The following is a 207,084-nucleotide window of genomic DNA, read 5'->3' as shown; positions in this document are numbered from 1 at the left end:
CAGGTGCAGCAGAGAGTAAATCAGCATTGAGCCGTGGCCGTTGGACAGCACGAAACGGTCGCGGTCTGCCCAGTTCGGGTTTTGTGGGTTGTGGTTCAAGTGACTGCGCCAAAGCACTTCAGCGATGTCAGCCATACCCATCGGTGCGCCCGGGTGGCCAGAGTTAGCTTTTTGTACACCGTCCATGCTCAGTGCACGGATTGCGTTAGCCAGTTGTTTGCGGTTCATAATAGATTCCGTAATCGTTAGGATTTAAAAGTTATAGTCGAAACTAAAAGGGGAAGCGGGCGCTCCCCCTTGAATTTGATTTCCCTCGGCGGGAAGTTGTTGAGCGATTAAAGTTTCGCTTCGATCATCGTTTCCAGTTTGCCCTGGTCTACTGCGAAGTTACGGATACCTTCAGCCAGTTTTTCTACCGCCATTGCATCCAAGTTGTGTTCCCACAGGAACTCAGAATGAGTCATCGCTGCTGGACGCTCTTGTGTACCGTTAGAATCAACCAGTTTCTCAACCACTTCGCCTTCAGCCGCTTCCAGTTCAGCCAGTAGTGAAGGTGCGATAGTCAGGCGGTCACAGCCAGCCAGTTCCAGAATCTCGCCGATGTTACGGAAGCTTGCGCCCATCACCACAGTTTTGTAACCGTGCTGTTTGTAGTAGTTGTAGATTTTAGATACTGACAGTACGCCTGGATCTTCCTGAGCTTCGAAGTCACGACCTTCTTTTGCTTTGTACCAGTCCATGATGCGGCCAACGAATGGTGAAATCAGGAACACGCCAGCTTCAGCACAAGCACGAGCTTGCGCGAAAGAGAACAGCAGAGTCAGGTTACAGTTGATGCCTTCTTTCTCCAGCACTTCTGCCGCGCGGATGCCTTCCCAAGTTGACGCCAGTTTGATCAGAATGCGGTCGTTTGAGATGCCTGCATCGTTGTACATTTTGATCAGTTTGCGAGCTTTAACGATGCTGCCTTCAGTGTCGTAAGACAGACGTGCATCAACTTCAGTCGAGATACGGCCTGGGATAGTTTTCAGGATTTCTTTACCGATGTTTACCGCTAGCATGTCACACGCTTCTTGAACTTGTTCTGCTTTATCGCTGGTCTGTGATTTCGCGTATTCGATCGCTTGATCGATCAGTGGAGCATATTCTGCAATTTGAGCGGCTTTAAGAATTAGAGAAGGGTTCGTTGTTGCATCTTCTGGCTGGTATTTTTTGATTGCATCAATTTCACCAGTGTCAGCCACAACAGTTGTAAGTTTACGTAGTTGCTCTAATTTGTTGCTCATTTCGATCGTCCTATTCTTTGGGCTAGGCCAGCGATTCGCTGGGCATTGGCATGCAGGTTAGTTAAGCGAATTGTCATGCAATGACAAGCCTGCTTATGACTAACACAATGTTTTTCAGCGACCGAGCAACTGTAGTGAACATTTGCTCGTTCGTTGAGTAAATGATGTACCCATATTTATCTTATCTATGCTGAAAGTCAATCGTGATTTGCCCTTTATGCCGACTTTTACTCACTAATTTTATCCGACGTCAGCCGAGACAAATAAAGAAACGTTTGCCTAAGTCATGCCTAGCGTTGCAAAGTAAAAATGCCGTCAAAATATGAGGTGAGAAAATGTCATCCAAGTGAGCAAATGTTGCATTCAATTGGCGCTATAACATATGCTACGTCAATGAGCAGATGCTCAGTATTGGATACTATGCTGAGCAAAGTAGTGAGTGAGAGCGTAACATGAGCGGTTCTAACCAAGATATCTCGGTGGAAAGCACCGATTTGCTGACGGAGATTTCCGTTGCCTACTATCAGGATGGGGCAACTCAGGAAGAAATTTCCAAGAAGTTTGCCATTTCCCGTGCCAAAGTGGGCCGAATGCTGAAACAGGCGCGTGATGAAGGCATTGTCGAGATCACCGTTAAATATCACCCGGTGTTCAGTGCCAAGATTGAGCAGCGTTTGATCGAGCGCTTTGGGGTGAAACGGGCGTTGGTGGCGCTTGACCAACCGAACGAAGAGTTGCAGCGCCAACAAGTATCGGGATTGGTGTCAAATTATCTTTCCAGCACCCTGAAGAACGGCATGGTAGTCAGTGTCGGTCAGGGGCGCAACGTGTCATCGGTAGCGCATCATGTCGGCGTGATTACGCCGCGTGACTGTAAGTTCGTTTGCAGTATTGGCGGCATTCACCCACGTGGCGGTATGTTTAACGCCGACCACATTTGCCGTCAGATGGCGAAGAAATACGGTGGTACCTCAGAAACCCTGTATGCGCCGGCGTATGCCGAAAACCGCGCGCAGAAACTGGCCTTCATGCAAAACGCCACCGTCAAGCAAACGCTCGATCTGGCGCGCAAAGCAGACATCGCGTTGGTCGGTATCGGCGACATGAGTGAAAACAGCTACATGGTCGATTTGGGCTGGTTTACGCCGGATGAAGTGGTGCAGTCGCGTCTGCAGCAAGGCGTGGTCGGCGATTTCGCAGGGTACGACTTCTTTAATGTGCATGGCGAAATTGCCAACACCGTGATGAGTGACCGCGTTATTGGTTTGGGTATTGAAGAGTTTCGCCGTATTGCCGAAGTGATCGCGATTGCCGCAGAAAACAGTAAGCCGCTCGCACTGCTCGGTGCGTTGCGTACTGGCGCAATCGATGTGATTGCGACCAGCGTTACCAACGCGCTGACGGTGCTTAACTTAGATGAACAGATGCGAGATGCTCAGTAGCGTGCTGGTATATTGGTCGCGAAATGAAATTAAAAAGGCCACGTTAAGTGGCCTTTTTTCTGTTTGAGAAGTTACTTCTCAATCGGTAAGTCGTGGCGCTGACCCCATTCCGTCCAAGAACCATCATAGACCGCCAAATTCTGATAGTCGCATAATGTGGCAGCCAGCAACACGATACAGGCGGTGACGCCGGAGCCGCAGCTGAACAGATACTCATCGGCTGGGCGAATGAGCGCTTGTTGCAAAATCGGTTTAAGATCCGTCGGTGATTTCATTTTATGGCCGTTCATCAGCTCAGCAAAGGGCAGGCAGCAGGAGCCGGGAATATGGCCGCTGCGCACACCCGCGCGTGGTTCTGCTACTTGCGCCAGGAAACGGGCTTTGGAGCGCGCATCAACGGTCAGGCTGCTGTTGTCATTGATTTTATTTAACACGTAGTTCGCATCGACAAAGAAACGCGGGTCGAGCGTACCGGCAAAGTTACCGGGCGCGTATGAATTATCGTAACTTTGGGTGACAGTGTAACCTTGGGCTTTCCATTCAGTCAGCCCGCCATCGAGAATGTAGACGTCATTGCGCCCAAATGCTTTAAACATCCACCACGCACGAGGCGATGCAAACGTGCCGCTGTTGTCGTACACCACCAAAATGGAATCTTGATTGAGTCCCAGTTGCTGCGCCAGTTCATTAAAGCGTGCTTCAGTGGGCATCATGTGGGGAAGGTCGCATTCGGTGTCGCAAAACACGCCGTCATAATCGAAACGGCGTGCGCCGGGAATCTTATTGACTTTGTCTTTTTCGGTTTCGCTCGGAATTTGAAAATCAATGCTGGCGTCGAGCACGATTAAGCGCGAATCGTTTTGTTTTTCTGCGAGCCAAGCTGGGGTTACTAATGGCGACATTCCACTTCATCCTGTGTTGGGGTTATTGAGCTACGTTACTCAATTCTGGCTAAGAATCCAAATAAAAACAGGCGCTTCATTGCGCCTGTGGATTAGGAGTGGCACACCGGACAGGTGGGCAGCTTCATCAGTTTCATTTCACGCCAAGACATACTCATGGCATCTAACATCAGAATTTTACCGCGAATCGGTGTGCCGTAATTGGCCATTACTTTGATCGCTTCCATCGCTTGCACGGCGCCAATGATGCCAACTACGGGCGCCATGACGCCAGCTTCCACGCAGCTTAACGCGGCGTTGCCAAACAGGGCGCTCAGGCATTGGTAACACGGTTCTTCTTCGCTTTGGTAAGTAAACACGCTTACTTGGCCTTCCATACGAATGGCGGCGCCGGAAACCAATGGGGTTTTGGTTTTAAAGCACAAGCGATTTAATTGATTACGCGTGTCGACGTTATCTGAGGCATCCAAAACTAATGAATGTTGTTCAATCAGGGCTTCCAGTTCGTTGTCGCTCAGGCGCTTGGCGACGGTTTCAATGGCAATGTGCGGGTTGAGTTCTTGCAGCGATTGGGCCGCTGATGCCACTTTAAGCTCGCCGATATTGGCATCATGGTGCAATACCTGACGCTGCAGGTTAGAGAGCTCAACGGTGTCATCGTCAATCAGCGTGATCTTACCCACGCCCGCTGTGGCCAGATATTGGCTGGACGCACAGCCCAAACCGCCTGCACCGAGGATCAATACGGCACTCTGTTTCAACGCTTCCTGACCATCAAAATCAAACTGTTTGAGAATGATTTGACGGTTGTAACGCAGCATTTCTGAGTCGCTGAGAATATCCACACGAACTCCTAGTATAAGGTTGCGTTAAATAGCTGAATGTTGACGGTTTCGCCAGCTTCGACTCGGCCACGTTCGCGTTCGAGCACCACAAAGCAGTTCGCCAAGCTCATCGAGCGGAATGCGCCGGAGCTTTGGTTACCAGTGGTTTCAACCACGAACTGACCGTTTTCGATGCGGTAAATGCCGCGTTGGTAATCGGTGCGTCCCGGGGCTTTCTTGAAGGTGGTGCGGGTGATGGCCGGAATTGACTCAGGCGCTGTCCATTCGGTGTGACCAGACAGTTTTGCCAGCATCGGTTGCACCAGAACGTACATGGTCAGAACCGCGGAGACCGGGTTACCCGGCAGGCCGCAGAACCAAGCGTTTTCCAGTTCGCCAAACGCGAACGGTTTCCCCGGTTTAATCGCCAGTTTCCAGAAGCCGATTTGACCCAGTTGTTCCAGAATATCTTTCGTGTAGTCCGCTTCACCCACGCTCACGCCGCCGGAAGTGACCACCACATCCGCGAGGCTTTGGGCTTTCTCAAACGTGGCTTTTAACGTCTCTGGGCAGTCAGGAATGATGCCGAGGTCAATCGCTTCGCAGCCGAAGTTTTCAATCAGCGGCTTAATGCCGTAACGGTTGCTGTCGTAGATCTGACCTGCATCCAGCGGTTGGCCTAGCGGTTTCAGCTCGTCACCGGTTGAGAAAAATGCCACTTTCGGTTTGCGATAAACGGTCACATTAGCCACGCCAAGTGTGGCGATCATCGGAATGTCACGGGGCGTGAGACGCGCGCCTTTACTCAACACCACATCGCCTTGGTGAATGTCATCACCGGTCGGGCGAATGTTGTCGTTCGGTTTGACGTCGGTGTGGCTGAATGTGACGCCTTGCTCCGACACCGTGGCCTGTTCTTGCATGATCACTGCATCGCAACCGTCCGGGATTTTTGCACCGGTCATAATGCGCACACAGCTCATGGCTGGCCATTCACCGTCAAAGGGTTGGCCGGCAAACGATTTGCCTGCGACCGGCAGTGGCGTCGCGGTCGCAAGTTCGGCACGGCGCACGGCATAGCCATCCATCGCGGAGTTATCAAACGGCGGCACGTTAATCGGGGAGAGAATATCTTCAGCAAGGACAAAACCGAGTGCGTCGGCAAGGGGAAGAGTCAGTGTGGTTTGAATCGGAGTGATGCGCGAGAGCATTTTATCCAGCGCGTCTTCAATTGGCATTAAGCCAGGAGCGTCACAACAGCCCATGATGAAATCCTATGGTCTTCATTTTTGAGAAGTACTTTAGCATACAAAGCCCGGTGGCAATAATGTCCACCAATAAAATATGGGTGTAATTATTAAAAAATCCGAGTATCCTTGTCAGCCATCCGAAAGGGTTAAATACGAGGTAAGGTAATGTCAGGTCTGAGCGAATCCGCGAAGTTAGTAAAAGATGCGCTGGAACGTCGTGGTTTGGAAACGCCAATGCAACCAAACACGATCAGTCGAGATGAGAAAAAAGAACGAATTGAACACCACATGCGTGAAATTCTGACTCTCCTAGGACTGGACCTCACTGACGATAGCCTTGAAGAAACCCCGCACCGAATCTCTAAGATGTATGTTGATGAGATCTTCTCGGGTCTGGATTACCAAAACTTCCCGAAAATCACGGTCATCGAAAACAAAATGAACGTCAGTGAAATGGTGCGTGTCAAAGATATTACCGTGACCAGTACCTGTGAGCACCACTTGGTGACCATCGATGGAAAAGCGGCGGTGGCATATATTCCGCGTGGCAAGATTATCGGCCTGTCGAAAATTAACCGCATTGTGCGCTTTTTTGCGCAGCGCCCACAGGTGCAAGAACGTATGACGCAACAAATTCTGGTTGCGCTGCAAACTCTGTTGGAATCAGAAGACGTGGCAGTCACCATCGATGCAACTCACTACTGCGTGAAATCACGTGGTGTGATGGATGCAACCAGCGAAACCACAACCACGGCGCTAGGTGGCATTTTTAAGTCCAACCCCGCCACCCGCGCTGAATTTCTGCACGGTTTGCGCTAACTACACGAATATTCAATGAAAAAGGACATCCGAGGATGTCCTTTTTTTGTCTCTGAAATTCAGGGAGACGGTGTTCTGTCACGCTTCACTGGCTTGTGGCATCAGCAGCATTTCATTGCCTTCCTGCATCGAGCTTTCATCGTGTGTGGCTTTAAAGTAGATGAAACCAAGGGCAAACAGACCAACAAAGATCAGTGTCAGCAGGAAGTTGTAGTACACCATCGCAACCAGAGCAAGTACCGCCAGACCCAGAGCAAGCGCCGGAGCAAATGGGTAGAGCGGGGCGCGGAACGGACGTTCCAGCGCTGGTTCCGTACGACGCAGTTTGAACAGCGCCAACATGGATACGATGTACATCACGATGGCCCCAAACACTGCCATGGTGACGATATTCGCTGTCAGCGGCTGCCCGCCAATCACAATCAGGTTGTCAGAGAAGATAGCCGCGATACCCACAACGCCGCCCGCCAGAATCGCCCAATGCGGTGTTTGATAACGTTGGTTGACGGCAGCGAGTGATTTGGGCAGGAAGCCTGCGCGCGCTAAAGCGAAAATCTGACGTGAATACCCCATGATGATGCCGTGGAATGACGCGATCAGGCCAAACAAACCCAGCCACACCAGCATGTGCAACCAGCCACTCGATTCACCAACAATCATTTTCATGGCTTGCGGCAGTGGGTCGTTGATATTAGACAGTTCACGCCAGTCGCCGGCGCCACCCGCAAAGAACATCACACCAACAGCCAATACTACCAACGTTAAAATGCCGGCGATAAACGCCACCGGAATGGTGCGTTTCGGATCTTTCGCTTCTTCTGCAGCCATCGACGCGCCTTCAATGGCGAGGAAGAACCAGATGGCAAAAGGAATCGCAGCAAAGATGCCGGAAATTGCTTCTCCAGAGAAGACATCGCTGCCAGCCCAACCGTTCGCGGCAAAGTTTGCCATAGAGAAACCGGGCGAGACCACGCCCATAAAGACCAGCAGTTCGACGATAGCAAGAATGGTGACCAAAAGTTCGAACGTCGCGGCAATGCTTACCCCAACAAGGTTGAGCCCCATGAAGATGACATAAGCAACCACGGCAACCAATTTCGGGTCGAGCGTCGGAAACTGAACATTGAGATAAGCCCCGATGGCCATGGCGATGGCGGGCGGCGCAAACACAAACTCAACCAAGGTGGCGAAACCCGCGACATAGCCGCCTAACGGGCCAAAGGCGCGATACGCATAAGCGAACGGACCGCCCGCATGGGGAATCGACGTCGACAGCTCGGTAAAGCTGAAAATGAACGCGGTGTACATAGTGGCAATGATCAGGGTGGTGATCAAAAAGCCGAGTGTTCCGGCCTGTGCCCAACCGTAACTCCAGCCGAAGTATTCGCCCGAAATGACCAGCCCGACGGCAATGCCCCATAAGTGAAATTTTCCAAGGGTCCGTTTCAGACCCGGTTTGCTGCTATTTTCCATAATAACGATCCTCAGTAATGTCCTTAAAATCTATTCAGTGGTTAACGAAAATTGGTTTGCTTGAATCGGTTGATTCAACTGCGCGTCGTCAGAGCGATCTTTCAGTCCGACGCCAGTGAGTTTGAGCCGACGTGACTCCGCCAGCAGATAGAAGCATTTCATCGCGGCCGCTTCATAAGGCAGCCCCTGTGGGCGCACGTTGGAAATACAGTTGCGCAATGAATCTTCGGTGCCGCGCTGTGGATGCCAGGTCAGATACAGCCCCAAGCTATCGGGGGAACTTAATCCCGGGCGTTCGCCCACCAGTACCAGCACCTCGCGTGCGTTGATCGCTTCACCCACGTCATCACCGACCGCAACTCGGCCCTGATGCACGATGCTCAATGGCGCGATACGCCAATCATGTCGTTGGTCGGCATGGAGCTGCGTGATTAAGGCGTCGATAAAGGGAGCCGCGTGATGACTGATTGCGTAAGACGACAAACCATCGGCAATGACAATCGCCAGATCGTACGGGTTTGGCGTGCTATCGCTGTGCTGCTTCAAACGTTCTATCGAGGCATCATCGAGCTTGCGGCCCAAATCGGGCCGTTGCAGATACGTGAGACGATCACTGGCTTGGCTATGTAGCGAAAACGCAGGAAGATAGGGCACAATGGCTGATTTTTGCGCCAAGGCGTCAACCAGCTCCGCTTCGTCGAGCGGCACATGCACCGCATCCATCGCTTGAGCGTGCGAGAGCTGAAAACGCAATAGCTCTTGCGTCGGAATGCTGGTACCCACACGGCCAATACCGATGCGCGCCTGCGTAAACTGGCGCAGCTTGTGCCATGGATCCTCATGGATCAACGAGGAAGTCAGCGTCTTACTCATACGGCCTCCTGAATCAATCGTAAGGGATGGCTAAAGTGCGGCGATAAATCGTCGGCGAGTTGCTTGCGTTCATCCTGATCGAAGATTTCCATTTTCTTCAACCAGGCTTCAAATTCTGGAGCAGGGCGGGAACCCAACACTTGGCGGGCGTAGAGCGCGTCATGAAACGAGGTGGTCTGGTAGTTGAGCATGATGTCATCGGAGCCCGGAATGCCCATGATGAATGAGCACTCGGCGACGCCGAGCAGCGTCAGCAGATTGTCCATGTCGTTTTGGTCGGCGTAAGCGTGGTTGGTGTAGCAGATGTCACATCCCATCGGCAGGCCAAGCAGCTTGCCGCAGAAGTGATCTTCCAGCCCGGCACGAGTTATCTGCTTGCCGTCAAACAGATATTCCGGGCCGATGAAGCCTACCACGGTGTTGACCAGTAATGGTTTGAACTTGCGCGCGAGCGCATAGGCGCGCACTTCGCAGGTCTGTTGGTCGACGTTGTGATGGCCGTTGGCCGAAAGAGCGCTTCCTTGTCCCGTTTCAAAATACATAACGTTGTTGCCGACCGTGCCGCGATTGAGGCTCAGAGCGGCATCATAGGCTTCGGCAATCACATTCAGGTTGATACCAAACCCTTGATTAGTGGCTTCGGTTCCGCCGATGGATTGAAACACCAAATCGACCGGCGCGCCTTTCTCGATCGCTTCGACCGTGTTCGTCACATGGGTCAGGACGCACGATTGGGTCGGGATGTCGTAATACTGAATCACTTCATCCATCAGCTTCATGAGCTTAATCGCCTGGCTTACGCTGTCGGTTGCGGGGTTGATGCCAATCACGGCATCGCCGTTGCCGTACATCAGGCCATCAAAAATCGATGCCGCTATACCGCTCATATCGTCGGTCGGGTGATTGGGTTGCAAACGGGTCGATAAACGGCCGGGCAGACCTATGGTGTTACGAAATGCGGTGGTCACCTGACACTTCTTCGCCACCAGAATCAAATCCTGATTGCGCATGATTTTGCTGACTGCCGCGGCCATCTCGGGCGTGATGCCAGCGCAAACCCGCGCCAATTCAATATGGGTGGTGGTTTCTTGTAGCAGCCAGTTACGAAAATCGCCGACAGTGAGATGCGCGATTTCCAAGAATGCGCGGGCATCATGCTCATCGATGATCAGACGGGTAATTTCGTCGTCCTCGTACGGAATCAAGGTGTCGTTGAGGAAGGTTTTGAGTGGCAGATCCGCCAATATCATCTGCGCGATCACGCGCTCTTCCGCCGATGTGGCGGCCACCCCCGCCAATTGGTCGCCGGAGCGCAGCGGCGACGCCTTCGCCATCACTTCTTTCAAAGAAGCAAACTGGTAGGTCTGACTGCCTAATTGATATCGGTAGTGTGAACTCATTATGTCTCTCTATCTTTACCGTTGTGCGGAGTGAGTTTGTTCAGGGCTGTGCGGCCTGAACATTGCAATTTGCCTTGGTATACCTGTTGCAAACATGATTGTGAAAACAGTGCGAAAACTGTTCCGCGAGCATGACGGAAATAGGCAAAGTTAAATAAGCCAATAAAAACAGTGAGATAAAAGAAATTGTGCGTAATGCTGGTGCAAGAGGGTGAAAATGAATTTGGTTCAATTGCTTCATGAAGGGAATTCATGCGCACCAACGAGGTGCAAACAGTACAGTTTTGATGTCAACCAGCAGGCACAAAGCCTAAGTGCTTGGGAACAAAAGTATAATCAACACAGTGCAGGGCAATTTAATGGGTATCTGGATGAAATAAAGTTGCCCGGTTTGCACCTGTTTGAGGAGTACACCAGTCACGCCGTCCATCAGGAATGTTGCGTGAATCCCAATGCCGTTTGGATTGGTTTTTCGATGGATAGTCAACGGCCTAAAGTAAATGGTCTGCAAGCTGAGACGCATCAATTGATGATTCGTCCGGCGCAAGAATCATTTGAATTGGCCACACCACAGGATTTTCATATTTTTGGCATTGTGATCGACCGTGAGCTGCTGTTGAACGGAATGCAATTTGGTAGTCAGGGACAATGGGAAAATGCCCAGTGGGAAACGGCAGCATTGGTTGAAAACAGTCTGCCGCAACACGGTTGCTGGTCGCTGGTGGCTTTGATTCGAGACGCGCTGAGCCCGCGGTCGATACTCGGACAGAAGCTGATTGAAGAGAGTGCCGCACAAGCGCATTTGCATGCCATGTTGCGAGCAGCGGTGATTGATCGTCTGAGTGCGTTTCAAGTGTCGACTGAACGTGAACCGCGCAGTTACCATACTCGGCGTCAGGCGTTGCGGCGCCTGTATCAATACATTGATCAGAACGGCGACTATCCGTTAAGTATTAGCGATATGTGCGCGATCGCCTGTGTCAGCCAACGCACGTTGCAGAACTGTTTTGAACAAGAGCTTGGAGTGAGCCCGGCGACGTTTTTGCGTGAGTGCCGTTTGAATGCGGTGCGACGCGTACTACTGGATCAATCGCAGCAGCGGGCAATCTGCGACGTTGCACTTGGCTTTGGTTTTTATCATCTCGGCACGTTCAACCATTATTACAAGCTGTTATTTGGAGAAACGCCCAGTCAGACGCGTGACCGGGCGCTTAGGTATCAACATTCCGCGGTGGTGCAACAGTTCGTCACCACATCGCGTTCAGCATTCATTTAAACAGTGTCAGGTATTCACCATAACCTTGTGCCTGCATCTCCGCTTTAGGTACAAATCGCATCGCAGCGGAGTTCATACAGTAGCGTAAACCTGTCGGCGCAGGGCCGTCATTAAATACATGACCCAAGTGGGATTGACCAAAGCGGCTGCGCACTTCGGTGCGGGTGTAAAACAGCGTGTTATCGTCTTTGGTCACGATATACGCCGGGTTAATCGGCTTTGTAAAACTTGGCCAGCCAGTGCCGGATTTGTATTTGTCGGTGGACGAGAACAGCGGTTCTCCTGAGACAACATCAACATAGATACCTTCGGCTTTATTATCCCAATACTCGTTTTTAAACGCGTGCTCAGTGCCTTCTTCTTGCGTGACGTAGTACTGTAGCTCAGTCAGTTTGGCGCGAATCTCTTTATCCGAAGGGCGGGTGTAGGCCTTCACACTGCTGATGCCTTTTCTCTCATCGATGATTTGGCGCAGTGTTTTTGGGTGTTCAACGCGGTCTTTACCAAAGATCTCATCTAAGTACTGATCGCGGCCAGAGGCGTAGCGATAGTATTTGTAACGCAGTGAGCTCTTTTTGTAGAAATCCTGATGGTACTCTTCAGCCGGCCAGAACTTCTTAAAGGCGATCAGTTCTGTTTTGAGCGGTTTTCTGAAGATTCCGGACTCGTCGATCTCTTTCATAAAGCGCTCGGCTATCTGCTTTTGCTGGGCGTTATGATAAAAAATCGCCGGACGATATTGGTTACCACGATCGACAAACGAGCCTTGATCGTCAGTGGGATCGATATGGCGGAAGAAATGGTCCAATACCTGTTCATAGCTGACTCTATCGGCGTCATACGTGACCTGCACCGACTCGATGTGACCCGTAGAACCTGAAGAGACCTGCTTGTAAGTCGGATTGTCGACATTGCCACCGGAATAACCAGAGACAACGGTAATCACACCATCAAGTTTTTCCAGATCAGATTCAGTACACCAAAAGCAGCCACCGGCCAGTGTTGCGATTTCTTCATGACTGGCGTGTTTGCTGGTAGCAGAAGTTTCTGCCTGTGAGAAAAACGATACAGAGAGTGGTACGGAGACCAGTAAGGCAAACAAAAATAACGTAATGCGTTTCATGGCGGTTCTTACTCGTTTTGTTGAACGGATATACGAAAAGAACGGCACACGGACGGAAAAATTTCAAATCGAACGCAAAGAAAAAAGCTTCGCAGTGGCGAAGCTTTTCAATAGGGGGATGTAATGCCGGTGCTTAGCTCAGCCCGATGATGCGACCCTGCTCATCGATATCCAGCCCCATAAACGCCGGTTTCTCTGGCAGCCCCGGCATGGTCATCACGTTGCCGCATAAGGCATAGACAAATTCTGCTCCCGCGCACAGTTTCAGTTCACGAATGGGAACATCAAATCCGCTTGGCGCACCTTTTTGCGCTGGATCTGTGGTGATGGACAACGGCGTTTTCGCCAGACACACCGAAAGATGACCAAAGCCTTTTGCTTGCAAATCATCAAGCTGGGCTTGCGCTTTTTCGCTCAGAGTGACTGAGTCAGCACCATAACCATTGATAGCGACGGCCTTAAGCTTGTCGAATAACGGCGCATCGTGTTCATACAACGGTGTAAAGTGCGCGGCTTTGCTGCATTGCTCGACTACTTTTTCCGCCAGTTCACGTGTGCCTTCTCCGCCTTTGGCGAAGCCTTCAGACAACGCAACCGTCACATCATTCGGCAGCGCTTCGATCATTATTTTCAACTGCGCCAGTTCTTCTTCGCTATCTTGCGGAAAGCGGTTAATCGCCACCACTGCAGGAATACCGTATTTATTGACGTTGTTGATGTGCCATTTGAGATTTTCAAACCCAGCGGTCAACGCGTTGCAATCTGGCGCGAACAGGGTTTCAGGTACGGATTGACCCGGACGCAGATCATAGAGCCCCGAGTTGGCTTTCAGGCCGCGTAACGTTGCGACGATCACCGCGCAGTCCGGCGCTTTACCGGAGGCTTTAGCTTTGATGTTGCAAGCCTTCTCAAAGCCCATGTCGGAACCAAAGCCGCCTTCGGTCACGGTGTAGTCGGCGAGGCGTGTGGCGATGTCATCAGCAATGATCGATGAGTTTCCATGCGCGATATTGGCAAACGGGCCTGCGTGAATCAGCGTCGGCACGCCTTCAAGGGTCTGCATCAGTGTGGGTTCAATGGCTTCTTTCATACTGACCGCCATCGCGCCAGCCACTTTCAAATCTTCGGTGGTGACAGGCTGACCATCAATGTTGTAGCCGACGACGATATTACCAATGCGGCGGCGCAGATCTTTGAGGTCTTCAGCAAGGGCAAGAATCGCCATCAATTCAGACGCTGCTGAGATGTCGAACCCGTCTTCACGCTCGTAACCGTTGATGGTTTTGCCATCTTCATTGCGGCCAACCGTGACTATGCGCAGCGCGCGATCGTTATGGTCCATCACACGCTTCCACACGATACGTTGCGGGTCGAGACGCAGGGCAGGCATACCTGTTCTTGTGGCAAAATCCTCATAACCGTTGCGCTGTTCGTGATAAATGCGCGCATCAATCGCTGCCGCGGCGAGATTGTGCGCTGCAGTGACGGCATGAATATCGCCGGTCAGATGCAGGTTGAGCTCTTCCATTGGTGCGACCTGAGAATAACCACCACCAGCAGCGCCACCTTTGACGCCGAAAATTGGCCCCATGGACGGCTGACGAATACATGCCATGACCGAATGCTGTAAGCGAGCCAAACCTTGTGCCAGACCAATCGTGGTCACCGTTTTACCTTCACCCAAAGGTGTTGGCGTAATTGCGGTGACCAGAATGAATTTTCCGGCAGGTCTGTCGTGCAGGCGATTCAGGCAATTGAGCGAGACTTTGGCTTTATAGCGTCCCTGACTGTGAAACTCCTCGGGCAGAAGTCCGGCTTTGTGGGCGATCTGTTCAATGGCAGTCAGCGGTGTGGTACGGCAAATTTCAATATCTGGCAGCATAAAACCCTCATCATAAGGATGAAATTGGTGAGGAAAACGTTTGCGTCGCGATAATAGCTTTAAATGGAAGGTTGTAAAGCGAATTAACGAGAGGATTGTTTTGCGAGGCGAGAATTCTAAACCATTCCTGATTTCGATCAAATGCATCGGGAGCAAATTGCTGGACGCAGTTGCGTAAAACTAAAGCGCCACGGTCGGCGCTTTACTGTGATTAGGCAAGTTTGATCAATTCGTCCACCAGACGATCAATGCCCGCTGCCGCTTGGGAAATATTTTCGGCCAGCATGTAAGCCGGAGTAGACAGCACGTTGTGTTTCTGGTCAAAAACGAAGTCATCGACCGGGCAGGTGACGTGTTCTCCGCCCATTTTCCGGAACGCGCACGCCGTATCCGGGTCGCTGCCGATGGTGCCTTCCACGCCATGTTCGTAGATCATTGGAATGATGGTGGGCGCAATGCAAAGATAGGCGGCCGGTTTGCCCGCTTGAGCAAAGGCGCGACACGCGGCTGCGACATGAGTGTTGATGCTGCAATCGGCGCCTTTGACGGCAAAGTCAGTCAGGTTTTTCGCTGCGCCAAAACCGCCGGGTAATAGCAAAGCGTCGTAATCTTCGGCTTTAAGCTTCGCGACATCCTCAATTTTGCCACGTGCGATACGTGCGGCTTCTACCAGCACGTTTCGTTTTTCGTCCATCTCTTCACCCGTGAGGTGGTTAATGACGTGCATCTGATCAATATTGGGAGCAAAACAGTGCCAAGAGGCACCGTGTCTTTCAATGGCGTGGAGGGCAAGCACCGATTCATGAATTTCGGCACCATCGAAAACACCACATCCACTCAATATCACGGCTACTTTTTTCATCGGTCGATTCCTTAACTATCCAGAGCTAGTGCAATAATTATCCAGTGCTATTCTTGGTCTGATCCTGCCTGAGATTGACGCTTATTTTGTAAGTCTAGTTGAGCTGTTTGCTCGTGTTGTTGTTCATTGTCGCGAATTTCGTGATCTGATTCGGGGTAGGGTTTCACCACAAAAGGAATCAGCATGACAGACGAGGGCAAAAAGTGTTTCATCGGCTACTCCGGTGGTTGATTTACCCCGTTTTATAAGCCGGTTCTGGCACACGTTCTTTGCGTTAAATCACTGTCATTCTGAGTTTTTGAGCACGTATTGGCTCAGAAGATACCTTGATCCCAATATGGTTGATCTGCTCCCAATTTTTCACTGACAAATTCCATAAAGGCGCGCACTTTGTGTGGCAGATGTTTCCTTTCAGGAAATACGGCATAAATGGCGTGCTCAGGAAGAGGAAAATCCGCCATGATGGTTTGCAGTTTTCCGGCTTGAATATCTTTGCTGACCAGAAACGTTGGCAACTGACCAATACCAAGGCCGTCAAGCAGGGCGCGGCGAATCGCTTCGCTATTATTCACGCTAAGGTTGCCTTTAGGAATGACTTTGAAATCTGCCCCGTTTTGGGTAAACGTCCACTCGCTGCCGCCTCGAAAATAGGAATACACCAGGCAATTGTGTTGCAGCAGATCAGAAGGTTTCTGCGGCGCGGAATAACGGGTCAGATAATCGGGCGAGCAACACAGCACACTGCGGCAACGCACCAATCGTTTGGCCACCAGATTTGAGACAGGTAAATGGCCGATACGAATCGCCAGGTCAAAGCCGCCTTGAACCAAGTCAACCATTTGATCTTCCAACTGCAAGTCGATTTCCACTTTGGGATAGCGAGCAAGGAACTCGGCAATGATGGTCGCAATATGCAACACACCAAATGACATGGGGGCCGTTATTTTGAGTTTACCTTGGGGCTCACCTTGTAATTCAGTGACCGCGTCACTTCCTTGTTGCGCATAGCTCAAGGCTTGGGATACATGGTAGTAATAACGCTCTCCGGCCTCGGTCAGGCTCAGTTTTCGTGTGGTGCGGTTCAGCAGGCGAATGCCTAAATCATCTTCGAGTTGCGTCACCCGTTTACTCACGGCAGACTTAGTGATGTTGAGTTTCTCGGCCGCGCTCGAGAAACTGCCGCATTCGACCACCGCGACAAAAATAGGAATGGCGGCAAACGTGTTATCCATCATAATTGTTGAGATATTCTTAACAAAAAGTTTCCATATACAGAGATTAACATCTCATGGAAAACAATCTAGACTGAGCGCGACATTTTGAGGAAACCAACATGAAGTACGATTGGATCTTATTTGACGCTGACGAAACCCTGTTTCATTTCGATGCTTTTCAAGGGATGCAGCTGATGTTTGCGCGTAAAGGCGTAGACTTTACGGAACAAGACTTTCACCACTACCAACAAGTCAATAAGCCCCTGTGGGTTGATTACCAGAACGGTACGATCACGGCGGCAGAATTGAAACACATTCGTTTTGCATCCTGGGCGCAAAAGCTGGAAACCACCACGGCAGAGCTGAACAGCGCGTTTTTGGAAGCGATGGCCGACATTTGTACGTTGCTGCCAGGTGCTAAAGAACTGATGGAAGCGCTAAAAGGCAAAGCAAAACTGGGGATCATCACCAATGGTTTTACGGAGCTTCAGGATGTACGCCTGACTAAAACGGGCATGAAGGAATATTTCGACCACATCGTGATTTCAGAAGAGGTTGGGATCGCCAAACCAGATGCGGGCATTTTTGCTCATGCGATGTCGGTAATGGGAAATCCGGAAAAAGCGCGTGTGTTGATGGTGGGAGACAACCCGCATTCAGACATTCTGGGCGGTTTGAACTTTGGGATTGAAACTTGCTGGTTGAATGTACATCAGCATCCAAAGCCGGACGGTATCGATGCGCACTATGAAGTGAGCTCACTGCACGAATTAAAAGATATTCTGCTCGCGTAAATCGCTCCTGGTGCAAAGTGATCACTTTGCACCGGAATCCCGCTCTTAACGGCTAAAGTCACCTTCACGCTCTGGCTGGTACACCACTTCGAGGATCTCGATGGTTTTCTCCGCGCCGCCAGGCATTGGCCAAGTGAGAGTTTGGCCTGCTGCTAAGCCTAGCAATGCACTGCCAACCGGAGCAAAGATAGAAATATCGTCATTGCTTTTCACTTCGTTCGGATAGACCAGATTCTTCTGAATGATCTCTTCTTTACCCATGAACTTAAACCGCACGGTTGAGTTCATGCTGACGACATTGTCCGGCATTTCCTGTGGCTCTTTGATGGTCGCTCTGTCGAGTTCATCTTCTAGTTTTTCCAGTTCTGGTGACAATTTTGGCATCTGCTCCAGAAGCGCACTGATGCGGTCCATATCCAGAGTTGATACCACGATTGTATGATTAGTAGACATTTTATTTTCTCCAAAAAGAAATACCGCCCTGACAGGTCAGGGCGGCATAAAACCATACGGTTTATAGATTTCACAAGGTGGTATGTGAAACCTTAGTCTTTGTAATGTAAGAATTCAATCGATATGCACACAGTTTTTAAGTAATAAATTGTGTATGTTTGTAAATAGTGATGAGCTTTCATCCAGCTACAGCCAGCGAAGCAAAATCGACAAAAAAACGATCTTTGGCTTGATCTTATTTTTGAGCAGGGACTACGCTTTAATTGAGTGCGTCTGTGCGTTCTCAGGAGCTTTGCCAAACATAATAACGACAGGCGAAGCGGCGGCTGGGCATAACAAGTCTCTGACACTGAGTGTGAGGGATGAGTGCGAGTTCATCATGGCTATTGCAGGTAAAATCTCTGAATGGAATGACGCGAAAGGGTATGGCTTTATTACGGTCGATAACTATCGCGGCAAAATCTTCTTCCACATTTCCGATCTTCAAGGTCACGCGCAACGACCAAAAGTTAATGAGGCGGTACATTTCAAACTGACGAAAGAACCAGACGGTTCTCTGCACGCCGTCGATATTCATCGGCCTTTGGTGTACGGATTGTCACTCGCTTTGTCAGTCTGGTTCATTACCGTGCTTTTTGCCAGTATCTATCTGGTGAAGTATCCGCCGATAGTGGTGTTGTTCTACATCTTAATCAGCGCCATTACCTATGCGGTGTACGCGTTTGACCGAAGTGCTATGTATCACAACGATTGGCGGGTTTCTGAGTGGTTGCTGCACACGCTATCCGTTCTGGGTGGTTGGCCTGGTGCTTTGATGGCACAGGCGCTGCTGAAATTCAAAACCCTTGAACAGCCATTTCGAATGATATTTTGGTTAACCGTGTTGATTAATTTTTCCATCTTCGTCTATACCCTGACGGCGCCCGGGGCAATGTTGATGTCGACGATCATCTCGAGTTTAAAACTGTTCTGAAGAAAAACGGGCCAAGGCCCGTTTTTTATGGTCGTTCGCCTGCGAGTAGGCGGCGTTCGATATCCGCAACCACAGCCGGAAAGTCGGCGATGGTATCAATCAGGTAATGGGGATTGGCTTGCGAGAGTTTGTCGCGAGCACGAGCACGAGCGGTGTTGAGTGTGGCTTCGTCTGCAGACAGATACTCTTGTTCAGTGAGTCCTGCTTCGTTGCCCGATAGCAGCAATCCCACTGTCCACATACCAGCGTTGTGGCCTTCATCAATGCCGGGCACCGCATCATCGACTTTGATGCAGGCGCGTACATCCGTCACACCAAGTTCAATCACGTTCTTAAGTGCCATGAACGGCGCGGGGCGCCCCCCTTGCGGCAAATCATCGGTTGCGACCACATAATCTGGCTGATAACCGTATGCCTGTGCGGCCGGGATCAACACATCCATCACCTGACGCGGATAGCCGGAACAAGATCCGATTTTAATGCCGCGCTGCTTAAGCGCGTTCACCACTTCAATCGCGTGTGGAATCGGCGCGGCGTGATCCGCCACTTTGGCAATTTGCAGCGGCATAAACGCGGCGTAAATGGCATCGATGTCGGCGCTGCTCATGGCGCGGCCCATTTGTTGCTCCCAGCGTTGAGCCACGTCGGGCAGCCGGCCAACAGCTTGAATATGATCCCATTTGCCCAATCCCATGGGTACACGGGCTTCATCGAGTGAAATTTCAAAATCAAAACCTTGCTGAAAGGCTTCGACGAAAATCGTTGTCGGGGCGAAAGAACCGAAGTCGACAATGGTGCCAGCCCAGTCAAAAATAACGGCTTGAATCGGTGAGTGCATGATGGTTTCCTTGAACGGTTTGTTTCATGAATGGTTTTCTTTATGAACGGTTTGCTTTACGAATGCTTGATGGCGTAGCCAAATGTGGCGCTGATTTCTTGGAGTGCGGATTCGAAGATCGCGAGTGCGTCATCAAGTTCGGCACGCTCGATGACAAGCGGAGGGCTGAGTTGAATCACATTCCCCTGCGACACCTTAAAGCTCAATCCGTGGTTGAGGCAGTGATAGAGCACCGCTTCGGCTTCATCGTACGCGCGCTCTTTGCTGGTTAGGTCTTGCACCAGCTCTACGCCCCACAATAAGCCGATGCCGCGCACATCGCCGATCAACGCATAGCGCTGCTTCATTGCGTGTAGGCGTTGGTGCAAATAGTGGCTGTCGCGTTGTACTTTGTTCAGTAGCTGTTGCTGTTCAATGACTTCGATGGTAGCGAGCGCAGCGGCGCAGCCCAGTGGGCTTTTTTCGTGTGTATAGTGCCCCAACGACACTGCAGCGGCCGTGTTGTATTGGTCTTTGGTGATCAGCGCCGCCATGGGCATGATGCCGCCACCCAAGCCTTTGCCGATGCACAGGATGTCCGGTTCGATATCAAACGCCTGATGGGTGAACCAGTGGCCGCTGCGTCCCATGCCGTTGGGAATGTCATCAATGATGAGCAACACGCCGTGTTTGTCGCAGATTTCACGCACACGTTTCCAGTACGCGCGGCTGGGCACTTGCACATCGGTATTGCGCACCGCTTCAGCGATAAACGCGCCAACGCCGCCTTCTTTTTCAATCACATATTCCAAGAAATCGGCGTAGTGAACGTCGCTGCCGTCTTCACGAGGGAAAGCGCCGCGGTAGCTCACCGCTGGGGGAATGCGTTCGACGCCTGCCAGCAACGGCCCCATGTTGTGGCGAAAGCAGGCTTCGCCGCCAACAGAAATGGCATCCAGTGATGCGCCGTGAAACGCATCCCACAGCGACACGACTTTAAAATTCTGGGTGACGTGGCGAGCGAGTTTCAGCGCCATGCCAATCACCGAGGTGCCACCGGGTGCAAACAGCACCCGATTGAGTTCACCGCCGCAAATCTCAGTCAGTTTTTCTGCGCATGCCACCACAATCGGATTGGTAAATCGGCGCGGCGAGAACGCTAAGGTTTGCATTTGCTGAGTCACTTTTTCGACCACATGCGGATGGCTATACCCCAACTGATGCACGTTGTTGCCATGAAAATCGAGATAGCGTTTGCCAGCCAAGTCGTCTAGGTACACATCGCGCGCGCTACTCAGCGCATTGAGGCACGGCGTCGACATCGCCTGATGAAGAAACACATTCGCATCGCGTTCAAGCAGCGAGCGCGTGTCGGGATGTTGCAGGTTACGACCCCATTGCTTGCGTGCGGGCGTAGTGTTGATGTCGCCCTCGCTGCGCCAATGAGATTCGGGTTTTGCGTGGCTCATGAGGCAACGTTCCAGTACATGGCGTTTTGCACAGCTTCAATCAGGCGCTCAATGTCGTGCGGGTGAACATCCCCGATATTGCCGATGCGAAAACAGTCGGCATGGCTCACTTTCCCCGGATAGATCACAAACCCTTGCGCTTTCAGGCGCTGATAGAATTCGGCGAATTGGTAGTCCGGATGCGTGGGGGAATAAAATGAAGTGATGATCGGCGAGTGCAGTGACACATCGAGTAGAGGCGTGAAGCCAAGGGATTGCATGCCGCGCACCAGCGTGGTTTGGTTGGTCTGATAACGCTGATGACGCGCTGCAATACCACCTTCCTGTTCCAGTTCAAGCAGCGCCTGATAAAACGCACGCACGGTGTGAGTTGGCGACGTAAAGCGCCATTTGCCGTGGTTTTTCTCCATGCATTGCCATTGGTCGTATAAATCGAGGCTCAGCGAACGGGCTTGGCCTTGGCATTGTTTCAGTTCGCTCTGCTTGGCAATCACAAATCCAAACCCCGGCACACCTTGAATGCATTTGTTGGCCGAGCTGATCATAAAGTCGATTCCGAGGTCGCCGACATCCATCGGAATGCCACCAAAGCTCGACATCGCATCCACAATCACGGTTTTGCCGTATCTTTTGGCCAGCGCGACGACCTCCGCGATGGGGTTCAACATGCCGGTGGTGGTTTCGCAATGCACGATGGCCACATGGGTAATGGTGGTATCTTGCTGAAGGCATGCTTCGATGTGTTTAAGAGACGGTTGCGCGGTTTCACCGGGTGAGACGATGGCACAATCAATGTGCAAGTATGCTGCAATCTGCGCGATTCGAGCGCCGTACGCACCATTATCAACGACCAACAATTTGCCGTGTTGGCCTAAGGTGCTGCCGATGGTGGCTTCGACCGACGCGGTGCCGCTGCCTTGCATTAACACCGAGGTGTATTCGCTGTGACGGGTCGCCAGCGCCACCAATTTTTGGCGAATCACTTCCACAATGTCTTTGTTGTATTCGTCATCCCACGTACACCAGTCTTTTAACATGGCTTCGCGCACAGTTTCCGTGGTCGACAGGGGGCCAGGGGTGAGCAGCAAGTAGTCGTTTTTCATATGAACTCCATTTTGGACTATACCAATAATTTAACGCTACTCTAGCAAGGAAAAATCGCCTTGGTAAAGGCAACCAACGCGGATTTCATAAAACTTTCACATCTTCCGTCACGGCTATACGGATCGCCATGCCGCGAATGTAAGTATGAAATGCTCACAAAAATGCCAAATGAACGTCATTGAATCGTCACATAACAGGATTAGCGTAGAAAATAAATCTGGTACATACCAAATTAACTACAACTTGGAGATAACGATGAAAACCCGTTTTATGAAAGGAACTCTGGCTTCACTGGTCGCGTTATTTGCGGCGCAAGCATACGCAGCGCAAGAGGTGACGGTGTATACCGCGTTCGAAACCGACATTTTGGCGAAATACAAAACTGCGTTTGAAAAAGAGAACCCAGATATCGAGATTAAGTGGGTGCGTGATTCGACCGGTATCATGACGGCCAAGCTATTAGCTGAAAAATCAAACCCACGCGCCGAAGTGGTTTGGGGGCTCGCGGGCTCCTCCATGGCACTGCTCAAAAACGAAGGCATCTTGAAGCCATACACGCCGAAAGGTGCGAATGAACTGCGCGCCAATTTGAATGATCCGCAAGGTCAGCAGGCGTGGTACGGCAATGACGCGTTCTTCAATGCAGTGTGTTTCAACGAAGCGGTTGCTAAACAGTTGAATCTGCCAAAACCACAAAGTTGGGAAGATCTGACCAAGCCTGTTTATAAGGGCCACATCGCGATGCCAAATCCAGCATCTTCGGGCACGGGTTACATGCAGGTGTCGGCTTGGCTGCAAAATATGGGAGAAGATAAAGGTTGGAACTACATGCAGCGTTTGGACCAAAACATCGCGCATTACACCCATTCGGGTTCAAAACCGTGCGTTCAAGCGGGCATGGGTGAAGTGGCGATTGGCATTTCGATGGCAAGTCGCGGCGCGAAGTTGAAAACGCAAGGTGCGCCGCTGGATGTCATCATTCCTCAGGGCATCGGCTGGGAATCGGAAGCGGTGGGTCTGGTGAAAGCATCGGACGCAGCAAAACGCGTGGTGGACTGGTCGATCTCCAAAGCAGCCAACGAACTGTACATTGATATGTATCCGGTCGTGGGCCATAAAGATGTCAGCAAAACCGTGGCGAACTATCCGAACGTCGAAAAAGCGATGGCGAAGATGGACTTTGCGCAGATGGGCAACGAACGTGCCCGCGTGCTGAAAACTTGGTCTGAGAAGTTTGATGCGAAGTCTGAACCCAAATCTTAATGGGTTCGTCAACGCATGATTGAGGAGGCTTTGGCCTCCTTATTTCGTTTGTCGCGTTACATGTGCTGCAATCTTTTGGCTGAATAATTGACTGACACATTCCTGTCATCTCACGTCTATAAAATCGTCACCACAGTGTCACATAGGGGTTCTATATTTGGACTATACCAAATTAAGGATCTTGTTATGACCTCACAGCCTTATTTAGAAATTCACAACGTCATCAAACAATTTGGCCAGTTTACGGCGCTCAAAGGCATCGACCTTCACATTCAGCAAGGAGAGTTTGTCTGTTTTCTTGGGCCCTCGGGCTGTGGCAAAACCACATTGCTGCGTGCAATCGCCGGATTAGACTTACCCACGTCGGGCGCCATTTTTCAAAACCAGCACGAGATGACCTTTTTGCCGCCTGAAAAGCGTGATTTCGGCATCGTCTTCCAATCTTACGCGCTGTTTCCCAATTTAACCGTGCAAGAAAACATTGCTATCGGCTTGAAAAATCAGGGACTCTCGACACGCGAGGCATTAGAAAAAGTCGATGATTGGCTGGACACCATCGGTTTGCCAACCTCAGGACAAAAATTCCCCAATCAACTGTCCGGCGGCCAGCAACAGCGTGTCGCGCTGGCGCGTGCATTGGCGCTGTCGCCTGGGCTATTGCTACTGGATGAACCTTTGTCGGCGCTGGATGCCAAAGTTCGCGCCCATCTGCGCGATGAAATTTGCCGCCTGCAACGTAAGCTTGGGATCACCACCATCATGGTGACGCACGATCAGGATGAAGCGTTGACCATGGCCGACCGAATTGTGGTGATGAACCACGGCGTTATTGAGCAGGTTGGCTCGCCTCAAGAGATCTACCAGCAACCGGCCAGCCGATTTGTGGCGCAGTTTGTTGGTCACATGAATTTCATTCAGGCGTCGATGACCACGCCGCTGCAAATGCGCGTTGCCGAGTCGCTGATTAGCTTGCCTGCGATTGGCAATGCCAGTGTGCAGCAGGGCGATCAATTTGAACTGGCCGTGCGGCCGGAACAGTTGGCGTTTGTGGAACGCAACAGCAATGCGATTCCGGTGAAGATTGTATCGCTGGAGTTTCTTGGCGCGTTCTATCGTATTGAGTGCCGCTTTCAGGATGAACCGTCATTGCCCGCGTTGCATGTGGATCTTTCGGTGCAACACGTCGTCGATAGCGCCATTCAGGCCGGTGATGTGCGTCATCTGGCGATTCGCGACACCGTAGTTCAGGTTTATCCAACCCGCATGACGACGCGCGATGCTGCCTAAGGTGAGAAAGTGAAAGCTATGATTTTATCCAACGCAACCGCTGCCACATCAAGTCGCTGGTGGCAACGCATCAGTCGCGACAACCTGATTTTGGGCGTGACACTGACCGCGCTCTTGCTCTTTATGTGGCTATTCATTTTGATGCCGTTGTGGGCCATGTTGGTCAAATCGGTACAAAACCGCGCTGGTGAGTATGTCGGCTTGGCCAACTTTGCGACGTATTTTTCCTCCAATGCTTTGTGGCAGTCGATGGGCAACACCTTTACCGTCGGTGTGTTGGTGACGGTGGTGGTGGCGACGTTGGCATTTGGTTATGCCTACGCGTTAAGCCGTTCGTGCATGCCGATGAAGGGGCTGTTTCAAATGCTGGGCAGCGCGCCGATTTTGGCGCCCTCGTTGTTGCCCGCGATCAGCCTGATTTTTCTGTTTGGCAATCAGGGCATCTTCAAGTCTTGGCTTGGCGGTGAATCGGTGTATGGACTGATGGGGATTAGCCTTGGGTTGATCTTCTGGACGTTTCCCCATGCCTTGATGATTTTAAATACCTCGCTGCGCACGTCTGATGCGCGTCTTTACGAAGCGGCGCGCGCCCTGAAAACGCCTGGCTGGAAAACCTTTCTGGTCGTGACCTTGCCCGCTGCGAAGTACGGTTTGATCAGCACGCTCATCGTGGTGTTCACGCTGGTGGTGTGTGACTTTGGCGTGCCGAAAGTCATCGGCGGGAGCTACAACGTGTTGGCCACCGACATCTTCAAACAGGTGGTGGGGCAACAAAACTTTGCCATGGGCGCGGTCACCAGTTTGTTGCTGCTGCTTCCTGCGGCGTTGGCGTTTATCGCCGATCGTTGGGTGCAGAAAAAGCAAAAGAACTTGTTTGATACCCGCTCCGTCGCGTATGTCCCGAGTCCAAATCGCGTGCGTGATTCACTGTGCTTTCTTTATTGCCTGACGGTGTGTGGCGCGATTGTGCTGGTGTTGGGTATGGCGGTGTACGGCTCATTGGTGACCTTCTGGCCATGGAACAAAGCGCTGACGCTCAATAACTACAACTTTGCAGAGATGAGCACCTACGGCTGGAGCCCGTATTTCAACTCGCTGATTCTGGCGACCTTTACCGCATTGATTGGCACGGTGGTGATTTTTCTTGGTGCGTATGGCATCGAAAAAGGCCGCGCCTTTGCGCCAGTGCGCCAACTGATGCAGATGCTGAGTGTGGTGCCGATGGCGGTGCCGGGTATGGTGCTGGGGTTGGGATACATTTTCTATTTTAACGATGCGGCCAATCCGCTCAGTATGCTCTACGGTACCATGGCATTTTTAGTGGTGAATACCATCGTGCATTACTACACCGTGGGGCACATGACGGCGCTGACCGCGCTTAAACAACTGCCCGGGGAAATTGAAGCGACGGCGGCATCGATTAAACTGCCGCAATATCGCTTGCTGTTTAGAGTGACGCTCCCGGTGTGCTTGCCTGCGGTACTGGACATAGCTAGCTATCTGTTTATTAATGCATTGACCACCACTTCTGCGGTAGTATTTCTTTACTCAACAGACACCATCCCGGCATCGGTCTCGGTATTGAATATGGACGATGCAGGGCAAACGGGCGCCGCAGCGGCGATGGCCGTGATGATCATGGGTTCGGCGGCAGGGGCGAAAGTCGTGCATCTGGTAACCGAAAGGCTGCTGACTAAACGCACCCAAGCTTGGCGCAAACGCTAAGCCCTAGGTCTTAGGTCCAATGACCGCGATTGAGTGATAAACGAGTAATAAGGAATCACGTGCAATACGTAAAAATTAAAGATGCCATCGTGGAGCAAATCGACGCGGGCATGCTCACCCCAAGACAGAAATTACCTGCCGAGCGAAAGTTGGCCGAGTCGTTCGATACCACGCGCGTGACGCTGCGCGAAGCGCTGTCGCTGTTGGAAGCGGAAGGAAAAATCTACCGTGAAGATCGCCGCGGCTGGTTTATCTCGCCAGAGACGCTGCGTTACGACCCGTCCCAAACGCTCAATTTCACCAACATGGCATTGGCGCAAAATCGCCAGCCGAAAACTGAACTTGTGAGTGCCAAGTCGATGATTGCCAACAAGCTGGCAACCAAGCTACTCAATCTCAAACCGTTTTCGGATGTGTATCGCGTCGACCGAGTGCGGTATCTGGAAAACCGTCCGGTGGTGTATGTGACCAACTACATTCGCCCGGAACTGTTTCCCAATTTGCTTGATTTCGATTTGTCGAATTCACTGACGGATATCTATCGCGAGCACTTCGGCACCCAGTATCAAACCATTCGTTACCGCATCACGACCAGTTCCCTGTTGGGCGAGACTGCGCAGGCGCTGCGAGCCACCGCGGGCACCCCCGCCATGGTCGTGGAACGAGTGAACTACAACCAAAATGGCGACTTGATCGACTGCGATATTGAATATTGGCGTCATGATGCGATCAGCATTGAATCGGTCGCGCAGTTAAGCCGCTAAAAACAAAACGAACAGGTCTTAAGGCTCCGCACGGAGCCTTTTTCTTCGAAGTAAGGAAGCTGCCATGGACGTCCTGGCGATAGGGTTAGTGGTTTTTTCAGCTGTATTGCACGCAGGCTGGAACATTCTGGGCAAAAGTCACGCCGGTTCAGGCGTTGCCTTTACCATGGCGGCTAGTCTCTCGGCGTGTTTGTTGCTGACGCCGTATCTCATTTGGTATTTAGTGACCGTTGGCTGGGCAACGCTACCGATGGCATTTTGGGGCCTGCTGCTCATCAGCGGCTTGGCGCAGATGGTCTATCTGGTAGGACTGATCGTAGCGTATAAACACGCCGATGTGGGTGTGATTTACCCCATCGCACGAGCACTCCCTGTGATGATGGTCGGCGCGCTTAGCATGTTGCTTGGTCACACCTTAACGCAATTCCAATGGCTTGGTTTTGTTCTCATCACGTTGGGTTGCATGCTGGTGCCGCTCACGGGGTTTCGTCAGTTTACGACACGCTCGTACTTGAATGTCGGGGTGTTGTGGGCCTTGGTGGCCGCACTTGGCACGACGGGCTATTCCGTAATTGATAAAGAGGCACTGCTTTTACTGACTCAAGCCGCAGGCGATGTGCTGGGCAACTCCTACAGCGCGATTTTCTATCTGGGTGTTCAATTCTGGGCCATGGTGCTGCCGGTGATTTTGTGGTGTGTGGTGACGGGCAATCGCCAAGAGTTGCAGCGTGCGTGGAAAATCCGCAAGGCGGCGAGTACGGCCGGGGTGATGATGGCGTCGACGTACGGTTTGGTGCTGTTTGCGATGACGATGACAGATAACGTCAGCTTAGTCGTGGCGCTGCGCCAAATCAGTATTGTGATGGGCTTGTTGATGGGCGTGTGGTTTTTGGCCGAGAAATGGCACTATACGCGCGGGGCGGGCGTGGTGTTGATCCTCTCCGGGATCGTTTTGACACTGGGCAAAGTATAAACGTCCTCAAAGCGCGTATTCAAACAGTGATTCCTGCCAGCCACCCATTGGAAATGTGCGCAAAGTAATAGGGACGTATTCTCATTTGTGATAGCCTCTGCGCTTCAGCTCAGATTCAATAGGTGAATCCCTCATGAAAATATTCAGCAACTTCGACAGCGGCAGCATTCACGTTGTCAGCGCGGACAACAAAGACGATATTCAACTGAAGATCCCGAACGACAACATGTCGGAGTTTTACCAGTGGTTCCACTTCCGTCTCGAAACACAAGCCGAAGCATCGCACACCATCAAACTGCTCGATTTGGCCAAATCGGCGTATCCGGAAGGCTGGCAGGGCTACGATGTGGTGGCATCTTACGATCGTGAAGAGTGGTTCCGCATTCCGTCTGAATTTGATGGCGACACCCTGACTTTCACGGTGATCCCTGAGCGTAGCTCTATCTACTTTGCGTACTTTGCACCGTACAGCTACGATCGTCACCTTGATCTGCTGCACATGGCGCAAAGCGCGCACCATTGCCAGTTGGAAACGCTAGGTCATACGCTCGACGGCAACGACATGAGCCTACTGACGTTTGGCGAGCCAGACGAAGGCAAAAAGAAAATCTGGGTGATTGCGCGTCAGCACCCGGGTGAAACCATGGCCGAATGGTTTGTGGAAGGGATGATTCAGCGCCTGTTGGACGACAACGATACCGTGGCTCGTGCATTGCTGGAAAAAGCGGTGCTGTACGTGGTGCCGAACATGAACCCGGATGGCGGTGTGCGTGGTCACCTGCGCACCAATGCGGTTGGCGTAAACCTCAACCGCGAATGGCAAACGCCATCGATGGAAAAGAGCCCGGAAGTTTACTTGGTGCGTGAGCGCATGCTTCAAACCGGCGTCGACATGTTCCTTGATATCCACGGGGATGAAGCGATTCCATACAACTTTGTGGCCGGTTCTGAAGGCATTCCATCTTACGATGAAGAGCTGGCGGCACTGGAAACGGCATTTAAACAAGCACTGCTGACGATCACGCCAGAGTTTCAGGATGACATCGGCTACGACAAAGACGAAGCGGGCAAAGCGAACCTGACTGTGGGCTCGAATTGGGTTGCCGAGCAATTCCACTGCCTGTCTTACACCGTCGAAATGCCATTTAAAGATCACAACAATCACCCGGATCCGCTGTACGGATGGTCGCCAGAACGCAGTGTGTTGTTTGGTCAGGACATGCTGGCGGCAGTTCTCGCTGTGTCGGATAAGATCTAATTCAAGCGGACTGTTGAAATTGAAAGCCAGCGCCATATCGCTGGCTTTTTTTGTCTTGGTTCCTGACACCAATAAGTCGTAGACATAAAAAATGGCCCGAAGGCCATTGAGGGGGAAGTGTTGTGACACTTCTTAAGGTTCGGTTGCTTAGCTGTTGGCTTCCGCGTCTTCGCGTTTAATTACTTTGTGGCCATCTTCGCTGACGCCGTTTTTCCAATAGCTGCTGATGTAGATGTGTTCGCGGTCAATCTCTTTTTCGTTGCGGAAGTATTGACGCAGCGCGCGCATCGATTCAAATTCACACGCACACCACACAGAACATTGTCCATCAAGCCAAGGCTGCGCTTTCACCGCTTCAACCAACGGCGTGCCAACACTCCAAATGACCTTGACGCCAGCTGGTGCATTGAGTGCTTGCTTGTCGTCTTCATCTTCGATTTCAATCACTGCGTAACCTTGCGTGTCGGCGCTTAAGCTTTCGAGCGTGACGGAAAGTGCAGGCAGGGCAGTCATGTCGGCTGCCATAAAGACCCAATCCGCTTCGGTATTGAGGCCTTGGCTTTTCCCTGGGCCACCGATCGAAATGGTGTCGCCCACTTGAACGCTTTCGGCCCAACGTGCTGCAAAGCCGCAAGAAAGGTCTTGTGTAATATGGCGCACAAAGTCGACCACAATGCTGTTGGTTTGCGGGTCGAATTGACGAATCGTGTAAGTGCGCATCAGTGGGCGGGCGTCATCGCCTAATACGCTGATGTCAGTGCCACCATCGGGCGTAAACAGCAGCTTGATGTAGCCGCCTTCACTCTCTTTACCAAAATGCGCGATCGCATCGCCTTGTAGAGTAATGCGTTGAAAATTATTAGAAATCTGTTGGGTATCCGTAACGGTCAGAGCATGAAAGCTTCGTTTTTGTGGTTTGTTTTGCATAGTAGCCCATAAATGTAACAACTTATTATTGCCGTAACCTTAGCGTTAATCTTTCTATTCAGCAATGATAATTGTTGTCATTTACCTAAATTTACACAAAACACCAAATGACCCATTAAGGTTTAATATATGAACTCTGTGTTTTCTATTGATTTGCAAAATAACAGTCCGATCACATCGGGATAGTCGGGGATTAGGCTCGCCAACACGCTGAATTTGTTGCACTATCTGAGGGCTTATAAATAAAGGAAAAACCATGCAGCACACACTTATTCTGGCACTCGGAAAACGTTTGGTGAATAACCAGTTAACTTTGGAAGGTAAAAGCCGTGTGTCTGCGTTGGTGGAATGGCTCACAGCGAAGCAGTTCTCTAATCCGGTCATTGGTTTTTGTGGCGGTTATACCGATGGGCAGAGCGTTTCGGAAGCCTCTGCCATGGCCGACGCCTTTATTCAGCAATGCCTTAAACGCGGTCTGAATCCCAGTGAAATGACCTTGGTATTAGAGCAAGAATCCACCAATACCATTGAAAACATTGAATGCATGGCTCAGACCCTGATTGAGAAGGGCATTTTTACCACAGGTAGCGACATTGACGTCATTTTTGCTTCGAACGATTATCACCTTAAGCGCATCTTTGAGATTCAGTCCTTGATGGATGAGCAGGGGTTATTGCGCGTACTGAAGCAACGTTGTGCGGAGCATGGCTTGAATCTTCATATCGACAGTAGCCTCGGGCACCATATTCTTGCGCCTTATCCTTACTGCTGCGATCGAGCTGCTCTGTTTTTGCTGATGGATGAAATCACGCCTTACCGTGTGTATCTCGAAGGTGTGGTAGGCGGCGTTTTTCAACGCCCACTGGTGCTGGTTAGAGAGGTGCCGTTCAGTTTAGCGGAGAACGCCATCAGCTTGGCGCAAACTCTGTGTCAGCAACGAGGGGAAGGAGCTGACGTTCTCACTGTGTTGTTTGAAATCGAACGCGCCATGCTGGAAACAACGCCGGATGCACCTGTTGATCAGGTACAACATGTATTGCGGATTTTACATCCGCATCTCACCCGTTTGAATCGTCACTTTGACCCCGAACAACCGTTTAAGGTGTGACCGACGTTTCAGAGCGATCAAATAACCTCTTTTGCGGCTACTTTCAAATTTGTCAAAAGCAGTATGCTGTCTAGAATTATTTCATAAGGCACTTTGATCTTGGTGCCAAAAATCGAGCTTGCTTTTGGTTTCCGCATCGCTCCGGCGCGGCAGTGGTGAACGTATTTTTAGGGGATCTGCCCATGACAGAGAAAAAGTATCGACTGGTGACACGCAGTGATTTCGATGGACTTGTGTGCGCTGTTTTGCTTAAAAAACTTCAACTAATCAATGATATAAAATTCGTTCATCCCAAAGATATGCAAGATGGCAAGATAGAGATCTATGACAGTGACATTGTCACTAATTTGCCGTATGTCGGTGATGCATTCTTAGTCTTTGACCATCATCATTCTGAAACTCTGCGTAACGCAGGGGACAGGCATAACCACATCATTGACCCTGATGCTCCTTCGGCTGCGCGTGTCGTGTGGGAATATTATGGCGGTTTAGATGTCTTTCCCGACCAATGGCTGGAAATGATGGCGGCGGTCGACAAAGGGGATTCGGCGCAATTCAGCCGCGATGAAGTTCTGGATTCGACGGGCTGGAATTTACTGAACTTCCTGATGGATGCCCGCACTGGCCTCGGTCGGTTCCGCGATTTCCGCATTTCCAACTATAACCTGATGATGGATTTAATCGATTACTGCGCCGATCACTCGATTGAACAAATTCTAGCGTTGCCGGATGTGGAAGAGCGAATCGTTTTGTATCGTGAGCACGAAAATCTGTTTAAAGAGCAGATTCAACGTTGCGCGCACATTCACGATAATCTGGTGTTGCTTGACCTGACCGAAGAAGAAGTCATCTATGCCGGGAATCGTTTCATGGTTTACGCGCTGTTTCCGCAATGCAATATCTCAATACATAAAATGTGGGGCTTTCAGAAGCAGAACATTGTGTTTGCTACGGGCAAGTCGATCTTTGATCGCAGCTCACGCACCAATATCGGCGAGCTGATGTTGCAGTACGGTGGTGGCGGTCATCCGGCGGCTGGCACGTGCCAGATTCCAGTTGAGAAAGCCGCGCAGGTAGAGCGAGCGCTGATCTTGCAAATCACAAAAGATGGTTAATATTGCGTCATGATTGATGTCATTTCACGATAAATGGCGAAAATTCCCTGCTGCGGCAGGGTTTTTTGTTTACCTCTCTGATAAAGTTGGCGCCAAATTTCTAGAGGGACGCCATATGAGACACTTACATATTGCTACGCATCCAGAAGTGGAACCGCTCAGCCAACAACGTATTTTGCAACGCAAAGCCGCTCGCGCCATCGTTCTGGATGGAGAAGACATCCTGATGCTGTATACCGAGCGTTATCACGACTACACGTTGCCTGGCGGCGGGGTCGATGAAGGCGAAGACATTCTGCAGGGCATGGTGCGTGAACTGCAAGAAGAGACTGGTGCACAGAACATTCACAACATTAAACCATTCGGCCTCTATGAAGAGTTCCGTCCTTGGTATCGAGACGATGCGGATGTGATGCACATGGTTTCTTACTGTTTTACCTGCAAAATCGATCGTGAGCTTGGCGACACCAACTACGAAGACTACGAAATCAAAAACGGCATGAAGCCCGTTTGGATCAACATTCGTGATGCAATTACGCACAATGAACTGACCATGGCGGAAAGTGAGAAAAAGGGCATGAGTATTGAACGCGAAACCTTTTTATTGCGCCTGATTGCCAAAGAACTGCTCTGATTCTCCTCATCTGACGCCCATCAACCGCTGAAATCTTTGAACTATGCCGCCGCTTGGCGTGTCTATAAGGTTTCAGCGGTTTCGTAATCGATAAATTTCTCTATACTTACCCAAGTAGCTGAATTATTAATAAGAAATGTACCTGAACAATTTGAAGTTGCTGGTAACACCGCAGCGGATTTAATTCGGAAGCATAGCGATGCGAACCGATGATTTTCCTGTCAGGCCAAACTTATGCATTCAAATGGCCTGAACATGGGCAGCACGACGTTAAGTAGAAGGATTCTTTAATGGGCAAAATAAAACCAATTACGTTGGGTGTGGCACTGTCGTTATTCAGCCACGTTTCTCTCGCCAACGTCATCGAAACCACCAGTCTGGTCGGTTTTGGTCAAGCCAAGTACCCCGATAACTTCACTCATTTTGACTATGTGAATCCTGATGCCCCTAAGTATGGCAAAGTGACTTATGGTCAGGTCGGTACTTACGATAACTTTAACCGCTATGCATCACGCGGCGTCGCAGCGGCAGCCAGCGGTGAGCTTTACGATTCATTGATGTTTTCGCCTTCCGATGAAATCGACTCATACTACCCGTTGATTGCCGAAAAAGTGCGTTATTCCGACGATTACACCTGGCTCGAACTGGATATCAATCCTAAGGCGCGTTTTCAGGATGGGGTTCCCATCACCGCGCACGATGTGGAATTCACCTTCAATAAGTTCATGACCGAAGGCGTGCCGCAATATCGCGTGTACTACAAAGAGATTAAATCGGTTAAAGCGTTGAACGACAAAACGGTACGCATTGAAATGAGCGAACCGAACCGTGACAAACTGTTCAGTTTTGCTCAGCAAACCCGCGTACTGCCAGAACACTTCTGGAAAGACAAAAATCTCTCCGAACCCCTCAATGAACCCCCAGTGGGCAGCGGTCCTTATGAAGTGGCCGAGTTCAAACCGGGACAAAGCATTACCTATAAGCTCGACGACAACTACTGGGCAAAAGATCTGCCGGTTAACGTTGGCCGCAACAATTTCAAGCAGGTGCAGTACGACTATTACCGTGATGACACGGTGATGCTGGAAGCCTTTAAAGCCGGTGAGTTCGATATTCGCCAGGAGAGTCAGGCCAAGTTCTGGGCGACTTCTTATACTGGGGTGAACTTTGACAACGGCTTCATCAAGAAAGAAGAGATTCCACACAATGCACCCGCCGCAACACAGGGCTTTGTTTTCAACATTCAGCGTCCGGTGTTCAGTGACGTGCGCGTACGTGAGGCGCTGAACTATGCGATGGACTTCGAGTGGATGAACAAGAACATGTTCTACAGCCAGTACACTCGCACCCGCAGCTACTTCCAGAACACCGAGTACGAAGCCAAAGGGTTGCCGGATAAAGAGGAACTTGCCGTTCTCAATCCGGTAAAAGATAAGATCCCGCCGCGCGTGTTTACCACAGAATTCCAGCCACCGGTGACCGATGGCAGCGGTCGTATTCGCCCGCAAATGCGCAAAGCGTTTGAACTGCTGAAAGAGGCGGGTTGGGAGCTGAAGAATAAAGTGATGACCAACGTCAAAACTGGCGAGCCGATGACGTTTGAACTGCTGATCTACAGCCCGACGACGGAGCGCATTGCGATTCCTCTGCAAAAGAATCTCAAGCTCATGGGCATCGATATGAAGATCCGTACCGTCGATACCACTCAATACATCAAGCGCTTGCGTGACCGCGACTTTGACATGGTGTCGTCGGCTTATTCCGCCAATCCGTTCCCAAGTCCGAACCTGATGATTGTTTGGAACTCACACTACATTGATTCGACCTACAACACGGCAGGGGTGATGGATCCGGTGATTGATGAACTGACCATGCAGATTGCCAAAAATCAGGAGAATCCGGACAAGCTGAAATCGTTCGGCAAAGCGTTAGACCGCATTCTGCAATGGAACTTCTATCTCATTCCGCAGTGGTACACCAGCATGTACCGAGTCGCGACTTGGGATAAGTTTGAACGTCCGGCTGAAATGCCAAAATACGATTTAGGTATTGATACTTGGTGGATCTCACAAGAGAAAGCCCAGAAGTTACCTGAAAAACGTCGTTAAGAGGAAGGTATGGCTGCGTACATTATTCGCCGTTTGCTGTTGGTGATCCCAACGCTGTGGGCCATTATCACAATTAACTTCTTTATCATTCAGATTGCGCCGGGTGGCCCGGTTGAACAGGCCATCGCCAATTTGGAAGGGCATTCGAACGGCATCATGGAGCGCTTTTCCGGTGGCGGGCAGGAAGTTGACTTATCGAAAATGGATAACGGCAGCCCGTCCGGTTACAAGGGATCACGTGGCCTGGATCCGGAAGTGGTTGAAGCCATTAAACGCCAGTTCGGTTTTGATAAACCGCTGCATGAACGTTATTTCGATATGCTCAAGAATTACGTGACGTTTAACTTCGGCGAAAGCTTGTTTCGCGGTGGTAACGTCATCGACCTGATTGTCGAACGTTTGCCGGTTTCCATTTCTCTTGGGTTGTGGAGCACGCTCATCATTTACATGATTTCGATTCCGCTCGGTATCATGAAGGCGATTCATCACGGCTCGCGATTTGATGTCTGGTCGAGCGCCATGGTGATTGTCGGCTACGCGATTCCCGGCTTCCTGTTTGCGATCATTCTGATCATTGTATTTGCCAGCGGTAACTACTTCAGTTGGTTCCCGCTGCGCGGCTTGGTGTCGGATAACTTCGCTCAATTGACCTGGTATCAGCAAATCATCGACTATTTCTGGCATTTGGCGCTGCCGATTTTCGCCATGGTGATCGGCGGTTTTGCAACGCTGAGCATGCTGACGAAAAACTCGTTTCTCGATGAAATCAATAAGCAGTATGTGGTGACCGCGCGCGCCAAGGGGCTCGACGAGCGTAACATCCTGTATAAACACGTGTTTCGCAACGCGATGCTGATCATCATTGCTGGCTTTCCGAGTGCGTTTATCAGCATTTTCTTCACTGGTTCGATGCTGATTGAAGTGATGTTTTCGCTCGAAGGCATTGGTCTGCTTGGCTTTGAATCGACCATTCAACGTGATTATCCTGTGGTGTTCAGTTCGCTGTATATCATGACTCTATTGGGCTTGTTGCTCGGCATTATTTCGGATCTGACTTACACCTGGGTCGATCCGCGCATTGATTTTGAGGCCCGCTAAATGGCGTTGTTAAAGAAGAAAGTTAACCCGCTGAACGCCGCACGCTGGCAGCGGTTCAAATCTAACCGGCGTGGTTTCTATTCGCTGTGGATTTTTTCCATTCTGTTTTTCATCAGCTTGTTTGCTGAGGTGATCGCCAACGACAAACCGCTGTTTATTTCCTATGACCATCACTGGTATTTCCCGGTGGTGGAGCAGTACGCAGAAACGCGCTTTGGCGGCGAATTTGAAACCGAAGCGGACTACACCGATCCTTATGTTGTGAGCCTGATTGAAGAAAAAGGCTACATCATTTGGGCGCCAATTCGTTTTAGTTACGACACCATCAACTACGACATTGTAGGCTCTGTGCCGTCGGCACCAGACTCGGTCAACTGGCTGGGTACCGATGATAAAGGGCGTGACGTGCTGGCGCGTATTATTTACGGTTTCCGTATTTCGGTGCTGTTTGGATTTGTGTTGACCATTGTTTCCTCTTTTGTGGGCGTCGTGGTTGGCGCAAGTCAGGGTTACTACGGTGGTTGGTTAGATCTCTTCGGCCAGCGCTTCATCGAAATCTGGTCGGGCATGCCGACGCTGTTTTTGCTTATCATCTTGTCGAGCTTTGTTGAACCGAACTTCTGGTGGCTGTTGGGTATCATGGTGTTGTTTAGTTGGATGAGTTTGGTGGGTGTGGTGCGCGCCGAGTTTTTGCGTTGCCGTAACTTTGATTATGTACGTGCGGCTCAGGCGATGGGCGTGAGTGATTCTCGCATCATCATGCGCCACATGTTACCCAACGCCATGGTTGCGTCGCTGACCATGATGCCGTTTATTCTTTCGGGGTCCGTAACCACACTGACGTCGCTCGATTTCCTGGGTTTCGGCTTACCAGTTGGTTCGCCGTCTTTGGGGGAATTGCTGGCACAAGGTAAAGCGAACTTGCAGGCGCCTTGGCTGGGCATTTCGGCCTTTGTGGTGTTGTCCTTAATGCTGACCTTATTGGTTTTCGTTGGTGAAGCGGTTCGTGATGCCTTTGACCCACATCTACAAAGGAGAGGCTAATGAGCGAAACGTTACTCACCATTGAAAACCTCTCCGTCGGCTTTGGTCGCGCTGGTAATGTAGAACCTGTCACTCATCAGGTTTCGCTTTCTATTCGTAAAGGGGAAACGCTGGCTCTGGTAGGGGAAAGTGGCTCGGGGAAATCAGTCACCGCTAACGCGATATTAAAGCTGCTACCCAAAGGTTCGGCCCACTATCTGGAAGGTAAAATTGACTTTGCTGGCACCAATACGCTGGCGTGTTCGGAGCGTCAGTTGCGCGGTATTCGTGGCGGGCGTATCGGCATGATTTTCCAGGAGCCGATGGTGTCGCTGAACCCGCTGCATAAGGTTGGTAAACAGCTGGTGGAAACCTTGGCGATTCACCGCGGCATGCGCCAGAAAAAGGCAGAATCTCTGGCCATCAGTTGGCTGGAAAAAGTCGGGATTCGTAATCCGACACTGAAAATCAACGCTTATCCCCATGAGTTGTCCGGTGGAGAACGCCAACGAGTGATGATTGCCATGGCGCTGATCAATGAGCCCGAACTGCTGATTGCTGATGAGCCCACCACCGCACTGGACGTGTCGGTTCAGGCGCAGATCCTTGATTTGCTTAAATCTTTACAACAAGAATTGGGGATGGCGATGCTGTTTATCACACATGACCTCAGTATCGTACGTCGCATTGCCGATCGCGTTGCGGTCATGCAAGAAGGGCGCTTGGTTGAGGAAAACGAATGCAAAGCGTTGTTCAGTGAACCTAAACACCCATACACCAAACTCCTGATTGAATCGGATCCGCGTGGTTTGCCTGTGGAGACTGACAGTCAAAGCCCGGTGTTGCTCAAAACTGAGCAACTCAAAGTGTGGTTTCCCATTACCGGTGGATTGTTCAAACGTACAGTCAACCACATTAAAGCCGTCACTAACATGCAGTTTGAACTGCGCAAAGGCCATTCTATCGGGCTGGTGGGGGAAAGTGGTTCTGGCAAATCAACGACAGGCATGGCGATTCTGAAACTGGTGCATTCAGAAGGCGTGATTAACTACGCGGGGCAGGACATCCAGCAACTTGATCGCAAGGGCATGCTGCCATATCGCAGCAAAATGCAGGTCGTGTTTCAGGATCCGTTTTCGGCGCTTAACCCAAGAATGTCTGTTGCTCAGGTCATTGGTGAAGGGTTACATGTGCACACCGAGTTCAGCGATGAACAGATTGATGCCGCTATTTGTGAAGCGATGCGCGAAGTGGATTTGGATCCCGACACGCGTCATCGCTATCCGAATGAGTTTTCTGGTGGCCAGCGCCAGCGAATTGCCATTGCCCGCGCTTTGGTGCTCAAACCGGAGTTTATTCTGCTGGATGAACCGACCTCGTCGCTGGATCGCACGGTGCAGGCGCAAGTGCTGGATCTGCTGAAATCGCTGCAGGAGAAATATGGCCTGACATACCTGTTCATCAGCCACGATCTCAATGTCGTGAAATCGCTGTGCCATTACACCATCGTGATGAAACAGGGGCAGATTGTCGAACAGGGCGCGACACAAAACCTGTTCCAACATCCTAATCACCCTTACACTCAGGAGTTGGTTCGCCTCTCATCGTTCTAAATCATTGTTCTTAGTAAAAAAGCCCGGAGAATCCGGGCTTTTTGCTTGTGTTCTGTTGAGTGCTTACTTGGTTTGTATGGTAAGTTCGGTATAACCAGTGTGCGCATCGTATTCGCGGTCAAAGGCTAAATCAGGGTAGCCATGCACTATCAATTCAGCAGTGGTGTTGATGAGGTTGCCATCGAGCAGATGACCGCCCCAGACGTTGCCTTGCGAATCCGCCACGGCAATATGCAAGTGAAGATGATGGGGGGTTAAGGTGCCCATCAGCGACACGATTTCAAACGGTGCCTGCACTGATAACGTTGAAGAGCTGTCCGCTAAGCGGATATTGAGCTGCGATAAACATCCCACGCATGAGGCAATGGAACCCGCTGTTATGCTGTGCTCCTGCACCAGTGTCATTATCGATTGTTTTAAGTCAGCACCTTGTGCCAGGCGTGTTGCCAATACCTTTATCATCTCTGCAAACCTCGGTTAGTGACACTTAAGCAGTTGCAGCAGCGCATTTACTGCCTGATCCAAATCGTCAAAGCGTTTGGCTTTGCCAAGTACCCGCATTCCCTGCATCTGAGTCAGAATCAATTGCGCCAGAGCATGAGGGCTTACGGCCATTGATATCTGTTTTTCTTGCTGCGCATTGTGGATGGCATGGGAAAGCAGTTCTAAAAGCTGATCAAACAGAGCTTGTCCTTTGTCGAGCACCTTTTCATCGCTCCCGGCATGTTCAACTAAGGCGTTTTGAATGAAGCAGCCGCAACTGCGTTTGCGTTGTAGCGCGGCAAACTGATTGAGGAATGTCTCAATGGCGCTCAGCGACGCACCATCTTCCCGCAACGCGCTTAAGCCCGGCAATGAAACGGTGTTGAGATATTTATCCAACGCTTCGTAATAAAGATTCTGCTTGTCGCCGAAGGTGTTGTAGAGGCTGAAACGGTTGATTTGCAGTGTATCAACCAAATCAGAAATCGCCGTATTGGCGTAGCCGCGCTGCCAGAACAATTCCATTGCCTGAGTGAGCTTCTCATCGCGGTCAAAATTACATTTTCGTGCCATGGTGTGACTACCTGCAAACTCATTCTTGACTGATCGTTTAGTTAACGGGTAGAGTCTAACCTAAACGATCGTTCTGAAAAAGAGATAAAAAGGAAGATTTATGAAGCTATACGAAACTGCCGTTTCGCCAAGTTGCCGTCGTGTCAGCATTTTTCTCAAAGAATTGGGTGTGGATGTTGAACGTGTGGCGTTAAATGTGCGCGAAGGGGACAACCTGACGGAGTCGTTTAAAAGCAAAAGTGTCAATGGCAAAGTACCGATGTTGGAACTTGATGATGGCACCACGCTGTGTGAGAGCGTGGCGATTTGCCGTTACTTTGATGAATCGAATCCGAATGACCGTCATCTGTTTGGTCGCGATGCGCTGGATAAGGCGAAAGTTGAAATGTGGCACCGCGTAACGGAATTTCAGGGACTGTACGCCGGTTTTCAGGCATTCCGTAACCTTACGGGAATCTACAAAGATCGCGAAAACTGCGTATTGGCTTGGGGCGAAGAAAGCAAAGCCCGCGCGGCCAGTTTCTTGCCTCAGCTTGATGCGCGCCTGAAGGAATCGAACTTTGTCGCAACAGACTATTTCACGATTGTGGATATTACCGCGTTTATCTTTATCGGTTTTGCGGATAAAGCGTTGGAACTCAGCCCATTAGCGCAATATCCAAACATTGCACGTTGGTTTGAAATGATTCAGCAGCGTCCTGCTTTCCAATAATACCCTGTCTGAGGTTGTAAGGCGTCTTCTACGTCTTATGACCTCGATCAATTAAAGCTCGTCTAAGGTCTGAACTTTCTGTGGGAATAGGCCTACAAGTGAAAATATTTTCTAATAATAACAATTAATTACGATAATTTGTGTCGTAGTGTAAATTTGACATTCTTTCCACAAATCCTATTCTTTCGCCGTCTGAAACCTCCCCAATCGAGACGGCAGTGAAACGTTTACTTATCGCCTTATCTATCTCTGTTTTTCCAATGTCTGCCTACAGCATGAGTTTTCCGGACCTGGCGTTTTCGTTCGGGCAGTCCAAAGTGAACTCTTTTACAGTCGCGATGTTACAGCATCAGTTGGATGGTCATGATCCATTGAGAGACATCAATACCGATTACATCGAGGCGTTGGCTCGCGAAATTGGTTTCAAACCCAAATATAAGATGTTTGCCGATATGAAGTCGTTGATTCTGGCTGTTGAAACGAAGAAGGCCGATATAGCCGTCGGCATCTTTGACTCTGGCAAAAACGACCTCATCTTAAGTCAACCGCTGTATACCAGTTCGACCGCAGTTTGGTACCGTAATCAGAGCCTGAGTCATTGGGCGGCTGAATCCCTGACTTGGGGCTGCCATAAGGGGGCAGTGTATTGTCAGCAACTGTCGAAGATGGGATTTGCTCATATTGTGGAGCTGCCGGATTTTGTCACTCTGCCTGACTACTTGATACAGGGCAAAATCGATGCGGTGCTTGAAAGTTACACCACGTTGCTCACTTCGGTGAAACATCCGATGAATACGTTGGGGCAAGTAGAACTGCCATCTTGGGCGAAACCGCAGCAGGTACGCATCGCCGCCACGCAAGATTTTCGTGCCCTAATTGACGAAATAGATGTGGTATTAAGCCGTCAGAGCGAAACCTCTCGGTTACGTTCGGCCAACCCTTATCATCAGGTCGATATTGTCGCGCTCAACTATCAAAATTCCGGAATGCAACCCATCAGGTATTCCGCTTGGAATGATGCCTATCCACTTTTCTACCGCAATCGGGACGGCCACCACGGAGGCTATCTGAACGACTTACTCACACTGGTTGAAGCCAGAACTGCTTTCGATTTTGATTATGTTCCGGCAACTGAAGGGTTAACACCGGTTCAAATGCTGAAGTACGGTGAGATTGACATTCTGCCTTTGGTCGTAAAAGGAGTGAATAACCCGGCTTGGATGTACGTGACAGACTCGTTGATGTCTATCACGTACCAACATATCAAGTTGCCTGGCGTGCTGGCGAAATCTGATGCGAAGATCGGCGTGCTGTTCTCAGACAGTCCGACCTATCAATACGTCAAAAACCAGGTGTTTGGCGAAGAACTAACGACTTATACCAGTGTCGTTTCGCTGATCGGTGATCTTGAAAGCGGCAAACTTGGCAGTGCCTATCTGCGCCACGATATTCTGGAATATCTCGCTAAACAGCGTGGCGATGATCGCTATGTCGTGTTGAAGGGGGACGATAAACATATTGAAATCGCAATGGCGGTGCGAGGGGACAACACCGAGTTAAAAGCAATTCTGGCTGGCATTATTGCATCGGTGGATGCCAGCGATATACAGCGCCTGCAAAACAGTTACAGCCCATTCAATATTATCTACGGAGTGGATAAATCTCTGGTGATGGCCGGCTCTTATATCGGGGCTTCGGTCTTCATACTGCTCGGTTTGATTGGCTTTTTGTGGCACAAAAACCTTAAGTTGAAGGTCTCGATTCAAGAGCGCGAAGCCTTACGCAGCAACGAACGATTGGCGCTGTTGCAACATGTGATTGACGCGCTGCCCAACCGAATTTTTATCCACGACACCAACCACAGACTGTTGCTGACCAATTGTCATCACTGCCAAATCGCAGCGTCCGGCAACGGTAAGGTTTGTCAAATGCGCATTTCATCGTCAGAGCATACCTGTGTAGTTGAGAATCAGGCCGAGTTTGACACTGTTCTGCGTGGTCGGGATGTCAGCGAAAGTGACGTCGATGTGCAGTCTTGTCCTTGTGGGATTCAAACCATCAATTACCACCGCACACCTCTCTCTGGTGCGAACCGTGACGAGAAAATAATACTAACGGTGATCGACGATGTAACGAGGCATAAAGAGCAGGAGCGTAACCTGTTGCAGGCTAAGAACGTCGCTCAGCAAGCGGTATTGTCTCGCGAACGATTCCTCGCCAGTATGAGCCATGAACTTCGTACACCAATCGCTGGCATGGTTGGGTTATTGGAGATGCTGAAAACTCGCGAAACCAACCAAGATGTACGTTTGATCCTTAACAACGTGATTTCCTCTGCAGATCATTTACACCTGCTGGTGAACGACATTCTCGATTTTTCCAAGCTCGAAGCTCAGCAGCTCCAACTGGACCTAGCGGAATGCTGCCTGTTGTGTGAAATCGGAGAATTACTGCGGGTGCATTGCTGCGCTGCTCGTGAAAAGTCGCTCGATTTTCAGGTTAACTGGGCGCCGGGAACGGTGAAAACCGTCACTATTGACGCGCTGCGCCTACGCCAGATCCTTAATAACTTATTGTCGAATGCCATCAAGTTCACTCACTCAGGTTTTGTCCGCGTCGACATTAACGTCACCGAAAACGAAGTTCTGATGGTGATCAGTGATTCCGGCGATGGTATGTCTCCTGAGCTTCTGCAAACCGTGTTTAATCCCTTTGTGCAGGCAGATTCCAGTATTGCTCGTCGGTATGGTGGCACCGGGCTCGGGCTTGCCATTGTGCATGATCTGGTCGATGTAATGCAGGGCGAGATTTCGCTTCAGAGCGAACCGGGTAAAGGCACCAGAATTCAGGTGAGCATTCCTGTTCAGGTGGAAAGTCATTTTCTCGAGCCGATTTCACAACAACTGGTGCACTACCACGGTGAAGATCCGGTTATTCAAGCCTGGTTGTCAGTTTGGCGTCTTGACCCATCTTCCGATGAGGCAATGAAAGGCATCCATATTTACGACGGCGACCAACCCATTCCTGACTCTTGTCCGGGAGGAATGACCGTGTTGATGCGCCAGGACATCACCGTATTCAGCCAGCGCTCGAAAGATGTTGTTGAGCTGAGCGTGAGCCCTTTCTTCCCTGATCTGCTTTATGCCGTCCTGACGAACACAGCAGCCAGTGAAGAGGCGACTGACGAGACTAACGAACCGCTTTTCGGACATGTACTGGTTGCTGAGGACAATCCCATTAATCAATTGGTGATCAGCCAGCAACTGACGTCGTTTGGCCTGAGTGTTGAACTGGTGAACAACGGACAGGAAGCTTATGAGCGGCTTCAAAAAGGCGCTGAGCAGTTCGACTTGCTGCTAACCGATTGCCACATGCCTGTGATGGATGGGTATGAATTGGCGACTTTAGTCCGCGAACATCTGCCGCAGTTTTCTAACCACGCCATTATTGGTTGCACCGCGGAAGACTCACGAGTGGCTAATGAGCGAGCAATGTTATCGGGTTTTGATAGCGTGCTTTACAAACCGTATGGTTTGCAGCGCTTATACCAAACCGTCGCACAGTTTGTGTCAAAACAAGCTGAAAACGCTCCGGCTATGTGGTGGCAGAATTATGAAATGCAGGATGCTGAAATGTTGGTTGAAGTGTTTATCACCAGCATGAACGATGACCTGATGGCACTCCAAACCAAGCGAACAGACAGAAAAGCGATCCATGATCTGGCTCATCGCATCAAAGGCGGAGCGGGGACAGTCGGGGACCAGAAAATTTGTGTCGCGGCGACCCAGCTGGAAAACGGCAGTAAACAGGGCGAACAAGGCTACGATGCAGAGCTGAAGCAACTCGTTGCGGCCATGACGTTATCAATTCATCGAGCGGAGGTATGGCTGAATGAGCATTGATCCTGCATCGCAACATTGAACATTTGATGATAGTGAATTAAGTCATGAACAAAAGAACAACATCCGGCCTGACAGCCTTGGTACTCGACGACCATCCTTTGGTATGTATGGCAATCAAAAAGTTAATGGAGCAAAACCCGCGCTTTGGTCAAGTCTTGGTGGAAACTGACACCCAAGCAGGCGTGAAAATGTTACGCGAAGGCCAAATCGATTTTCTGGTATTGGACGTCAATCTGGAAAAGCAGGATGGTTTTGAGGTGCTGCGCCGGCTTAAGCATCACGGGTTTACGGGTAAAACCCTGTTTGTATCAGGCAATAACAGCCGCCTCTATTCGGAAACGGCGCTGCGTGTGGGTGCCGATGGTTATGTCAGCAAAGCAGAAGACTTGTCTATTTTGCAAGATGCGGTGGAATGCATTCTAAATGGCTACAGCTTTTTTAAAGTCGCAGAAGAGACACAGGCGGTGGATATTCAGCTATCTAAGCAAGAGTTGGCGGTATTTCGTTTTCTGGTAGATGGCAAATCTAACAAAGAGATCGCACAAATACTCAATCTGAGCCCGAAAACCATCAGTACCTACAAAACGCGCATCCTCGATAAATATCAGGTTAACTCTATTGTTGAGCTCATGAGTCTCAACGGCAGCGTGATTGGTCGGGTTGAGTTATGAAAGAGCTGAATAAGAAGTATATCTCAGACATCATCGTGCACGGTTTTACCTGCAGCCTGGTGCTATATCTGGTGGCGGTGATTATCTTCTCTGAGTCCTATTTGGATCGCCGCAATCACGAGTTTGAAAACTTCGTTAATGTGATGGAGCAGTACAAACAGACGCTGTTTCTGACCAGTCGAATCCTGGAAAACCGCATTCAGGAAATTGATACCATCAAAAAGAGTGACTTGGCGGCGATCAAGGACATTGAGAAACGCAAATACAATCTGCACAAGAAGCTGAAACCGACCAATATCGACATTGAACTGGCGAACGAATTTCAGTTTTTGGTCTCGACGATGCCGGCCATTCTGCCAAAAGTGGACGTGCTGTATTACCGCTCCTATCTGAGCGACATGACCTCATCAGATAAAGATGAAGTTTCCGTGGTGAAGGATTGCGGCACTGCTTCTGTGTGCACGATTAACGCACCGGAACGACGTCTGGCCGACCGCATTCTGGTGTCCGGCACTTACCGCAAAAACGGTTCGGACGACCTGTATATCACGGTATCGAGCCCTGTTTACTTACACAATATCATTGTGGGCGATCTCAATATCGATGTGGGGTTGGCTCGGTTCTTCGACCTTGGCGCATTGCAGATTCGTACCCGTGAACTCAACGCCAACACCTTCTATGAGATGATTTATGGCAACGCATTGATGTCGCATATCGCGTACACCAAGGAGTATGTTGCCGACAACTCCACGGTCTATGTGTATCAGGTGCCGTTCATTTGGATTGTGTTTAAACTGCTGTGGCTGTTTCTGGTGTTGTGGATTGCGCTTTCGTATGTGCTCTATCTGTTCCGCACACTAAAACTCAACCGAACCAAACTGTTTGAAGTTCAATCGAACGTGCAGCTGGACGACCTGACCGGATTGCTCAATCGGAACATCTTCAAAGATCAAAAATTTACTGCGGATCTGGAGAAGTTTGGTGCGGCGATTCTGGCGATCGACGGGAACAAACTTAAACAGATCAATGACAATTATGGTCATCATGTGGGGGATGAAGCAATCAAGCAAATAGCCTATGGTATGCGTCAGGTGTTTAGGGAAAACGACTACCTGATTCGAACCGGCGGCGATGAGTTTGTAGCAGTTCTGCCGGGGTGCAATATCGACAATGCACTCATTCTTGCCGAGCGATTGAAAGAAGCGGTGACGGACACCGCGTTTTCCTCCTACAAACTGACGGTGAGTATCTCCGTCGGAATAACATTACTGATGAATTCGGAGTCACTCGATGATGCACTTAAGCGTGCGGATTCCAACCTGTATTCGGAAAAACAGCTGAGTCCTTTATCTCGACATCCTGGCTTGGTTTAGATTCATTTACATGCACCGAAAATTACCACTGCCTATAGAGATTAAAGCCTGAACGTCGATAATCGAATTCAGGGGATCGAGCTTGCATATACGCAATATTAATGGCGTTTTTACTGTCCGAAAGTAGCAGTCACGATGCTCAAAGCGATGGAGGGCGGGGTTCCGGATTCTCTGCTCGCCATGAGCATTCGTGAGCGTATGGTTCGGAACTTCGTTATTGGATGCAGCGAAGAGGGGCGTACATCAGCAAATCTGATATTTCTCTTCAACCTTCCGAAGTTCAAACCGCCTGATATCAGGCAAGTTTCTCTTGTTTGATCAGCTCAATCACGGATTTGACGCCGAATTTGGTAAGAATACGTGTTTTGTAGGTACTCACGGTTTTACTGCTGATAGACAACAGTTCCGAGATTTTTTTGTTGGTTAAACCCGCAATCAAATAGTGATAAATCACCGTTTCTCGTTTTGACAACTCAGCGGTTTCACTTATAGCGGCGTGATTCTCGTGCTTAAAGATATTGTATCCACGCATCACGCTGCAGATGGCGTCCTGAATGACAGAAACATGTTCGCTTTTGAGTAGGTAACCGTTGGCACCGAGCTTTTGGGTTGCTTTTGAATACATCGCTTTATCAATTGCGCTGATAAACAAAATTTTTCCGGCGAAGCCTTTAGCGCGCAAACGACGAAGAATGTCGAGTCCACTGGCATCATCAGCTTCAACTTCCAGCATGACAAAAGCGATCGGTTGTTGACTCACAATGCGGTAGGCCTCAGCAGGTGAAACGGCAAAGTGAATGTGTTGAAATTGATTGGTTGATTGAATGATATCTTCCAGAGCGTGTTGCTCTAGCGGATACGGATTGACGACAAGTGCGCGGTTTATAACGTTAGGCATATTAATCCATCCCAGTTATATTCTGTGATTATAGTTGATATGGCACTCCTTCCATTAAGCAAGATATTATCCGTGTTTATGCATAATAATTGGTGCAAAGACAAATGAAAAGTCTCGTATATAAGAATTATATAATTTAGCTGTCGTTTACCGAAAACGTTTGGCTGCATACAATTCGAGCCGTGCAAAGGATTACGTTTATTATTCGCCAGCTGCACGGTACACTAGCGCCAAATGTTGTTGAGACACCTAGAATGAATGAATTTGAGAACCCTCAATGGGAAGATGAAGAAGTTGAAATCGAAGCAATTGGTATCGAAGTCGATGCTCAGCCGATTGAGTTGTACAAAGTATTGAAAATCGCCAACGCAGTCAGCGGTGGTGGTGAAGCAAAGTATGCGATTGCTGAAGGTTATGTTGCGGTCAACGGCGAGCTTGAAATGCGCAAGCGTCGCAAACTCTATGATGGTGACTTGGTTGAATTCAATGAAGAATACTACCTGATCATTTGTGATGCGCCGGTGACTGAAGTGGAAGAGAAACCCAAAGCGGTGACGCCACCACCAGCGCCGAAGAAAAAGCCTTCCAATAAGCCGGCAGCAGGTAAGACATCGGGCAGTAAAGCGAGTAAGTTGTCCCAGTCAGCCAGCAAAAATAGCAAGGCAAAAGCCAAGGCTTCAAAGGAAAGCAAAGACGATCAACCGAAGGACAGCAAAGGTGGCCGTAACGCCATCAGTTTCTTCTGAGTCTGCAAATATGTTGCATAAAAAAGGCCCCGATTGGGGCCTTTTTTTCGTCCTGAGCTTAGCTTTCTGTTACTGCGCGAGTAACAGCAGGGCGGGTAAACAGACTCACACTGCTTACCAATGCTAAAACGATCACAGTCGGCACGATCCAACCAGCATAGTAAGTGTAAAGTGGCAGATGTTGAGACAACGTGGCATCGAATTTCGCTGGCATGCTGCCCAGAATATGCAGCGCATCTAATCCCCCGAAAATCAGTGCTGTTGCGACTGTCGCCAATACACCAGTCATTGAGATGATACGTTTCAACGGCGCGATAAACAGCAACGCAATCGCAATCGGATGCAGCGCGACAACGGCAGGCAAGGTGATCGCCAGCAATTGTTCCAGACCAATATTCGCTACCAGTGCGGCAATGATCATGGTAACGATAACGCTGTTTCGGTAAGAGACTTTGCTAAAGGTGCGGCTGTAAAACTCACTGCCTGCGGTTGTAACCCCGATCACTGTTGTTAAACAGGCCAATACCATCACGGCACCAAGCAGCAGCGTGCCAAATACGCCGAAATGTTGCGTGGTGAATGTGGTCAGGATGTCACCGCCGTTAGTGAATGTGCCGACGCTGGTGGCTCCGATGTAAGCCAGCGCGATATAAACCAGCGCCATGGCTACCGCGTACATCACCGCAGCAATCAAGGTGTATTTGGCAATCGCTTTCGGCTGGCTGACGCCCATGCTTTGAATCGCGCGGAAAATAACCCAGCCAAAGCCGATTGAGCCGAGCGCGTCCATCGTCATATAACCTTGAGTGACGCCTTCTGCAAAGGCGCCGTTGACGTACGCGCCAGTCGCTTCAGAGATCCCCTGGCTTGGATACAGCAACGCAACAACCGCCATCACGACAAGAATCGCCAACAGAGCCGGAGTTAACCATTTGCCTAAAGTGTCAATCAGTTTGCCCGGGTACAAAGAAAACAGCACAGAGACAATACAGAAAACGATAGAAAAAGGAACCAGCGCGTTGTCGCCAAAAAATGGACTGAAACCAAATTGGTATGCGACGGTAATCGCGCGTGGAATCACGAAAGCCGGTCCAATCACGATGAACACCATGATCCAAAACGCGGTTGCGATAGGGCGTGGAAGTACCGATGTCAGGTTATCCGAGCCGCCGACCAGAGCGACAATCACTAAAGCAAAAGCGGGTAGGCCGACACCCGCCAGCAGAAATCCAGCCATACCTTCAAACAGATGTCCACCGGCCTGATAGCCCAGAAAAGGGGGAAAGATAAGGTTGCCGGCGCCCAAGTACATGGCGAAGGTCATAAAGCCTAAAGCGGCGATGTTGCGTGCACTTAACATAGTCTTCCTCAATATTGTCAGTTAGGAAGCGGCTGGTGAGTGAACGTTAAGATGACTCTGCCAGCAACTCTTGACTGACAGAAAATAAAATAGCCTGTCAGCCTCTGTGTAGTAGACCCAGAGAGAGCAGGAGGAGCAGATAAGTCGCAATAGCTTGCTGGCGACGATGCAACAGACAAATTGTGGTAGCGACGAATGACATACTGAGTCCTGGCTGGCAGTAAATTCCGGGGAGTTCATCTCCCCTGTGTGGGCTTGTTATAAACGGATGCCCTATAACGTGGCAACCCTTTGAACAGTGAATAGTGGATATTTCTATATTGGAGTTAATGCTTGGAGTTATATTCCAACTAATAAGCTTGTTAGTGAAATGAACGACTTAACACTTTTGCAATATTGGCTACCCAATGTTCACGTGTTGCTTCTGTTTGAGGAAAATAAAAAGGGAGCCCAATTGGCTCCCTTTAGCACTAACGCCAGTCGTCATCCATAAAGGTGCGACCTTCAAGTGAATAGGGGTCTTCGTCAAATGGATGCTCGATTTTGCCACGCAGGCGTTCAAGCTTTTGTTCCAACAAGTTGACGGTTTCGTAGTCCCCTTCAGAGCAGGCAATGTAAATTTGTTGCTCTAATGCATCAATGTTCTCTCGAATGTTCATCTCGCACCTCCTGTTCATTAAACGTGAGTTGAGAGTTTTTTATCGGTTCTCAAATCTATTGTAGTCAAGCAGACCAAATTCGATAGGTTGATCTTGACGGTACCAAGCGTGAACCTTATCGCTGAAAGGCCAGAACTTCGGTGAGCTGCGGCGAACAGCAAATAGATCCAACAGTTGGACGTAATCGTCTTCACTATTTAGTGTCTGTAAACGCTGTACGAGTTCCGGAATATCCTTTTCTCTGAGATTTAGGTACGCAGCCGGGTAGCTACCGATCACTCCACGAACGATCGTGAGATCATCATTTTTATAGTCCCGATTGTTCTCTTCATCAAACAAACTCGAGATATTGGTATGGGCGTTTTTGTGCAATAGGGTAAACAGTTGTGATTGCCCCTTATCCGACTCAATCATTAACATGATGATTTGTGGGATAGAACGCAAACCCTCGCCCTTGATATGGCTGATGCTGGCCAGTGCTTTCTCGTGCTCCGGCTTAAATCCGGTATCGACAATGTCATAACGCTGAGTCAGGATCGGAGCTACGTGCTTTTTGAGTTTGTCAAACAGTTCTGATTTGTAATCGGTAGTCTGGTAGTGAACCTGAGTCGGCTGATCGAACGGCTTAACGTTACGCAGCAGATAGTCGGAAAACTGCGGACTCTGATCCGCGTACCAGCTCGACATCTCTTTGTGGCGTACATCCCGAGGCAGCAGGGCAACAAAGTTACTTTCGCCTTCCATGCGCAGAAAATCCATGAACATGCGCGTGATCAACTGATGGCCGAAGTTACCATACACATCGAATCCAGCTACCAGCAGATAGTGAATTCGTTCCAGCAATGCATAATCAATAACCCAAGCAGTTTTCGGTTTTTCTCCCACCAAACCCTCAACCACAGAGGCACTATCGAAATGGCGGAAAATCGTCAGTGCGGCGGTGTGATTGGCGCCATTACCATCCCAGATCACATCGGTGGATAAGTGGGTGCCGTTTTTAAACCAGTGGTTGATGAAATCCGACTTAGCTTGCAGATAGCGCGCCTGCTGTTTCGAAAAACGAACCCAGTTGGTCAGTGGCAATGTATTACTCTCAAGCTCGCCAGGCAGTTTCAGGTTGTCTGCCTGAGAACGATAAAATTCGTTCACTTCTGGCATGTCAGCTTTATCCGGATCGAGGAAAAACACCCAGAAACGGTCATTAATCACGTTGAGCGCTAACTGGCCACGACACACCGGGCCTTTGATGTACGCCATAATGGTGTTCTGTGCGTTGTCGAGCATGAACTTGAAGCGTGCTTTGACGGGCATCTCGATAAATGCGGTCATCGGGTTGGCGGAAACTTCAGGGTCATAGCTTGGCAATTCATCGACAACGTATTGCGCATCAATAAACCAAGTTTTCCAATCGCGTATGCGTTTCATGTTGAGCGCAAAAGGCATGTGCGTTTTATCGACGATCGTGCCTTGCTCCGGAATCAGACGGTAGTACACGCGCTCTACACCCGGGTCATCGTATGGTCTGCGGGTGGTAATGCGCTGAACGGGTTGTCCGGGCGGAGTAGAAGAACGCACCATAGTAAAGAAGCGCGGGCGACCATCGGCGGTTTTGATGTCCGAGAAGTAAAGGTGCGACAAGAACAGGTGTTCATAAATGTAGCGTGCGACCAAACGATTTTTGAGTGCGTCGTGGTTGAACAACGCTTCATACAGATTGACCTCGGACTGCTCTTCTGCGGTCAGTGGCATGTGCGCGTTCATCACCGCACCTTGTTCCAGCCAGGTCATCAGCGTGTTGTATTCAGACTTTGCCAGATTCGGCATGCCAAATGGCATACCCCAGTTCGGGTAGTTATGCTGATAGGACTCGTACTCTTCAATCGTGACGCACTGTTGTTCGCGATCGATGGAAAAATCAAACCCTTCTAGTTGATCCTGTTGTGGCAGAGGATGTGCTTCTTTCTGCGCCAACAAACGCGCCATCAAGCCTGCTTGCAGGTTGGCCTCCGGGGTTTGATCGCGTTCGTTCAACACGGGATGGAAGTTAAACTTGCGCCACTCTTCGGTTAACTGCGCATCTTCAAACAGGCGCGTCGGCGTGGCAGCGGTCAGACGTGTACCCTGATACACCATATCCTTGCTGCCTCCACGGTCGATACCTTCAACGGAGGACATTTTGAGCTGACATGGCGCGTCATAGCAGGCATGACAAACCACGCAACGTTTATCGATGATAGGTTTAACCTGATCCAGAAAGAAATGTGCCTGGGTTGACTCAATAGGAGCCTGACGATCTCGCACTTCTGCTTTGCCAAAGATTTGGTCGAAATTGAGGCTGGCCAATACCGCGCAGCCAGAGAAAAGGGTGACCAAACCAACGACGAATAATTTACGTAATTTCATTCGGTTATCTTATTAATTAAATTTGAGTTAATTAAAGCAAAGAGAACTGAGGATCACCATCTTTTAGACGGTGTGATTCACATAACAGACTGAAAAAGGCACATTTAGCCGCGAAAATTGCTCGATCCAACGCCATTGATTGTCCTGTAACTTATCACCCGGGCCTTTCACCTCAACCCATTCAAACTCTCCGTCTTTAAACAGGATCAAATCCGGCATCCCATTACGATAGAGCTTGAGGTCGCTCAATTGCACCTTAAACAGATCAACCAGCAAAGCGCGCGGAAAAGATTGTTCCGTAAGTTCAAACAAGCTTTCGTCACAGTCGGTCCAGAACACAAAAGGATTGGCGATTGAAAATTTGTTCTGCCAGCGCAGCCACAGAGGTTTAACACCATCGTTCATCAGTTCCGCTATTGCCGATTCAATATAGCTTTGACGTTTTAACACAAAGTCATCGTGATAGAGATCGAGTGGACGATGCTGATAGCGATTGATAAATGCGCCTTCTACTGGTGCAAAAATGGCGTCCCAAAATGTCAGGCCAAACAGCGTGTTGAGAAATTGGTTCTCAAGATAGTAAACCTGATAACCGAGCTGTTCGAAGTGGCTCTTCACGGCCAGTTCCACACGCTGCTGTGAGAGATCCAGTTCGAGATGTAACGTTTTATGTGTTGGCTTAATCGTGCGTGGGGCTTTTTGCCCCTGCAAACGCAGGACTCGCTGATTGAGTTTTTGCGCGACCTCAAGTTCGGAATGATTGAGCGGGGTATCGAGCATTTCAGTGACAATGTCACGCATTGCCTGGATTTGCTGTTGTTTATCCAGAATACGCGCCTGACGCTCGCGAGTGGGCATAACCTGCGTTTGTCGATAGAGCATCAACGCAGGTGCAAAAGCTTGGTGCCGTTCGTAGTCGCGCGCCAGTTGGTTCATGACATGCTGACGTTTACGCTCGATGGAAGGATGTTCACAAGGCTCTGGCAGCAGACGTTGCCACTCATCCAACTCAGTGGGTGTCGGTTTTGGGCAAAGGTCGTAAAGGGATTGAATGTGGGTAAGTTTGCGCAGCACTTCCACTTGCTCTCGGTCTTGAAAGAAACGACGCTCGCGGCTGAGTTGATAGCGCTCAAAATTGTTCAGTCCCAAATCATCGAGGACAAACTGAGAAAAATCCTGATGAGTGTTGGCAAAAAATAGCACCAGCAGCAGCTCAATCATCTCTCCTTGGTTGAGGTAGATCACGCTGAAAGGTAACCCGATTTCCTTCGCGATGATTTGTTGGCTCAGTTGTGCCAATAACGCTTCCTTGCGGCTCTGTTTAGGAAGCGTTGGAAACAGGGCAATAATCTCTGCCTTGGTGAGCAGTTTCTCTGCGAGCGTACTGATGTCTGCGTCGGGATTGAGTGTGATAAATCCCAAAGCGGCCAGTTCGCTTAATGCCTGTTGCTGGTCGCCAATTTCCTTATACTCAGCTTTGTCGCTGCGAAACCAGTTTCCTCTGCGTGATAACAGACGCACAAGTAAGCATTGTCCGCCGTGCGACAAGCGATCAAAGTCGGCCAACCAACGGCGCTCTTCGTCAGTGAGTAAATCCGCATACCATTCCAGCGCATGGGAAGTAAGTTTACGAAAGTTATTCAGATAATAGTCGTCAGGCAGAGTAGGGAGCGGTGGCATAGCTTTATCGATCTCAAAATCTCTTCGCGGTTGAGTGTTACATCTTAACTGGCTTTGCATTGAACTGCACATGGGCCATTGTGCAGACGTAACCACAATGTGGTTTGTGCTAAAGGAAAGATAACAATTTCGACACTAGATGTTTGATTTTGTTAAATAACTATCCGTGCGAGTTATCAGTATGCTGTCAGCTAAATTATACGGCTAGTTTGTATGCAATTGGTCTTTATTTCCTTTGTTTTTATAAGGTTAACCGTATTATTCACCACTGATTTTTTGAACTGGTGGATATTATGAAACGCAAAACGATTGCAATGGCAGTAGCTCTGACTGTCGGTGTCAGCACATTAACGGGTTGTATGGGGCAAATGGCAACAGCGGGTCTGGTGACAAAATTCAACCTGAAAGTCGTGGATAACCGTTACGGCCGCGAAGGTTTGTTCCTTTTGCTATCTCCAGTTTATGGTATCGCTTCTGTTGCCGACTTGTTCATTTTCAACACGATTGAGTTCTGGACGGGTAAAAACCCTATTTCCGGTAAGTCTCCGGCGGTGGTTGATATTCCGGCTGATTCACTGATCAAAGTGAACGATCAACTCGATGACACAGGTACCGCTACAAAGCAACAACCGTGATATCGAGTCTGCGACGCTGAAACAAATCGATGACAACACGATGCAAATGGACATCACTTATCTGAGCGGTGAACGGGCGACACTGCGCGGTGAGAAACAAAACGATGAGGTGGCGTTTTACCTCGATGACCAATACGTCACGACCGTTTCAAATCTCGAAATGGAACGTTATTTGGAAACGGCATCGCTTCAATAAACGACAAGCCTCCTTCGGGAGGCTTTTTTGTCTCTTAACTGTCTAATTTATAAGAAAGGTTGCGAACGCTTCAGAAAATCGCACTTTTTTTAATCAAAATCGATCAATGACTTGCATATGTACTAGAGTGTAGGAGGGAAACAACAACGATATCAGTGGTGATAAATATGAAACGTAAATCTCTAGTTATTGCAATGGCCGTCGGCTTAGGTGTCAGTTCTCTTACTGGTTGTATGGGCCAAATGGCAACAACAGGTCTTGTGACTAAATTTAACCTTGAAGTCGTGGACAACCGCTACGGCCGTGAAGGTTTGTTCCTTCTGCTTTCTCCTGTATATGGTATTGCCTCTATCGTCGACTTATTCATTGTCAACGCCGTTGAATTCTGGACAGGCACCAACCCAATCTCTGGTAAGTCACCCGCTGTGGTTGATAGACCTGCGGACACCATGTTGAAAGTAAACGACAAGTTAGATAGTTCGATGACAGAGACCCCGCTGGGCAACAACTCTGAAATCAAAGATACCAACTGGAAGAAAATTGATGACAACACCATTGAAATGGATGTGACTTACCTGGATGGCCAGCAAAAAACGCTGCGCGGTAAGAAAACTGAAGATGGTGTGGCTTTCTACGTCAACAATGAATACGTAACCACCGTTTCCAATATGGAACTGGAAAACTACGTTCAAACCACTCAACTATAATCCGATTCTTTCGTGGTTCTTCACTAAGCCTCTGTTGTGGAGGCTTTCGTTCTTTATGACTCTGGATTCCTGACGAAATAACTGTGATGTGAGTCAGATTCCTAACTCTCTGATGTTCAATTGTTTATTAACTACTCAAACAGTCGCGTTCAAGTAAAAAAACGGTTTTCTTTTTCTAAAGCTGTGGCATATTAACCCCAGCACTTCGATGCGCGGGCATCGTATAATGGCTATTACCTCAGCCTTCCAAGCTGATGATGCGGGTTCGATTCCCGCTGCCCGCTCCAAATCCTTCTTAAATTACATCTCATATCAAATGTCCTGAACACGCGCTTTGCGTGATTTTTTGTTTCTAACGTATCCCATTTCAAATTAAATTTTGTACCTCGTGTTTCACTCTGTTGACGTTTCGCTGCGCGAGTCCCAGATTTGCTGACTCATTCGCTAAGTGTTTGGTTTATAGTGTTCTTTGTTGACGTTCAGGCAAACGAGTTCTTGTAACCAAAAGGCGGTGTTGATGTTTAAACTGGAAACAGAAAGGTTGCTCCTTCGTGATATGCAGCTCACTGATGAAGATGCTTTTGTGATGATGTCTCAGGACGCGAAGTATCAGCGTTTTTACGATGAAGGCGACTGTAAGCCGGAAAAGTATCGGGAGCTGACCCAGCTGTTTGTCACTCAGGCGATGGAATCCCCGCGCATGTCTTATCAGTTAGCGGTTGAATGCAAAGAGACAGGTCTGTTTATTGGCACAGTTTGCTTACGTTTAGAAGATAACGGGCACGCCTCGATGGGATGTGCGTTCTCCAGAGCTGCACAAGGGCGTAAGTTAAGCTTTGAAGCGGCACAGGCGTTGGCAAATTTTGGCTTTGCAAACTTAAGTCTCCATCGCATCTACGCCGAGACTATCAGTGAAAACCTGCCCGCAATCCGTCTATGTCAGTCGCTTGGCATGAGAAAAGAAGCGCATTTTAGAGAACATCGTTACTTCAAAGGAAAATGGTGGGATACCGTGGTACTCGCCGTCCTTCGCAAGGAATGGCTAGTAAGTCTTCCTGTTACCGCATGAGGAGAGTCGGTTAGGCTCACAATTTGCCAACACGTTTCACCAGTGGTTTGATACCGTTTAATCCTCACGTAAACAACATCTTAAAGGCCTGTGCTCTGGACGATTTTAGTAGCACAGGCGGCTTACCGTTATTTCTTAAACACAACGCTCTAATGACTATCGCCTCCAAATAAAGCCTTATAGCACTCAGGCGATCCCCATAGTCAGTGTGTGGCCAGTTCCCCTCCTTTTTAAATCTTGGAAGATTAGGCAAACAATTTGGATTATTTGCCTAACACATATTTCACGTATTTCTATAATTAGTAATGCTCAACAAGACTATCCAAAAACTGAGTGCCTCACTATTTTCGTCAAAGGAAAAGGAGCGCGCTCTTCATTTATAAAGAGAGCAGGAGAAGCTCCATGTCAGTAACTTTAAATGTGAACGGTGTCGATCGCGAAATCGATGCTACCCCAGATACGCCCATTTTATGGGCCATTCGGGATCATCTGGAAATGACAGGTACTAAGTTTGGATGCGGACTGGCGCAGTGCGGCGCGTGTACGGTGCATCTGAACGGCCAGCCTATTCGTTCTTGCGTTACTCCAATTCAGGCAGCAGTCGGCCAGAAAATTACCACCATCGAAGGTATACAGAGCCGGGCCGCGCAAGTCGTTCAGCAAGCGTGGGATGAGTTGCAAGTGCCGCAATGTGGATACTGTCAGTCAGGGCAAGTCATGTCTGCGGTTGCGCTGCTCGAACGCAATCCGAATCCAAGCGATGAGGATATTGACGCGGCGATGTCGGGCAATATTTGTCGCTGTGCAACCTATGTTCGTATTCGCAAAGCGATTAAAGATGCAGCCGCTCAGCTGTAACTCGTTGAAGAAAGGAGTGATAAATCATGCGTAGAATGTCCTTTTCGACGGTGGCTGATGAGGTGGTACCCAGTCGCCGAAAATTTCTCAAATTGATGGGTGGTGTGGGAGCCGGATTAACTTTGGGTTTCTCTCTGCCTGTTTCTAATCAGGCGCAGGCTGCGGATATGACCTCGAGTGCTGCGCCATTTGAACCTAACGCGTTTGTTCGCATTGGCACCGACAATAAGGTGACCGTGATGATCAAACACATAGAGATGGGCCAGGGCACCTATACCGGTCTGACTACCCTAGTGGCTGAAGAACTGGATGCTGACTGGGCACAAATGGTTGCCGAAGGCGCACCGGCAGATGCCAGTCGTTACAACAACACATTCTGGGGCCCGATGCAGGGTACAGGTGGCAGTACCGCAATTGCCAACTCTTACATACAAATGCGTACCGCAGGGGCGGCTGCCAAAGCGATGTTAGTTGCCGCTGCTGCGCAGCGTTGGAACGTGGATGCGAATCAAATTCAGGTTCGTGCGGGCATTGTGAGTCATGGCAACAAGAAAGCCACCTTTGGCGAACTGGCATTGGACGCGGCGAAGCAACCTGTTCCTGATGAAGCCAGTGTGAAGCTCAAAACGCCGGAGCAGTTTGTGTTTATCGGCAAGCAGAAAGTCAGTCGCAAAGACACGGGCAAAAACAACGGCACCGCAATCTTCACTCAGGATATCAAGTTGCCGGGTATGCTGACGGCGATGGTACTGCATGCGCCTAAATTTGGAGCGAAAGTGAAAACCGTCGATGCCACGCAAGCCAAAGCGTCACCGGGTGTGGTGGATGTGGTCACCATTCCGACGGGCGTGGCTGTGCTGGCGAAAGACTATTGGAGTGCGAAGAAAGGCCGCGACTTGCTCTCAGTCACCTGGGATGAAAGTCAGGCGTTCACCAAGAGCTCCGCGCTAATTATGACGGAGTACAAAACGCTCAGCCAGAAAGAGGGCCTTTCTGCCCGCAATGAAGGCGATGCGGTCTCTGCGCTCAAGCAAGCCGATAGCGTTATCGACAACACTTACGAGTTCCCGTTCTTGTCTCACTCTCCGATGGAGCCGATGAACTGTGTCGCTCAGGTTAGCGATCAAGGATGCGAAATCTGGAATGGCGAGCAATTCCAAACCGTTGATCAGATGAACATTGCTCAGCTGCTGGGCTTGAAACCGGAACAAGTCACGCTGCACATGCTGTTAGCGGGTGGTAGTTTTGGCCGCCGCGCCAACCCACATTCGGACTACCTGATTGAAACGGTCGAAATCGCCAGACAGAAAAAAGGCACGCCAATCAAAATGGTGTGGAGCCGGGAAGATGATACTCAAGTCGGCTATTACCGCCCGGCTTATGTGCATCGTATTCAGGCTGGTCTGGATGCGAACGGCAATATTTCCAGTTGGAAGCAGCACATTGTTGGTCAGTCGATTCTGACGGGCACTGCTTTTGAAGCTTTTGCGGTGAAAGAGGGCATTGACGGCACTTCCGTTGAGGGGGCATCGAATATTCCTTACGCGATTCCCAATCTTTCAATTCAACTGACGACGGTCAAGGACGGGCCAACGGTTCAGTGGTGGCGCTCGGTGGGTAGTACACACACCGCATTTGCAGTGGAAACCATGATCGATGAACTGGCCGCAAACGCCGGGAAAGATCCGGTGGAAATGCGCATGCAACTGCTGGCCAAACATCCACGTTGGCAAGGTGTGCTGAAACTGGCCGCCGAAAAAGCCGGATGGGGGAAAACACTGCCTGCCGGAAGCGGCATGGGCGTTGCAGTGCATGAGTCGTTCAATACTTTTGTGGCGCAGGTGGCTCAGGTTTCGGTCAAGAATGGTCAGATCTCGGTGGACAAAGTGGTGTGTGCCGTCGACTGTGGTGTCGCGGTTAACCCGGATGTGATCGCTGCTCAAATGGAAGGGGGAATTGGCTTTGGTCTGTCTCCGACATTAATGAGTGCCATCACTCTCGGCGAAGGCGGCATGGTCGAACAGTCGAATTTCCATAACTATCAGGTGCTGCGAATGAACCAGATGCCGGACGTGGAAGTACACATTGTCCCTTCGGCGGAAGCGCCTTCTGGTGTTGGTGAACCCGGTGTCCCTCCGATTGCACCTGCCGTGGCGAATGCCGTGGCCGCAGCAACGGGTCAGCGCCTGCATACGTTACCATTGAAGTTGGCGACGTCGTAGGCCGTCGTTTTCATGATGATGTATGACTTATTCGGCATAACGACTTCAGGTGGTCATGATGTCTAATCATTTGATGTATCTGTTGACTCAGTGGCTTGGTCTTAAAGGCCAGGCCAACTGGGTTCTGGGCACTGTCTATAAAACGCAGGGGCCTGCGTATCGAAAATCCGGTGCGATGATGCTGTTTAGCGATGCCGGACATCAACTCGGTATGCTCAGTGGTGGCTGTCTGGAATCGGACATTCACTTACATGCACGCAAAGTGACGTTGAGTTGTCAGCCTGTCACTCTGACCTACGATGGCAGCGACGAAGATGACCTGGCTTTTCAGCTTGGGATCGGCTGCGGCGGCACGGTTCACATTCTTTTACAACCGTTAACGGCAGAAAATGATTACCTTGGGCTTCCCCAAGTGTTGGACGCGTTACGGAGGCATCAGAAAGGGCACTATTTTCAGAAGATTTCCAATAAAGAAATCTCAGCCCGTTTTATGCCAGAACCAATGAATGAGCAGCATAACGTGCGCGCACAGTTGATGGAACAGGATGATGGCCTATGGCTGTGCACGCCGATAGAAGCGCCACTGCATCTGCTGATTGTCGGCGGTGGTATTGATGCAAGACCCGTTGCTCACTTGTCACATCAGTTAGGCTGGCAGGTGAGCTTGTGGGATCCGCGGCCTGCCAACGGGCGAATGGAGTATTTTCCCAATCTGGAGAATAAGCTCAGTGGCGATGCCAGTGCACTTACGCATTACTGCCAGCAACACAGCGTGGAGGCCGTGATTCTGATGAGTCACAACGTCACGTTTGATGCTGCGGCGTTGGCCGCTGTCGCGGGTTTGCCGATGAAATACATCGCCCTTTTAGGGCCGGTCAACCGGCGTGAACGTGTGGTCGAGCAATCGGGCATCGAACTGAATCAACTGTCGGTGCCGCTTTCCGGACCCGCTGGCCTGAATATCGGTGCAGACCTGCCAGAAACCATCGCGTTGGCGATGCTGGCAGAATGTCAGGCGGCGGTGACTTGCACCAATGCGCAATCACTGAGTGGTGTTTTGCCGGTTACGATGTCATGAAGATCGCAGTCATGATCATGGCAGCGGGAGAGAGCCGGCGTTTTGGCGAATGTAAGTTGTTAACTGCGGTTAGCCAAACAGAAAACCTGCTCTCTCGTTCGATTCAACAAACGTTGCAGAGCGATGTCGGCCCGGTTTTCGTTGTTACCGGGCGCTGGCATCAGGAGATAAAGCTCGCTCAGCAGCAAGGGCAAGTACCCATTGTGCCGCTGATCTATTGCCCCCAATGGTCACAAGGTTTGGGGGCCTCTATTGCTTATGGTGTTCGTCAACTGGTACAGGATTTCGATGCTGTTTTGATTACGTTGGCCGACCAAGTGGCACTGCAAAGTGAAGATTTTCAACGAGTTGTTGAAGCGGCTTCTTCGCAGCACATTGTTTGCGCCTACTATAATCAGCGCCGTGGCGTTCCTGCGCTGTTTCCGGCCAGTTGCTTTTCGCAATTAACGATGCTCAACGGAGAGCATGGTGCCCGCAGTCTGTTGCGTGGAGACACTACCTCAGTCCGAGAAATCTCACTTCCCAATGCTGCTCTCGATATTGACACGCCTGAAATGCTGATGCGCTGGCGGTACGAATTCGCTAAATGAAAAAGCGAGCGGATATCCGCTCGCTTTTTTGTGTTGGATTCGCTCAGAAGCACGCTTGCAGAATATCCAGCACCTCTTCCTTAGTCAGCGTTTTGTAGCCGTTACCCAGAATGATGGTGGAATCAGCAATCGCTGGCAGCATCTCTTGGGTCGCCCCCAGAGCTTCCAGAGAGGTCACAATACCACACTCTTTAGTGAAGTTTTCCAGCGCGTCCAGACCTTCTTGGGCAATTTGTTCCTGAGTTTTGCCTGCGGTTGAGATTCCCCAAACCTGAGTGGCAAAGCGAACAAACTTCTCAATGCCGAACTTATAAATCAGGCGGTAATAAGGCAGAGATACTGCCGCCAGTCCCATACCATGTGCACAGTCTGTGTAAGCGCCCAGTTGGTGCTCAATCATATGTACCTGCCAGTCTTGAGTTTTAGACAGGCCAGTTATGGTATTGAGTGCCAGAGTGGCGTTCCACATCAGGTTACTGCGCGCTTCGTAATCGTCAGGCGTGCTGAGCGCCACGCGCAGGTTGTCAATTGACGACTTCAGCAGGCTTTCAATCACATAGTCGGTGGTATTTGCACCTTGATCCGAGAAATACTGCTCCATCAGATGGGACATGGTATCGAACACGCCGCTGACCATTTGATATTGAGAAACACTGTAGGTGTACTCTGGGTTCAAGATCGAGAACTTCGGATACACATGCGCCGGAAATACTCGTCCTGCTTTGTATTTAGTGGCTTCGTGTGTGATCACTGAACCACCGTTCATCTCGGAACCTGTGCCGACCATGGTCAGTATTGAGGCCACTGGCACGACATCGTTGTCAACATCTTTGAATTCCACCCAGTATTTCTGGAATGGATCTGCATCGTGGCAGTGAGCTGATACGGAAATACCTTTGGCGCAGTCAATGACCGAACCGCCACCGACCGCCAGAATCAGGCCGACATTGTGTTCGCGTACCAGCGCTACGCCTTCCATCATCTTGTCGTACGTCGGGTTAGGCATCACGCCGGAAAGTTCCACTACGTTTTTGCCCGCAGCGGACAAAATCGCCATCACGTCATCATAAAGACCGTTCGATTTAATCGCATTGCGGCCATACACCAACAGGACGGTTTCACCGTAATGTGGAAGTTCATCAGCCAGTTTGGTCAGAGACTTTTTGCCAAAATGAATAGTGGTTGGATTGTAGTAAGAAAAGTCGAGTTGCATTGTCACATCCTTCTTTTTTCGGCCGCTTACTGAGGCGTTATCGACTCAGTGTTCAATGCGACATTCATGAATCGTTGCTACCTAAGAAGTCAGGCAACGTCGTTGAGATGAAGCAAAGTTTACGGTGAGAGGCCGTAATGGTGAATGTCCGATCGTCTTTGAGTCTTGCCTTATCGTACAATCGTTATTTAGTTGGTATATGAACGCCCCAGAGCGAAAACTAACATTAACTCTTGTAAGGTTTTGTTTTAATTTAGATGTATGCCTTTCGGGATGAATTAATTAACCAAATTAATGAAAAATCATTGCTTAATCTTCTTTCTCGTTGCAGTGGCAGACACAGAAAACAAAAAGCCCGCCTGATATCGGCGGGCTTGCTATCACACAATGTCGGCTTCGCGCAGCGCTTTAATGTCTTTAGAAGGCGGCGCTCCAAACAGACGACTGTATTCGCGGCTGAATTGGGAAGGGCTTTCATAGCCAACCCGAAAAGTGGTCGCCATTGCGTCGAGATTTTCGGTCAGCATCAAACGGCGGGCTTCACTTAAGCGCAGTTTCTTCTGAAATTGCAGTGGAGTCATCGATGTCATGGCTCGAAAATGAGTATAAAACGCCGATTTGCTCATCCCGGTGTAGGAGGCAAGTTCACTGACGCTAAGCGGCTTAACAAAATTGTTTTTCAGCCAATCAATCGCTTTGGAAATCTGGTGACTGTGGCTGCCAGCGGTCACGATTTGATTCAACCGTCCACCTTGTTCAGACGTGAGCAGGCGGTAGAAAATCTCGCGTTTAATCACTGGTGCGAGAATCTTGATGCTTGCCGGATCGTCCTGTAACTCCATCAGACGCACAAAAGCATTCAATAGCGGTTCAGACAGTTCGCCAACCGCTATCCCTTTTTGCGCTTCTTTGCTCGGATTGAACGACAGTTCACTGTCGACGATCAACTGCGAGATCTCCTGCAGATCGAGTTCCATCACTAAGCCGAGATACGGTGTTTCTTCACTGGCTTCGATGATGTTGGCAATGATAGGCAAGTCAACAGAAGAAATCAGGAAGTGGTTCGCGTCATAAGTAAAGCTCTCTTCGCCGAGCAGAACACGTTTTTTACCCTGTGCAATCAAGCAGATACTGGATTTATGCGTGTAGCTGGTCGGTGGGGTCGGCGCCGTCCAATGACTCAACCTTACTCCTGGAATCGCAGTCTCAAATTGATTGGTATTGTGAGTCCATTTTTCGATTTGCCTGGCAAACGTTGCGGTGGCTTCTGCTATGGAATTTGAACGTGTCATCGCGGCTCCCTGAGTGACGCAAAGGGTCATTTTGGCTGTGATTAATGTCAGTAGTTATAACAGCAAATCGATGTATGTAAAGAATATCAGGCAAAGGTAGTTTGAATCCTTGTCTTGCTCAGAGGCAACGACTTAGCTGGTTTTGGGCTAAGAAAATCAACGCGAGTTGAACACGTATTCATTTATATACAATTAGTTATAGTTACCTTGCGGGTTTCTCTACTTGGTTGGGAACATGGCTTGTTTTTCCTTTCCCTAAAAGATGATTGGAGGAATGGGCAAGAATTAGCGTTGAATAGGCTAACGTAAATTCCCCCCTCAGGCGTAAATTGTTCTCACAGTTTGGCGATTAAGCTCATGCGGCTGATATCAAGATCAAACTGGATCCGTGTTTTCCCGTCCTGTCGGAGATGCTTATGCAAACCCAAAGTGAACAAGCCTTGAATAATAAAGAAATCGCCATTTTGCCTATCGCGGCATTTACTGCCAGCGGGCAAATCGAACGACTGATAACCAGCCTTGAACACGGGCTGGAATCCGGGCTGACGGTAAACATCATCAAATCTGTGTTGGTACAAATGTATGCGTACGCAGGGTTTCCACGCAGCCTGAACGGATTAGGGGCGTTCATGGCTGTGTTGGAAGCGCGTAAACGTCGCGGCATTGTTGACGAGGAAGGCGATGCCGGGCGGGCGATCTCTCATGGCGACAGCCTGGAAGTCGGTACTCGAAATCAGACCCTGTTGGTTGGCCAACCGGTGTCGGGCGCGCTATTTGAGTTCGCTCCCGCCATCGATGCGTATCTCAAAGCACACTTGTTTGGCGATATCTTCCAAAGTGAAGTGTTGAGTTGGAAAGAGCGGGAGCTTGCCACCATCGCCGCACTGGCCAATATGAACGGGGTGAACAGCCAACTGCAAGCGCACTATTTGATTGCAATGAACAATGGTGTCACGCCGACTCAATTAAAGAATTTTATCGACGCTATGCGCGAAGAGTGTGGAGAACACATTGCATTACACGCCGAGGATGTTCTCAACACCGTGCTGAATTGAATCGTTTTCCGCACCATTTGCGAATGACACTAAGAAATCACTGGAGTTTATGATGAGTAATGAACAAAAGACGTTTATCCCGGAAGCGCTGAAAGCGGGCAATTTTAACGGCAAAGGCATTTTTGATTTTGGTGAAGAGAACGTCGCGTATGCTGACTATTTTACCGGAACCAGTTATTTGGCTCTGCTGAATATGCCAGGTCTGATAGTTGCGAATGTGACATTTGAACCCGGTTGCCGCAACTTCTGGCACATTCACCACAAAGGTGGCCAGATCCTGCTGGTGACAGGAGGTCGTGGTTGGTATCAGGAAGCGGGTCAACCAGCACGAGAACTCAACCCCGGCGATGTCGTTCACATTGCGCCGGGCACCAAACACTGGCATGGCGCGGCCAAAGACAGTTGGTTTGCCCATGTGGCGGTGGAGATTCCGGCAGAAGGTTCAAGCAATGAATGGTGTGAGCCGGTTTCGGACGAAGAGTACGACGCACTGAAATAAGCGCGGTTACCAAAACGTCTTTGCGCCAGAATCAGTCTGGCGCTTCTCTTTTCTCTTCATCGCTAAGCTCAGGTAACTTATGAAAAGCTTTATCCAAACCCAGGAAAAAATCTGCGACCGTTTTTACGAAGGTGAACGTCCTTTGTACGCAGAGAAAAACAAATATCTACACAAAGTCCGCTTCTATCCGGGCGAGTCGGCGATGAAGCACACCAGAAATATGACAGCCATGCAATGTGAATTCATGGGCAAGTATCCATTTTGGCACAGCAATCATGTGTTATTAGAACAGTGCCTGTTTACTGTTTATGCGCGTGCTGCGATTTGGTACACCGACAATCTGATCATGAAAAACTGTGTGGTGGAGGCGCCGAAGATGTTTCGCCGAGTCTCGCACCTCTATATTGAGAACTCCCGTTTCCCGAACGCAGGTGAAACATTGTGGAATTGCCATGATGTGACACTCAACAATGTGGAAATGCGTGGTGCTGATTATGTGTTCATGAATGGCGAAAATGTGGAAATTGATGGCTTCAAACTGCAAGGTAACTACTCATTTCAGGACGCGAAAAACGTCACCATCCGCAATGCCTATCTCGATTCCAAAGATGCCTTCTGGGGAGCGGAGAATGTCACGGTATATGACAGTGTGCTCGACGGTGAATATCTTGGTTGGCATTCGAAAAATCTGCGTTTGGTGAATTGCACCATTCGTGGTGAGCAACCTCTGTGCTACGCGCAGGACCTGGTGATGGAAAATTGCGTGATGGAAGAGACGGATCTCTGTTTTGAGTATGCAACACTGAATGCTGAGATTATTTCTGACATTATGAGCGTCAAGAACCCACTGTCAGGCTACATCAAGGCGCGCTCGATTGGTGACATCATCATCGACGAAAACAGCCGAGATCCCAATGCCTGCAAGATTGAAACGCAAACCAAGGCAGGCACGCAATGACCCAATTTGATTTCGACCGTATCATCAACCGGCACCAAACCGGCAGTGTGAAATGGGACAGCCCACAAGATGAATCGGTATTACCGATGTGGGTCGCCGACATGGATTTTCGCGCTGCAGAACCGATTATTGACGCGCTGAAGCGCAGAGTGGAGCACGGTGTTTTTGGTTATGCCAGTGTACCGGATGCCTATTTTCAGGCGGTATTGGATTGGTTTGAACGACGTCATCAATTTGCCATGCAGCGTGAATGGATTTTGTATACCTCCGGTGTCGTGCCCGCGCTGTCGGCCATATTAAAAGGTGTGACTGAGCCGGGCGATGGCGTCATTGTACAAACGCCAGCATACAACTGCTTTTTCAGCTCCGTGCGTAATATGCAGTGTCAGTTGGTGGAAAATCCGCTCGTCAATCGTGATGGCTTTTATGAGATGGATTTTGAACATCTGGAACAAGTGGCGGCGCAACCCCATGTGACAGCGATGATTTTGTGCAATCCACATAATCCGGTCGGCCGAGCATGGAGTGAGCAAGAGCTGCGACGTGTCGGCGAGATCTGCTTTAAACATAGCGTAACGGTGATCAGTGATGAAATTCATTGCGATCTGATGTTTCCGGGGCAAACGCATCAACCGTTTGCGGCGTTAGGCGAAGAGTTCCTGCGTAACAGCGTTACGACCCATTCGCCGAGTAAATCGTTCAATATCGCCGGATTGCAAATCGCTAATATTGTCGCGGCGGATGAAACTCTCAGAGCAAAGATCGAGCGCGCGCTTAATATTCACGAAGTGTGCGATGTGAACCCGTTTGGTGTCACCGCGCTGATTGCGGCCTATAACGACAGTGAAGCCTGGCTGGATGCTCTGACCGGGTATTTACATCAGAACTACTTAGTGGTGAGTGATTTTATCGCCACACATTTACCACAGCTCAAACTGACTCAACAGCAGGCGACCTATCTGGCGTGGATTGACTGCCGAAGCCTGACAATGAATTCTGCTCAACTGACCGACATGCTGCGCCGTGAAGGCAAACTCATGCTCAATGCTGGCACCGTGTATGGCGGCGCGGGAGAAGGGTATTTGCGCCTGAACATGGCGTGCCCACGCGAGCAATTGATAGACGGTTTAAACCGACTTCGCGTAGTGATAAGCAAATTGAACTAGGTGACATTGAATGAGAAAACTCTCACGTTCATTGCGATTTGGGTTGTTTCTACTCAATACATTGATAATCAAAACGGCGAGCGCCAACACTGCGCCCGTCCAAGGAGAACAAACCATGAAGATCCGTTTCGTCTTTGACGATCGCACCGTGACTGCAACACTCAGAAATTCACCGTCTACGCAGGATTTCCTTCGTCAACTGCCGTTGAGCTTTGAATTGGAAGATTACGCGCGTACGGAAAAAATTGCCTATTTGCCCGCTAAACTAACCAGCCAAGGCGCACCATCCGGCACCAGCTCAAAAGCGGGTGATATTTCTTATTATGCGCCATGGGGAAATTTAGTCGTCTTCTACAAAGACTTTGGTTACGCCTCTGGACTGATCAATTTGGGTAAGCTTGATGGTGGTCTGGAGCGCTTTACCAGCAACGGCTCAATGAGCGTCACTATCGAGCGAGCCGAATAGCAGTGATGCGGCGCTGCGCTTATTCCAGGAACAGTATTCTCAGTAAGCAGCTTGACGCGTATCGGTAAGTTGGTTAAGGTTTCGCCATCATTTCTTTCGGAGTTTACGCCAATATGAACAACTAAACCTGTCATCCATGTTTGATTTTATTTTTGGATATACAGGGTTAGTAGGCGTAGCTCACTTTCCGACATTGTTTGTCATCGCACGCATTGATTCGTGCGCTCAGCTTCATTCAGCTACGGCTATTGCCCCTGTCACACAGGAGGCAAACGATGCCATTTTTACAAGCAAGCCAAATCAGTTACCAGTTCGATAATGGTGACACGCTGTTTCATTCCATCACCTGTTCCATGACCCAGCGCCGTGTGGGATTGGTCGGGCGAAACGGTGTTGGAAAATCGCTGCTGGCTGAACTATTGAGCGGCGAACGCCAGCCATCAACAGGCAGCGTCGCGTTACCTAATTCCGTTGCCATTTATCGCCAGCTACCGTCTGAATTGCTGTCAGGAAAACGCTCAATCGGTGAGTTTCTGGGTAAGCAGGCGATTCTTGATGCGCTCAAACGGATTGAATCGGGTGATTGCTCTCAACATTGGTTTGATATCGTGGGGGATGAGTGGGATCTGCCCGCGAAGCTCAACCAACAGCTGGCCAGCATGCACTTGCCACAAGATCCGGCCTTTTTATGCGCCAAGCTAAGCGGAGGACAACTTGCCCGGCTGCAACTTTGGCAGCTATTTCATCGCAGTACCCAACTGTTGATCCTCGATGAGCCGTCGAATCACCTCGACACCCATGCCAAGCAGTGGCTGATCGAAACCATGCGATCTTTCCAAGGCGCCATTTTACTGATCAGTCACGATCGCCAGTTGCTGCGCGAAATGGACGAAATCTGGGAGCTGTCTGGCCTCGGTTTGCAGGTGTTTGGCGGTAATTATGATGTGTACGCCGAGCAAAAGCGTAGCGAATTGTTGGCGGTAGAGCGTCAGTTAGCTTGTATCACCAAGCAACAAAAACAACTGGAAGAACAGGCGCAGTGTAATCGTGAAAAAGCGGAGCAAAGAGCGTCGCAAGGAAACAAACTGCGCAGAGAGGGCAGTCAGGCGACCATTTTGCTCGATGGTAAAAAGGATAAAGCTACGGCTCGAGCGGCAAACCGCAGTAAGAATGAACAGCTACGGCAAAGCCACTTGCAAGCGAAGGCACAAACCTTGAGCGCGCTAAAGGAGCAACTGAAAGGCCAGAAGTTGTACTTGGCTGGCTCCCTTCAAAATACCCGCAAAGCGATCACGATAACCGAAGCGGTGTTGGCGTTTGGTAATGCAAAACCTAAAACGTTCACGGTGTATGCTCACGAAAAAGTTCACCTGACCGGCAGCAATGGTTGCGGTAAATCGACGTTACTGAAAACCCTACTTGGAGAAGTGGTGCTGGCAAGCGGCGAGTTACAGCTGAATAGCGCGTTGTATTATCTCGACCAACATTTTGGTGCGGTTCGTGAAGACTGGTCGGTGCTTGAAAACCTACTTCAACAGTGCGCGGGAATGAAAGAACGAGATGCGCGAACCTTGTTGGCTGGCATCGGTTTTCGCCGTGACAGTGTGTTTCGCCAAGGTAAATCGCTGAGCGGTGGCGAGAAGATGAAACTGACGATGCTCATTGCCAGCCATCAGAACGCACAACCGTTTTTGTTGCTGGATGAGCCGGATAACCATCTCGATCTCAATTCCAAACTCATGTTGGCGCAAGCGCTGCAACAATACCAAGGTGGTTTTATGCTGATCAGCCACGATCCAACATTCGCCGAAGAATCTGGCGTACAACGCGAGATAAATTGGGATGCTGAGTAAGCTAAAAGCCAGAACGTTTCGATCCGGCTCCTTTGTCTAACATTACAAAATCTGCCGAATATCGGACGAAATGCTGCTGATCATCTCTCTTGCGCTCTCATCACGTAGCTGGACCAGAATGATGAACAGCAAATCGGTGATCACATTCTGAGCGCTGCGCGAAGCAATAGCTGAGCTGCGGTGCTCGGTTTCGTCGGCAATGGTGTCGAACGTCATGTCCGCCAGCTGGCGGAGACGGCTTTTGTTGGGCGAGGTGAGTGCTATGACTTTCGCCCCTTGTTCTTTTGCCGCTTCGGTCGCCACCAAAATCTCTTTTCGGTCGCCGGAAAACGAAATCGCGATTTGTACATCCTGCTCGGTCAGCGTGCGCGCGACTGCAATCTGGACATGGCTGTCTTGTTCGGCTAATGCGGTGATGCCGAGTTTGAGCAACTTATAACTAAGATCTTTGGCGGTGAGTGCGGATCCGCCAATGCCCACAATCTGTACTCGGCGCGCGTCGCTTAACCACTGCACGGCTTGGTGACACGCTTCCATCGACAAGGCGTTGGTGGTGTGAAACATCGCGTCGGTTTTGGCTTTCACCAGCTTTTGCGCGATCACGGCGATAGGGTCATCGGCCAGAATATCGCTGTGTAGCGGCGTATTTTGCATCGCCTGTTTACGGCCAATCTCTTCAGTTAACGCCAGCTTAAACGCGCTGTAGCCCTTAAACCCCAATCGCTGGGTAAATTTCACAATGCTTGACTGACTCACATTCACCGCTTGAGCTAACTCCTGACTGGTTAACTGGGCAGCCTGAGCCGTGTGTTCAACAACCCAATCACCAATCTGGCGACCACTGTGTGATAACTGAGTACGTCTCGATACGATTTTATGGATGACTGACATGCAAAAACCTCAAAATGTGAAATAAATTATTCCATCCAATAAATAAAAGTCAAATACGCTAACTTATTCACGCCAAAGATAGTTTGGCCAAATTTCTTCAACTGTAACGCGATTTAACTGGGCATTATTCCAGAGTTTTAGCGTCTAAAGAATAACCTCAAGTGTGATTTTTATCACCAAATTTGAATATTTTATTCCATAGAATCGCCCTCAGTTCAATTCCGTTTAGAGATGTCGTAATGAAAATTGATTTAACCCGTTTGGTCACCGAAAGCCGCAATCCGGCAAGCGCTGCTATAGACACGTTATCGACGGTTGAGATGTTAAAAGTCATCAATCAAGAAGATCAGAAAGTCGCACTGGCGGTGGAGGCGGTGCTACCGAACATTGCGCTGGCAGTGGATGCAATCACCCGCGCTTTTGCTGAAGGTGGACGTTTGATTTACATGGGCGCTGGCACGTCTGGCCGGTTGGGCATTCTTGACGCCAGCGAATGTCCTCCAACGTATGGCACGCCGCACGAACTGGTGGTGGGCCTGATTGCTGGCGGACATCAGGCCATTCTCAAAGCAGTGGAAAATGCAGAAGACAACCGCGAACTGGCCAAGCAAGACCTTCAATCGCTCAACCTAACCGAACGTGATGTGGTGGTAGGCATCGCCGCCAGCGGACGTACGCCATATGTGCTCGGTGGGCTGGACTACGCCAATGAGGTGGGCGCGATGACGGTTTCTGTGGCTTGCAACCCGGAATGTCCGATGGCTGATGCGGCCAAGATAGCGATTTTGCCCGTTGTCGGGCCCGAAGTGGTGACCGGGTCTTCTCGCATGAAGGCGGGAACGGCGCAAAAACTGGTGCTCAACATGCTGACTTCGGGCGCAATGATTCGCAGCGGAAAAGTATTTGGCAACTTGATGGTGGATGTTGAAGCGACCAACGCCAAGCTGATTCAACGCCAAACCAACATCGTCGTCGAAGCGACAGGTGCTTCGGCCGAAGAAGCGGAATCGGCGTTGAACGCGTGCAATCGTCACTGCAAAACCGCGATTCTGATGATTCTATCCGGGCTTGATGCAAAACAAGCAACGGCCAAATTACAGCAGCACAATGGATTTATTCGCGCTGCACTTAACGACCAATAAAGTATTCAGGTTCTCAAGGAGAGCGTTATGGCAAAGATTAGCCAAACAATGATATCGCAGATTCTGGCGGCAGTCGGGGGGAGCGGTAACGTCAACAAATGTGGCAACTGTATGACCCGATTGCGCCTGACTCTGGCCAACAATGGGGTGGCGGATCAGGCAACGCTCAAACAAATTCCCGGTGTCATGGGGGTTGTGGAAAGTGATGAGCAGTTTCAGATCATTCTTGGTCCGGGCAAAGCCCAACAAGCGGCGGATCTGATGAATCAACTGATAGAAAGCATCATCAGTGGAAACGCGCAGCCTATTGAGGCCAACGATTCTCAGGATCTCTCTTCTGTGGCGGCAGCGCAGAAAAAACAAATGAAAAATAAGCAAACCAGCGCGGTGCAACGTTTTCTGAGCAAGTTCGCCACCATTTTTACGCCGCTGATCCCAGGCTTTATCGCTGCGGGTTTGCTGCTGGGATTCGCCACGTTGCTGGAACAAATCTACGTGGTCGATCAGACGCCAAGTCAGTTCATGTTGGATTTGATTGCGTACATGAAAGTGTTTGGTAAAGGCCTGTTTGCGTTCCTGAGTATTTTGATTGGCTACAACGCGCAACAGGCGTTTGGTGGCTCAGGTGTGAACGGCGCCATACTCGCGTCTCTGTTCGTGCTTGGCTATAACCCGGATGCGACATCGGGGATCTATTCCGGGATGAGTGAGTTCTTCGGCTACACCATTGACCCGCGCGGGAACATCATTGGTGTACTGCTGGCTGCGATCATTGGTGCGCAGGTAGAACGTAAAGTACGTGAATACATGCCGAATGACCTCGATATGATTCTGACGTCTGTGGTCACGCTGCTCATCATGGGCGTAGTCACTTACGTGGTGATCATGCCAATCGGTGGCGAACTGTTTAAAGGCATGTCGTGGTTGTTCATGAACCTCAACGATAACCCGCTGGGTGCCGCTGTTTTGGCTGGTCTGTTTCTGATTTCCGTCGTATTTGGTATTCACCAGGGGTTTGTACCGGTTTACTTCGCGTTGATGGAAGCGCAAGGTTTTAACTCGCTGTTCCCGATTCTCGCTATGGCGGGAGCCGGACAAGTGGGAGCGTCACTCGCGCTGTATTTTAAAGCCAACAAAGATGCGGTGCTGCGAACTCAGGTGAAAGGGGCCATCATTCCGGGGATTCTCGGTATCGGTGAGCCACTGATTTACGGTGTTACGCTTCCTCGCGTAAAACCATTCGTGACCGCTTGTGTGGGCGGTGCGGCCGGGGGTTTCTTTATCGGTCTGGTTTCTTACCTTGGGTTGCCAGTGGGTCTGAACACCGTCTTTGGTCCGTCAGGTATCGTTGCGATCCCACTGATGACCTCAAACAGCGGTATCTTTGCTGGCATGGCGGTATTCGTTACTGGCCTGCTTATCTCGTATGTTGTGGGTTTTATTGCGACTTACTTCGTTGGCATCAAGAATGTCGATTTAAGCTGATTCATCCTTCCCCCTATAGGAATGAAGTGGCTGCGCCTTTGAGAAATCAAAGGCGCTTTTTTTGTGTTTAAAGTATTTCACGAGAGGTTTGCCGTGGGTTCTTTATCAGTCGACTGGTCAATACGATGACCGAACCGAACAGAGCGAGCAAACCATAACCGCTCGCGATTTGTAGCAAGCTGAAGTGGGAAGAGAGCTGGCCAGAGATAAGCGTCGGTATCGCGGCACCCGCGTAGGATGTGGAATAGATGACGGCAAAGACGTTGGCCCGCAGCTGATGACTGCAGCGGGAATCCAGTTAGGCACGGAACGCGCGTGATCGACCAGCCAGGAAGCCAAAGCTGTAGACGCCAACCCGCACGACAATCCTTGCAGCAAACGCCCGACAATTAAAGGCGGCGCACTGTGTACATTCACAAACACCGCGACCGATAGAGCGGCGAGCATGAGTGAGAGCAGAGCCACAGGCTTTCGTCCCCAATGATTGGACAAACGTCCGAGCAGTACTAATGCCGTCACGGCACCAATGAAATACACCACAGAGCTCAGCGAGAGCTGCCAGTAACTGACATGGTCGTACAACTGATAGGTTCCATATAACGGAATCGGAACTGCAGAGGTCACATAGGTGACCATCAGAGCAAGTGAAGCGCTCACAAAAGAAAATCGATTAATAGTGATTTGCACGCAAGAGTCCTTGAGATGAATAACGGCTGATTCAGCGGATAGCGTTATTGTAAAGGTCTGATGCGGTGAGCTCGTTGCCCATTCCTCCTTAAAGTTTGCCAGAAAATATTTATTCGTTTTCGCATCTTAATTTGCTCACTACTTATATCCGTTTTCTCTGATGGAACTTGCTCGCTGCTTTTTATAAACGTCGAATAACTACCCACCAACGGAATATAAAAAATTCCGCCAAATTTTGCTGAATGTAATTTTCTGTTTGGATTGAATTCATCAGAGGCTTTGGATGTTTCTACTCGGAAGAATAGGCAAAAAATAGAAGCTTATAGGCAATGGATGAGGCAAGCAGTCACGCTAGATTAAATCAACCCGTTCAATCAGTTCTCATTCACTAACGGAAGGTAATCAGAATGTTGAAGTTAAAAGCCTATTTAAAATCCCTCTCGCTAATATTTGCGATGACATCGTTATTCAGTGCGGCCAGTGCGTGGTCGGCCGAAATCCTAAGCGCGAAAGATCGCGCAATCATTCCTGTTGCCGCTTTTACGGCAAGCGGTGAAAGCGAAAAACTGAAAATCAGCCTGAACGAAGCGCTGGATGCCGGCTTAACCATTAACGAACTCAAAGAGGTGTTGGTTCAACTCTACGCCTACGCTGGGTTTCCACGTAGTTTGAATGGCTTGGCAACGTTTATGACCGTGCTGGATGCACGCAAAAGCCAGGGTATTCAGGATGTGTTAGGTAGAGAGTCATCTCCGCTCCCCACAGATAAATCCAGCCTTGAATTTGGTACCGAGAACCAAACCAAGTTGATTGGAGTGGAAGTAAAAGGAGCGCTATTCGATTTCTCTCCTCAGGTTGATGAATACCTGAAAGCACACCTGTTTGGTGACATTTTCCAGCGTGACGTACTGAGCTGGAAACAACGTGAACTGGCGACGATTGCTGCGCTGGCCAATATCCATGGTGTAAACAGCCAGCTGGCTGCCCATTTCAACATCAGCATGAACAACCACATTTCTCCGGCGGAGCTGAAGGCATTTATTTCCGTACTGAAGACGTATTGTGGCGAAGCCATTTCAGTCAATGCCCAGCAGGTGTTGGATCAGGTGCTTGCGAGTAAACAATAGCCTGATGACATCTCATCGGAAAAATCAATCAAATCAGGAGTCAACATGATGAAAAATACAAGGTCAATGATGTTGTTGATCGCTGCTGTGAGCGGCGTAACGCTAACCCAAGCTCAGGCCGCAGACGGCCAACAAGTGTATCGCGCGCAGGATCTGCAATCTTTCACTGGGCCAGATAACTTATTCACTGGCAGCGTGAACGTCGACATGCTGTTTCCGGAAAACGAGGTCGCCCATTACAGCGCGGCGTACGTGACTTTTCAAGCTGGTGCACGAACTGCCTGGCATTCTCATCCAGCAGGTCAGCACATGATTGTCACTCAGGGCGAGGCTTTAACTGGTACTCGCGACGGCAACGTCATCCATTTCCATGCTGGTGAAAGCGTTTGGTGTCCACCCGCTATTGACCACTGGCACGGAGCGACACCGGATGCGGCCATGACACATCTTGTGGTAACGGCGTCAGCTGAGGGAAAAAACGTCATCTGGAAAGAGAAAGTCACGAACGAGCAGTACCTCAGTGGTCAATGAGAAATTTGGAATATCAGGCAAGAAGTCAAGACTATCGCGCTACCGAATTAGCGGAATAAAAAGCGACAATACGAACATCAAGAAGGCCAGTAAATTCCAACTTTAAACGTCACGTTTATTTTTCTTGCTCGGTCAGAAAACGGTATTTGATGGTATTCAGTTGCGACATTTCCTTGTTGTTCTGAATGTTATTTTTGGAGAAATTGATCATGAAATCACACAGCGAAACGGCTATGGCCGATAACGCAGAAAAAGCGCCAAATGAAGCACGCCGCGACGTACTTAAATTAACGGGCGCAGGTTTAGTTGCATTAGGAGTAGGTACGATGACTTCAAGTAAAGCGATCGCGCAATCGGAACTCAAACTGAGTGACGAGTGGGACAAAACATTTGCCAAGAGCGACAAAATAGACCATCAGAAAGTGACATTTAAGAACCGTTACGGGATCACTCTGGCGGCTGATTTGTACCAACCTAAAAATGCCAGCGGTAAGCTTGCAGCCCTAGTCCTGAGCGGCCCGTTTGGTGCCGTGAAAGAGCAATCTTCCGGCCTTTATGCGCAGACGATGGCTGAACGTGGCTTCGTCACTATCGCATTTGACCCGTCTTACACTGGCGAAAGTGGTGGTGAGCCTCGTAATGTGGCTTCACCGGATATCAACACTGAAGATTTCAGTGCCGCGGTCGATTTTGTTGGCTTGTTGCCAAATGTGGATCGCGAACGTATTGGTGTTATTGGTATTTGCGGCTGGGGTGGTATGGCTCTCAATGCGGTTGCTATCGACAAACGCGTGAAAGCCGTGGTGACCAGCACCATGTATGATATGACACGTGTGATGTCTAAAGGCTACTTCGATAGCGTCACGCTTGAGCAACGTACCGCTGCATTAGAACAGCTTGGCCAACAGCGTTGGGCTGATGCCGAAAAAGGTGAACCCGCTTATGGCCCGGTATCTCTTGAGCTTAAAGGTGGTGAACCTCAGTTTGTGGTGGAGTACGCAGCTTACTATAAATCGGCTGAACGTGGCTTCCATCCTCGCGCGATTAACTCGAATGCATCATGGACAGTCACGACTCCATTGTCGTTCATGAACATGCCCATCCTGACGTACATCGCAGAAATTTCGCCACGCCCGGTGCTGTTTATTCACGGAGAGAAGGCGCATTCGCGTTACTTTAGTGAAACAGCATACGAAGCGGCCGCAGAGCCGAAAGAGCTGATGATTATCCCGGGTGCCAACCACACTGACCTTTACGATCAGATGGATGTCATTCCATTCGACAAAATTACCGCATTTTTTCAGCAGCATCTTGCATAAAAAATAGGTTACACTGTTGCCAGTTGAGCGCCTCGACGGTGCCTGCTGGCAACAGAACTCAGATTCTGATTCAATTCTTATAACGATAACGCAATAATTTTTCTAATAAAGTCATTCAAGATTCTACACAGATAGCGAAATTCTCAAATGGTATGATTCGTTGAATCAAACCCTGAAACAACTTTATGAAAAATATGGTTAGTTGAGGTTGCTATTCCCAATGGAAACACCAAACGAAAAAGTTGTCATTAACTCGCGCTTCCTGTTCGATGTGGTAGAGAGAAGCTTAACCGACGCGTATGACGAGAAAATCATCATCGGCACTAATGAAGCACAAATACTTTCACTGTTGGTCAACCATCCCAATTCAGTGCTGAGCAGAGAAGAGATCTACCGGCAGGTATGGACGGAACGAGGCGGCAAAGTGGATGATTCAAGCCTGACGCAGTCTATCTCACTGCTGCGCAAAATGTTGGGCGATAAGGCAACGAAGCCCGAATACATCAAGACCGAGTCGCGCATCGGTTATCGGTTCATTGCACCGGTTGATCCGCTGTATTCTGAGATTCCGCTGGACGATCTGGTGGAAACATCACGAGAGGAGGGAGCAGAGTCTGTTAAGTTGAATGGCGAAGCGCAATCCGGTCATCGTTATATCAATACTAAACATGACGCCGTTGATGAAAACGCTCGGTGTGAGGCTTCAAAGCGCCGTTTATCACAACTGGTTACGCCGATTATGGCGGTGTTACTGACGTCGCTTTTGCTTATTGATTTCAACGGCTCGCAAGGCATGCTCTCATACCTTTATCGCAGCATTTTAGAGTGAGCGTGTAGCAGGCTCGATAACGCCACGTTAAACAGAGTAAGCCGCAACAAAAAAAGGGCCTATGGCCCTTTTCACGTTTAAGCGAATTCTTTCACTATTAAGCGGTTCTTGTTGTCACGATTGGCGATCACTTGTTCCCGGTCGTCTATTGCCCCCAGGGTTTTCGCTAAGCGGTCGTACATCACAACATTCACTGTGGCCGCCAGATTCATGCAGCCGTGGGTCGGGATGTAAACCACATGATGAGCCTGATCGACCACCTCTTGCGGCAGCGAGCTATCTTCCGGACCAAACAGATAAATGGCGTTTTCCGGATGCTCAAAATGCGGCAGCGCTGTTGCACCAACCACCAACTCAACGCAGACGATCTCCACGTCGCTGCCAAGGCCTGCGGTGAGTTCGTCCATTTCGACTAAATCGATACGTTCCTGCATGTTTTGTGTATCAGTTTGAAATTTCGCTGCGCGATTGTAGCGGCTGCCGTTGTAACGTACCTGAGTGGCGTTATAGCATCCTGCTGCGCGTATGACCGCGCCCACATTGGTCGGGCTTTTCGGGTTATGCAGTCCAATAATGACCGTTGACTGTGTTGTCATTGATGTTGTTCTACTTCTGTATTGCTAAGAGTCGAGCGTAACACTCACGAATGGCGGGATTATCGCTCTAACACGAGCGAAGTGCTAGGCCGGATAGTGCATTTACCGATACAAACCAAGCCATGATTCGAATATCTCACTTAAACAAATCAATCTGTGATTTGATTATTGTAATTAATCGCATTACATTGTGATTTGAATAACAACGATTTTCGCATCAAGAGTAGCATTATGTGGATTTGGCAGCAGGATAACTGGCCTCACTTTACGTGGGATAAGAACACCATCGAACCCATGGTGAGGCAAACACGCCTTAACCAAGGCATCCTGTTGGGTAAAATCACCAGTCAGTCTCAGGATCAAAAGCAAAGTATGCTTGATACTTTACTGGCGAACATCGTGCATTCCAGCGCTATCGAAGGGGAAACGCTCAATGCGTTTTCGGTGCGCTCGTCGCTGGCGAACCGACTTGGCCTGACGGAAGAAAGACCATTTCCAACCACCGAGCAGACGGACGGTTTAGCAGAAATCATGCTAGACGCTGTTGAGAACCTTGAGGCTCCACTGACTCTGGAACGTATTCTCCACTGGCACGACAGGCTTTTTCCTGAAGGTTACACCATGTTTAATCCCGTCATTGGTGGCCAACTGCGTGGTGATGCGCCAATGCAGGTGGTGTCTGGCCGTATCGATAAACCGACAATCCACTTTGAAGCACCGGATCGTGAGCGGCTCGATAACGAACTGGCGATGTTCTTAGAATGGTTCAACAGCTCCAAACAAAACGTTTCGCTTGATCCATTGATCAGAGCGGCCATCACCCATTTATGGTTTGTTACGCTGCACCCGCTGGATGATGGTAATGGACGTATCACGCGCTTACTCACCGACTTGGCGCTCGCTCAGGCCGAGCAGCAATCAGTCCGGTTTTACGCAATGTCGGTGTGCATTCTGGCGAACCGCAAAAGCTACTATGAGATCCTCGAACAGACTCAAAAGGGCGATGTAGACATCACGCCCTGGCTGGTTTGGTTTTTTAATACGCTGAATGAAACCTTTGCGGACGTACTGAAAGAGATCGATCAAACCCTATTCAAAACCAACTTCTGGCGTACAGTGGATCAAACCAAACTGACTGCAGAACAGGTTAAGGTCTTGAACCGCATGCTGGATGGAGATTTTGAACAGGGCATCAATACCACCCAATATCATAAAGTTGCCAAAGTCAGTAAACCCACCGCAACCCGCCACTTAGCAGCGCTGGTGGAACTGGGCTGTTTAGTTAAATCCGACGCTGGTGGCCGCAGCACACGATATATGCTGCCAGGCTAGGGGCTGAATTAGCTTGGATTTATGGAGAATATTCACCTGGTTTAATAATTAAGGCGAAGGCGGTATAGTCTTTAGCTTCAACGCAATAAGGAAGTGAGGGTGGTGGGTTATTGAACTAGATATTTATGATGGGTTTGTTGGCGAGTCCGCTTCCGGCAATCCTTGTGGCCATGGCAGTCTAGGAGCGATCGCGGGTATTTTGTCTAAATGTGCAGTTCAACATACTCTCCAAGAAACTGCACGATTAACAAAGCAAATTTAAACTCACCAAGGAAAGCACTGACGATGCCTCTAAGAAAAGCCAAAGTTGATGAATTGGATACCATCTACGCAATGGGGTCCGATGTGTGGACTGGTGGCCTTGGTTTTGAACAATACCTGGCTGGTTGCCGCGATAGTGGAAAGTATCGTTCCGGTACCTGGTATGTGTTGGCTCAAGGCGAGCAAATCGTCGCTTCCCTGATAGTTTATTCACGCATGTTTGGTCTGGAAGATGGCTGCTTTGGCATCGGTTCGTTAGCAACGCTTCCTGAGCAGCGCAATAAAGGTTATGGCGCTGAATTAGTGAATTTGGTCAAAGCTGAACTGTTTAATAATCAACAAGCGAAAGCGATTTACTTGCATTGCGACATCGACTATCGATTCTACGAAAAACTCGGTTTTAGCTGGCTACAAGGTTCAGATTGCATGTGTATCTCTGCTGACCCGTTGGTTTACGAACGCCCATTACCCGCATACTTCTAACATCGTGCTGCCGGTTAGTATTTTCATGTTCACACCGCTTACTGTTTAAACAAAGCACAATATTTCAAACAATTAAGGACGTTTATGATCGATTTTTCTACTTTGCCTGATGAAAACTCAAAGCGATTTATCGCCGTACTGAATAAAAAAGTGGAGATGGGGCGCCTGTTTAACGCGCTGGGTCACATGACCGCGGGGCTGGTCGGTCAAATTGAAGACGTCGATGACCTTTGTTTTCTACAATATCAAGATAAGGAAGGGGGCACGCATCCGTCCATTTCTCATTATCCATTCATCGTATTGAAAGCGGACAACTCCAATAAAATTAGAAAAGTGCGCGAAGAACTGCTGCAGCGTGGACTTCCCTTTACTGATTTTACTCATACCATGATTGTCGGTTCGTCAGAGGAACAGGTGAATGCGACCGCAGAAACCGCAGAACAAGATCTCGAATACTTTGGTATTTGTATGTTCGGTGATGCCGCCGAGCTGAAAGAGTTCACGGGAAAATTCAGCTTATTTAAGTAACCATTTCATCGGAAGAATAAAGTCCGGCATTCACCGGGCTTTTTCATACTCATGAATCACTCATTTAATGCGCATGATGCAGCAAACCGGCAGACATCATCGTGTTGGTCGCGATAGCTTAACACTGCGGCGAATTCGCTATTCGCATTAACGTTGACCTGATGCTTCTAATCAGTAACTATGTTATTGATTTAAAGAAAGATATAAAACAGGTTATCGCTTAAGGATATGGCAGATACATTGGTGACAATGTCAGCATGTATCTGATAGCGAATAACAGGGTGCAAGATTGATCAAAGAGTGAGTAAAGGAATGGCCATTAAATACGAAGAGAAAGTCCCAAGCCCAGCGGAATTCTGCGATATGCGCGTCAAAGCGGGCCTATCGCCTAAGTCATTACAAGCGGCCACCATCGCATTGCCGAACAGCTTGTACGGCATCTCAATAAGAGATGGAGAAGAGCTCATTGCCATGGGACGCGTGGTGGGTGATGGTGCGTGTAATTTTGAAATTGTCGATGTTGCCGTCGACCCGCACTATCAGGGAAACGGCTTTGGACGAGAAATCATGGAATACATCGACAACTATCTCGCCTCGGTGGTACTGGAAGGGTCATACGTCTCGATGATTGCTGATGAACCAGGCTTTTACGAAAAACTGGGCTATCAACTGGTTGCGCCGGCCAGTCACGGTATGACGAAAAAGTTTAAGCCAAAGAGCGCGTAAATCGAGGTTCATGCATACTCAACAAGCAAAGAAAAGCCCGGTATAACCGGGCTTTTTTACTCGTTTCGTTTAACCATTACAGCGAACGCAGCACTGAAGTCAGGCGCTCTGCAGCGTCAGCCAAATCTTGTGGCGTGGAGTTGGTGAAGTTCAAACGCAGTGCGGAAGGGGCATTGTCCGGATTCGGGTAGAATACCGGGCTCGGCACTACCGCTACGCCTTTTGCCAGCAGCTGTTTAGCCAGTTCAAAGGTGTCGCATTGAGGAATCGTCATCCACACAAACATGCCGCCTTCAACAGGTTTGAGTTCGCAGCCCTCTGGCAGTTGTTTATTCAGTTCGTTAGACAATACTTCGTAACGAGATTGGTACAGTTCGCGAATGCGCGTCAGGTGCTCCGGAAACTGAGGGTGCGCCAGCAGGGCATGTAACAGAGCTTGCATCGGTACGCTGGAGTGCAAATCTGCGCCTTGTTTTACTTTGATCATCGGCGTCAGGTATTCGCTACGGCCAGAAACTGCACCTAAACGCAGGCCTGGTGATGCAATTTTCGAGAAAGAACGCAGTACGATCGATTTGTTCGGACAGAAATCAGAAACGAGCGGGAAAGCACTGCCTTCAAAACGCAGTTCGCGGTAAGGCACGTCTTCTACCATCACCACATCAAACACTTCACACAACTCCGCCACTTTTTTGCGCGTCTCCAATGCCCAGCTGATGCCTGTTGGGTTATGGAAATCCGGCACCGCGTAGAACATTTTTGGCTTCTGGTGACGGAATACGTCTTCCAGCTCGGCCAAATCCGGACCTTGCGCTGTTTGCGTTACGGTGACAATTTCTGCCTGCACCAAACCAAACACCTGCATCGCACCGAGGTAGCTCGGAGCTTCCATCACAACCTTGTCGCCGGGGTTAATGTAAGCACGGGCAATCAAATCCAGACCTTGCTGAGAACCCGTACACACCATGACTTCGTGTGTCTGTGGTAAATCAAAGTACTGTTTCAGAAACGCGATCAGTGGCGCGTAACCTGCGGTTGCACCGTATTGAAAAACTTCAGGTCTTTCCGCCAGTTCAGCGAGCGTAGAACGCATCAGATCGATGGGGAATGTTTTTTCATCTGGCAGACCGCCAGCGAGAGAAATGACGTTTGGGTCACTTGCTGCAGCCAAAATTTCGCGAATATAAGAGGATTTGATCTGTTGCAGTGAACGGGCGATTTCCATGTGTGCTTCCTGTATTTATGCTTTTTTTATCTTTCGAATAGTACGACTCGTTGCGTAAATTTGTTTGTCCATTTATGCTTAAATACTTGTCCATTTATGCGATCTACTGAAATGAATCAGCAGCACGTCTCCCGTATTAACGACATTCTGTACTACATCCATCAGGACATCACCAACGATCTGTCGGCAAAACATCTGGCAGACCTTGCTGCGTACTCCGAACAGCACTTTCACCGAGTGTTTAAACAGGTTGTGGGAGAATCGATTCATCAGTACATTCGCCGCACTCGCATGGAATATGCCGCTAACCAACTGATGTTTGATGGCAACGCATCGGTGATTGATATCGCCAACAAGTGCGGCTTCAGCTCGTTGTCATCATTTTCCAAAGCGTTCAAAGCGACTTTTCATATGGCCCCGGGTAACTGGCGACATGGCGAGCAGCATCTCGATAGCAAGCCGTATCTGAAAGATCCGGAAGTCGCTGCCGGTTACAATCGGGTCGCGAATCTTGATTTGCCGACACCGAAAATTGTAGAAACCAAAGAGCGGATTACCGCCTATGTGCGCCACCAAGGCTATAACCGTTCCATTCGTCGCGCCTGGTTAGTTCTTAAAGCGTGGGCCAAAGAAGAAGGGCGCACGTTTGAACAATTGTTTGGTCTGCATCATTCAAACCCGGCATGGGTAGAATTGGATAAGTGTCGTTACGTGGCGTGTCTGGAAATTGATGAGCCGTTGAAAGTACGCGGCGTGGTGAACCAAATGACCATACCCGGCGGGCTGCATGCGGTGTTTCGTCTGCGCGGCGTGTACGGTGAATTACTGCCTCAGGTAAGCAAGATATTTGAAAAATGGCTGCCGAACTCCGGTTATAAGCTGCGTTCAACGCCCGCTTACGTGCATTACCACAAGAACCATTTCCTCAATGAGGATGAACGGTTCGAAATCGACTTCTATTTGCCGATCAGCTTCTTCTGACGTCGCGGATATTCATGTTAAACAGGCAAAAAAAACACGCCAGGGGGCTGGCGTGTACCTAACAGAAGTGGTGTAAGAAAAGGACATGGACCTTAAATGGAGTAATGCGTAAACAAGACTCGTGTTTAAGCGTTTGTACATTAACCTTGCTGTCTTACAGAATTGTTGCTGATTGAAGAAGATTCTGATCGCAACCCACCGCTAACAACCTGTTATTACTCCTGATTGCGATATTTGTGCAGCAAATCAACCGGAATATGGCAGTAATCATCCGGATGTAGTGTCAGGCGATTCTGATGCTCATCGTCACTTCTGACATAGTTGGTCAGTGGCAACACTTCAACCGCGATTTTGTCGGCGTCCGGGCGCTCGGAGATGTACTTTATCGCTCGTTCAAGGTGTGCCGGATTGTCGCTGTAAACACCAGTACGGTATTTAGGACCGACATCAATACCTTGTTTGTTGATGCTGTATGGGTCGATGATTTCAAACAAGTAATCCATCAACTGCTCAACGCTGACTTGCGCGGGATCGAATTGGGTGCGGACGCACTCGGCGTAGCCGTCATATTCGCTTTGAGTGGTATCAGTGGTGCCATTGGCACGTCCGGCTTCGGTGTGTGTTACGCCCGGCAAATGGCGCATGAATTCCTGAACGCCCCACAGGCAGCCGCCCGCAAAATAAATTTCTTCCATTGTTCACATCTACAACGTCATGAATGTGGTGCGACTCTAGCAAATTGACGCGATGGGAGAAACCCGATCAGACACAATAAAAAGCCTGCTTGAACGCAGGCTTTGGCAGTATGGGAATCTGGCTGATCAGCTTTCGCTGACGGCGGCCACGGATGAAGCGGTTTTTTCGGCTGCATCCGTTCGGTTTTCCGGCAGAACCAAAGTCATCACGATGGCAGCAATGCCACTGGTCGTCACCGGAGAGCCAAACACGCTTTGCAGCAACTTAGGCATCTCCTTCATCACATCCGGCACCAGCATCACGCCCAAACCGATCCCGAACGAAACGGCCAGAATCATCAGGTTGCGGCGATCCAAACGCTCACGCGCGATGATTTTAATGCCTGCCGCCGCGACGGTGCCAAACATCACCAAGGTTGCGCCCCCAATCACCGGTTTGGGAATGGTGGTGAGAATCGCGCCAATCAGCGGGAACAAACCCAGTACGCACAGGATTAGCGCGACAAAGTAACCCACGTAGCGACTGGCAATGCCAGTCAGGTGAATCACGCTGTTGTTCTGGCTGAATGTGGTGTTTGGAAAAGTGTTGAATATCGCGGCCAGCATTGAATTCACGCCGTCGCCGAGAATGCCGGATTTCACGCGGCTTAAATACGTCGGGCCAGTAACGGGCTGCTTGGTGATCATGCAGTTGGCGGTGATGTCGCCGGTCGATTCAATCGCAGTAATCGCATAAATCACGGCAATCGGCACAAAAGCGTACCAGTCGAAGTCAAAGCCATATTTGAATGGCACCGGAATACTGACCAACGGCTGATGAAATGCGTGACCCAGATGCACCATGCCCATGCTGGCGGCGGCCACATAACCCAATACCATGCCGACCAGAATCGAAGAGAGGCGCACCATCAAATGACGAGAGCGGTTGAGCGCAATGATGGTAACTAACACGACTGCGCCGAGCGCTAAGTTGTGCCATTGGCCAAAATCGGGTGCGTTGACGCCGCCGGCTAAATCCGTCATGCCGACTTTAATCAGGGAAATACCGATGGTGGTGACCACAATGCCCGTGACCATCGGCGTGATGATGCGCCGTAACTTGCCAATGCATTGCGAAAGTACGATTTCGATGAATGCCCCAACGAAACAGACGCCAAAGATCAGCGCCAGAATCTCTTCCGGGCCACCGCCTTTGGCCTTGGCGATAAAGCCTGCGGCCAGTACCGAGCTCAAAAACGCGAAGCTGGTGCCTTGCACACAGATCATGCCTGCGCCAATTGGCCCAATGCGGCGCGCTTGAATAAACGTCCCGATACCGGACACAATCAGCGCCATACTGATGAGGTAAGGCACATGGTCGCCCAATCCCAACACGCCGCCGATAATCAGCGTAGGCGTAATGATTCCGACAAAACTGGCCAGCACATGTTGTAGGCCTGCGTACAGTGCTGCGCCGGGCGTTGGCTTATCGTCGAGCCCGTAAATCAGGTCGTGACTTTCCTTGTGAGACATTCTGACTTCCTTGTATACAATATTGTTGACATATTTTTCATCAATACAGCAAACACTATGCCAGTAAATTTCTGACCAGTTAGTCAAGGTAATTCAGCGAGTTAGGATATAACGCATAAATATTGGCGCTGAAATGTTGTTCGATTGTGGTGCACTTGCATTAAATTGGGTTGCATAAAAAAACCGCCGGACAGGAAGGGCGCCACGGCGGTTTGTAAAAAACAGAATCAACGGGTTAAGCCGGGTGATGCTCGATCCAGTGACGGGCAATTTGTTCGCGAGTCGCCACCCAAACGCCCTTATGCTGTGCGACGTAATCGAGGAATTTCTTTAACGCCATAAAACGACTGGGTTTACCTATCACGCGGCAGTGTAAACCGACCGACATCATTTTGGGTTTCTCGGCACCTTCAGCGTACAAACAGTCAAAGTTCTCCTTGAGGTACTGAAAGAATTCTTCCCCGTGGCTAAACCCATAAGGCGAGGAAAACCGCATGTCGTTAGTATCCAAGGTGTAGGGCACAATCAGGTGCGGACGCGTTGAACCGGGATGCTTCTTGTCAGGCACTTGGGTCCAGAACGGCAGGTCGTCCCCGTAGTAATCCGAGTCATACAGCAAACTGTCCTGTTCAGCGACCAATTCGCGGGTGTTGGGGGAATCGCGGCCAGTGTACCAACCGATTGGGCGTTTCCCCGTGAGGGTTTCAATCAGATCGAGCGCCTGATGCATGTGCTGGCGCTCTTGCTCGATCGGCATGTTTTGGTAATGAATCCATTTTAAACCGTGGCATGCGATTTCGTGCCCATCTTCAATGAAGGCTTGTGTTACTTCTGGGTTACGCTGTAACGCAGTAGCAATGCCAAAAATGGTCAGCGGTAATTCACGCTTTTTAAATTCGTTAAGAATGCGCCATACCCCAGCGCGCGAACCGTATTCGTACAGGGACTCCATGCTCATGTGGCGAGCGGGAAACGGCTCGGCGCCCGCAATTTCCGACAAAAAGGTCTCGGCGTGCGGATCGCCGTGTAAGACGCAGTTTTCTCCGCCTTCTTCGTAGTTCAAGACAAATTGCAGCGCAATCTTTGCGCCGCCTGGCCAGTTGGCATCCGGCACCTTGTCGCGGCCGTAGCCGATGTAATCGCGAGGATTTGAGATTTCCATATCGAAGTTCCTTATCACTGACTTAACGGCTCCAATGTTGATAACGGCCGTGAAACGATTTGCTGAGTGGCGCGGCGTAGTTGCCACTTTTGGATGTCGTGAGTTTGAGTGCGTGCAATGATTCGGCCAATTTGACGGCGGCTGCCACACCATCAATCACTGGCACATTAAGTGCCGCCGAAAGTTCCGTCGCTAAGTCAGACATCCCGGCGCAGCCGAGCACAATTGCTTCCGCGCCGTCTTGGCTGATGGCTGCCCGGCATTCTTGCAACAACTGTTGATAGGCCGATGCCTGAATCTGTTCCAAATCCAGCACCGCGATGTCTGTTGCGCGAACGCCTGAGCACAGATGATGGTAACCGTAACGATGCAACAGATGCTCGGCTGCAGGCAGGGTGCGCGACATGGTGGTCACCACTCCAAAGCGGTGTGACACTAGGCTTGCCAATTGAAACGCGGCGCCCGCGATGCCAATGACAGGCACCGAAGCCAGTTCGCGCGCGGCATCTATCGCCGGATCGCCAAAGCAGGCGATAATATGGGCATCAACGCCTTCTGCTTCACCTCGTGCAATCACATCGAGCAACGCCGCGGCGGCAATGGTTTCATCCAAGGCACATTCGATACTTTCCGGGCCATGCGCCGGATTGCGGGCAATTATCTCACTACTGGATAAACATACAGATTGCGCAGAAAGTGCTATTTTGTCGGTCATGCCCTGACACGTATTGGGGTTGATAAGCTGAATCTTCATTGATTAATCCATTTGCGCGAACAGCGAGTTAAAGTCCACCTGAGCATCCTGTTTGCCGGTTAACGAGATCGACTGTTTGATGTGAAGTAGGTGGTGACGCATCCATTCTTGTGCTTCGACGACTTTACGTTGGTCGAGCAGATCAATCAGCTCAACATGATCGCCACAATCGCAGCTCACACTTTCGCGCGTACCGTAGGCGGCAATCACTAGCGATGAGCGATAGCACAACTGCTCGATAAACTCTGCCAGTACCTGATTGTTTCCCATACGCGCCAGTTCATAGTGGAACTTCGCCGTCAGTTGAATCGACTTAGAGAGATTGCCTTCATTGTCTGCCTGTTTTTCCAACGCCACCATGTCACGAAAATGCTGCGCGACTTTCAGATTCCAGTTTTCACTGATTTCAGGCACCAGAAGCGGCTCCAACATAATGCGGCTATCCAGCACTTCTTCCGCTTCTTGGCGGCTGGGGCGGTTAACCTGTGCGCCTTTATTGGGTTGAATCACCACAAACCGCTCCAGCGCCAAACGTTGCAGCACTTTTCGAATGCCCGTCCGGCTCACACCAAACGCTTCTGAAAGCTTATCTTCTGGCAGTCGTTCGCCCGGGGGAAGCTGGTGCTCGACGATCGCTTTCAGCATCTTTTGATAAATTTTTTCGTCGTTAGACATACGCATTCTCTTTACTGTTGTATACAAATTACCGTTGCAATATGTATACCATGTTGTGGAAGGCATACAAGCCAATAAATCGGTCATAGCCTGCATTGAAGCTTAAATTTGTTGAAGTTTTATGCACTAACTTGTGGCGCGCTGAACTTTCGTGGTGCATTCTAAGTCTAGTCCAAAGTAGGTATCATCACTGAAAGCCAGTGATTTCAATACATTTCGATTTTGGCACGCTCCTTGTATTTAGGATTGTATACAATGTAAAAACAAGGATGCGACATGATGAAAAAGGAATTCCCAGTCAGCGACAGACTCGCTAACGCAGATTTGCTTCCGGATAAAGAACAGAAGTGGGGCTGGTACAGTATTTTTGCTTTCTGGATGTCAGACGTTCACAGCGTCGGTGGCTACGTGTTTGCCGCCAGCCTGTTTGCGTTGGGTCTGAACGGTATTCAGGTGTTTATCAGTTTATTGGTTGGCATTTCGATTGTGATGGTGTTTGCCAACCTGATGGGTAAACCGGGTCAGAAAGCGGGTGTGCCGTTTCCGGTGGTGGCGCGGATGTCGTTCGGCGTATTTGGCGCTAATATCCCCGCGGTGATTCGCGGCCTGATTGCGGTCGTGTGGTATGGCATCCAGACCTTTTTGGCGTCCAGTTCATTTATCATTCTGTTACTGTACTTTTTCCCCGGGCTGGAAAGCCTGGCTAAGCCAACGTTTTTAGGGCTTTCCTATCTGGGCTGGATTGGTTTTAGTGCCATGTGGGTTATTCAGGGCATCGTGTTCATGTTCGGCATGGACATGATTCGCAAGGTCATCGACTGGTCGGGCCCGGCGATTTACGTCGCCATGTTCGCGCTGTGTCTGTATATGATTGATCTTGCGGGTTGGGACAACATCAGCTTTAACCTGAGCACGAAAAAGCTCGAAGGCTGGGATGTCGTGGTGCAGATGTTCATTGCCAGCGCGCTGGTTGCCGGATACTTCGCCGGACCAACGCTCAACTTCAGTGACTTTTCCCGTTACTGCAGTAGTTACCAAAAATTGAAGTTGGGTAACTTGCTCGGCCTGCCACTGAACTTTCTGTTGTTCTCGGTATTCAGCGTGGTGATTGTGTCGGCGTCGATTCCGGTATTTGGCCAGATGATCACCGATCCGGTTGAAACGGTGAAACGTCTCGACTCGGGATTAATTACGGTGCTGGGTGCGATGACGTTTATCTTCGCGACGGTCGGCATCAACATTGTGGCGAACTTTGTTGCGCCCGCATTTGATTTTTCCAACGTGTCGCCGCAGAAAATCAGTTTTAAAACCGGTGGCTTTATTGCCGCGTTCGGTTCGGTGCTGCTGACCCCCTGGAACCTGTTCAACAATCCTGAAGTGATTCACTACACGGTGGATGTGCTGGCAGCAATGATTGGTCCGCTGTACGGCATCATCATTGTCGATTACTACCTGGTGAAGAAAGGCGAGATCGATGTGGCGTCGCTGTACACCGAATCGAAGCAGGGCAAATACTGGTATCACAACGGGGTGAACATGAACAGCGTGTATGCGTTGGTGTGCGCCAGCTTGCTCGCCATCGTCGCGACGTTTGTGGTGTCCGACTTGGCGAACTACGCACTGTTTATCGGTGGCGGGGTGGCGGCGATTGTCTATCGTTATCTGATGGAAACCGAATTCTCCTGGGTGCCAGCGCTGCGTTTGAGTAAAAATAAAGCGTAACTCTTTGAATCCCTAAGGTTAGAAAAGGCGGTTGAACTTCAGCCGCCATTTAAGCACAGGAACTAGGTACTGTTCTGAAACGATTGCACCACCATTGATCGATTCTGCACCAAAAGTTTCATAAATTGAGCAATTCGTAAGGCCAGAAAAATCGCAGTTGGTTATAAGCCAATGAAATAATTTCGGTTTTTATTTTTATCTCAAGTTGGCGCAATCGTTGCAAACTATTTGATAAATGTTTCAAACGTTTCATTATCTATAAGGAGATTCACAATGAAATTATTTGCAGCGATGTCGAGTGTACTCATGTCCGCCAGCCTGTTGTTCGGCGCGACCACAGCGCAAGCCGACCAACTGGAGTCTGTCCAACAGAAAGGTGTGTTGAAAGTTGCCGTACCCCAAGACTTTCCGCCTTTTGGTTCTGTCGGTACCGACCTAAAGCCTCACGGATACGACATTGATATGGCCGCGTATCTGGCCCAAAAGCTCGATGTCAAACTGGAACTGGTGCCAGTTACCAGTGCGAACCGAATTCCTTACCTGCAAACCGGTAAAGTGGATTTGGTGATTTCGAGCATGGGTAAGAATGCGGAACGTGAAAAAGTGATCGATTTCAGTGCGGCGTATGCGCCTTTCTATCTCGGCGTATTCGGCTCATCGGATGAAGCGGTGACCAGCGCGCAGGATCTGAGCGGCAAAACCATCGGTGTGACACGCGGCTCAGTGGAAGATTTGGAACTGAGCAAGATTGCGCCGAGCGACGCCACGATCAAACGTTTTGAAGATAACAACGCAACGTTGTCCTCATTCCTGTCTGGACAGGTGAGCCTGATTGCTACCGGCAATCTGGTGGTGACAGAAATCGCAACCCGTTATCCGGCCAAAGCGCCACAAACGAAGTTTCTGCTCAAAAACTCACCGTGTTATGTGGGTGTGATGAAGGGCGAAGAAGCACTGCTAAAAGAAGTGAACCGCCTGATCACCGAAGCAAAACAAGACGGTGTGTTGGAAGGTTTCTCGCAAAAATGGTTAAAAGCACCTTTTCCTGCGGACCTGGGTGCGTAACGTTAAGGACGAAGCATGAGCTATCAGTTGGACTTTAGCGGTTTGACTCCTTACCTGCCACAGTTTGTGGCAGGGCTAGGAACCACCGTAGAACTGACCATCATCTCAACCGTTGGCGGACTGTTGCTCGGCACGCTTTGTGCGGGAGCAAAAACCAGTCAGGCCAAATGGCTGAAGTTTGTCTGCACCTGCTACATCGAAGTGATTCGTAACACCCCGTTTATCGTGCAGTTGTTCTTTATCTTTTTTGGTCTGCCGGCACTCGGCATCAAACTCAGCGCCTGGCAGGCGGGCGTGATTGCGATGGTGATTAACTTGGGTGCGTATTCGGCGGAAATCATTCGCGCTGGCATCGAAGCAACGCCAAAAGGGCAGTGGGAGGCGGGAAGAACGCTGGGATTGACCCGCATGCAGATTTTTACACGCATTGTGATTCCGCCTGCGTATCAACGCGTTTATCCGGCGATTGTCAGCCAGTGCATCATTGTGATGTTAGGTTCTGCGGTGGTGTCACAAATTTCGGTGGAAGATCTGACGTTCGCGGCCAACTTCGTCCAGTCGCGCAGTTTTCTGAGTTTTGAATCGTACATGCTGACGGCGGCGATTTATCTGGTGCTTGCAATTGTGATGCGCCAGATGTTTGCGTTCGTTAAGCGTGTCGCGTTTAAGAACCCGTCGTTGTAGGAGAGCGCCACCATGATGCAATTTACCGATTGGGATATTTTTCGCAGCCTGTTGATGGCCGCTCGCTGGACTGTCGCACTGTCGCTGATCGCTTTTGTGGGCGGCGGGTTGCTCGGACTGTTTATTACCTTGCTACGTAGCACGCGACACTCCGTTTTTACCGGCGTCATCAAGCTGTATGTGGAACTGTTTCAGGGCACGCCGCTGCTGATGCAGCTGTTTCTCGCCTTCTTTGGTTTATCCCTGGAGGGCGTGGAAGTCAGTGCCTGGACAGCCGCCGTGTTGTCATTGACGTTATTCAGCAGCGCTTTTTTTCACGATATCTGGCGCGGCTGCATAGAATCACTGCCAAAAGGCCAGTGGGAAGCGTGCCGCACTTTGGGGCTGAGCTACCTGCAAACCATGCGTTACATCATTGCGCCGCAAGCCGCGCGTCTGGCCATTGCGCCAACGGTCGGATTTTCGGTTCAGATTGTCAAAGGCACTGCACTGGCGTCCATCATCGGATTCGTTGAACTGACCAAAGCCGGCACCATGCTCAACAACGCCACATTCCAGCCGTTCAAAGTCTTCGCGCTGGTTGCACTGCTTTACTTTGCCATTTGCTTTCCGCTTTCTGCGTTAGCCCGATATTTGGAGACTCGAAACCATGTCGCTCGTTAGTGTTGAACAAGTCCATAAATATTATGGCGAAAACCACGTCCTGAAAGGGGTCGACTTAAAAATAAATCCGGGTGAAGTGGTGTCGATCATCGGCCGCAGTGGCTCAGGGAAAAGTACGCTGCTGCGCTGTATGAATGGCTTGGAAGACTATCAGGAAGGCGTGATCATTGTGGATAGCCAAGCGGTAGAAAACGACGATTACAAATTACGTCTGTTGAGCCGCAGTGTGGGCATGGTGTTTCAAAGCTTCAACCTTTTCCCGCACATGACTGTCGGCGAAAACGTGATGCTGGCACCAAAGCTGGTATTAAAGAAAAGCAGTGAAGAGTGTGAAACACTGGCTCGTGAACTGCTCGAAAAAGTCGGTCTGGCGGATAAGTTTGATGCGTATCCAACCAATCTGTCCGGCGGGCAGCAACAACGCGTGGCGATTGCACGTTCATTAGCCATGAATCCGAAAGTGCTGTTGTGTGATGAAATTACGTCAGCGCTGGACCCGGAGCTGGTTGGCGAAGTGCTGAAAGTGCTGGAACAACTGAAAGCGGAAGGGATGACACTGATTCTGGTGACTCACGAAATGAACTTTGCCCGCGATGTGGGCGATCGCGTGGTGTTTATGAATCAGGGTAAAGTGTGGGAAACGGGACCGAGTGAAACCGTGTTTGCCGCGCCTCAGACCCCGGAACTGCAAAGCTTTTTGTCCGCCGTTCGTTAATCATCCAGATGGAGTCAGCATGACCAATAATCACCACTCACTCAGTGAACGAATTACCCAGCAGTATTCACGCTTGACCGAAAGCAGCCGCAGGGTGGCCGACTATCTACAACTGAATCCGGAAAAGATTTTAATGCTGTCGACGGCAGAAATCGCTGAATCATGCTCGGTATCGAAAACCAGTGTGAGTCGCTTTATTCGTCAACTGGGTTATGACGATCATGTTGCACTCCGTCAGGAATTGATGCAGGAGCGAGAAAAGGGGATTCCGGTATTAACATCCAGCATCGAAGACCCGGAAATTCAACACGATATGCGCGCCTTGGAACAGCTGTGGGCGCAGTTAGCGACGCTGGACGTCACGGAATTGGTTGAGGCCATCGCCAACGCCAAACGGGTGAAAATCATCGGCTATCGCAACAGTTATCCGTTGGCGATGCATTTTCGTCAGCAACTGATGCAGTGCCGCGCCAACGTGGAATTGCTGCCGTTACCAGGCCAGACCTTGGGAGAAGATCTGGTCTCGATTACGAATGACGATTTTGTGATTGTGATTGGTATCCGTCGTCGCATCGCTCAGTTTGAGAAAATCATTCAACATTTGAATGGCAAACCGAGTTTGTTAATTACGGATCAATCCGGGCAGAAGTACGCTGACTCCGTTGCACATTTTCTGGTCTGTCACATGAATAATCAGGCACCTTTGGATAGCTATGCGGTGCCCATGAGCTTAATATCATATCTGGTTAACAAGGTGTATCGACACCTTGGACAGAATGCCGCGAAACTCAGTCGCCATATCTCACAAAGCTATGCGCAGTTGAACGAAGTGGAATAACAGGAACCGTTGAATAACACAACAAAGAGCAAAAATAACAATATGAATGTATTAGCAAAACTAAAAAAGGAGTGGTTTCTTGTCGGGATGGTTGTCGCCATCGCGCTGGCGACTGTTACGTCTGAATTTGGCCGTTCTGGTGGAGTGATCCATCTGGATCAACTGACCGGAATTGGTATCGCGATTGTATTCTTCCTGCACGGACTGGGGCTTTCTCCACAAGCAATCAAAGCGGGGCTGACTAACTGGCGCCTGCACGTTTATATCCAAATGGCAACGTTCGTGGTTTACCCGATTCTGTGGGTGATTTTCGGCGAAGCGTTCCTGGCTTACATGCCTTCTGCATTGGCATTCGGTTTCTGTTATTTGCTGGTTCTGCCAAGCACCATTTCGTCGTCGGTGGCGATGACCAGTGTCGGCAAAGGGAACGTCCCGGGCGCTATCTTTAACGCTTCGCTTTCCAGCATTCTTGGCGTGTTCATCACTCCACTTTTGATTCAACTTTTCATGGGATTTGAAGGCGTACAACTGGATTTGCTGGACTCGGTCATTTCAATTTCCAAACTGTTGCTGCTGCCGATGATTGCAGGTCAGATCATGCGTCCATACTTGGTTGCGTGGGTTGACCGTCACAAAGCAGTGGTTAATAAAGTCGACAAATACGTCATTCTCTTAATCGTCTACAACGCCTTCTGTGATTCTGTGGTGAATGGCATCTGGAGTGAGTTCTCGGTTGGCCTGCTGGCTACATCAATCATCATTTGTACAGTGATTCTGTTGGTCATGGTACACCTCATTCAGTGGGGCGCGCGCCGCACCAAGTTTACGTTGCCGGATGAAGTGGCTGCGGTGTTCTGTGGTACGAAGAAAACGCTGGCCGCGGGAATTCCGATGGCGAAGGTTATTTTCGGCGCGGATCCGTCGCTGGGGATGATTCTGCTGCCCATCATGCTGTATCACCCGATTCAGATTTTCTACTGCGCGGTACTGGCAAACCGATACGCGCGCCAAAGCGAATCCCTGAAGACGGTGATCAATTAAGTAGCATCAGCCAAACCGCTTCAAAAAATCAACAAGGTCAGGCGCTGCGGATTCAGCGCCTGAAAGGAACATCACGTAAGGATGCACAATGAGTAAGGACGCTCGTATTTATTGCTCTCAGGGGCCAGACACGCTGCCCGCTACCGCGCAGGGAACGCTCTCTGGCACCCGATTTGTCTTCAAAGATTTATTCGACGTCGAAGGCTACGCCACAGGCGCTGGCAATCCAACCTGGCTGAAAACCCATCAAATTGCGACGGCCACGTCACCACTGATCACCGCGCTGCTCGGGCAGGGCGCTGAATGCGTTGGCCGCGTTCAAACCGACGAGTTGGCCTACAGCCTCAATGGTCAGAATAGTCATTACGGCACGCCCATCAATCCGAAAGCGCCGAATTGCATTCCCGGTGGTTCATCCAGTGGCAGCGCTGTCGCAGTCGCGAATGAGGAGTGTGACTTTGCTATCGGCACCGACACTGGCGGCTCGATCCGAGTGCCTGCCAGTTATTGCGGATTGTTTGGCTTGCGTCCAACTCTCGGCACGCTTGATCTTTCCCACTGTTTTGAATTAGCGAAAAGTTTCGATACCGCCGGCATTTTTACGCGCGAATTGCGCCTGATGCGCGATGTGTGGTCGGTGCTGGCGGCACGTCATCAATCTGGCGAACGGGTGACGCGCGTTTATCTCGATGCGCAGTGCCAAGCGGTGATGAGCGCTGTTCGTATTGAACGTTTGAGTCAGCAGTGTCAGCGCGCGGGGATTGAGATTATTCAAGGCAATGTCCTGGCACAAAACGGCTGGTCACTGACCGAACTGAGCTTACTGTTTCGCACCATTCAAGGTTTTGAAATTATCGAACATCACGATGCGTGGCTCACGCTGTATGGCGACAGCCTGGATCCGGCGATCTGGGAGCGTGTGGAGTGGGCCAGAACCATCACTCATGAGCAGTATGAACACGCGAAAGCCCGGCAACAGGACTTTCAGCAACAGGTGCTGACACACCTGAAACAACAACGTTGCCTATGGGCAATGCCGACTACGCCATCGGGTCCGCCGTCACTGACGATGCCGGCTGATGAACTGGCGGTCTATCGCTCACAGTTGATGGGACTGACCAGCATTGCAGGACTGTCGGGATTACCGCAACTCCATCTGCCTATGGAAGAATTATTAGAAGGCCCGTGCGGTATCTCACTGATGGGTTTGCCTCATCAGGAAGAGACTCTGTTCGTAACGGGTGAAGCCGTCTACAACGGCTAAGTTAAGGAGAACGTGAATGAAGCATCAAACGGCATTTACTGCCCCGCACTTTAAGGCCGCGCAAGTCGGTCAGCAAATTCTCGACGCTGGCGGCACCGCCAGTGAAGCCATGGTCGCCGCTGCCGCGATGATTGCGGTGCAATACCCGCACATGAACGGCATCGGTGGTGACAGTTTTTGGCTGATCGCCAAAGCTGGCCAGACACCCGTTGCCATCGATGGCTGCGGCGCCGCAGCGTTGAATGTGGATGTCGAACACTATCGCGCGCTGGGTGATGAACTGCCATTCAGCGGCGGTGAATCGGCGATTACCATGGCCGGCACCATTGCGGCTTGGCAAAAAGCGCTGGAAGTAGACGCGGGTACGCTCACGTTAACCGAGTTGCTACAACCTGCCATTGATGCTGCCCGTGACGGTGTGGAAGTGACGCAAAGCTTAGTCAACGCCAGCGAGAAAACCTTTGAACGCCTGGCCTCATTGCAAGCTTTTGCGCAGAACTTTCTCAAGCAAGGCAAAACGCTCAAAGTCGGCGATACCTTAGTGAACGAGGCGCTCGCCAACACACTACAAGCCTTGGCTGAACGTGGGCTGGATGATTTCTATCGCGGCGAGATCGCCGCCTCCGCAGCGAAAGAGCTGCAAGCCGCAGGCAGCCCGCTGACGTTGGACGACTTTCATGCTCATCAGGCAAAAGTGTTGGCACCGCTCACCGTCAACACCGCAAAAGGGCGTTTATACAACTTTGGCGCGCCTACGCAAGGTGTGGCATCACTGCTGATTCTGGCGATTTACGATCGGCTGGCGTCACAAGCGCAGAGCGAAGTCGACCATATTCATCTGCTGGTTGAAGCGACCAAACAAGCCTTCATCATTCGCGATCGAGAAGTGTGCGACGAAGAGTTTTTAAGTCAGCCGCTTCAGGAGTGGCTCATCGACTCAGTCGTCGACCAATGTGCGGCCAATGTTTCCTTAAGTGAGGCGCTGCCTTGGCCGCATGAGGCCAAACCGGGCGATACCATTTGGATGGGCGCGAGCGATCAATACGGCACCATGGTGAGCTTTATTCAAAGCGTGTATTGGGAGTTCGGCTCGGGCGTGTTTTTGCCAGAAACGGGCATTTTGTGGAACATTCGCTCAAAAAGTTTCTCGCTCGATGCGCGTCACCACAATGTGTTGGCGCCGGGTAAAAAGCCGTTCCATACCTTGAATCCGGCCTATGCCGAACTCGCCGATGGTCGCCGCATGAGTTACGGCACCATGGGCGGCGAAGGCCAGCCACAAACACAAGCGTGCCTGTTTAGCCGCTACCACTATCAACATTTCTCGCTCAGTGATGCGATTGCTGCGCCGCGCTGGCTGCTTGGCCGCACGTGGGGTAACAGCACCAACAATTTACGACTTGAACAATCGCTGTATGAGCAATATGGCGATGCGTTAAAACAACGTGGCCACGATGTCACCTTTGTGGCCGATTGCAACGAACTCATGGGACACGCTGGCGCAATCATTCTCGATACGCATGGAAAGGCGTGTGCGACCAGCGATCCTCGTAGTGATGGAACCAGTTTACTTGGAGAATAACATGACCGCCCAAAACGAACTTTTTGAAACCCTGAACCCTCCGCAGCGTCTGCTTATGGGGCCGGGACCAATCAATGCCTACCCACGCGTTCATCAGGCCATTTCTCAATCTTTGATTGGGCAGTACGACCCGGTCATGACCGGCTACATGAATCAGGTACAGTCACTGTATCGTGGTGTTTTCCAGACCCAAAACCAGCAAACCATGTTGGTGGATGGCACGGCGCGTTCCGGCATTGAAGCGGTATTGGTTTCGGTGTTACAGCCCGGTGACAAGGTGCTGGTACCGGTGATTGGCCGCTTTGGTCACTTGCTGTGTGAAATTGCCCAACGTGTTGGCGGTGAAGTGAAGACCATCGATATCGAATGGGGGGAAGTGTGCCCGCCGGAAAAAGTCGAAGCGGCAATCAAAGCGTTTCAACCTAAGCTGCTCGCGACCGTTCAAGGCGATACGTCCACCACAATGAACCAGCCGCTCAAAGAGATGGGCGAAATCTGTCAGCGTTATGGCGTGCTGTTCTACTGTGACGCCACCGCGTCAATTGCGGGGAACGATCTTAAAGTCGACGAATGGCATCTTGATGCGGTGTCGGCTGGCTTGCAGAAATGCCTTGGCGGTCCTTCCGGTTCTGCGCCCATTACCTTAAGCGATCGCTGCGCAGCATTGATTAACCGCCGTAAACACGTCGAAGCGGGCATTCGCGCCGACCACCACACCCAAGGTGAAGAGGCGATGATTCAGTCCAACTACTTCGATTTGGCGATGATCATGGATTACTGGGGCCCGGAACGTTTGAACCACCATACGGAAGCGACGTCGATGCTCTATGCCGCACGTGAATGTGCGCGCCTTTTCCTTGAAGAAGGCGCAGACAAGGTGATTGCACGCCATAAACAAGCAGGGGATGCGTTGGCGGCAGGCCTTCGTGCCATGGGTTTGGAATTGTTCGGCAACCAAGCTTACAAAATGAACAACGTGGTAGGTGTCTACATTCCGGCAAATGTGAATGGTGATGCGATTCGCCTTGAGCTGCTGCAACGCTTCGGGATTGAAATTGGCACCTCGTTTGGTCCGCTGCATGGCAAAATTTGGCGCATCGGTACCATGGGGTATAACGCACGTCAAGAATGCGTGTTGGCTACGCTGGCGGCGCTGGAAGCGATTCTGATCAAACACAAAGCGGCGATTGTGCCGGGGCAATCGGTCATTGCAGCAATGGAATTCTATGCCTAATCACACCAGTAAGGTGCATACAGAACACAACGTGAGTTTGGTGAATCAACGCAAGGAGCGCTGATGATTACAGCAGAAAAAAATACCATGGCGCAGCAGGCAAAAAAGCTGATGGAGCAAGCAGACGCGCTGGCTCAATTCAGCGCTGACGAGGGCGCAATTACGCGCGCCTATCTGACGCCACAGCATCGTGCCGCCCATGACCAATTGGCGCAATGGATGCGTGAAGCGGGCCTTGAAACATGGCAAGACAGTGTCGGCAATCAGTGGGGGCGTAAAGTGTCCGCTAATCCAACCCAACCGACGCTGATCCTCGGCTCTCACAGTGACACCGTCACTAATGCAGGCAAATATGACGGCAATTTAGGCGTGATTCTGGCCATCGAAACGCTCGCTCAACTGGCGGATGAAGCGTTTCCATTTCATATCGACGTGGTTGCGTTTGCCGATGAAGAAGGCACCCGTTTTAACACCACGTTGATCGGTTCCAGCGGCGTGGCCGGATGCTTTAATCCGCAATGGCTGAACGTGAAAGATGCTGATGGCATTTCGATGGCGGAAGCGATGCGCACCTTTGGCCTTGACCCGAACCAAGCGGGCTGCGACGCACGTACAGCAAAGGAAACTCTGGCCTATCTGGAAGTGCATATTGAGCAGGGCCCGGTCCTGGAAACGGAAAATCTGCCAGTAGGAGTGGTCACGGGCATCGCGGGCGCGAAGCGCTTTCAATGCCAAGTAAAAGGCATGGCCGGCCACGCTGGTACCGTACCGGTAGATTTACGCCGCGATGCGTTGTGTGGCGCTGCGGAAATGATCATCGCCATCGAGAAGTTCGCGCAGCAAAATAGGATTGTTGCAACCGTTGGTAAATGTGACGTGTTGCCGGGCGCTGTCAATGTGATTCCTGGCGAAACACGTTTCACGATTGACATTCGCAGCCTGTCTCAACCATCGCTGGAGCAGTGTACAGTTGATCTGCTGAAGCAGTTGACCGACATTGCACGCAATCGCAACTTGGTTTTTCACCACGAAAACATCTACCAGGCCGAAGCGGTGCTGTGCAACGATAAACTTCAGCAACAATGGGCGGATGTGGTCGAAACTGTTACGCAGATCGCGCCACGTTTCCTGCCGAGTGGTGCAGGGCATGACGGGCTGGCAATGACCAAGCTCACCGACATTGGCATGCTGTTTGTGCGCTGCGAGAAAGGGATCAGTCATAATCCGCGAGAACAAGTGATGGAAGCTGATGTGCTGACTGCGCTCAGCTGCTTTGTTGAGATGGTCAAACGCTTTCGCTAACAGTTATCATCGGCCAATTAAACTAAAGCCCGGTTTGTAACCGGGCTTCTTCTTTCTGTTTCTATAATAACTCGATGTCATTCATCGTTGTTAGGACGCTGTGGCGGTTTATGGTTCTTCATAAACGTATCGACTTCGGTTTCCGTCAACTGCCCATCATTGTTGGTATCCATGCTGCTGAAATCACGCTGCATGGGTCCCTGAACTTCATCTTGCGTCAATACGCCATCGCCGTTGCTATCCATATCCGAAAAGCTCGGAGGCGGCCCCATGTCCGGGCGACCAGAGGGTTGCTCTTGTGCCATGGTTGAAGTCGACAACAAAGCGCAGCCCAGTAAGGCAAAAAGCGAAACAGATTTCATGTGTTAGTCCTGAATTTATTGGAATATTTAATGCCGTTCGTTTTGTCGAACCCAGCATTGGAGCATCCAACAGAAAAAGGGTTCGTCGATTTACAATGCTTTACATTGCGGTTCAATCTGCCGCATTTGTGTCTCTAAAATGAGAAAAGACAAATAAGAATGTTTTTTATTTGTATAGAGTAGCAATTTAAAACATATGCACTAGAATTTATATCATCCATGTGAATAGGATGGGTGGGTATGTGGTCACCCTGCTACGCGTAAACTCAGCGACCTAAAGACTACAGTACTCAGGAGCATATGGTTCCACTATTTACGGAATGATGAATGGCAAAAATTGACAAAGTTCAATCGCCCTCATCGATGTTTTCTAAATATTACTTGGTAACCATACGTAAAAACTTAACGACGTCAAACCTCTCCAAGGGCGATGGAGATTGAGGCTAGAGTGATGAAAAAGAAATACTCCTCTTCAAACTACAGTGAAGGCTTTTTGTTTTCCTACTTTATGCAACTATTACCGGCGTTTATGATCATTGCATTGGTAGTTATCGCATTATCCAATCTGCCAGATCTATCTTTGGCTGCAATGATTAACCAGGTATCTTCAGCAGCGCACAACTAATACAGGCGGATTAGAAAATTTGCCTGTATCAATACTAAAGGAAAAGCCACCGACATAGGTGGCTTTTGTTTTTTCAAGAATTTACTTAATTATTAGGTGGTAACAAAGCCCGCTTAAGCTGCTGGCGTTCTTCGTCCGTCATCTGGGTTTTGTTGAGAAACGGCATATCACCGCTGTCTACGGCGCGGGCAATAATGCGAGATTTCCAGCGGTCAATGTCCTGCCAACTGTCAAACACCGCGCCACTCGGCGCCACTTTGAATACATCATCTGTTGGCGTGGCGCTGTGACACTGGCTGCACCGCTGTTCGATGATCTGCTGCGCAATGTGTTGATCCGCATTGAGCGAGGCCGTGACCGTCGCGCTGGCAGGCGCAGCGTCACGGGGAAGTGATTTCGCCATGTGCATCTGTTCGGTCGCTTGCCAGCTAATCACGATGGCCAGAGCAAACATCGCGGCCGCACCGGAAAACATCACGAACGGTTTTTTCTCACCGGAATGCTTGAGGTTGAAGTAGTGACGGATGTAAGCACTGATCACCAGAATCAGCATCCCCACCAACCAGCTGTGCGCATGTTGATACACCATCGGGTAATGGTTGCTGATCATCAGGAAAATCACCGGCAGTGTGAAGTAGTTATTGTGAATCGAGCGGCGTTTGCCTTCCAGGCCGGGCGCAGGATCGACCGGTTCACCCGCGGCCACCTGCGCCACCATTTTGCGCTGACCCGGAATAATCTTATGGAAGACGTTATTGACCATAATGGAGCCAATTAATGCCCCCATATGGATGAACGCGCCGCGGCCGCTGAACAGGTGCGTAAATCCATAGAAAAACAGAGCGCCAAAGGCGATTAACGCGCCACTGAACAACAGCGTGTTGCGGCCAAGCGGAGAGCGCATCAAGCCCTCATACACCACGACGCCAAGCAAAATACCGCCCACACCCACGCCAACTGCTTGCAGCGAGGTGAGTTCCATCACACGTGGGTCGACCAGATACGCTTGCGCGTTGAAGTAATACATCCAAATCAGCAATGCCGAACCCGTCAGCCAGGTCGAATAGGCTTCCCATTTAAACCAATGCAGTTTCTCCGGCATTTTTTCCGGGCCAACCTGATATTTGGCCACTTCGTAAAAACCGCCACCGTGTACAGCCCAAAGATCGCCTTTAATACCTTTGTCTTTTTTCCATTGGGGCGGGGTTTCTAAGCTGTTGTCCAGCCAAGTGAAATAGAAGCTCGCACCAATCCATGCGATGCCACAAATTACATGAAACCATTTGATGAATAACGCAAACCATTCGTAGAGTTGTGGCCACATAACAACATATCCTTTTGATAGACTAATTTTCCATGAACGTAAGTTCTCTCGATCACTCGCTCATCGCCAAGGGTGATAAGGGCGAAAAGCTGCTCAGACAAATCCTGACAACGCAATGTGCGCTGCTTGAGCATCGGAAATGCAGTGAGATCGAGTTCGATAAAGTCGGCTTCAGTGCCGATGTTAAAATTCCCAATCAGGTGATCGAGTCCCATTGAAGCGGCGGCGCCTTGAGTGCAGAGGTAGAGCGATTCAAACGCATCCAGGCTGACGCCTTGTAACTGACAGATTTTGTAGGCATCGGCCTGATTGCGCAGCAGGCTCAAACTGGTTCCACCACCCACATCGCTGGCAATCGACACCGGAATGCCGGCGTCTTTCGCTTTGTCATACGGAAACAGCCCGCTGCCGAGAAAGAGGTTGGAAGACGGGCAGAAGGCGATGGACGCGCCGCTACTGGCCAGCGTTTGTTGTTCACGCTCGCTCAGATGAATCGCATGGCCAAACAGCGCACGGTCGCGCACCAGATGATTACGTTCATACACCCCCAAATAATCATCATCATGCGGATAGAGCTCTTTCACCCACGCCACTTCGTTGATGTTTTCGCTCAAGTGAGTCTGAATGAAGGTGTCCGGATGCTCATCGGCCAACTGTCCGGCTTTTGCCAACTGTTGCGGCGTGCTGGTTGGCGCAAAACGCGGCGTAATTGCGTACAGGGCGCGGCCCTGATTGTGCCAGCGTTCGATCAGCGCTTTGCTGTCGCGATACGACGATTCAGGCGTGTCTTGCAGCTCGTCAGGACAGAAGCGATCCATCATCACTTTGCCGCAAACCATGCGCGCGTCGTATTGCTCGGCCGCTTCAAAAAAGGCGTCGACCGACTGAGGATGCACCGTAGCGTAAACGCTCGCCGTTGTCGTCCCATGCGCAAACAATTGTTGCAGGAAAAATTGCGCCTGAACTTTTGCGTAGTCGTAGTTGGCAAAGCGCAGTTCGGTCGGGAACGTGTAGGTGTTGAGCCAGTCGAGCAATTGCTTGCCGTAGCTGGCGATGATTTCGACTTGCGGAAAATGCACGTGTGAATCAATCATGCCGGGGATCAACAACCCGCGGTGCTGGACCACGTTGCCCTGGATCAGCAACGCTTTATTGGCTGACACCGCGAAGAACGCTTTCGCATCCCCCACATGCTGTATACGACCATGTTCAATGACTAAAACACCGTCGTTCCAGTATTCATAGTTGTGTTTTGGTGACAATGTCACTTTAGGGAAGTGCAGAATGCTTCCCCGGTGAACTTGCCATGCTGAATTGTCTTTCACCATATTAACTGCCTCGGTAACTCGAGTAGGAATAAGGCGAGAGCAGCAATGGAATGTGATAGTTACGCGTTTCACCCACCGTGAAATGAACGTCGATCATCGGGAAAAATGCTTGTCCAAATTGCGCCTCACAGTAGGGTTGCACCAAAAATCGTAGGGTGTAGTTGTGCGTATCGAGTGAGACCTCGGAAAATTTGACTCGACCATCCTGGTCGGTTTGCGCTTCAGCAAGGCACTCAAAACTGCCCAAGCGAAACAGCTTGACGGTAATATCTGCAGCCGGGCGGCCATTGGCCGTGTCGAGTACATGACAACTTAATTGATTCATATATACGCTTCCATTCTGATATGACTGATTTTTTGTTGTTCAATTGCAGCTTGTTGCAGCTCTTGTTGGTAAGTTCGGTGAATACGCGCCTTGAGCAGACCCAGCATGTCGTCGGCACTTTTGTTGGTGGCGCAGACAATGAAAATAAAACCAAACTTCGCACGGTATTGTTGATTCAACACCAACAGTTCTTGCAGCGTTTCGTTGGACGCGAGCTGAACCTGACCTTGTTCTTTCGCACTCAGCGCTTTACCCTGCGCGTATTTCTTCTCAAGACTTGCCATGTCGCCGATCATCGGGTGTCCGGCAAAGGCTTCCAGCCAATCGGCTTCATCAAGTTGGGCAAACGCGGCATCTGCGGCATTCTTCAATACCGCGGCCGACTCAAACGGCATGGCAGCTTGCATGAGTTGCTGCCAACGTCTGCTGGTACAAATTTGTGCCAGCTGTTCTTCACTCAAATCGAGTTGATTCAGGGTGGAGTTCATTCGTGCGTTTCCTTAAGTGATTTGCGGGCTTGGTTGGCCTGCTGCCACTGCGCATCACCGGATGATGGCGTTGGTATTTGAAGGGCGAACAGGCCAATCAATTGCGCCGCGACAGATACGGCCACTTGCATCGGCAACTTTCCTTGCACATCCGGGTGGCCGATCGGGCAGGTCAGGGCATCAATCCATGACGGATTGCTCAGCTGTTCTTTGAGACGAAACTCAAAACGCTGACGCTTGCCTTGCGAACCAATTAGACCCACAAACGCAAAGCGCCGAGCTTCTAGCGCAGACAGCGTCAGTTCGAAATCCAGCGCGTGATCTTGGGTCATGATGATGAGATAGGCGTTATCGTTCAGGCTGATCATCGCCTGACGCGGGTCGTCGCAATGGTGTGTTTCGACACCAAGTTGAGCAAGTGGCGTGAGCCACTCAGCACGGTTATCCACCACTTTTACGTGACACGGTAACTCTGAGAGTACGCGCGTCAACGCCTGACACACGTGGCCTGCGCCGAAGATAACCACTTGCGGCGTTTGCGTTTGAAAGTACTCAAACATCACTTGCACCGCGCCACCACAACATTGCCCCAAATCCGCCGCGAGAGAAAACCGTTCAATCGTAACGTCGCTGTGCTTGGCTTTGAGATGTCCACGCGCCAGCGCAATGACTTGAAACTCCAGATTGCCACCGCCTAGCGTGTCAAACTGCGCCGTCTCCGTGATCACCATCTTGGCACCGCTGGTACGGGGCACGGAGCCGACATAAGCGACAACCGTTGCGATGCAGTACGCTTCGCCGCGCTGTTCTAGCTGCTGACATGCCGCCAGCCAATTGAGGCCCGGACTTACCAGAAAGGTGTTATGAGAGAATGACATCGGCGTTCTCCTTCACTGGATGGCTTTCAAGCCACTGCTGTTGATGCTCACAGGCGCTCAAAATCATTTCGCCTGTTGCCGGCGCATGCAGGTGCGGCGCGCAACGATGCTCAGAAATGGACGCCACTGCATCGTAAATGGCACACCAAACACTGATGGCATGCATAAACGGCGGCTCACCAACGGCTTTCGAGCGATAAATGCTGTGCTCCGGATTGGCTTTGTCATACAGCGCAATCTGCATCTGTTTTGGATAATCGCCAATGGTCGGAATTTTGTAATTCATCGGGCTGTTGCTGAGCAGGCGACCGTCTTTGGCCCACACCAATTCTTCAGTCGTCAGCCAGCCCAATCCCTGAATAAACGCGCCTTCGATCTGGCCGCGGTCAATCGCCGGGTTAAGGCTGCTGCCCACATCATGCAGAATATCCACGCGATCCACGCGCAGTTCGCCCGTCAACGTATCAATCGTGACTTCTGAGCAAGAGGCGCCGAGCGAGAAGTAGAAGAACGGACGACCGGTCGCGGTGGTGCGGTCGTAACCGATTTTCGGTGTTTGATAGAAGCCGCTAGCCGAGAGCGACACGCGATGCATGTAGGCCTGTTGCACCAGCTCCGCCCAAGAAACAGGGTTCGCGGCACCGACTAAAGTGTCGTTGACGATATCCAGGTTATCGCAGTGATAATGTTCGCGAGCAAACGCCAGTAAACGTTCCTTGATGGTCATGACCGCGTTGTGAGCAGCCATCCCATTGAGATCGGCGCCTGAAGAGGCGGCGGTTGGCGAGGTGTTTGGCACTTTGTCGGTGCGCGTTGACGTGACGAGGACTTTATCAAGCGATATGCCCATCGACTGCGCCACGATCTGCTGAACTTTGGTGTGCAGACCTTGACCCATTTCCGTCCCGCCGTGCGACACCTGCAACGTGCCATCGGTGTAGATGTGAATCAGCGCGCCCGCCTGATTGAGGTGCGTGGCGGTAAACGCGATGCCGAACTTGATAGGGGTGAGCGCCAGACCTTTTTTCAGCACCGGATTGCGCTTGTTCCACTGTTCGATTTCCAAGCGGCGCGCGCGGTAGTCAGCATCAGCTTCCAGTTGCTCGATGATCCCGCGCATCTCGTCATACTGTTCCACTTCCATCCCGTATGGCGTGATGTTTTTGCCCGCGCGATACAGGTTGTTCAGGCGCACATCCAGTGCATCGAGTCCGGTGGCTAGCGCCAGTTCCTGCATCGCTTTTTCAATCACGATCATGCCTTGTGGGCCACCAAAGCCTCGAAACGCAGTGTGAGAGACCATGTCGGTTTTGAGACGATTGCCAACCACCGTGGCCTTGCCAAGGGAATAAGCATTGTCGGCATGGAACATCGCGCGATCGACAATGGCATCCGAAAGATCCGGCGAGTGACCACAGATGCCGTTTACTTCGATACTGGCGGCTTGGATCACACCTTGTTTATCCGCCGCGAGTTGATAACGGTTATAGAAGGGGTGGCGTTTACCCGTCGCCGTCATATCCACGGCGCGTGGCAAACGCATTTTTACCGCACGTTTAGTGTGGAACGCCCCCAGCGCCGCCATACATGCCCACTGCGCAGCCTGGCTCTCTTTACCGCCAAATCCGCCGCCCATGCGGCGCATATCGACGGTGACTCGGTTAAAATCAACTGCCAGCACTTCGGCAACCAGCTTTTGAACTTCCGACGGGTTTTGGGTTGAAGAGCGCAGAAAGATGCCGCCATCTTCCGTGAGTTCAGCAAGGCTCGCTTGGCCTTCCAGATAAAAGTGCTCCTGACCGCCCACATGCAGGTCGCCATCAAGATGAATGTCGGCTTGGTCGAATAGCGCCGTATCGGGATTCGGGCCCATTTGATGGCGAGCCAACAAAGGTTCTTTAAGGCTCGCTTCGGCATAACTTAGAGTGACATTGTCACTTTTTGTGTATTCGACGTTCGCTAGACGAGCCGCTTTCCAGGCCTGTTCATGACTGGTCGCCAGCACCAAAGCGATGGGTTGACCGAAATAGCGAATCTCTCCGTCCAGCATCAGCAACGGGTCACCTTTAAAGATGGTCCCGATGTCTTTTTCGCCCGGAATATCGTCCGCCGTGAGCACTCGAACGACACCGTCAGCCTGACTGACCGCACTAAGATCCACAGAGCTGACTTGGCCCTTCGCAATCGCGCTGGTAACAACAGCAGCGTGCAAACAACCGCGCGGCGTGGCGTAGTCATCCAGAAACTGCGCTTCACCACTGACTTGTTTTTCAGCACTTTCGTGCTTGTGAGAACGCCCAACCACCTGGAACGCGGTATGCGACTGCGTGTGTGAGGATTCAATCGACGTTAACTTACGCATGTTGCACCAACCTTGTTTCAACGTGTTGAGATTCAAGATAAAAGCGTTGCAGCAGGTTTTGTACCAACTTCACCCGATAGTCAGCACTGCCGCGTACATCGCTCAGCGGCTGAATCAATGTTGGCACTAACGCTTTCGCTGCATTTACGATGGGCAGTGTCAACGGACGACCGACAAACACTTTTTCCAGCTCATGCAATCGCACTGATTTCGCTGCGACGCCGCCTGCTGAAATGATGCAGTTCTTGACACGACCATCGGTGGCAATGGTCATATTGATGCCCAGAGTCACGGTCGCAATGTCGTCTTCGTAACGCTTACTGATTTTGTAGATCGCATGATGCTGATTCGGTGCTAAACGCGGCAGGTGAATCGCGCTGATCCATTGATTGGGTTTCAATAACGTTTCACGATAGCCAGTAATGTAATCTTCGGGTGCAAACAGAATGCGGGTTTCACCATCATCGACTTCGATACGACCGTTGAGGCTAATCAGAAGCGGGGCGATATCGCCAATTGGCGAGGCATGACCAAGGCTGCCACCGAGCGTTGCGCGGTGACGAATGGTTAAACTGCCCAAGCGTTCAATAACTTCATCTGCCGTTGGGAAATGCGCTTTGGCGAACTCGTGAACCTGATTCATCGGCACAGCAGCGCCAATTCGCCAGCCTGACGTGGTTTCAGAAATCCCAAGCAGATCATCCACATGAGAAATATCGATGAGCTGAGGCAGCGATTTCATTTGTTGGGTCACTTCGAGCGATAGATCGGTCCCGCCCGCGATAATTTTGGCATCCGGCATGGCGGCTATCGCTTCGGCTAACGCTTGACGGTTAGCAGGACGCGCATAATGCGGCTCACTGCTTTCGGCCACCGAGCCGAGCCAGACTTTCACCGTGTCGTCATGACGACTCAGTGGGTCGTCGATTTGGCTATGAGCAATGGTGTTGGCGGCGTCAATCAGCGGGCCATAGCCTGTGCAGCGGCATAAATTTCCAGCGAGAAAGTCACTGGGTTTTTCTGGTGCTGTTTCTTGTTTTGAAAGGGCGTACAGCGACATCACAATCCCCGGCGTACAAAAGCCGCATTGCGTGCCGTGTTTATCGACCACTATTTGCTGAACCGGGTGCAAGGTGTCAGCCTGTTTAAGATGTTCGACGGTAATGATCTGTTTACCATGCAGTGCATGAATCGGCGTAATACAGGCGTTGATCTGACGATAACGAAGGTGCTCAGATTCATCCAGATCAACCATGACGACGGTGCAGGCACCGCAATCGCCACTGGCGCATCCTTCTTTAGAGCCTGTCATCTGTTTTTGTTCGCGCAAATAGTTGAGCAGCATGGTATCCGCCTTGGCCGATTCCACTCTGATCACCTCGCTGTTAATCATGAGCTCTAACATAACTTCCTCTGTCTTTAAAACTTGTCCAATTGGTCAACTTGCTAGGTAAAAAATGGCTCGCGCACCATGAGCAGGAGACGCGAGCCGGAGGTGAGATTAGTTAGGGATCTTGGCGTCGATGCCTTCGACGTACCAGTTCACGCCTGCAAGTTCTTTATCCGTCAGAGAATGACCTGAAGCGATCACTTGATGACCTTGGTTATCATTCATCGGACCGGTAAACGGAACGATAGCGCCAGATTTAATTTTGTCTTCTGTACTGAGTATAGCTTGTTTGATTTCAGCAGGGAGATCCGGGTTGATCGACACAATCTGCAGCACGTCATCTTTCAAGCCTCCCCAGTAATCCTGTGGCTTCCAGTTTTTATCCATCACACCTTCGACGGTTTTGATGTAGTGCGGCGCCCAGTGGTCACGCACAGAGAACATGTGCGCTTTCGGCGCAAAGTGGCTCATGTCAGACGCTTGGCCAATCCCCATCACGCCACGTTTTTCAGCGGCAATCAGTGGCGCCGGGCTGTCGGTGTGCTGAATGATGATGTCTGCGCCTTGGTCAATCAGTGCGTTCGCTGCATCCGACTCTTTGCCTGGGTCATACCAGGTGTTGACCCAAACAATTTTCAGTTTGATGTCTGGATTGACGCTCTTCGCGCCCAGATAGGTGGCGTTGATGTCACGAATGACTTCCGGAATCGGGAACGTTGCGATGTAGCCCAGCGTGTTGGTTTTGGTGGCCATCCCCGCAGCGACACCAGATACATAACGACCTTCATAGGTACGCAGCACGTACGTGCCCAGGTTTTTATCCATCTTGTAGCCGGTGGCGTGCTCAAAGGTCACGTTCGGAAAACGTTTCGCCACTTTCGCCGTCGGGTTCATAAAGCCAAAAGAGGTGGTGAAAATCACGTCATTGCCCGATTTCGCCAACTGCGTGATCACGCGTTCCGCATCCGCGCCTTCTGGTACGTTTTCAACAAACGTGGTTTTGACCTTTCCACCGAAGTACTTTTCCATTTCAATACGGCCTTGGTCGTGCTCATAGCTCCAGCCATGATCGCCAATCGGTCCGACATAGACGAAGCCGACTTTCAGCGGATCATCCGCCAGTGCCGAAGTTGAGAGCAGTGCAAACACAGAAAGTGCCGCAGCAGTCATCCACTGATTTAGTTTCATGAAATTCTCCGTTTTCATTTTATGGTTTGAGTTGAGATTGTTGCTGTTTGAATTAAGGCTTTCGGTTTGCAACGCATCGTTATGAATGGATAAAGCAAAAACTTGACCAATTGGTCGTGTTTTGAAAATTTATTTTTCATTGATGAGAGAAAGTCTTACGCCGCAAGGCATCAAAAGAGAAAGACGTGCTTCAAGCATGGAAAACATGAGCTGAACCTGATGTGGGAATGCGTAATTTTGGTGCTTAGTGATTCACGATGTGCACACATTTGATGCATTTCACCTATGTGCTTAAGTCCATCGACATACTTAAACACGTACGGGCGTCAACAAGGTGTCCAAAGCAAAAGGCGATAAAAAAGCCCGCAGTGGCGGGCTTCCTCATGTCGTGACGTTTTGGTTTTAATTACGATGGAACGTCATGACGATTGCAAATTAGTGACGTTTGGGATCGAATGGCTTGCCTAAACTCATCGGCGTCGCTAGCTTCTGGCGCAGCTCGTTTGAACTGAGCAGCACCATCACCACAACCGTGGCCACATAAGGCGTCATCGCTAAGAGGTTCGGTGAAATATCCACGCCCACACCTTGCATCATCAAATGCATGATTGAGGTGAATCCAAACAGATACGCGCCCAAAACCAGATAGCCAATCCGCCACGATGCAAACACCACCAAAGCCAGCGCAATCCAGCCGCGGCCTGCGGTCATGTTCTCCATCCACATTGGCGTGTAGGCGAGGGACATATAAGCGCCTGCCAAACCAGCCAGAGCGCCTCCAATCAAGGTGACAATGTAACGAACTTTAATCACCTCAATGCCGAGCGCATTGGCTGAGTGAGGATTTTCGCCAACCGCGCGAATGATCAGCCCCGCACGCGTCTTGTGCAGCGCCCACCAAGCACCAACGACCAACACGAAGCTGAGGTAAACCAGCAAGTCATGATTGAACAGCAATGGGCCAATGAACGGAATGTCACTCAGTAGCGGAATCGGCATTGCTTTGAAGCCGATGATCGTGGATCCAACCAAGCTGCCGCCGAGAAACGCACTGAGCCCAGTGCCAAAGATGGTTAACGCCAGCCCAGTTGCCACCTGATTGGTGCTCAAGGTTAACGTCAGGACGCCAAACAGCAACGCCATCAGCATGCCGGCCAACATAGCAACCAGTATGCCAACCAACAAACTGCCGGAGAAATAGGCGCCCGCGAAGCCTGCCATCGCGCCCATCAACATCATGCCTTCTTGACCTAAATTCAATACGCCCGTTTTTTCACAAATCAACTCGCCCAATGCGATGATGAGTAACGGAGTTCCGGTTTTCAGTGCCGCAATACACAGCGATTGAATCAATAACGCATCCATTATGCGGCTCCTTTTTCGTCAACAAGTGTAGTTTGCGCGGGCGCCCGTAACGCGCTTTTGGGGACAAAGCGATAGTGAATCAGAAAATCACACGCCAGTAGGAAAAACAGCAGCGTGCCTTGGAACAGCCCGGTCACCGCGGTTGGCAGCCCGAGTTCGATTTGCGCCAGATCGCTTCCCATATAGAGCGCGCCCATAAACAGCGACGCAACAATGACACTGATCGGATTCAGACGCCCCAAATACGCCACGATAATGGCTGCGTAGCCATAGCCCGGCGAAACGGACGGCACCAGTTGACCAATCGGCCCAGCGACTTCGGCTGCCCCTGCAAAACCTGCCAATGCGCCAGCAAACAACATCGCGCCCCAAACCAGGCGATGCTCTGAAAAACCGGCGTATTTGGCAGCCGCACGCTCAGAACCGAGCACGCGCAATTGAAAGCCGGGCAGGGTTTTGAACAGCACAACACCCGAAACCATCGCAATCACGACTGCAACAATGATCGATGCTGATGCGCGTCCGCTGTCAAACAGCGGATGCAGCAGCGCAGCATCGGCAAACATTTGGGATTCAGGAAAGCCGAACCCTTGCGGATCGCGAAGCGGGCCATGCACCGCCCACAGCAGCACATACAAACCGATGTAGTTGAGCATGATGGTGGTGAGAATGATGTTGGTGTGAAAACGACGGTTCAGCCACGTCGGAATCGCGGCCCAGCCAGCGCCTGCAGCCATGCCCGCAATTAAAGTTGCCAGTAGCATGCCAATCCCTGAGGTATCATCGGCATTTACCGCGATCGCACTCGCCGCTACGGCGCCAATCAATAACTGGCCTTCAGCGCCAATATTCCAAATGTTGGCTCGATAACAGAGCGCTAAACCCACGGCACACAGCATCAACGGCGCGGATTTCACCAGCAATTCGCCCAAGTTGTAGCTGTCGGAAAAGGGCATCATCACAAACACCTGAAACGCTTTCAGCGGGCTGACGTCCAGCCACACAAACAGCACACTGGAGACGGCTAACGTTAAGGTAACGGCAATGAAAGGAGAGAGCCACATCATCAACTTTGAACTTTCCAGACGAGGTTGCACGTTAAGCATGGGCCACCTCCTGCGACACAATAAAGCCGCCTGCAATCCATTCACCGATTTGATCAATGGACGTGTCCGCCGTTTTTACCGCCGAAGAGACGTGGCCTTCATAAATCGCCGCGAGGCGATCGCAAAGCACGAACAGCTCATCAATGTCTTCAGACACCACCAGAATGGCAGCACCTTGGTCGCGCAATGCGATCAACTGTCGATGGATCGCGCTGGCCGCACCGATATCCACACCCCAAGTCGGGTGCGCACAAATCAACAAACGCGGTGCTTGTGCAACCTCACGCCCCATGATGAATTTTTGCAGATTCCCGCCAGACAAACTTTTCGCCTGCGACTGCTCATTGCGGCACTTGACCTGATTGGTTTGAATCAGTTTTTGGGCCATGGCTTTGAGTTTGGGAAATTGAATCACACCGCTGCGACAAAGCGAACGCGCATGCGTCAGCAGGGTATTCTCTTCTAAACTCATCTCCGGCACGGCGCCTTGCCCCAAGCGATTGGCCGGGACGTAGGCTAAGCCCAGTTGGCGGCGGCGTCCCGCATGCAAATGGCCAATCGGCGCATTTTGCCACTGGATAGAGTCGTTATCGGCGCGAGTATCTTCGCCGCTCAGCACAGCCAACAAGTCTTCCTGACCATTGCCTGCAACGCCAGCCAAACCAAAGATTTCGCCACTGCGAAGCTCAAAATTAATGCGCTTTAAGCTGCATCCGAACGGATGAGACGGCGCGAGTGACAGATTGACCGTGCGCAGCACCACTGCTTCACCGGCAGTTTTCGGATACGTTTCCGACAACTGGGTTTCATCGCCAACCATCATGCGCGCAATTGAATTGGGCGTTTCGTGTGAAGGGTTGCATTCCCCAGTCACTTTGCCGCCACGCAGAATAACGGCGCGATGACAAAGCGTGGTGACTTCCTTCAACTTATGGCTGATGAACAAAATCGCGCAACCTTCTGACGCCAGTTGATTGAGTACGGTAAACAGCCCTTCGATTTCCTGAGGGGCCAGTACCGAGGTCGGTTCATCAAGGATCAGCAGTTTTACGTTCTGAATCAAACAACGCAAAATCTCGACTCGTTGGCGCTCCCCGATACTCAGGCTGTGAACGTAACGGTCCGGGTCAACGTGTAACTGATATTGTTCACTTTTTTCGACAATGGTTTGGCGTAAATCATCCAAGGAGTCGAGAAATTCCTTATCTAGCCCCAACTGGATATTTTCTAACACCGTCAGGGTTTCAAACACAGAGAAGTGCTGGAACACCATGCCAATCCCCATGGCGCGGGCCTGATTGGGGGATGTCATGCTGACTTCATGATTATTCCATAAAATCGCACCTTCACTGGGCATGTTGACCCCATAAATCATTTTCACCAGCGTTGACTTTCCGGCTCCATTTTCACCCAGTAGAGCGAGAATTTCGCCGGGAAACAGTTTGAGATTCACTTTGTCATTCGCCACGACACCCGGGAAGAACTTACTGAGATTCCACAGTTCGAGAAGTGGTGTAGTCATGTTGAGCAGATTCCTTTCTATTTTTTTCGAAAGGATAAATGCAAAAACTTGACCAAGTGTTCAAATAGAGTGGCAACAAGGGCTGCGCTGCGCTATGTCGCAACCTGCTGAACCATAAATGTGCAGATGCCTGAAAACGGTGCATATTTAGACACTTGACAACCGATGCGTAAGCAATGATTACTGTAATAAAGGGCCAATATGAAAGGAGTTCTCTTGGAGACTGAACTGGGACAGCAGAAACGCTCTATTTCGGGAGAAATTCGTCGTCGCAACCAGGAATTAATCTTGCAGGCTGCTGCTGATGAATTCGTCAAACATGGATACAAAGGCACATCGGTTCAAGCGATTGCCGATCGAGTGAATTTGCCCAAAGCCAATATTCTCTATTACTTCAAGTCCAAAACGGGACTGTATAAAGCGTTATTGCAGGATATTCTCACGCTGTGGAATGAAGGTTTTTCAGAAAGTGCCATCGACAGTTCGCCACAAGCTGTGCTTCGCAATTATATCGTCGGCAAAATGCGCTATAGCCGAACGCATCCTCAAGAGTCGAAGATCTTCGCTCAAGAGATTATTCAGGGCGCGCCGGTGATTCGTGATGAAATTCAGTTTCCGGTCGTCAACTGGGCAGCGGGCAAAGCAAGTGTGATCAACGCGTGGGTAGAACAGGGGCTAATTCGCCCGGTCGATCCGCTACATTTGCTGTTTTTGATATGGGGAGCCACCCAATTTTACGCTGATTTTGATACTGAAATTCAGCTCATCAAAGGTGCGCCCATGTCCGAAGAAGAGTTTGAACAGGCACAGCAATTTCTTGTCGATATGATTTTACGCGGCCTTGCCGTGACATCGTAACTTTAAGCTTCATGGAGGAAGACTTGAGCCCGAACAGCAGTAAAAAAGTCCCATTATTTGGGATCGGGATTGCCGGCAATTTCGCTGGCCACTTACAACAGACTGGCGAAGCAAAAGCGCTTCAAGGTGACGTGGATACCAGTCGCCCGCAGGCGCTTTTTCCCTTTTATGTCACGGACGCCAGCGACGAATACTTAACGGTTAATCCGTATTCGTTTGACAGTGTTCTGTTACCTAATGATCCAACGGCACGGGTGCAGATGGAGCCTGAAATCGCACTTGTGGTTAAGGTGAACTATCTTGGCACAACCGTTATCGGGCTGGAACCAGAATCGATGACGCTGCTCAACGATTTGACTCATCGCAATGCCGTTGTTAGCAAATTGGCTGAAAAGAAAAACTGGGGGCTGGCATCAAAAGGCATTGCGAAAAAAGCGTGGCCACTGACCAGTTTCAGCGCCGAAGATGGGCTCGGGAAGTACCGATTCTGCAGCTTTCATCGCCGAGAAGGCGTTTGGTCAGCATGTTGCCATGACGTCTCATTGAGTGATTACAGTTACTGCTATGAACAGTTGATTTCTTGGTTGATAGAACAGCTCAACACTCAGAAAAACGAAGGAGCACTGCATAGCCTCGCCACGCTGATTGGCGAGGCAGGGTACCCAAAACGCATGTTGATCTCACTGGGCTCATCTCGCTATACGAAATACGGTGAAGAGCACCAATTACAATCCGGTGATGAACTGTGCGCGGTGCTGTATGACTCGACACGTATTGATAATCCCGAAATCCACTCCCTGATTGTTGAGCAGACGATTGACGAACTTTTACAGCAACACATTGTACTTAAGCAATCTGTTTATGCGCGGGCAGAATAGACTTACGCCATAAACGACAAAGGAGCCAATCGGCTCCTTTGTCGTTAGGACTTCACTCGATGACGTCCTTCTTTCTTAGCTTCAAGCAGCAATTTATCTGCCTGTTCAAACGCCGAAACGAAGTTATCGTTATCTTTTATCTCAGTGACACCGAAACTACAAGTGACAATGTCACTCATTCCGGGGACCCGTAACTTTCCGATTGCTTCACACAGGCGTTCTGCAACCTGTAACGCTCCCGGTAGGTCATCGCCGGGTAACAACAGCATAAACTCATCGCCACCAAATCGGCCGATTTTATCGGAAGGGCGAATCTCCTGCTTAACGAGATTTGCAATGGCTATCAATACTTTATCGCCAATGATGTGGCCGTAATTATCGTTAATCACTTTAAACTTGTCGATATCGAACAAAATCATTGAAATCGGCTGGTTATAACGACGCGCGCGAACGACTTCGTCATGAACATTACGAATAAAGAACTGACGGGTTTGTACATCCGTCAGAATGTCTTGCTCGGAAAGGCGGCGTAGTTTCTGATTGTCGACTAAAATGTGCGGCACCCAGAGCCCGAAATAAGTGTTGGCCGCCAGTAAATAGATGGTGAACTGATACACCATCGCGCGTTCAGATAATCCTAAAACGTCCACCAGCACCGCCGTTAGCGTGCTGAGCACTGCCAAGCTGATAAATGAACGTGAGGCAGTTTCGGTAAACACAATCCACATCTGTGCAATACCAAGAAAGAACACCATGAACACAATCTGTGAAGAAGGATAGGCGGCCACAAGCATACTGATGCTCAATAAAATAAGGCCTGCGGTAATCAGCTTATAAATAAAAGGCTGCAGCGGTAAATCATCCAACAATGGTTTGAAATGCTTTATCAACCATCGGCCTTCAGAAGGGTAAAATTTCCCGAGAATTGATACGATCAGCGGTGTGATGACCACAACACCAATCAAATCACCCACCCACCAAGGGACCCACAATTGCATGATGTCGGAGTAATCGATGATGCCGGTCATCGCCAACGCAGTCGAGCCGCCGATGGCGGCAACCAACGAGGAGCACACGGCTAAGATCAAAAATAGCAAAATCAGATTGGGAACTTTAACGGTGTCTTGCTCTGCACTGATCTGCTTAAGCAACGAAGCACCAAGCCAGTATGCGAAACTGTGAATACCTGCGAATAACAAACCGGTGGAAACCAATGTCGTAAATGACTGATGGGCACCGTAAATGCTATTTTCCCAAAAGGTCGCAGTAATTGAGCACAAAATGAGAACGGGTAAATACGACCAGCCCAAAACCAAAAAGATAGCGAATGTTACACCGGAGGGGGGAAACCAGACACTGACGTGTGGCTCATATTCCATCAGAGCAGCAGCCCGCCACATGATAAGCCAAGCACAAGCGACCAAAATCGGGCGTAGAGAAATTGATCGCATCCATTTGTCATAAATCGACAGAACATCTTGATTAACAGCCAAATGTCCTCCTTGACCTTCACTGCATGACGTAGGCTTATTTAATAGTAGTTACTGATCAATAACTCACTAAGTCGTTATTGAGTTTTTATTCATTTACTTACAAGTTGATTAAAGAAATTTGACATAAATCATAAGATTGCACCACGATAGCACTTAGAGTAGCGCCAGTTCTCAACATGGAGACATACGGAAAAACTTTGATGTCCCCGATGCCGAGTATCGACTAACATAAGTTTAATATTCAACTGAATACAGATGACTTGCAGACGTATGTTGAAACGCAACTTCGCTATACCTCTTGGGACTTTCCTTTTTACTTACTCCTCTTGGGCCATCGCAGGTTACTCCTCCATCCAGAATTTTTTGGAGAACAGCTTTGCGGCAACGATCGTACTGAGCGACAGTGATGTATTTACCGTTGGCATCAGCGATTTTGATCCTAACAAGTTGCTCAACACTGATAATGAAGAATGGGGCACGGAGGAGTCGCTCGACAACCGCAAGAAATATGCTGTTTCGACACTACCTTATACGTTTGAACTCAGCGAGGCGGATGCCATTAATCAGCACAGCATTTTACTGCGCTTATCGGGGATGGTATCTGAAGAAACGGTGCAGTTTGCTCCTGACGAGCCGAAAGACGATTTTCGCCAAGTGATCGTCGACTTATACGCCGCTTACCGCTTCAAACATAATTTCGATGAACACTGGTCGTTTGAGCCCGGATTTGGAGCTCATTTGTTGCGCTACGAAAATAGCATGGATTACAACAGCCCAACCGGGCAGCAAATTGCACCTTTTCTTGACAATTTACTGTTCAACACCACGGCCTGGGCCAACATTTATGAGCCGCACTTTAAAGTGAAATACAAGTCAGAGGAATCCTGGGGGCGTTGGCAAGTTTCATCATCCTGGCACTACTTTTACGGTTATGGGTGGGGGCAAGCAAATGAAGGCGATATCGGTCATCCCGAAGGGTGGTATATCGCAAATGGAATAACCGCAGCCTATGACTTTTCTCAGCTCGGTCGTTCTGTTCAGTCTATCTACTCCAGCCTCAAAAGGGTGGACGTGGGTGGAGACATCAACCAGCCTCTGGGCACATCGATGTACTATGAGGCAAGCGTTGGATGGTTAATGACCCCACCATTTGAAATCAGTTTTATAGACAACATTGGAATTGGATTGGCCTTAAATTACGGCAGCGCATTCAAAGGCGGCAGTATTGTGCTGTTTTTCAATCAGGACTGATTCGCCACTTTGACACAGTTGCGACCCGCTTTTTTCGCAGAGTAGAGCGCCTGGTCTGCCAATTTGATTGCCGAAATAGGATTGCGCTCCACTGTACTGTCGCAGACACCAATACTGACGGTGATATTCACCGATGTACGTTTAGCATCAGAGCGCTGTTTCACGCCATCTTTATCGTTCTTTGGCCGCGAATCAAAATTACGAATCACAAGATCATACTGTTCAATATCAGCGCGCAGCAGCTCCAGAAAATCCACCGCTTGATCGGCGGTTTTACCTTTAAACAGAACGGTAAATTCTTCGCCGCCGTAGCGATACACTTTAGCGCGCCCCTGAACCAAGCGCAGCCGGGCCGCAACTAACTTGAGCACGTCATCGCCGGTCTCATGACCATAGGAATCGTTGAACTTCTTGAAGTGGTCCACATCCACCATTGCTACCGTAAAACGTCGCCCGAGGTAGCGCATATCCAGATCCAGTGCATGACGCCCAGGTAGCTGCGTCAGCCTATCGTTAAATGCCATCTCATGGCTGGCCGATAACAAATACAGTATCAGAAGCACACCAGCTAACGAGAACATGGTGCTGGAGACATACTGCACCTGAAAGAAAATGAAGGTGTTCGACGCCAACAGAATTGAGGTGTAAATCACCACATCCATTAGACGATTTTTGGTTAACACAAAAATACTGGTGATGCCCGTTAATGCCGCAAGATAGAGCACCAGAATGAACGGCAGTTTAGATATTTGTTCGACTGAATAGAGCAAGCCGTCGTTAAGATCCGCAAAGCCACCGGATTGATATTGCGTGATAATGAGATAACACCACACGCCGAATAGAGTGAGAATACCCAAATACACCGCAAATCCGCGGCTAAACAATCCACCATTTTTAAAAGCATAGCTGAGCAAGCAAGCGATAGGCAGCAAAATAGCCAGCAGAGACAGTTCAAGCAGGGTGGTGCCTGTGGTTAGCGGGGTTTGCAAACGATACTGAATCACCCAATAACATATCATCATCGCACAGGCCACCATGGCCATACGACTTTGTTTAAAGAGATGCGCGATCGCAATGGCGGCAATAAATAGCACGTAGGGTAAATTGCCCGCAAATCCAAGATTTGAGCGGGTGATAATAATGACGTTGTTCATTCCGAACCACAGTGCAGCAAGCAGAATGATTGGAAATGAAAAACGAAACCAATACGAGGTAACCAGACTCGACGACATGTTCTAACAACTAGCCATTTGACTTAATGATAAATTCAAAAATAGTTATGTTCGCTAGCATACTTCTATTTAATGATTTTCCAAGCTTTTTGCTAAACTTAAGTCGTAAAAGCGGGTGCTTGACCATACATTTAATCTTGTATGTGCGACATTGATTGCCTATCGGTTAAGTGTTGGCTAGTGTAGCAAAACATCAAATCGCGCGTAGGATCGCCGATTATTTGTGTTCAGGAGAGTCAAGATGCAAATCAGTGTCGACGTACACAACTATATGGAAGCTCTGGTAGGCCAGGTGTTAGCCCAAGAGTATTACGTGGAAAACTACTCCAATGAGCAGTTAGCCGATTTGGCATGCCTCGCGCTCAGTCAGATTCGCCCAATCTACATTCGCCATGACATCGATTTTTTATCGGCATTGCCCGAGGCCCGTTTGGTGATATTGAAGAAAAGGGCCGAAACAGCTATCGAGGCCGCAGAATCGATGATCGTTGATGATCGTCGCAAAAATCGTGATGATGACCTGCCGGTTGTCATCGCTCAGACGCGTTTTGATGACGATGCAGAATTGGAGTGGTACGAAAAGCCGATTCTCGGCCATAAAGATCCAGCCTAAAATTGATTACCCAAAGGAGTTGTTGTGGGACTGTTTTCTCGTTTGTTTGGCGGTAAGTCAGAAAACCAAATCGAAGTTGTTCAGCCTGTCGAATACAAAGGCTTTCTCATTTACCAGGAACCGCTTGCTGAAGGCGGGCAATACCGTATTGCCGGGCGCATAACCAAAGAAGTCGATGGTGAATTAAAAACCCACCGCTTTATTCGTTCCGATGTACTGCCAAGTAAAGAAGATGCCAAAGAACTGATGCTGAAAAAGGCGCAGATGTTTATCGACCAAATGAGTGGTCAGATCTTCTCTTAACTCATCCAGTCGTTGACAGAAATCATAAATAAAAGGGCCATAAGTCGATATGCTTGTGGCTCTTTTGTTTTTCTGTGCACTTTGCAAATTCCTGTTTTTATAGATATTTGTCTATACTGGTTTGACCTCTGCTGTGTTGAAGTGATGTTGTATTCCAAGGGCAGAGTCAACAGAATCCTTTACTACCTAACGTTATAACTAATGAAAGTTTGTATTTATATAACAAATAGCTTGAAGTTAGGTTAGTCGTTAGATAAAAACAGAATAATCATTGTGCCAATAGTCAAGGAACAGCTATGCAAATTGGTGTACCAAAAGAAATACTCGCAGGAGAAACGCGAGTCGCTGCTTCACCAACGTCGGTTGAACAGCTCATTAAGCTAGGGTTTGAGGTCGCTATCGAGTCTCAGGCAGGATCACTGGCCAGTTTCGAAGATACTGCTTATGAAGCAGCGGGCGCGAAAGTGGTGAGTAAAGATGACGTATGGCAATCAGACATCGTCTTAAAGGTGAATGCTCCTGTTAGCAACGAAGAAGTTGACGAGATTTCTTTGCTCAAGGAAGGCGCTACACTGATTAGCTTTATCTGGCCTGCTCAGAATCCTGAGCTGATGGAAAAACTGACCGTTAAGAACATCAACGTGATGGCGATGGATTGCGTGCCACGTATTTCACGCGCACAAGCTCTTGATGCGTTGTCTTCAATGGCCAACATCGCAGGTTACCGCGCCGTGGTTGAAGCTGCTCACGAGTTTGGCCGTTTCTTCACTGGCCAAATCACGGCTGCAGGTAAAGTACCACCAGCGAAAGTTTTCGTAGCGGGTGCGGGTGTTGCTGGCCTTGCGGCTATCGGCGCGGCTGGTAGCCTTGGCGCTATCGTGCGCGCATTCGACGTTCGCCCTGAAGTAAAAGAACAAGTACAGTCTATGGGTGCAGAGTTCCTTGAAGTCGATTACAAGGAAAACTCGGGCTCAGGTGATGGTTACGCGAAAGAAATGTCCGATGACTTCAACAAGAAAGCTGCGGAGCTGTATGCCGCGCAAGCCAAAGACGTTGATATCATCATTACGACCGCCCTTATCCCGGGCAAGCCAGCGCCAAAACTGGTGACCAAAGAGATGGTCGACAGCATGAAGCCGGGTAGTGTGATCGTTGACCTTGCGGCCGCAAACGGTGGTAACTGTGAATACACAGTCAAAGACCAAGTCTTTGTTACACCAAATGGCGTGAAAATCATCGGCTATACCGATATGGTCGGCCGTCTGCCAACGCAATCTTCTCAGTTGTACGCAACGAACCTTGTCAACCTTCTGAAACTGCTATGCAAAGAGAAAGACGGCAACATCGACATCAACTTTGAAGATGTGGTACTGCGTGGCGTCACAGTGGTGAAAGGTGGTGAAATTACCTGGCCAGCACCACCCATTCAGGTCTCGGCACAACCTCAGCAGCAGGCAAAAGTACAGCCGATCAAAGAGAAAAAAGTTGAAGAACCCGTATCTCCAATCAAGAAACTTGCTGGGCTGGTGATTGGTGTTGGCGCCTTCGCGTGGATCGCATCGGTTGCGCCAGCCGCTTTCCTTGGTCACTTCACAGTATTTGTTCTCGCATGTGTTGTGGGTTACTACGTTGTTTGGAACGTAACACATTCATTGCACACGCCTCTGATGTCCGTAACCAATGCGATTTCAGGCATCATCGTGGTAGGTGCACTGCTGCAAATTGGGCAAGGCAATGGTGCAGTCACCTTCCTTGCGTTCATCGCAGTTCTAATTGCAAGCATTAACATCTTTGGTGGCTTTACCGTGACCAAACGTATGCTTGAAATGTTCCGTAAAAACTAAGGGAGTACACAATGTCTGCAGGATTAGTACAAGCGGCGTACATTGTTGCTGCTCTGTTTTTCATTTTGAGTCTGGCGGGTCTGTCTAAGCAGGAATCTGCAAAGGCAGGTAACTACTACGGTATCGCGGGCATGACCATCGCGCTGCTGGCAACGATCTTCAGCCCGGGTGCATCTGGCCTTGCTTGGATCATTCTGGCTATGGTGATTGGTGGTGCTATCGGTATGCATTTCGCGAAGAAAGTTGAAATGACCGAGATGCCAGAACTGGTGGCGATTCTTCACAGCTTCGTGGGTATGGCTGCTGTTTTGGTTGGTTACAACAGCTATCTGGATGCTCCAGAAGTGGCCACCCATGCCGAACATGTCATTCACCTTGTTGAAGTATTTATCGGTGTATTCATCGGTGCGGTAACCTTTACGGGTTCTATCGTGGCATTCGGTAAACTGCGCGGCATCATTAAATCGTCGCCGTTGAACTTACCTCATAAACACAAACTGAATCTGGCTGCTATTGTAATTTCAGCACTGCTACTGACGCGTTTTGTTAACGCAGACGGCAGCATGTTTGCGTTGATCGTGATGACTCTGATTGCGTTTGCTTTCGGTTACCACCTGGTAGCATCGATTGGCGGGGCTGACATGCCAGTCGTCGTTTCAATGCTGAACTCATACTCAGGCTGGGCAGCCGCGGCAGCGGGCTTTATGCTGGCAAACGATCTACTGATCGTAACAGGTGCATTGGTTGGTTCATCGGGTGCGATTCTGTCTTACATCATGTGTAAGGCGATGAACCGTTCATTTATCAGTGTTATTGCCGGCGGCTTTGGCCAAGAAGTGGTGATTAGCGGTGAAGAAGAGCAGGGCGAGCATCGCGAGATCAACGCTGAAGATGTGGCAGATATGCTGAAGAACTCAAAATCTGTCATCATCACTCCTGGATACGGCATGGCGGTAGCGCAAGCTCAGTACCCAGTGTATGAAATCACAGAAAAACTTCGTTCCATGGGTGTTGAAGTGCGCTTTGGTATTCACCCGGTAGCAGGTCGTTTGCCTGGTCACATGAACGTACTGCTTGCTGAAGCGAAAGTGCCCTACGACATCGTTTTGGAAATGGACGAAATCAACGATGATTTCTCAGATACGGATACCGTACTGGTGATTGGCGCGAACGATACGGTGAACCCAGCCGCACAAGAAGATCCAAACAGCCCAATCGCGGGAATGCCAGTGTTGGAAGTGTGGCACGCACAAAACGTTATCGTATTCAAACGTTCGATGAATACGGGTTACGCTGGCGTCCAAAACCCACTTTTCTTCAAAGAGAACACACATATGTTGTTCGGCGATGCGAAGGATAGTGTAGACGCGATTTCTAAAGCACTGTAACCTTCCGGTTAAGACCTCTAAGAAGCCAGCATTTAGCTGGCTTCTTTATTTTTCGTTGATGCATTATTGACAGCAATATAACAAGCCAAATGTATCTTTCTAGGATAATACGTTATAGTTTTGTAACCCTATGATCTGCCGAAGATTCAAATTGATTAAAGCGATACTAAGAACCCTAGTCGTTGTAGGGCTGTTTACCACATCCTCCTCATACGCGGATTCTCTGCCTGAGCGCATAGATCTGTTCGTATCGCTATTTGACTACAAATCGGCGGCGGTCTCCTACGACATTCGCGGCATTCAGAATGATTATCCAACACGTTTGCTGACCCCAGACAGCATGCTGCCGCAAACATCAGCGTATCCATTAAAAGATATCCAGCAACTTTATAGCCTCGCGCAAACTTGTACCGGTAAACTGCCATTGAACCCGCTGGTAACTGAACCTTTAGTGTTTACACGTGCCATATGTAAAGGTACCCAACTGCCGATGCGTTGGTTTGCAAGAAGTGCGCTGATCCATCCAGGCGGTGGCACTTATGCTTCACGATATGCTGAGATGCACCCGGACAAACTAAATGAGTTGCAGCAATACATGCATATTCAGGAACGCCCGAAAGCAGCGAAAGATTCATTGTTAGGCCGCTTGCAAAGCATGAATGAAGATACCATGACGGCGTTAATCGCTGGCGCGGTAATGTTTGGTGACGATACGGAACTTTGGCTGAGAAAAGGGGACGAATATTACGTTTTCGACGAAGAGACTTGGAACCGTAACGCCAGCAAAGCGGGGCTTTCTTACAGTATCGCAACCTCAGAAAGTACCTGTTTCGTACAGCGTGGTAACATTTGTTGGGATATAGAAGACCATTCTGACTTACTGCGTATCAGCATGGTTGCCCTAGTCATTGCCAACATACTCTTGGTACTTGGCTGGTCAATTTATCGTTGGAATTCAAAGCGTCAGGAAATGAAGAGCCGAATGCTCATCCTGCAAATTCTGACTCATGAGCTGCGTACACCGATCGCAAGTCTCTCATTGACCGTAGAAGGATTTCGTCGCGAATTTGAACATTTGCCTGAGTCTGTATACGATGAGTTCCGTAGGCTGTGTGAAGATTCACGCCGATTACGTCAATTAGCGGAAGCAAGTAAAGATTATTTGCAATCCGATAACAAACCTCTTGCAACAGACTGGGTTCCGTCGGTTGAAGAGTGGTTAAGATACAAAGTTGAAGAAGAGTTCGTAGATCCCGTAGAACTTAAAATAGACAAAGACATAGCAGCCAAACTCAATGTCTACTGGCTAGGAACCTGTGTAGATAATTTAATACGCAACGCGGTGAAATACGGCGTCGCTCCAGTGACACTAGAAGTAACAACAAAATCTAACGCTGTCACAATTAAGGTTACGGACCAAGGAACGCTTACAAACAAGGATTGGCGTCATTTACGCAAGCCATTTGTCAGTAAAAGTGGCTTAGGACTTGGCTTAACTATAGTAGAATCGATGGTCGGAAGAATGGGGGGAACAATGACCCTTGTTGGACCGCCGACCACTTTTATATTGGAGATACCCTGTGAAACAGACATTGCTTCTCGTTGAAGATGATAAAAACCTAGCTGACGGACTTCTGGTTAGTTTGGAGCAAGCAGGATATGACTGTTTACATGCAGAAACGATTGCTGGTGTAAAGCAATACTGGGAGAAAGCGGATTTAGTGATTCTGGACCGCCAGCTACCTGATGGTGATTCAGTACAACACTTGGCTGATTGGAAAAAACTGAAAGATGTCCCTGTGATTCTTTTGACTGCATTGGTGACGGTTAAAGATAAAGTAACAGGTCTGGACGCAGGTGCTAATGATTACCTGACTAAACCTTTTGCCGAAGCAGAACTCTTTGCACGCGTGCGCGCTCAACTTCGTTCGCCTGAAAATGAAGATCAAGACGACAGCAAAGTGGTCACCGAGAACCTGACGATTGATAAAGCAACACGTGAAGTCTATTTCAACGGCGAATCGGTAACATTGACTCGTACTGAATTCGATCTACTGCTGTTTTTGGCAAGCAATTTAGGCCGTGTATTTACGCGTGACGAGCTGCTGGACCACGTTTGGGGTTACAACCATTTCCCAACAACCCGTACTGTAGATACTCACGTACTTCAGTTGCGCCAAAAGTTGCCCGGTCTGGAAATCGAAACCCTACGTGGTGTCGGTTATAAGATGAAAGCGTAACGAATGCGGAAATCAGCATTATTAATGGGCACGCTATTATGCGTGCCCTTATCTACACAAGCGGTCGAATGGTTTGAGAAAAACACGCCATTAACCCAAGCGCACCAACATTTGCTCAACAACGACTTGGAGAGCATGTTCGCTTCCTTAGTTGAAGTGTGGCAGTTGGAGCACAACAAAAGCATAACTGCACATCTGAACGATCTGTTAGTTCAGTCACTGACTGTCGATTGTGGAAAAGGACTCGATTCCAAACCTTTCCCAGAGTGGATTAAGTCTGTTCTTATTCGTCGGGTCGACATACAAAGCCCTGGTCGAGACGCCTATCAGGTAATTATTGACGCGAAAACCAAAAAGAATATTTCTGACATTCGACTCACTCAGTGGGTAGATAAACCGTTATCCACAGACAGCACGTTCACCAAAACCGATAGTGACAACGTTACTAGCTCAACCGTTTCCTATCTTAAACGTTACAACTTGAATACTAAGCTAAGTATGGGCTTGTACCGACTGGATATTACGGCGAGTGATCAAGAATCCTGGAGCGCGTGGATTATATTTGGTGAACCTAAAGCGAAGCAAACTGTTCGCTGGGCATCCAAAGATCAGTGGATTGTGGAGAAAAATGCACTCCTAAATCGATTCTGTCCACTACCAAAACTTGGCGTGTCGGTCTTTGATTACGTAGACGGCAAATATAAGGAAATTTGGAGCCAGAGTTACGAATCGGATTACCCGACATCGCTAGGGCTAAATAATTTACCGTCCGATCGCTATGTTTTGGCAGTCTCGATGACCCATCAACGTTGGCAAGGGCCAATCACCATTGAGCAATCTCAAGTTATCAGCAAAACATATGACGTTTCGCTAGAGGAATAACTAAAGATAATGGACAATATGCCGTTATAAAACGAAACGGAACTTACGGTTTATATCGGCATGAATAATAAAATCAAACTTCTCGCACTGTCTGTCGCATTGGCAGCACCAAGTGCTTTCGCAGCCAACTACGCCGTCGAAGCTCGCGGTGATGCAATGGGTGGTGTTGGTGTCGTATCAGCAAACTATCTGACAGCTCCTTTCTACAACCCAGCGATTGTTGCAATATACCGCCGCAATGACGATGCCGGTATGATCCTGCCAAGTATCGGTGGTTCGTATAATGACCCAGATAAAATGGTCGACGGCCTTGATCAGATCTCAAGCATTCTCGATAGCAATGACGTTTCTCGTGTCGACGAACTACAGAGTGCAATGAATGACGTCAGTGGCGATGTTCTAAGCGCACATCTTGGTGGCGTGGTAGCATTTGGTATTCCAAACCAATATCTGGCCATGAACATTTTTGGTAAGGCTTACACTGAATCATTTGCAACAACCAATATTGCCGATAGTTGCCCGAGTTATAGCGAAGGCTCCGACGAGTGTACGTTCGAAAAAGCCCAGAACAGCACCGTTAATGCGGTATCTGTCGCTGTAACCGAAGTAGGGATTTCATTAGCCAAATATCAAACCTTTATGGGACAGCACCTTTCGTTTGGTATCAGCCCGAAATTGCAACGTATCTACACATACGTGTATGAAGCCAGCATCAGCGATTATGACTTTAAAGATCTTCGCGAAAACAGCACAGGCGAAACAACGTTCAATATTGATGCTGGTGCCTTGTGGTTCTATGGCCCATTTCGAATCGGTTTTGCAGCAACCAACTTGATCAGTCGAGACATTGAAACCAAAACCGTAGCGTCAAAAGTTTCAGGCAATCCCAATCTGCAGTACTCCTATCAGATTCGTCCACAGTATACGGTTGGTGCCGGTTTGGTTGCCGACTATGTCACTCTGAGCGTGGACTACGATCTCAACGAAGACGAGCGTTACAAAAATTTTGCAGACAACACGCAAATGATTCGTGTCGGTGGTGAAATTGATTTACTACGCCAGCTAAAACTGCGTGCTGGTTATTACAAAAATCTGGCCTACAGCGGTAGTGAAGGGACGGTAACGGCTGGTGTGGGTATTTCGCCACTCAACCTATTCCAATTAGACATTGGCGCAAGTTACACCAATGAACAAGCAATGGGTGCATACGTAAACTTCCTTGCGAGTTATTAAGCGAAACACTATAGTTGGGCTCCTTAAAAGGAGCCTTTTTTATGTTTGACGATATACCAACTCTTTCTCACGCCGAACAGCAGGCGGCAGTAGAAAAGATTCAGGCGCTTATGGCGCAAGGAATCAGCACTGCAGAAGCAATAAAAATCGTTGCTCAAGAAATAAGACAACAACAAACAGAGCAACAAACCAAAGAATAGGGCACGTAAGTGCTCTTTTTTTTGCCTTTCATTTAGACTTACAAGCCACACTTCAAATCAATAATCCTACCAAAAACACCAAGGCAACCAAACAATCAAATATATAACAAACACTTACGACAGGATAAAACCCTGGCGCAAGGGTGAGCTTTTACTGATTTGTAATTTTATTACACATCAAATTACACTCAAAATAAAAGCCAGTTTATTGTCCTGATGCGTTACGGTGTGATTACTCACTGTCGTCATATCTACCGTAGTAACTATCATTGAATTAAACATGGACGAAATGACAATCGATCCAACCGCCAATCGAAAGGTATCGCATCAAGATTTGATTTGGTCGCTAATGACAGCTTAATACAGCACAAAACATACCAGGTGACACTGTCACTTAGTTGGGCTTCGTGCGCTTATCTTTGGCGCAGATAGAGAAGGTTTGAAGCATAGTGAGTACTTCTGTCTTAATTTGGTGGCGTGTGAATGGCAACGGGGAAAGATTTCAAGTGTCATTCAGTATTTGGAATTTGGATGTGATTAAAAACGCGCTGACGACGTTGAGTTTAGGCATGACTGGCAGCGGACAAAACGCGGTTTAAACCGGAGTAATTTCTCTGTCATCGATTGAACAGTCAGCGAACGTCTAACCATAGAGTTAGTCACTTGGAAAGCTCAACGCCATGATGAAGCATGTGGCAACTCGCAATCACTTCACGGACAACACTGGCACTCAGCGTAAAAATTGTAGCGACAAAATGATCAAGCAGTAAAAACGCAGAAGAAACGCGACAGCAGATTAACAAACACTTTGGTGGTAACCTCAACTAAAAGCCCGGACACGCTACAGATACAAACTATATATTAATGGGTTCGAGCAGTTTGGCGCTGTATGCGACTGAGGTTAAAGCGTCACCACTTCAGTGCGCATTATGTACGTTATGTTAAATTATATTTACTAATAAGAAGAGCACGTTTTTGGGTGCTCTTCTCTGCTGTGCTGTATTTGCTTGGTTATCTAGCGAAGCTATTCAACATAACTGGATTTACCATAAAATAGCTAATAACTACTTTGCTATCTAACGATATCAACTTGGTTATTAGCCACCTGCTAATTTAACTTTAAAGCCTTTCTTCTCAAGTATCGCTTTAATTTTGTCTCGCATGTCGCCTTGGATTTCGATTTCACCATCTTTAACCGAACCACCACAACCGCAGACTTTCTTGAGTTCGGCGGCAAGCAGCTTAAGCGGCGCGTCATCCAGGTCTAGTCCTTTGATGATGCAGACACCTTTACCTTTACGTCCTTTCGTTTCTTTGTGAATACGAACAATACCATCACCTTTAGGACGTTCTGCTTGCTCTGGTTCCTGCTTAATTCGGCCGACGTCTGTCGAATATACGAGTGTCATGATCTTTACTACTTCTTGTGTTGTGTTTCTGCTCGCTGTTTAGCAAGCAAAAAAGCTTCGATGTGTTTTTGAATAGCAACTTTAGAACCTTTGATTAAGCGGCCATTAAAAAAGCAGTACCATCCATTTGCTTCACCAGTGTCGTTTTTGAGGCTGAACCCGTTGAAGTTCTCTTGCGTTCCTGCAGCAACTTCTCGTTTACGGCCGACCGATTCAAATTCGCGAGGATCGATAATTGATGCAGTATCACACCACCAATCGATACTCTTCTTCACTGCCGCAAGGTTGCCGGTCAAAACATGGTTTTTTATCTGAACTTGCCATACTTCAGTTGAATTTGGTGCAGATTTGAGGGTAAACCCTCTATAAGTAGCTATAGCCATACGCATCTGGTTCTTTTAGTTGCAGTTACCTAAATAATAATTGTATATCTCGGGTTAGCAAGTATATTTATTATCAAAACATTAAGTTATAGTGCGCTAGTATGAAAAAAAACCTTACCGTCGTCACAGATCAAAGCATTTTAAAACAGATGCTTATCGATTTTGGTCGTCTAGTCACTCTCGAACAGTTCAATCAACTCACCCAACATCAGTACAGTCGCAATTCATTACTTGCGTTCACTAAAGACTGGAATCTATTTCTGGAATTCTGTCAATTGCGATCAGTTAACGCAATTCCTGCATCAATCACCGCAGTGCGTCAGTTCATTGAATTTGAGGCTCGTTCCAGAAAATTTAGCACTCTTAAACGTTACACGGTCACCATAAGTTTAGTTCACACCCTACTCGGCCAACGAGACCCGACAACGAATAGTCAGGTGCGCACATCGTTACAGCGACTACGGTTAGATAAACATGGCGATGCCACACAAGCTCAAAGTTTTAATCAAGACCATCTGAGTCAGCTATTTGGAAAGCTTAAAGATCGTCAGGCAATAAAAACGATCCGGGATCTTGCGATTTACCACGTTATGTTTGAGTGTGCGTTAAAGCGCTCAGAGCTTAAATCTCTCGATGCATCTCAGTTAGTTAGGCTTAATAACGAACAACCTAATTTGAGTTTGCAAATGTCAGGCTACACTTATTCGCTTTCTGAACAAGCGAGTCAATGTCTGTCGAAATGGCTCACCTGTATCGAAGATACAAGTGGCGTACTTTTCCGAGCTATCGATCGACATGGTAACGTTTCTACATCTCCACTTGATGATTCATCAATATTTCGGATCCTACGAAACGCAGGAAGATATTTGGGCGATGAACAATTGCGTTTCTCCGGACAATCAACGCGCATAGGAGCGGCGAAAGAACTGGCGAAACAAGGATATAAAGCAAGAGAGATTCAAGAATTCGGGCGTTGGCTCAGCCCTGCGATGCCTTATCAATACATTGGTGATAAAAATACCGCAGAGCGAGAGAAGCTAAAATTTGTGAAATTTAAGCCTTGGGAGTAAGTGAGGTGCGAACACAATCTGCCAGGAAATCGGCAAACTTATGGCCGTTATGTTCAAGCATTTTAGGGAACATTGAAATCGGCGTCATGCCTGGGAAAGTGTTTACCTCGTTGAGATAAACCTGACCTTCTGGTGTTAAGAAGAAATCAATACGCGACAAATGACGCAGTTTCATGTGGGTGAAGACTTTCTCAGCAACACTGTGAATCAAAGTTTGTTGGTCGTCAGTCAAATTACCCGCTTCCACTTCAGTGCGCGAGTGGCTGTCGGTACTGTACTTTTCCTCGTAACTGTAAAACGCATCTTCAGGAGCAATAATTTCACCAGGTTTGGTGATAAAAACCTTACCACCCATTTCATAGGCGGCGACTTCCAGTTCACGGGGTTTAACGGCCTTCTCAACCAGTACTTGCTCTGAATAACTAAATGCGGCATCAATAGCGGGAGCAATTTGATCCTCTTTGGTGACCTTGTAACAGCCAACAGAAGACCCTTGACGTGCAGCTTTGATAAAGAGACTGCCCCACTTAGCAAACGCTTCTTGACTCGACTTTAGTGCATCCGCATTGTTTTCTGACAAGAACAGATAAGGTGTGTTTGGAATACCTAACGCGTCGTACCATAGTTTGGATGTAATTTTGTTAAAGCTATTTGAACTGGCTTCTGGGCCACAGCCTAAGTAAGGAATACCAGCAAGTTCAAACATGGATTGAATGTCGCCCGTTTCACCCGGATAACCATGGATACACGGCACAACAAAATCGATCTTGATTGATAAGCCTTCGCCATTTAATGTGGCTGAGTTTGTATCCAGATAAACTATCTCACCGCAATCCGAGAACCATCCCTCTTTTTTCATTTCAACCCTGAACACATCAAATTCAGGAGTTTGTGATAATTGCTGCTGCAAATAGTTAGCAGAAACCAGCGACACTTCATGTTCAGAAGAGCCGCCGCCACACAAAAGTAAGATAGTCGTTTTTGTCATTAGATCTTTCCGTGACACCAGAGATTATTTGTCCACTATGATAGACAATTCGCCATGAACTTACACCGTTCGAGACAATTTCTCACACAATCATGGTTTAAGTGGTCAGAGAACAAACAACAAAGGGGCCAAATCGCCCCTTTTATCGTTTCAGTCAGAGTTAGTTAAGCTTATTCAGCGTCGGGAACTCAGAGTTTTTAATTGAGTCAATGCTCTTCACAAAAGGTTTCAGAGACTGGAACTCACTTGGTAGCGTGGTAATCGCTTCCGCTGCTTCTTTGCGCGTCGCGTAGTCACCATAAAGCACGGTGTACCATTTTGTTCCGTTTACAACTTTGTAGTTTTCCCAAATTGGCTGGCCATCTTTTGGCAGATTGTTGGCAAAGTGATCCACTTTGTTCTGAGTGCCTACAGCAACGACCTGAATCGTAAAACCGTAGCGAGGATTCATCGCAACTTGCTTGGCTGTCGGAGGCGTGATGGCAACTGCAGGTTTCGCCTGAGTTTGCGGGCTCATTTTAACCACTTTCTTATCGTTTTCAGCTGGCGCCATCTTGATGACGTTCATTTCAACGTTTTGTTCTGTCACACCTACTGCTGTTCCTTCGTCTGAAACAACTGGTTGAGGCACTTCAGCTACCGCATATTCTTCCGTATGACTTTCCGTGGTCACATCTGTGATGTAGCTTCCCGAGGAACAAGCAGCGAGTAGCGCTGACAAGCCAACAATTGCAACTTTTTTCATGGATTCATAAACACTCTAAGTAGAAAGTAATTAAATCATGCCGATAGCGGCGCTGAGAATCAAGCTTAGCGTCCGATTTATCAAGGATATCCTGTGATTTGTGACACAAAGTCGACTCACTCCGGTGCTGACAGGATCACAACCAGACCAAATAGACGAACAGCCAATACGAGAATTGGTTAGGATATAGACAGGTCAACTTGCGGCGCAATAATTATGAATAATTTAAGTCAGTTACTGAAGCCTAAATCCGTTGCGGTGATTGGTGCCTCTATCCGCCCATTCCGTGCCGGCAATATTGTGATGAAGAATTTGCTGCAAGGAGGATTTGATGGCGCCATTATGCCAGTGACTCCCTATTATCCCTCCGTTTGTGGCGTCCTTGCGTACAAAACCATTGATGCGCTGCCGTTAGTTCCGGATATCGCAATTTTATGCACTCACGCGTCACGTAATATTTCCATTTTTCGTCAGTTGGCCGAAAAAGGCGTATCCAACGTCGTTGTCCTCTCTTCCGATATGTATTCACTGGATGCTCAGGGGCGAGAAATCCAAGAACAATGTAGCGCCATCGCCAAAGAGGCAGGAATGCGTGTCCTTGGGCCGAACAGCTTGGGGCTGATTCTTCCCTGGATCAATTTCAATGGCTCTTTCTCTCCCGTGACTGCGCTTAAAGGCAACATTGCTTTCATTTCACAATCAGCGGCTGTATGCACCACGATTCTTGATTGGGCAAACGATAAAGAGATCGGGTTCTCTGCTTTTGTTTCCTTAGGTAACGCCAGTGACATCGACTTTTCCGACCTGCTCGACTGTCTCAGCACCGACAAATATACCGATGCCATTCTGCTTTACGTTGATACAATTAAAGACGCGAGACGCTTTATGTCAGCGGCGCGTGCAGCATCACGCAACCGGCGGATATTGGTTCTGAAAGGCGGACGCACGAGCGCCGGACGCAAGGCCGCTCAAATGCATACCGGCGGCGATGACACACTGGACATCATTTACGATTCAGCCATTCGACGCACGGGTATGTTGAGAGTAAACAACACGCATGAGTTGTTCGCTGCCGTAGAAACCTTGACTCATTCAGTCCCTCTCCGCGGCGAGCGCTTGGCGATCATCACCAACGGCGGCGGGCCGGCAATTATGGCGATTGATACATTGTTAGAGCGAGGCGGGAAACTGGCCGAGCTTGAAGAAAGTGTGTACGAAAAGTTGAATCAGTGCTTGCCGCAGAGCTGGTCGCACAGTAATCCTATCGACATTGTTGGCGACGGCGACCATACCCGTTATGTGAATGCACTTAAAGCCGTACTGGATAGCGAGACTATTGATGCCATTCTGATCATGCATAGCCCCTCAGCAATTGCTCATTCTGAACAGACGGCTCAAGCTATTGTCGATGTAATTAAAGCGCATCCTCGTTCACCACGATTTAATATTCTGACCAACTGGTCTGGCGAAATGACGGCCAAGCCAGCGCGGCAGATTTTTAATCAAGCTGGTATTCCGACTTATCGTACTCCCGAGAGCGCAGTCGTGGCCTTCATGCACTTGGTCGAGTACCGCCGCAACCAAAAACAACTGATGGAGACCCCAACCACGGCGGAAGCGGTCCATGTCTCAGAAGTGAACAGTGCCAAACAATGGATAGAAGAACATCTGGAGAGTAATAATCTGGTTCACCTTGATACCCACCAGATTGGCACTTTGCTGAGATGTTTTAACTTCAATGTGCTACCGACCTGGATAGCATCTGATGCCAGCGAAGCCGTGCATATTGCTGAAACGATTGGTTATCCGGTTGCGGTAAAGCTGCGCTCACCGGACATTGCCCATAAATCCGATGTTCAGGGTGTCATGCTCAATCTGCGCAACAGCACTGAAGTCGCCAGCGCAGCGCAGGCGATCTTAGACCGAACACAGATCTCCTACCCATCAGCCAACATTCACGGCTTGCTTGTCCAAGCCATGGCTAAACTCGCTGGCGGTGAAGAGCTGCGTATTAAAGTGAAACACGATACCACATTCGGCCCAGTGATCCTGCTTGGGCAGGGAGGATCAGAGTGGAATGAATCGATCGATGCCGCCGCAGCCTTACCGCCTCTCAACATGACGCTGGCGCGTTATTTGATTGTGCGGGCTATTCGCAGCGGGAAGATTCGTCTGCAGAAATTGCCTGTGCCGATAGACATTGAAGGTTTGTCTGAATTCCTGGTCCGAATTTCCCAAATGGTGGTGGAATGCCCGCAAGTTCACGAACTGGATATTCATCCAGTATTGGTAAATGGCAGTCAATTTACCATCCTCGATGCAGACTTAACGCTCAAACGTTTTGAAGGCGACGCACAAAGCAGACTGGCGATCCGCCCTTACCCGTCAGAGATGGCGGAAGACGTTCAGGCCAAAGACGGCGAGCTGGTGACCATTCGGCCAATTCTTCCTGAAGATGAACCCGATCACGCCGCATTTATTAAGAAAGTCAGTAAAGAAGACCTTTATAAACGCTTTTTCTCTGATGTCGGTGAATTTCATCACGAAGCGCTAGCCAACCTGACTCAGATTGACTACGACCGGGAGATGGCGTTTGTTGCGGTAAGCCATCAGGGCGATAAAGATGAGATCATTGGCGTTTCGCGCGCTTTGATTAATCCAGAGAACACCGATGCCGAATTTGCGATTCTGATTCGATCCGATCTCAAAGGAAAAGGGTTAGGTAAAATTTTGATGGGCAAGATCATAGATTACTGCCGTCACAAAGGCACAACCCAGATGTCGGGAATGACCATGCCAACCAACCGAGGCATGTTAACTTTGGCTCAGCGACTCGGATTTGAAGTCGATATCCATTTTGAGGATGGTACGGCAGATATGGTACTGCCACTCAATCCTTAGCAGCGATAAGCAGAAAGGCGGATCTTATTGATCCGCCTTTCTATTTTTGATCTTAAACTAGATTCCAGTGCTTCTTAAGGTATTGAATACACCAGGATTTCGCCTCACCGATTTTGTTTCGGCGCCAAGCCATAATGATTTCCATTTTCGACCCTTGGCTACCTTCAATTTTCTTTAACTTACCTTCAGCAATCAACGGTTCGGCAACATGCTTTGGTAGCGTACCGATACCTAAACCATTCACCAAAGCCTGGCACTTCGCATTAAAATTGGTCACCGTTAAACGTGGCTGCTTCTGAAGGATATTCACACTCATCGCTGGCTGGTCGCGAGCTGTATCGGCAATAGCAATCGCACGATACTTCTGACGTGCTTCTTCGTCAAATTCACCCGTCCGCTTATGCACATAATGGTTACTTGCCGCTACCCAGACCATTTCCATCTCACCCAATGTCTCAGCCTTAACGTCCTGAGGAAGCGTTTCAATACGAGGACAAATCAGTAAGTCTGCGCGATCAGTCGCCAGAGATTCCCAGCTACCCGCAAGAATTTCTTCCTGTAAGCGAATACGGGTTTTGCTCACATTGCCCAGCGCTTCAACTAATGGGAAGAAGTTCGCAATCGGTATGATGCCATCAAACGCTACGGTGATATCCAGCTCCCAGCCGTTAGCCAGAAGCGTTGCGTCATTAACGAGCTTCTCGGTCGCAGACAAAATGGCCCGCCCGCGTTCCAGAATGAGCTTACCCGCATCGGTGAAATTCGCTTTGTGACCGGAGCGGTCGAAAATCATGATATCCAGATCTTGCTCCAGTTTTTGAATCTGATAGCTAAGCGAACTCGGAGCACGATTTAGTTCATTCGCCGCCGCTGCAAAACTGCCTCGTCGGTCAATCGCATCGAGAATATGTAACGCTTCTAACGTAATTGGACTTTGCAAAACCAACATCCTTATATTGATAGAACACCCAGTTATTTGTGATCCAAATCACACTTATTTAATAAAGCAAAAACTTTATTTCTAGTGCAATTATTAATTAACTTATTGATATATTGGAAGTAACTATGAACAGAGTACCCACTTTCGCAGCAAAAACCAACAATAAACACAAATGCAAATGATAGTAATTATTATTTAGATCAAATAGACTCTGCGGCGAACTTACGTTACATGGATTTAATAAGGTAAAAGCAGATGTATAACAAATCTTTACTATCGATTGCGATTGTTCTTGCCCTTTCTCCTTCCGCCTATGCCGATGATTATGCCTCATTCGACGAAGTGGTGGTATCGGCAACCCGCACAAATCAAACGTTAGGCAATACCGCCGCGAAAGTCGACGTTGTCAGTGACAAAGACATTGAAAAAAACATGTCAAAAGATGTTGCGGAAGTGTTTGAGTACACACCGGGTGTAACCGTGAACGGTTCTAATCGTCAAGGCATTCAAACCGTCAACATTCGTGGGGTTGAAGGGAACCGAGTCAAAATTCTTGTCGATGGCGTGGCTCAAGGTCAATCTTTCGACGGCGGCAACACCGAATTCGTGAACTCCAGTGCAGTGTACATTGAACCAGACATGGTCAAAAGCGTAGAAGTCGTGAAAGGCGCGGCTTCAAGTCTTCACGGCAGCGATGCGGTCGGCGGGGTTGTCGCATTCGAAACTAAAGATCCGCGCGATTTTCTCAAAGATGGTGAATCCTTTGGCGGCCAGGTGAAGCTCTCTTACTTTTCAGAAGACAAATCATTCAGTGAGCACGTCGCACTGGCAAACCGTATCGGCGATCTGGAAACTCTGGTCGCATTCACCCGTCGTGACGGCCAGAACGTCAATAACTTCGCCAATGGCGAACATGAAAACTATTCCGTTACAGATCAAGACACAGAGAAAAACGATCTGCTTCTCAAGCTGCAATATCAGCTAAACCCTGCTCATCGTATTGAGCTGCTGGGCGAAATCACGCACAACGAGTCGAACTCGGATATCTATCATTCGACTTACACCAATTACACTGGTGACGATACGACCAAGAAAACACGTTTGGGATTGAAGCACATCTGGAACGCAGACATTGGCATGGCAGACACCATTACCAGTAAAGTCACCTGGCAGAAAAAGGACGACAACGGTGTCACTCACCGTTCAACCTCGTCAAACAACCAGACCAAAGACTACGTATATAAAGACAATCGTTGGGATGTGGAAACTCAATTCGACAAACTGTTAACCACTGGCAGTGTAGAACATAACTTCATTTATGGTATCAGCTTGACCGCTGCTGATATCGAAAACACCAATATCCAGTATGATTCATCGACCAACAGCAGCTCTCAAATCGTGTACACACCGGATGCGAAAGAGCGAAAGGTTGGCGTGTTCCTGCAAGACGAAATGGCATTTTTGAACGGTGACCTGATCGTCACACCGGGTCTGCGTTACGACTGGTTCAACACCAATCCTGGTGATGTGGAAGGCACAAATTACGAAACCTACAAAGATTCCGCAGTGACTGGTCGAGTCGGCGCTGTTTACCATCTCAATACCGAAAACAGCGTTTTCTCCCAAGTCAGCCAAGGCTTCCGAGCACCGACGTTTAGTGAGCTTTACTATGTTTACGCTGGTGGCTGTTACTATGGCTTCTGTTATGAAAACATTCCTAACCCAGATCTGAAGTCAGAAGAAAGCGTTTCTTACGAGCTGGGTTACCGCCACAAAACGGATGCCTCGCGATCAGAGATTTCGGTATTCTACAGTGATTACGACAACTTTATTGATCAAACCAGTACCAACGATGGCTCAATGACTTCGTACTACTACACCAACATTGATAAGGCGACCATCAAAGGTGTGGAGCTGAGCAATACGCTATTGCTGGATAAACTTGTGAATGCCCCACAAGGTATGAGCACCAAGCTGGTGGCAGCATACACAGAAGGCGAAGATGGCGAAGGCAACCCGTTAAACAGTGTTAACCCCTGGAATGCAGTCGTTGCCCTGAACTATGACGCACCGAGCACTCAATGGGGTTCAAGCCTAAAGGTAAACTACACGGCGAAGAAATCGTCCAGTGATATCAACAGTGAGGATTCCGCACAAACTGAACTACCAAGTGCAACCATCATTGATATCACCGCATACTATAAGCCAATCAAAGACGTAACTCTGACAGCAGGTATTTTCAATCTGACCGACAAAGAGTATTACAAGTGGAACGATGTACGCGGGTCAAGCGAACTGGATCTGGATAAGTCTCAGCCAAAACGTAACTTTGCCATTACCGCGAAGTACGAATTCTGATGACGCACATTTGAAGGATCAAAAAAGCCAGCGAAAGCTGGCTTTTTTACATTTAATGCATTCAAAAGGAAAAGAAAAAATGAGAATGAACTAAATTATTTGTTTTCTGCCATCTCTTTTTTCACCATAACAACTGCCGCTACGATAAAAGTGATGATTAGCGCGAGTTCCATTGACTCCCCCTATTTTAGAGCTACTTCTGGTCCAAATTTGGAACAATTGAAGTTTAACACGTCTAAAACATATTTGTAGCTTTTAGCCTAAGAATTCCCTTTTTTATCGACCGAGATCAATATCGGTGTCAACTACATGAAATTTTAAGTTTTCTGAACCGAATTTTCGATTTTTTCAAAAGATAACTTGAGAGTTGTTTATTTCATCATCACTTTGCCACCCACCATTTTTAAAGCAGGCGTCCCCCTGACCATTGCGTCCCTGGCAAACTCGCTACCACAATTTGGGCAGCGACCATCACCGGATGTGAAATCCTGAGCAATACGTTCTTTAAAGCACTTCACTAAAGCTCCTTTTCCACCTTTATGATACTTAAGCAATAGTGTCCGGCACTTGGCACAGTAGATATCAACTACCTTTTCCGGCAGTTTTTTTCTTGGTTTTGCCATCTCAATCGAGCTCGGGTTTAACCCATACCTGGCTGAAATCAAACCATCCCAAGGCATTGCACTTGGCATTCTGTAGCGAGCCACACTGATCTTTTGATACTCCCAGCCAACAATGGAACATTGGGATAATTTGGTGTTGCTCCACAAGCGACTTACCCAGTTCTCTTGCGGGGAAGGTCGCGTATTTGTCCGCGCGCCATTGATCGACTAATCCACACCAGTAATTGAAATCATCAGCCAAACTCAGGTGTTCAACATCCGAATAGTTCAACAGCCAGCCTGCTAATGCGTCATCACGATGATTGGCAATCCCCATGGCTTTAATCCAGATATCCACCTCACCCACTTCGGTTAGGGAAAGCTCATATTTGATGAATTCAACGTTGATGCCATCCTCATTGAGAACTTGTTGTATCACCTTCGCAAGCGTTGGAAACATGGGATGCTGCGCATGATAGGCAACCGTGACAGTACGTTGCGCAGGTGGTGTGATGGAAAAATTACTTGGCGCCTGATGGTACCAACCCGGCTTCAAACCATAGGCAGGCAGCACGCCGAGCTCAACTACTTTTTCCTCGGGTAATCGGCGGAACAAGTTGAGAGTACTCAGTTTGTTATGAAAATAGGTTGCCCACTCATCCTCTTTGGCAAGACCATTTTTCTTATTCAGCAACAGATAGGTACATCCCGGATCGAGATCCACATCTTCTGTAGAGGATCCTCGCTGCGTTTTAATGGGGTGAGACAAACTCGGGAAGACCATCGATGAATGCACTTCGTCAATCACCCACACTTCAACCCGATCCAACAACGGGCGAAAACCAAAATAGCCATCAAATGCCTGCAGAACCAAACGTTTTTCGTCATTGACGATCACCTTGTATGGACCGCTCCCGACTGGCATCAGGTCAAAATCTTCACTGCGCTGAGATTCCGGTAACAGGATCTTCGCGCACGCTTCCGACAGCAGCAACGGTAAACGGTGATCCGGTTTTTGCAGGTGGATATCCACCACACAATCTCCCGGAGACTCCACCTGATCAATGTGAGAAAACAGATTCACAAAGCGCAGTTCCCACAGGCTTTGAATGACAATATCCGTCGTCAACAGTTCACCATTATGGAAGCGCACACCCGGGCGAATATAGAACCGCCAATGAGTAGGTGTAATTGCTTGCCAGGTATGAGCAAGATCTGGCTGTAACTGCTCGTCTTCATCAAGCCGCGTCAGGCCGCTGTAGATCTGGCGCGCAATGTGTTGCTCTGAGCGACGCATTGGTTTGGCCGGATTGAGCATCGACAGTGGTCGGTAGTATGGCAGCCGGACAACTTGCAGACCTTCTTGATGCTGAACCCCGAGGTAGCTCTGAATCACCTGAGTCAGCTTGGCAGCATCCTGATCCAAAACCGATAACGCTTGGCCGATCTTTCCTTCTTCAAGATAACGCCGGGCGAGATTTTCACTGACATCGGCTCGACTGCGTTTAAACAGCAACTGAGACAATTTGCCGCGCCCCGCGGCCGGATGCCATTCTATCCAGCCCTCTTCTTCCATTTTGTTCAGCACAATACGTGCATTACGACGGGTACAGAACAGAATTTCAGTGACATCTTCGAGCTGGGTTTCAGCATCCTGACCATTGAAGTGTTCGAATAGGGTTTCGAACTGGACACGTAAGCGGGGGCTACTCATAAAGGGGAAATCTCATTTAAACAGCTACGAAATGAGTTTCCCTATTTTATGGTATTTTTTCAAGTCAGAGACAGGATTCTTTAAGCGATATCACAACCCAGTTCAGCCGCTAGTTGGCGCAGTTGCTCTTCGTTGTCCAACTTCAATGACCACTTTGCTTCAGAGCCATTCACGGCCACCACATTCGCTCCGCGACCAATCAGTTCGACCGCATCACTTTGCGCCTGAAGCGTCACATGATGGTCACCTTGTAAACGGATCACCAGCTCATGCGCCGTGACGATAATTTTTCCGCTTTTAAACTCAATAACCATTTAAGCCTCAGTGTTCAGTTTCTGCTTATTGTTTTTTGCTTTCTTAACCGCCATGGTCAGGCGGCTGGTGCACACCAAACGGCCGCGATCGTCGGTCATCGTGATTTGCCAAACCTGAGTCGATACGCCCAAATGAATTGGCGTTGCCGTCCCAATCACATGACCGTCACGCATTGAGCGAATATGATTAGCATTAATATCCAGACCAACGCAGTAAGAATCATCATCCACACAGAAATTTGCCGCCACAGAGCCCAATGTTTCAGCCAGAACAACCGAAGCGCCGCCGTGCAGCATACCCAAAGGTTGATGAGTAAAATGACAAACAGGCATAGTAGCCGATACAGAATTATCCCCGATCTCGGTATAAACAATATTGAGATGATCAATCAGCGTATTTTTTGAAGTTGCATTAAGAATCTCCAGACTGATCGGTTTTTTCCAAATTTCCATAGGTAATTCCTTGAGATGAGACGCAGACAGGTGCGCAGCAAAGAAATGCGAGTGGGTTCTATTGTAACGCTCTGAATGCCAATGACAAAACCACATTCACCTTCAATTCAGCTTAAGCCATGATATTATTTGCACGTTTAATATTAACCTCTGAAAATTATGGAGCCAGCAATGCGTTCATGGTTTAAAGCTTCTTGTATTCTGACAGCGATCGGTCTGACCGCATGTGCCGCATCCCCTACCGGACGAAACCAGATCCTGCTGTTTTCGAGCAACGACATGAGCAATTTAGGCGCTCAGTCTTTCACACAAATGAAACAAGACACACCGATTGATCAAGACGCAAAAACCAATGCTTACGTGCAGTGTGTAGCGAACGCCATCACCGCGCAAGTCCCCAAGCAAGCGGGGGTCGAACAATGGGAAGTCGTGGTGTTCAACAGTGAGCAAGTGAATGCTTTCGCCCTGCCCGGAGGCAAGATTGGCGTTTACACCGGACTGCTCAAAGTCGCGGTCAATCAAGACCAATTGGCAACGGTGCTTGGCCATGAAGTTGCACACGTACTGGCCAATCACAGTAACGAGCGCTTATCACAAACTCAGTTGGCAAGTGTCGGTTTGCAGGTAACGGATATGGCTATCGGCTCTTCAGCCTATGCTCAATACAAAGACATCACGATGGCCGCGTTGGGCGTGGGCGTTCAATACGGAGTGATCCTTCCTTACGGCCGATCTCAGGAGTCTGAAGCTGATATCGTTGGACTGGAGATCATGGCTAAAGCGGGGTTCGATCCACGCCAAAGCATCGAACTTTGGAAAAACATGGCAAAAGCGTCAGGAGGCAACCAGCCACCAGAACTGCTTTCAACCCACCCTTCGCACAGCACCCGCATTCAGGATCTGACTGCGATGATTAAAAAATTGCCGTCTTATTCTGTACCACATCCGCAGTGTGGCTGAGATAACTTAAGTCAATTGGGGTTATTTGCATCAAATCAATACAAATAACCCATTGATTTGCCGCGTTTGATGCAATACCCCTTTAAATCTTGTGCGTAAAGTGGATAATACGCGCTTACGAAATTTTACAAGGTGGGTATTATGTCTACTGAAGCAACGCTACTTGAACGCTGCGAATCTAAATGTGAACTCTGTTCTGCAGAGTCACCGCTAACTCCTTTTGTGGTTGCACCACACACGCAAATTACTGTGGATCACGCAGTGATGCTTTGCGATACCTGTAAAGGTCAAATCGAAGACCCAGACACAGTAGATGCAAACCACTGGCGCTGCCTGAATGACAGCATGTGGAGTCAGGTTACGCCTGTTCAGGTGTTGGCTTGGCGTCAACTGAAGCGCCTGGCGACTTCTGAAGGCTGGGCTCAGGATCTGGTCGAAATGATGTACATGGACGAGGAAACTCAGAAATGGGCAGAAATCGGCATGGACGATGACGCAGAGAAACCACTGGACGTGAACGGCGTTGAGCTGAAAAAAGGCGATGACGTAACCGTGATTAAAGATCTGCCAGTAAAAGGTTCCAGCATGGTGATCAAACAAGGTACTGCGGTACGCGGTATCGCACTGACCGATGATCCTAAACACATTCAGGGTAAAGTGAACGGTCAAACGATGTACATTATTGCGGAATACTGCCGCAAGAAGTAATTCAGAAAAAGCGCGGCTCCGGCCGCGTTTTCTTGATCTGTCATAAAGTGCCAATAAAAAAGCCGACATCACTGTCGGCTTTTTGTGTTTAGCTTAGCGTGATAAACCAATATCACGTTGCATGTGGCTAGATAGTTCTGCACTGTAGTAGCTGCGAGTTTGCTGGCTATCAACAAACAGAATATCAACCAAATGTTTCATCAATCCTTTGAAGTTAACCGGGTAGGTTTTTTTATCCATAGAGGTTGGTGCTGTAACAGTACCCAAATGCATTGCTTGTGCCATGTGAGCCTCTCTTAAATAAATCGGTAACTTACTGTGTTGGCTCGAATATTAGGCAAGTTTGTTCGAATAAAAAAATGACAAAAATTGGCCATTCGGATTAGTTAAACTTATGAAACAAGGTGATAACAATCGCAAAAATACCCATTCAGAAATGACGCATTTTTAGTCATTTAAATTGCTGCCATCAGCATAATTAACGCGTGAGTATTTTAAATGGTCACAACCGCATACAATTATTTTACATCTAAATATCTGAAAAAATTTGATCCGGAGATAAAACGGTGTTCACCGCCAGGTTGATACCTCACTGGCAGCGAATGCGTTTCTAATCCTCTGATTTTACTTGTCTCAATCTAGTCTCGGCGTGACCTCTTATCATCGACGCAATCACCGCAGTCACCATGGTGAATAACAAAACCAACAAGGAGACAGGCGTTGGGATCTCCCAGGCAGATCCGACAAGTAACATTTTCACCCCAATAAACATCATGATGAAAGATAACGCAGGTTTGAGGTAAATAAACTTATCCATCATTCCCTGAAGAACAAAGTAAAGAGACCGTAATCCAAGTAATGCGAACACGTTGGCAGCCAACACCAAAAACGGTTCCTGTGTCACCGCAAAGATGGCAGGGATAGAATCCAGTGCAAACATTACATCCATGAAGGCAATCACACCAACGACAATCAACATCGGAGTAGCCCACCAGCGATGGTTGTGGCGAATCCACAATGCATTGCCGGCATAACTGTCCGACACAGGGAAAATACGGCGAATCAAGCGTTCAGGAAGCGGGTTGATCTCTTCGTCACCGTTATCGCGCGCCAACTGGATACCCGTCCAAATCAAGAACAGAGCAAAGACATACAGTAACCAATGATATTTAGCCAACAGTTCAGCCCCTACCATGATCATGACAGCCCGCAGAATCAGAGCACCGATCACCCCCCACAACAGCGCACGAGGCCGTAAATGCTCCGGTACCGTATACTGGTGAAAAATGATGGCAAACACGAACAAGTTATCGACGCTAAGTGATTTTTCCAGTAGATAGCCCGTCAGAAACGCAACAGTGGCTTTTTCTGCACTGTAATCACTGGCAGGCGCATAAAATTCCCAGCAGAAATAAATACTGACGGCGAAAGCAAAAGCAAGCACGAACCAAAACAGACTCCAGGCGACCGCGCGCTTTAACGTCACCGCACCGCCACGGGTTTGCCAAATATCGAGAGAGACTAAAGAAAGGGTCAGGATAGCGAATCCTGCATAGGTTATCGGGGTCATACAATCCTCCATAAGCGGAAGGATCGAAAACAGACACACCACGACACCTTCCGCATAGCAACGACCACTGCTCTAAAGCAGCGTTGAATGCGTTGGTCTCGTCGAAGCGGCTGATCTGTTGTTCAACAGTTCAGGCACTCATACTTGCCGGATAAGCCTAAGCTTAACGTGATGACGACAAGTAAACCGGTGGCGACTACTCCCCAAACAGGGCAATTCTATGCCCTCAGTTTCATCAGGTCCAGACCCAGATCAAAAAAGGAGCGATTCCCGCTCCTTTTTGTCAGATTCCGGCAAATGGCAGTATATAAACTAATGCTGACCATACCCCGACCCATGCTACGACAACTAGCGTGTCCAGCCAGTCTTTACTCCACATCTTTTCCCCCTTCAATTTCCGAGTTGAGAAACTGAGACAAAAAAGAGTCAGCAAAGAGTATGCCAAGCTAGTTTAGCCCGTTTACCGCCAGTGATTTACCCGGTTGCAACAAATCCGGCTGCTCAGACAACGTCTCAATAAACGCATCCGCCATCGAAACCGTCGTGACAATCCCCTCGCCCTGCATGTTCACCAGCGCGTCGTAACCCTCTTTGCCTTTCATGGTGTAGGCCGACGACGTACCGCAATAAATGCTATTAGGGTCAACGGGTTGCCACTGATTTTCGATGAAAATATGCAGTCGGCTGATACGCTGCCCCATCGGTTTTTCCGCATCATACTGGAACGACAGGTTGCTGGTGTACGGGTAACTGCCTGAACCGGTACCAGAAACGCCATTATTCGTCGCGTTATTGATTGCCCCTTCCAGCGTACTGGCAATGGTTTGCCCCGAGACTTTATACACACCGATCGGAACGGCAAACGGAAGCAGTTTTCCGGCAATATCGGCAACCGTCACTTCCCCCGGAAGAATCGAGGTGCGAACACCGCCTGCGTTGTGAATCGCAAACTGAACCTGATGACCCCGTTGGCGCATTGCATAGACAAATGATTTTGCCACCAGCGGTGCCAGTTCACTCGGGCCATCTTCATCAGGAATACGCACGTGACGCAGTTTCTCCGGCGCTTTCGCAATCACCTGGCTCTGCAGCTCACGTACGCGAGGGATATATTTATTGATCAAAATCCCCTGCACTTGCGGATCTTTCTTACACACCACCACATTCGGGTGATTGTTAACATACTCACACGCCTGCAAATGCGCTGAATCGCTGCCCGCTTCATTCATGCTGGCATCCAGGAACAGACGTCGGCCCAGCAGCAGCTCGTTACGACCTTCGAAGTGCACGACTTTGCCGTTCTGGTCAAAGTCAATATGACAGTGTCCAAGCGCCAACGCATATAGCCCGGCCTGAACAACGTAAGTCCCGTTGATAAACTGGCCGTATTCGTCTTCTTTCGAGAGCCCAAGCGCGCTAAAGTCGCCCTGCAGCACATGACTGTGTCCGCCCACAATCACACTGATGCCATCCACTTGCTCTGCGATCTCTTTGTCGACATCGTAACCTAAGTGGCTGACTAAAATAATTTTGTTGATGCCTGAACGCTGAATCTCTGCCACGGTATTGCGAGCAGTCTGCAGCGAATCGACAAACGGAGTGTCGATATCCGGGTTGGCGATATCGGCCATTTTATCCAGTGATAACCCGAATATGGCCACTTCACTGTCATCGACAGATTTTGTCACCCAATTAGCACAACGTCGCGCAGCATCAAACGCTTTGACGTTGTTGTTGTCCGACAAACGATAAGTTTTGTTGGTACGTTCAGCAGATAAGTCCCAGTTGCCCGCCAGCAACGGGAAATTGATTCGTTTGGCGAATTGAGCCACCGGCTCGTTGCCCATGTCCAATTCATGATTGCCCAGCGCCATCGCATCGATACCCAACGCATTGAGCATGTCGGCATTGGCTTTCCCTTTAAACAGGGAAAAGTACAAGGTGCCCTGGAAACAGTCACCGGCATGAACAAACACGAAGCCCCGCTTCATACGTGCTGCATCGTCTTTGAGCTGTTGAATGCGTGTTGCGATGCGTGCGAATCCACCTGCACTCACGAAAGGGATCAGCGTTTGGCCGTTGATGTCCAGTGTCAGTTGCAGGGAAGTTGGTTCGAAATAGGAGTGGGTATCGTTGATGTGTGCCAGAGTGACGGATGTAATCTCTTTTGTTCTTTTCATACTTTCTTTCTCTTTTCTTTCACTCTCATCCTAGCGCACCGATCATGACAGAATCGTGACTTTTATGAAATGGCTTTGAAAAGAAACTTAACGTATTTGATGTTTGTCACCCTTTACGCATCGGTAAAGATTCGGTATTGATCGCTGTAAGACACTGAATTTGTGATACATACATACTATTCTGTGAGTTAAGGTTCTGCCTTAGGCTTCTTTTTCCTTTATTCTTAAAGAAAACTCAACGCAGATAACCAAAAGGAAGTTGAGCCTATGCATTTAGAGCGAATAGAAGTATCTGGTTTTCGTGGCATTCGTCGTTTATCGCTCACTCTGGATGAACTCACAACGTTAATAGGCGAAAATACCTGGGGTAAATCTTCCCTGCTGGATGCGCTTTCAGTGATGTTGCCGGCCAATGGTCTGCCCTATCAGTTTGAGTTGCAAGACTTCCACGTCGACTACTCCATCTCGCACCCACAAACTCAGGATATTCAGATCATCCTCAGCTTTGTCGCGTCCGATGCGAAAGAGCATCGTGCCGGGCGTTACCGCAATCTCAAACCAGTTTGGCGTGAAGACGACAACGGCCAGCACCGCATTATTTATCGCGTGAGCGGCTCGCGAGTGCAATACAATATCACCACCGATTACGCATTCCTTGATCTCGACGGTAATCCGATTCCGATTCATCATACTGAAGTACTGGCCAAAGAGCTGATGAGTCTGCATCCGGTCATTCGTCTGCGTGACTCACGCCAGTTTGATCGCCCGTTCGACAGCAAAAATGGCGTCAGCTCTCGGGTCGAAAAACGCATCAATAATACGGCTAGGCGTTTGATGGCCATTCCTGGTCACGTCAACAAAGGCGAAATGCGCAGCAGCTTAAATGCCATGCACGCTCTGGTAGAACACTACTTTTCGTTTAAAAGCCAGAGTCGAAAGAATCCTCGGCGCGAGCGCGAAAGTCTGGTGTATGGCTCCCCGGCCAACGAAAAAAGCCTGACGCAAATTGTTGACGAAACGAAGAATCGGCAAACTCGATTGCTGCTATTAGGATTATTGAATGCCTATCTGCAGGCAAAAGGCCCACATGAACTGCGACGCTTTGCGCGTCCGATTCTCATCGTTGAAGACCCTGAAGGTCGTCTGCACCCCACTCACCTTGCCCGCGCCTGGAGCCTGCTCGAACTGCTGCCAATGCAGAAGATTCTGACCACCAACAGCGGAGACTTGCTTGGCTCTGTGCCACTGCATTCCATACGCCGCTTGGTGAGAAAATCCGATAAAACCGTCGCGACCAGCATGCCGCTGAAAGGTTTGAGCCGTGACGAACTCAGACGCATTGGTTTCCACATTCGCTTTCATCGTTCGGGCGCGCTCTATGCGCGCTGCTGGCTACTAGTGGAAGGCGAAACGGAAGTCTGGCTGTTCAGCGAGTTGGCACGTCAATGCGGCTACAACCTGGCAGCCGAAGGCGTACAGATTATTGAGTTTGCGCAATCAGGTTTGAAGTCGTTGATCAAAGTCGCCAAAGCGTTTGGTATTGAATGGCACGTGGTGACCGACGGTGATGCGGCGGGTAAGAAGTACGCCGCGACAGTTCAAGGTATGCTTGGCCATGATCAGGAGCGTCACCGCTTAACAGAACTGCCTGACCGCGATATTGAACACTTCCTTTATTCACACGGCTTTGAGTTCTTTTTCAAAGACATGGTGAAGATCCCACATGATCATCCGATCCCGGCCAAAAAAGTCGTGACGAAGGTACTGAAGAAGCATGCTAAACCGGATTTGGCATTAGCTATTGTTTCACACTGCGAAGAGAATGGCGTTGATTGTATTCCGGTACTTCTGCGCTGGACACTGAAGCGGGTCATTACCATGGCCAATGGCAACACCTGATATCGCCACCGCATAAAAAAAGGCACACATTCCTGTGTGCCTGGTATCAATGCAGTTCAGAACAAAGGGACAGTCAACTGAACGCCAATATCAAATAAACTGATAATTCGATACAAATTAATCGGGGGTGTCTTTTCTCAGAAGCAAGAGGTAAGCCGAGCGCCGTTAGGCAACGTGCTCCGCTTTGTTTAACTCTTTTTTAAGATCGGACTGTTTTGATCGCTGATGCAGCCAAACGCCGCTCGATTTCATCAGGTAGCCGAACAGCCCACCTAAGAATAGTGAAGGAATGACGAGCTTCCAGTCGCCACTGGCGGCAAACGTCGCACATGAACCGATGAAGGTTCCAGGAATGTACGCGAGCCACTGTTTACTGGCCTGAATGCACATGAAAAATGCAACAACCGCAGTAATGACATAACCCAGGATTTCAATGCCAACGTAGTCAGAAGCTTCAATAATCACCATCGCCCAAAATACGCCGCTAAGATTGGTCAGCAGGCTTTCACCTAAACCTCTCAATCCGTCTTTCGGCGAGGCAAAGTAGCTGGTACATCCAAGGAAGCCAGCCCATGACAGTAGTCCAAGTGAAACGGCTACCCAGCCCCAAATACCCGACAGAATTCCTGTAGTCAGTGAAATAGCGAACAGTGTGCTCATAATACCCTCTGCGAAGTTTCCACCCCATAAGGATGGTCACATCAGTGAATCAAGCGAGAATACTAAGAGCTAAAACACACCTTTACCAGTGATATTGGTCACATTAAATATGCAAACTATAAATGAATATCATAAAAATCGTGACGCAAACGGTAAATCAACAGATTTAGGAAATATAAAACACCTATAGAACTGAAGGTCTTCCTTTCATCATTCGCAGCCCTTCCCGCTTTATGCACTCTGCTAACGGGTTCTCAGACATGTCCGCACGCCACACAAACGACAACGTCCGCTCCATATTCAATTCTGGCACATTCAGAGCTACAAGTTGTCCACTCTGAATATATCGCTCGACGTCCAGATAAGGCAGACACGTGAGATAAGAACCGTTTGCGACCAAGCTGCGCAGTACCGGTACATGCTCGTATTCACGCCATACGTCGAGATCGGCGATTAATTTGTGAATGGAGCTATCAAACGTTTTGCGAGTCCCTGACCCATGTTCGCGCAGAACCCATTTAGCCTGCTCCAACTGCGCCAGGCTGACAAAATCACGCTTGGCAAATGGATGATGGGCGGACGCGACAACCGTCAGATGGTCACGACACCACACTTCCTGATGGATTCGATTGTCATCACATCGTCCTTCAATGATGCCAAGATCATACTTGTAATCGAGAATCCCCTCGATTACCCCCTGAGTACTTTTCACACCCAGTTCAATTCGAATCTCTGGAAAGTCACTATCAATAATACTGATAAGGTCTGGAACTAGGTGTTCAGCGGGAGTTTGGCTTGCCCCCAAACGGATTTCTCCACTGAGTAAATGCTGGTCATAAAAACCCATTTCGATTTGCTGTGCGTCCTGCAGCAGCTTCTTGGCTTTGGGGCGCAGCCACATTCCCCAATGGGTCAAAGCCATCTGCTTGCCCTGCCTTTCAAATAAAGGTCTGCCAAGCATTTTTTCCAACTGAGCTAAAGACATGCTAGTCGCAGATTGTGTCAGAGCAAGCTTATCCGCTGCTGCACTGACACTGCCACAATCAGCGACCGCTTCAAATACGGCTAATTGTTTCAATGAATATCGCACTGCTTTTCCTATGTGTTCTGTGATTGAACAGCTTGTCTATGCGCAAGCGGTTTCATTTTACTGGTTAAGTTTCTTATATCAATACAATTGATGTGGATAAGAAAAATTATCAATTTTACCTGTAGGGCTTCTGTCCCTAATCTGATTTCAACGCAGCACATAACGTGTTGTTTTACATAAGGAGGTAATACATGAACATCAGTTGGGGGAGCGAATATGTCTGCAGCCTACTCTGAAAATCAAAATTATTTTTCGCCCTACGAAATGATGGCGGAAGCAGAGAAGTTCGCATTGAGCAAAGCAAAAAAGACCAGTGGCATGACACTCAGCCTTGCTGTCATGGCCGGTGCATTCATAGGACTGGCTTTCTTGTTTTACATCACAGTAACCACTGGCAGTGGAAGTGCCGGATGGGGTCTGAGCCGTTTGGCTGGTGGCCTGGCATTCAGCATGGGCTTAATACTGATTGTCATTTGTGGTGGCGAGCTCTTCACCAGCTCCGTGCTGTCCAGTATTTCCTGGGCGAATAAACAGATCAGCTTCGGCAAGATGCTGTCCATCTGGGGCAAGGTCTACGTGGGTAACTTTATTGGTGCGATGTTCTTGCTGGCATTAGTGAGCGCAGCGGGTTTATACCAGCTCGATCACGGCCAATGGGGCTTGAATGCACTGAACATCGCCCAGCACAAACTCCATCACACCATGTTGCAGGCCTTTGCGTTGGGTGTGCTGTGTAACCTGCTCGTTTGTCTCGCTATCTGGCTGACCTTCAGCTCGGCGAATGCGATGACCAAAGCGGCAATGACCATTATGCCCGTGGCGATGTTTGTCTCCAGCGGCTTTGAACACTGTGTCGCCAACATGTTCATGGTCCCACTCGGTATTGTTATCCATTACTTCGCGCCTGAAAGCTTTTGGCAGCAAGTGGGGATGAATCCGGCTCAATACGCCGACTTAAACGTTACACAATTTATCACCGCTAACCTCATTCCCGTTACGCTCGGCAACATTGTTGGTGGTGCAGTTCTGGTGGGATTGGCCAACTGGGCTATCTACCGCCGCCCTCATCTGAAAGTGGCCAGTGTTGCCACCATTACGGAAACCACCAATATCAAGTCACTGAAGGACGCTATGATGAAAAATACTCTAACTGTTAAAGACATGATGAATGCTCAACCTGTCACTCTGAGCGTAGAACAACCAACAGCAGTGGCTGTGGATACGCTGGTTGAACACCATTTAAATGCCGCGCCAGTGGTGGATGTTGAAGGTCGTTTGGTGGGTATTCTGTCCACACACGACATTATGGTTGATTTGTGGTGTCAGGATTACATTCCGGCAGACGAACAAAAAGTCGTAGACCTGATGACACGCGACGTGATTGCCATCGACGTCAACGACAAACTGGTCGATGTGGCTGAATTCTTCTGTATCGATAAAGAGCAGCTGTTCCCAACCACTAACATGGGCATAGCAACCCGCTTTAACTCTCTCTCACTCGAAGAGCGCGCGAAAAGTATGAAAGTCAGCAAACCGCATGTGCTGCCTGTTCTGGAAAACGGTAAATTTGTCGGCGTGTTGGAACGCAATCATGTACTGGCAGCATTGAGACCGATTTACGGCGAGCGTCTGAGTGTCGTCGAAGAACAAGAACTGGCCCGCGCCTAATTTACAACACGAACAAGTCAGACGGCTAATTAAGACAAAGCCCCGTTGTCTCTAGAGACAACGGGGCTTTCTTCTGTCAGAGCGAAAGAATTACTTCTTAACACCTTCGATGTACAGCTGCATGTCCGCGTAAGATGTCGGGCCCATCACCGCAATATCAAAATCTTTCAGTTCAAGACGAGTTGTGCCGCTAAAACCAGCGCGCTCACCGCCCCATGGATCTTTACCTGCACCGATGAATTCAGCATCAATAGTAATTGGCTTGGTGTGACCATGTAACGTCAGATCGCCCATCACTTCCAGTTTGCCATCACCTTTATCGACCACTTTGGTGCTGGTAAAGGTCGCTGTTGAGTATTTTGCAGCGTCAATAAAGTCTGAACTGCGAATGTGCTTATCACGCTCAGCATGGTTTGAATCCAGGCTGGTCGTATCAACCGTTACGCTTACTTTAGATGCAGAAACGTTTGCTGGGTCGTAAGAGAATTCACCGCTAAATGTATTAAAACGGCCCATTGTAAAACTGTAGCCAAGATGGCTAACTTTAAAGTTTACCGATGCGTGTGCACCTTTTGTGTCAATCACATAGTCCGCTGCGCTAGCGCCGAATGGCATTACCATTGCCAATGCTAAGCCCGATGCCAATAACGTCTTTTTCATTTTGATGCTCCTATCATTTTGCGTAGCGTATTATCTTGGTTAATAAAGTGGTGCTTCAAAGCAGCCGCAGCATGCAGTACCGCCATCGCAATCAATGTCCACGCTGCATACTCGTGGATCAAACCTGCTAAGTCGGCTTGCCCTTCGAACAGCGCACCCGCGCCAGGAACGGTAAACCAGTTAAACACGTCGATTCCACGGCCATCTTCTGTTGAAATCAAATAGCCTGATACAAACAGAATAATCAAATCTAAGTAGATGAAACCATGAGCTAATTTTGCTGATGCTTTTTCCCAGCTTGCCCCTTCAACCCTAGGTGACAACGTCACCAATTTCCACACAATGCGGAATATAGTCAGGGCAATTAATAAGATGCCGACCGATTTATGCCAGTGTGGTGCCGTTTGGTACCATTGACTGTAATACGATAAATCGACCATCCAGATACCGGCAGCAAACATACCGACAACAACCACCGCTGACAGCCAGTGGATAAGCTGAGAAATTCGGTTGTAATGGGTGACTTCTGTACTCATGATATTTCTCTCATTGGTAGTCAGTACAACAATAATCAACGGCAAGCATATCGGTTACTACATATTCGTAACAGAGTATTTACCAAGATTTACGCAGCGAATAGACGACTGGATTGATGAAGACGTTCGAATAATTTGAAGTGGCAGGTTAAAAAGGCGTTTTTAAAATTCACTTTCTTTTTCAATTTGATAGAGCTCATCAGCGATATCAAGCATTTTGCGCTCAACCACAGATTGGGCATCAGAGACACCTCGGTTATAGTAAAATGGCCCTATCTTATTTGTAACAAAATCTAACAGGAACCAGGCATCAAACTGCTCCAGCTCAATATCGAGCTCATCGGCACAAAACTTTTGCAGTGCAGAAGCCAGTTCCTCACGCTGTTGTTGAGTAAAAGATACGTCACTCATGGCAGGTTTCCTTCGGCGTTGTTGATAAGCGTGATCATTTTTCAGCCAATTATTCATCAGCACAGAGAATAAAGGTGCAAAAGATCAAGAAGTGGTCATTTGCCGCTAGTGGCAAACAGTAACTGTGATAATCTTACCTAGCTTTCGTAATGGAGAACAACGAGTTGTTACTGGACATCCTCACTCAAAGTGTCAATGAATTCCAGGCAGACTGCTTAAAGCTGTGTGAAAAGCACTACCCGACGATTCACAATCAGGGAATGAGTGAACATCATCTCGGCTTAGCCTTTGCCCGCCGTCTGGCACGTACGCTGACAGAATTTGGCCATCGCTGCGAATACGCACCCATCGAATCGGTTTATCAGACAGAGCAACCCCACCATTACCGAATCAGCAGTGATGCTGGGACAGTCTGGGTTCTTACGCATCATATGGTTAGCGCAGGCAAAACATGCCGAGACAAACTCATGCGCGACATTACCCAATGGAAGCAGGAATACAGCTACGCCATTCAACCCAATGATTTGTTGCTGTTGTTGACGGATCACTGGATCAGCCGCAGCCAGAAAAGCCGCGAACTGCTGCATTGGTGGACCGGACAACTTCCCGATGAAATCGAAGATTACAGCGCACAAGGCATCACACTGTATGAAAGCGAATCGCAACTGACTCAAGCTTTGGACACCTTTTTCAATATCAGCCCCTGCTATATTAAGTTTGGTCATCCGCTGAAACGCTCCAAAAATCAACAGTTGGTACGGAAATACATTCAGTTATACGCCGTCCTGCAATGGGCCTGATCCCTGAAAGAGCCGTGAAGTCCCCGACTTTCACGGCTTTTTTTCATCCGTCACATAAGCTTCATCTTGATGTCGCATAGTGTCAGCCAAAGCCACTGGATATGACACTGATGTGAAGAGCCTCAAGCGCTATCAATATGAACGATATGCAGTTTTATGTAATTTGGCCTATCCGCGCGTGTTCAAACAAACCAACTATGGGTTTGATCCCAACGGCCAGCGCATTGTTTATAACCGCTTTGGAAAAATCATGATGCGAGTGCTGTGGAGCAAACGCGATGACGAGGCGATCGTCGTCATCAAAGGCTCTCACTCTCTGGTCGACTGGTTGCTCAATTTGGGTATGTGGAAACGTAATACCAGGGAACTGGGACTCAGTTATCCGATACACGCGGGCTATCACTATCTGATCCATCAGGAAAGCTTACCGGGTTACAACAGTGACAAGTTGGGTCTTGCGGTTTACGAGCGATTGTTAAGTTATGTCGAGCCACTGATCGCCCAAGGCAAACAGATAACGATCACCGGACACTCATCAGGAGGTGCGATTGGTTGCGTACTCGCAGATATGCTGGAGCAACGATACCCAAAGCGCATAAAACGTGTCGTGACTTTTGGCCAACCAGCGATTGGCGGCTATCGATTTCACAAACACTATCGCCTGTCTCGCCGCACTTATCGTGTGTGTTGCGATTTGGATATAGTGACCTTCTTACCGCCGATTCCGCTCTATTACTGGCACGTAGGAAAACTGCTCTGGCTTCATAATGGCAAGATCTATGAAAACACCCCCACGTTTATTCGGTTGGGAAGATCTTTGGTTTCATGGTTAATACGTCCTTTTTCTTATCATTTGATGAGCCGCTACATACGCAACAAAGATTTTTTTGATGAACGATGAAATGTATAAATTTGAACTTCGTCCCTATTTATCCGCAACTTACCTAATGATTACACAGCAACACTCGCCCCCTGCCACAGATGTAAGGCTAAAAAATCGTGAACATGACGTTATGTGATATGGCTCGACATGATTTAACTCTATGTAAACTAATGTGTTATTTCATAAGCCAGCACACATTAGATCATAAAACGATCAAAATAGACGTTTTGATCCACTAGCCTTTGATCTGCTCCAAATTTAAGTGTTTTATCTGGTTGACACGAACGGCTCTTCGTCAATATTATGACCATGTCAAAATAAACACGGCATGGACGCGTCAGCACCGTGATTACTCAAGGATATCGAAAATTGTATGATTCTCACTGACCCACAGCAGTATCAGCAATACGTCACATTTGATATGGATGGGCAATATATTGCTCACTACAAAGGCTTAACACTGCGTAGCGTTTTTCAACCTATCTTCTCAAGGACTCAGAGAATGGTTGGCGTTGAAGCTCTGGTGCGCATTCATACCCATTACCATACGCAAATTCGGCCAGACATTTTCTTTCATTCCGACCAATATGGCCTGATTGATAAACTGAATGTCGAATATTTGAGCCGTATTCTACACCTGCGTAATTTCTCCATTTCATGCTTCCGCCACTTAAAACTCTTTCTCAATGTACTTCCGCTTAGTGGGAATGCCGTCAATCAAAGTATCAGCGACAGTTTATTGTCCCACCGTTTAGATGAGCTGGGCTTATCTCATGATCAAGTCGTCATGGAGCTGGTAGAGCTCGTTTCTGATGATGATGTTCAGTTGCAACGTGCTACGCGTCAGTTGTCGACACACGGATATGGGATTGCAATCGATGATTTTGGTTGTCAGGCTTCTAATCAGGCCCGCGTTGATTTACTGTGTCCTGACATTATCAAGTTTGACCGCCATTTATTGGCGGAGTATATGCAAGGTAATACCGCACTGTTGCTCAACGCGATGAACGTTGCCAAGCGAGCCAACGCTATGACGGTTGTGGAAGGTATTGAAACTGAATCGCAACTGCGTGCAATGCAGGCATTGGATATTGATATGTTTCAGGGTTATTACCTGGGCATGCCAGAAGCGATTGTCCCTATTGATGGCAGCGCATCAATCAAAATGGCCATCGGCCAATAAAAAAGTGGCCGACCATCTGTATCGACCACTTTTATTTATTCACATCGTAACGGATTCAGGAAAGTCGCTTTCCGATACCACCACCACGCCATTTTTCCCATTATGCTTGATGTCGTACATCGCTGCATCGGCAGCTCGCAGAGCCGTCGACAGTGTGTGACGCTCAACCTGACATAATGAAACACCAATACTTGCCCGTACATTCACCAGCACACCAGGTTTGATGGTGACAGGTTCCGAGATCACGGCCAGTAACGTCTCCCCAAGCGCTTCAAGCTCGGCGATAGAACTCACCGTTTGACCGGCCAGAAGAACAACAAATTCATCCCCACCCAAGCGACCTAAACCTGCAGTATCACTGAGCTGCTTTTTCATTCTCATCGCCAGTGTTTGCAGCAACATATCTCCCGCTTCATGGCCGTAAAGATCGTTGACGGGTTTAAATTCATCAAGGTCGATTAGAACTACAACTGCGGTGTCATCTTCATGACGAGTTTGCAGTTTGAGTTTCTCGAAATATTTATTGAGACCACGGCGATTGAGAATACCGGTCAGAGGGTCTACCGTCACGTGCACTTCCAATTGACTCTTCGCCTGCTCAAGTTCCGCCGTACGTGCAGCAACACGGGTTTCCAGCACTTTTTCTTGTTCGATCAAAGTGTTGACCAAATCGGCCTGTGCTTTCTCTTTCTGACGCTTGAGATCGTTAAATTTTGCCACCAACGCGAAAGAGAGTAGCAACATTTCAACTGCCGAACCAATTTGCATGCTGTAGACGGTAAAGAAATTTGATGGCAGTAGCCCGGCATTGCGGATTGCCAGTAGCGACGTGCCCACCAGCAACAAAGCCCAAGCTAATACAAAGATTCTGGCGGCCGGGATCTTCAGCCGCACCGCTGCGATCCCCACCGACAGTAAACTCACCGTGGTCAGGACTGCCTGAATCGACATAATTTTGAACGCCAGAGGAATCTCGGTAAACCAGGTCGCCACGACACAAACGCCCCAGACACCAATCGCCGCAAGTACAAACTTATCCCAGCGCGGTGCGAAAGTCGCGAGATTGAGGAAACGGCGGGCAAACATTAATGCAAGGGTTGCCGCGATGCTATAGCCAGTTGGCACCACACGATCTGACGCATGTGTCACGTCCGGCCATAGCAGCAACGGACCAATACCATTCATGCTGGAAGCCGCGAGAGCGAAGGTGAACACAAAACTGGCGTACAGCAGGAAAATACGTTGTCGCAAACCGATAAACAGCAGCAAGTTATAGCTACCCAGCGCGATCAACATGCCGTAATACAAAGACAGCACCACCAGTGTGCGGGTATCAGACTTGGCATACGCCTGCTGCGTCATCAGGTTCACGCTCATCGCCAAAGCGGCATGACTCGCTCCGCGAATATAGATAGTGGCGTGCTCTCCCGGTTGGAAAGAAACGGGAAATGCGGGTTTACGACTGGCAAGTGGCCACTGGTTGACTGGCACATCCCGTCCAGAATAGAAGGTTTCAATCCCTTGGTCGGAAACAATATAAAAGCGCACATCATCCAGGTAAGCGTACTGAAACTCTAACACCCAGTTCTGACTGGTTGTAAATTCGGACGACAAATCCAACTTGAGCCAAATCGCACTGTCGGTATAACCAAAATTCATTTCCTGCGTATGCATTGTGGTTTTGAACTGATCACTGCGCCTAAGCACATCTTGAATGGTTAGCTGAGCCGACGTATCACTCAGGTATTCGGCTTTGCCACTCAGAGGAATCACTGTGGCGCTTTGGTCATTCAGCACCAGTCTGGACTGCGCAAGAGCCTGCGGCATCCCCACACAAAGAGACAGCATAAAGAAAGCCATTATGCCCAAAACGACTTTAGGCAACTGATATGTTGCTGTGATAAGTCTGATCTTTACTGACGTAGAATGAGCTTGAACCAGCGTCAACCATGAATGATGGTGAACGATATTCTGATGTGGTAACGGTGCCACTTTTATATTCCGCTCTGATGAAGGTTTTTAAATGAAGTGGGTAGTATATCCAACTTACAAAACCATGCCGAAACGTTTTTCAGTCAATCTGATATTTAGTGCAAAATAGCGACACGTTCACAGCAAAAGTCGCTCACTTTAAGAATGACATACGCTAAACTCACTCAAGTTTTTGAGCGTCATTACGTTCAATGACTCATAATTAGTGACAGCGTCACTAGATGTAACAGCACTAGTCCTGATAAAATACCGCCAGCCAGAGTGTGACCTGATCGGGCGATGTGTAGTTTACTTTATGTCGAGTGTGTGCCGGAATATTGAGGTAATCTCCCACATTCAGTGTTGTTGACTCACCATTGTCAAATTCGACCGTACCACAGCCCTGCAGCACCAACACCCATTCATGTTCGTCCTGATCGTACCAACCGCTTTCCGGGGATGTGTGACCTTTTGACAAGATACGTTCTATACGCACATGGCGATGACGCAGCAAGTCAGTAAACTGCTCGTTAGTCAATTCAGCGGGTATGGTCTCAAACAGATTCATGAAATCACCTATCCTTTTGAAATGTATAACTTAACTAATTTGTGACATTGTCACCTAAAATAAAGCCCACTGAATCAGTGGGCCTGGTGACTATTGGGCTTTTACCAGTAACGGCGCGACTTGTGTCGGGGTGATGACCACCGCAATCGACTTCGACGTTGGCGTATCGCTCAAATCCCCTTTACTGCCCAGTGGAATCAGCGCGTTGGCTTCCGGGAAATACGCGGCGACGTTGCCTTTAGGAATGTCAAACGCCACGATTTTAAATCCGATAATCTGACGCTTCACATCATCAGTCCACAATGTTTCGATGTCCACCAGATCGCCCGCTTGCAGACCTTGTTTATCAATATCTTTGGCGTTCATGAAAATCACGTTTCGTTCACCAAATACGCCACGATAGCGATCATCAAAACCGTAAACCGTGGTGTTGTACTGGTCGTGAGAACGCATGGTTTGTAGCACAAATACTGGCTTTTTAGTCATCTGCTCCGTTTCTACCGGAATGATTGACTGAGGCAGTGCGTTGCAGCTGATCTGCGCTTTGCCGCTCGCCGTTTTCCAGTTCAAATCACGCGCTGAGTTACCTAAGTAAAAGCCTCCCGGACCTTCAATTCGATGGTTAAAGTTCGTGAATCCCGGAATGATCTTTTCAATCAAATCGCGAATGTTGTCGTAGTTATCTGCCATCGACAGCCAGTTAACCGGGTTGTTTTCGCCCAGTGTTGCTTTTGCCATGCCGGCAATGATGGCTGGTTCCGAGCGCATCTGTTCACCGGTCATGTCGACGCGGCCTGATGATGCGTGCACCATGGAAAATGAATCTTCCACAGTCACTTTCTGTGGTCCCGACGCTTGCATATCGACATCAGTACGACCCAAACACGGGAGGATCAGCGAATCTTTACCCGGATTCACATGACTGCGGTTTAGCTTGGTTGCGATGTTTACGGTGAGCTCGCAATTGCGCATCGCTTTAGCCACCAGCTCAGTATCCGGCGCGGCAGCAACCAAGTTGCCACCCAGGCCGATAAACACTTTGCTTTCACCGCGACTCATTGCCTGCAGTGCATTGACGACGTTGTGTCCGTGTTCTTTTGGAGGAATAAAGCCAAGTGCTTTTTCAATATTTTCCAGCAGCGCGGCTGGTGGTTTTTCATTGATGCCCACCGTGCGGTCACCCTGCACGTTGGAATGACCACGTACCGGACACAAACCAGCACCATCTTTACCCACCTGGCCAAACAGTAGCTGTAAGTTCACCAGTTCCTGAATCGTTGCTACCGAGTGTTTATGCTGCGTCACGCCCATCGCCCAAGTGACGATAACGCGATTGGCGTTTTGATAAATATCCGCCGCTTGCGTCAGTTCAGCCTGGCTGAGGCCCGATTGTTGTTCGATGTGTTCCCAAGGCGTTACACGCACTAACTCCAGATACGCATCCAGTCCTTCGGTGTGTTGTTCGATAAACGCCAAATCAAACACTGATTCGCCGCGCGCTTGAGCTTCTTCGTGACGCCCCAGAAAAATTTTGACCAGACCACGCACCGCCGCCATGTCACCACCAAGTTTGGGCATGAAATAGTCACTGGTGGTTGGCGTTGAACCATTGCTGAGCATTTCAAATGGGTTCTGCGGGTTGGTAAAGCGTTCCAATCCACGCTCTTTCAGGTTGTTGAACGCCACCACGCGCGCGCCACGTTTGTAAGCCGACGCCAAGGTTTCCAGCATACGTGGGTGGTTGGTGCCCGGGTTCTGACCAAACAGGAAAATCGCATCAGCTTCTTCAAAATCGTCAATCGTCACGGTGCCTTTACCAATCCCGATTGTGCGTGATAACGCAACACTGGTGGCTTCGTGACACATGTTCGAGCAATCTGGAAAGTTATTGGTGCCAAAACGGCGGGCAAACAACTGATAGAGAAATGCCGCTTCGTTACTGGCTCGGCCAGAGGTGTAAAATTCGGCCTGATTCGGATTGTCCAGTTGGTTCAAGTGTCTGGCAATCAGTGTAAAGGCGTCATCCCAGCTGATCGGCTCATAATGGTCCGTCTCTGCGTTATAGCGTACGGGCTCGGCTAAACGGCCCTGGTATTCGAGAAAATAGTCGCTTTGCTTGTTCAGCCAACTGACCGAATACTGTTGGAAAAACTCACCACCAACGCGACGGGCTGTCGCTTCCCAGTTCACCGCTTTTGCGCCGTTTTCGCAGAAACGGAAGCGTCCCGGGACATGTTTTTCACCCCAGGCACAGCCCGGACAGTCAAAACCGTGATCCTGGTTGGTTCTCAATAGGTTTGAAATGTTTTTGGCAACGTTATTACTTTTGAACAGATGATGCGCGGTGCTTTTCAGTGCGCCCCAGCCACCCGCTGACCCGGTATATTCTTTAATACTCATTTTATTCTTCTCACTTTCTCACTGACTGCAAACGCGAACGACCGTGGTAAATATTGAACTGCTGACGTTTGGTAAAACCGATAAGCGTAATGTCAAACTGGCGCGCCATATCAACCGCCAGTTTTGATGGTGCGCCAACAGCAACGACCACCGGAATATGCGCGATCGCCGCCTTTTGCATAAGTTCAAAGCTGACACGTCCGCTGAGGATCAATACCCCTTGTGGATGCCAGCGTTGTTCACTGACTACTCTCCCAATCAGCTTATCGACGGCGTTGTGGCGCCCCACATCTTCCGCCGCCACAATAAACTCTCCGCCCGCAAAGTAACCTGCGCCATGCACAGCCCCGGTTTCGGCAAATAGAGGCTGACGCGAAGCAAGCATAGCAGGCAGGTGCATCACTGTGTCTGAAGTTAGCCAATCCGTTTCACTATCTACGCGAATTTCCCGATGCAGCGCCAATGCCTTAATCGAGGTTAGTCCGCAAATTCCGCAGCTGGACTGACTCACATAGCGGCGTTCCTGACCTTGAATGCGCATGGCTTGTTGATGATTCAGCGTGACGAGCCAATGGTTGTCGGCATTACACGCTTCCTCATCGGCAATTTCGATGTTGAGTATCTGATCCAGTGAATCCACGATTTGTTGTGACAACAACAAGCCTCGAATCAAATGCACATCATCTCCGGGCGTGCGCATCGTCATGCTCCATTCTTGCGTATGAAGAATTTGAGTCGCGGTGTCTTGCCATTGCACACTGATCTGCAATGGTTCTTCGATGGCGAGAGGATCGTGTTCAAGCGTCAGCCCCATTTCGCAATCGAAACGCTGACGATAAACGTGACCCACCCCCTCAGATTGAGCACTCTGAGTGGTCGTAGTGACGGTTTTTTCTAACATGATTCTTATTATTGGCTGACTGACTTTCACGATAAGCATGGCAAGTGGCAACGTTGTTGATACCCAGAGCAATGGCTTAATGTGTAAAGTGGGAGCTGTGTTAAAACACAGTTGGCAGCAAACTACTCCTCACTTTGCGTTCGGTCAAGAAAACCATATTTTATCAAAGGTTTATTTTTGACGTCTATTCGCAGCTGATGCCCGCACATTAACGTTCTTTACAGGCTGTTCATGCATTATATGCACCACTAACCATAAGATTAAACTAACATTCCATTAATGAAACACCCGGTCATCGTTCAATAACCGGGTGGAATCAATGGCCGCTAGCTCGGTATTCAACAATCACGTTTTCGGTTGTAATACTACAGCAGGAAAGGATATACCCCTCCGCCACGTCTTCATCAGTAATGCCGCCGTTGTGCAGCATCTCCACGTTGCCGCTGACTTTATTGACTTTGCAAGCACCACAAATCCCCCTGCCACACGCTTTAGGAATGGTCAGCCCGGCTCTGGCCGCGGCAGCGTGCACCGTTTCGCCCGGTGCAATGTGTACCGATTTGTCGCTGTTGGTAAACGCCACTTCAATCAATTCGCTCGGCAAAATGGCATCCGCTTCTTCAGCGGCCATTTCTGCATCTCTTCATCCCGATAACCACGATAACCCGACCAATTCTGACCCGATTCCAGACGTTCACAGATCAAGTGCAGATGGAAGTTACTGATACGCGAGGACATCACTGCAGGTATCATGTGGTCTCTTTTATCCGCTCAAGCAGAAACTCGCGAAATTCTTTCGCTACCAGCAATGCGCCTTCAAAGTCATAGGCAGAAACACAGATCTCCAATTGTGAACTGAGCGCAGAGTTAGCCTTATCAAAACAGGACCTATGCTGGGTATAGTAATACTCTGCTTCGAGATCATTCTCTTCGAGTAGTTCATACAAGTGCTGTAACTTGAACTCCAGCACGGAAAAATCCAGTTCTTCACAACTCTCCTGACTCGGCTCGACCAGCATATCGTGCGAATCCTGCGCTTCTTCGCGTTGGGTGAGTGCCACGCTCTGAGTGGTATCAATACTCAGCTCTAACGCCAGCCAGAAGGTGCTGCCTTTGCCCGGACGACTTTCTACACCGACTTCTCCCCCCATCAGGTGCGCTATACGTTTGCAAATTGCCAGACCAAGCCCTGTCCCTCCATACTTGCGCGTTGTCGAAGAATCCGCTTGCTGGAAGTTATCAAACACTTTGAGTTGCTCTTCCTCGCTCAGGCCAATTCCGTTGTCTTGTACACTGAAGTGGAGCGCCATGACCGATTCCGAACTTGCTTCACCTCGCAGGCGCATAGTCACCTCGCCGTGTTCGGAGAACTTAATCGCATTGCTGACAAAGTTAAGCATGATCTGTTTGATCCTGAGTGGATCCCCCACCAACGGCGGCAGTGTTCCGTTCATATCCACATGCAGTTTTACGCCATGTTTTTTCGCTTTGTAATCGAAAATGTCATGCACATCGTAAACTACTGATTTGATATCAAACGGAATTTGCTCAATCTCTACTTTACCCGCATCAATTTTCGACATGTCGAGAATATCGTTGATCAGTGACAGCAGGTGTTTGCCTGATTTATCAATCGTGATCAAATGGTTACGCTGCTCGTCGGTGAGGCTGGAACTCATCAGCAGATGTGACATGCCCAGAATGGAGTTCATCGGCGTACGAATTTCATGACTGACATTGGAAATAAACTGACTTTTCGCCAAGTTAGCATTTTCCGCCTGCAACTTGGCGTCTTTCAAAGCGCCCGTCAGCTTGTCGAGTTTGTCCCCCATCAGCATGACCGAGTTGGCTGTTTCATCCAGTTCTTTCAACCTATAGCCACCGTGAGACACATTGAAGTCACCGATACTGACCTTGTGCACCATATCCTGAATCTGTGCCAATGGCTGAGCGATAGCCTGACTCATCTTCTTCGACGACAGCCAGATGAAGATCAGGAACAGCGAATAGAAGCCAATCAACCCCAGAATCAGCACATAACCGATATTTTGGTACTTGGTTTCCAGCAGGCGAGATTCCGCAAACATCTTGCTTTCATCAACGATCATCAGCAATTGCCACTTGGTTTCGGGAATCGTGGCCCAGGCAACCAACTTGTTCTCTCCGCCCAGCGTCATTTGGGTAATCCCGTGCTCCTGATGACTGAGTTGCTGGCTGAGTACCGCCGTATCCGGCCGTTTGTGAAGGTTAAACTGCTCCGGCTTGAACACTTCTTCCGAAATCGCTTGCTGATAGTTGTGATCGGTTAATTCTTTAACACCGAAGTCCCGCTCGCCTTGCGGCGGCAGTGCCATGATATTGCCGGTGTTGCTCGCCAGTACTGCGTAGCCATTCCACGGCACCGCGAGATTCTGAATACTCTCAACAATGGCGCTGACAGTAATATCCAGACCTACCACACCTTCAAGAAAGCCGCGGAAATAAACAGGTGCGATCGACGACGCCATCCAACCCTGGCCTGCGGGATCAATATAAACATCCGTCCACACCACTTTTTTCTGCGGGTTGTGTGGGTAGGTCGCCAGATAGTAGAAGTTGTAATCCGGAATATTCATGTCCGGCGGATACTGCTCTAACGTCGAGAACCAAGGATAAATGCGGTTGTATGAGTCCCAGCTGTTGAAATAAACCGCCGCCACCAGATCGTTGTTCTCTTTAATCTGTTTCATCAGCGGATCCAAGGTCGCCAGTTGGTAGACCTTTTCTATCTGTTTGTTTTTCGTCAAACCGGAATAATACGACGCGGCCCCACCCTCATCGCGCAATGAATACAGCACCCCGCTGTCGCTGAGTTGAATATTGGCTTTTTCAGTGTCGATTTCGCTGACAGGAGATGCAAAAACACGCTCAGTTTCGTGGCTGTATAACGCCGTCAGGCTGGCGATGTTTTTCAGCTTTTCACCGATGATTTCAGTCTCTCGCTTTGAAGACCTCTCCAGCTCAGTATTAACCTGCCGATTGATGTAACTCATGTTGTCGGCACTGATGAAATGGTTACTCAACAGATAGACAGCAATAAGCACCGACTCCACCAGAATCAGCGGAATGATCCCGGTCTTGACCATCGAACGCCATACCCAGGCTTGTGTACTGATCGTGTTTGATTTCATTGTTATTCCACGTTATTGGCAGCAATACGACAAAGATTAATTCGCGTAACGAAGCGCGACTTCATAGAGCTCATCGGCAATGTCGACAAAAACATCGACAATATCCGGATCAAAATGTGTTCCTTTACCATCCAGGACCAACTGCACCGCATCCTGATGGGTGAACGCAGGTTTATAGACACGTTTGCTGATCAGCGCGTCATACACATCGGCAACCGCCATCAGACGTGCCGCCAGCGGAATATCGGTGCCGGACAAGCCGCGTGGATAACCCCGGCCATCCCAGTGTTCATGATGCGAATAGGCTATTTCCTTGGCGTAGCGCAGAAACTCAATCGATTTTCCGGTGACGACTTCGGCTTTCAGGATCGCTTCATAACCAATCGTGGTGTGAGTTTTCATGATTTCAAACTCTTCTTCCGTCAACTTGCCCTCTTTAAGCAAGATAGTGTCGGAAATACCAATTTTACCGATGTCGTGTAAAGGGGCCGATTTGTAGAGTAAATCGATGGTGCGATCGTCGAGTTGCAATGCATAGCGCGGATTTTTACGCAGATTCTCGGCGAGCAGTTTGATGTATGTTTGCGTGCGGCGAATATGGTTGCCAGTTTCATTGTCGCGGGTCTCGGCCAGCGACACCATGGCGTAGAACGCAACATCCTGAATCGCATGTAGCTCTTCACGCTGGCGCACCAGCTCAAGCGTGCGACGTTCGACCTCTTTCTCCAACGCCTGCTTTTCACCGTGAAGCAGATCTTTAGCCAGTTTGAGCGAAACATGCGCATTAACGCGAGCTTTCACTATATCGGGATTGATTGGTTTGGTGATGTAATCGACCGCGCCCAGTTGCAAGCCTCGACACTCATCGAATTTTTCAGATTTGGCGGTGAGGAAAATCACCGGAATATGCGCAGTCGCCGGGTTCGATTTCAGACGCTCACACACCTCGAACCCGTCCATTTCAGGCATCATAATATCGAGCAGAATCAGATCCGGGCTTGCCGTTTCCGCAATACTGATACCGCGTAAACCACTGTTCGCCCCTTTGACCTTGTAATCCTCTTTGAGTAACTGATACATCAGCGTCAGATTCTCTGGGATATCATCGATTACTAACAGCGTCGGTTTGGATGACGACACATCAAACATCCTGAGACTCCTATCAAATACGAGCTATCCTTGCCGCAATACCAACCCGTTCCTTGTTGGTACGAACTACATTCCCCTCTCGGAGGGCCAATGATTCTTAATGGCGGCGCTGTTTAAACGCAACGTTAAATTTAGTTATTACTAATTTAGTCGCTATACAGAGGATTAGGAGTGATTGGTGTCAATTTATCAAACATAAGCAAGGATCGGCGGTATCGTCGCCTCTGGCACGGAATTCCATGCCATAAACCGTCACACATACCGCCATAGTCGGCGAGATTATTGGATCCAATCCAACAGATTCCACCACAGGTAATCCAGTGGCATCAGTACAATAATGGTGACTGCAGCGAGCGGAAGTGTCACTTTCACCAGTTTAGCTAAAGGTTCTTGAGAAAGCTGCATAGCGACAATTAATGGCCCAACCTGATAAGGAAAAATCACCGTCGAGAAGCCGATCACCTGAGTCATCAGTACCGCAGGTATTGAAAAGCCTGTCGCATTGGCAAAATCAGAGGCCATTGGAGTCAACACCGTCGGTACACCAGGAATCGTTGCGACTAATCCGGTTAAAGTCGAAATCATCGACAGCGCCATATAGCTGAGAAACGGCGTATTTGGATCAGAAGGCAACATATGGCTGAACATCTGCCCCATCTCCGCCCCCAAGCCGGAACCGTTGACCAGCGCACCAAGGCCAAGTGCTGATGCAACAAATACCACGGTGCCAAAGTCTACCGAACTATTGAACGCCTTCGGTTCTACCACGCCCCATTTTGGCAACAGTAATAAAATAGCAGTGACCAGCCCAACCCAAGCCGGGTTCACACCATGAATCGTGTCTGTGATCCAGAACAACAACGTGATCGCGAGAAGAACTGAGACTTTCTTTTGCATCGCATGATTTGAGGGAAATTCCTCCGTCTGCGCCGCTGCCAGCAGAAAGGATGGATCAATCTGCGCAGGGAAAATTCGCACCACCAACCAAACCAACAAAATAGACTTCACAATCCCAAGCACAGGAAAATGCAGCAACAAATATTCAGTGTAACCAAAATGAATATCGAACAGTGTTTCACTGGCCCCAGCAAGAATCATGTTGGGAATATTGGCAGGCAGCACCGCAAAACTCGGCATGTTACAGGCGATAGCCAGAGACGTCGCGATCCCCAATCGCCCATTGCTGCCTTTGGCAAACCCAACCGCATCGGCCAGCGCCATGCCGATCGGAATCAACACCACCGCGCGGCCGACCGAAGAGGGCATCACAAACCCCAGCAAGGCGGAAGTGAATACCAAACCACCGATTAAGCGCGGGTAACTGGTCGTCAGATGTGGCGCAATGAATGATGCCAGACGCTTGCCGAGCCCAGAGACGGATATCGCTGACCCAATTACAAAACCAGAAATAATCAACCATACCGCCGTCGAACCGAATCCGGCAAATAACGCAGATGGCTCAATCAGATGAAACACCGTAGCCAGAGCAAAAAACAGCAGCCCGGTCAGAAATGGCGGAAATAATCCCGTACTCCAGAACACCAGAGTAATCAACACCACCGCGGCGCTTTGCGAAAAGTTGGCCGATTGCCCGGCAAACGGATACACCGCCAATATGGCTGCGAGAATCATCGCGGCAACAACAATAACCGGTTTGGCTCTTAATTTATTCATCATAGCGACTGACTCCACAGTCAAAGAAAGATTGCATACAACGTGAACAGAGTTTTAAGATACCCGACATTCCGTGACGTTTTAAGAACCCCATATGCCAAACCATATTCCTGAAACGACAATGCAAACGCCCAGCGAAGTGGCATTCACGTTGGATGCTTCTCAGCCAGTACTGACTCATAGTCGCAGCATGCAGGCTGAATCAGGCATCGTTCCTCACTCACACCCCCGTGGTCAGTTATTATGGGCAGCCAAAGGCATTCTGCGCGTCACCAGTGAGCACGCAGTGTGGGTCGTGCCTTCAACACACGCAGTCTGGATTCCGGGTGGATTACTACATCAGGTCAGCAGTGAAACTGCGGCGCAGACACGCAACATCTATATCGACCCGTCATTTGCGATTCGAGAGAATGAAAAAGCGGTCATCATGTTGAAAATGAGCCCGTTGATGCGAGAAATCGTATTGAAGTTGACGGAAAGTGCAAATCACCTTTCCAAAGAACGGATTCAGCGTCTGGGGTTGGTCGCCTTAGATGAACTTGATGCGCTGGAGCCACTGCAACTGTTCATCTCCTCCGGTGACGATCCGCGCTTGAAAAAGCTCATCAGCCACATAGTTAACCATGCCGCGCAGAACGAACCTTTGGACTTACTGTCACGCAGAGTGGGGGCCAGTGTGCGAACCATTGAGCGACTGTTCAAAGCTGAAACCGGCCTGACTTACCGTCAGTGGCGCAGTCGCTTTCGACTGATGAATTCTCTAGAGCATATCGTCAATGGTGCCAATACGACCACCGTCGCCCACCAGCTCGGCTATCAAAGCGTCAGCAGTTTTATCTCGGCATTTAAGTCTTTGTTTGGGTGTACGCCACAGGAATACGCGAGCCGCAAGGGCTGAAATAGACGCTAAGCATGAATATGTTGATGTATACCTTGTCAAATGAGCGTGATTTACCCAACCCCAGTTAGGTAAACGGCAGCTAAAATGGTAAGATCGCCGCAATGATCAGTGCTGGCAGGTTCAGGCTCAACGAACCTGAGAAATAGTTTACAGCACCCACTAGATATAAAGGTTTACATTTCAAATGGTTAACAACTCAATTCAATGGTTTCCAGGCCACATGCACAAAGCGCGCAAGGAGATCGAAGAAGCGATTCCTCAGGTTGATGTGATCATCGAAGTGCTCGATGCGCGTATCCCTTTCAGCAGCGAAAACCCCATGATTTCTCAACTGCGTGGTGAAAAACCCGTGGTAAAAGTGCTGAACAAGCGCGACCTTGCCGATCCGGAATTGACCCAGCTTTGGATTGAACACCTGGAGAAAGAAAAAGGTGTAAAAGCGATGGCCATCACCACGTCGAATACTCAGGAAGTGCACAAAATTCTTGAGCTGTGCCGTAAATTGGCTCCGCACCGTGAAGAGATTGGTAAAAACATTCGCACCATGATCATGGGCATTCCTAACGTGGGTAAATCGACCATCATCAATACGCTCGCTGGCCGCGTCATCGCGCAAACGGGCAACCAACCGGCGGTCACTCGTCGTCAGCAGCGCATCAATCTGCAAAACGGAATTGTGTTGTCAGACACTCCGGGAATCCTGTGGCCAAAAGTTGAAAACCCGCACAGTGGTTTTCGCTTAGCCGCGACGGGCGCAGTGAAAGATACAGCGATGGAATACGATGAAGTGGCGTTCTATACGGTGGAGTATCTGGCAGCGCACTACCCAGAGAAGCTGAAAGAGCGTTACCAAATCGAAGAGACGCCAGAATCCGATGTTGAATGGATGGAAGCGATTGGCCGTAAACGTGGCGCCCTGCGCGCTGGTGCGCGTGTTGACTTACACAAAGCGTCTGAAATTCTGCTGCACGAACTTCGTCAGGGTATTATCGGTCAAATCACTCTGGAATTGCCTGAGATGATCACTCAAGAGCTGATCGAAGTGGAAATCGCAGAAGCGCGTAAAGCTGAAGAGAAAGCCAAAATCAAAGAAGAACGTCGCAAGCGTTACCTACGCAACAAACGCTGACTTGTTGAATAGAAAAAGGGCGATGTGATATCGCCCTTTTTGTTACCTGATTTTTATTTACGGCTTTTCGATACCAGCAAGCTGCAGCAGAATATCTTCCAACTGAGCCCACGGCATCAGTTGCGAATCGATGACTTCGATACGGGATTCAAAACCTTCCAGGCTCATTTCATTCACTGAAACCACGCCATTGGCCACATTAAAGGCATAACAGCCGCGTTCCGTATTCACCACGGCTTTGACGCGTTCTGCCGTCAGTTCACTGAATAGCGAGAACAAACCATCAAATGGGAATCGGTATTCCGCACCAAACAGCCAACCACAACTGAAGTAGCCCTGACCTTTGTTTTCACGACGCAGGAACGGTTGTTTTGGATCGAGCTGGAATTGGGGTTCCATGGCCGCATGATGATGGTGATGTTCTTCAACATGATGTGATGCGCCATTTTCCAAACGTTCAATATCCAGCACTTCCAACGGCAAATGACCTTGAGTCACCAACTTGTGAAACACTTTGGCAGGCGTTTGATCCGTCACCCAGTCGTTAAATGCATCGATATCGTCAGCAGTACACTCATCCACTTTATTCCCGATGATCACATCAGCACTGGCTAATTGGTCATTGAAATTCTGATTGGTGGTGTATTTCTCATCACGCAGATTACGTGGGTCAACCAGCGCGATGGTGGCTTTCAAATCGACGTGATCTTGATACTGAACAGAAGTCAGTGTGGCAATGACCTGCTTCGGATGACCAAGGCCGGTCGGTTCAATGATTAAACGATCCGGCTTTTGACGCAACAATGCATTGATGCCAACCGACATCGGTACACCAGCGGTACAACACATGCAGCCGCCAGGTACTTCTTTAATCAGCGCACCTTGCTCCGACATCATCGCGCCATCGATACCGATTTCGCCGAATTCATTGACCAGTACCGCCCATTTTTCATGCTGCGGTTTATTCTTGAGAAGATTGAGAATCGTTGTGGTTTTGCCCACGCCGAGGAAGCCCGTAATGATATTGGTAGGAACTTTAGTTGTCATTGAGTCACTCCTTTTGCAGGAGTATACCGAGGAAAACGTACTAGAGTACACCCCGGAATTTTAAGGGGCATTAACAGCAAAAGGCGCACTACCCAGAGCGCGCCTCGTTCCTCGTAACTCAATCGTGAGTCTGCGAGTCGGAATGTCTATAGATGCAACCCGACCATGTACGAGGGTATTTGATTTGAAATATGTTTGAATCCATCCAAATTGTCTGTAAGGCCCTCATATCCTCCATAAGAAATGTTCAAATCTGCCTTACAACTTAACTATGGTTCATTTTGCTCAGAAAACAAGTTTTGATAGTAAGTTTTTAACGCCGATCCCGAATTCGCCAGAACATTCCATAAATCAATCATATGTGAAATTCAATATTGCAACTTTGAAGCTATAGTTGGATGATGTGCAGGGTATAATTCTAGGCCATCCCCCCGTATATCAACCCTTGAGGCCCTTTTTAAATGTCTAAGAGAGAGAAATTTAAACACAGTTTACTTGCCAAAGTTCCCAAAGACGCCATCAACCAATTTCTCTCCAAAGACAAAACCCCGGTTTCCGTTCTGCTTCTGTCCCTTATTGTTGGCATTCTCGCTGGCCTTGTAGGCACTTATTTCGAACACGCGGTGCGTCTGGTTTCGGAAACCCGCACTGAATGGCTGAAAAGTGAAATCGGCAGCATGTTACCTTTGTGGTTAGCGGCATTTATTATCAGTGCTGCCCTCGCCTTTATCGGCTACTTTCTTGTCCATCGGTTTGCGCCTGAAGCAGCCGGTTCAGGTATTCCTGAGATTGAAGGCGCGATGGATGGCATGCGCCCGGTTCGTTGGTGGCGAGTGCTGCCAGTAAAATTCTTTGGTGGTATGGGCGCACTGGGCTCGGGTATGGTGCTTGGTCGTGAAGGTCCCACCGTTCAAATGGGCGGAGCCATCGGCCGAATGGTAACGGACATTTTCCGCATCAAAAATGATGACACCCGACATTCACTTCTTGCCTCCGGTGCTGCAGGCGGTTTGTCCGCAGCCTTTAACGCTCCGTTAGCCGGCATCATGTTTGTGATCGAGGAGATGCGCCCCCAATTTCGCTACACCCTAATTTCTGTACGCGCTGTTATTATCTCATCGGTTGCTGCCAATATTGTTTTCCGTATGGTTAACAGCCAGGAAGCGGTGATTACCATGCCGCAGTATCAGGCACCAAGCCTGCCAACACTGGGCCTGTTCTTGTTGCTGGGTATGCTGTTTGGCGTGTTCGGCGTCCTGTTCAATCATCTGGTCACTGTGGCGCAGGATATTTTCGTTAAGATCCATCGCAATGATCGTAAACGTTATCTGATCACTGGTTCGCTGCTGGGTGGCTGTTTTGGTTTAACCCTGCTCTACATTCCTGAGCTGACTGGCGGCGGTATTTCGTTAATTCCAACCATCACTAATGGTGGATACAGCGCTAACATTTTGCTGTTGTTGTTTGTCGGTCGCGTGCTGACCACGCTGCTTTGTTTTGGCTCGGGAGCCCCTGGCGGTATTTTTGCACCGATGCTGGCACTGGGTACCCTGTTTGGTTACGCATTTGGCCTCATCGCGAAAAGCCTGCTGCCAGAAATGGATATTGAACCTGGCATGTTTGCGATTGCAGGCATGGGGGCATTATTTGCGGCCACGGTGCGGGCTCCAATTACAGGCATTCTGTTGGTCATTGAGATGACCAACAACTATTACCTCATTCTGCCACTGATCATCACCAGCCTTGGCGCCGTGGTGTTTGCACAGATGTTTGGCGGTCAGCCGATCTACAGTCAGTTGCTGCATCGAACGCTGAAAAACGAAAAACTTCGCCAACAGGATCTTCCGCAGCAGGAGTAGTTTTGTTTACCATTTTGTGACTGTAACACGCAGAATTGTTACACAAATTTATCCAATTCTTGATAGAATCGCCGCGCACTTAACATTGAGTACGCGGCGATTGTTTTTTAACACATTCTCGCCCTGTTCGGTGCCGTTAGACGTCGATAAAAGGGAGTTTGGTGTTGAACTGGAAAAGACTGATTCAGGTACAAAGTGTTCCGCCTTCGCAGGCAGCACTGGCATTAGGTGTGATTGGCCTTGGTCAGGCTTGGGCACTCTATGTTCCGGAAATCGGTTTAGCCCTTCGTCCTTACTTAGTCATCGCTGGCGCTATTTTGCTGCTTCCGGTACTCGCCCGTTACCTCACCAGTTATTCCACCTTTATCAACGATATCCGTCACCCGTTGTCGGGAAGCCTGATGGCGCCGATGAGTATGGCGTTGCTCATCCTGTGTGACTATCTGGCTGTCATCTCCCCCACCATTGCGTATCCGATTTGGGCCATAGCCCTTTTGCTGCACTTCACCATGATGATGCTGTTCTTCAGCTTTCAATTGCTCGATTTTAAAATGTCGAACATTGTACCGAGCTGGTTTCTCTACCCCGTCGGTTTGATCAGTAGTTCACTGGCTGGCACTCAGTTTGGCCACACGCTGTTTTCGGAAACCCTGGTTACCGTATGCATCGGTATCTATTTCTTCATGTTACCGCTGGTGCTGTACCGCTTGGTCTTTGAAGGTATGCTGCCAAGACGAGCCCGACCGACCTTGGCCATTATGGCCGCCCCGATTAACCTCACCCTTGCCAGCTATCTGGTGAATTTCCCACACCCTGACCCAATCCTGACCGGCGCGCTGGCTGGCATTGCCATTACCATGACGCTGCTGATTTATCTCTGCTATATCCGCCTGCTGCGATTAAAGTTCCAGCCATCTATTGCAGCGGTGACGTTCCCTTCCGTTATCAGTGCGATTGCCATGCATCGCCTGACCAGCTTCTTTCAGGATCAGTTCCCACACTGGCACTGGCTGCACAATTTCGGTTTGTTCGAACTAAGTGTCGCAACCGGATTAGTCGTCTGGGTGTCTTACGGGTACGTCAAAATGTACTGGCCTGAGATATTCCCAAAAGCTCAATAATATTGAATCTTTAGATTTATTTAATATTACGCGTTGCACGTGTTTATTTGTATCGCACTCGCCGAGTGTAATGTTTATGGCGGAATAGCAAACTAAATATAACTCAGTTTGCTGTTGCTTCCAAAATATTCAAATTTGGCGAATGCATTTTTACTCAACATCATCCATATATCCTTTGTCAGCTGGCATTAAATTTTAATTAGAAGGATATTTTCACCATGAAAACTGATGCCAAAAATAATCGGTTACCTGAGTTTATTCAGGACCGTTTAAATTTCTTCGTTCGCGATTTAATTCAAAGTAATAACAACGGTAAACATCTGGTATTAGGTAAACGCCCTTCACAAGGCGATATTGTTTTACAAAGCAACGATTACCTCAGTCTGGCTAACCATCCGTTGATTCGTGCGCGTTTGAAAAAGGCCATCGACGATACACATGACAGCGTCTTTATGTCGGCGATTTTCCTGCAGGATGATGAGTCGAAACCAAGCCTGGAATATCAACTGGCAGAGTTCGCACACTTTGATTCCTGCCTGCTGTCGCAATCAGGCTGGAATGCCAATACCGCTTTGCTGCAAACCATCTGCGCGCCGGGAAGTAATGTCTATATCGACTTCTTTGCTCATATGTCGATGTGGGAAGGCGCTCGTTACGCGAATGCCACTATTCATCCGTTTATGCACAACAACTGCGACCATTTACTTAAGCAGATAAAACGCCATGGCCCGGGAATTATCGTCGTCGATTCAATCTACAGCACCATTGGCACCATTGCGCCGTTAGCTGAATTAGTCGCTATCGCTAAAGAGACTGGCAGCGCTATTCTAGTTGATGAATCGCACTCTCTTGGAACCCACGGTAAGAATGGCGCAGGTTTACTGGCAGAGTTAGGCTTATCTGATCAAGTGGATTTTATGACTGCGAGCCTGGCGAAAACGTTTGCTTATCGGGCGGGAGTTATCTGGGCAAATAATAACGTCAATCAGTGCGTTCCATTTGTGGGTTATCCGGCGATATTCAGCTCAACAATTTTACCTTATGAAATTGCAGCTCTCGAAGCAACGCTGGATGTGATTAAATCCGCTGATGAACGACGTGAGCGTTTATTTCATAATACACATATATTGTCTACGGGATTAAATAGACTTGGTATTAATATTCGCAGTCAATCTCAAATAATAGCGTTAGAAACTGGAGATGAAAGAAATACAGAAAAAGTCCGCGATTATTTAGAAAATAACGGTATTTTTGGCGCAGTATTTTGCCGACCAGCCACATCGAAAACTAAGAATATTATTCGCTTGTCATTAACCAGTGCTGTCACCGCTGAACAGATCGACCATATTTTATCGGTCTGCCAAAATGCGGTAAACAGAAGCGACCTTTACTTTAAATAACCACGGGAGACCTAGCTCTGGACATCCGTTCAGAGCTAGATCCAGTTCGCCAGTTTACCAAGTAGTTTGTCTTTATCGGCGGGTTTAACGATGTAGTCGTTCATGCCCGATTTATGAATTTTTTCGATCGTCATCGGGCTGTTATCACCTGTGTGCCCGACAATAGGAATGTGGCGGTACGGCTTGTCCGAATCACGAATAACCCGTGTTGCTTCAATGCCGTCGATAAACGGCATTTCGATATCCATCAGGATCAAATCGAAATCGCTGCTCTCGACCGCATCCAACGCCTGTTGACCATCATTTGCCTGTACCACTTCATAACCCTGCTTTTCTAGCATCAACGCAGTGAAGGTACGCAGCGACTGGTTATCATCCACCACCAGAATACGGCGTTCATACGTCTGTTTCTTCTGTGGAATCACGTTGCGATCCGGAACCAGTTCCGCGGCATCAAAGAACAGCTTGTCCAGTTCTTTGTCCGTATCCCGTAACATCTGACGAATATCCAGCGGCGTTACGCGTAAATGGCGCTCAATATTGATCGGATATTCCCGTTGTTTATCAAACAGGTAGACAATTTGCGCTTCAGTAAAGTGCAGTTTGCTTTCCAGTTCGACCACCGATTGCCAGTGATCTTCAATCTGTTCGAGATCCAGCACAATGGCATCATATTCGAACTCATACTCTTCGCGTACCAGAGCTTCCTGCAACGTCACAAGGTGCAGGCGGAATCCCTGATAAAACGATGTCTCACTTAAATGGCGACTCATTAATCCCTGTGTTCCAATATACAGAACGGATTTATTTTTCATCAGATCCAGTTTGATGTGTGAGACTTCCTGCGACTCATACAGAGGGAAACTCAGAGTAAATTCGGTCCATTCCCCCAGCACTGACGCACACGCAATGTTACCGCCAAAAGATTTCATCACTTTGCGGCAGAAGGGTAATCCAAGTCCGTAGCTGCCATTTTTACCGAAGGTATAAAAATCTTTAAAGATATCGTCGATGCGATCCGGCGCAATGCCTACGCCGTTATCTTTGACCACGATGAGGTTCTGATTGCCCTGGGTTTTCAGGGTGACATCAATATGGAACTGCTCGCTGTTCTGATAATAGAAGGCGTTTTTCAGCAAGTTATACAGTGCAAATTTCAACAGCGTATCACTGCCGAAATAGTCGAAGTCGTCCTCAACCACTAAAGTGACCGATTGACGATCAATCGCACGCTTATAGGAGAACGAATGCAACGCGTAGTCAACGACTTCGCGCGCCGACTGCTTCCTGAACGTGGAACGCGATACTCGGTTCTCATCGATCGAGGTCAGTAACAGATCGATGGTTTCATTACCGGTGTGAATAACGTCGTCGGCATTATCGAGAATCTCATGCAGCAACGTCAGATCTTGCTCATCAATATGCGCGCCACGTGAGATGTTATTTTGAGCCGGAAGAATGGAGCGCAATACATCAACCGATGACTTCAATGCACTCAGCGGGTTACGCATTTCATGCGCGATGCCCGCTCCGAACGATTTGGCAATGGAGACTTTTGATTCGTGAGAGCTCTGGTTCCTGAAATAAAACAGGTTACCAAACACATAGGTGAATAGGAAAATCGGTACGTACGGCCACAAAATGTACTGTTGCGGCTCATAGTGCTGAATCCAATACACCGCACCGTAGGCTGCCAAGATGGATATCGCGGCCTGGAGCAGCATAACTTTGGTCTCATGCACCAGCAGAATGTGCAGGAATATTGATGCCATAAAGGACATCGCCCACACGGTCGACCAGTCATTCATCAGCATCATATAAGCAAAGAAGAATGGCAGGCAGAACCCTATCATAAACAGGTAGTAATACGGCAGATACCGCTGCCACAATTTGGGCACGGAATTACGAAACGCGATACCACCGAACAAACACGAACAAAAGCTGCGTAGCAGCAACGATTCGTATGGCTGTGGAAAGACGTACTGCCAAATATAGTAGTAGAGTGGAAAACCAATAAAGCCCATCCACCCCACGAGGGTGAGGTTAGGCTCAGCATACTGGTAAATTTTCTTTACTACTTCCATGTGCTCTTACCAAACTCTGATTTAATCATTATTAGACGAGTTACTATTTTATCTGCTGTTCAACAAGCAGCGACGGCTTCCATAATGCACTACTAATAACACGTAGCACAAATGAAACCGGATGCCTACTACAACCAGTTATGCGACTAACTTAATCGAACTACCATGGCCGCTGGTTTCAACGTCCAACCGCAATGAAATTTGCTCTTTCAGTTCTGTAACGTGAGAGATGATCCCGATGGTTCTTCCCCCTTGTTGCAAGTCGATGAGGGTTTGAATCGCCAAATCTAACGATTCAGGATCCAAACTGCCAAAACCTTCATCAATAAACAGGGTATCTAGCCTAATACCCCCGCTGTATGACTGAACGACATCCGACAAGCCTAGCGCGAGAGACAGCGCTGCCATAAACGACTCACCACCCGATAGCGTCGCGACATCGCGCCACTTGCCGGTGTAGCCATCTTCAACCATCAGATCCAAACCAGATCCCGCGTTACCCTTCGCACGCTCTTCTTTACGTTTGAGTAAGTAACGCCCTTTACTCATCATTTGCAGGCGTTGTGATGCCTGAATCAGAACATCATCCAGCAGCACGCCCAGCACAAATCGGTGTAAGCTCACTTTAGCCCCGGTACGACCGTTGGCGATGTCGCTTAATGTTCCATAGACCTGATACGCTTTATCCAGTTCCGCATTTTTCTCGTACAGACGTGCCAGTTTTTGTTCCACCTGAACCAAGCTGTCCATGCGTGAACGGTGCACGGCAAGTACGTTGAAGGCCGCGGTGACAGCAGACTGATGCTCCGCCAGTGCCGATTCTAAGTTTTCCATTTGTGGCAGAGTTTTATCCGCCAGAGATTGAACCAGACTTTCCAACTTACCTTTAAGCGTAGCCAGTCCTTCATCAAAACGACGAAGTTGTTCATCTAACGCAGCTAATGCCTGTTCATCCAGCTTGGCGGCCAGATACGCTTCGCGATCAACAAACGGCGTTTCCGCCAACGCCTGTTGCCACTGCTGCTGTGTGCGTTTCACTTCACGACTCCATGATGTGTGTTGCTCCTGAGCACTGGCCAGCGCGGCTTGCGCGGACGACAGCTGATTTTGAGCAGCATTCAGAGCCGCCCTTGCCTGCTGCTCCGCTTCCGTCAGCGCTTTAATCTGTTTCTGCACCTGACTGTAACGCTGACGCACTTCGTCCACATGAGTAAATTCAGAGGTAATATCGCGTTGCAGATCATTGACACGTGTTTGCGCCTCTGCCACAGCGATTTCTGCGGTTTGACGCGCGGCCAGTTGATTGTCCAGCGTTTGCTTGGCAGCGTTAAAGCTCACTTCCAACTGCTGCAGATTTTGTTCAAGCTCAGCAGGCTTAAGCGCCTGTAAGCGGGCAATTTCAGCAGTCAACTGTGTTTGCTGTGTATGTAATTCAGCTAACTCGGGAATGCGTTTTTCTTTAATCGCGGTTTCAAGCAGCTCAACATCCTGCTTAAGATGCTGATGCTCTGCAAATATCGCTTCATGACGCTTGAGTGCTTGTGTCTCAAAGTTCGCCGCTGTTTGCTGGTTATCACGCGCCTGCTGCACTTGCCCTTTAGTGACAACGTCACCTGAAAACTGAGCTAATTGAGGGTGCGAATGACTGCCGCACACCGGGCAGGCATCACCTTCCTGTAGCAGCTTGGCCAACTCCGCTGCTTGGTTGGTGTGCCAGACGTATTCGAGTTGATCAGCACTTTGCTTCGCCAGACGCGTCTTTTCTTGCGCTTCCTTATAAGTCTGCTCCGCTTGCTGATGCAGCTGCGCCTTGTCGTGCAGCTGTTGTGTCAGTTGTTGCAGACGTGTGCGTCGCTCAATATGTTCACTGATGATATTCAGGCTCGAACGTTGACTATCCAAAGTAGCAACTTGCAGCTGAGCCGCCTCTTTCTCTTTGCGTTTCACCTGTATTTGTTGGTCCAGTGTTTGCAGTGCCAACTCAGCTTGCTGAAACGCGAGTTTAGCGCTGGTGAACGATTGTGACGCCGTCGCCAGTTGTTTTTGCTGTTCATCCAGTGCCGCAAACTTCTTACCTGTCGCTTCCAACTGATGAAGTTGCGCGGTTAAAGACTCAAGCTGACTACAATTGCTTATCGCCGCCTGATACGCCATATCCGCTTCCGTGACTTGCTTTGTTACCAGTGCGACGGCATCTGTTCTGGAAACCACCGCACTTTGAGTTTGGTTGAGTTGCTTTTCCGCCGTGTTCATTTCGTTGAACGGAGAGTCCAGACGAGCGGCCTGCAATGCTTGCTGCTTGCGGGCGCGGACAACGTCCATTTCATTCTGCTTGGCCAACTCAAGCTGCAACTCTTTATCCAATGCTGCTTTCTGCGCAAACTTCTGTTGCAGCTCCATCGCTGCGCCGTGTTGCTGTTTCACCGTATCCAGCGATGTTTGTGTCGCTTGATACGATATTTCCGCTTCTTTCAAAACGGGCGCTAGCCTGGTTTTCTCGTCTTTCAGCTCCTCTTCAGAGCTCACCGACACCACATCCAGCGCACCTTTAATCTGGTTGTCAAATTCGTCTTTTTCTTTACGAATCCCCGCGGCGCGTTCAAACAGCGTACGTTCAATCTGGGTATAGATATGCGTCTGAAATAGCTGGCCGAAAATCTGCTCACGCTCTTTCGAGTTGGCGATCAACAGCTCACGGAATTTCCCCTGCGGTATCACCATCACTTGGCGGAACTGTTTTACATCCAAGCCAATCAGGTCAACCATCGCTTTGGCGACCGGACTTGGACGGCTCGCCAGCAGTTTTTCCTCGCCTTCGACGATTTCACACAGTGTCGCGCTATGCGATTTCTTGGTTGTGCCTTCACCCCGTTTTTTCGGTACTTCCTGATCCGGGCTTCGGGTCACGTTGAACACCCGGCCATTCAGTTCAAACATAAACTGGATTTCAGTCAGCAAACCTTCTTCGGCGTAATCACAGCGCATCTGATCGCCCGTGCGTTCACTGCCCGTCGTTTCGCCATACATCGCATAACAGATCGCATCAAGAATTGAGCTTTTCCCCGCTCCCGTCGGACCATTAATTAAGAACAGTGGCGCATGACCGAGTTCGGTAAAATCCACCACTTCTTGGGACGCAAATGGACCAAAGGCTTGTAGAGTCAGTTTAATCGGACGCATAAATCAGTGTTGCTCCGCTTGTTTGAGTGACTGGATGACTTCGGCCATCGCCGACTCTTGTTGTTCGGACAGCGGCTCTTGCTTCGCCTCAAGGAAAAAGTCGCGGAACATATCCATTTCACCACGGGCTAGACGCGCGCGCCCCATTTCCTGGTCTACGCCAATCAGCATGCCGGGCTTTTCGAGGTGCAAAACGTTCGGATAGACCTTACGTAACTTTTCCATTGGATCGAGAATGGCGTGTTTGTCATGCAGGCGCACCAAAAGATAGTCGTGAGCACTCGGATCGGTTTTGCCTTGTTCAAGCAGTTGATCCAACTCACCTTCGATAATACGCATGTCATGAGGTGCGCTAAGTGGAATGTGCTCTGCGGCAACAAAGCCTGCATCATTCAGTTCCACCAACGTCATTCCTTTTTTCTGATGTTGTTCTGAGAAACTGTATTTCATCAGTGAGCCGGAATAGCGAATGTGTTCTTCACCCTTTTTTTGCGGCTGATGAAGATGCCCCAGAGCCACATAATCGAAATCAGCAAAATGTTCGTGGTTAACACGATCTGAACCACCAATCGACAGAGGACGCTCTGAATCCGATTCCATCGCTCCATCGACAAAGCAATGACTGATCAATACGTGACGTTGTGACGTATCACGTTGCGCTTTAATACATTCACACAGAAATTGGTGCGCTTCATCGTGAGTAGTGACGCTGTTTTGGTAGTGATGACGAACTTGTTCCGGGTCATTGTAAGGCATCCCATAGAAAGCAACGTCGCCAGCCTGATCAGATTTCAGTACCACAGGTGTCATCATCTGCTCGAAATCGCTGATGATGTGTAATCCTGCGCCTTTCATTTGCTTCGCGGCAAAACCGAGACGCTTGGCGCCATCATGATTACCGGGAATCATAATCATCGGAATATTGAGGTCCGTGCAAATCGAGCTTACCACTTCATCAAGCAGCTCAATCGCCACGGTTGGCGGAACGGAACGATCGTAAACATCCCCAGCGACGATAACCGCATCGACGGCGTTATTTTTCAAATAATCAATCAGTTGTTTAAGGACGTAACGTTGATCTTCCAGAAGGGACACATTGTGAAACTGGCGACCTAAGTGCCAATCAGAGGTGTGCAGAAACTTCATTCCTAGCCTGTTGAACGAATATCTATGAGTAATTTGTGCTTATGATACCCGTTTTAAATGGAATTGCGATGAATGAAAGGAAAAGATTGAACATAGATCGATCCCTGCGGCACTAGGTGCGACAGAGATCTACGCTAAGACAGAATGAATGATTATTCATTCTCGTTCGAATATTGTCGATTTAACGAGTTCGTACTTTCAAACGGCGCGGAACCAATTCGACCCCGGCCTGATAACGTTTCGCAGAAGCATTGAGCGCGAGAGCCAGCGCACTATCGGCGATCACTTCAAATTGCTGCGGCAAAGAATTCACTTTTATCGGCAAGAAATCCAGCAAACGATTATCACCGAACGTTGCCAGACGAATGGTTTGCATTAAATCCGGGTGCGCCAAGAGCACATCCAAAATCCCTTCCAGCAGCGTATATGACGTTGCGACAACGGCATCCGGGACGTCTCCGGCGGCGACCCATTGTTCAAACACCCGGCGGCCTTCATGACGGTTAAAGTGTTCGCCATAACCCACTTTGGCTTGGATGTGATTGAGTTTGAGCGCAGATTCGAAACCTTGTTGACGCTCCTGCGAAATGTTCAGTTCAGGCAGTGCGCCAACCAAACCCACCGTTTTAACTGCGTTGCCCAATACTGAACTGGTGAGTTCAAAGGCCGCGCCAAAATCTTCGCTGATTACGCAGGCAAAGTATTCGTCGTCCAACGGACGGTCAATCGCGATGACTGGCGTACCGGAGTTTTGCATTTTGAGGTAAAACTCGCTGGCATTTGGCATGGTGCTGGCGACAAACAGTGCGTCAATACGGCGCGAAACCAGCGCATCCGCCACACTCATTTCGGTTTCCGGATCATCGTCTGAGCAGGCAATCAGAATCTGATATCCAGCCTGCCTTGAATTTTGCTCCAGCAGTTTTGCGAGCCTGGCATAACTGGTGTTCTCCAGATCAGGAATAATCAGGCCGAATGAACGGCTGTTACCAGCCCGCAACGCCGAGGCGGCGTGGTCTGGTCGGTAGTTGTGAGCTTCGACTACCGCCATCACTTTTTGTTGTGTCTTCTCACTGATCCGATACTTATGTGCCTTTCCATTGATCACATAACTTGCGGTTGTCTTGGAAACACCCGCCAATTTGGCGATTTCATCTAGTGTCATATCCACTACTCGTGTTCTGTGCGTCGGATCATAGAAATAACCTTTCGATCCTTGATGATGTTGAATTATACGCTGAATCGATTCAGTATTGAAGCTGAAAGGATTCAGCAAAATCTCAAATTGATAGCGATGTCGAGTTTTTGGAGCTTAGCGCTTTTTTAAACTAAACATATAACAGCAAATGATTTCGCCAATTGGTGGTTTTGCTGAATTTTTTGAACTAAATGCTGAAACGATTCAGCTAAAATTATAAAGCAGGGTAACACCTGACGCCGCAATTGCCATGCGGTGACAACAAAACGCCATATCGATGGCGGAAAGGGGCCAAACATGCTGCAACTCACTACTAAAGACATTCAACTGGCGCAAGCGCAGTCAAACAAGTTGGATGCAATCCGTTCTATCGCTGCTGATCTTGCTAACAAAGGGTTAGTCGATCAGGGCTACGTGGAAGGTATGCTGAACCGCGAAGCACAGAACTCAACGTTTCTGGGCAACGGTATTGCCATTCCTCACGGCACCACTGATACCCGTGATCTGGTAAAAGAAACCGGCGTTGCGGTTCACCACTTCCCTGCTGGCGTTGACTGGGGCGACGGTAACACCGTTTATGTGGCTATCGGTATCGCTGCAAAATCTGACGAACACTTGGGCATCCTGAAACAGCTGACTAAAGTGCTGTCTGCTGACGGTGTAGAAGAGAAACTGAAACAAGCGAAAACCGCAAACGACATCATCGCATTACTGAACGGCGACGTTCAGTTCGAAGCCGACTTCGACGCCTCTCTGATTCAACTGTTGTTCCCGGCAAGTGACATGGTACAGATGAGCGCAGTGGCTGGCGGCCTGCTGAAAAACACTGGCTGCGCGGAAGCGGAATTCGTCGCGGATTTGGTCACTAAAAAGCCAACGCACCTAGGTAAAGGTTTGTGGCTGGTGAGCAGCGACAAAGCGGTAAAACGCACTGGCATGTCATTTGTTTCGACAGCAAACGCGTGTGAATACGAAGGTGTGGCTGTTAAAGCGCTGATTGCGTTTGCTGCATGCAACAGTGCTCATCAAGCCTTCCTGAGCAAAATCTCAGACATCGTCTTTAACCAACAGCAAGAAAAACTGCTGAACACCTCAGCAGAAGCTCTGGTTGCCCTGTTCACTCAAGAAGAACAAGAAGCTCCTGTTGCTGGCGAAGGTAATGTTGCGGTCTTCAAGATCAAAAACTCACACGGCCTGCACGCCCGTCCTGGCGCGATGCTGGTTGCGGAAGCGAAGAAATTCGAGTCCAACATCAAAGTGGCGAACCTCGATGGCGACGGCAAAATCGTAAACGCGAAGAGCCTGATGAAAGTGATTGCGCTCGGCGTAAAACACGGTCACCAACTGCAATTCACCGCAGAAGGCCCAGATGCCGCGCAAGCGCTGGAGTCCATCGGTGCAGCGATCAACGCTGGCCTGGGTGAAGGTTAAGGAGCGAGACATGACTAAGAAAGTCGTCACCATCACACTCAACCCTGCGCTGGATCTCACTGGTAGCCTGAGCACGCTCAACGTGGGCTCAGTGAGCCTGGTGAAAGAGAGCAATCTTCACGCGGCAGGTAAAGGCGTCAACGTTGCCAAAGTACTGAGCGACCTTGGCGCAGAGGTTACGGTTACTGGTTTCCTTGGCCGAGACAATCAGGAAATGTTCTGCCAGCTGTTTGCTGAAATGGGTGCCAACGACCAATTTGTGCGCATCGACGGCGCGACCCGCATCAACGTCAAACTGGTTGAAGCGAACGGTGAAGTCAGCGACATCAACTTCCCGGGTATTCAGGTGCTTCCTGAAGACATCGCAGTATTTGAGCACACCCTGATGGCTCTGGCTGAGGAACACGAATACTTCGTCATGGCGGGCAGTCTGCCATCCGGAGTGTCACCTGAGCTGTGCGCTTCGTGGATTGAAAAGCTGCACGCGCTGGGCAAGAAGGTTCTGTTTGATAGCAGCCGCGACGCCCTGGCCGCAGGACTGAACGCACAACCCTGGCTGATTAAGCCAAACGATGAAGAACTTTCTCAATTTGTGGGACGTGAACTTCACTCTCCGCAAGAGTGCCGCAGCGCTGCTGAACATCTGGCAGACAAAGGTATCGAGAATATTGTGGTTTCCATGGGTGCCGACGGCACCATGTGGTTAAACCAAGGTGAATGGCTTCACGCTAAGCCGCCACGCATGAGTGTTGTCAGTACCGTTGGTGCGGGCGATACCCTGGTAGCTGGTTTGTGCTGGGGTCATATGCAAGCCATGAATAAAGAAGAACTGATCACGTTTGCCACTGCCCTGTCTGCTCTTGCAGTTACGCAGGTAGGTGTTGGTGTACCAAGCGTTGAGCAATTAGTCACCCTACAAAAAGAAATCCAATTACAACCAGTTAGTGTTGCCACTAACAACTAAGGACAGAAGGTCGCATCTATGAATATTGCCATTATTACTGCGTGCCCTAGCGGCGTTGCAAATAGCATTATCGCTGCTGGTCTGCTTGAACAGGCAGCAAAATCCCTCAACTGGACAGCAGCTGTTGAATGCCATTCATCCGTGCTGGAAGGACACACACTTACCGACGCTGAAATCGCAGCGGCAGAGCTGGTAATTGTCGCGGCAAATACGCCTATCGACACCACTCGTTTCGTCGGTAAAAAAGTCTATCAAAGCGAAATCTCAGCATGCACAAGCGATCCGGTTGCCTACCTGAAAGCGGCTGCAGAGCAAGCCTCTGAACTTTCCGCGTCAGCTGCGACTACGTACCAAGCGCCGGTTGCTGCAGTTTCGGAAGGCGTTAAGAAAATTGTCGCGATCACCGCATGTCCGACAGGCGTGGCGCACACTTTCATGGCGGCAGAAGCTCTGGAAGAGGAAGGTAAGCGTCGTGGTCACCAAATCAAAGTGGAAACACGCGGTTCTGTTGGCGCCAAAAACCAGCTGACTGAGCAAGAAATTGCTGAAGCGGATTTAGTGATCATTGCGGCAGACATCGAAGTACCACTGGACCGTTTCAACGGTAAGAAAATGTACCGTACCAAGACAGGTCCTGCGCTGAAGAAAACCTCAGAAGAGATGGATAAAGCGTTCGCCCAGGCAACTGTTTATCAACACTCTGGTACCGCAAACTCTTCAGCAGCAACAGAAGAGAAAAAAGGCGTCTACAAACACCTGATGACTGGCGTATCACACATGCTGCCAGTAGTGGTTGCCGGTGGTTTGATCATCGCATTGTCATTCGTGTTCGGTATCGAAGCGTTTAAAGAAGAAGGCACACTGGCCGCTGCGCTGATGTCTATCGGTGGTGGGTCGGCCTTCGCACTGATGATTCCGGTTCTTGCAGGTTACATCGCGTTCTCCATCGCTGACCGTCCGGGGCTTGCACCGGGTTTGATCGGCGGTATGTTGGCAAGCTCTATCGGTTCAGGTTTCCTGGGTGGTATCGCTGCGGGTTTCATCGCGGGTTACTCAGCCAAATTCATTGCCGATAAAGTTCAGTTGCCACAATCCATGGAAGCACTGAAACCTATTCTGATCATTCCTTTTGTAGCCAGCTTAGTGACTGGTCTGGTGATGATTTACGTGGTGGGCGGTCCGGTTGCGGGCATCATGTCAGCAATGACTGAATTCCTGAATAACATGGGCTCAGCAAACGCTGTTCTCCTGGGTATTATCCTTGGCGCAATGATGTGTTTCGACCTGGGTGGTCCGGTAAACAAAGCTGCATATACCTTTGGTGTTGGCCTGCTGGCTTCACAAACTTACGCACCAATGGCTGCCATCATGGCCGCGGGTATGGTTCCGGCTCTGGGTATGGGGCTGGCTACATTCCTGGCTCGCGACAAGTTTGAACCAAGTGAGCGCGAAGCGGGTAAAGCCTCGTTTGTTCTGGGTCTGTGCTTTATCTCAGAAGGTGCTATCCCATTCGCTGCGAAAGATCCAATGCGCGTAATCCCATCATGTATGGTAGGCGGCGCGATTACTGGTGCACTTTCTATGCTGTTCGGTGCAAAACTGATGGCTCCACACGGCGGTCTGTTTGTACTGCTGATTCCAAATGCAATCACCCCTGTACTGATGTACCTGGTTGCGATTGCTGTGGGTACCGTTGTAACAGGCGCAGGCTACGCATTCCTGAAGTCTCGCGCTCAAGCGAAAGACACCGTTACCGCTTAATGTTCCCGTATTGGAGCCAACTACCGATCTTGGCTCCCCTTAAAAGTCCCCTCGACTTTTGCCAGTGAGTGTTTTACTCACTGGCTTTTTTCCATTCAGCACGCATAAAAAAAGCCAACATCTGTTGGCTTTTCATTTATCAGTTCAACCCGCTTATTTGTGCTTAGGCTGAACAAATTTGCGGCTAACATCCACGACAGCAACGTCTTTAAAGAAGCTGCGCCCCAACAGAAGCGGGTAAGTCAGATGGGTTCGGTCAGCGAGTGTAAACTCGGTTTTCTCTTTTAGGTCACCGATCTGAATCCAGGCCACCACGACCGCGCGGCGCTGCGTGTCATCAGTGCTTGACTGGCGAATATGAACCCAACGTTCAACCGGAAGACTGGTTTCCTCACTCTTGATGCCTTCGTGTTCAATGCGGAATTTCACCCAGTCCTTGCCATCGCGTTCAAACGGAACCACATCGACAGCACTGATAGACGAAGTGGTTGCCCCGGTATCAATACGAGCCAAGAAGTTTTCTTTCAAACCCGGAACATAAACCCATTCTTTTTCGCCCAGAATGAGCTTGCCGTCAGAAGTTTTCGTCGCTTTGAGCACGACCACTTCTTTCTTCACCTCTTTTTTCGGCTCTTCGGCTTTGGGTTCAGACTTGGTATCAGCCACATCCTTGGCGCTTTCGGTTGCTTCCTGCTTAGGTTGTTCAACTTGAGTGGTTTGTTCCTTTTGATCCACATTGGCCGATGGTTCAGTCGACGTCGTTGCACAAGCAACCAGACCACCACTGAGCATCAGAGGAACCAGGAGTTTCCATTGTTGTTTCATTCATTCACCTAATCAAACTACTAACGTTATGAGACTTTAACTATCGCATCCGCAACGTAAGGAATATCTTTCTCCGTCAGGCCTGCGATATTGATACGGCCATCCGCCACACCATAAATACCGAACTCTTCTCGCAAACGAGCCATTTGCTCTGGCGCAAACCCCAGGACCGTAAACATGCCCTTGTGGCTTTCGATAAAGTCGAATTGTGCCGTATTATGTTGATTTCTCAACTCTTTACACAAGGTTTGACGAAGGCTTAACAAACGTTGTTGCATTTCACTCAGCTCTTGCTTCCAAATAGCCGTAAGCTGTTCGTTTTGTAACACGGTTTTGACAAGCGCAGCGCCATGATCTGGCGGCATGGTGTAGGTGGAACGTGCCAGCGTCAGCATTTTGCCTCGCGCATTCGCGACATCGTTGGCATTTTTGCCCAACACGATAGCGACGCCAGTGCGCTCGCGATACAGACCGAAATTCTTCGAACAAGATGATGTCACCAACATCTCTTCGACATTGCTTGCCATGTGGCGCACCCCTTTCGCGTCTTCTTCCAACCCATCACCAAAGCCTTGATAGGCAATGTCGACAAACGGAATAAAACCATTTTTCTGTGACAGTTCGGTAATTGCCTGCCAAGCTGCAAAATCGATGTCAGCTCCCGTTGGGTTATGACAACAACCGTGCAGCAGAACCACATCTTTCGGACCGGCATGTGCCAAATCGCTCAGCATGCGGTCGGTATCCACCATTTTGGTATCGCGGCTGAAGTAAGCATAGTACTTGACCTTCAGGCCTGCTGCTTCCATCACGGGTTTGTGGTTCACATAGCTCGGATCCGTGATCCAGACAGTTGTCTCAGGCTGCGCGACACGCATCAGGTCACCCAACATACGTAGCGCGCCACTGGCGCCCGGAGTTTGAATAGCCGTCACACGTTCATTGACCAGTGACTCGCCCAGCACCAGGTTCAGCATGCTGCGGTTAAACTCTTCGCAGCCAGCGAGGCCAACGTAAGATTTGGTTTTCTGTGTGGATACGACGATGTCCTGTGCCTGTTGCACAGCGCGCATGATTGGCGTTTCGCCTTGGCTGTTTTTGTACACGCCGATGCCAAGATCCACTTTTTCAGAACGAGGATCATTTCGGTAAGCAACGGACAAAGAGAGAATTGGATCTAAAGCTGGTGTTGGTAAGTGGGAAAACATGAAAGTCACAACCCTTTGAAATTCAAGTATGACTTTCAGTAAACACCAGATACGCGAAAACCTAAAGCGATTTTTACAATTTGAAGCAATGGATGACTTGATTGCTGCTGCCCCGCCAGTCAAGGCTCGGGTCAGCGTGTTCTTTCTCGAACTTACCGTCGATTAACACATCAATAAGTTCAACCACATCGCGCTGCGCGTCATTGAGTTCAGCCAGCAAATAGCCCGTCCAGAGCCAGATATCTTTGCCCGGGCACTCTGCCCTCACCCGCTGCACGAGTTTAAGCACCGATGTGACATTTTGCGGATGTAACGGATCGCCACCAGACAGTGACAAACCGCGGCGGAAAATCCGGCTATCGTTGAGATCGCGAATGATTTGGTCTTCCATGTCCGGAGTAAACGGATGACCAGAGTCGAGTGGCCAGGTGCTTTGGTTATAGCAACCACGGCACTGATGAACGCAGCCGGAAACGAACAGCGTACAGCGCGTTCCCGGCCCGTTGACCACATCAATCGGATAGTATTGATGATAATTCATAGCGTTACAGGTGTTTGACTCGGCGTTTTACTTCTTCCTGTTTACCGAAGTTGAACGGCCGTGCATCCGGGCTGCCGAGATAACCACACACACGGCGGGTAACGGAAACTTTGCTTGAATCATGGTTGCCGCATTTAGGACACACGAAGCCCTTACTGGTGCAGTCAAACTCACCGGTGTAACCACACTCGTAACACTCATCAATCGGCGTATTGGTTCCGTAGTAAGGCACGCGGGTGTAGCTGTAGTCCCAAACGTTTTCCAGAGCTTCGATATTACGTTGCATGTTCGGGAACTCACCGTAACAGATGAAGCCGCCGCTTGAGATATGCGGGTACGGCAATTCAAAGTCGATCTTGTCGTACGGGTTCACTTTCTTCTCGACATCCAGGTGGAAGCTGTTGGTGTAATAGCCTTTGTCGGTAACCCCTGCAATCACACCAAACTCTTTGGTATCGATGCGGCAGAAACGGCTGCACAAGTTTTCACTCGGGGTGCCATACAGGCTGAATGCATAACCTGTTTCTTCTTTCCAACTGTCTACCGCGTCACGCAGTTTACGGATGATGTTGACCGCATGTTCACGCAATTCGCTGTCATCGTATACGTGCTTGTCCTGACCAAACAGAGCATTAATCGTTTCGTGTACACCGATGTAGCCCAGTGAAATTGAGGCACGACCGTTTTTGAAGATCTGCGCAATCGAATCATTGGCATTCAAACGCACACCACACGCGCCTTCCATGTACAGAATCGGTGCAACGCGCGCTTTCACATTTTCCAGGCGGCTGATGCGAGTTTCCAGTGCACGGCGAGCCAGTTTCAGTTTGTCATCCAGCAGCTCGTAGAACTTGTTGAGATCACCCTTCGCTTTAATTGCAATGCGAGGCAGGTTCAGGCTGACAACACCAAGGTTGTTACGCCCTTCATGGACCAACTCACCATTCTCTTCATAGGTATTGAGGAAACTGCGGCAACCCATCGGCGTTTTGAATGAACCAGTCACTTCCACCACTTTGTCGTAGTTCAGAATGTCCGGATACATGCGTTTCGACGCACAGTCGAGCGCCAACTGTTTGATGTCGTAGTTGGGATCACCTGCTTTGTGGTTAAGACCATCTTTGATGGCAAACACCAGTTTAGGGAACACAGCCGTTTTACGGTTTTTACCCAAGCCTGCAATGCGATTTTTCAGAATCGATTTTTGGATCAAACGCGATTCCCAGCTGGTGCCCAGACCAAAGCCGAAAGTCACAAACGGAGTCTGGCCATTAGCGGTATGCAGCGTGTTGACTTCGTATTCCAATGACTGGAACGCGTCATAACACTCTTTCTCTGTACGGGCGCTGGCAAACTCTTCCGGACTGTGAATATCCCACTCTTTCGCGATCTCCAGATGTTTCTGATAGCTTGCGGTGACATAAGGTGCCAACACTTCATCGATACGGTTGATGGTCGTACCGCCGTAAATGTGGCTCGCGGCCTGGGCAATGATCTGTGCAGTCACTGCCGTCGCGGTTGAAATGGATTTTGGCGTATCGATTTCCGCGTTACCCATTTTAAAACCGTGGGTCAGCATGCCTTTGAGGTCGATCAGCATGCAGTTAAACATAGGGAAGAATGGTGCGTAATCGAGATCGTGATAGTGAAGGTCGCCCTCTTCGTGAGCCTGGACAATATCGCGCGGCAAAATACGCGTCTTCGCATAGTGTTTTGCCACGATACCTGCCAACAAATCACGTTGAGTCGGAATCACTTTGCCATCTTTGTTGGCGTTTTCGTTCAGCAGATCCGCATTGCTTTCCTGAATCAGGCCTTCGATCTCCTGAGTCAGTTTGCTCTGCTTCTCACGCGCGATGTCGCGATCATGTCGGTATTCAATGTATGAACGAGCTAATGCTTTGTAAGGCCCTTGCATTAGCTCGTTCTCTACCAGTGTCTGAATTTCTGCGATATGAACTTCATCGTATTCTTTGAGTTTGAGCTCGACCGCGAGCGCAACATTTAGCGCGTATATGGCGATTTCACTGCTGACTTCGTCTGCGGCACTTTCGACCGCAGCCTGGATACGATCTCGGTTAAACGGGGCTTTTGAGCCGTCGCGTTTGATTACGATAGGTTTCACCTTGTCTCCTTACCCCAGCATATTCACAGGATTATCCACAAATACACTATATAGGGCTTACCTTTATCCAACTGACACTATATGTTGTGTCGTATTAGACGAGATGACATAGGAAAAAGTATTGATTTAGATCAAGCGATCAGGGCCTATGGACAAGAACAAATCGATCTTATAGCTTGAGATCTCAAAGCTGAAAGAAACCCTAGAAACACTTTATTTTGTGATAAAAATAATTGCTTTTTGTGGAACACTGACAGCACGTGCTCTGAACAGAATCAATAAGAAGAAATGCGATGAAACGAAACAAAATCACCGCGATTTTAACGTCAGCCATACTGCTCACACTTTCTCCATGGGTATCGGCCAATACCTTGACCGTGAGCAGTTGGAATATCGAATGGCTGACGCTGAATCCGTCTGCACCGAAAGATAAAGGTAAACGCTCCGAGCAGGACTTCACCGCGCTCAGGCAACACTTTGCGAAGCTCAATAGTGATGTTCTGGCTTTTCAGGAAGTGGATAGCATCGACGCAGTGGAAAACGTGGTGGGGCCAGGCTATCACGTTGTACTGTCTGATCGCTCGCGGCCTAATTACGCCGGGCACCAGTTCGGTGACATCAATCAATACACTGGATTTGCCGTACGAAACGGAGTTCCGTTTCGCGATCCACCAGACATCGACTTATACGACAAAAGTAATCACAAGCTGAGGTTTGCGGCTTATATCGTGCTCTATCCGGATACACCAAGCGCGCTGCACACATTATCGGTGCATTTAAAAGCGGGTTGCTCCGGCAAGTTTCAGTCAAACCAGTCGAGTTGCCAGACACTGCTCAAGCAAGGTAAGGCACTGAATGCTTGGATCAAGCAACGCGAGTCGAAGCAGGAAGCATATCTGATCATGGGCGATTTCAATCACAACCTTGCGTATCGTGGTGATTGGTTGTGGCAAGCCATGACGCAAGGAACGAATGCAGAACCGACACTTGCCAGCCGCCAAACCCAAGCGACCTGCAAAGTGCGCTCCCGTCAGCAAGCCAATAAATTGCATCAGTTCCGTTCGTTGATTGATCACATCATCATCAGCCCTAACCTCAAAGCAGACGCACCCCAACAGGTTAACTTTGATAGCCAGCAGGTACTGCGCTACCAACTGAGCGATCATTGTCCGCTGAGCAGTCAAGTGAGCTGGTAGCCATAAAAAAGCCCCGCCATCTTTGGCGGGGCAAGACACAAGTTACTCAAATCTATCGTTATCGCTTATGCTTCATTGCTGAAGTTCAAAGCGTTTTTTCATCACCACATAGTATAGGACGGGAATAACCAACAAGGTTAATATTGTTGAAACAAAAATCCCGAAAATCAGACTGATAGCCAAACCGTTGAAGATCGGATCGTCCAGAATGAACATCGCGCCAATCATCGCCGCCAAAGCGGTCAACATGATGGGTTTTGCCCGCACTGCCGCGGATTGAATCACCGCTTCTGAAAACGCTACGCCCTGTTCGACCTGTTGATTAATGAAATCCACCAGCAGAATCGAGTTACGCACAATGATGCCGGCCAAGGCAATCATGCCGATCATCGATGTGGCGGTGAACTGCGCGCCAAGCATGGCATGGCCGGGCATCACACCAATAATGGTGAGCGGAATCGGCGCCATGATGATGAGCGGTACCAAATAGGATTTAAACTGTGCGACGACGAGCAGATAGATCAAAATCATACCCACCGCATAGGCAATCCCCATGTCACGGAATGTTTCGTAGGTAATGGTCCATTCCCCATCCCACAATACCGCCACGCCGCTCAGACCATCCGGTTGATAAATATAGTACTGCTCCAGATTCATCTGCTGATCAAGCGCCGAACCAATGCTGAACATGCCGTACAGCGGGCTATCAATATCACCCGTCATGTCGCCCACCACCATCACCATAGGCACCATGTTTTTGTGCACGATATAATCTTCCATTCGGGTCTGTTTGACACTGACCAGTTCTGATAGTGCATAGGCCTGTCCGCTCTGGCTGGATACATGCATGTTCAGCACTTGTTCAAGACGCACTTTCGCTGTTTCACTTGCCTGGATCTGCACCGGAATCGGGTATTTATTGTGTTCACTGTGCAGATAAGTGACTGGTTTACCACCCACTGCCGTCGCTAACGCGTCCACAATGGCTGAGTAAGGGACTGCCAGACGCGCCGCTTTGCTGCGATCGATATTCACCTGCCACTTCTGATGCGATTCCGGCAGATACATATCGACATCGACAATATCCTGAGTCTCACGGAAGATTTCACGCACCTGGCGTGCCGCCTGATTGCGAATTTCCGGTGTCGGACCATACACTTCCGCCAGAATTGGTGACCATACAGGCGGACCCGGCGGGACTTCGACCACTTTCACCTTACCGCCAAACTTCAAAGCAACCTGATTCAGCACGGGGCGAATGGAACTGGCAATTTCATGGCTGTCGCGGTCACGCTCCTTACGTCCAACCAAATTGACTTGAATGTCACCCTGATTGGCTTGTTCCCGCATAAAGTAGTGACGAACCAGTCCGTTGAAGTTGATCGGCGCCGCCGTACCTGCATAAATCTGGTAACCAGTCACTTCAGGCACCTTATTCAGTTCCTGTCCCATATCAAACAGCACGCGCTGAGTACGCTCAAGTGATGTGCCTTCCGGCATATCCAGCACCACCTGAAACTCTGACTTGTTATCAAACGGCAGCATTTTCAGCACTACGGCTTCAAATACAGGCAGCAAAACCGAACCTGCGATCAATGCCAATACAGCGAGCAGCAGCATAAAGCGGTTACGGGTTTGGTGTTTGGCGGTGACAAACGGCGTCATAATGCGATGGAATACAGAGCTCGCGGCTTTCCCTTCGCTATCGTGTTGGGCGGGTTTCAACAGATGTCCGGCAAGCCATGGAGAAACCACAAAAGCCACCGCCAGAGAAATGAGCATCCCCATCGACGCGTTAATCGGAATCGGGCTCATGTACGGCCCCATTAAGCCGCTGACAAACGCCATCGGCAACAGAGCGGCGATAACCGTTAGCGTTGCCAGAATAGTCGGGCCGCCCACTTCATCAACCGCAGGCGGAATCAACTCTGCCAGTTTGCGTTTGCCCATCGACATATGACGGTGAATGTTCTCCACCACCACGATCGCATCATCAACCAATATCCCGATGGAAAAGATCAATGCGAACAGCGACACGCGGTTGAGGGTAAAGCCCCAGGCCCATGAAGCAAACAGGGTGATCATCAACGTCACGATCACCGCCAGCCCCACCACAATCGCTTCGCGCCAACCCATAGTCAGCAAGACCAGAATCACGACAGCGGTGGTGGCAAATGCCAGCTTACCAATCAGGGTGTTACTTTTATCTGCGGCGGTTTTACCGTAATCACGGGTGATTTCAACCTTGATACCATGCGGAATCAGCTGGTTTTGCAGCTCAGCCACTCGGGTTTCCACTGCTTTGGCGACGTCTACCGCGTTTTCACCGCTCTTCTTAGCAATCGCCAGAGTTACGGCCGGGTAGATCCCGTTCTTATCACTGGTCCAGACATTCTGGGTTGCGGTATTCACACTCAGCCCAACGGCCGCGATGTCTTCCAAGTAAACAGGCAGACCATTGTGCACGCCAACCACCAACTGTTTAACGTCCTCAACATGCGTCAAAAATTGACCGATTTGCAGCGGCAAGGTCTGATTATCACTGGTCAGTTGCAACATCGTTGAGCGAGCATTCGCAGACGGAATACTCTGGTTGAGCTGATCGATAGTGATGCCAAAACTGTTCATTTTCGCAGGATCCAGACGCACATCGACAATGGTGTTGTGCCCGCCCACCGTGTAGATGTCACGAGTGCCTTTAATGCGCTTGAGTTCCGTTTCCAACCCATGCGCGACCTGAGTGAGCTGTTGCTGGTCATAATGACCAGATTGGTCAGACAATGTGATATTTACGATCGGGACATCTTCAATGCCTTTGGGTTTGATAATGGGTTCACCGACGCCCACACCTTGCGGCATCCAGTCTTTGTTGGAATAGAGCTTGTTATAGATGCGCACCACCGCATCATTGCGCGATACGCCAACCTTAAAGATCGCGACGATCATGGCGCCATCGGGCTGGGAAAAGGAATAGATTTTATCGATACCCTGAATTTCAGAGACGATTTGCTCTGCTGGAGTTGTAACCAGACTCTCCACTTCTGCAGGTGTTGCTCCGGGAAACGGAATATAGACATCGGCGAACGTAACATCGATTTGAGGTTCTTCCTCTTTTGGCGTGATGATAACCGCAAACAATCCCATGAGCAGGCCAACCAACGCCAACAAAGGCGTCATGGCCGAATTTTGAAAGGCCGCAGCGATGCGACCCGAAATACCGAGTCGTTTGTCCATATCATTGCCCTTCTGCTGCTAATACCGTGGTTGCAATTACATCCCCGGGTTCTAAGCCCGACAGAACTTCAACGTAGTCTCCGTATGTTTGACCAAGGCGAATCGGATTCAGTATTCGCGCATCGTTGACGATGCGATAAACAGCGCTCAGTTCCGCGCGGCGAATGACCGCAGAGCTCGGCACCAACAGTACGTCCCGGCTGCTGTATTGAAAATCGGTTTTGACCCACATACCTGGCACCAACAGCGGCGTGTTGTCTGGCAACGATAAGCGAATTTTGAAATTGTGGGATTGGGGGTCGGCATAACTGAACAGGCTGTAATCGGTTGGCATCACCGCGTCACCGGACGGCGCGAGAACATGGAACTGCGCCTCCTGTTTCACTTTATCCTGATAGCGCTGGGGAATGTCGGTTTCAACTCTGAGTTTTTCCAGAGAAAAACCGCTGATCAGCGGCGTTCCCGGCGCCACCGTTTCGCCCAGTTCAACATGGCGCTGCGTCACCACGCCGGCATACGGCGCCGTAATGTTGGTGTAACCGAGCGACTCTTTAGCCTGCGCGACCGCTGCCTGGGCCGATTTCACTGACGCAGCTGCGCTGCGCGCGCGCGCTTCGGCGGAATCCATTTGATCGCGCGAGATCGCGCCTTTGGGAAACAACTGGCGATAGCGGTTGACCTGAGCCTGCGCTTCGCGATTTTGTGCCAGCGCACTTGCCAGTTGTGCCTGCGCGGCGTCCAACGATGCCGATTGCTGAACATCACTGATTTCCAGCAAGACCTGACCTTGCGTAACGTGATCATTCACATCAACAAACACACCAATCACCCGACCGGACGTTTGTGCGGCCACCGTTCCCTGATTAACAGGCTCCACGACGCCATCCAGCTGAATCACCTGCGGCATTGGCTCCGATTTGACGGTAAAGACATTGCTTACTACTTCAGCATGCACCAAACCCGATTGGCTCAGTGCTGCCATGATACTCAAAGTTAACCATTTCATCGTGCCAATCTCCTTTGATATTCAGCTGCTTAAAGCATAGTGATGTTAAGCGGTCTGTGTTTGACTCTCTCGGTTATTTTTAACGCAGATCAATAAGTTGGTCGTACCTAAGCCAACCATCATTGATGCGAAGAAGATCCAAACTCCCGGATTACCCAGCGCAAGGCTTGATAAGGCCGGTCCCGGGCAGATACCAGCTAACCCCCAACCAATACCGAAAATCGCCGCCCCACTTATCAGGCGTGAATCCAGAGATTGATTGGTCGCCAGACAAAACTTTTCGGCATTAACAGGTTTACTTTTCGGTTTGATCAGGAAGAAATAAGCCGGCATAAACACCATCAATGCGCCGCCCATGACAAACATTAAACTCGGATCCCAATCACCGGCGACATCAAGAAAGCCCACCACTTTCGCAGGATCTGCCATGCCTGAAATCACCATACCCAAACCAAACAACAGCCCAGCAAACAGAGACGTTACTCGAAACAAAACATTATTCATTGTGATGACCTACTACTGACGTTTTTAAACAAGGTGGAGACGTACAAAGACTGTAACCGCGGCAACAACCATAAAGACACACGTCGCGACTATCGAACGCTTAGACAAACGACCAATGCCACAGATGCCATGGCCACTCGTACAGCCATTTCCTAAACGGGTGCCAATACCAACCAACAGACCCGCAACAGCCAATAGCAGAGAACTGGCGTTAAATTCTGTCGGAATGTGGCTGCCAAATGCCAATACACCTAAAACGCCGCCGGACACCATGCCGACCGCAAACAACAAGCGCCACGCAAAATCACGCGACTTGGGCGTCAACAGCCCGGTTAGAATACCGCTGATACCCGCGATTTTTCCGTTCATGAGCAACATCACTGTCGCTGAAATACCCAATAGCACGCCTCCTAGCAGGGATTCCCAAGGCATGGTAAACGTCATAGTGTCCTCTTATTATCTCTCTGAATTTAAAATACTTAGCCACAGAATACGGTTTGAAGGCTTTGAATCAGTTGCGCAACCCGCGAATCGGCGAGTGAATAGAACACTTGTTGTGATTCTTTTCGCGCTTTGATCAGCTCGTGCTTTCTAAGCACCGTTAAATGCTGAGAAAATGCCGATTGACTGAGTGACGAACTCTGCTGCAACTGCCCGACCCCCACTTCACCTTTGGTGAGTTGGCACAGCACCATCAAACGTTCAGGGTGAGCCATGATTTTCAATAGCTCAGACACTTCCACCGCATTGGACTTCATTTGATCAATATTGACGGCTTCCATCATTATCCCCTTAGTGAACTTGTTGTTTAGATGATACTAATAAACATAAATTAGTCAAACCTTATTTAGATTTTTAAAATTTAGATAAATTAACATTAGACTTTTCTAATTTATATAACTATAGTAAATCCATCATCCAACGGAGGGTATTCACATGACGATTGATAATGGCGTACGAGTAATCGCGGGCAGCATGGTACTGCTTTCTTTGATTTTGACGTTTTATGTTCACCCGAACTTTATCTGGCTCACCGTGTTTGTCGGGGTGAACCTTATCCAAAGTGCGTTTACAGGGATTTGTCCAGCGGCCTACTTTTTGAAAAAACTTGGGTTTAAATAATCAGTCCACACTATGTTTGTAATGTCAGTTGGGCTAGAAAATATTTGGAGTAATTTATGACTAAGATTGTGATTATCGGTGGTGTCGCCGGTGGTGCCTCCGCGGCTGCGCGTGCGCGTCGTTTAAGCGAAGATGCACAAATTATCATGTTTGAACGCGGTCCCTTCGTTTCGTTTGCCAACTGTGGCTTGCCTTATCACATCGGTGGTGACATTAAAGAACGCGCGAATCTACTGCTGCAAACCCCAGAAAGTTTTCTGGCACGTTTTAATGTTGACGTGCGAGTCATGAATGAAGTGGTTCGTATTAATCGTGCAGATAAAACCATCACCGTGCGTAACCTGCTCGATCAATCCGAGTACGAAGAAAGCTACGACTTTCTGTTGCTGAGCCCAGGAGCCGGCCCTATCGTGCCGCCGATCCCGGGTTTGGATAACCCACTCACCCACTCTCTGCGTAACATTCCGGATATGGACCGTATTCTGGAAACCATTCAGATGAACCAGCCTGATCACGCCACGGTCATTGGTGGTGGCTTTATCGGTTTGGAGATGATGGAAGCGTTCCACCAATTGGGTATCAAAACCACGTTGATTGAAATGGCCGATCAGGTGATGACACCGGTTGACCGCGAAATGGCTGGTTTTGCCCACGCAGAAATTCGCGCGAAAGGCATCGACTTGCGTCTGGGTGTAGCGCTGCAAGCGGTAGAGTTCAAACCAGCCACCTCAATGCCAAGCATTGATTCCGGTGAAAATATCGAACATCAACACATGAACGGTGAGCTCGACCTGACATTGAGCAATGGAGAAACACTGACCACCGATATTCTGATCATGGCGATAGGTGTGCGCCCAGAAACCAAACTCGCCGCTGAAGCAGGCCTGCAAATTGGCGAGCTGGGGGGTATTTATACCAACGCACACATGCAAACCAGCGATCCAAACATTTATGCCGTTGGCGACGCAATTGAAGAACAAGACTTTGTGACGGGTCAATCGACCTTAGTGCCACTGGCTGGCCCTGCCAACCGTCAAGGTCGTATGGCCGCAGACAACATGCTTGGTCGCAGCGAAACCTATCAAGGCACTCAAGGTACCGCGATCTGTAAGATCTTCGACTTGGCTGTTGCTTCAACAGGTAAAAACGAGAAGCAACTCAAGCGTGCGGGTATCGAATACGAGAAAGTCTACGTTCATACCGCGAGCCACGCGAGCTACTATCCTGGTGCTGAAATTGTGTCATTCAAAATGCTGTTCGATCCGAAATCAGGCAAGATTTTCGGCGCTCAGGCCGTGGGTAAAGATGGCATCGACAAACGCATCGACGTCATGGCGGTTGCGCAGCGTGCTGGTATGACTGTTGAGCAGCTGCAACATCTTGAGCTGACTTACGCGCCGCCTTACGGCAGTGCAAAAGACGTGATCAACCAAGCAGCATTTGTCGCCACCAACATCATGAAAGGTGATGCAAATGCGATTCACTTTGATGAAATCGACAGCCTCACCGATGAACAAGTGTTGCTCGATGTGCGTAATCCGGGCGAACTGCAAAATGTCGGTTATCTGCCAGGCGCCATCAACATTCCTGTTGACCAACTGCGTCAGCGCATGAACGAACTGCCAAAAGACAAAGAAATCATCATCTACTGTCAGGTCGGTTTGCGCGGCAACGTCGCTTATCGCCAACTCGTCAACAACGGCTACAAAGCTCGCAACTTGCTCGGTGGTTACCGTACCTACCTGTTTGCCAAAGCCTAACGTTGTCGCGTTTTCTTGTTAATAAACAGCCAGCACCTCGTGCTGGCTGTTTTGCACTCAAAACAACCTGCCCTATGAAATGCTTCATACAAACTATTTATTAATGTGAGTGATATGTTCAAAATCGATTAGATTAGGGCGCGCGTAACGGATGTTATTCTGATAAGAAAGGACAACTTAGTGCCCTTATTTTAGTTTGTTGATACGCTAGTTTTTACAGCCATTTTTATCACACGTGATCTTTTCATGTGAATTAACCCAATGATGGGCATTTTTCTTCGTATCTGTTCCACACCCAGTTTTTCCGCCTTTATCCCCACGGTGAACTACACCTGTAGGAGTATGTTTTACTGACATATTATTTCTATACTTAGCTAACTGATTTTATTGGAAAAATGACCAACTTAAGAATTAGTAGCTCAACTTCATCGTGTCAATAATCATCATATTTGGTACCAGATAACTTCGGAAAGTTCGCAGAGTAATATCGTTCAGAACAATGACATAATACTTGTCAGTTTTGCTAAGCTCGATTTTAATCTCACTTTAACGCATCATTAAGATTCAAGAATAGAACATGAAACTGAACGATATGATTGAATGGCAATGGAGCGGTTACGCGTCGTTCCATCAGTCTCGGAAAAACCTGATCATTCACATCGTATTTGTGCCGATGTTTATCATCAGCTTTATCTCTTTCACCCGCTCACTACTTGGATTGGAACTCGTTTCTGCGTTGAGTTCTTTGTTCATCATGGCCTTATCGTTTGGTCTACAAGGTTTAGGACACAGTCAAGAAGTCAATCCGGCGGTGCCATTTACAGGGTTCAAAAATGCCGTCGTTCGTATCTTGCTTGAACAGTTTTATACCTTTCCCCGATTCGTATTGACGGGTAAATGGTATCAAGCACTGCGAGATTCAGATTCTTGAAAATTCGTTACCAATAAAACAAAAAGCCTTTGGAAAAATCCGGAGCACCTCTTGTCTAAACGTTTTCATCCCTTGGCACTGATAACGCCATCGTCTGTTTGAGCCATTCGATAAACTGCCGTTCCAATGCCGTTTCATCGCGCTGCTGACGCAGCAACACATAGTCGTGTCCAGAGAGGCGAAAACCAAACGGTGCGACTAACCGGCCGCGTTCAATCTCATCCATCACTAGCGGATAGGATCCGATGGCGGCGCCCAGCCCATCCTGTGCAGCTTGCAAACAAAAGTAGAAGTGTTCGAAGGTTTGCTCTGCGGCGTCGGTAAACTCACAAGACTGCTCTTCTAACCACTCTTGCCAAGCTAAGGGGCGGGTCTGACTGTGCAGTAACGTCATCGCCTGCTGTTTTGTTTGAACGCTTTGCCAATATTGTGGTGACATCACTGGCCCCACCCACTCGGCTACCAGCGTTTGTTTCTGATAAGGCTGAGTCAGCTCAAAATCATCGCGACGAATGGCTAAATGATATCCTTGAGAACCGAGATTCACCGGTCCGCCAGCGGTCGAAAGCCTGACATCTCCACTCGTTTGCTGATGGAATTGGCTCATACGCGGCATCAGCCAGCGCATGGTTAAAGTCGGTTCACAAGACACTTCCAAATGCGGCAAACGTGCTGTGCGCAACTGTTCCACACCCTTCTCTAAAGAGCTGAACGCCTGGCTGGTGAATGCTCTGAGTTCCATGCCCTCTTGCGTGAGCACGACATGACGCCCCTGCTTGATAAACAAGGGGACACCCAAATAGGTTTCCAGAGTTTTGATCTGTTTACTCACCGCTCCGTGAGTAATGTGCAGGGTATCTGCCGCCTGAGTAAAGCTCGCGCTTTGCGCTGCCACATGGAAAACGTGAAAAGCCTTGAGATGCCGCATCTGTGAATTATTCTCACTTATTGATGTCATTTTTTTCGATTATAGGCGGCCAACGCACGACGTACAATCGGCGCATCACTTCAACTCAAAGGAAATTTGTGATGGATATTTTCACACTCGCTATTGTTGGTCTGCTTATTGTTATCAGCCCAGGTGCTGACTTCGTCTTAGTATTGAAAAACAGCCTATCACATGGTCGCCGTGCAGGCATGTTCAGCGCTCTGGGCATCAGCCTTGCGATTACCGTTCACATTGGTTATTCACTGCTTGGAATCAGTTACCTAATTTCACACAATGAGACACTTTTTAATCTCATCAAATATTCAGGTGCCGTCTACCTGGTTTACTTGGGAATCAAAGGCATATTCTCGGCAAACACCAATACGGTCATCACCGCAGAGCAGGACTGCCATTTACCCGGCTATCGTTATTTCGCTCAGGGCTTTTTGTGCAATGTGCTCAATCCGAAAACCATGCTTTTTTTCCTCAGCATTTTCAGCCAAGTGATTTCTGCTGACGATTCATCGTCTGTGTATGCGCTGACTTATGGCGCTTACATGATTATTCTGCACGGACTGTGGTTTGCATTGGTGGCGACGTTGATGACATCAGCCGCGCTGCAACAAAAGTTGCAACGCATCAAACCGCTGATCAACAAAGCATGTGGAGTGGGATTAGTGACGTTTGGCGCAGCTTTAGCGCTCAAAGCCTGAAGCTTTAAGCAAAACTGCTTTCTGAAATAACGTAGCAATTGCGGCCATTCGTTTTAGCCTGATAGAGTGCGCTGTCGGCTTTTTCATACACCTGCGCCAGCGTTTCATGGCCATCTGGTGTTACCGTTACCACACCTTGCGATATGGTTACGTGGTCCGCAATCGCACTGAATGCATGCGGATAGTGAATGTGTTCGATGGAATCCTGAATGCGCTCCGCCGCTGCGCGGGCGCCTTCAACATCGGTATTTGTCAGCAGAATCAGGAACTCTTCGCCACCATAGCGACCAACAAATTCACCGCTGCGACAAAACAGTTTATTCGCCGCTTGCGCAATAGTGTGCAGGCAGCGGTCCCCTTCGATGTGGCCGTAATTATCGTTGAAGGGTTTGAAGTGATCGACGTCAAACAGAATGACGCTCAAGGACATTTCGTGACGACCATGCCACGAAATCATTTCGCGCAGTTTCTCATCCATAAAGCGGCGGTTAAAGACCTGAGTCAGACCATCTTCGTTGGCCTGATGTTGCAAAATACGGTTGAGTTCTTCGAGCTTCGCACTGGTGCGCTTCAGTTCTCGACGCATGTTGGCAATGCGTTGCATCGCCAGCAACTTAGAGTTGAGCACCATTTTATCAACGGGTTTAATCAGATAGTCATCGCCACCTGATTCA

182 protein-coding genes, 1 tRNA gene and 2 pseudogenes (1 of these 185 running past the window's edge) are annotated in these 207,084 nt (G+C 49.2%); 94 read left to right on the top strand and 91 right to left on the bottom strand.

Annotated features, from left to right (window positions below; genetic code table 11):
* Together JIG40_RS21265 and tal are read right to left on the bottom strand one after the other, a co-directional pair.
* A pseudogene (locus tag JIG40_RS21265) lies at positions 1-231 on the bottom strand (transketolase); the annotation flags it as partial.
* Between the two features lie 104 nt (positions 232-335).
* Positions 336-1,286 carry a transaldolase gene (gene tal / locus JIG40_RS21260; RefSeq protein ID WP_020328698.1) on the bottom strand — a complete coding sequence of 317 codons (951 nt, stop codon included), beginning with the start codon at positions 1,284-1,286 and terminating at the stop codon, positions 336-338.
* Between the two features lie 452 nt (positions 1,287-1,738).
* On the opposite strand from tal, the gene JIG40_RS21255 reads away from it, so the two are divergent.
* Positions 1,739-2,728, top strand: a complete 990-nt coding sequence (locus tag JIG40_RS21255) for a sugar-binding transcriptional regulator (protein ID WP_020328697.1) — start codon at positions 1,739-1,741, stop codon at positions 2,726-2,728.
* Positions 2,729-2,799: 71 nt separating this feature from the next.
* Here the strand turns inward: JIG40_RS21255 and JIG40_RS21250 are convergent, their stop codons facing one another.
* From JIG40_RS21250 to moeA, 3 genes are all read right to left on the bottom strand, one after another.
* On the bottom strand, positions 2,800-3,630 hold the full coding sequence (locus tag JIG40_RS21250) for a sulfurtransferase (protein ID WP_199466054.1): 831 nt from the start codon (positions 3,628-3,630) through the stop codon (positions 2,800-2,802).
* A gap of 92 nt (positions 3,631-3,722) precedes the next feature.
* Entirely contained in the window at positions 3,723-4,475 is a 753-nt protein-coding gene (moeB, locus tag JIG40_RS21245) for a molybdopterin-synthase adenylyltransferase MoeB (RefSeq protein WP_199466053.1), read from the bottom strand.
* An 8-nt stretch (positions 4,476-4,483) separates the two neighbouring features.
* The gene (moeA, locus tag JIG40_RS21240) at positions 4,484-5,719 is read right to left on the bottom strand and encodes a molybdopterin molybdotransferase MoeA (RefSeq protein ID WP_047458473.1); all 1,236 of its coding nucleotides are present in this window, start codon (positions 5,717-5,719) and stop codon (positions 4,484-4,486) included.
* A gap of 150 nt (positions 5,720-5,869) precedes the next feature.
* Here moeA and folE point away from each other — a divergent pair, with 150 nt between their 5' ends.
* Positions 5,870-6,523 (top strand): GTP cyclohydrolase I FolE, encoded by a 654-nt coding sequence (gene folE / locus JIG40_RS21235; RefSeq protein WP_020328693.1) that lies wholly within the window; start codon positions 5,870-5,872, stop codon positions 6,521-6,523.
* Positions 6,524-6,601: 78 nt separating this feature from the next.
* Here the strand turns inward: folE and eat are convergent, their stop codons facing one another.
* The 3 genes from eat to JIG40_RS21220 are packed head-to-tail and all read right to left on the bottom strand — an operon-like array spanning position 6,602 to position 10,269.
* Positions 6,602-7,996 (bottom strand): ethanolamine permease, encoded by a 1,395-nt coding sequence (eat, locus tag JIG40_RS21230; protein ID WP_020328692.1) that lies wholly within the window; start codon positions 7,994-7,996, stop codon positions 6,602-6,604.
* 30 nt (positions 7,997-8,026) lie between these two features.
* Positions 8,027-8,869, bottom strand: a complete 843-nt coding sequence (gene eutC, locus JIG40_RS21225; RefSeq protein WP_199466052.1) for an ethanolamine ammonia-lyase subunit EutC — start codon at positions 8,867-8,869, stop codon at positions 8,027-8,029.
* Positions 8,866-10,269 carry an ethanolamine ammonia-lyase subunit EutB gene (locus JIG40_RS21220; protein WP_199466051.1) on the bottom strand — a complete coding sequence of 468 codons (1,404 nt, stop codon included), beginning with the start codon at positions 10,267-10,269 and terminating at the stop codon, positions 8,866-8,868. Before JIG40_RS21220 ends, eutC begins: the two co-directional genes overlap by 4 nt.
* Before the next feature lie 382 nt (positions 10,270-10,651).
* On the opposite strand from JIG40_RS21220, the gene JIG40_RS21215 reads away from it, so the two are divergent.
* Positions 10,652-11,545 (top strand): helix-turn-helix domain-containing protein, encoded by an 894-nt coding sequence (locus JIG40_RS21215; RefSeq protein WP_244662709.1) that lies wholly within the window; start codon positions 10,652-10,654, stop codon positions 11,543-11,545.
* Here JIG40_RS21215 and msrB read toward each other — a convergent pair.
* From msrB to JIG40_RS21195, 4 genes are all read right to left on the bottom strand, one after another.
* Complete coding sequence (msrB, locus tag JIG40_RS21210) at positions 11,538-12,668, bottom strand: peptide-methionine (R)-S-oxide reductase MsrB (protein ID WP_199466050.1); 1,131 nt, start codon at positions 12,666-12,668, stop codon at positions 11,538-11,540. The two genes, JIG40_RS21215 and msrB, sit on opposite strands and share 8 nt — an antisense overlap.
* 133 nt (positions 12,669-12,801) lie before the next feature.
* The gene (locus JIG40_RS21205) at positions 12,802-14,550 is read right to left on the bottom strand and encodes a formate--tetrahydrofolate ligase (RefSeq protein WP_199466049.1); all 1,749 of its coding nucleotides are present in this window, start codon (positions 14,548-14,550) and stop codon (positions 12,802-12,804) included.
* A gap of 211 nt (positions 14,551-14,761) precedes the next feature.
* Positions 14,762-15,412: an isoprenoid biosynthesis glyoxalase ElbB gene (gene elbB, locus JIG40_RS21200; protein WP_024375070.1), complete on the bottom strand. Its 651-nt coding sequence runs from the start codon at positions 15,410-15,412 to the stop codon at positions 14,762-14,764.
* A gap of 314 nt (positions 15,413-15,726) precedes the next feature.
* Positions 15,727-16,644, bottom strand: a complete 918-nt coding sequence (locus JIG40_RS21195) for a LysR family transcriptional regulator (protein ID WP_171934541.1) — start codon at positions 16,642-16,644, stop codon at positions 15,727-15,729.
* A 101-nt stretch (positions 16,645-16,745) separates the two neighbouring features.
* Here JIG40_RS21195 and yjjG point away from each other — a divergent pair, with 101 nt between their 5' ends.
* The gene (yjjG, locus tag JIG40_RS21190; protein ID WP_199466048.1) at positions 16,746-17,420 is read left to right on the top strand and encodes a pyrimidine 5'-nucleotidase; all 675 of its coding nucleotides are present in this window, start codon (positions 16,746-16,748) and stop codon (positions 17,418-17,420) included.
* A gap of 45 nt (positions 17,421-17,465) precedes the next feature.
* Here yjjG and rnk read toward each other — a convergent pair whose 3' ends face one another.
* Positions 17,466-17,873, bottom strand: a complete 408-nt coding sequence (rnk, locus tag JIG40_RS21185) for a nucleoside diphosphate kinase regulator (RefSeq protein WP_020328682.1) — start codon at positions 17,871-17,873, stop codon at positions 17,466-17,468.
* A gap of 379 nt (positions 17,874-18,252) precedes the next feature.
* On the opposite strand from rnk, the gene JIG40_RS21180 reads away from it, so the two are divergent.
* The gene (locus JIG40_RS21180; RefSeq protein ID WP_020328681.1) at positions 18,253-18,846 is read left to right on the top strand and encodes a DUF1294 domain-containing protein; all 594 of its coding nucleotides are present in this window, start codon (positions 18,253-18,255) and stop codon (positions 18,844-18,846) included.
* Positions 18,847-18,871: 25 nt separating this feature from the next.
* On the opposite strand, the gene phnX is transcribed toward JIG40_RS21180, so the two are convergent.
* Genes phnX through phnW form a run of 3 tightly spaced genes read right to left on the bottom strand, consistent with a single transcriptional unit; the run spans position 18,872 to position 22,235 of the window.
* Positions 18,872-19,687, bottom strand: a complete 816-nt coding sequence (gene phnX / locus JIG40_RS21175; protein ID WP_199466060.1) for a phosphonoacetaldehyde hydrolase — start codon at positions 19,685-19,687, stop codon at positions 18,872-18,874.
* A 53-nt stretch (positions 19,688-19,740) separates the two neighbouring features.
* Positions 19,741-21,132: an aspartate aminotransferase family protein gene (locus tag JIG40_RS21170; RefSeq protein ID WP_199466047.1), complete on the bottom strand. Its 1,392-nt coding sequence runs from the start codon at positions 21,130-21,132 to the stop codon at positions 19,741-19,743.
* Positions 21,129-22,235 carry a 2-aminoethylphosphonate--pyruvate transaminase gene (phnW, locus tag JIG40_RS21165; RefSeq protein ID WP_199466046.1) on the bottom strand — a complete coding sequence of 369 codons (1,107 nt, stop codon included), beginning with the start codon at positions 22,233-22,235 and terminating at the stop codon, positions 21,129-21,131. The genes JIG40_RS21170 and phnW overlap by 4 nt, the downstream gene beginning before the upstream one ends.
* 256 nt (positions 22,236-22,491) lie before the next feature.
* On the opposite strand from phnW, the gene JIG40_RS21160 reads away from it, so the two are divergent.
* The 6 genes from JIG40_RS21160 (at position 22,492) to JIG40_RS21135 (ending at position 29,506) form a co-directional block, all read left to right on the top strand.
* Positions 22,492-23,499, top strand: a complete 1,008-nt coding sequence (locus JIG40_RS21160; protein ID WP_014257245.1) for a putative 2-aminoethylphosphonate ABC transporter substrate-binding protein — start codon at positions 22,492-22,494, stop codon at positions 23,497-23,499.
* Between the two features lie 186 nt (positions 23,500-23,685).
* Complete coding sequence (locus JIG40_RS21155) at positions 23,686-24,786, top strand: putative 2-aminoethylphosphonate ABC transporter ATP-binding protein (protein WP_199466045.1); 1,101 nt, start codon at positions 23,686-23,688, stop codon at positions 24,784-24,786.
* A gap of 18 nt (positions 24,787-24,804) precedes the next feature.
* A complete protein-coding gene (locus JIG40_RS21150; protein WP_199466059.1) occupies positions 24,805-26,511 on the top strand; it encodes a putative 2-aminoethylphosphonate ABC transporter permease subunit in 1,707 nt (568 codons plus the stop codon).
* A gap of 59 nt (positions 26,512-26,570) precedes the next feature.
* Positions 26,571-27,275: a phosphonate utilization transcriptional regulator PhnR gene (gene phnR, locus JIG40_RS21145; RefSeq protein ID WP_020328673.1), complete on the top strand. Its 705-nt coding sequence runs from the start codon at positions 26,571-26,573 to the stop codon at positions 27,273-27,275.
* 64 nt (positions 27,276-27,339) lie between these two features.
* A complete protein-coding gene (locus JIG40_RS21140) occupies positions 27,340-28,248 on the top strand; it encodes an EamA family transporter (RefSeq protein ID WP_199466044.1) in 909 nt (302 codons plus the stop codon).
* Between the two features lie 133 nt (positions 28,249-28,381).
* Positions 28,382-29,506: a M14-type cytosolic carboxypeptidase gene (locus tag JIG40_RS21135; protein ID WP_020328670.1), complete on the top strand. Its 1,125-nt coding sequence runs from the start codon at positions 28,382-28,384 to the stop codon at positions 29,504-29,506.
* A 147-nt stretch (positions 29,507-29,653) separates the two neighbouring features.
* Here the strand turns inward: JIG40_RS21135 and JIG40_RS21130 are convergent, their stop codons facing one another.
* Positions 29,654-30,433: a siderophore-interacting protein gene (locus tag JIG40_RS21130; RefSeq protein WP_024375060.1), complete on the bottom strand. Its 780-nt coding sequence runs from the start codon at positions 30,431-30,433 to the stop codon at positions 29,654-29,656.
* Between the two features lie 256 nt (positions 30,434-30,689).
* Between JIG40_RS21130 and JIG40_RS21125 the strand changes: the two genes are divergently transcribed.
* The 7 genes from JIG40_RS21125 (at position 30,690) to JIG40_RS21095 (ending at position 39,132) form a co-directional block, all read left to right on the top strand.
* On the top strand, positions 30,690-31,541 hold the full coding sequence (locus JIG40_RS21125) for a YdcF family protein (protein ID WP_199466043.1): 852 nt from the start codon (positions 30,690-30,692) through the stop codon (positions 31,539-31,541).
* A 182-nt stretch (positions 31,542-31,723) separates the two neighbouring features.
* Entirely contained in the window at positions 31,724-32,656 is a 933-nt protein-coding gene (locus JIG40_RS21120) for an exopolyphosphatase-related protein (RefSeq protein ID WP_020328666.1), read from the top strand.
* Between the two features lie 115 nt (positions 32,657-32,771).
* Positions 32,772-33,290 (top strand): NUDIX hydrolase, encoded by a 519-nt coding sequence (locus JIG40_RS21115; RefSeq protein ID WP_024375057.1) that lies wholly within the window; start codon positions 32,772-32,774, stop codon positions 33,288-33,290.
* Positions 33,291-33,580: 290 nt separating this feature from the next.
* A complete protein-coding gene (locus JIG40_RS21110; protein ID WP_199466042.1) occupies positions 33,581-35,398 on the top strand; it encodes an extracellular solute-binding protein in 1,818 nt (605 codons plus the stop codon).
* Positions 35,399-35,407: 9 nt separating this feature from the next.
* Entirely contained in the window at positions 35,408-36,496 is a 1,089-nt protein-coding gene (locus JIG40_RS21105; RefSeq protein ID WP_020430993.1) for a microcin C ABC transporter permease YejB, read from the top strand.
* Positions 36,497-37,540 (top strand): ABC transporter permease, encoded by a 1,044-nt coding sequence (locus tag JIG40_RS21100; RefSeq protein WP_024375055.1) that lies wholly within the window; start codon positions 36,497-36,499, stop codon positions 37,538-37,540.
* Positions 37,540-39,132, top strand: coding sequence for an ABC transporter ATP-binding protein (locus tag JIG40_RS21095; protein WP_061055592.1), 1,593 nt, complete (start codon positions 37,540-37,542; stop codon positions 39,130-39,132). The genes JIG40_RS21100 and JIG40_RS21095 overlap by 1 nt, the downstream gene beginning before the upstream one ends.
* Positions 39,133-39,195: 63 nt before the next feature.
* Here JIG40_RS21095 and JIG40_RS21090 read toward each other — a convergent pair whose 3' ends face one another.
* Both JIG40_RS21090 and JIG40_RS21085 read right to left on the bottom strand, forming a co-directional pair.
* A complete protein-coding gene (locus JIG40_RS21090; protein WP_199466041.1) occupies positions 39,196-39,594 on the bottom strand; it encodes a PPC domain-containing DNA-binding protein in 399 nt (132 codons plus the stop codon).
* Positions 39,595-39,609: 15 nt separating this feature from the next.
* On the bottom strand, positions 39,610-40,188 hold the full coding sequence (locus JIG40_RS21085) for a TetR/AcrR family transcriptional regulator (RefSeq protein WP_158126310.1): 579 nt from the start codon (positions 40,186-40,188) through the stop codon (positions 39,610-39,612).
* Positions 40,189-40,288: 100 nt separating this feature from the next.
* Between JIG40_RS21085 and JIG40_RS21080 the strand changes: the two genes are divergently transcribed.
* The 4 genes from JIG40_RS21080 (at position 40,289) to JIG40_RS21065 (ending at position 46,846) form a co-directional block, all read left to right on the top strand.
* Entirely contained in the window at positions 40,289-40,900 is a 612-nt protein-coding gene (locus tag JIG40_RS21080; protein WP_154182179.1) for a glutathione S-transferase, read from the top strand.
* A 218-nt stretch (positions 40,901-41,118) separates the two neighbouring features.
* A complete protein-coding gene (locus JIG40_RS21075) occupies positions 41,119-44,802 on the top strand; it encodes an ATP-binding protein (RefSeq protein WP_348541348.1) in 3,684 nt (1,227 codons plus the stop codon).
* 44 nt (positions 44,803-44,846) lie between these two features.
* Positions 44,847-45,473 carry a response regulator transcription factor gene (locus JIG40_RS21070; protein WP_024375050.1) on the top strand — a complete coding sequence of 209 codons (627 nt, stop codon included), beginning with the start codon at positions 44,847-44,849 and terminating at the stop codon, positions 45,471-45,473.
* Positions 45,470-46,846, top strand: coding sequence for a GGDEF domain-containing protein (locus JIG40_RS21065; RefSeq protein WP_143682792.1), 1,377 nt, complete (start codon positions 45,470-45,472; stop codon positions 46,844-46,846). Before JIG40_RS21070 ends, JIG40_RS21065 begins: the two co-directional genes overlap by 4 nt.
* A 295-nt stretch (positions 46,847-47,141) precedes the next feature.
* Here JIG40_RS21065 and JIG40_RS21060 read toward each other — a convergent pair whose 3' ends face one another.
* On the bottom strand, positions 47,142-47,744 hold the full coding sequence (locus tag JIG40_RS21060) for a response regulator transcription factor (RefSeq protein ID WP_055452635.1): 603 nt from the start codon (positions 47,742-47,744) through the stop codon (positions 47,142-47,144).
* 254 nt (positions 47,745-47,998) lie between these two features.
* Between JIG40_RS21060 and JIG40_RS21055 the strand changes: the two genes are divergently transcribed.
* Positions 47,999-48,490 (top strand): RNA-binding S4 domain-containing protein, encoded by a 492-nt coding sequence (locus tag JIG40_RS21055; RefSeq protein WP_199466040.1) that lies wholly within the window; start codon positions 47,999-48,001, stop codon positions 48,488-48,490.
* A 58-nt stretch (positions 48,491-48,548) separates the two neighbouring features.
* Here the strand turns inward: JIG40_RS21055 and brnQ are convergent, their stop codons facing one another.
* From brnQ to JIG40_RS21035, 4 genes are all read right to left on the bottom strand, one after another.
* Positions 48,549-49,850 carry a branched-chain amino acid transport system II carrier protein gene (gene brnQ, locus JIG40_RS21050; RefSeq protein ID WP_165880653.1) on the bottom strand — a complete coding sequence of 434 codons (1,302 nt, stop codon included), beginning with the start codon at positions 49,848-49,850 and terminating at the stop codon, positions 48,549-48,551.
* Between the two features lie 470 nt (positions 49,851-50,320).
* Positions 50,321-50,509, bottom strand: coding sequence for a hypothetical protein (locus JIG40_RS21045; RefSeq protein ID WP_020328644.1), 189 nt, complete (start codon positions 50,507-50,509; stop codon positions 50,321-50,323).
* Between the two features lie 39 nt (positions 50,510-50,548).
* Positions 50,549-52,912 (bottom strand): fatty acid cis/trans isomerase, encoded by a 2,364-nt coding sequence (locus JIG40_RS21040; RefSeq protein ID WP_199466039.1) that lies wholly within the window; start codon positions 52,910-52,912, stop codon positions 50,549-50,551.
* 63 nt (positions 52,913-52,975) lie between these two features.
* Entirely contained in the window at positions 52,976-54,592 is a 1,617-nt protein-coding gene (locus JIG40_RS21035; protein WP_199466038.1) for a VRR-NUC domain-containing protein, read from the bottom strand.
* A gap of 293 nt (positions 54,593-54,885) precedes the next feature.
* Between JIG40_RS21035 and JIG40_RS21030 the strand changes: the two are divergent.
* From JIG40_RS21030 to JIG40_RS20995, 8 genes and pseudogenes are all read left to right on the top strand, one after another.
* A pseudogene (locus JIG40_RS21030) lies at positions 54,886-55,423 on the top strand (DUF3332 domain-containing protein).
* Positions 55,424-55,590: 167 nt separating this feature from the next.
* Positions 55,591-56,130 carry a DUF3332 domain-containing protein gene (locus JIG40_RS21025; RefSeq protein WP_020328639.1) on the top strand — a complete coding sequence of 180 codons (540 nt, stop codon included), beginning with the start codon at positions 55,591-55,593 and terminating at the stop codon, positions 56,128-56,130.
* A 212-nt stretch (positions 56,131-56,342) separates the two neighbouring features.
* A tRNA-Gly gene (locus JIG40_RS21020) sits at positions 56,343-56,417 on the top strand.
* Between the two features lie 230 nt (positions 56,418-56,647).
* Entirely contained in the window at positions 56,648-57,199 is a 552-nt protein-coding gene (locus tag JIG40_RS21015) for a GNAT family protein (protein WP_158148709.1), read from the top strand.
* A gap of 402 nt (positions 57,200-57,601) precedes the next feature.
* Positions 57,602-58,057, top strand: a complete 456-nt coding sequence (locus JIG40_RS21010) for a (2Fe-2S)-binding protein (protein WP_020328637.1) — start codon at positions 57,602-57,604, stop codon at positions 58,055-58,057.
* A gap of 26 nt (positions 58,058-58,083) precedes the next feature.
* Positions 58,084-60,279, top strand: a complete 2,196-nt coding sequence (locus tag JIG40_RS21005; RefSeq protein WP_199466037.1) for a xanthine dehydrogenase family protein molybdopterin-binding subunit — start codon at positions 58,084-58,086, stop codon at positions 60,277-60,279.
* Positions 60,280-60,337: 58 nt separating this feature from the next.
* Positions 60,338-61,357, top strand: coding sequence for an XdhC/CoxI family protein (locus JIG40_RS21000; RefSeq protein WP_199466036.1), 1,020 nt, complete (start codon positions 60,338-60,340; stop codon positions 61,355-61,357).
* The gene (locus tag JIG40_RS20995; RefSeq protein ID WP_199466035.1) at positions 61,354-61,947 is read left to right on the top strand and encodes a nucleotidyltransferase family protein; all 594 of its coding nucleotides are present in this window, start codon (positions 61,354-61,356) and stop codon (positions 61,945-61,947) included. Before JIG40_RS21000 ends, JIG40_RS20995 begins: the two co-directional genes overlap by 4 nt.
* 43 nt (positions 61,948-61,990) lie before the next feature.
* On the opposite strand, the gene JIG40_RS20990 is transcribed toward JIG40_RS20995, so the two are convergent.
* Both JIG40_RS20990 and JIG40_RS20985 read right to left on the bottom strand, forming a co-directional pair.
* Complete coding sequence (locus tag JIG40_RS20990) at positions 61,991-63,160, bottom strand: iron-containing alcohol dehydrogenase (RefSeq protein WP_199466034.1); 1,170 nt, start codon at positions 63,158-63,160, stop codon at positions 61,991-61,993.
* Positions 63,161-63,540: 380 nt separating this feature from the next.
* Positions 63,541-64,452: an AraC family transcriptional regulator gene (locus JIG40_RS20985; protein ID WP_020328630.1), complete on the bottom strand. Its 912-nt coding sequence runs from the start codon at positions 64,450-64,452 to the stop codon at positions 63,541-63,543.
* Between the two features lie 416 nt (positions 64,453-64,868).
* Between JIG40_RS20985 and JIG40_RS20980 the strand changes: the two genes are divergently transcribed.
* The 6 genes from JIG40_RS20980 to JIG40_RS20955 all read left to right on the top strand — a co-directional run bounded on the left by JIG40_RS20980 (position 64,869) and on the right by JIG40_RS20955 (position 70,449).
* On the top strand, positions 64,869-65,507 hold the full coding sequence (locus tag JIG40_RS20980) for a carboxymuconolactone decarboxylase family protein (RefSeq protein WP_199466033.1): 639 nt from the start codon (positions 64,869-64,871) through the stop codon (positions 65,505-65,507).
* 49 nt (positions 65,508-65,556) lie between these two features.
* Positions 65,557-66,006, top strand: coding sequence for a cupin domain-containing protein (locus tag JIG40_RS20975; RefSeq protein WP_024374035.1), 450 nt, complete (start codon positions 65,557-65,559; stop codon positions 66,004-66,006).
* A 79-nt stretch (positions 66,007-66,085) separates the two neighbouring features.
* Entirely contained in the window at positions 66,086-66,964 is an 879-nt protein-coding gene (locus JIG40_RS20970) for a DUF3737 family protein (RefSeq protein ID WP_143682802.1), read from the top strand.
* Positions 66,961-68,130, top strand: a complete 1,170-nt coding sequence (locus JIG40_RS20965; RefSeq protein ID WP_199466032.1) for a MalY/PatB family protein — start codon at positions 66,961-66,963, stop codon at positions 68,128-68,130. The genes JIG40_RS20970 and JIG40_RS20965 overlap by 4 nt, the downstream gene beginning before the upstream one ends.
* Before the next feature lie 115 nt (positions 68,131-68,245).
* Positions 68,246-68,596: a cyclophilin-like fold protein gene (locus JIG40_RS20960; RefSeq protein WP_199466031.1), complete on the top strand. Its 351-nt coding sequence runs from the start codon at positions 68,246-68,248 to the stop codon at positions 68,594-68,596.
* A gap of 275 nt (positions 68,597-68,871) precedes the next feature.
* Positions 68,872-70,449 (top strand): ATP-binding cassette domain-containing protein, encoded by a 1,578-nt coding sequence (locus tag JIG40_RS20955; RefSeq protein WP_199466030.1) that lies wholly within the window; start codon positions 68,872-68,874, stop codon positions 70,447-70,449.
* A gap of 42 nt (positions 70,450-70,491) precedes the next feature.
* On the opposite strand, the gene JIG40_RS20950 is transcribed toward JIG40_RS20955, so the two are convergent.
* The gene (locus JIG40_RS20950; protein WP_020430958.1) at positions 70,492-71,340 is read right to left on the bottom strand and encodes an SIS domain-containing protein; all 849 of its coding nucleotides are present in this window, start codon (positions 71,338-71,340) and stop codon (positions 70,492-70,494) included.
* Positions 71,341-71,579: 239 nt separating this feature from the next.
* Between JIG40_RS20950 and murQ the strand changes: the two genes are divergently transcribed.
* Positions 71,580-72,482 carry an N-acetylmuramic acid 6-phosphate etherase gene (gene murQ, locus JIG40_RS20945; protein ID WP_158152142.1) on the top strand — a complete coding sequence of 301 codons (903 nt, stop codon included), beginning with the start codon at positions 71,580-71,582 and terminating at the stop codon, positions 72,480-72,482.
* Between the two features lie 27 nt (positions 72,483-72,509).
* A complete protein-coding gene (gene murP / locus JIG40_RS20940) occupies positions 72,510-73,967 on the top strand; it encodes a PTS N-acetylmuramic acid transporter subunit IIBC (RefSeq protein WP_199466029.1) in 1,458 nt (485 codons plus the stop codon).
* Between the two features lie 117 nt (positions 73,968-74,084).
* Here murP and JIG40_RS20935 read toward each other — a convergent pair whose 3' ends face one another.
* Positions 74,085-74,624, bottom strand: coding sequence for an MFS transporter (locus tag JIG40_RS20935; protein ID WP_348541347.1), 540 nt, complete (start codon positions 74,622-74,624; stop codon positions 74,085-74,087).
* 437 nt (positions 74,625-75,061) lie between these two features.
* Between JIG40_RS20935 and JIG40_RS20930 the strand changes: the two genes are divergently transcribed.
* The 4 genes from JIG40_RS20930 to JIG40_RS20915 all read left to right on the top strand — a co-directional run bounded on the left by JIG40_RS20930 (position 75,062) and on the right by JIG40_RS20915 (position 78,460).
* Complete coding sequence (locus tag JIG40_RS20930) at positions 75,062-75,781, top strand: carboxymuconolactone decarboxylase family protein (RefSeq protein WP_100267831.1); 720 nt, start codon at positions 75,062-75,064, stop codon at positions 75,779-75,781.
* 48 nt (positions 75,782-75,829) lie between these two features.
* Positions 75,830-76,312 (top strand): cupin domain-containing protein, encoded by a 483-nt coding sequence (locus tag JIG40_RS20925; RefSeq protein WP_199466028.1) that lies wholly within the window; start codon positions 75,830-75,832, stop codon positions 76,310-76,312.
* Positions 76,313-76,521: 209 nt separating this feature from the next.
* Complete coding sequence (locus tag JIG40_RS20920) at positions 76,522-77,631, top strand: alpha/beta hydrolase (RefSeq protein WP_199466027.1); 1,110 nt, start codon at positions 76,522-76,524, stop codon at positions 77,629-77,631.
* Positions 77,632-77,851: 220 nt separating this feature from the next.
* A complete protein-coding gene (locus JIG40_RS20915) occupies positions 77,852-78,460 on the top strand; it encodes a winged helix-turn-helix domain-containing protein (RefSeq protein WP_158148722.1) in 609 nt (202 codons plus the stop codon).
* 77 nt (positions 78,461-78,537) lie between these two features.
* Here the strand turns inward: JIG40_RS20915 and JIG40_RS20910 are convergent, their stop codons facing one another.
* Positions 78,538-79,056: an RNA methyltransferase gene (locus tag JIG40_RS20910; protein WP_020328610.1), complete on the bottom strand. Its 519-nt coding sequence runs from the start codon at positions 79,054-79,056 to the stop codon at positions 78,538-78,540.
* A gap of 231 nt (positions 79,057-79,287) precedes the next feature.
* Here JIG40_RS20910 and JIG40_RS20905 point away from each other — a divergent pair, with 231 nt between their 5' ends.
* From JIG40_RS20905 to JIG40_RS20890, 4 genes are all read left to right on the top strand, one after another.
* Entirely contained in the window at positions 79,288-80,388 is a 1,101-nt protein-coding gene (locus JIG40_RS20905) for a Fic family protein (RefSeq protein ID WP_199466026.1), read from the top strand.
* A 285-nt stretch (positions 80,389-80,673) separates the two neighbouring features.
* Positions 80,674-81,132, top strand: coding sequence for a GNAT family N-acetyltransferase (locus JIG40_RS20900; RefSeq protein ID WP_199466025.1), 459 nt, complete (start codon positions 80,674-80,676; stop codon positions 81,130-81,132).
* 84 nt (positions 81,133-81,216) lie between these two features.
* The gene (locus JIG40_RS20895) at positions 81,217-81,660 is read left to right on the top strand and encodes a DUF2000 domain-containing protein (RefSeq protein WP_158129226.1); all 444 of its coding nucleotides are present in this window, start codon (positions 81,217-81,219) and stop codon (positions 81,658-81,660) included.
* A 312-nt stretch (positions 81,661-81,972) separates the two neighbouring features.
* A complete protein-coding gene (locus JIG40_RS20890) occupies positions 81,973-82,386 on the top strand; it encodes a GNAT family N-acetyltransferase (protein WP_055452411.1) in 414 nt (137 codons plus the stop codon).
* A 76-nt stretch (positions 82,387-82,462) separates the two neighbouring features.
* Here the strand turns inward: JIG40_RS20890 and JIG40_RS20885 are convergent, their stop codons facing one another.
* The gene (locus tag JIG40_RS20885; protein WP_020430938.1) at positions 82,463-83,611 is read right to left on the bottom strand and encodes a PLP-dependent aminotransferase family protein; all 1,149 of its coding nucleotides are present in this window, start codon (positions 83,609-83,611) and stop codon (positions 82,463-82,465) included.
* A gap of 111 nt (positions 83,612-83,722) precedes the next feature.
* Between JIG40_RS20885 and JIG40_RS20880 the strand changes: the two genes are divergently transcribed.
* Positions 83,723-84,592 carry a GyrI-like domain-containing protein gene (locus JIG40_RS20880; RefSeq protein WP_020430936.1) on the top strand — a complete coding sequence of 290 codons (870 nt, stop codon included), beginning with the start codon at positions 83,723-83,725 and terminating at the stop codon, positions 84,590-84,592.
* A 215-nt stretch (positions 84,593-84,807) separates the two neighbouring features.
* Here the strand turns inward: JIG40_RS20880 and JIG40_RS20875 are convergent, their stop codons facing one another.
* The 5 genes from JIG40_RS20875 to JIG40_RS20855 all read right to left on the bottom strand — a co-directional run bounded on the left by JIG40_RS20875 (position 84,808) and on the right by JIG40_RS20855 (position 89,390).
* Positions 84,808-85,287 carry a peptide-methionine (S)-S-oxide reductase gene (locus JIG40_RS20875; protein WP_024375347.1) on the bottom strand — a complete coding sequence of 160 codons (480 nt, stop codon included), beginning with the start codon at positions 85,285-85,287 and terminating at the stop codon, positions 84,808-84,810.
* Positions 85,288-85,413: 126 nt separating this feature from the next.
* Positions 85,414-86,799, bottom strand: coding sequence for a nucleobase:cation symporter-2 family protein (locus JIG40_RS20870; protein ID WP_172571277.1), 1,386 nt, complete (start codon positions 86,797-86,799; stop codon positions 85,414-85,416).
* A gap of 235 nt (positions 86,800-87,034) precedes the next feature.
* Positions 87,035-87,961, bottom strand: a complete 927-nt coding sequence (puuE, locus tag JIG40_RS20865) for an allantoinase PuuE (RefSeq protein ID WP_199466024.1) — start codon at positions 87,959-87,961, stop codon at positions 87,035-87,037.
* Between the two features lie 22 nt (positions 87,962-87,983).
* Positions 87,984-88,715: an aspartate/glutamate racemase family protein gene (locus JIG40_RS20860; RefSeq protein WP_199466023.1), complete on the bottom strand. Its 732-nt coding sequence runs from the start codon at positions 88,713-88,715 to the stop codon at positions 87,984-87,986.
* A gap of 3 nt (positions 88,716-88,718) precedes the next feature.
* Positions 88,719-89,390, bottom strand: coding sequence for a GntR family transcriptional regulator (locus JIG40_RS20855; protein WP_020430931.1), 672 nt, complete (start codon positions 89,388-89,390; stop codon positions 88,719-88,721).
* Between the two features lie 279 nt (positions 89,391-89,669).
* Here JIG40_RS20855 and JIG40_RS20850 point away from each other — a divergent pair, with 279 nt between their 5' ends.
* From JIG40_RS20850 to JIG40_RS20800, 11 genes are all read left to right on the top strand, one after another.
* A complete protein-coding gene (locus JIG40_RS20850; protein WP_024375343.1) occupies positions 89,670-91,112 on the top strand; it encodes an NCS1 family nucleobase:cation symporter-1 in 1,443 nt (480 codons plus the stop codon).
* A 273-nt stretch (positions 91,113-91,385) separates the two neighbouring features.
* Positions 91,386-92,177, top strand: coding sequence for a transporter substrate-binding domain-containing protein (locus tag JIG40_RS20845; protein ID WP_020328596.1), 792 nt, complete (start codon positions 91,386-91,388; stop codon positions 92,175-92,177).
* Between the two features lie 15 nt (positions 92,178-92,192).
* Positions 92,193-92,861 carry an amino acid ABC transporter permease gene (locus JIG40_RS20840; RefSeq protein WP_020328595.1) on the top strand — a complete coding sequence of 223 codons (669 nt, stop codon included), beginning with the start codon at positions 92,193-92,195 and terminating at the stop codon, positions 92,859-92,861.
* 12 nt (positions 92,862-92,873) lie between these two features.
* Complete coding sequence (locus tag JIG40_RS20835) at positions 92,874-93,524, top strand: amino acid ABC transporter permease (RefSeq protein WP_199466022.1); 651 nt, start codon at positions 92,874-92,876, stop codon at positions 93,522-93,524.
* A complete protein-coding gene (locus JIG40_RS20830) occupies positions 93,511-94,239 on the top strand; it encodes an amino acid ABC transporter ATP-binding protein (protein ID WP_020430926.1) in 729 nt (242 codons plus the stop codon). Before JIG40_RS20835 ends, JIG40_RS20830 begins: the two co-directional genes overlap by 14 nt.
* A 19-nt stretch (positions 94,240-94,258) precedes the next feature.
* Positions 94,259-95,077, top strand: a complete 819-nt coding sequence (locus JIG40_RS20825; RefSeq protein ID WP_199466021.1) for a MurR/RpiR family transcriptional regulator — start codon at positions 94,259-94,261, stop codon at positions 95,075-95,077.
* A 42-nt stretch (positions 95,078-95,119) separates the two neighbouring features.
* Entirely contained in the window at positions 95,120-96,118 is a 999-nt protein-coding gene (locus tag JIG40_RS20820) for a bile acid:sodium symporter family protein (RefSeq protein WP_158129218.1), read from the top strand.
* A gap of 88 nt (positions 96,119-96,206) precedes the next feature.
* The gene (locus tag JIG40_RS20815) at positions 96,207-97,382 is read left to right on the top strand and encodes an amidase (protein ID WP_061055626.1); all 1,176 of its coding nucleotides are present in this window, start codon (positions 96,207-96,209) and stop codon (positions 97,380-97,382) included.
* 16 nt (positions 97,383-97,398) lie between these two features.
* The gene (locus JIG40_RS20810; protein WP_199466020.1) at positions 97,399-98,964 is read left to right on the top strand and encodes a gamma-glutamyltransferase family protein; all 1,566 of its coding nucleotides are present in this window, start codon (positions 97,399-97,401) and stop codon (positions 98,962-98,964) included.
* 1 nt (position 98,965) lies between these two features.
* Positions 98,966-100,198: an alanine--glyoxylate aminotransferase family protein gene (locus JIG40_RS20805; RefSeq protein ID WP_199466019.1), complete on the top strand. Its 1,233-nt coding sequence runs from the start codon at positions 98,966-98,968 to the stop codon at positions 100,196-100,198.
* Between the two features lie 63 nt (positions 100,199-100,261).
* Positions 100,262-101,500 (top strand): allantoate amidohydrolase, encoded by a 1,239-nt coding sequence (locus JIG40_RS20800; protein WP_199466018.1) that lies wholly within the window; start codon positions 100,262-100,264, stop codon positions 101,498-101,500.
* 77 nt (positions 101,501-101,577) lie between these two features.
* On the opposite strand, the gene JIG40_RS20795 is transcribed toward JIG40_RS20800, so the two are convergent.
* The 12 genes from JIG40_RS20795 to JIG40_RS20740 form a co-directional block, all read right to left on the bottom strand.
* Positions 101,578-101,862 (bottom strand): EF-hand domain-containing protein, encoded by a 285-nt coding sequence (locus JIG40_RS20795; RefSeq protein ID WP_158146223.1) that lies wholly within the window; start codon positions 101,860-101,862, stop codon positions 101,578-101,580.
* 710 nt (positions 101,863-102,572) lie between these two features.
* Entirely contained in the window at positions 102,573-103,811 is a 1,239-nt protein-coding gene (locus tag JIG40_RS20790; RefSeq protein WP_199466017.1) for a urate hydroxylase PuuD, read from the bottom strand.
* Complete coding sequence (gene guaD, locus JIG40_RS20785) at positions 103,757-105,139, bottom strand: guanine deaminase (RefSeq protein ID WP_143682824.1); 1,383 nt, start codon at positions 105,137-105,139, stop codon at positions 103,757-103,759. Before guaD ends, JIG40_RS20790 begins: the two co-directional genes overlap by 55 nt.
* Position 105,140: 1 nt before the next feature.
* Positions 105,141-105,464: a hydroxyisourate hydrolase gene (gene uraH, locus JIG40_RS20780; RefSeq protein ID WP_061055631.1), complete on the bottom strand. Its 324-nt coding sequence runs from the start codon at positions 105,462-105,464 to the stop codon at positions 105,141-105,143.
* The gene (locus JIG40_RS20775; protein ID WP_061055632.1) at positions 105,461-105,952 is read right to left on the bottom strand and encodes a 2-oxo-4-hydroxy-4-carboxy-5-ureidoimidazoline decarboxylase; all 492 of its coding nucleotides are present in this window, start codon (positions 105,950-105,952) and stop codon (positions 105,461-105,463) included. Before JIG40_RS20775 ends, uraH begins: the two co-directional genes overlap by 4 nt.
* On the bottom strand, positions 105,949-106,830 hold the full coding sequence (gene xdhC, locus JIG40_RS20770; RefSeq protein WP_199466016.1) for a xanthine dehydrogenase accessory protein XdhC: 882 nt from the start codon (positions 106,828-106,830) through the stop codon (positions 105,949-105,951). The genes JIG40_RS20775 and xdhC overlap by 4 nt, the downstream gene beginning before the upstream one ends.
* Positions 106,814-109,192 (bottom strand): xanthine dehydrogenase molybdopterin binding subunit, encoded by a 2,379-nt coding sequence (gene xdhB / locus JIG40_RS20765; protein WP_199466015.1) that lies wholly within the window; start codon positions 109,190-109,192, stop codon positions 106,814-106,816. The genes xdhC and xdhB overlap by 17 nt, the downstream gene beginning before the upstream one ends.
* Complete coding sequence (xdhA, locus tag JIG40_RS20760; RefSeq protein ID WP_199466014.1) at positions 109,185-110,597, bottom strand: xanthine dehydrogenase small subunit; 1,413 nt, start codon at positions 110,595-110,597, stop codon at positions 109,185-109,187. Before xdhA ends, xdhB begins: the two co-directional genes overlap by 8 nt.
* Positions 110,598-110,693: 96 nt before the next feature.
* A complete protein-coding gene (locus JIG40_RS20755; protein WP_199466013.1) occupies positions 110,694-111,770 on the bottom strand; it encodes a BMP family ABC transporter substrate-binding protein in 1,077 nt (358 codons plus the stop codon).
* A 435-nt stretch (positions 111,771-112,205) separates the two neighbouring features.
* Positions 112,206-113,135, bottom strand: a complete 930-nt coding sequence (locus tag JIG40_RS20750; protein ID WP_199466012.1) for an ABC transporter permease — start codon at positions 113,133-113,135, stop codon at positions 112,206-112,208.
* Positions 113,135-114,241 carry an ABC transporter permease gene (locus tag JIG40_RS20745; RefSeq protein ID WP_199466011.1) on the bottom strand — a complete coding sequence of 369 codons (1,107 nt, stop codon included), beginning with the start codon at positions 114,239-114,241 and terminating at the stop codon, positions 113,135-113,137. Before JIG40_RS20745 ends, JIG40_RS20750 begins: the two co-directional genes overlap by 1 nt.
* Positions 114,234-115,763, bottom strand: a complete 1,530-nt coding sequence (locus tag JIG40_RS20740; RefSeq protein ID WP_199466010.1) for an ABC transporter ATP-binding protein — start codon at positions 115,761-115,763, stop codon at positions 114,234-114,236. Before JIG40_RS20740 ends, JIG40_RS20745 begins: the two co-directional genes overlap by 8 nt.
* A gap of 216 nt (positions 115,764-115,979) precedes the next feature.
* Here JIG40_RS20740 and JIG40_RS20735 point away from each other — a divergent pair, with 216 nt between their 5' ends.
* Complete coding sequence (locus JIG40_RS20735; RefSeq protein ID WP_020328571.1) at positions 115,980-116,621, top strand: TetR family transcriptional regulator C-terminal domain-containing protein; 642 nt, start codon at positions 115,980-115,982, stop codon at positions 116,619-116,621.
* Between the two features lie 23 nt (positions 116,622-116,644).
* Positions 116,645-117,499 carry a DUF5718 family protein gene (locus JIG40_RS20730; protein ID WP_199466009.1) on the top strand — a complete coding sequence of 285 codons (855 nt, stop codon included), beginning with the start codon at positions 116,645-116,647 and terminating at the stop codon, positions 117,497-117,499.
* A 44-nt stretch (positions 117,500-117,543) separates the two neighbouring features.
* On the opposite strand, the gene JIG40_RS20725 is transcribed toward JIG40_RS20730, so the two are convergent.
* Positions 117,544-118,992: a diguanylate cyclase gene (locus JIG40_RS20725; RefSeq protein WP_244662708.1), complete on the bottom strand. Its 1,449-nt coding sequence runs from the start codon at positions 118,990-118,992 to the stop codon at positions 117,544-117,546.
* Positions 118,993-119,262: 270 nt separating this feature from the next.
* Here JIG40_RS20725 and JIG40_RS20720 point away from each other — a divergent pair, with 270 nt between their 5' ends.
* On the top strand, positions 119,263-120,243 hold the full coding sequence (locus JIG40_RS20720) for a Solitary outer membrane autotransporter beta-barrel domain (RefSeq protein WP_199466008.1): 981 nt from the start codon (positions 119,263-119,265) through the stop codon (positions 120,241-120,243).
* Here JIG40_RS20720 and JIG40_RS20715 read toward each other — a convergent pair.
* Entirely contained in the window at positions 120,234-121,475 is a 1,242-nt protein-coding gene (locus tag JIG40_RS20715; RefSeq protein WP_199251568.1) for a GGDEF domain-containing protein, read from the bottom strand. The two genes, JIG40_RS20720 and JIG40_RS20715, sit on opposite strands and share 10 nt — an antisense overlap.
* Before the next feature lie 241 nt (positions 121,476-121,716).
* On the opposite strand from JIG40_RS20715, the gene JIG40_RS20710 reads away from it, so the two are divergent.
* The 9 genes from JIG40_RS20710 (at position 121,717) to JIG40_RS20670 (ending at position 130,178) form a co-directional block, all read left to right on the top strand.
* Entirely contained in the window at positions 121,717-122,088 is a 372-nt protein-coding gene (locus JIG40_RS20710; protein ID WP_024375431.1) for a late competence development ComFB family protein, read from the top strand.
* Positions 122,089-122,112: 24 nt separating this feature from the next.
* On the top strand, positions 122,113-122,391 hold the full coding sequence (locus JIG40_RS20705) for an HlyU family transcriptional regulator (RefSeq protein ID WP_020328565.1): 279 nt from the start codon (positions 122,113-122,115) through the stop codon (positions 122,389-122,391).
* 296 nt (positions 122,392-122,687) lie between these two features.
* Complete coding sequence (locus tag JIG40_RS20700; protein ID WP_020328564.1) at positions 122,688-124,235, top strand: Re/Si-specific NAD(P)(+) transhydrogenase subunit alpha; 1,548 nt, start codon at positions 122,688-122,690, stop codon at positions 124,233-124,235.
* Between the two features lie 11 nt (positions 124,236-124,246).
* The gene (pntB, locus tag JIG40_RS20695) at positions 124,247-125,623 is read left to right on the top strand and encodes a Re/Si-specific NAD(P)(+) transhydrogenase subunit beta (RefSeq protein WP_024375590.1); all 1,377 of its coding nucleotides are present in this window, start codon (positions 124,247-124,249) and stop codon (positions 125,621-125,623) included.
* A gap of 130 nt (positions 125,624-125,753) precedes the next feature.
* A complete protein-coding gene (gene vxrA, locus JIG40_RS20690; protein ID WP_020328562.1) occupies positions 125,754-127,229 on the top strand; it encodes a sensor histidine kinase VxrA in 1,476 nt (491 codons plus the stop codon).
* The gene (gene vxrB, locus JIG40_RS20685; protein ID WP_020328561.1) at positions 127,204-127,863 is read left to right on the top strand and encodes a response regulator transcription factor VxrB; all 660 of its coding nucleotides are present in this window, start codon (positions 127,204-127,206) and stop codon (positions 127,861-127,863) included. Before vxrA ends, vxrB begins: the two co-directional genes overlap by 26 nt.
* Positions 127,864-127,887: 24 nt before the next feature.
* A complete protein-coding gene (locus JIG40_RS20680; RefSeq protein ID WP_233275486.1) occupies positions 127,888-128,745 on the top strand; it encodes a DUF2861 family protein in 858 nt (285 codons plus the stop codon).
* Between the two features lie 60 nt (positions 128,746-128,805).
* Positions 128,806-129,978, top strand: a complete 1,173-nt coding sequence (locus JIG40_RS20675; protein ID WP_158126266.1) for a conjugal transfer protein TraF — start codon at positions 128,806-128,808, stop codon at positions 129,976-129,978.
* A gap of 41 nt (positions 129,979-130,019) precedes the next feature.
* A complete protein-coding gene (locus tag JIG40_RS20670; protein WP_020328558.1) occupies positions 130,020-130,178 on the top strand; it encodes a YoaH family protein in 159 nt (52 codons plus the stop codon).
* Between the two features lie 1,097 nt (positions 130,179-131,275).
* Here JIG40_RS20670 and yciH read toward each other — a convergent pair.
* Positions 131,276-131,587, bottom strand: a complete 312-nt coding sequence (gene yciH, locus JIG40_RS20665; RefSeq protein ID WP_158152120.1) for a stress response translation initiation inhibitor YciH — start codon at positions 131,585-131,587, stop codon at positions 131,276-131,278.
* An 8-nt stretch (positions 131,588-131,595) separates the two neighbouring features.
* Entirely contained in the window at positions 131,596-131,970 is a 375-nt protein-coding gene (locus JIG40_RS20660; RefSeq protein WP_024375550.1) for a DUF3319 domain-containing protein, read from the bottom strand.
* A gap of 101 nt (positions 131,971-132,071) precedes the next feature.
* On the opposite strand from JIG40_RS20660, the gene JIG40_RS20655 reads away from it, so the two are divergent.
* Entirely contained in the window at positions 132,072-133,040 is a 969-nt protein-coding gene (locus tag JIG40_RS20655; RefSeq protein WP_024375551.1) for a tyrosine-type recombinase/integrase, read from the top strand.
* Here the strand turns inward: JIG40_RS20655 and JIG40_RS20650 are convergent.
* Both JIG40_RS20650 and JIG40_RS20645 read right to left on the bottom strand, forming a co-directional pair.
* Positions 133,024-134,028 (bottom strand): D-alanine--D-alanine ligase, encoded by a 1,005-nt coding sequence (locus JIG40_RS20650; RefSeq protein WP_020328553.1) that lies wholly within the window; start codon positions 134,026-134,028, stop codon positions 133,024-133,026. The genes JIG40_RS20655 and JIG40_RS20650 overlap by 17 nt on opposite strands.
* 160 nt (positions 134,029-134,188) lie before the next feature.
* Entirely contained in the window at positions 134,189-134,773 is a 585-nt protein-coding gene (locus JIG40_RS20645; protein WP_032081879.1) for an SPOR domain-containing protein, read from the bottom strand.
* Between the two features lie 216 nt (positions 134,774-134,989).
* On the opposite strand from JIG40_RS20645, the gene JIG40_RS20640 reads away from it, so the two are divergent.
* Positions 134,990-137,674 carry a bifunctional acetate--CoA ligase family protein/GNAT family N-acetyltransferase gene (locus JIG40_RS20640; RefSeq protein ID WP_100267801.1) on the top strand — a complete coding sequence of 895 codons (2,685 nt, stop codon included), beginning with the start codon at positions 134,990-134,992 and terminating at the stop codon, positions 137,672-137,674.
* Between the two features lie 52 nt (positions 137,675-137,726).
* On the opposite strand, the gene JIG40_RS20635 is transcribed toward JIG40_RS20640, so the two are convergent.
* Entirely contained in the window at positions 137,727-138,614 is an 888-nt protein-coding gene (locus tag JIG40_RS20635) for a LysR family transcriptional regulator (RefSeq protein ID WP_020328550.1), read from the bottom strand.
* Between the two features lie 255 nt (positions 138,615-138,869).
* Between JIG40_RS20635 and JIG40_RS20630 the strand changes: the two genes are divergently transcribed.
* The gene (locus JIG40_RS20630; protein WP_199466007.1) at positions 138,870-140,972 is read left to right on the top strand and encodes a TonB-dependent hemoglobin/transferrin/lactoferrin family receptor; all 2,103 of its coding nucleotides are present in this window, start codon (positions 138,870-138,872) and stop codon (positions 140,970-140,972) included.
* 371 nt (positions 140,973-141,343) lie between these two features.
* Here the strand turns inward: JIG40_RS20630 and JIG40_RS20625 are convergent, their stop codons facing one another.
* From JIG40_RS20625 to JIG40_RS20610, 4 genes are all read right to left on the bottom strand, one after another.
* On the bottom strand, positions 141,344-141,595 hold the full coding sequence (locus tag JIG40_RS20625) for a hypothetical protein (RefSeq protein WP_024375092.1): 252 nt from the start codon (positions 141,593-141,595) through the stop codon (positions 141,344-141,346).
* A gap of 1 nt (position 141,596) precedes the next feature.
* Positions 141,597-143,288: an SgrR family transcriptional regulator gene (locus JIG40_RS20620; protein WP_199466006.1), complete on the bottom strand. Its 1,692-nt coding sequence runs from the start codon at positions 143,286-143,288 to the stop codon at positions 141,597-141,599.
* An 80-nt stretch (positions 143,289-143,368) separates the two neighbouring features.
* A complete protein-coding gene (locus JIG40_RS20615) occupies positions 143,369-143,602 on the bottom strand; it encodes a DUF3389 domain-containing protein (RefSeq protein WP_020328547.1) in 234 nt (77 codons plus the stop codon).
* Complete coding sequence (locus JIG40_RS20610) at positions 143,603-144,055, bottom strand: hotdog fold thioesterase (protein WP_047458246.1); 453 nt, start codon at positions 144,053-144,055, stop codon at positions 143,603-143,605.
* Positions 144,056-144,226: 171 nt separating this feature from the next.
* Here JIG40_RS20610 and JIG40_RS20605 point away from each other — a divergent pair, with 171 nt between their 5' ends.
* Together JIG40_RS20605 and JIG40_RS20600 are read left to right on the top strand one after the other, a co-directional pair.
* Positions 144,227-145,015: a M48 family metallopeptidase gene (locus JIG40_RS20605; RefSeq protein ID WP_104965381.1), complete on the top strand. Its 789-nt coding sequence runs from the start codon at positions 144,227-144,229 to the stop codon at positions 145,013-145,015.
* A 141-nt stretch (positions 145,016-145,156) separates the two neighbouring features.
* Positions 145,157-145,723, top strand: a complete 567-nt coding sequence (locus tag JIG40_RS20600) for a PhnA domain-containing protein (RefSeq protein ID WP_020328544.1) — start codon at positions 145,157-145,159, stop codon at positions 145,721-145,723.
* Positions 145,724-145,816: 93 nt separating this feature from the next.
* Here the strand turns inward: JIG40_RS20600 and JIG40_RS20595 are convergent, their stop codons facing one another.
* The 3 genes from JIG40_RS20595 to JIG40_RS20585 form a co-directional block, all read right to left on the bottom strand.
* Positions 145,817-146,008 carry a hypothetical protein gene (locus tag JIG40_RS20595; RefSeq protein WP_020328543.1) on the bottom strand — a complete coding sequence of 64 codons (192 nt, stop codon included), beginning with the start codon at positions 146,006-146,008 and terminating at the stop codon, positions 145,817-145,819.
* 325 nt (positions 146,009-146,333) lie between these two features.
* Positions 146,334-147,293, bottom strand: coding sequence for a TerC/Alx family metal homeostasis membrane protein (locus JIG40_RS20590; RefSeq protein ID WP_199466005.1), 960 nt, complete (start codon positions 147,291-147,293; stop codon positions 146,334-146,336).
* Between the two features lie 446 nt (positions 147,294-147,739).
* The gene (locus tag JIG40_RS20585) at positions 147,740-149,473 is read right to left on the bottom strand and encodes a bifunctional UDP-sugar hydrolase/5'-nucleotidase (RefSeq protein ID WP_199466004.1); all 1,734 of its coding nucleotides are present in this window, start codon (positions 149,471-149,473) and stop codon (positions 147,740-147,742) included.
* A 267-nt stretch (positions 149,474-149,740) separates the two neighbouring features.
* On the opposite strand from JIG40_RS20585, the gene JIG40_RS20580 reads away from it, so the two are divergent.
* Entirely contained in the window at positions 149,741-151,372 is a 1,632-nt protein-coding gene (locus JIG40_RS20580) for an ATP-dependent endonuclease (protein WP_199466003.1), read from the top strand.
* A gap of 165 nt (positions 151,373-151,537) precedes the next feature.
* Here JIG40_RS20580 and JIG40_RS20575 read toward each other — a convergent pair whose 3' ends face one another.
* Positions 151,538-152,032, bottom strand: coding sequence for a DUF1097 domain-containing protein (locus tag JIG40_RS20575; RefSeq protein WP_032081888.1), 495 nt, complete (start codon positions 152,030-152,032; stop codon positions 151,538-151,540).
* A 184-nt stretch (positions 152,033-152,216) separates the two neighbouring features.
* Positions 152,217-153,122 (bottom strand): LysR substrate-binding domain-containing protein, encoded by a 906-nt coding sequence (locus tag JIG40_RS20570; protein WP_020328538.1) that lies wholly within the window; start codon positions 153,120-153,122, stop codon positions 152,217-152,219.
* Positions 153,123-153,338: 216 nt separating this feature from the next.
* Between JIG40_RS20570 and focA the strand changes: the two genes are divergently transcribed.
* Positions 153,339-154,790, top strand: a complete 1,452-nt coding sequence (gene focA / locus JIG40_RS20565) for a formate transporter FocA (RefSeq protein WP_020328537.1) — start codon at positions 153,339-153,341, stop codon at positions 154,788-154,790.
* 90 nt (positions 154,791-154,880) lie between these two features.
* Here the strand turns inward: focA and JIG40_RS20560 are convergent, their stop codons facing one another.
* The 3 genes from JIG40_RS20560 to JIG40_RS20550 all read right to left on the bottom strand — a co-directional run bounded on the left by JIG40_RS20560 (position 154,881) and on the right by JIG40_RS20550 (position 156,397).
* Positions 154,881-155,450: a YceI family protein gene (locus tag JIG40_RS20560; RefSeq protein WP_199466002.1), complete on the bottom strand. Its 570-nt coding sequence runs from the start codon at positions 155,448-155,450 to the stop codon at positions 154,881-154,883.
* Positions 155,447-155,986: a cytochrome b gene (locus tag JIG40_RS20555; RefSeq protein ID WP_199466001.1), complete on the bottom strand. Its 540-nt coding sequence runs from the start codon at positions 155,984-155,986 to the stop codon at positions 155,447-155,449. The genes JIG40_RS20560 and JIG40_RS20555 overlap by 4 nt, the downstream gene beginning before the upstream one ends.
* A 162-nt stretch (positions 155,987-156,148) precedes the next feature.
* Complete coding sequence (locus tag JIG40_RS20550) at positions 156,149-156,397, bottom strand: DUF2164 domain-containing protein (RefSeq protein WP_020328534.1); 249 nt, start codon at positions 156,395-156,397, stop codon at positions 156,149-156,151.
* A gap of 164 nt (positions 156,398-156,561) precedes the next feature.
* Between JIG40_RS20550 and JIG40_RS20545 the strand changes: the two genes are divergently transcribed.
* The 3 genes from JIG40_RS20545 (at position 156,562) to JIG40_RS20535 (ending at position 159,263) form a co-directional block, all read left to right on the top strand.
* A complete protein-coding gene (locus tag JIG40_RS20545) occupies positions 156,562-157,197 on the top strand; it encodes a hypothetical protein (protein WP_020433306.1) in 636 nt (211 codons plus the stop codon).
* Positions 157,198-157,309: 112 nt separating this feature from the next.
* On the top strand, positions 157,310-158,098 hold the full coding sequence (locus tag JIG40_RS20540; RefSeq protein ID WP_055453408.1) for a DUF2974 domain-containing protein: 789 nt from the start codon (positions 157,310-157,312) through the stop codon (positions 158,096-158,098).
* 355 nt (positions 158,099-158,453) lie between these two features.
* Positions 158,454-159,263, top strand: coding sequence for an EAL domain-containing protein (locus JIG40_RS20535; RefSeq protein WP_199466000.1), 810 nt, complete (start codon positions 158,454-158,456; stop codon positions 159,261-159,263).
* A gap of 39 nt (positions 159,264-159,302) precedes the next feature.
* Here JIG40_RS20535 and JIG40_RS20530 read toward each other — a convergent pair whose 3' ends face one another.
* From JIG40_RS20530 to JIG40_RS20490, 9 genes are all read right to left on the bottom strand, one after another.
* Positions 159,303-161,111, bottom strand: coding sequence for a diguanylate cyclase (locus JIG40_RS20530; protein ID WP_244662707.1), 1,809 nt, complete (start codon positions 161,109-161,111; stop codon positions 159,303-159,305).
* A gap of 376 nt (positions 161,112-161,487) precedes the next feature.
* Positions 161,488-161,802 (bottom strand): cupin domain-containing protein, encoded by a 315-nt coding sequence (locus JIG40_RS20525; RefSeq protein ID WP_199465999.1) that lies wholly within the window; start codon positions 161,800-161,802, stop codon positions 161,488-161,490.
* A gap of 90 nt (positions 161,803-161,892) precedes the next feature.
* Positions 161,893-164,202 (bottom strand): FdhF/YdeP family oxidoreductase, encoded by a 2,310-nt coding sequence (locus JIG40_RS20520; RefSeq protein ID WP_199465998.1) that lies wholly within the window; start codon positions 164,200-164,202, stop codon positions 161,893-161,895.
* A 10-nt stretch (positions 164,203-164,212) separates the two neighbouring features.
* Positions 164,213-165,103, bottom strand: coding sequence for a formate dehydrogenase accessory sulfurtransferase FdhD (locus JIG40_RS20515; protein WP_199465997.1), 891 nt, complete (start codon positions 165,101-165,103; stop codon positions 164,213-164,215).
* A gap of 316 nt (positions 165,104-165,419) precedes the next feature.
* On the bottom strand, positions 165,420-165,734 hold the full coding sequence (locus JIG40_RS20510) for a 2Fe-2S iron-sulfur cluster binding domain-containing protein (RefSeq protein WP_199465996.1): 315 nt from the start codon (positions 165,732-165,734) through the stop codon (positions 165,420-165,422).
* Complete coding sequence (locus JIG40_RS20505; protein ID WP_199465995.1) at positions 165,692-165,856, bottom strand: hypothetical protein; 165 nt, start codon at positions 165,854-165,856, stop codon at positions 165,692-165,694. The genes JIG40_RS20510 and JIG40_RS20505 overlap by 43 nt, the downstream gene beginning before the upstream one ends.
* Positions 165,853-168,273 carry a hybrid sensor histidine kinase/response regulator gene (locus tag JIG40_RS20500; RefSeq protein ID WP_199465994.1) on the bottom strand — a complete coding sequence of 807 codons (2,421 nt, stop codon included), beginning with the start codon at positions 168,271-168,273 and terminating at the stop codon, positions 165,853-165,855. Before JIG40_RS20500 ends, JIG40_RS20505 begins: the two co-directional genes overlap by 4 nt.
* Positions 168,274-168,309: 36 nt before the next feature.
* Positions 168,310-169,422 (bottom strand): two-component system response regulator, encoded by a 1,113-nt coding sequence (locus tag JIG40_RS20495; protein WP_199465993.1) that lies wholly within the window; start codon positions 169,420-169,422, stop codon positions 168,310-168,312.
* A 279-nt stretch (positions 169,423-169,701) separates the two neighbouring features.
* Positions 169,702-171,099 carry an SLC13 family permease gene (locus JIG40_RS20490; RefSeq protein ID WP_199465992.1) on the bottom strand — a complete coding sequence of 466 codons (1,398 nt, stop codon included), beginning with the start codon at positions 171,097-171,099 and terminating at the stop codon, positions 169,702-169,704.
* A gap of 91 nt (positions 171,100-171,190) precedes the next feature.
* Between JIG40_RS20490 and JIG40_RS20485 the strand changes: the two genes are divergently transcribed.
* The gene (locus tag JIG40_RS20485) at positions 171,191-171,994 is read left to right on the top strand and encodes a helix-turn-helix transcriptional regulator (protein ID WP_199465991.1); all 804 of its coding nucleotides are present in this window, start codon (positions 171,191-171,193) and stop codon (positions 171,992-171,994) included.
* 187 nt (positions 171,995-172,181) lie between these two features.
* On the top strand, positions 172,182-173,126 hold the full coding sequence (ylqF, locus tag JIG40_RS20480) for a ribosome biogenesis GTPase YlqF (protein ID WP_032081916.1): 945 nt from the start codon (positions 172,182-172,184) through the stop codon (positions 173,124-173,126).
* A 57-nt stretch (positions 173,127-173,183) separates the two neighbouring features.
* On the opposite strand, the gene JIG40_RS20475 is transcribed toward ylqF, so the two are convergent.
* A complete protein-coding gene (locus JIG40_RS20475; protein WP_032081917.1) occupies positions 173,184-174,173 on the bottom strand; it encodes a GTP-binding protein in 990 nt (329 codons plus the stop codon).
* A 461-nt stretch (positions 174,174-174,634) separates the two neighbouring features.
* On the opposite strand from JIG40_RS20475, the gene clcA reads away from it, so the two are divergent.
* The 3 genes from clcA (at position 174,635) to cqsA (ending at position 178,553) form a co-directional block, all read left to right on the top strand.
* Positions 174,635-176,032, top strand: coding sequence for a H(+)/Cl(-) exchange transporter ClcA (gene clcA, locus JIG40_RS20470; protein WP_020328471.1), 1,398 nt, complete (start codon positions 174,635-174,637; stop codon positions 176,030-176,032).
* A gap of 164 nt (positions 176,033-176,196) precedes the next feature.
* Complete coding sequence (locus JIG40_RS20465) at positions 176,197-177,153, top strand: TDT family transporter (protein ID WP_044364423.1); 957 nt, start codon at positions 176,197-176,199, stop codon at positions 177,151-177,153.
* Between the two features lie 218 nt (positions 177,154-177,371).
* Positions 177,372-178,553, top strand: a complete 1,182-nt coding sequence (cqsA, locus tag JIG40_RS20460) for an alpha-hydroxyketone-type quorum-sensing autoinducer synthase (RefSeq protein WP_199465990.1) — start codon at positions 177,372-177,374, stop codon at positions 178,551-178,553.
* A 35-nt stretch (positions 178,554-178,588) separates the two neighbouring features.
* Here cqsA and JIG40_RS20455 read toward each other — a convergent pair whose 3' ends face one another.
* The 4 genes from JIG40_RS20455 to cra all read right to left on the bottom strand — a co-directional run bounded on the left by JIG40_RS20455 (position 178,589) and on the right by cra (position 186,128).
* The gene (locus tag JIG40_RS20455; RefSeq protein WP_172559399.1) at positions 178,589-180,637 is read right to left on the bottom strand and encodes a hybrid sensor histidine kinase/response regulator; all 2,049 of its coding nucleotides are present in this window, start codon (positions 180,635-180,637) and stop codon (positions 178,589-178,591) included.
* A gap of 138 nt (positions 180,638-180,775) precedes the next feature.
* Complete coding sequence (locus JIG40_RS20450; RefSeq protein ID WP_199465989.1) at positions 180,776-183,817, bottom strand: SMC family ATPase; 3,042 nt, start codon at positions 183,815-183,817, stop codon at positions 180,776-180,778.
* Between the two features lie 3 nt (positions 183,818-183,820).
* Positions 183,821-184,963, bottom strand: coding sequence for an exonuclease SbcCD subunit D (locus JIG40_RS20445; RefSeq protein WP_199465988.1), 1,143 nt, complete (start codon positions 184,961-184,963; stop codon positions 183,821-183,823).
* Between the two features lie 181 nt (positions 184,964-185,144).
* Positions 185,145-186,128: a catabolite repressor/activator gene (cra, locus tag JIG40_RS20440; protein ID WP_024375459.1), complete on the bottom strand. Its 984-nt coding sequence runs from the start codon at positions 186,126-186,128 to the stop codon at positions 185,145-185,147.
* Between the two features lie 330 nt (positions 186,129-186,458).
* Between cra and fruB the strand changes: the two genes are divergently transcribed.
* From fruB to fruA, 3 genes are read left to right on the top strand one after another with little or no spacing between them, the layout of a single operon-like run.
* Positions 186,459-187,592 carry a fused PTS fructose transporter subunit IIA/HPr protein gene (gene fruB / locus JIG40_RS20435; protein WP_044366433.1) on the top strand — a complete coding sequence of 378 codons (1,134 nt, stop codon included), beginning with the start codon at positions 186,459-186,461 and terminating at the stop codon, positions 187,590-187,592.
* Between the two features lie 10 nt (positions 187,593-187,602).
* Entirely contained in the window at positions 187,603-188,556 is a 954-nt protein-coding gene (pfkB, locus tag JIG40_RS20430) for a 1-phosphofructokinase (RefSeq protein ID WP_020328462.1), read from the top strand.
* A gap of 18 nt (positions 188,557-188,574) precedes the next feature.
* The gene (gene fruA / locus JIG40_RS20425) at positions 188,575-190,317 is read left to right on the top strand and encodes a PTS fructose transporter subunit IIBC (protein WP_032081926.1); all 1,743 of its coding nucleotides are present in this window, start codon (positions 188,575-188,577) and stop codon (positions 190,315-190,317) included.
* A gap of 153 nt (positions 190,318-190,470) precedes the next feature.
* Here the strand turns inward: fruA and JIG40_RS20420 are convergent, their stop codons facing one another.
* The 4 genes from JIG40_RS20420 to nrdD all read right to left on the bottom strand — a co-directional run bounded on the left by JIG40_RS20420 (position 190,471) and on the right by nrdD (position 195,016).
* Positions 190,471-191,142, bottom strand: a complete 672-nt coding sequence (locus JIG40_RS20420; RefSeq protein ID WP_032080422.1) for an ATP-dependent zinc protease — start codon at positions 191,140-191,142, stop codon at positions 190,471-190,473.
* A gap of 26 nt (positions 191,143-191,168) precedes the next feature.
* Positions 191,169-192,350, bottom strand: a complete 1,182-nt coding sequence (locus JIG40_RS20415; protein ID WP_199465987.1) for an amino acid aminotransferase — start codon at positions 192,348-192,350, stop codon at positions 191,169-191,171.
* A 73-nt stretch (positions 192,351-192,423) separates the two neighbouring features.
* Positions 192,424-192,891 carry an anaerobic ribonucleoside-triphosphate reductase-activating protein gene (gene nrdG, locus JIG40_RS20410; protein WP_024375454.1) on the bottom strand — a complete coding sequence of 156 codons (468 nt, stop codon included), beginning with the start codon at positions 192,889-192,891 and terminating at the stop codon, positions 192,424-192,426.
* 4 nt (positions 192,892-192,895) lie between these two features.
* Positions 192,896-195,016: an anaerobic ribonucleoside-triphosphate reductase gene (gene nrdD / locus JIG40_RS20405; RefSeq protein ID WP_199465986.1), complete on the bottom strand. Its 2,121-nt coding sequence runs from the start codon at positions 195,014-195,016 to the stop codon at positions 192,896-192,898.
* 293 nt (positions 195,017-195,309) lie between these two features.
* Between nrdD and JIG40_RS20400 the strand changes: the two genes are divergently transcribed.
* Positions 195,310-196,212: an endonuclease/exonuclease/phosphatase family protein gene (locus JIG40_RS20400; protein WP_199465985.1), complete on the top strand. Its 903-nt coding sequence runs from the start codon at positions 195,310-195,312 to the stop codon at positions 196,210-196,212.
* 72 nt (positions 196,213-196,284) lie between these two features.
* Here JIG40_RS20400 and JIG40_RS20395 read toward each other — a convergent pair whose 3' ends face one another.
* The 5 genes from JIG40_RS20395 to JIG40_RS20375 all read right to left on the bottom strand — a co-directional run bounded on the left by JIG40_RS20395 (position 196,285) and on the right by JIG40_RS20375 (position 201,738).
* Positions 196,285-199,446: an efflux RND transporter permease subunit gene (locus tag JIG40_RS20395; RefSeq protein WP_199465984.1), complete on the bottom strand. Its 3,162-nt coding sequence runs from the start codon at positions 199,444-199,446 to the stop codon at positions 196,285-196,287.
* A gap of 1 nt (position 199,447) precedes the next feature.
* Positions 199,448-200,428: an efflux RND transporter periplasmic adaptor subunit gene (locus JIG40_RS20390; RefSeq protein WP_238855939.1), complete on the bottom strand. Its 981-nt coding sequence runs from the start codon at positions 200,426-200,428 to the stop codon at positions 199,448-199,450.
* A gap of 69 nt (positions 200,429-200,497) precedes the next feature.
* Positions 200,498-200,956 (bottom strand): YeeE/YedE family protein, encoded by a 459-nt coding sequence (locus JIG40_RS20385; RefSeq protein ID WP_199251574.1) that lies wholly within the window; start codon positions 200,954-200,956, stop codon positions 200,498-200,500.
* Between the two features lie 24 nt (positions 200,957-200,980).
* Complete coding sequence (locus JIG40_RS20380) at positions 200,981-201,400, bottom strand: YeeE/YedE family protein (RefSeq protein WP_020432696.1); 420 nt, start codon at positions 201,398-201,400, stop codon at positions 200,981-200,983.
* A 35-nt stretch (positions 201,401-201,435) separates the two neighbouring features.
* The gene (locus JIG40_RS20375; RefSeq protein ID WP_020328451.1) at positions 201,436-201,738 is read right to left on the bottom strand and encodes a metalloregulator ArsR/SmtB family transcription factor; all 303 of its coding nucleotides are present in this window, start codon (positions 201,736-201,738) and stop codon (positions 201,436-201,438) included.
* 154 nt (positions 201,739-201,892) lie between these two features.
* On the opposite strand from JIG40_RS20375, the gene JIG40_RS20370 reads away from it, so the two are divergent.
* The 3 genes from JIG40_RS20370 (at position 201,893) to JIG40_RS20360 (ending at position 204,769) form a co-directional block, all read left to right on the top strand.
* The gene (locus tag JIG40_RS20370) at positions 201,893-202,078 is read left to right on the top strand and encodes a DUF2892 domain-containing protein (RefSeq protein ID WP_020328450.1); all 186 of its coding nucleotides are present in this window, start codon (positions 201,893-201,895) and stop codon (positions 202,076-202,078) included.
* A 56-nt stretch (positions 202,079-202,134) separates the two neighbouring features.
* Entirely contained in the window at positions 202,135-203,838 is a 1,704-nt protein-coding gene (locus JIG40_RS20365; RefSeq protein ID WP_199465983.1) for an FAD-dependent oxidoreductase, read from the top strand.
* Positions 203,839-204,415: 577 nt separating this feature from the next.
* Entirely contained in the window at positions 204,416-204,769 is a 354-nt protein-coding gene (locus JIG40_RS20360; RefSeq protein ID WP_199465982.1) for a terminase, read from the top strand.
* Between the two features lie 55 nt (positions 204,770-204,824).
* On the opposite strand, the gene JIG40_RS20355 is transcribed toward JIG40_RS20360, so the two are convergent.
* Entirely contained in the window at positions 204,825-205,697 is an 873-nt protein-coding gene (locus tag JIG40_RS20355; protein WP_199465981.1) for a LysR family transcriptional regulator, read from the bottom strand.
* 101 nt (positions 205,698-205,798) lie between these two features.
* On the opposite strand from JIG40_RS20355, the gene JIG40_RS20350 reads away from it, so the two are divergent.
* Positions 205,799-206,410 carry a LysE family translocator gene (locus tag JIG40_RS20350; protein ID WP_199465980.1) on the top strand — a complete coding sequence of 204 codons (612 nt, stop codon included), beginning with the start codon at positions 205,799-205,801 and terminating at the stop codon, positions 206,408-206,410.
* A gap of 4 nt (positions 206,411-206,414) precedes the next feature.
* On the opposite strand, the gene JIG40_RS20345 is transcribed toward JIG40_RS20350, so the two are convergent.
* Positions 206,415-207,084, bottom strand: partial view of a diguanylate cyclase gene (locus JIG40_RS20345; RefSeq protein ID WP_020328447.1) — the 3' portion only. 299 nt of this gene lie beyond the right edge of the window; the window shows 670 of its 969 coding nt (coding positions 300-969); its start codon lies beyond the right edge, outside the window; its stop codon occupies positions 206,415-206,417.

Origin of the sequence: Vibrio sp. bablab_jr001, from assembly GCF_016464285.1 — a bacterium.
Lineage (GTDB): Bacteria > Pseudomonadota > Gammaproteobacteria > Enterobacterales > Vibrionaceae > Vibrio > Vibrio fluvialis.
Note: the sequence above shows the minus strand (reverse complement) of the source record. Positions and strands in the feature narration are given on the sequence as shown.

Coding starts and splice junctions, on each gene's coding strand:
- JIG40_RS20965 (WP_199466032.1), top strand. CDS start 66,961: ATGACCCAATTTGATTTCGACCGTATCATCAACCGGCACCAAACCGGC.
- JIG40_RS20980 (WP_199466033.1), top strand. CDS start 64,869: ATGCAAACCCAAAGTGAACAAGCCTTGAATAATAAAGAAATCGCCATT.
- JIG40_RS21065 (WP_143682792.1), top strand. CDS start 45,470: ATGAAAGAGCTGAATAAGAAGTATATCTCAGACATCATCGTGCACGGT.
- JIG40_RS21130 (WP_024375060.1), bottom strand. CDS start 30,433: ATGCAAAACAAACCACAAAAACGAAGCTTTCATGCTCTGACCGTTACG.
- clcA (WP_020328471.1), top strand. CDS start 174,635: ATGTCTAAGAGAGAGAAATTTAAACACAGTTTACTTGCCAAAGTTCCC.
- yjjG (WP_199466048.1), top strand. CDS start 16,746: ATGAAGTACGATTGGATCTTATTTGACGCTGACGAAACCCTGTTTCAT.
- JIG40_RS21140 (WP_199466044.1), top strand. CDS start 27,340: ATGGACGTCCTGGCGATAGGGTTAGTGGTTTTTTCAGCTGTATTGCAC.
- JIG40_RS20365 (WP_199465983.1), top strand. CDS start 202,135: ATGACTAAGATTGTGATTATCGGTGGTGTCGCCGGTGGTGCCTCCGCG.
- JIG40_RS20860 (WP_199466023.1), bottom strand. CDS start 88,715: ATGAAGATTCAGCTTATCAACCCCAATACGTGTCAGGGCATGACCGAC.
- JIG40_RS20800 (WP_199466018.1), top strand. CDS start 100,262: ATGATTACAGCAGAAAAAAATACCATGGCGCAGCAGGCAAAAAAGCTG.
- JIG40_RS20530 (WP_244662707.1), bottom strand. CDS start 161,111: ATGCTGTCTCTTTGTGTGGGGATGCCGCAGGCTCTTGCGCAGTCCAGA.
- JIG40_RS20360 (WP_199465982.1), top strand. CDS start 204,416: ATGAAACTGAACGATATGATTGAATGGCAATGGAGCGGTTACGCGTCG.
- JIG40_RS20625 (WP_024375092.1), bottom strand. CDS start 141,595: ATGGCAAAACCAAGAAAAAAACTGCCGGAAAAGGTAGTTGATATCTAC.
- brnQ (WP_165880653.1), bottom strand. CDS start 49,850: ATGTTAAGTGCACGCAACATCGCCGCTTTAGGCTTTATGACCTTCGCC.
- JIG40_RS21010 (WP_020328637.1), top strand. CDS start 57,602: ATGTCAGTAACTTTAAATGTGAACGGTGTCGATCGCGAAATCGATGCT.
- JIG40_RS20950 (WP_020430958.1), bottom strand. CDS start 71,340: ATGTCAGTCATCCATAAAATCGTATCGAGACGTACTCAGTTATCACAC.
- JIG40_RS20485 (WP_199465991.1), top strand. CDS start 171,191: ATGCCAAACCATATTCCTGAAACGACAATGCAAACGCCCAGCGAAGTG.
- yciH (WP_158152120.1), bottom strand. CDS start 131,587: ATGACACTCGTATATTCGACAGACGTCGGCCGAATTAAGCAGGAACCA.
- JIG40_RS20820 (WP_158129218.1), top strand. CDS start 95,120: ATGAATGTATTAGCAAAACTAAAAAAGGAGTGGTTTCTTGTCGGGATG.
- JIG40_RS20510 (WP_199465996.1), bottom strand. CDS start 165,734: ATGGCCGCTGAAGAAGCGGATGCCATTTTGCCGAGCGAATTGATTGAA.
- JIG40_RS20915 (WP_158148722.1), top strand. CDS start 77,852: ATGGAAACACCAAACGAAAAAGTTGTCATTAACTCGCGCTTCCTGTTC.
- JIG40_RS20420 (WP_032080422.1), bottom strand. CDS start 191,142: ATGAAACAACAATGGAAACTCCTGGTTCCTCTGATGCTCAGTGGTGGT.
- JIG40_RS20585 (WP_199466004.1), bottom strand. CDS start 149,473: ATGAAAAGAACAAAAGAGATTACATCCGTCACTCTGGCACACATCAAC.
- JIG40_RS20900 (WP_199466025.1), top strand. CDS start 80,674: ATGCCTCTAAGAAAAGCCAAAGTTGATGAATTGGATACCATCTACGCA.
- cra (WP_024375459.1), bottom strand. CDS start 186,128: ATGACACTAGATGAAATCGCCAAATTGGCGGGTGTTTCCAAGACAACC.
- JIG40_RS20395 (WP_199465984.1), bottom strand. CDS start 199,446: ATGGACAAACGACTCGGTATTTCGGGTCGCATCGCTGCGGCCTTTCAA.
- JIG40_RS20960 (WP_199466031.1), top strand. CDS start 68,246: ATGAAGATCCGTTTCGTCTTTGACGATCGCACCGTGACTGCAACACTC.
- JIG40_RS20385 (WP_199251574.1), bottom strand. CDS start 200,956: ATGAATAATGTTTTGTTTCGAGTAACGTCTCTGTTTGCTGGGCTGTTG.
- tal (WP_020328698.1), bottom strand. CDS start 1,286: ATGAGCAACAAATTAGAGCAACTACGTAAACTTACAACTGTTGTGGCT.
- JIG40_RS21035 (WP_199466038.1), bottom strand. CDS start 54,592: ATGCCACCGCTCCCTACTCTGCCTGACGACTATTATCTGAATAACTTT.
- JIG40_RS20595 (WP_020328543.1), bottom strand. CDS start 146,008: ATGGCACAAGCAATGCATTTGGGTACTGTTACAGCACCAACCTCTATG.
- JIG40_RS21005 (WP_199466037.1), top strand. CDS start 58,084: ATGCGTAGAATGTCCTTTTCGACGGTGGCTGATGAGGTGGTACCCAGT.
- moeA (WP_047458473.1), bottom strand. CDS start 5,719: ATGGGCTGTTGTGACGCTCCTGGCTTAATGCCAATTGAAGACGCGCTG.
- JIG40_RS20750 (WP_199466012.1), bottom strand. CDS start 113,135: ATGGATGCGTTATTGATTCAATCGCTGTGTATTGCGGCACTGAAAACC.
- ylqF (WP_032081916.1), top strand. CDS start 172,182: ATGGTTAACAACTCAATTCAATGGTTTCCAGGCCACATGCACAAAGCG.
- JIG40_RS21115 (WP_024375057.1), top strand. CDS start 32,772: ATGAGACACTTACATATTGCTACGCATCCAGAAGTGGAACCGCTCAGC.
- JIG40_RS20790 (WP_199466017.1), bottom strand. CDS start 103,811: ATGTGGCCACAACTCTACGAATGGTTTGCGTTATTCATCAAATGGTTT.
- JIG40_RS20740 (WP_199466010.1), bottom strand. CDS start 115,763: ATGACTACACCACTTCTCGAACTGTGGAATCTCAGTAAGTTCTTCCCG.
- JIG40_RS20590 (WP_199466005.1), bottom strand. CDS start 147,293: ATGACCCCGATAACCTATGCAGGATTCGCTATCCTGACCCTTTCTTTA.
- JIG40_RS21120 (WP_020328666.1), top strand. CDS start 31,724: ATGACAGAGAAAAAGTATCGACTGGTGACACGCAGTGATTTCGATGGA.
- JIG40_RS21055 (WP_199466040.1), top strand. CDS start 47,999: ATGAATGAATTTGAGAACCCTCAATGGGAAGATGAAGAAGTTGAAATC.
- murP (WP_199466029.1), top strand. CDS start 72,510: ATGGCAAAGATTAGCCAAACAATGATATCGCAGATTCTGGCGGCAGTC.
- JIG40_RS20445 (WP_199465988.1), bottom strand. CDS start 184,963: ATGAAGTTTCTGCACACCTCTGATTGGCACTTAGGTCGCCAGTTTCAC.
- JIG40_RS20550 (WP_020328534.1), bottom strand. CDS start 156,397: ATGAGTGACGTATCTTTTACTCAACAACAGCGTGAGGAACTGGCTTCT.
- JIG40_RS21080 (WP_154182179.1), top strand. CDS start 40,289: ATGAAGCTATACGAAACTGCCGTTTCGCCAAGTTGCCGTCGTGTCAGC.
- uraH (WP_061055631.1), bottom strand. CDS start 105,464: ATGAATCAATTAAGTTGTCATGTACTCGACACGGCCAATGGCCGCCCG.
- JIG40_RS20400 (WP_199465985.1), top strand. CDS start 195,310: ATGAAACGAAACAAAATCACCGCGATTTTAACGTCAGCCATACTGCTC.
- JIG40_RS20455 (WP_172559399.1), bottom strand. CDS start 180,637: ATGGAAGTAGTAAAGAAAATTTACCAGTATGCTGAGCCTAACCTCACC.
- elbB (WP_024375070.1), bottom strand. CDS start 15,412: ATGAAAAAAGTAGCCGTGATATTGAGTGGATGTGGTGTTTTCGATGGT.
- JIG40_RS21150 (WP_199466059.1), top strand. CDS start 24,805: ATGATTTTATCCAACGCAACCGCTGCCACATCAAGTCGCTGGTGGCAA.
- JIG40_RS20835 (WP_199466022.1), top strand. CDS start 92,874: ATGATGCAATTTACCGATTGGGATATTTTTCGCAGCCTGTTGATGGCC.
- JIG40_RS20555 (WP_199466001.1), bottom strand. CDS start 155,986: ATGAGTACAGAAGTCACCCATTACAACCGAATTTCTCAGCTTATCCAC.
- JIG40_RS21220 (WP_199466051.1), bottom strand. CDS start 10,269: ATGAGTTCACACTACCGATATCAATTAGGCAGTCAGACCTACCAGTTT.
- JIG40_RS20745 (WP_199466011.1), bottom strand. CDS start 114,241: ATGCTTAACGTGCAACCTCGTCTGGAAAGTTCAAAGTTGATGATGTGG.
- JIG40_RS20500 (WP_199465994.1), bottom strand. CDS start 168,273: ATGAAATCAAACACGATCAGTACACAAGCCTGGGTATGGCGTTCGATG.
- JIG40_RS21135 (WP_020328670.1), top strand. CDS start 28,382: ATGAAAATATTCAGCAACTTCGACAGCGGCAGCATTCACGTTGTCAGC.
- JIG40_RS20755 (WP_199466013.1), bottom strand. CDS start 111,770: ATGAAACTAAATCAGTGGATGACTGCTGCGGCACTTTCTGTGTTTGCA.
- focA (WP_020328537.1), top strand. CDS start 153,339: ATGTCTGCAGCCTACTCTGAAAATCAAAATTATTTTTCGCCCTACGAA.
- JIG40_RS20805 (WP_199466019.1), top strand. CDS start 98,966: ATGACCGCCCAAAACGAACTTTTTGAAACCCTGAACCCTCCGCAGCGT.
- JIG40_RS20450 (WP_199465989.1), bottom strand. CDS start 183,817: ATGCGTCCGATTAAACTGACTCTACAAGCCTTTGGTCCATTTGCGTCC.
- JIG40_RS20795 (WP_158146223.1), bottom strand. CDS start 101,862: ATGAAATCTGTTTCGCTTTTTGCCTTACTGGGCTGCGCTTTGTTGTCG.
- JIG40_RS21100 (WP_024375055.1), top strand. CDS start 36,497: ATGGCGTTGTTAAAGAAGAAAGTTAACCCGCTGAACGCCGCACGCTGG.
- JIG40_RS20875 (WP_024375347.1), bottom strand. CDS start 85,287: ATGGAAGAAATTTATTTTGCGGGCGGCTGCCTGTGGGGCGTTCAGGAA.
- JIG40_RS20390 (WP_238855939.1), bottom strand. CDS start 200,428: ATGGCAGCACTGAGCCAATCGGGTTTGGTGCATGCTGAAGTAGTAAGC.
- JIG40_RS20715 (WP_199251568.1), bottom strand. CDS start 121,475: ATGTCGTCGAGTCTGGTTACCTCGTATTGGTTTCGTTTTTCATTTCCA.
- JIG40_RS21170 (WP_199466047.1), bottom strand. CDS start 21,132: ATGAGCCACGCAAAACCCGAATCTCATTGGCGCAGCGAGGGCGACATC.
- JIG40_RS20605 (WP_104965381.1), top strand. CDS start 144,227: ATGCGTTCATGGTTTAAAGCTTCTTGTATTCTGACAGCGATCGGTCTG.
- JIG40_RS20615 (WP_020328547.1), bottom strand. CDS start 143,602: ATGGTTATTGAGTTTAAAAGCGGAAAAATTATCGTCACGGCGCATGAG.
- JIG40_RS20885 (WP_020430938.1), bottom strand. CDS start 83,611: ATGGAAATCGCCCGTTCACTGCAACAGATCAAATCCTCTTATATTCGC.
- JIG40_RS20380 (WP_020432696.1), bottom strand. CDS start 201,400: ATGACGTTTACCATGCCTTGGGAATCCCTGCTAGGAGGCGTGCTATTG.
- JIG40_RS20515 (WP_199465997.1), bottom strand. CDS start 165,103: ATGTTAGAAAAAACCGTCACTACGACCACTCAGAGTGCTCAATCTGAG.
- JIG40_RS20840 (WP_020328595.1), top strand. CDS start 92,193: ATGAGCTATCAGTTGGACTTTAGCGGTTTGACTCCTTACCTGCCACAG.
- JIG40_RS21250 (WP_199466054.1), bottom strand. CDS start 3,630: ATGTCGCCATTAGTAACCCCAGCTTGGCTCGCAGAAAAACAAAACGAT.
- JIG40_RS21015 (WP_158148709.1), top strand. CDS start 56,648: ATGTTTAAACTGGAAACAGAAAGGTTGCTCCTTCGTGATATGCAGCTC.
- JIG40_RS20925 (WP_199466028.1), top strand. CDS start 75,830: ATGAAAAATACAAGGTCAATGATGTTGTTGATCGCTGCTGTGAGCGGC.
- JIG40_RS20720 (WP_199466008.1), top strand. CDS start 119,263: ATGTTGAAACGCAACTTCGCTATACCTCTTGGGACTTTCCTTTTTACT.
- JIG40_RS20955 (WP_199466030.1), top strand. CDS start 68,872: ATGCCATTTTTACAAGCAAGCCAAATCAGTTACCAGTTCGATAATGGT.
- JIG40_RS20350 (WP_199465980.1), top strand. CDS start 205,799: ATGGATATTTTCACACTCGCTATTGTTGGTCTGCTTATTGTTATCAGC.
- JIG40_RS20505 (WP_199465995.1), bottom strand. CDS start 165,856: ATGATACCTGCAGTGATGTCCTCGCGTATCAGTAACTTCCATCTGCAC.
- JIG40_RS20630 (WP_199466007.1), top strand. CDS start 138,870: ATGTATAACAAATCTTTACTATCGATTGCGATTGTTCTTGCCCTTTCT.
- JIG40_RS20815 (WP_061055626.1), top strand. CDS start 96,207: ATGAGTAAGGACGCTCGTATTTATTGCTCTCAGGGGCCAGACACGCTG.
- JIG40_RS21180 (WP_020328681.1), top strand. CDS start 18,253: ATGGCTATTGCAGGTAAAATCTCTGAATGGAATGACGCGAAAGGGTAT.
- JIG40_RS20870 (WP_172571277.1), bottom strand. CDS start 86,799: ATGTCTCACAAGGAAAGTCACGACCTGATTTACGGGCTCGACGATAAG.
- JIG40_RS20710 (WP_024375431.1), top strand. CDS start 121,717: ATGCAAATCAGTGTCGACGTACACAACTATATGGAAGCTCTGGTAGGC.
- JIG40_RS20845 (WP_020328596.1), top strand. CDS start 91,386: ATGAAATTATTTGCAGCGATGTCGAGTGTACTCATGTCCGCCAGCCTG.
- JIG40_RS20930 (WP_100267831.1), top strand. CDS start 75,062: ATGTTGAAGTTAAAAGCCTATTTAAAATCCCTCTCGCTAATATTTGCG.
- JIG40_RS20905 (WP_199466026.1), top strand. CDS start 79,288: ATGTGGATTTGGCAGCAGGATAACTGGCCTCACTTTACGTGGGATAAG.
- JIG40_RS21090 (WP_199466041.1), bottom strand. CDS start 39,594: ATGATAAAGGTATTGGCAACACGCCTGGCACAAGGTGCTGACTTAAAA.
- JIG40_RS20670 (WP_020328558.1), top strand. CDS start 130,020: ATGTTTGACGATATACCAACTCTTTCTCACGCCGAACAGCAGGCGGCA.
- JIG40_RS20910 (WP_020328610.1), bottom strand. CDS start 79,056: ATGACAACACAGTCAACGGTCATTATTGGACTGCATAACCCGAAAAGC.
- puuE (WP_199466024.1), bottom strand. CDS start 87,961: ATGGAAATCTCAAATCCTCGCGATTACATCGGCTACGGCCGCGACAAG.
- JIG40_RS20655 (WP_024375551.1), top strand. CDS start 132,072: ATGAAAAAAAACCTTACCGTCGTCACAGATCAAAGCATTTTAAAACAG.
- JIG40_RS20985 (WP_020328630.1), bottom strand. CDS start 64,452: ATGACACGTTCAAATTCCATAGCAGAAGCCACCGCAACGTTTGCCAGG.
- JIG40_RS20495 (WP_199465993.1), bottom strand. CDS start 169,422: ATGTTTGATGTGTCGTCATCCAAACCGACGCTGTTAGTAATCGATGAT.
- vxrA (WP_020328562.1), top strand. CDS start 125,754: ATGATCTGCCGAAGATTCAAATTGATTAAAGCGATACTAAGAACCCTA.
- JIG40_RS21155 (WP_199466045.1), top strand. CDS start 23,686: ATGACCTCACAGCCTTATTTAGAAATTCACAACGTCATCAAACAATTT.
- guaD (WP_143682824.1), bottom strand. CDS start 105,139: ATGGTGAAAGACAATTCAGCATGGCAAGTTCACCGGGGAAGCATTCTG.
- JIG40_RS20895 (WP_158129226.1), top strand. CDS start 81,217: ATGATCGATTTTTCTACTTTGCCTGATGAAAACTCAAAGCGATTTATC.
- JIG40_RS20700 (WP_020328564.1), top strand. CDS start 122,688: ATGCAAATTGGTGTACCAAAAGAAATACTCGCAGGAGAAACGCGAGTC.
- JIG40_RS20610 (WP_047458246.1), bottom strand. CDS start 144,055: ATGGAAATTTGGAAAAAACCGATCAGTCTGGAGATTCTTAATGCAACT.
- JIG40_RS21205 (WP_199466049.1), bottom strand. CDS start 14,550: ATGCTGCCAGATATTGAAATTTGCCGTACCACACCGCTGACTGCCATT.
- JIG40_RS20490 (WP_199465992.1), bottom strand. CDS start 171,099: ATGATGAATAAATTAAGAGCCAAACCGGTTATTGTTGTTGCCGCGATG.
- eutC (WP_199466052.1), bottom strand. CDS start 8,869: ATGAGTAAGACGCTGACTTCCTCGTTGATCCATGAGGATCCATGGCAC.
- cqsA (WP_199465990.1), top strand. CDS start 177,372: ATGAAAACTGATGCCAAAAATAATCGGTTACCTGAGTTTATTCAGGAC.
- JIG40_RS21060 (WP_055452635.1), bottom strand. CDS start 47,744: ATGCCTAACGTTATAAACCGCGCACTTGTCGTCAATCCGTATCCGCTA.
- JIG40_RS20370 (WP_020328450.1), top strand. CDS start 201,893: ATGACGATTGATAATGGCGTACGAGTAATCGCGGGCAGCATGGTACTG.
- JIG40_RS20810 (WP_199466020.1), top strand. CDS start 97,399: ATGAAGCATCAAACGGCATTTACTGCCCCGCACTTTAAGGCCGCGCAA.
- JIG40_RS20650 (WP_020328553.1), bottom strand. CDS start 134,028: ATGACAAAAACGACTATCTTACTTTTGTGTGGCGGCGGCTCTTCTGAA.
- JIG40_RS21255 (WP_020328697.1), top strand. CDS start 1,739: ATGAGCGGTTCTAACCAAGATATCTCGGTGGAAAGCACCGATTTGCTG.
- fruA (WP_032081926.1), top strand. CDS start 188,575: ATGAATATTGCCATTATTACTGCGTGCCCTAGCGGCGTTGCAAATAGC.
- xdhA (WP_199466014.1), bottom strand. CDS start 110,597: ATGTTAGAGCTCATGATTAACAGCGAGGTGATCAGAGTGGAATCGGCC.
- JIG40_RS20975 (WP_024374035.1), top strand. CDS start 65,557: ATGATGAGTAATGAACAAAAGACGTTTATCCCGGAAGCGCTGAAAGCG.
- JIG40_RS21195 (WP_171934541.1), bottom strand. CDS start 16,644: ATGGATAACACGTTTGCCGCCATTCCTATTTTTGTCGCGGTGGTCGAA.
- JIG40_RS20680 (WP_233275486.1), top strand. CDS start 127,888: ATGGGCACGCTATTATGCGTGCCCTTATCTACACAAGCGGTCGAATGG.
- JIG40_RS21025 (WP_020328639.1), top strand. CDS start 55,591: ATGAAACGTAAATCTCTAGTTATTGCAATGGCCGTCGGCTTAGGTGTC.
- JIG40_RS20825 (WP_199466021.1), top strand. CDS start 94,259: ATGACCAATAATCACCACTCACTCAGTGAACGAATTACCCAGCAGTAT.
- JIG40_RS20855 (WP_020430931.1), bottom strand. CDS start 89,390: ATGTCTAACGACGAAAAAATTTATCAAAAGATGCTGAAAGCGATCGTC.
- msrB (WP_199466050.1), bottom strand. CDS start 12,668: ATGAAACGCATTACGTTATTTTTGTTTGCCTTACTGGTCTCCGTACCA.
- JIG40_RS20580 (WP_199466003.1), top strand. CDS start 149,741: ATGCATTTAGAGCGAATAGAAGTATCTGGTTTTCGTGGCATTCGTCGT.
- JIG40_RS20525 (WP_199465999.1), bottom strand. CDS start 161,802: ATGAATCTGTTTGAGACCATACCCGCTGAATTGACTAACGAGCAGTTT.
- xdhC (WP_199466016.1), bottom strand. CDS start 106,830: ATGTCATTCTCTCATAACACCTTTCTGGTAAGTCCGGGCCTCAATTGG.
- rnk (WP_020328682.1), bottom strand. CDS start 17,873: ATGTCTACTAATCATACAATCGTGGTATCAACTCTGGATATGGACCGC.
- JIG40_RS20415 (WP_199465987.1), bottom strand. CDS start 192,350: ATGTTTTCCCACTTACCAACACCAGCTTTAGATCCAATTCTCTCTTTG.
- JIG40_RS20675 (WP_158126266.1), top strand. CDS start 128,806: ATGAATAATAAAATCAAACTTCTCGCACTGTCTGTCGCATTGGCAGCA.
- JIG40_RS20520 (WP_199465998.1), bottom strand. CDS start 164,202: ATGAGTATTAAAGAATATACCGGGTCAGCGGGTGGCTGGGGCGCACTG.
- JIG40_RS21040 (WP_199466039.1), bottom strand. CDS start 52,912: ATGAAATTACGTAAATTATTCGTCGTTGGTTTGGTCACCCTTTTCTCT.
- fruB (WP_044366433.1), top strand. CDS start 186,459: ATGCTGCAACTCACTACTAAAGACATTCAACTGGCGCAAGCGCAGTCA.
- JIG40_RS20920 (WP_199466027.1), top strand. CDS start 76,522: ATGAAATCACACAGCGAAACGGCTATGGCCGATAACGCAGAAAAAGCG.
- JIG40_RS21095 (WP_061055592.1), top strand. CDS start 37,540: ATGAGCGAAACGTTACTCACCATTGAAAACCTCTCCGTCGGCTTTGGT.
- folE (WP_020328693.1), top strand. CDS start 5,870: ATGTCAGGTCTGAGCGAATCCGCGAAGTTAGTAAAAGATGCGCTGGAA.
- JIG40_RS20890 (WP_055452411.1), top strand. CDS start 81,973: ATGGCCATTAAATACGAAGAGAAAGTCCCAAGCCCAGCGGAATTCTGC.
- JIG40_RS20990 (WP_199466034.1), bottom strand. CDS start 63,160: ATGCAACTCGACTTTTCTTACTACAATCCAACCACTATTCATTTTGGC.
- JIG40_RS20830 (WP_020430926.1), top strand. CDS start 93,511: ATGTCGCTCGTTAGTGTTGAACAAGTCCATAAATATTATGGCGAAAAC.
- JIG40_RS21000 (WP_199466036.1), top strand. CDS start 60,338: ATGTCTAATCATTTGATGTATCTGTTGACTCAGTGGCTTGGTCTTAAA.
- JIG40_RS21085 (WP_158126310.1), bottom strand. CDS start 40,188: ATGGCACGAAAATGTAATTTTGACCGCGATGAGAAGCTCACTCAGGCA.
- JIG40_RS21070 (WP_024375050.1), top strand. CDS start 44,847: ATGAACAAAAGAACAACATCCGGCCTGACAGCCTTGGTACTCGACGAC.
- JIG40_RS20375 (WP_020328451.1), bottom strand. CDS start 201,738: ATGGAAGCCGTCAATATTGATCAAATGAAGTCCAATGCGGTGGAAGTG.
- murQ (WP_158152142.1), top strand. CDS start 71,580: ATGAAAATTGATTTAACCCGTTTGGTCACCGAAAGCCGCAATCCGGCA.
- JIG40_RS20640 (WP_100267801.1), top strand. CDS start 134,990: ATGAATAATTTAAGTCAGTTACTGAAGCCTAAATCCGTTGCGGTGATT.
- JIG40_RS20970 (WP_143682802.1), top strand. CDS start 66,086: ATGAAAAGCTTTATCCAAACCCAGGAAAAAATCTGCGACCGTTTTTAC.
- JIG40_RS21160 (WP_014257245.1), top strand. CDS start 22,492: ATGAAAACCCGTTTTATGAAAGGAACTCTGGCTTCACTGGTCGCGTTA.
- phnW (WP_199466046.1), bottom strand. CDS start 22,235: ATGAAAAACGACTACTTGCTGCTCACCCCTGGCCCCCTGTCGACCACG.
- JIG40_RS20880 (WP_020430936.1), top strand. CDS start 83,723: ATGAATCAGCAGCACGTCTCCCGTATTAACGACATTCTGTACTACATC.
- JIG40_RS20995 (WP_199466035.1), top strand. CDS start 61,354: ATGAAGATCGCAGTCATGATCATGGCAGCGGGAGAGAGCCGGCGTTTT.
- JIG40_RS20660 (WP_024375550.1), bottom strand. CDS start 131,970: ATGGCTATAGCTACTTATAGAGGGTTTACCCTCAAATCTGCACCAAAT.
- JIG40_RS20775 (WP_061055632.1), bottom strand. CDS start 105,952: ATGAACTCCACCCTGAATCAACTCGATTTGAGTGAAGAACAGCTGGCA.
- JIG40_RS20600 (WP_020328544.1), top strand. CDS start 145,157: ATGTCTACTGAAGCAACGCTACTTGAACGCTGCGAATCTAAATGTGAA.
- pntB (WP_024375590.1), top strand. CDS start 124,247: ATGTCTGCAGGATTAGTACAAGCGGCGTACATTGTTGCTGCTCTGTTT.
- pfkB (WP_020328462.1), top strand. CDS start 187,603: ATGACTAAGAAAGTCGTCACCATCACACTCAACCCTGCGCTGGATCTC.
- xdhB (WP_199466015.1), bottom strand. CDS start 109,192: ATGCGTAAGTTAACGTCGATTGAATCCTCACACACGCAGTCGCATACC.
- JIG40_RS20535 (WP_199466000.1), top strand. CDS start 158,454: ATGATTCTCACTGACCCACAGCAGTATCAGCAATACGTCACATTTGAT.
- JIG40_RS20475 (WP_032081917.1), bottom strand. CDS start 174,173: ATGACAACTAAAGTTCCTACCAATATCATTACGGGCTTCCTCGGCGTG.
- JIG40_RS20850 (WP_024375343.1), top strand. CDS start 89,670: ATGAAAAAGGAATTCCCAGTCAGCGACAGACTCGCTAACGCAGATTTG.
- JIG40_RS21125 (WP_199466043.1), top strand. CDS start 30,690: ATGCAGCACACACTTATTCTGGCACTCGGAAAACGTTTGGTGAATAAC.
- JIG40_RS21045 (WP_020328644.1), bottom strand. CDS start 50,509: ATGAACATTCGAGAGAACATTGATGCATTAGAGCAACAAATTTACATT.
- nrdG (WP_024375454.1), bottom strand. CDS start 192,891: ATGAATTATCATCAATACTATCCGATTGATGTGGTCAACGGGCCGGGA.
- JIG40_RS20620 (WP_199466006.1), bottom strand. CDS start 143,288: ATGAGTAGCCCCCGCTTACGTGTCCAGTTCGAAACCCTATTCGAACAC.
- JIG40_RS20355 (WP_199465981.1), bottom strand. CDS start 205,697: ATGCGGCATCTCAAGGCTTTTCACGTTTTCCATGTGGCAGCGCAAAGC.
- JIG40_RS21105 (WP_020430993.1), top strand. CDS start 35,408: ATGGCTGCGTACATTATTCGCCGTTTGCTGTTGGTGATCCCAACGCTG.
- JIG40_RS20575 (WP_032081888.1), bottom strand. CDS start 152,032: ATGAGCACACTGTTCGCTATTTCACTGACTACAGGAATTCTGTCGGGT.
- JIG40_RS20560 (WP_199466002.1), bottom strand. CDS start 155,450: ATGAAAAAGACGTTATTGGCATCGGGCTTAGCATTGGCAATGGTAATG.
- JIG40_RS21110 (WP_199466042.1), top strand. CDS start 33,581: ATGGGCAAAATAAAACCAATTACGTTGGGTGTGGCACTGTCGTTATTC.
- eat (WP_020328692.1), bottom strand. CDS start 7,996: ATGGAAAATAGCAGCAAACCGGGTCTGAAACGGACCCTTGGAAAATTT.
- JIG40_RS20645 (WP_032081879.1), bottom strand. CDS start 134,773: ATGAAAAAAGTTGCAATTGTTGGCTTGTCAGCGCTACTCGCTGCTTGT.